Source organism: Pseudomonas sp. LB3P14, from assembly GCF_054898045.1.
Genome location: NZ_CM142714.1, coordinates 4,299,474 through 4,507,500, shown reverse-complemented (window position 1 = coordinate 4,507,500; position 208,027 = coordinate 4,299,474). Strand labels below are relative to the sequence as shown.

At 58.6% G+C, this 208,027-nt stretch carries 180 protein-coding genes, 3 tRNA genes, 2 rRNA genes, 1 other RNA gene and 2 pseudogenes (2 of these 188 only partly in view); 96 read left to right on the top strand and 92 right to left on the bottom strand.

Going from position 1 to position 208,027, the window contains the following annotated elements; all coding sequences use genetic code 11:
* From ACYZT5_RS20820 to ACYZT5_RS20785, 8 genes are all read left to right on the top strand, one after another.
* A 23S ribosomal RNA gene (locus tag ACYZT5_RS20820) occupies positions 1-2,436 on the top strand (it extends 456 nt beyond the left edge of the window).
* Positions 2,437-2,596: 160 nt separating this feature from the next.
* Positions 2,597-2,712: ribosomal RNA gene (gene rrf, locus ACYZT5_RS20815) — 5S ribosomal RNA — on the top strand.
* Between the two features lie 156 nt (positions 2,713-2,868).
* Positions 2,869-6,318 carry an exodeoxyribonuclease V subunit gamma gene (gene recC / locus ACYZT5_RS20810; RefSeq protein WP_462047197.1) on the top strand — a complete coding sequence of 1,150 codons (3,450 nt, stop codon included), beginning with the start codon at positions 2,869-2,871 and terminating at the stop codon, positions 6,316-6,318.
* Entirely contained in the window at positions 6,318-10,004 is a 3,687-nt protein-coding gene (recB, locus tag ACYZT5_RS20805; protein WP_462047196.1) for an exodeoxyribonuclease V subunit beta, read from the top strand. The genes recC and recB overlap by 1 nt, the downstream gene beginning before the upstream one ends.
* The gene (gene recD, locus ACYZT5_RS20800; RefSeq protein ID WP_462047195.1) at positions 10,001-12,097 is read left to right on the top strand and encodes an exodeoxyribonuclease V subunit alpha; all 2,097 of its coding nucleotides are present in this window, start codon (positions 10,001-10,003) and stop codon (positions 12,095-12,097) included. The genes recB and recD overlap by 4 nt, the downstream gene beginning before the upstream one ends.
* Before the next feature lie 132 nt (positions 12,098-12,229).
* On the top strand, positions 12,230-12,805 hold the full coding sequence (locus tag ACYZT5_RS20795; RefSeq protein ID WP_462047194.1) for a YfiR family protein: 576 nt from the start codon (positions 12,230-12,232) through the stop codon (positions 12,803-12,805).
* Complete coding sequence (locus ACYZT5_RS20790; protein ID WP_462047193.1) at positions 12,802-14,070, top strand: diguanylate cyclase domain-containing protein; 1,269 nt, start codon at positions 12,802-12,804, stop codon at positions 14,068-14,070. The genes ACYZT5_RS20795 and ACYZT5_RS20790 overlap by 4 nt, the downstream gene beginning before the upstream one ends.
* A gap of 5 nt (positions 14,071-14,075) precedes the next feature.
* On the top strand, positions 14,076-14,579 hold the full coding sequence (locus ACYZT5_RS20785) for an OmpA family protein (RefSeq protein ID WP_462047192.1): 504 nt from the start codon (positions 14,076-14,078) through the stop codon (positions 14,577-14,579).
* Here the strand turns inward: ACYZT5_RS20785 and ACYZT5_RS20780 are convergent.
* Complete coding sequence (locus ACYZT5_RS20780) at positions 14,576-15,523, bottom strand: LysR family transcriptional regulator (RefSeq protein ID WP_282374820.1); 948 nt, start codon at positions 15,521-15,523, stop codon at positions 14,576-14,578. The two genes, ACYZT5_RS20785 and ACYZT5_RS20780, sit on opposite strands and share 4 nt — an antisense overlap.
* Before the next feature lie 163 nt (positions 15,524-15,686).
* On the opposite strand from ACYZT5_RS20780, the gene ACYZT5_RS20775 reads away from it, so the two are divergent.
* Together ACYZT5_RS20775 and mmsB are read left to right on the top strand one after the other, a co-directional pair.
* Positions 15,687-17,213, top strand: a complete 1,527-nt coding sequence (locus ACYZT5_RS20775; RefSeq protein WP_462047191.1) for a CoA-acylating methylmalonate-semialdehyde dehydrogenase — start codon at positions 15,687-15,689, stop codon at positions 17,211-17,213.
* A 10-nt stretch (positions 17,214-17,223) separates the two neighbouring features.
* Positions 17,224-18,111 (top strand): 3-hydroxyisobutyrate dehydrogenase, encoded by an 888-nt coding sequence (gene mmsB, locus ACYZT5_RS20770; RefSeq protein ID WP_462047190.1) that lies wholly within the window; start codon positions 17,224-17,226, stop codon positions 18,109-18,111.
* A gap of 231 nt (positions 18,112-18,342) precedes the next feature.
* Here mmsB and ACYZT5_RS20765 read toward each other — a convergent pair whose 3' ends face one another.
* From ACYZT5_RS20765 to ACYZT5_RS20750, 4 genes are all read right to left on the bottom strand, one after another.
* Positions 18,343-18,687, bottom strand: a complete 345-nt coding sequence (locus ACYZT5_RS20765; RefSeq protein ID WP_007946320.1) for a cupin domain-containing protein — start codon at positions 18,685-18,687, stop codon at positions 18,343-18,345.
* Between the two features lie 109 nt (positions 18,688-18,796).
* Positions 18,797-19,168, bottom strand: a complete 372-nt coding sequence (locus ACYZT5_RS20760) for a MerR family transcriptional regulator (protein ID WP_462047189.1) — start codon at positions 19,166-19,168, stop codon at positions 18,797-18,799.
* Between the two features lie 49 nt (positions 19,169-19,217).
* On the bottom strand, positions 19,218-19,793 hold the full coding sequence (locus ACYZT5_RS20755) for an NAD(P)H-dependent oxidoreductase (protein ID WP_462047188.1): 576 nt from the start codon (positions 19,791-19,793) through the stop codon (positions 19,218-19,220).
* 45 nt (positions 19,794-19,838) lie between these two features.
* The gene (locus ACYZT5_RS20750) at positions 19,839-20,723 is read right to left on the bottom strand and encodes a LysR family transcriptional regulator (RefSeq protein WP_462047187.1); all 885 of its coding nucleotides are present in this window, start codon (positions 20,721-20,723) and stop codon (positions 19,839-19,841) included.
* Between the two features lie 201 nt (positions 20,724-20,924).
* Between ACYZT5_RS20750 and ACYZT5_RS20745 the strand changes: the two genes are divergently transcribed.
* The gene (locus tag ACYZT5_RS20745; RefSeq protein ID WP_462047186.1) at positions 20,925-21,689 is read left to right on the top strand and encodes a sulfite exporter TauE/SafE family protein; all 765 of its coding nucleotides are present in this window, start codon (positions 20,925-20,927) and stop codon (positions 21,687-21,689) included.
* Here ACYZT5_RS20745 and ACYZT5_RS20740 read toward each other — a convergent pair.
* On the bottom strand, positions 21,679-21,993 hold the full coding sequence (locus ACYZT5_RS20740; protein ID WP_462047185.1) for a putative quinol monooxygenase: 315 nt from the start codon (positions 21,991-21,993) through the stop codon (positions 21,679-21,681). The two genes, ACYZT5_RS20745 and ACYZT5_RS20740, sit on opposite strands and share 11 nt — an antisense overlap.
* Positions 21,994-22,154: 161 nt before the next feature.
* Here ACYZT5_RS20740 and ACYZT5_RS20735 point away from each other — a divergent pair, with 161 nt between their 5' ends.
* The 8 genes from ACYZT5_RS20735 (at position 22,155) to ACYZT5_RS20700 (ending at position 30,910) form a co-directional block, all read left to right on the top strand.
* On the top strand, positions 22,155-22,745 hold the full coding sequence (locus ACYZT5_RS20735; RefSeq protein WP_462047184.1) for an NAD(P)H-dependent oxidoreductase: 591 nt from the start codon (positions 22,155-22,157) through the stop codon (positions 22,743-22,745).
* A 136-nt stretch (positions 22,746-22,881) separates the two neighbouring features.
* Positions 22,882-23,793 (top strand): LysR substrate-binding domain-containing protein, encoded by a 912-nt coding sequence (locus ACYZT5_RS20730; RefSeq protein ID WP_462047183.1) that lies wholly within the window; start codon positions 22,882-22,884, stop codon positions 23,791-23,793.
* A 103-nt stretch (positions 23,794-23,896) separates the two neighbouring features.
* Positions 23,897-24,790 (top strand): NAD-dependent epimerase/dehydratase family protein, encoded by an 894-nt coding sequence (locus ACYZT5_RS20725; protein WP_462047182.1) that lies wholly within the window; start codon positions 23,897-23,899, stop codon positions 24,788-24,790.
* Between the two features lie 208 nt (positions 24,791-24,998).
* Complete coding sequence (locus ACYZT5_RS20720; RefSeq protein WP_462047181.1) at positions 24,999-26,444, top strand: SulP family inorganic anion transporter; 1,446 nt, start codon at positions 24,999-25,001, stop codon at positions 26,442-26,444.
* 292 nt (positions 26,445-26,736) lie between these two features.
* Entirely contained in the window at positions 26,737-28,086 is a 1,350-nt protein-coding gene (locus ACYZT5_RS20715; protein WP_462047180.1) for a GntT/GntP/DsdX family permease, read from the top strand.
* Positions 28,087-28,101: 15 nt separating this feature from the next.
* The gene (locus ACYZT5_RS20710; RefSeq protein ID WP_462047179.1) at positions 28,102-28,962 is read left to right on the top strand and encodes a MurR/RpiR family transcriptional regulator; all 861 of its coding nucleotides are present in this window, start codon (positions 28,102-28,104) and stop codon (positions 28,960-28,962) included.
* A 1-nt stretch (position 28,963) separates the two neighbouring features.
* Positions 28,964-30,421, top strand: coding sequence for a D-aminoacylase (locus tag ACYZT5_RS20705; RefSeq protein WP_462047178.1), 1,458 nt, complete (start codon positions 28,964-28,966; stop codon positions 30,419-30,421).
* Between the two features lie 120 nt (positions 30,422-30,541).
* Positions 30,542-30,910: a glyoxalase superfamily protein gene (locus ACYZT5_RS20700; protein ID WP_462047177.1), complete on the top strand. Its 369-nt coding sequence runs from the start codon at positions 30,542-30,544 to the stop codon at positions 30,908-30,910.
* 132 nt (positions 30,911-31,042) lie between these two features.
* Here the strand turns inward: ACYZT5_RS20700 and ACYZT5_RS20695 are convergent, their stop codons facing one another.
* Together ACYZT5_RS20695 and ACYZT5_RS20690 are read right to left on the bottom strand one after the other, a co-directional pair.
* Positions 31,043-31,747 carry a methyl-accepting chemotaxis protein gene (locus ACYZT5_RS20695; protein ID WP_415760824.1) on the bottom strand — a complete coding sequence of 235 codons (705 nt, stop codon included), beginning with the start codon at positions 31,745-31,747 and terminating at the stop codon, positions 31,043-31,045.
* A 201-nt stretch (positions 31,748-31,948) separates the two neighbouring features.
* A pseudogene (locus ACYZT5_RS20690) lies at positions 31,949-32,827 on the bottom strand (methyl-accepting chemotaxis protein); the annotation flags it as partial.
* Positions 32,828-33,223: 396 nt separating this feature from the next.
* Between ACYZT5_RS20690 and pmrG the strand changes: the two are divergent.
* Both pmrG and ACYZT5_RS20680 read left to right on the top strand, forming a co-directional pair.
* Complete coding sequence (pmrG, locus tag ACYZT5_RS20685; RefSeq protein WP_462047176.1) at positions 33,224-33,895, top strand: lipopolysaccharide core heptose(II)-phosphate phosphatase PmrG; 672 nt, start codon at positions 33,224-33,226, stop codon at positions 33,893-33,895.
* A gap of 31 nt (positions 33,896-33,926) precedes the next feature.
* Positions 33,927-34,760, top strand: coding sequence for a phosphatase PAP2 family protein (locus tag ACYZT5_RS20680; protein ID WP_462047175.1), 834 nt, complete (start codon positions 33,927-33,929; stop codon positions 34,758-34,760).
* 129 nt (positions 34,761-34,889) lie between these two features.
* Here ACYZT5_RS20680 and ACYZT5_RS20675 read toward each other — a convergent pair whose 3' ends face one another.
* The 5 genes from ACYZT5_RS20675 to ACYZT5_RS20655 all read right to left on the bottom strand — a co-directional run bounded on the left by ACYZT5_RS20675 (position 34,890) and on the right by ACYZT5_RS20655 (position 40,115).
* A complete protein-coding gene (locus ACYZT5_RS20675; protein WP_462047174.1) occupies positions 34,890-35,477 on the bottom strand; it encodes a GNAT family N-acetyltransferase in 588 nt (195 codons plus the stop codon).
* A 57-nt stretch (positions 35,478-35,534) separates the two neighbouring features.
* The gene (locus ACYZT5_RS20670; protein ID WP_462047173.1) at positions 35,535-36,557 is read right to left on the bottom strand and encodes a sensor histidine kinase; all 1,023 of its coding nucleotides are present in this window, start codon (positions 36,555-36,557) and stop codon (positions 35,535-35,537) included.
* A gap of 9 nt (positions 36,558-36,566) precedes the next feature.
* Complete coding sequence (locus ACYZT5_RS20665) at positions 36,567-38,027, bottom strand: ATPase domain-containing protein (protein ID WP_462047172.1); 1,461 nt, start codon at positions 38,025-38,027, stop codon at positions 36,567-36,569.
* The gene (locus tag ACYZT5_RS20660) at positions 38,024-38,458 is read right to left on the bottom strand and encodes a hypothetical protein (RefSeq protein ID WP_462047171.1); all 435 of its coding nucleotides are present in this window, start codon (positions 38,456-38,458) and stop codon (positions 38,024-38,026) included. Before ACYZT5_RS20660 ends, ACYZT5_RS20665 begins: the two co-directional genes overlap by 4 nt.
* A gap of 253 nt (positions 38,459-38,711) precedes the next feature.
* Positions 38,712-40,115, bottom strand: a complete 1,404-nt coding sequence (locus tag ACYZT5_RS20655; RefSeq protein ID WP_462047170.1) for a DUF2252 domain-containing protein — start codon at positions 40,113-40,115, stop codon at positions 38,712-38,714.
* A 187-nt stretch (positions 40,116-40,302) separates the two neighbouring features.
* Here ACYZT5_RS20655 and abiEi point away from each other — a divergent pair, with 187 nt between their 5' ends.
* Complete coding sequence (gene abiEi / locus ACYZT5_RS20650) at positions 40,303-40,872, top strand: type IV toxin-antitoxin system AbiEi family antitoxin (RefSeq protein ID WP_462047169.1); 570 nt, start codon at positions 40,303-40,305, stop codon at positions 40,870-40,872.
* Positions 40,859-41,761, top strand: a complete 903-nt coding sequence (locus ACYZT5_RS20645; RefSeq protein ID WP_462047168.1) for a nucleotidyl transferase AbiEii/AbiGii toxin family protein — start codon at positions 40,859-40,861, stop codon at positions 41,759-41,761. Before abiEi ends, ACYZT5_RS20645 begins: the two co-directional genes overlap by 14 nt.
* A 113-nt stretch (positions 41,762-41,874) precedes the next feature.
* Here the strand turns inward: ACYZT5_RS20645 and ACYZT5_RS20640 are convergent.
* From ACYZT5_RS20640 to ACYZT5_RS20630, 3 genes and pseudogenes are all read right to left on the bottom strand, one after another.
* A pseudogene (locus tag ACYZT5_RS20640) lies at positions 41,875-42,115 on the bottom strand (isochorismatase family protein); the annotation flags it as partial.
* 90 nt (positions 42,116-42,205) lie between these two features.
* Entirely contained in the window at positions 42,206-43,141 is a 936-nt protein-coding gene (locus ACYZT5_RS20635) for an OmpA/MotB family protein (RefSeq protein ID WP_462047167.1), read from the bottom strand.
* A complete protein-coding gene (locus tag ACYZT5_RS20630; RefSeq protein ID WP_462047166.1) occupies positions 43,138-43,962 on the bottom strand; it encodes a motility protein A in 825 nt (274 codons plus the stop codon). The genes ACYZT5_RS20635 and ACYZT5_RS20630 overlap by 4 nt, the downstream gene beginning before the upstream one ends.
* Positions 43,963-44,284: 322 nt before the next feature.
* Between ACYZT5_RS20630 and ACYZT5_RS20625 the strand changes: the two genes are divergently transcribed.
* Entirely contained in the window at positions 44,285-45,337 is a 1,053-nt protein-coding gene (locus ACYZT5_RS20625) for a flagellin N-terminal helical domain-containing protein (RefSeq protein WP_462047165.1), read from the top strand.
* A 183-nt stretch (positions 45,338-45,520) separates the two neighbouring features.
* Positions 45,521-48,955 (top strand): O-linked N-acetylglucosamine transferase, SPINDLY family protein, encoded by a 3,435-nt coding sequence (locus ACYZT5_RS20620; RefSeq protein WP_462047164.1) that lies wholly within the window; start codon positions 45,521-45,523, stop codon positions 48,953-48,955.
* A 56-nt stretch (positions 48,956-49,011) separates the two neighbouring features.
* Here ACYZT5_RS20620 and ACYZT5_RS20615 read toward each other — a convergent pair whose 3' ends face one another.
* From ACYZT5_RS20615 to fliE, 14 genes are all read right to left on the bottom strand, one after another.
* Positions 49,012-50,334: a UDP-glucose dehydrogenase family protein gene (locus tag ACYZT5_RS20615; protein WP_462047163.1), complete on the bottom strand. Its 1,323-nt coding sequence runs from the start codon at positions 50,332-50,334 to the stop codon at positions 49,012-49,014.
* A gap of 6 nt (positions 50,335-50,340) precedes the next feature.
* A complete protein-coding gene (locus tag ACYZT5_RS20610) occupies positions 50,341-51,033 on the bottom strand; it encodes an RNA polymerase sigma factor FliA (protein WP_462047162.1) in 693 nt (230 codons plus the stop codon).
* 179 nt (positions 51,034-51,212) lie between these two features.
* On the bottom strand, positions 51,213-51,725 hold the full coding sequence (locus tag ACYZT5_RS20605) for a hypothetical protein (RefSeq protein WP_462047161.1): 513 nt from the start codon (positions 51,723-51,725) through the stop codon (positions 51,213-51,215).
* Entirely contained in the window at positions 51,722-54,022 is a 2,301-nt protein-coding gene (gene flhF, locus ACYZT5_RS20600) for a flagellar biosynthesis protein FlhF (protein WP_462047160.1), read from the bottom strand. Before flhF ends, ACYZT5_RS20605 begins: the two co-directional genes overlap by 4 nt.
* Positions 54,019-56,112, bottom strand: a complete 2,094-nt coding sequence (flhA, locus tag ACYZT5_RS20595; RefSeq protein WP_462047159.1) for a flagellar biosynthesis protein FlhA — start codon at positions 56,110-56,112, stop codon at positions 54,019-54,021. Before flhA ends, flhF begins: the two co-directional genes overlap by 4 nt.
* The gene (flhB, locus tag ACYZT5_RS20590) at positions 56,109-57,278 is read right to left on the bottom strand and encodes a flagellar biosynthesis protein FlhB (protein ID WP_462047158.1); all 1,170 of its coding nucleotides are present in this window, start codon (positions 57,276-57,278) and stop codon (positions 56,109-56,111) included. The genes flhA and flhB overlap by 4 nt, the downstream gene beginning before the upstream one ends.
* A 103-nt stretch (positions 57,279-57,381) precedes the next feature.
* The gene (gene motB / locus ACYZT5_RS20585) at positions 57,382-58,290 is read right to left on the bottom strand and encodes a flagellar motor protein MotB (protein WP_462047157.1); all 909 of its coding nucleotides are present in this window, start codon (positions 58,288-58,290) and stop codon (positions 57,382-57,384) included.
* A complete protein-coding gene (gene motA, locus ACYZT5_RS20580) occupies positions 58,287-59,159 on the bottom strand; it encodes a flagellar motor stator protein MotA (RefSeq protein ID WP_462047156.1) in 873 nt (290 codons plus the stop codon). The genes motB and motA overlap by 4 nt, the downstream gene beginning before the upstream one ends.
* Positions 59,160-59,351: 192 nt before the next feature.
* Positions 59,352-59,918 (bottom strand): flagellar transcriptional regulator FlhC, encoded by a 567-nt coding sequence (gene flhC, locus ACYZT5_RS20575; RefSeq protein ID WP_462047155.1) that lies wholly within the window; start codon positions 59,916-59,918, stop codon positions 59,352-59,354.
* 3 nt (positions 59,919-59,921) lie between these two features.
* On the bottom strand, positions 59,922-60,257 hold the full coding sequence (flhD, locus tag ACYZT5_RS20570; RefSeq protein WP_462047154.1) for a flagellar transcriptional regulator FlhD: 336 nt from the start codon (positions 60,255-60,257) through the stop codon (positions 59,922-59,924).
* Positions 60,258-60,590: 333 nt separating this feature from the next.
* A complete protein-coding gene (locus tag ACYZT5_RS20565; RefSeq protein ID WP_462047153.1) occupies positions 60,591-60,962 on the bottom strand; it encodes a flagellar protein FliT in 372 nt (123 codons plus the stop codon).
* A 2-nt stretch (positions 60,963-60,964) separates the two neighbouring features.
* A complete protein-coding gene (gene fliS / locus ACYZT5_RS20560) occupies positions 60,965-61,366 on the bottom strand; it encodes a flagellar export chaperone FliS (RefSeq protein WP_462047152.1) in 402 nt (133 codons plus the stop codon).
* 24 nt (positions 61,367-61,390) lie between these two features.
* Entirely contained in the window at positions 61,391-62,797 is a 1,407-nt protein-coding gene (fliD, locus tag ACYZT5_RS20555; protein WP_462047151.1) for a flagellar filament capping protein FliD, read from the bottom strand.
* 190 nt (positions 62,798-62,987) lie between these two features.
* Entirely contained in the window at positions 62,988-63,308 is a 321-nt protein-coding gene (fliE, locus tag ACYZT5_RS20550) for a flagellar hook-basal body complex protein FliE (RefSeq protein WP_462047150.1), read from the bottom strand.
* 260 nt (positions 63,309-63,568) lie between these two features.
* Between fliE and fliF the strand changes: the two genes are divergently transcribed.
* From fliF to fliR, 13 genes are all read left to right on the top strand, one after another.
* Complete coding sequence (gene fliF, locus ACYZT5_RS20545) at positions 63,569-65,308, top strand: flagellar basal-body MS-ring/collar protein FliF (RefSeq protein ID WP_462047149.1); 1,740 nt, start codon at positions 63,569-63,571, stop codon at positions 65,306-65,308.
* On the top strand, positions 65,301-66,299 hold the full coding sequence (gene fliG / locus ACYZT5_RS20540; RefSeq protein WP_462047148.1) for a flagellar motor switch protein FliG: 999 nt from the start codon (positions 65,301-65,303) through the stop codon (positions 66,297-66,299). The genes fliF and fliG overlap by 8 nt, the downstream gene beginning before the upstream one ends.
* Entirely contained in the window at positions 66,292-67,005 is a 714-nt protein-coding gene (locus ACYZT5_RS20535; protein WP_462047147.1) for a flagellar assembly protein FliH, read from the top strand. Before fliG ends, ACYZT5_RS20535 begins: the two co-directional genes overlap by 8 nt.
* A complete protein-coding gene (gene fliI, locus ACYZT5_RS20530; protein ID WP_462047146.1) occupies positions 67,002-68,393 on the top strand; it encodes a flagellar protein export ATPase FliI in 1,392 nt (463 codons plus the stop codon). Before ACYZT5_RS20535 ends, fliI begins: the two co-directional genes overlap by 4 nt.
* Positions 68,394-68,424: 31 nt before the next feature.
* Complete coding sequence (gene fliJ / locus ACYZT5_RS20525; protein ID WP_462047145.1) at positions 68,425-68,895, top strand: flagellar export protein FliJ; 471 nt, start codon at positions 68,425-68,427, stop codon at positions 68,893-68,895.
* An 8-nt stretch (positions 68,896-68,903) separates the two neighbouring features.
* Positions 68,904-70,313, top strand: coding sequence for a flagellar hook-length control protein FliK (locus ACYZT5_RS20520; RefSeq protein WP_462047144.1), 1,410 nt, complete (start codon positions 68,904-68,906; stop codon positions 70,311-70,313).
* Positions 70,314-70,436: 123 nt separating this feature from the next.
* Positions 70,437-70,910, top strand: coding sequence for a flagellar basal body-associated protein FliL (gene fliL, locus ACYZT5_RS20515; protein WP_462047143.1), 474 nt, complete (start codon positions 70,437-70,439; stop codon positions 70,908-70,910).
* Positions 70,911-70,913: 3 nt separating this feature from the next.
* Entirely contained in the window at positions 70,914-71,969 is a 1,056-nt protein-coding gene (fliM, locus tag ACYZT5_RS20510; RefSeq protein ID WP_462047142.1) for a flagellar motor switch protein FliM, read from the top strand.
* Entirely contained in the window at positions 71,962-72,432 is a 471-nt protein-coding gene (fliN, locus tag ACYZT5_RS20505) for a flagellar motor switch protein FliN (RefSeq protein WP_462047141.1), read from the top strand. The genes fliM and fliN overlap by 8 nt, the downstream gene beginning before the upstream one ends.
* Positions 72,429-72,854, top strand: a complete 426-nt coding sequence (gene fliO, locus ACYZT5_RS20500; RefSeq protein WP_462047140.1) for a flagellar biosynthetic protein FliO — start codon at positions 72,429-72,431, stop codon at positions 72,852-72,854. The genes fliN and fliO overlap by 4 nt, the downstream gene beginning before the upstream one ends.
* Entirely contained in the window at positions 72,851-73,621 is a 771-nt protein-coding gene (fliP, locus tag ACYZT5_RS20495; RefSeq protein ID WP_462047139.1) for a flagellar type III secretion system pore protein FliP, read from the top strand. Before fliO ends, fliP begins: the two co-directional genes overlap by 4 nt.
* 25 nt (positions 73,622-73,646) lie before the next feature.
* The gene (gene fliQ / locus ACYZT5_RS20490) at positions 73,647-73,916 is read left to right on the top strand and encodes a flagellar biosynthesis protein FliQ (RefSeq protein ID WP_462047138.1); all 270 of its coding nucleotides are present in this window, start codon (positions 73,647-73,649) and stop codon (positions 73,914-73,916) included.
* Positions 73,917-74,002: 86 nt separating this feature from the next.
* The gene (gene fliR, locus ACYZT5_RS20485) at positions 74,003-74,710 is read left to right on the top strand and encodes a flagellar biosynthetic protein FliR (protein ID WP_462047137.1); all 708 of its coding nucleotides are present in this window, start codon (positions 74,003-74,005) and stop codon (positions 74,708-74,710) included.
* Positions 74,711-74,759: 49 nt separating this feature from the next.
* Here fliR and flgL read toward each other — a convergent pair whose 3' ends face one another.
* From flgL to flgB, 11 genes are all read right to left on the bottom strand, one after another.
* Positions 74,760-75,956: a flagellar hook-associated protein FlgL gene (flgL, locus tag ACYZT5_RS20480; protein ID WP_462047136.1), complete on the bottom strand. Its 1,197-nt coding sequence runs from the start codon at positions 75,954-75,956 to the stop codon at positions 74,760-74,762.
* A 26-nt stretch (positions 75,957-75,982) separates the two neighbouring features.
* Positions 75,983-77,593 (bottom strand): flagellar hook-associated protein FlgK, encoded by a 1,611-nt coding sequence (gene flgK, locus ACYZT5_RS20475; RefSeq protein WP_462047135.1) that lies wholly within the window; start codon positions 77,591-77,593, stop codon positions 75,983-75,985.
* Between the two features lie 141 nt (positions 77,594-77,734).
* Positions 77,735-78,697: a flagellar assembly peptidoglycan hydrolase FlgJ gene (gene flgJ / locus ACYZT5_RS20470; protein WP_462047134.1), complete on the bottom strand. Its 963-nt coding sequence runs from the start codon at positions 78,695-78,697 to the stop codon at positions 77,735-77,737.
* Positions 78,697-79,851 (bottom strand): flagellar basal body P-ring protein FlgI, encoded by a 1,155-nt coding sequence (locus tag ACYZT5_RS20465; RefSeq protein WP_462047133.1) that lies wholly within the window; start codon positions 79,849-79,851, stop codon positions 78,697-78,699. The genes flgJ and ACYZT5_RS20465 overlap by 1 nt, the downstream gene beginning before the upstream one ends.
* Positions 79,852-79,862: 11 nt before the next feature.
* Positions 79,863-80,543: a flagellar basal body L-ring protein FlgH gene (locus ACYZT5_RS20460; protein WP_462047132.1), complete on the bottom strand. Its 681-nt coding sequence runs from the start codon at positions 80,541-80,543 to the stop codon at positions 79,863-79,865.
* Positions 80,544-80,566: 23 nt separating this feature from the next.
* On the bottom strand, positions 80,567-81,349 hold the full coding sequence (gene flgG, locus ACYZT5_RS20455) for a flagellar basal-body rod protein FlgG (protein WP_462047131.1): 783 nt from the start codon (positions 81,347-81,349) through the stop codon (positions 80,567-80,569).
* Positions 81,350-81,380: 31 nt separating this feature from the next.
* On the bottom strand, positions 81,381-82,136 hold the full coding sequence (locus ACYZT5_RS20450; protein WP_462047130.1) for a flagellar basal body rod protein FlgF: 756 nt from the start codon (positions 82,134-82,136) through the stop codon (positions 81,381-81,383).
* A gap of 2 nt (positions 82,137-82,138) precedes the next feature.
* A complete protein-coding gene (flgE, locus tag ACYZT5_RS20445; RefSeq protein WP_462047129.1) occupies positions 82,139-83,287 on the bottom strand; it encodes a flagellar hook protein FlgE in 1,149 nt (382 codons plus the stop codon).
* Between the two features lie 87 nt (positions 83,288-83,374).
* Complete coding sequence (locus tag ACYZT5_RS20440) at positions 83,375-84,052, bottom strand: flagellar hook assembly protein FlgD (protein WP_462047128.1); 678 nt, start codon at positions 84,050-84,052, stop codon at positions 83,375-83,377.
* 3 nt (positions 84,053-84,055) lie between these two features.
* Positions 84,056-84,463, bottom strand: a complete 408-nt coding sequence (gene flgC, locus ACYZT5_RS20435; protein ID WP_462047127.1) for a flagellar basal body rod protein FlgC — start codon at positions 84,461-84,463, stop codon at positions 84,056-84,058.
* Positions 84,464-84,479: 16 nt separating this feature from the next.
* On the bottom strand, positions 84,480-84,893 hold the full coding sequence (flgB, locus tag ACYZT5_RS20430) for a flagellar basal body rod protein FlgB (RefSeq protein WP_462047126.1): 414 nt from the start codon (positions 84,891-84,893) through the stop codon (positions 84,480-84,482).
* A gap of 162 nt (positions 84,894-85,055) precedes the next feature.
* On the opposite strand from flgB, the gene flgA reads away from it, so the two are divergent.
* The 3 genes from flgA to ACYZT5_RS20415 all read left to right on the top strand — a co-directional run bounded on the left by flgA (position 85,056) and on the right by ACYZT5_RS20415 (position 86,593).
* A complete protein-coding gene (flgA, locus tag ACYZT5_RS20425) occupies positions 85,056-85,739 on the top strand; it encodes a flagellar basal body P-ring formation chaperone FlgA (protein WP_462047125.1) in 684 nt (227 codons plus the stop codon).
* 86 nt (positions 85,740-85,825) lie between these two features.
* Positions 85,826-86,122: a flagellar biosynthesis anti-sigma factor FlgM gene (gene flgM / locus ACYZT5_RS20420; RefSeq protein WP_462047124.1), complete on the top strand. Its 297-nt coding sequence runs from the start codon at positions 85,826-85,828 to the stop codon at positions 86,120-86,122.
* Between the two features lie 39 nt (positions 86,123-86,161).
* Positions 86,162-86,593, top strand: a complete 432-nt coding sequence (locus tag ACYZT5_RS20415; protein WP_462047123.1) for a flagella synthesis protein FlgN — start codon at positions 86,162-86,164, stop codon at positions 86,591-86,593.
* 1,261 nt (positions 86,594-87,854) lie between these two features.
* Here the strand turns inward: ACYZT5_RS20415 and ACYZT5_RS20410 are convergent.
* The 8 genes from ACYZT5_RS20410 to ACYZT5_RS20375 form a co-directional block, all read right to left on the bottom strand.
* Complete coding sequence (locus ACYZT5_RS20410; protein WP_140893868.1) at positions 87,855-88,133, bottom strand: hypothetical protein; 279 nt, start codon at positions 88,131-88,133, stop codon at positions 87,855-87,857.
* A 277-nt stretch (positions 88,134-88,410) separates the two neighbouring features.
* Positions 88,411-90,390 carry an aconitase family protein gene (locus tag ACYZT5_RS20405; RefSeq protein WP_140893867.1) on the bottom strand — a complete coding sequence of 660 codons (1,980 nt, stop codon included), beginning with the start codon at positions 90,388-90,390 and terminating at the stop codon, positions 88,411-88,413.
* A 34-nt stretch (positions 90,391-90,424) separates the two neighbouring features.
* The gene (locus ACYZT5_RS20400; protein ID WP_140893866.1) at positions 90,425-90,850 is read right to left on the bottom strand and encodes a cupin domain-containing protein; all 426 of its coding nucleotides are present in this window, start codon (positions 90,848-90,850) and stop codon (positions 90,425-90,427) included.
* Between the two features lie 12 nt (positions 90,851-90,862).
* Positions 90,863-91,426, bottom strand: a complete 564-nt coding sequence (locus ACYZT5_RS20395) for a cysteine hydrolase family protein (RefSeq protein WP_462047122.1) — start codon at positions 91,424-91,426, stop codon at positions 90,863-90,865.
* Positions 91,427-91,478: 52 nt separating this feature from the next.
* Entirely contained in the window at positions 91,479-93,383 is a 1,905-nt protein-coding gene (locus ACYZT5_RS20390) for an FAD/NAD(P)-binding protein (protein WP_140893864.1), read from the bottom strand.
* 48 nt (positions 93,384-93,431) lie between these two features.
* A complete protein-coding gene (locus tag ACYZT5_RS20385) occupies positions 93,432-94,616 on the bottom strand; it encodes a pyridoxal phosphate-dependent aminotransferase (protein WP_462047121.1) in 1,185 nt (394 codons plus the stop codon).
* A gap of 67 nt (positions 94,617-94,683) precedes the next feature.
* Complete coding sequence (locus tag ACYZT5_RS20380) at positions 94,684-95,685, bottom strand: Fe(II)-2OG oxygenase family protein (protein WP_170206214.1); 1,002 nt, start codon at positions 95,683-95,685, stop codon at positions 94,684-94,686.
* 128 nt (positions 95,686-95,813) lie between these two features.
* Entirely contained in the window at positions 95,814-97,058 is a 1,245-nt protein-coding gene (locus tag ACYZT5_RS20375; protein WP_140893862.1) for an MFS transporter, read from the bottom strand.
* A 56-nt stretch (positions 97,059-97,114) separates the two neighbouring features.
* On the opposite strand from ACYZT5_RS20375, the gene ACYZT5_RS20370 reads away from it, so the two are divergent.
* From ACYZT5_RS20370 to ACYZT5_RS20350, 5 genes are all read left to right on the top strand, one after another.
* A complete protein-coding gene (locus ACYZT5_RS20370; RefSeq protein ID WP_462047120.1) occupies positions 97,115-98,050 on the top strand; it encodes a LysR substrate-binding domain-containing protein in 936 nt (311 codons plus the stop codon).
* Between the two features lie 1,566 nt (positions 98,051-99,616).
* Entirely contained in the window at positions 99,617-101,023 is a 1,407-nt protein-coding gene (locus ACYZT5_RS20365) for a YfjI family protein (protein ID WP_462047119.1), read from the top strand.
* Complete coding sequence (locus ACYZT5_RS20360; RefSeq protein ID WP_140893859.1) at positions 101,010-101,363, top strand: hypothetical protein; 354 nt, start codon at positions 101,010-101,012, stop codon at positions 101,361-101,363. The genes ACYZT5_RS20365 and ACYZT5_RS20360 overlap by 14 nt, the downstream gene beginning before the upstream one ends.
* Positions 101,347-102,327 carry an integrase domain-containing protein gene (locus ACYZT5_RS20355; protein ID WP_462052286.1) on the top strand — a complete coding sequence of 327 codons (981 nt, stop codon included), beginning with the start codon at positions 101,347-101,349 and terminating at the stop codon, positions 102,325-102,327. Before ACYZT5_RS20360 ends, ACYZT5_RS20355 begins: the two co-directional genes overlap by 17 nt.
* Complete coding sequence (locus tag ACYZT5_RS20350) at positions 102,324-102,593, top strand: hypothetical protein (RefSeq protein WP_448694255.1); 270 nt, start codon at positions 102,324-102,326, stop codon at positions 102,591-102,593. The genes ACYZT5_RS20355 and ACYZT5_RS20350 overlap by 4 nt, the downstream gene beginning before the upstream one ends.
* 166 nt (positions 102,594-102,759) lie before the next feature.
* Here ACYZT5_RS20350 and ACYZT5_RS20345 read toward each other — a convergent pair whose 3' ends face one another.
* The 9 genes from ACYZT5_RS20345 to ACYZT5_RS20305 all read right to left on the bottom strand — a co-directional run bounded on the left by ACYZT5_RS20345 (position 102,760) and on the right by ACYZT5_RS20305 (position 113,291).
* Complete coding sequence (locus ACYZT5_RS20345; RefSeq protein WP_140893857.1) at positions 102,760-104,016, bottom strand: integrase domain-containing protein; 1,257 nt, start codon at positions 104,014-104,016, stop codon at positions 102,760-102,762.
* A 185-nt stretch (positions 104,017-104,201) separates the two neighbouring features.
* Positions 104,202-104,595, bottom strand: a transfer-messenger RNA (tmRNA) gene (gene ssrA / locus ACYZT5_RS20340).
* A 95-nt stretch (positions 104,596-104,690) separates the two neighbouring features.
* Positions 104,691-104,969, bottom strand: coding sequence for a hypothetical protein (locus tag ACYZT5_RS20335; protein WP_462047118.1), 279 nt, complete (start codon positions 104,967-104,969; stop codon positions 104,691-104,693).
* Positions 104,970-105,296: 327 nt separating this feature from the next.
* Positions 105,297-105,569 (bottom strand): hypothetical protein, encoded by a 273-nt coding sequence (locus tag ACYZT5_RS20330; RefSeq protein WP_462047117.1) that lies wholly within the window; start codon positions 105,567-105,569, stop codon positions 105,297-105,299.
* Between the two features lie 118 nt (positions 105,570-105,687).
* Entirely contained in the window at positions 105,688-108,507 is a 2,820-nt protein-coding gene (locus ACYZT5_RS20325) for an FAD-binding and (Fe-S)-binding domain-containing protein (RefSeq protein WP_462047116.1), read from the bottom strand.
* A complete protein-coding gene (locus ACYZT5_RS20320) occupies positions 108,504-109,175 on the bottom strand; it encodes a LutC/YkgG family protein (protein WP_462047115.1) in 672 nt (223 codons plus the stop codon). The genes ACYZT5_RS20325 and ACYZT5_RS20320 overlap by 4 nt, the downstream gene beginning before the upstream one ends.
* Positions 109,175-110,629 (bottom strand): LutB/LldF family L-lactate oxidation iron-sulfur protein, encoded by a 1,455-nt coding sequence (locus ACYZT5_RS20315; protein WP_462047114.1) that lies wholly within the window; start codon positions 110,627-110,629, stop codon positions 109,175-109,177. The genes ACYZT5_RS20320 and ACYZT5_RS20315 overlap by 1 nt, the downstream gene beginning before the upstream one ends.
* Positions 110,626-111,450, bottom strand: a complete 825-nt coding sequence (locus tag ACYZT5_RS20310; protein ID WP_462047113.1) for a (Fe-S)-binding protein — start codon at positions 111,448-111,450, stop codon at positions 110,626-110,628. Before ACYZT5_RS20310 ends, ACYZT5_RS20315 begins: the two co-directional genes overlap by 4 nt.
* Before the next feature lie 146 nt (positions 111,451-111,596).
* On the bottom strand, positions 111,597-113,291 hold the full coding sequence (locus ACYZT5_RS20305; RefSeq protein ID WP_462047112.1) for a lactate permease LctP family transporter: 1,695 nt from the start codon (positions 113,289-113,291) through the stop codon (positions 111,597-111,599).
* A 262-nt stretch (positions 113,292-113,553) separates the two neighbouring features.
* Here ACYZT5_RS20305 and ACYZT5_RS20300 point away from each other — a divergent pair, with 262 nt between their 5' ends.
* Positions 113,554-114,321, top strand: a complete 768-nt coding sequence (locus ACYZT5_RS20300; protein WP_149630764.1) for a GntR family transcriptional regulator — start codon at positions 113,554-113,556, stop codon at positions 114,319-114,321.
* A 147-nt stretch (positions 114,322-114,468) separates the two neighbouring features.
* On the opposite strand, the gene smpB is transcribed toward ACYZT5_RS20300, so the two are convergent.
* Positions 114,469-114,951 (bottom strand): SsrA-binding protein SmpB, encoded by a 483-nt coding sequence (gene smpB, locus ACYZT5_RS20295; protein ID WP_076028704.1) that lies wholly within the window; start codon positions 114,949-114,951, stop codon positions 114,469-114,471.
* Positions 114,952-115,070: 119 nt separating this feature from the next.
* Between smpB and ACYZT5_RS20290 the strand changes: the two genes are divergently transcribed.
* The 3 genes from ACYZT5_RS20290 to ACYZT5_RS20280 are packed head-to-tail and all read left to right on the top strand — an operon-like array spanning position 115,071 to position 117,223.
* Entirely contained in the window at positions 115,071-116,474 is a 1,404-nt protein-coding gene (locus tag ACYZT5_RS20290) for a sodium-dependent transporter (RefSeq protein WP_462047111.1), read from the top strand.
* Positions 116,475-116,481: 7 nt separating this feature from the next.
* Complete coding sequence (locus ACYZT5_RS20285) at positions 116,482-116,916, top strand: type II toxin-antitoxin system RatA family toxin (protein ID WP_462047110.1); 435 nt, start codon at positions 116,482-116,484, stop codon at positions 116,914-116,916.
* Complete coding sequence (locus ACYZT5_RS20280; protein ID WP_462047109.1) at positions 116,909-117,223, top strand: RnfH family protein; 315 nt, start codon at positions 116,909-116,911, stop codon at positions 117,221-117,223. The genes ACYZT5_RS20285 and ACYZT5_RS20280 overlap by 8 nt, the downstream gene beginning before the upstream one ends.
* A gap of 61 nt (positions 117,224-117,284) precedes the next feature.
* Here the strand turns inward: ACYZT5_RS20280 and ACYZT5_RS20275 are convergent, their stop codons facing one another.
* Positions 117,285-117,812 (bottom strand): outer membrane protein assembly factor BamE, encoded by a 528-nt coding sequence (locus ACYZT5_RS20275; protein WP_008149042.1) that lies wholly within the window; start codon positions 117,810-117,812, stop codon positions 117,285-117,287.
* 97 nt (positions 117,813-117,909) lie between these two features.
* Here ACYZT5_RS20275 and fur point away from each other — a divergent pair, with 97 nt between their 5' ends.
* The gene (fur, locus tag ACYZT5_RS20270) at positions 117,910-118,314 is read left to right on the top strand and encodes a ferric iron uptake transcriptional regulator (protein WP_003197684.1); all 405 of its coding nucleotides are present in this window, start codon (positions 117,910-117,912) and stop codon (positions 118,312-118,314) included.
* A 75-nt stretch (positions 118,315-118,389) separates the two neighbouring features.
* Here the strand turns inward: fur and recN are convergent, their stop codons facing one another.
* On the bottom strand, positions 118,390-120,063 hold the full coding sequence (recN, locus tag ACYZT5_RS20265; protein ID WP_462047108.1) for a DNA repair protein RecN: 1,674 nt from the start codon (positions 120,061-120,063) through the stop codon (positions 118,390-118,392).
* A 241-nt stretch (positions 120,064-120,304) separates the two neighbouring features.
* Here recN and grpE point away from each other — a divergent pair, with 241 nt between their 5' ends.
* From grpE to ACYZT5_RS20225, 8 genes are all read left to right on the top strand, one after another.
* Positions 120,305-120,871 (top strand): nucleotide exchange factor GrpE, encoded by a 567-nt coding sequence (gene grpE / locus ACYZT5_RS20260; RefSeq protein ID WP_403104642.1) that lies wholly within the window; start codon positions 120,305-120,307, stop codon positions 120,869-120,871.
* 102 nt (positions 120,872-120,973) lie between these two features.
* A complete protein-coding gene (dnaK, locus tag ACYZT5_RS20255) occupies positions 120,974-122,890 on the top strand; it encodes a molecular chaperone DnaK (RefSeq protein WP_462047107.1) in 1,917 nt (638 codons plus the stop codon).
* A gap of 297 nt (positions 122,891-123,187) precedes the next feature.
* Positions 123,188-124,312 (top strand): molecular chaperone DnaJ, encoded by a 1,125-nt coding sequence (gene dnaJ / locus ACYZT5_RS20250; protein ID WP_462042951.1) that lies wholly within the window; start codon positions 123,188-123,190, stop codon positions 124,310-124,312.
* 9 nt (positions 124,313-124,321) lie between these two features.
* Complete coding sequence (gene dapB / locus ACYZT5_RS20245; protein ID WP_462047106.1) at positions 124,322-125,128, top strand: 4-hydroxy-tetrahydrodipicolinate reductase; 807 nt, start codon at positions 124,322-124,324, stop codon at positions 125,126-125,128.
* 259 nt (positions 125,129-125,387) lie between these two features.
* On the top strand, positions 125,388-126,524 hold the full coding sequence (carA, locus tag ACYZT5_RS20240) for a glutamine-hydrolyzing carbamoyl-phosphate synthase small subunit (protein ID WP_462047105.1): 1,137 nt from the start codon (positions 125,388-125,390) through the stop codon (positions 126,522-126,524).
* Between the two features lie 118 nt (positions 126,525-126,642).
* The gene (carB, locus tag ACYZT5_RS20235; RefSeq protein ID WP_462047104.1) at positions 126,643-129,864 is read left to right on the top strand and encodes a carbamoyl-phosphate synthase large subunit; all 3,222 of its coding nucleotides are present in this window, start codon (positions 126,643-126,645) and stop codon (positions 129,862-129,864) included.
* Positions 129,861-130,337, top strand: a complete 477-nt coding sequence (gene greA, locus ACYZT5_RS20230) for a transcription elongation factor GreA (RefSeq protein ID WP_462047103.1) — start codon at positions 129,861-129,863, stop codon at positions 130,335-130,337. The genes carB and greA overlap by 4 nt, the downstream gene beginning before the upstream one ends.
* A gap of 28 nt (positions 130,338-130,365) precedes the next feature.
* On the top strand, positions 130,366-130,770 hold the full coding sequence (locus ACYZT5_RS20225) for an MFS transporter (protein WP_462047102.1): 405 nt from the start codon (positions 130,366-130,368) through the stop codon (positions 130,768-130,770).
* Positions 130,771-130,779: 9 nt separating this feature from the next.
* Here ACYZT5_RS20225 and ACYZT5_RS20220 read toward each other — a convergent pair whose 3' ends face one another.
* Positions 130,780-131,088, bottom strand: coding sequence for a YhbY family RNA-binding protein (locus ACYZT5_RS20220; RefSeq protein WP_007942889.1), 309 nt, complete (start codon positions 131,086-131,088; stop codon positions 130,780-130,782).
* 105 nt (positions 131,089-131,193) lie between these two features.
* Here ACYZT5_RS20220 and rlmE point away from each other — a divergent pair, with 105 nt between their 5' ends.
* The 17 genes from rlmE (at position 131,194) to ACYZT5_RS20135 (ending at position 147,152) form a co-directional block, all read left to right on the top strand.
* Positions 131,194-131,826 (top strand): 23S rRNA (uridine(2552)-2'-O)-methyltransferase RlmE, encoded by a 633-nt coding sequence (rlmE, locus tag ACYZT5_RS20215; RefSeq protein WP_201114939.1) that lies wholly within the window; start codon positions 131,194-131,196, stop codon positions 131,824-131,826.
* A 200-nt stretch (positions 131,827-132,026) separates the two neighbouring features.
* Positions 132,027-133,940 carry an ATP-dependent zinc metalloprotease FtsH gene (ftsH, locus tag ACYZT5_RS20210; protein ID WP_462047101.1) on the top strand — a complete coding sequence of 638 codons (1,914 nt, stop codon included), beginning with the start codon at positions 132,027-132,029 and terminating at the stop codon, positions 133,938-133,940.
* An 8-nt stretch (positions 133,941-133,948) separates the two neighbouring features.
* Positions 133,949-134,800, top strand: coding sequence for a dihydropteroate synthase (folP, locus tag ACYZT5_RS20205; RefSeq protein ID WP_462047100.1), 852 nt, complete (start codon positions 133,949-133,951; stop codon positions 134,798-134,800).
* Positions 134,801-134,814: 14 nt separating this feature from the next.
* Entirely contained in the window at positions 134,815-136,152 is a 1,338-nt protein-coding gene (glmM, locus tag ACYZT5_RS20200) for a phosphoglucosamine mutase (protein ID WP_462047099.1), read from the top strand.
* A gap of 66 nt (positions 136,153-136,218) precedes the next feature.
* Entirely contained in the window at positions 136,219-136,974 is a 756-nt protein-coding gene (gene tpiA / locus ACYZT5_RS20195) for a triose-phosphate isomerase (protein ID WP_462047098.1), read from the top strand.
* Positions 136,975-136,978: 4 nt separating this feature from the next.
* Positions 136,979-137,362 (top strand): preprotein translocase subunit SecG, encoded by a 384-nt coding sequence (gene secG, locus ACYZT5_RS20190; RefSeq protein ID WP_017336473.1) that lies wholly within the window; start codon positions 136,979-136,981, stop codon positions 137,360-137,362.
* Positions 137,363-137,384: 22 nt separating this feature from the next.
* A tRNA-Leu gene (locus ACYZT5_RS20185) sits at positions 137,385-137,470 on the top strand.
* A gap of 96 nt (positions 137,471-137,566) precedes the next feature.
* A tRNA-Met gene (locus ACYZT5_RS20180) sits at positions 137,567-137,643 on the top strand.
* Between the two features lie 138 nt (positions 137,644-137,781).
* Positions 137,782-138,240, top strand: a complete 459-nt coding sequence (gene rimP / locus ACYZT5_RS20175) for a ribosome maturation factor RimP (RefSeq protein ID WP_010463487.1) — start codon at positions 137,782-137,784, stop codon at positions 138,238-138,240.
* Between the two features lie 47 nt (positions 138,241-138,287).
* Positions 138,288-139,769 carry a transcription termination factor NusA gene (gene nusA, locus ACYZT5_RS20170; RefSeq protein ID WP_008024459.1) on the top strand — a complete coding sequence of 494 codons (1,482 nt, stop codon included), beginning with the start codon at positions 138,288-138,290 and terminating at the stop codon, positions 139,767-139,769.
* Between the two features lie 27 nt (positions 139,770-139,796).
* Positions 139,797-142,325, top strand: coding sequence for a translation initiation factor IF-2 (gene infB / locus ACYZT5_RS20165; protein WP_462047097.1), 2,529 nt, complete (start codon positions 139,797-139,799; stop codon positions 142,323-142,325).
* Between the two features lie 159 nt (positions 142,326-142,484).
* Positions 142,485-142,886, top strand: a complete 402-nt coding sequence (gene rbfA / locus ACYZT5_RS20160; RefSeq protein WP_461951925.1) for a 30S ribosome-binding factor RbfA — start codon at positions 142,485-142,487, stop codon at positions 142,884-142,886.
* Positions 142,887-142,889: 3 nt separating this feature from the next.
* On the top strand, positions 142,890-143,807 hold the full coding sequence (gene truB / locus ACYZT5_RS20155) for a tRNA pseudouridine(55) synthase TruB (RefSeq protein ID WP_462031638.1): 918 nt from the start codon (positions 142,890-142,892) through the stop codon (positions 143,805-143,807).
* A 117-nt stretch (positions 143,808-143,924) separates the two neighbouring features.
* Complete coding sequence (gene rpsO / locus ACYZT5_RS20150; RefSeq protein ID WP_028623136.1) at positions 143,925-144,194, top strand: 30S ribosomal protein S15; 270 nt, start codon at positions 143,925-143,927, stop codon at positions 144,192-144,194.
* Positions 144,195-144,391: 197 nt separating this feature from the next.
* The gene (pnp, locus tag ACYZT5_RS20145) at positions 144,392-146,497 is read left to right on the top strand and encodes a polyribonucleotide nucleotidyltransferase (protein ID WP_461976905.1); all 2,106 of its coding nucleotides are present in this window, start codon (positions 144,392-144,394) and stop codon (positions 146,495-146,497) included.
* Positions 146,498-146,636: 139 nt separating this feature from the next.
* Positions 146,637-146,712 (top strand) — tRNA-Thr (locus ACYZT5_RS20140).
* Between the two features lie 134 nt (positions 146,713-146,846).
* The gene (locus ACYZT5_RS20135; RefSeq protein ID WP_462047096.1) at positions 146,847-147,152 is read left to right on the top strand and encodes a DUF6388 family protein; all 306 of its coding nucleotides are present in this window, start codon (positions 146,847-146,849) and stop codon (positions 147,150-147,152) included.
* Positions 147,153-147,202: 50 nt separating this feature from the next.
* Here ACYZT5_RS20135 and nadC read toward each other — a convergent pair whose 3' ends face one another.
* Positions 147,203-148,051 carry a carboxylating nicotinate-nucleotide diphosphorylase gene (gene nadC / locus ACYZT5_RS20130; RefSeq protein WP_462047095.1) on the bottom strand — a complete coding sequence of 283 codons (849 nt, stop codon included), beginning with the start codon at positions 148,049-148,051 and terminating at the stop codon, positions 147,203-147,205.
* Positions 148,052-148,334: 283 nt separating this feature from the next.
* On the opposite strand from nadC, the gene ACYZT5_RS20125 reads away from it, so the two are divergent.
* From ACYZT5_RS20125 to ampE, 3 genes are all read left to right on the top strand, one after another.
* Positions 148,335-150,545 carry a DUF1631 domain-containing protein gene (locus ACYZT5_RS20125; protein WP_462047094.1) on the top strand — a complete coding sequence of 737 codons (2,211 nt, stop codon included), beginning with the start codon at positions 148,335-148,337 and terminating at the stop codon, positions 150,543-150,545.
* Positions 150,546-150,609: 64 nt separating this feature from the next.
* Positions 150,610-151,170 carry a 1,6-anhydro-N-acetylmuramyl-L-alanine amidase AmpD gene (ampD, locus tag ACYZT5_RS20120; RefSeq protein ID WP_462047093.1) on the top strand — a complete coding sequence of 187 codons (561 nt, stop codon included), beginning with the start codon at positions 150,610-150,612 and terminating at the stop codon, positions 151,168-151,170.
* Complete coding sequence (ampE, locus tag ACYZT5_RS20115; protein ID WP_462047092.1) at positions 151,167-152,003, top strand: regulatory signaling modulator protein AmpE; 837 nt, start codon at positions 151,167-151,169, stop codon at positions 152,001-152,003. Before ampD ends, ampE begins: the two co-directional genes overlap by 4 nt.
* Positions 152,004-152,398: 395 nt before the next feature.
* Here ampE and ACYZT5_RS20110 read toward each other — a convergent pair whose 3' ends face one another.
* The gene (locus ACYZT5_RS20110; protein WP_462052202.1) at positions 152,399-153,457 is read right to left on the bottom strand and encodes an IS110 family RNA-guided transposase; all 1,059 of its coding nucleotides are present in this window, start codon (positions 153,455-153,457) and stop codon (positions 152,399-152,401) included.
* Between the two features lie 267 nt (positions 153,458-153,724).
* Between ACYZT5_RS20110 and ACYZT5_RS20105 the strand changes: the two genes are divergently transcribed.
* Both ACYZT5_RS20105 and ACYZT5_RS20100 read left to right on the top strand, forming a co-directional pair.
* Positions 153,725-155,755 (top strand): methyl-accepting chemotaxis protein, encoded by a 2,031-nt coding sequence (locus ACYZT5_RS20105; protein WP_462047091.1) that lies wholly within the window; start codon positions 153,725-153,727, stop codon positions 155,753-155,755.
* Between the two features lie 174 nt (positions 155,756-155,929).
* Positions 155,930-156,319 carry a hypothetical protein gene (locus tag ACYZT5_RS20100; RefSeq protein ID WP_462047090.1) on the top strand — a complete coding sequence of 130 codons (390 nt, stop codon included), beginning with the start codon at positions 155,930-155,932 and terminating at the stop codon, positions 156,317-156,319.
* On the opposite strand, the gene ACYZT5_RS20095 is transcribed toward ACYZT5_RS20100, so the two are convergent.
* Both ACYZT5_RS20095 and cra read right to left on the bottom strand, forming a co-directional pair.
* On the bottom strand, positions 156,320-157,096 hold the full coding sequence (locus tag ACYZT5_RS20095) for a TatD family hydrolase (RefSeq protein WP_462047089.1): 777 nt from the start codon (positions 157,094-157,096) through the stop codon (positions 156,320-156,322).
* A gap of 3 nt (positions 157,097-157,099) precedes the next feature.
* Positions 157,100-158,095, bottom strand: a complete 996-nt coding sequence (cra, locus tag ACYZT5_RS20090; protein ID WP_462047088.1) for a catabolite repressor/activator — start codon at positions 158,093-158,095, stop codon at positions 157,100-157,102.
* Between the two features lie 288 nt (positions 158,096-158,383).
* On the opposite strand from cra, the gene ptsP reads away from it, so the two are divergent.
* Genes ptsP through ACYZT5_RS20075 form a run of 3 tightly spaced genes read left to right on the top strand, consistent with a single transcriptional unit; the run spans position 158,384 to position 163,937 of the window.
* Positions 158,384-161,245, top strand: coding sequence for a phosphoenolpyruvate--protein phosphotransferase (gene ptsP, locus ACYZT5_RS20085; RefSeq protein WP_462047087.1), 2,862 nt, complete (start codon positions 158,384-158,386; stop codon positions 161,243-161,245).
* Positions 161,245-162,186 (top strand): 1-phosphofructokinase, encoded by a 942-nt coding sequence (gene pfkB, locus ACYZT5_RS20080; RefSeq protein ID WP_462047086.1) that lies wholly within the window; start codon positions 161,245-161,247, stop codon positions 162,184-162,186. Before ptsP ends, pfkB begins: the two co-directional genes overlap by 1 nt.
* Before the next feature lie 11 nt (positions 162,187-162,197).
* Entirely contained in the window at positions 162,198-163,937 is a 1,740-nt protein-coding gene (locus tag ACYZT5_RS20075) for a PTS fructose-like transporter subunit IIB (protein ID WP_462047085.1), read from the top strand.
* A gap of 97 nt (positions 163,938-164,034) precedes the next feature.
* Here ACYZT5_RS20075 and ACYZT5_RS20070 read toward each other — a convergent pair whose 3' ends face one another.
* The 3 genes from ACYZT5_RS20070 to ACYZT5_RS20060 all read right to left on the bottom strand — a co-directional run bounded on the left by ACYZT5_RS20070 (position 164,035) and on the right by ACYZT5_RS20060 (position 166,181).
* Positions 164,035-164,286: a bacteriocin immunity protein gene (locus tag ACYZT5_RS20070; protein WP_462047084.1), complete on the bottom strand. Its 252-nt coding sequence runs from the start codon at positions 164,284-164,286 to the stop codon at positions 164,035-164,037.
* Complete coding sequence (locus ACYZT5_RS20065) at positions 164,286-165,614, bottom strand: S-type pyocin domain-containing protein (protein WP_462047083.1); 1,329 nt, start codon at positions 165,612-165,614, stop codon at positions 164,286-164,288. Before ACYZT5_RS20065 ends, ACYZT5_RS20070 begins: the two co-directional genes overlap by 1 nt.
* Before the next feature lie 267 nt (positions 165,615-165,881).
* The gene (locus tag ACYZT5_RS20060) at positions 165,882-166,181 is read right to left on the bottom strand and encodes a hypothetical protein (protein ID WP_462047082.1); all 300 of its coding nucleotides are present in this window, start codon (positions 166,179-166,181) and stop codon (positions 165,882-165,884) included.
* Positions 166,182-166,632: 451 nt separating this feature from the next.
* Between ACYZT5_RS20060 and ACYZT5_RS20055 the strand changes: the two genes are divergently transcribed.
* Positions 166,633-168,174 carry an alkaline phosphatase D family protein gene (locus ACYZT5_RS20055; protein ID WP_462047081.1) on the top strand — a complete coding sequence of 514 codons (1,542 nt, stop codon included), beginning with the start codon at positions 166,633-166,635 and terminating at the stop codon, positions 168,172-168,174.
* 195 nt (positions 168,175-168,369) lie between these two features.
* Here the strand turns inward: ACYZT5_RS20055 and ACYZT5_RS20050 are convergent, their stop codons facing one another.
* From ACYZT5_RS20050 to ACYZT5_RS20040, 3 genes are all read right to left on the bottom strand, one after another.
* Entirely contained in the window at positions 168,370-168,735 is a 366-nt protein-coding gene (locus ACYZT5_RS20050) for an endonuclease domain-containing protein (protein WP_462047080.1), read from the bottom strand.
* A gap of 234 nt (positions 168,736-168,969) precedes the next feature.
* Positions 168,970-171,498: a PepSY domain-containing protein gene (locus tag ACYZT5_RS20045; protein ID WP_462047079.1), complete on the bottom strand. Its 2,529-nt coding sequence runs from the start codon at positions 171,496-171,498 to the stop codon at positions 168,970-168,972.
* A gap of 132 nt (positions 171,499-171,630) precedes the next feature.
* The gene (locus ACYZT5_RS20040; protein WP_462047078.1) at positions 171,631-173,892 is read right to left on the bottom strand and encodes a TonB-dependent receptor; all 2,262 of its coding nucleotides are present in this window, start codon (positions 173,890-173,892) and stop codon (positions 171,631-171,633) included.
* A 208-nt stretch (positions 173,893-174,100) separates the two neighbouring features.
* Between ACYZT5_RS20040 and ACYZT5_RS20035 the strand changes: the two genes are divergently transcribed.
* Positions 174,101-174,781 carry a Fe2+-dependent dioxygenase gene (locus ACYZT5_RS20035; protein WP_462047077.1) on the top strand — a complete coding sequence of 227 codons (681 nt, stop codon included), beginning with the start codon at positions 174,101-174,103 and terminating at the stop codon, positions 174,779-174,781.
* Positions 174,782-174,784: 3 nt separating this feature from the next.
* The gene (locus ACYZT5_RS20030; protein ID WP_462047076.1) at positions 174,785-175,540 is read left to right on the top strand and encodes a tetratricopeptide repeat protein; all 756 of its coding nucleotides are present in this window, start codon (positions 174,785-174,787) and stop codon (positions 175,538-175,540) included.
* Between the two features lie 126 nt (positions 175,541-175,666).
* Here ACYZT5_RS20030 and ACYZT5_RS20025 read toward each other — a convergent pair whose 3' ends face one another.
* The 5 genes from ACYZT5_RS20025 to ACYZT5_RS20005 form a co-directional block, all read right to left on the bottom strand.
* Positions 175,667-176,830, bottom strand: coding sequence for a type III PLP-dependent enzyme (locus tag ACYZT5_RS20025; RefSeq protein WP_008024420.1), 1,164 nt, complete (start codon positions 176,828-176,830; stop codon positions 175,667-175,669).
* 461 nt (positions 176,831-177,291) lie between these two features.
* Complete coding sequence (locus tag ACYZT5_RS20020) at positions 177,292-178,449, bottom strand: osmoprotectant ABC transporter ATP-binding protein OsmV (RefSeq protein ID WP_462047075.1); 1,158 nt, start codon at positions 178,447-178,449, stop codon at positions 177,292-177,294.
* Positions 178,446-179,099, bottom strand: a complete 654-nt coding sequence (locus ACYZT5_RS20015; RefSeq protein ID WP_131062971.1) for an ABC transporter permease — start codon at positions 179,097-179,099, stop codon at positions 178,446-178,448. The genes ACYZT5_RS20020 and ACYZT5_RS20015 overlap by 4 nt, the downstream gene beginning before the upstream one ends.
* Positions 179,100-179,111: 12 nt before the next feature.
* Positions 179,112-180,020 (bottom strand): glycine betaine ABC transporter substrate-binding protein, encoded by a 909-nt coding sequence (locus tag ACYZT5_RS20010; RefSeq protein WP_462047074.1) that lies wholly within the window; start codon positions 180,018-180,020, stop codon positions 179,112-179,114.
* Between the two features lie 18 nt (positions 180,021-180,038).
* Positions 180,039-180,755, bottom strand: a complete 717-nt coding sequence (locus ACYZT5_RS20005; protein ID WP_054049992.1) for an ABC transporter permease — start codon at positions 180,753-180,755, stop codon at positions 180,039-180,041.
* A 363-nt stretch (positions 180,756-181,118) separates the two neighbouring features.
* Here ACYZT5_RS20005 and ACYZT5_RS20000 point away from each other — a divergent pair, with 363 nt between their 5' ends.
* Together ACYZT5_RS20000 and ACYZT5_RS19995 are read left to right on the top strand one after the other, a co-directional pair.
* Positions 181,119-182,702 carry a peptide chain release factor 3 gene (locus tag ACYZT5_RS20000; protein ID WP_131062973.1) on the top strand — a complete coding sequence of 528 codons (1,584 nt, stop codon included), beginning with the start codon at positions 181,119-181,121 and terminating at the stop codon, positions 182,700-182,702.
* A gap of 346 nt (positions 182,703-183,048) precedes the next feature.
* On the top strand, positions 183,049-183,300 hold the full coding sequence (locus ACYZT5_RS19995) for a hypothetical protein (protein WP_462047073.1): 252 nt from the start codon (positions 183,049-183,051) through the stop codon (positions 183,298-183,300).
* A 106-nt stretch (positions 183,301-183,406) separates the two neighbouring features.
* Here the strand turns inward: ACYZT5_RS19995 and ACYZT5_RS19990 are convergent, their stop codons facing one another.
* The 10 genes from ACYZT5_RS19990 to ACYZT5_RS19945 all read right to left on the bottom strand — a co-directional run bounded on the left by ACYZT5_RS19990 (position 183,407) and on the right by ACYZT5_RS19945 (position 198,201).
* A complete protein-coding gene (locus ACYZT5_RS19990) occupies positions 183,407-184,387 on the bottom strand; it encodes a peptide ABC transporter ATP-binding protein (RefSeq protein ID WP_219096535.1) in 981 nt (326 codons plus the stop codon).
* The gene (locus tag ACYZT5_RS19985; protein ID WP_462047072.1) at positions 184,387-185,355 is read right to left on the bottom strand and encodes an ABC transporter ATP-binding protein; all 969 of its coding nucleotides are present in this window, start codon (positions 185,353-185,355) and stop codon (positions 184,387-184,389) included. The genes ACYZT5_RS19990 and ACYZT5_RS19985 overlap by 1 nt, the downstream gene beginning before the upstream one ends.
* Before the next feature lie 10 nt (positions 185,356-185,365).
* A complete protein-coding gene (locus ACYZT5_RS19980; RefSeq protein ID WP_462052285.1) occupies positions 185,366-186,277 on the bottom strand; it encodes an ABC transporter permease subunit in 912 nt (303 codons plus the stop codon).
* Between the two features lie 13 nt (positions 186,278-186,290).
* Entirely contained in the window at positions 186,291-187,301 is a 1,011-nt protein-coding gene (locus ACYZT5_RS19975; RefSeq protein ID WP_462047071.1) for an ABC transporter permease subunit, read from the bottom strand.
* A gap of 72 nt (positions 187,302-187,373) precedes the next feature.
* Positions 187,374-188,969 (bottom strand): ABC transporter substrate-binding protein, encoded by a 1,596-nt coding sequence (locus ACYZT5_RS19970; protein WP_462047070.1) that lies wholly within the window; start codon positions 188,967-188,969, stop codon positions 187,374-187,376.
* A gap of 80 nt (positions 188,970-189,049) precedes the next feature.
* Complete coding sequence (locus ACYZT5_RS19965) at positions 189,050-190,483, bottom strand: OprD family porin (RefSeq protein ID WP_462047069.1); 1,434 nt, start codon at positions 190,481-190,483, stop codon at positions 189,050-189,052.
* 173 nt (positions 190,484-190,656) lie between these two features.
* The gene (locus ACYZT5_RS19960) at positions 190,657-192,258 is read right to left on the bottom strand and encodes an ABC transporter substrate-binding protein (protein WP_462047068.1); all 1,602 of its coding nucleotides are present in this window, start codon (positions 192,256-192,258) and stop codon (positions 190,657-190,659) included.
* A 302-nt stretch (positions 192,259-192,560) separates the two neighbouring features.
* Complete coding sequence (locus ACYZT5_RS19955) at positions 192,561-194,186, bottom strand: ABC transporter substrate-binding protein (RefSeq protein ID WP_462047067.1); 1,626 nt, start codon at positions 194,184-194,186, stop codon at positions 192,561-192,563.
* Positions 194,187-194,445: 259 nt separating this feature from the next.
* On the bottom strand, positions 194,446-196,047 hold the full coding sequence (locus ACYZT5_RS19950) for an ABC transporter substrate-binding protein (protein ID WP_462047066.1): 1,602 nt from the start codon (positions 196,045-196,047) through the stop codon (positions 194,446-194,448).
* A 1,053-nt stretch (positions 196,048-197,100) separates the two neighbouring features.
* On the bottom strand, positions 197,101-198,201 hold the full coding sequence (locus ACYZT5_RS19945; protein ID WP_462047065.1) for a hypothetical protein: 1,101 nt from the start codon (positions 198,199-198,201) through the stop codon (positions 197,101-197,103).
* Positions 198,202-198,688: 487 nt separating this feature from the next.
* On the opposite strand from ACYZT5_RS19945, the gene ACYZT5_RS19940 reads away from it, so the two are divergent.
* Entirely contained in the window at positions 198,689-198,946 is a 258-nt protein-coding gene (locus ACYZT5_RS19940; protein WP_462047064.1) for a DUF6124 family protein, read from the top strand.
* An 86-nt stretch (positions 198,947-199,032) separates the two neighbouring features.
* Here the strand turns inward: ACYZT5_RS19940 and ACYZT5_RS19935 are convergent, their stop codons facing one another.
* Positions 199,033-199,749, bottom strand: coding sequence for an SIMPL domain-containing protein (locus tag ACYZT5_RS19935; protein ID WP_462047063.1), 717 nt, complete (start codon positions 199,747-199,749; stop codon positions 199,033-199,035).
* A 308-nt stretch (positions 199,750-200,057) separates the two neighbouring features.
* Here ACYZT5_RS19935 and ACYZT5_RS19930 point away from each other — a divergent pair, with 308 nt between their 5' ends.
* The 5 genes from ACYZT5_RS19930 (at position 200,058) to ACYZT5_RS19910 (ending at position 205,089) form a co-directional block, all read left to right on the top strand.
* A complete protein-coding gene (locus ACYZT5_RS19930; protein WP_462047062.1) occupies positions 200,058-200,246 on the top strand; it encodes a hypothetical protein in 189 nt (62 codons plus the stop codon).
* 271 nt (positions 200,247-200,517) lie between these two features.
* Entirely contained in the window at positions 200,518-201,780 is a 1,263-nt protein-coding gene (locus ACYZT5_RS19925) for an ATP-binding protein (RefSeq protein ID WP_462047061.1), read from the top strand.
* A complete protein-coding gene (locus ACYZT5_RS19920) occupies positions 201,773-202,339 on the top strand; it encodes a response regulator transcription factor (RefSeq protein ID WP_008148925.1) in 567 nt (188 codons plus the stop codon). The genes ACYZT5_RS19925 and ACYZT5_RS19920 overlap by 8 nt, the downstream gene beginning before the upstream one ends.
* A gap of 97 nt (positions 202,340-202,436) precedes the next feature.
* Positions 202,437-204,164 carry an ABC transporter ATP-binding protein/permease gene (locus ACYZT5_RS19915; RefSeq protein ID WP_462047060.1) on the top strand — a complete coding sequence of 576 codons (1,728 nt, stop codon included), beginning with the start codon at positions 202,437-202,439 and terminating at the stop codon, positions 204,162-204,164.
* 178 nt (positions 204,165-204,342) lie between these two features.
* Complete coding sequence (locus ACYZT5_RS19910) at positions 204,343-205,089, top strand: FadR/GntR family transcriptional regulator (protein WP_462047059.1); 747 nt, start codon at positions 204,343-204,345, stop codon at positions 205,087-205,089.
* 7 nt (positions 205,090-205,096) lie between these two features.
* On the opposite strand, the gene ACYZT5_RS19905 is transcribed toward ACYZT5_RS19910, so the two are convergent.
* The 4 genes from ACYZT5_RS19905 to ACYZT5_RS19890 all read right to left on the bottom strand — a co-directional run bounded on the left by ACYZT5_RS19905 (position 205,097) and on the right by ACYZT5_RS19890 (position 207,734).
* Complete coding sequence (locus tag ACYZT5_RS19905; RefSeq protein ID WP_462047058.1) at positions 205,097-205,444, bottom strand: hypothetical protein; 348 nt, start codon at positions 205,442-205,444, stop codon at positions 205,097-205,099.
* A gap of 221 nt (positions 205,445-205,665) precedes the next feature.
* Positions 205,666-206,040: a hypothetical protein gene (locus tag ACYZT5_RS19900; protein WP_462047057.1), complete on the bottom strand. Its 375-nt coding sequence runs from the start codon at positions 206,038-206,040 to the stop codon at positions 205,666-205,668.
* Positions 206,041-206,220: 180 nt separating this feature from the next.
* Positions 206,221-206,412 (bottom strand): hypothetical protein, encoded by a 192-nt coding sequence (locus ACYZT5_RS19895; RefSeq protein ID WP_462047056.1) that lies wholly within the window; start codon positions 206,410-206,412, stop codon positions 206,221-206,223.
* A gap of 14 nt (positions 206,413-206,426) precedes the next feature.
* Complete coding sequence (locus ACYZT5_RS19890; RefSeq protein ID WP_462047055.1) at positions 206,427-207,734, bottom strand: phospholipase; 1,308 nt, start codon at positions 207,732-207,734, stop codon at positions 206,427-206,429.
* 236 nt (positions 207,735-207,970) lie between these two features.
* Here ACYZT5_RS19890 and kdgD point away from each other — a divergent pair, with 236 nt between their 5' ends.
* Positions 207,971-208,027: the 5' end (the start) of a 5-dehydro-4-deoxyglucarate dehydratase gene (gene kdgD, locus ACYZT5_RS19885; protein WP_109627960.1), read on the top strand. 855 nt of this gene lie beyond the right edge of the window; only the first 57 of its 912 coding nucleotides appear in the window; the start codon lies at positions 207,971-207,973; its stop codon lies beyond the right edge, outside the window.

Sequence of the window (208,027 nt, the reverse complement as noted above, 5' to 3'; positions counted from 1 at the left end):
AGGGAAAGGCGAAAAGAACCCCGGAGAGGGGAGTGAAATAGATCCTGAAACCGTATGCGTACAAGCAGTGGGAGCCCACTTTGTTGGGTGACTGCGTACCTTTTGTATAATGGGTCAGCGACTTATTTTCAGTGGCGAGCTTAACCGAATAGGGGAGGCGTAGCGAAAGCGAGTCTTAATAGGGCGTCTAGTCGCTGGGAATAGACCCGAAACCGGGCGATCTATCCATGGGCAGGTTGAAGGTTGGGTAACACTAACTGGAGGACCGAACCGACTACCGTTGAAAAGTTAGCGGATGACCTGTGGATCGGAGTGAAAGGCTAATCAAGCTCGGAGATAGCTGGTTCTCCTCGAAAGCTATTTAGGTAGCGCCTCATGTATCACTGTAGGGGGTAGAGCACTGTTTCGGCTAGGGGGTCATCCCGACTTACCAAACCGATGCAAACTCCGAATACCTACAAGTGCCGAGCATGGGAGACACACGGCGGGTGCTAACGTCCGTCGTGAAAAGGGAAACAACCCAGACCGTCAGCTAAGGTCCCAAAGTTATGGTTAAGTGGGAAACGATGTGGGAAGGCTTAGACAGCTAGGAGGTTGGCTTAGAAGCAGCCACCCTTTAAAGAAAGCGTAATAGCTCACTAGTCGAGTCGGCCTGCGCGGAAGATGTAACGGGGCTCAAACCATACACCGAAGCTACGGGTATCACTTAGGTGATGCGGTAGAGGAGCGTTCTGTAAGCCTGTGAAGGTGAGTTGAGAAGCTTGCTGGAGGTATCAGAAGTGCGAATGCTGACATGAGTAACGACAATGGGTGTGAAAAACACCCACGCCGAAAGACCAAGGTTTCCTGCGCAACGTTAATCGACGCAGGGTTAGTCGGTCCCTAAGGCGAGGCTGAAAAGCGTAGTCGATGGAAAACAGGTTAATATTCCTGTACTTCTGGTTATTGCGATGGAGGGACGGAGAAGGCTAGGCCAGCTTGGCGTTGGTTGTCCAAGTTTAAGGTGGTAGGCTGGAATCTTAGGTAAATCCGGGATTCTAAGGCCGAGAGCTGATGACGAGTTACCCTTTGGGTGACGAAGTGGTTGATGCCATGCTTCCAAGAAAAGCTTCTAAGCTTCAGGTAACCAGGAACCGTACCCCAAACCGACACAGGTGGTTGGGTAGAGAATACCAAGGCGCTTGAGAGAACTCGGGTGAAGGAACTAGGCAAAATGGCACCGTAACTTCGGGAGAAGGTGCGCCGGTGAGGGTGAAGCATTTACTGCGTAAGCCCATGCCGGTCGAAGATACCAGGCCGCTGCGACTGTTTATTAAAAACACAGCACTCTGCAAACACGAAAGTGGACGTATAGGGTGTGACGCCTGCCCGGTGCCGGAAGGTTAATTGATGGGGTTAGCTAACGCGAAGCTCTTGATCGAAGCCCCGGTAAACGGCGGCCGTAACTATAACGGTCCTAAGGTAGCGAAATTCCTTGTCGGGTAAGTTCCGACCTGCACGAATGGCGTAACGATGGCGGCGCTGTCTCCACCCGAGACTCAGTGAAATTGAAATCGCTGTGAAGATGCAGTGTATCCGCGGCTAGACGGAAAGACCCCGTGAACCTTTACTATAGCTTTGCACTGGACTTTGAATTTGCTTGTGTAGGATAGGTGGGAGGCTTTGAAGCGTGGACGCCAGTTCGCGTGGAGCCAACCTTGAAATACCACCCTGGCAACTTTGAGGTTCTAACTCAGGTCCGTTATCCGGATCGAGGACAGTGTATGGTGGGTAGTTTGACTGGGGCGGTCTCCTCCTAAAGAGTAACGGAGGAGTACGAAGGTGCGCTCAGACCGGTCGGAAATCGGTCGTAGAGTATAAAGGCAAAAGCGCGCTTGACTGCGAGACAGACACGTCGAGCAGGTACGAAAGTAGGTCTTAGTGATCCGGTGGTTCTGTATGGAAGGGCCATCGCTCAACGGATAAAAGGTACTCCGGGGATAACAGGCTGATACCGCCCAAGAGTTCATATCGACGGCGGTGTTTGGCACCTCGATGTCGGCTCATCACATCCTGGGGCTGAAGCCGGTCCCAAGGGTATGGCTGTTCGCCATTTAAAGTGGTACGCGAGCTGGGTTTAGAACGTCGTGAGACAGTTCGGTCCCTATCTGCCGTGGACGTTTGAGATTTGAGAGGGGCTGCTCCTAGTACGAGAGGACCGGAGTGGACGAACCTCTGGTGTTCCGGTTGTCACGCCAGTGGCATTGCCGGGTAGCTATGTTCGGAATAGATAACCGCTGAAAGCATCTAAGCGGGAAACTAGCCTCAAGATGAGATCTCACTGGGACCTTGAGTCCCCTGAAGGGCCGTCGAAGACTACGACGTTGATAGGTTGGGTGTGTAAGCGCTGTGAGGCGTTGAGCTAACCAATACTAATTGCCCGTGAGGCTTGACCATATAACACCCAAGCAATTTGTTGACTCGAAAGAGCACCAGATTGCGGTGTGTGAAGACGCAATGAACCGAAAGTTCGCAGCAACACCAACACACAAATCTATTGCATACCCATTCGCTGGAACGTGAACCTGCAAAGGCCCACGACCTGGCTACCGAATTTCTTGACGACCATAGAGCATTGGAACCACCTGATCCCATCCCGAACTCAGCAGTGAAACGATGCATCGCCGATGGTAGTGTGGGGTTTCCCCATGTGAGAGTAGGTCATCGTCAAGATTAAATTCCGAAACCCCTATCTGCGTATGCAGGTAGGGGTTTTGTTTTGTCCGCAGGAAAGTTCTCACAGCAATACCCGACGGCTCCCGGCTGTCACAGTCTCCCGACAATGCTAAGGTTCGGCCCTAGCTTTTGTATTTTTCCAAGGAAGCCTTTATGCCGGACGCGACGTCCCTCAGTGCTGGTTTTATGGTGGTTCACGGCAACCGCCTGGACGAGTTGCGCAGCCTGGTGGTCAGCTGGATGCGGCGTTACCCGCTGGCTCCCTTGGAAAATGAAATTGCCCTGGTACAGAGTAACGGCATCGCCCAATGGCTGAAGCTGGCACTGGCGGAAGACCCCGAAGATGACGACATGGGTGGCTGCGGAATCGCCGCAGCCATCGACGTGCAGTTGCCGGGTAGCTTCATGTGGCAGCTCTATCGCATGGTGCTTGGACGTGACGAAATCCCGGTCAAATCCCTGCTCGATAAAGCTCCCTTGACCTGGCGTCTGATGCGCCTGCTTCCGCAGTTGATCAATCAACCGCACTTCGAACCGCTGCAGCGTTTCCTTACCCATGACACCGATTTACGCAAACGCTATCAGTTGGCCGAGCGGCTGGCGGATTTGTTTGACCAATACCAGGTGTATCGGGCCGACTGGCTTGAAGACTGGGCAGAAGGTCGTCATCAATTACGAAATGGCAGAGGCGAAACCAAACCGCTTACCCCGGCTAACTGCTGGCAGGCAGAGTTGTGGCGCGCGCTGTTGCTGGATGTGGGTGAACAAGGCATGGCGCAAAGCCGAGCCGGCGTCCATCAACGGTTTATCGAGCGCATCAACAGCCTCGACGTAGCCCCCAGCGGATTGCCTTCACGGGTGATCGTTTTCGGGATTTCTTCACTGCCCGCTCAAGCCCTGGAAGCACTGGCGGGACTGGCCCGGTTCAGCCAGGTTCTGCTTTGCGTACATAACCCGTGTCGTCACCATTGGGCAGACATCGTCGCCGATAAAGATCTGTTGCGGCATCAGTACAAGCGTCAGGCTCGCAAGAGCGGAATGCCGGTTGTGCTTGATCCACAAACCCTCCATCAGCATGCCCATCCGCTACTGGCGGCATGGGGTAAGCAGGGGCGGGACTACATCAATCTGCTCGACAGCTACGACGATCCCAACAGCTATCGCTCGGCATTCCGCGATGGTCGTATCGACCTGTTCAGCGACAGCCAGCCACAGAACATGCTCAATCAATTGCAGGACGACATTCTTGAGTTGCGTCCCTTGAACGAGACTCGCGAGCGCTGGCCGGCCGTCGATCCGGCGAACGACGAATCGATCCGTTTTCACATCGCCCATAGTGCCCAGCGCGAAGTGGAGATTCTCCACGACCAGTTGCTTGCACGCTTCAGTGCTGATCCGGACTTAAGGCCTCGCGATGTGATCGTGATGGTCCCTGACATCGACAGCTACGCACCCCATATTCGTGCGGTATTTGCTCAGCTTGAACGCCACGACCCGCGTTTCATTCCCTTCACGCTTGCAGATCAAGGACAACGCGGCCGTGATCCGCTACTGATTGCTATCGAGCATCTGCTCAAACTGCCCGACAGCCGTTTCCCCGTGAGCGAGATCCTCGATCTGCTGGACGTTCCTGCTCTACGCGCTCGCTTCGGTGTAGAGGAGCGTGATCTGCCGACCCTGCACCGTTGGATCGAAGGAGCAGGAATCCGCTGGGGCATGAATGCCGAGCAGCGCGCGGGTCTCGGTCTGCCGCAGGAGCTGGAACAAAACAGTTGGCGTTTCGGCCTGCGACGGATGCTGCTCGGTTATGCCGTGGGCAGTGCCAGTGCCTGCGAGGGTATCGAACCCTACGACGAGATCGGTGGTCTGGATGCCGCGCTCATTGGGCCTTTGGTCGCGCTGCTGGATGCATTGGAGATTGCCCACCAGGAACTCTCTCAACCCGCAGCTCCCAAACAATGGGGCTTTCGATTGCATGCACTGGTTCAGTTGTTCTTCCAGGCCAGTAACGAGCATGACGACTACGTGTTGGCCCAACTTGAAGAGCTGCGTGAAACCTGGCTTGAGACGTGCGAGTCAGTTGGCTTGCATGATGAACTGCCGTTGACCGTGGTCCGTGAAGCCTGGCTCGCCGGCCTGGACCAGGGCCGTTTGTCCCAGCGTTTTCTGGCCGGTGCGGTTAATTTCTGCACCTTGATGCCCATGCGAGCGATCCCGTTCAAACTGGTCTGCCTGCTGGGCATGAATGACGGGGACTACCCACGTGCACAACCGCCACTGGACTTCGACCTCATGGGCAGTGATTACCGTCCTGGCGATCGCTCCCGACGCGAAGATGACCGCTATCTGCTGTTGGAGGCCCTGTTGTCGGCACGTGACCAACTCTATATCAGCTGGGTCGGCCGCAGCATTCGCGATAACAGTGAGCGCCCCGCGTCAGTACTGATTGGCCAATTACGAGACCATCTGGCCAGCGGTTGGCGATTGCATGATGTCGACGAAGATCTGCTTGAGGCCATCACTCAGGAACATCCACTGCAACCCTTCAGTGCCCGCTACTTCCATGAAGGCGATGACCTGTTCAGCTACGCGAATGAGTGGCAGGTACTTCATCACACCCTTGCGCAAGTGACTGATATCGAGGTCCTTGATCCCTACGTTCAGGAGGAGCCGCTGAGTCTCGGTCAACTGCAGGATTTCTTGCGTAATCCTGTGCGGCATTTCTTCAGTCAGCGACTGAAGGTTTACTTCGAAGCGGCTGAAGTGCCCTTGGCTGATGAAGAGCCATTTGTACTCGACGCGTTGCAGCGTTACAGCCTCAGCGACAGCTTGCTCGACGCGGCGCTGGGACATCCGGATAGCACCGACCAGGTACTGGAAGCACAGGCAAAACGTCTGCAAAACAGTGGCCTCCTGCCCATGGCCGGATTCGGCGAATGCCTTCAGCGAGAGTTGATTGAGCCGTTGCCGGATCTGCTGCAGCGTTACCAGCAGCTTTTGGCGTTATGGCCAACGCCGCTCACCAACGCTTTGCCAGTGAATCTGCAGTTGCAGGGGCTGCGTCTGGAAGGTTGGCTCAGTGGCCTGCATCAACGTGCAGACGGCGGTTTGCTGTCAGTCACTACAATCCCCAACAGCATCGGCTCGATCAAGTCTCGTAAATGGCATCGGCTGACGCGGCCATGGGTCAATCATCTGGTTGCTTGCGCCAGTGGGATGGCGATGACCACCGCGTTGGTGGCCAGTGACGACAGTCTGCTGCTCGGTCCGATGGAGGAGGATGCAGCCTTGCGGATTCTGGGCGACCTGTTAATGGCTTGGCAAACAGGGATGCGTCAACCACTGCCGATTGCGGTGAAGACAGGCTTCGCATGGCTTGGTCAAACTGATCCGGTCAAAGCCCAAGCCGCAGCTCGCAAGGCTTATGAGGGCGATGGACTGACCACCGACGGCGAGCGTCGCGAAAGCCCGGCACTCGCACGGCAGTTCGCCGACTACGACACGCTTACCGCAGACGAAACGTTTCCGGATTGGTGCAACGCATTGTATCGGCCGCTGCTTGAAGCGCCTTGGCGTTCATTGAATAGCGAGGAGGCGCGCTGATGACCACTAAACCTCTGGCCTTGGCATTTCCCCTGCTCGGCAGCCAACTGATCGAGGCGAGCGCCGGGACTGGCAAGACCTTCACCATTTCTGCGCTTTATCTGCGGTTGGTCCTTGGTCACGGCGCAGAGTCGAGTGGCTTCGGACGTGAGCTGTTGCCGCCGCAAATCCTCGTTGTGACGTTCACCGATGCCGCGACCAAAGAATTGCGCGAACGTATCCGCACACGTCTAGCTGAAGCTGCGCGTTTTTTTCGCGATGAAACACCGGTGCCCGATAGCCTTATCGCGGAGCTTCGTGCGGAGTACCTTCCCGAGCAGTGGCCCGGGTGCGCAAACCGCTTGGACATCGCCGCGCAGTGGATGGACGAGGCGGCAGTTTCAACTATCCACAGTTGGTGCCAGCGCATGTTGCGCGAGCACGCGTTCGACAGTGGCAGCCTGTTTACACAGACCCTGGAAACCGATCACAGCGATTTGCTGGGCGAGGTCCTGCGCGACTACTGGCGGCGGTTCTGTTACCCGATGCAAGGTGATGCGCTGAACTGGGTGCGCGGCAATTGGGGCGGTCCGGCGGCATTGCTGCCGCGAGTGCGTGGCTTGTTCGCCAGTGAGCGAGACAGTGTTGAAGGTAAAGAACCTGCCGAACTGATCACGGAGTGTCTGCAAGAGCGGCGTGCTGCCTTGCTCGAACTCAAGATGCCCTGGCGCCAGTGGGCGGACGAATTACTTGCCATCTGTCACCAGGGTGTCGCCAGCAAGAGTGTCGACGGTCGAAAAATGCAGGCACGCTACTTCGAACCCTGGTTCGAAAAGATCAGGGCCTGGGCTGAAGACGAATCCCTTGAACAATTGGATATCGGCACCGGATTCACGCGCCTGACTCCCGAGGGGATGGCTGAAGCCTGGAAGGGCGAAGTACCCCGTCATCCGGGACTGGATGCCATGCCCGGCCTCAAGATCAGTCTCGATGGATTGCCGACTCCTGATGCCGTCGTGTTGCAGCACGCCGCCCAGTGGGTCGGTACACGGTTCGAGGAAGAAAAGCGTCGCCGCGCGGAAATGGGCTTTGATGACATGCTGCTACGGCTCGATGCCGCCCTCCAGTCCGATGGCGGCGAGCGCCTGGCAACCTTGATCCGCGAGCAGTTCCCGGTGGCGTTGATCGACGAGTTCCAGGACACCGACCCGGTGCAGTACCGGATTTTCGAGAGCATCTATCGCATCGAAGATAACAATCCCGAATGCGGTCTGTTCCTGATCGGCGATCCGAAGCAAGCGATCTACGCTTTCCGCGGTGCCGACATCTATACCTATCTGCGCGCTCGCCAGGCCACCGCTGGCCGTCTGCATACCCTGGGCACCAATTTCCGTTCAAGTCATGGCATGGTCAGTGCGGTAAACCATGTGTTCGAACGTGCCGAGTCTCGCGAGACCGGACGCGGCGCCTTCCTGTTTCGTGAAAAGAATGGCGAGAACCCGGTGCCCTTCCTGCCCGTCGAATCCCAGGGACGCAAAGAAGTTCTGCACATCGACGGTCAGGTTGTGCCCGCCCTGAACATTTGGCATTTGTCCGCCGAGCAGCCATTGTCCGGCACGGTTTACCGACAACAACTGGCCGCCACTTGCGCCAGTGAAATCACCGCTTTGCTCAACGGCGGGCAACAAGGTCGCGCGGGTTTCATACAGGACGGCAAGGACTTCAGAGGGCTGCTGCCAGCGGACATCGCGATCCTGGTGCGCGACGGCAAAGAGGCTCAAGCCGTGCGCGGCGAACTCTCCGCTCGTGGCGTGCGCAGCGTCTATCTGTCGGACAAGGATTCGGTGTTTGCCGCCCAGGAGGCCCACGATCTGCTGACCTGGCTCAAGGCCTGCGCCGAACCGGATGTCGAGCGTCCACTGCGAGCCGCGTTGGCCTGCATCACGCTGAACCTGTCGCTGGCTGAACTGGAACGGCTCAATCAGGACGAACTGGCCTGGGAAGCGCGGGTCATGCAGTTCCGCAGCTATCGCGAGCTCTGGCGCAAGCAGGGCGTGTTGCCCATGCTGCGGCGGTTGCTGCATGACTTCCAGCTGCCTCAGACATTGATCGCGCGCAGTGACGGCGAGCGGGTGCTGACCAATTTGCTGCACCTGTCCGAGTTGCTGCAACAGGCGGCCGCCGAACTCGATGGTGAGCAAGCGCTGATCCGTCATTTGTCCGAGCATCTGGCGTTGTCCGGCCAGGCCGGCGAAGAACAGATCCTGCGTCTGGAGAGCGACGAACAACTGGTCAAAGTCGTGACCATTCACAAGTCCAAGGGGCTTGAGTATCCCTTGGTGTTCCTGCCGTTCATTTGTTCGGCGAAACCGGTGGATGGCAGCCGCCTGCCGTTGCATTACCACGACGCCACGGGCAAGGCCCAAGTGACCTTGAAGCCGACGGCCGAGTTGATTGTTCAGGCGGATGATGAGCGTCTTGCCGAGGATCTGCGCTTGCTTTACGTGGCCCTGACCCGGGCGCAACACGCCTGCTGGCTCGGAGCGACTGATCTCAAGCGCGGCAATAACAACAGCTCGGTGCTGCATCTTTCTGCATTGGGCTATCTGCTGGGCGGCGGTGCACCATTGGCCGAGTCGACAGGTTTGAAGCGTTGGCTGGAAGACCTGCAGCAGGATTGTGCAGCGCTGAGCTACGGTGAAATGCCTGAAGCGACCGTCGAGCACTACCATCCACCGCACAACGATGCGACGTTGCGTGCTCCGTTGATACCCAAACGCAAGGCCAGCGAAAACTGGTGGATCGCCTCCTACAGCGCCTTGCGCATTGGCGACAGCATGAGCGTGGGCACTGATGAAGCGCCGGAGAGTCCGCAAGCGCAAAAGCTCTTCGACGATGAACGCCTCGATCCGCAAGCACCACGAGAAGTGGTGGCCGGCGGCGCTGATATCCATCGATTCCCTCGTGGCCCGAACCCCGGCACCTTTCTCCATGGTTTGCTCGAATGGGCCGGTGACGAAGGTTTTGCCGCCACCCCGCAAGCGGTGGAAGACGCTATTGCCCGTCGCTGCAACCGCCGTGGCTGGGAGGGCTGGATAACCGCCCTGAGCGACTGGCTGCAGCACCTGCTAGCGTCCCCGCTGCCTATCGGCGGCGGGCAGGCCCCCGTGGTATTTGCGCAACTGACCCAGTACCGGGTCGAGATGGAGTTCTGGTTCGCCAGCCACAAGGTCGATGTACTCAAGCTCGATGAACTGGTGCGCCAATACACCCACAACGGCGTCGCCCGGGTGGCTGCCGAGCCGGTGTTGCTCAATGGCATGTTCAAAGGCTTCATCGACCTGACGTTCGAGCACGACGGCCGCTACTACGTTGCCGACTACAAATCCAACTGGCTGGGCGTCGATGACGCGGCCTACACCGAGCAGGCCATGGAGCAGTCGATTCTCGACAACCGTTACGACCTGCAATACGTGCTGTACCTGTTGGCCCTGCATCGCCAGCTCAAGGCGCGACTTGCCGATTACGATTACGACCGGCATGTCGGTGGTGCGCTGTACCTGTTTCTGCGCGGTACGCGCGCGCCCAGCCAAGGCGTGTATTTCGCCCGTCCTCCAAGAGCGCTGATCGAGCGTCTGGACCGGCTGTTCCAGGGTAAGCCAGAACCCAAGGCCGAACCCGCCTGGGAACAGGGAGTTTTGCTATGAGTCGCACCTTCGCTGATTTGCTGCCCACTTCGTTGACAGCCGAAAGCCTGGCCGATCTGGCGCCGTTGAGTCGCGCCGATGATTTGCTGCTATTGCTGACACGCTGGGTTGAGCGCGGCTGGCTGCGAGCGCTGGACAAAGCCTTCGTCGCTTTTCTTCATGAACTTGCTCCCAGCGACGATCCGCTGGTGCTGCTGGCCGCCGCGTTGGCCAGTCATCAACTGGGCCACGGTCATGTGTGCCTGGATGTATTCGAGACGCTCAAGGAGCCGGACTTCGCCCTGTCGCTGCCACCGGAAGGCGATCTGCAAAGTGGTGCGATGTTGCTGCCGTCGCAATTGCTTGAGGCGCTGGACGGTGCCCATTGGTGCAAGGTCCTGGCCTCCAGCAGTCTGGTCGCATTGGCGGCCGACGGCCGTGAGGTGGCGCAGCATCGGCCATTGGTGTTATCGGGCAAACGCCTGTACCTGCGTCGCTACTGGGCTTATGAACGGCGTATCGACAACTCGCTGCGCCAACGCCTGGCGGAACACGAAATCACGCCGGATGATTTGTCCCACCGCCTCACCCGTTTGTTCGGCCAAGCAAAGCCCGGCGAAGTGATCGACTGGCAGAAACTCGCCTGTGCCCTCGCTACCCGCAGCGCCTTCAGCATCATCACCGGCGGCCCGGGGACCGGCAAGACGACGACGGTCGTGCGTTTGCTGGCGTTGCTCCAGGCGCCGGCGGTCGAGGCGGGCAAGCCGTTGCGCATCCGTCTCGCGGCACCCACCGGCAAGGCAGCTGCCCGACTGACGGAGTCCATCAGCCAGCAGGTCAGGACCCTGGAAATCGATGAAGCCGTACGGGTGAAGATCCCGTCAGACGTCACCACCGTTCACCGGTTGCTCGGCAGTCGCCCCGGTACTCGACACTTCCGTCACCACGCCGGTAATCGCTTGCCACTGGATGTGCTGGTGGTGGATGAAGCTTCGATGATCGATCTGGAAATGATGGCCAATCTGCTCGATGCGATGCCGGCCCATGCCCGCCTGGTGCTGCTCGGTGACAAGGATCAACTGGCATCGGTGGAGGCCGGCGCCGTTCTGGGCGACCTGTGCCGCGACGCCGAGGCCGGTTGGTACAGCCCACAGACTCGCCTGTGGCTGCAAGCTGTCAGTGGCGAAAGCCTGGATGCCAGCGGTTTGCAGGAAGACACCCAAGGGACACATCCCCTGGCCCAGCAAGTGGTGATGCTGCGTCATTCACGCCGGTTCGGCGAGGGCAGCGGCATCGGTCAACTGGCTCGTTGGGTCAACCAGCAGAAACCCGAGGAAGCTCGAAAGTTGTTGGCGGCTCGAAGTCATGACGACGTGTTTTCCCTGTCCCTCAAGGGAGAGCAGGACCGGGCGTTGGAACGCTTGCTGCTTGAGGGTCATGGCGATGGACCGCAGGGTTATCGGCATTACCTGAGTCTCTTGCGCAACCTGCGACCACCGCTCGACAACACGCTGAATGATCCCTGCTGGACCGATTGGGCTCGGCAGGTGTTGCAAGCTTTCGACGCCTTCCAGTTGTTATGCGCCGTACGCAAAGGGCCGTGGGGCGTGGAAGGTTTGAATCAACGCGTGACCGCGGCGCTGCTCAAGGCTCGGCTGATCGACAGCGACCAGCAGTGGTACGAAGGTCGGCCGGTGCTGATGACCCGCAACGATTATGGTCTGGGTTTGATGAACGGCGACATTGGCATTGCGCTTAAACTACCGGAACGTGATGGGCCGGAGGCAGGGAAGCAGGTGTTGCGTGTGGCGTTCCCGCGCAATGATGGTCAGGGCGGCGTACGGTTTGTTCTGCCGAGCCGGCTCAATGATGTCGAAACCGTGTACGCGATGACGGTGCACAAATCCCAGGGCTCGGAATTTGCCCACACCGCATTGATTCTGCCGGATGCCCTGAACCCTGTACTCACCAAGGAGCTGATCTATACCGGGATTACCCGGGCCAAAAACTGGTTCACCCTGATCGAGCCTCGTCCCGGCGTATTCGAAGAGGCGGTGCGGCGCAAGGTCAAGCGCTTGAGCGGGTTGATGCTGGAACTGGAAGAGGGGTGTTGAAACACGTCATTGAAAGGGACGGCGTCAGACGACGGAAACTGTCCGAAGTGCCGTAGTGCGCGGCCTCGCTGGTGTTTGAACGCTATGCTATCGTTGCGGCATCATTTCGTTACGATCGAAGAGAATCCCTGCATGAAGGTCGCTGTCTGGACGACACAGCGCGTTATTGGTTGCAAACAAGTGCTGCTCGCCAGCCTTCTCTGTTTGTTCACCAGCGTCGTTTTCGCTCAGCCGGAAACGCCTGTTAGCATGGCCGACCAACGTGCAAAAGCGGTCACTCAGGTGGTACTCGGGATTCTCAGTTATGCCCGCTGGCCTGTTGAGCCTGCACAACTGCGTCTGTGTGTGGTGGGTCCCACCGAATACACCGATGACCTGGTCAAAGGCACGACCCAAGCCACCGGTCGTCCCGTCACCGTACGGCGGCTTTTGGCCGACAACCCATCGATTGCCGGTGAGTGCGATGCGGTGTACATCGGAAAATTGACCAGTGATGAACGCAGCCAGCTATTCGCCTCGCTGACGGGTCGCCCGGTGCTGAGCATCAGCGAAGCCGACGACCAATGCACCGTCGGCAGTCTGTTCTGCCTGCGTGTCAGCGATGAGCAAGTGTCCTTTGAGGTCAACCTGGATTCTGTCGCCCGAAGTGGCGTGCGTATTCACCCCAGTGTGCTGCAACTGTCCCGCCGCAAGCCGGCGGCGCCATGAGTCTATTCAAATCGGGTAGTCGCCCAACCTTGCGCTCGGTCATCGGGCGCGGACATTTGATCGTCGCGCTCGTCGCCGTGACCGTGGCCAGCATCTCGCTGACGTTGCTCGGCGTGCTGGCCTTGCGGGTCTATGCCGACCACAACCTGCACCTGATTGCGCGCTCGATCAATTACACCGTGGAGGCCGCGGTGGTGTTCAACGACAAGGTAGCCGCTACCGAAGCGTTGGCATTGATTGCCTCCACCGAAGAAGTGGCCGATGCCCAAGTGCTGGACGAGCAAGGCACGTTGCTGGCTCGCTGGGAGCGGCCGGAAACGGGCTTGTTCTCTGATCTCGAAATACAAATTGCCAAGGCCTTTCTGGAAAAACCGATCAGCATGCCGATCATCCATCAAGGTCAGGAAATCGGCCGCATCCAGCTCACCGGTCATGGGGGCAGCCTGTTGCGTTTTTTGCTCAGCGGTCTGGTCGGCATCGTCTTGTGTACAGCCGTCAGTGCCTGGGTGGCGCTCTATCTGGCGCGCCGACAACTTCACGGAATCACCGGCCCATTGCGTAGCCTGGCGTTCGTGGCTCACGCCGCCCGCAGCGAGCGAGCCTTCGATCAGCGTGTGCCACCCGCCGCCATCGCCGAACTCGACAACCTGGGCAATGACTTCAATGCCTTGCTCGATGAACTCGAGTCCTGGCAGACCCACCTGCAAAGCGAAAACGAAACACTGGCACACCAGGCCAGCCATGACAGCCTCACCGGGTTACCGAATCGGGCGTTTTTCGAAGGCCGATTGATTCGCACACTGCGCCACGCCAGCAAGCTCAACGAGCGAGTGGCGGTGCTGTTTCTCGACAGCGACCGGTTCAAGGCGATCAACGATAACTTCGGCCATGCCGCTGGCGATGCGGTGTTGGTGGCCGTGGCCAATCGGGTTCGTGCGCAGTTGCGTGAAGATGATCTTGTGGCGCGTTTGGGTGGTGACGAATTTGCCGTCCTGCTGACGCCGCTGCATAAGATCGAAGACGCCGAGCGGATTGCCGACAAAATCATCGCCAGTATGGAAGTGCCGATCCCGTTGCCGGGCAATGCCCAGGTGCTGACTTCACTCAGTATCGGCATCGCCGTATACCCCGATCATGGGGCCACACCGGGCGCTTTGCTTAACGCCGCCGACGCGGCCATGTACCAAGCCAAGCGCCTTTCCCGAGGCGCACAGCACACGGCAGGGTCGGAGCACCCTGTCGCCCATGTTCAAACCAGGAGTTAATTGTTGTGTTCTCACTGCCCCAGCGTTCCTTGCGACTTTTCACGTTCACCTTATTGATGGCCTTGCTGGCATTGACCGGTTGCCAGACGGCGCCGCAAAAAGGCCTGACTCCGTCGCAGATCGCCGTGCTTAAGCAACAAGGTTTCGAATTGACCGATGAGGGCTGGGCCTTTGGCCTGTCTGGCAAAGTGCTGTTTGGCAGTGACGACGACAGCCTCAACCGTGCCAGTACCGAAATCGTTGAGCGGATCGGCAAGGCATTGCTGGGTGTCGGAATCGAGCGAGTGCGGGTCGACGGTCACACCGATGCCTCGGGCAAAGAGTCTTACAACGAACAGCTCTCTTTGCGCCGCGCGAAAAGCGTCGGCAAGGTCCTGACCGCAGTCGGGATGAAAGAACAAAACATCCAGCTACGCGGCCTCGGCAGCAGTGAGCCGGTTGCCTCCAACGACACACCGGCAGGCCGTACCGAGAACCGCCGGGTGTCGATCGTGGTGAGCGCCGACTAATCGGCGAACAGCGTCTCCCGACTTTCACCCATCAACAGACCCTGATTCTGCTCGGTAACCGCGCGAATGTAATCCCACAACAGGGTGATCCGCTTGAGCTTGCGCAGGTCCTCGCGGCAGTACATCCAGAACTGGCGGGTGATGTTGATCTCTTCCGGCAACACCGGCAATAACCGTGGATCCTGGGCCGCCAGGAAGCACGGCAGAATCGCCAGCGACCGGCCTTGCTGCGCGGCCACGAATTGCGCGATCACACTGGTGCTGCGCAAATTGGCACTGGCGCCGGGCAACACATTCGCCAGATACAACAGCTCCGAGCTGAACGCCAGATCGTCGACGTAACTAATGAATGAATGTTTACCCAAGTCTGCCGGGCGGCGGATGGGTGGATGCTTGTCAAGATAATCCTGAGTCGCGTAGAGCTGCAATCGGTAGTCGCAGAGTTTGCAGCAGACGTATGGGCCATGCTCCGGGCGCTCCAGGGCAATGACGATGTCCGCCTCGCGCTTGGACAGGCTGATGAAGTGCGGCAGCGGCAGGATATCCACCGAGATCGCCGGGTAGGCATCGACGAAATGGCTCAGCTGCGGGGTGATGAAAAAACTGCCGAAGCCTTCGGTGCAGCCCATTCGCACATGCCCGGATAACGCCACCCCGGACCCCGAAACCTGTTCGCAGGCCATGTGCAGCGTGCTTTCAATCGACTCGGCGTAACCGAGCAACCGCTGGCCTTCGGCGGTCAGGACAAAACCGCTGGTCCGGGATTTCTCGAACAGCAAAGTGCCCAATGCCGCTTCCAGCGAGCTGATGCGCCGCGACACGGTGGTGTAGTCGACCGCCAGGCGCTTGGCCGCGGTGCTGGCCTTGCGGGTGCGGGCGACTTCAAGGAAAAACTTGAGGTCGTCCCAGTTCAACGAGCCTAAGGACGTGATGTTTTTTTGCATGATGGACCGGCTTTTATGTGCGTTCTTATTAGAAGTTTGCACATCTATACTCCAAAAACAGTCCGACAACCAATTCGCGACACACGCCTCATCTCAAGGCGGCTTTCTCGCCTTGGCTCCCAAGATAGCTCTCTAAATAAGAACAACGTCCCGGAGACCCAACATGAACGCATCGCTCACGCCAAACGAAACCACTGTCCAAACGGTAAAGCTGTTGATCGACGGCGAGTGGGTCGAGTCCCAGACCACCGAGTGGCACGACATCGTCAACCCGGCGACCCAGCAAGTGCTGGCGAAAGTACCGTTCGCAACCGCGCAGGAAGTCGATGCCGCGATCAGCGCCGCCCATCGCGCCTTCCAGACCTGGAAGCTGACGCCGATCGGCGCGCGGATGCGCATCATGCTCAAGCTCCAGGCGTTGATTCGCGAACACTCCAAACGCATCGCCGTGGTGCTCAGCAACGAGCAAGGCAAAACCATCGCCGACGCTGAAGGCGATATCTTCCGCGGCCTGGAAGTGGTCGAACACGCCTGTTCCATCGGCAGTCTGCAAATGGGTGAGTTCGCCGAGAACGTTGCTGGCGGCGTCGATACTTACACCCTGCGTCAGCCAATCGGCGTGTGCGCCGGCATCACGCCGTTCAACTTCCCGGCCATGATTCCGCTGTGGATGTTCCCGATGGCCATCGCCTGCGGCAACACCTTCGTGCTCAAGCCGTCCGAACAGGACCCGATGTCGACCATGTTGCTGGTGGAGCTGGCGATTGAGGCCGGCGTACCGGCGGGCGTGCTCAACGTCGTTCATGGCGGTAAAGACGTGGTGGATGCGCTCTGCACCCACAAGGACATCAAGGCTGTTTCGTTCGTCGGTTCGACCGCGGTCGGCACTCACGTCTACGACCTGGCCGGTAAACACGGCAAACGCGTGCAATCGATGATGGGCGCGAAGAACCACGCCGTTGTGCTGCCGGACGCGAATCGCGAACAAGCGCTCAACGCGTTGGTCGGTGCCGGTTTCGGTGCCGCCGGTCAACGCTGCATGGCCACGTCCGTGGTGGTGCTGGTGGGCGCGGCCAAGCAATGGCTGCCAGACCTGAAAGCACTGGCACAGAAACTCAAAGTGAATGCCGGCAGCGAGCCGGGCACTGACGTCGGTCCGGTGATTTCCAAACGTGCCAAGGCACGGATTCTTGATCTGATCGAAAGCGGCATCAAGGAAGGCGCCAAGCTTGAGCTGGATGGTCGCGACGTTACCGTTCCAGGCTTCGAAAAAGGCAACTTTGTCGGCCCAACCCTGTTCTCCGGCGTGAAACCCGAGATGCAGATCTACACCCAGGAAATCTTCGGTCCGGTGCTGGTGGTGCTGGAAGTCGATACCCTCGATGAAGCCATCGCACTGGTCAACGCTAACCCGTTTGGCAATGGTACTGGCCTGTTCACCCAGAGCGGTGCGGCGGCGCGTAAATTCCAGACGGAAATCGACGTCGGTCAGGTCGGCATCAACATCCCGATTCCCGTGCCGGTTCCGTTCTTCAGCTTCACCGGTTCGCGCGGTTCGAAACTCGGCGACCTCGGTCCGTATGGCAAGCAAGTGGTGCAGTTCTACACTCAGACCAAGACTGTCACCAGTCGCTGGTTCGATGACGACAGCGTCAACGACGGTGTGAACACCACCATCAACTTGCGTTAAGGAGCCGGACATGAAAATCGCTTTTATCGGTCTCGGCAACATGGGCGCGCCGATGGCGCGCAACCTGATCAAGGCCAGCCATTCGCTACGGCTGGTCGACCTGAACAAAACCGTTCTGGCAGAGCTGGAGCAACTGGGCGGCAGCATCAGCGCTTCGGCACGTGAAGCCGCGCAAGGTGCAGAGCTGGTGATCACCATGCTGCCAGCCGCTGTGCATGTGCGCAGCGTATGGTTGGGTGAAGACGGCGTGCTGGCGGGTATCGCCAAGGGCGTGCCGGCAGTGGATTGCAGCACCATCGATCCGCAGACGGCGCGTGATGTTGCGGCGGCGGCAGCCAAGCAAGGCGTGGCCATGGCCGATGCGCCGGTCTCTGGCGGTACCGGCGGAGCCGCTGCCGGGACCCTGACCTTTATGGTCGGCGCCACCCCTGAATTGTTCGCCACCCTACAACCGGTGCTGGCGCAGATGGGCCGCAACATCGTCCATTGTGGCGAAGTCGGCACCGGGCAAATCGCCAAGATCTGCAACAACCTGCTGCTGGCGATCTCCATGGTCGGCGTCAGCGAAGCGATGGCGTTGGGTGATGCACTCGGGATCGACACAACGGTGTTGGCCGGGATCATCAACAGTTCGACCGGGCGTTGCTGGAGTTCGGAGATGTACAACCCGTGGCCGGGTATCGTCGAAACAGCACCGGCCTCGCGTGGCTATACCGGTGGTTTCGGTGCCGAACTGATGCTCAAGGATCTGGGGCTGGCCACTGAAGCGGCACGTCAGGCGCACCAACCGGTTGTGCTCGGCGCGGTGGCCCAGCAGTTGTATCAGGCGATGAGCCAGCGTGGGGAAGGTGGCAAGGACTTCTCGGCGATCATCAATAGCTATCGCAAACCGCAGTAACAACCTGGATCGACGGCGAGCAGGTCCTGTAACGAGGGGGCTTGCCCTCCTGCCAGGCAGTCAAGCTGGACAACTTGTGGGAGCGAGCCTGCTCGCGAAGGCGATGGATCAATCACCACTAATGTTGAATGTGCTGACCCCTTCGCGAGCAGGCTCGCTCCCACAGATACTGTGTGTACCTATCGTTATTTACCGGGAGATCACGTTGGGTGATCTCCCGGTTTTTTTGTATCAGGCAAACACGAAATACTTGCGCACGGTCTCAACCACTTCCCACGTGCCTTTCATCCCCGGCTCAATGACGAAAATATCACCGGCGCGCAGATGGATCGGCTCCTTTCCCTCTGGGGTGATGATGCAGTACCCCTCGCGGAAATCGCAGTATTCCCACTTCACGTATTCCACATACCACTTGCCTGGCGTGCAGATCCAGGTGCCCATGATCTTGCTGCCGTCTTCGCTGGTGTAGGCGTTGAGGTTGACGGTGTGCGGGTCGCCTTCGAGTTTTTCCCATTTGCAGGCGTCGAGCACCGGCAGTGGGTGGGTATCGCGAAGAACGGTAATAGGTGCGGTCATGTGGACTCCGGGGCAGTGGACTAGAGAACTGAAGTCGCACCCTATAGCGCCCGTCCACCGGTCAGTTGTCTGTGCTCGACATTGAGCTGTCCAGAAACGCGCATTGCCCTCAAAGACTTTTCAGCGGGCAATCGAACCGGCTCTGTTCGAGGCTGGCTTCGAACTCGACCAATTGCGAATGCTGCTGCGCCAGCGCAGTGATCCGCTCGCTGATGTCCTGCTTCTTGGCGGCAATAACCTGATGGGCCAGTTCCCACGGCATTTGCGGTCCATGATGTCCGGCGAAGATCGACTGCAATTCCTTGAGCCTGAAACCCAGCTGCTGAGCGCACTTGATGAAGATCAGCAGATCGACGCTTTGCTGGTCATATACACGGTATTTTCCCAACCGCTGAGCGGCAGGCAGCAGGCCGATCGACTCGTAATGGCGGATGCTCTTGATCGTGGTTCCTGAGCGTTGCGCGGCTTGGCCGATGTACATGAAAAGTCCCTTTTTTGCCGTGGTAAAGCCCGGTGCATTATCGGCAGACTCAGCGGCTGGCGATAGCCTGGGCTTGCAGCAACCAGGTCTCACGCTGGTCTGCGCTGGAACCGAGAATCGGGCCGAACGTGAGCGTGCGTTGTGGTTTGATGCCGCAGAAGGCTAGGGTGGTTTTGCGTACCTGATGCAGTCCGGGCATGCGATAAACCCAGCGGTAATACCAGGGTGGCGTGTCCATGGTCACCAATAAGTGCGCGCTGCGCCCCTGCAGCAGTTTGTCGGGAAAGGCTTTGCCTTCGCGGTATTTGAAAGCGAAACCCGGCAGGAACACCCGATCGAAAAAGCCCTTGAGCAACGCCGGAACTCCGCCCCACCAGATCGGATAAACCAGCGTCATGTGCTCGGCCCACAGAATGTCAGCCTGGGCGCGACGCAAGTCGACTTCCAGTGGCTGGACCTGTTGATAACCTTCACGCAGCACCGGGTCAAAGTCCATTGCGCCCAGAAACAATTGGCGCACCTCATGCCCGGCGCGCAACGCCGACTGTGCGTAACGCTCGGCGAGTGCGCCGCAGAAACTGTTGCTCGCCGGATGACCCAGAATCACCAGAATTCGCTTGCCCATCGTCTCTGTCCTTGAAGATGAAAACTCAAGGGTAAAGTCTGCCCCTCAGGGGAGAGTCAAGGCGTGCAGCAAGGCCTTGGCGTAACCGGGCAGCGCCGCAAAGTCTCGGGCACAGAGCAGGAGTTTGCGTTGAGCCCAGGTTTCTTGCAGGGCGAGGGTCTTGAAGGATTGTTCACCGCGCCAGCGCTCAACCGCGGCGAGGGGCACGATCGCCAGCCCCGCGCCCCGAGCGACCATGCGCATCACACCATCGAAACCGTCGGCGCGGATGCGGATTTGCAGGCGTACACCTGCGTGCAGTGCCTGTTCTTCGAGGTACACGGCCAACGCGCTGTTGGCGTTCAGACCGACGTAGTCGTGGTGCAAGGTGTCGTTGAAGCTTAAAGATTCGATGTCGGCCAAAGGATGGTCGCGGGGTAGGATCAGTACCAGCGGATCGTCGCAAAAAGCGTGGGTCTGTAGGCCATCGGTGTCCACGGCGTCGGACACGATACCCAGGTCCGCCGCACCTTGGCGCAGGGCGTGAGTGATGCGTGTGCTGGGCAGTTCTTGCAGGTCGATGTCGAGATTGGGATGGTCGCGCAGAAAATCCGCGAGCAACTCCGGCAGGTATTCGGTGATCGCGGTGGTGTTGCACAAAAGTCGCACCTGACCTTTGACGCCGTTGGCGTATTCGGCCAGATCCTGTTGCATGCGTTCGGCCTGTTGCAGCAGGACACGGGCGTGTTGCGCCAACGCTTTGCCGGCAGATGTAGGCGTGACGCCACGGCGACCGCGTTGCAGGAAATCGATCCCCAACGAAGCTTCCATTGCGCGGATGCGTGCGCTCGCCGCCGCCAGGGACAAATGGCTGCGAGCCGCGCCGGCGGTGATGTTGCCGCTGTCGAGGATGTTCAAGTAGAGGCGCAGGTCGGTCAGGTCGAAGTGCATGTTGTGTCCCGAAGATCGTTCCCACGCTCCTGCGTGGGAATGCCTCACTGGACGCTCTGCGTCCGCTTCGGCAGTGACGCGGAGCGTCACGGGCTGCATTCCCACGCAGAGCGTGGGAACGATCATGCCTCTTGCTGGGCAAGAGGCTGCCTCAGTATATGGCAGATTTTCATGTGGCCAATCCGGGCTCAACATAAGCCCATGAATACACTCGCCGCGTTCTATCAAAATCTCGGTCTGGCCCTTTCATTGATGGTCATCGCTACCTTTCTGCTGGCCGGCATGATCAAGGGCGTGATCGGCCTCGGTCTGCCGACCATCGCGATGGGTTTGCTCGGTCTGGCTATGGCTCCGTCGCAGGCTGCCGCGCTGCTGATCATCCCCGCGACGCTCACAAATGTCTGGCAACTGGCATTTGGCGGGCATTTGCGAGGCTTGATCAAACGGTTGTGGCCGATGTTGCTGGCGATTTTCATCGGCACCGGGGCCGGCACGTTGTGGATCGGCATGGCCGGTGGTCATTGGGTCGTGCGGGGATTGGGCGCTGCGCTGTTGCTCTATGCGTTGAGCGGGTTGTTCCTGCCGACCTTGCGAGTTGGCAGTCACACCGAACGTTGGCTGGGTCCACTTTGCGGCGTGTTGACGGGCGTCATCACCTCGGCCACCGGCGTTTTCGTGATTCCGGCAGTGCCTTATCTGCAAGCGTTGGGCTTGAGCAAAGATGAACTAGTGCAGGCGCTGGGTCTGTCGTTCACCGTCTCGACCCTGGCCTTGGCCGCCGGCCTGTTATGGCGCGGCGCGCTGGGCGGTGGCGAGTTAAGTGCGTCATTGCTGGCGCTGATCCCGGCGGTGCTCGGCATGTTGCTGGGGCAATGGCTGCGCCAGCGGATAAGCGCCGTGCTGTTCAAGCGCGTGTTCTTCATCGGCCTCGGCGTGCTCGGCGGCCACTTGCTGATCAGCGGGTAGCGGACGACGGGCTGAGCATGTCGATGGCGCGGATATCGAAATCCCGTTCCAGGTACTCCATGCGCATGTCGCGGAACTGCTTCATGTGCGGCAGGTTCGAGTGCACGTCGAGGTGAGCCTGGGACTGCCAGATCTCGTAGAAGATAAACAGCGTCGGGTCCTGTTTGTCTCGCAGCATGTGGTACTCGATGCAACCGGGCTCGGCACGGCTCGCTTGCACATAACCGCTGAAAAAGGCTTCGAAGGCGTCGGATTTTTCCGGGCGGGTCTTCGCGTGCAGGATGAAGCCTTGCATTTCACTCATCAGAAATCTCCTCAAGTTCAGAATCGGCGCAAGTGTATGGCAACAATCGCCTGTTGATTCGTGCGTACAGGTCAAATTAATTTTGTGAATCCGGCGCTTATTCCGCGCGAGGCAGATCGCTAACCTGCCGCCATCAAATTTCAAACCTTCCGAGACTTCTCATGAAAAAAGTTCTATTGCTCAATGGCGGCAAAAAATTTGCCCACTCCGATGGCCGCTACAACGCCACCCTGCATGAAGCCGCGCTGAGCGTGCTGGATCGCGGCGGTGTCGACGTGAAAGCCACCTTCATCGACGAGGGTTACGACGTCGCCGAAGAAGTCGCCAAATTTCTTTGGGCTGACGTGATCATTTATCAGATGCCCGGCTGGTGGATGGGCGCGCCCTGGACCGTGAAAAAGTACATCGACGAAGTCTTCACCGAGGGCCATGGCAGCCTCTACGCCAGTGACGGCCGGACCCGTTCCGACGCTTCGCAAAAGTATGGCAGCGGCGGCCTGTTGCAAGGTAAGCAGTACATGCTTTCGCTGACCTGGAACGCCCCGCAGCAAGCCTTCGACGACCCGACCGACTTCTTCGAAGCCAAAGGCGTGGACGCGGTGTACTTCCCGTTCCACAAGGCCAACACTTTCCTCGGCATGACCGGCTTGCCAACATTCCTGTGCGTTGATGTGATGAAGCGTCCAAATGTCGAAGCCGATGTGGCGCGTTATGAGCAGCATTTGACCGAGGTGTTCGGCCTCAAGGCGTGAGCTCGGTTACTATCGATACCTGAAGCCAGAACCTGTAGGAGCCAGGCTTGCCGGCGAAGGCGTTTTAGCGGACGCCTTCGCCGGCAAGCCTGGCTCCTACAGAAGCCGGCGCTGAATTGATCGATGAGGGGCATCCGTGAAAGCCAGATCCGATGAGTTGCAGATTTTCGTCTGCGTGATTGAGTGCGGGTCGATTTCCGCTGCGGCCGAACAGGTCGGGCAAACGCCTTCGGCGGTCAGCCGCACGTTGTCGCGGCTGGAGGCGAAACTCGATACCACGCTGATCAACCGCACCACGCGGCGCATGGACCTGACCGAGGAGGGCAAGTACTTCTTCGAGCACGCCAAGCTGATTCTCGATCAGATGGACCAGCTCGAAGAACGCCTGACTTCGCGCCAGCAAACCCCATCCGGGCGTCTGCGCATCAACGCCGCATCGCCGTTCATGCTGCACGCCATCGTGCCCTACATCGATGAGTTCCGCCGGCTCTATACGGACATCCAGCTGGAACTCAACAGCAACGATCTGATCATCGATTTGCTGGAGCAAAGCACCGACATCGCCATCCGTATCGGCACCCTGGCCGACTCGACGCTGCATGCCCGCTCGTTGGGGGGCAGTCCGCTGCACATCGTCGCCAGCCCGGCTTATCTGGAAAAACACGGCGTACCAGCCGAAGTGGCGGATTTGTCCGGGCACTCGCTGCTGGGCTTTACCCACAACGAAGGTCTCAACCAATGGCCGCTGCGCTACGTCCACGGTGATCGTTGGCCGATTCAGGCTTCAATCAGCGCGTCCAGCGGCGAGACGATCAGGCACTTGGCGCTGGAAGGTCAGGGCATTGCCTGCCTGTCGCATTTCATGATGATTGATGACATCCGTGCCGGACGCTTGCAGGTGCTGCTGGCGGATTTCAACAGCGGCTATCGCCAGCCGATCAACGCGGTGTACTACCGTAACTCGCAACTTGCGCTGCGGATTCAATGCTTCCTGGACTTCATCCAGGGCAAATTGGCGGCTTACGCGAACGCGGACTTCAAGGGCTGATTCGTGATCCCTGCGCAAGAGTGAATTGGGCAACGCTGTCTGTTTCTGCAGGCATCGGTCCTCGATACTGGCTGCCTCACTTATTAACGCAGGGAGTTTCTCCATGAACGTATTCATTACCGGCGCTGCAGGTTTTATCGGCGGCTCCATCGCCACTGGCCTGGTCCAGGCTGGCCACAAGGTTACTGGCCTGGTTCGTAGCACCGAACAAGCCAATGAACTGAGCGCATTGGGCATCACCCCGGTGCTCGGCACTCTTGACGACAGCGCACTACTGGCCGAACAGGCCCGCGCTGCCGATGCCGTGATCAACGCCGCCAGCAGCGACCATCGCGGCGCAGTGGACGCGTTGCTCAATGCACTTCGCGGTTCCAACAAAGTGTTCCTGCACACCAGCGGTTCGAGCATCGTCGGCGATGCGTCGGGCGGCAAATCCAGTGACGTTATTTATTACGAAGACAACCTGCCGGAACCGACTGTCGACAAGGCTGCTCGCGTGGCCATCGACAACCTGATCCTTGCGGCGGCGAAAGACGGGGTGAACTCGGCAGTGATCTGCAACACGCTGATCTACGGCCACAGCCTGGGCGTGAATCGTGACAGCGTGCAGCTACCACGTTTGCTGAAACAGGCGCGAAAAAGTGGCGTGGTTCGGCATGTCGGTACCGGCCAGAACATCTGGTCCAACGTGCACATCGAAGACGTGGTTTCCGTGTACCTGCTGGCGCTGAGCAAAAACGTACCGGGCACTTTCTACTTCGTCGAAAGCGGTGAAGCGTCGTTCATTGACATGACCACTGCGATTGCCCAAGCGCTGAATCTGGGCGAGCCACAAGACTGGCCGTTGAAAGAGGCGGAAGCCGAGTGGGGTTATGAAATGGCCAACTATGGTCTGGGCTCCAACAGCCGGGTTCGCGGTAAACATGCGCGGGAGTTGCTGGGGTGGGCGCCGAAGCGGACATCGGTGATTGAATGGATTCGTGACGAGATGGTGTGAGTTCGCTGTAGACCGCGTCATCGTTCTTCGCGAGCAGGCTCGCTCCCACACTGGATTTGGGTCGACCCACAATATTGGGTTCGACGCAGGACCAATGTGGGAGCGAGCCTGCTCGCGAATGCATTTTCGAAGTCCCAACAACTGGCCGGGTCGCCTTCAATTCCGTAACATCCGCCCCCTCTTTTCCCGCCTGTATTTTAGGTAAGCCATGAAACCCAAACGTCTGCGCGCCGATACCCTGGCCGGGCTCACCACGTCTTTCGCTCTGCTACCCGAATGCATCGCCTTCGCGCTGGTTGCCCACCTCAATCCATTGATGGGGCTTTACGGCGCTTTCATCATTTGCACCCTGACCGCGCTCTTCGGCGGGCGGCCGGGCATGGTGTCCGGTGCTGCCGGATCGATGGCCGTGGTGATCGTTGCGCTGGTGGTGCAGCACGGCGTGCAGTACTTGCTGGCCACGGTGCTGCTGGGTGGGTTGATCATGCTGGCGTTCGGGTTGTTGAAGCTGGGCAAGCTGGTGCGCATGGTGCCGCATCCGGTGATGCTCGGCTTCGTCAACGGCCTGGCGATCATCATTGCCCTGGCGCAGTTGGAGCACTTCAAGAGCGGTGACGACTGGCTCAGCGGCAAGCCGCTGTACCTGATGGCGGGGCTGGTTGCCGTGACGATGGCCATCGTCTACTTGCTGCCGCGCCTGACGCGTGCCGTGCCGCCGGCGCTGGTGGCGATCCTGGGCGTTGGTCTGGCGGTGTATCTGCTCGGTCTGCCGACCCGCACCTTGGGCGACATGGCGCACATCGCCGGCGGCTTGCCGAGCTTTGCGCTGCCAGACATCCCTTGGACCCTGGAAACCCTGCACATCATCGCCCCCTACGCGATATTGATGGCGTTGGTCGGCTTGCTGGAAACCCTGCTGACCCTGAACCTCACCGACGAGATCACCGAGAGCCGTGGCTTCCCGGATCGTGAGTGCGTGGCGCTGGGTGCGGCCAATATGGTCTCCGGCGTATTGGGCGGCATGGGTGGCTGCGCGATGATCGGTCAAACCGTGATCAACCTCAGTTCCGGCGGTCGCGGTCGGCTGTCCGGTGTGGTGGCCGGGGTGATGATCTTGCTGTTCATCCTCTTCCTCTCACCGCTGATCGAACGCATCCCGCTGGCCGCATTGGTCGGGGTGATGTTCGTGGTGGCGCAACAGACCTTCGCCTGGGCTTCGTTGCGGGTGGTGAACAAGGTGCCGCTGAACGACGTGTTGGTGATCATCGCGGTAACGGTCATTACGGTGTTCACCGATCTGGCCACTGCCGTGCTGTGCGGGATCATCATTGCGGCGCTCAACTTTGCCTGGCAACAGGCCCGCGAGCTCTATGCCGACGCTCATATCGAAGCCGATGGCAGCAAGCTTTATCACCTGCATGGCACGCTGTTCTTCGCCTCGACTGCACCTTTCCTCAATCAGTTCGACCCCGCCAACGACCCACCCGTAGTGACGATTGATTGTCGCCATCTGAGCTTCGTCGACTACTCGGCGATCGCCGCGTTGAAAACGCTGCGTGAGCGCTATGCCAAGGCCGGCAAGCATCTGCGTGTGCTGCACTTGTCCGAACGCTGCAAGAAACTGCTCAAACGCGCTCGCGTGAATCACGACTGATTGATCGTTCCCACGCTCTGCGTGGGAATGCCGCCCGGGACGCTCTGCGTTCCTTCGCAGGTCGTGACGCAGAGCGTCACAGGATGCATTCCCACGCGGAGCGTGGGAACGATCAGCGTGAGGGCGATGAAAGTTCCACTATCCAATTTTCATATCCACCGCCCCAGCATGTCTCTACACGACATCCCTTACCTCTATACGAAAATTACTTTCACCTCGTTTGAAAATCCAACCTCGAAATGTTTTATGAGTTTCACAACCCATTCGACGTGACCCTTTCGAGGAGTACCGCATGACACCTTCTTTCGGCTATTGGCTGCTGGTTTATGCCGCCATCGCCATCATCGCGCTGATCGTTCTGATCGCCCGTTACCGACTCAATCCGTTCATTGTCATCACCTTGGTGTCCATCGGTCTGGCGCTGCTGGCCGGGATGCCGCCGTCGGGCGTGGTGGGGGCGTACGAGGCGGGCGTCGGCAAGACGCTGGGCCATATCGCGCTGGTGGTCGCGCTGGGCACGATGCTCGGCAAGATGATGGCCGAGTCCGGCGGTGCCGAGCAGATGGCGCGTACATTGATCGATCGCTTCGGTGAGAAAAATGCGCACTGGGCGATGGTCTGCATCGCTTTTCTTGTCGGACTGCCGTTGTTCTTCGAGGTCGGTTTTGTACTGCTGGTGCCGATCGCGTTTACCGTGGCGCGGCGCGTGGGTGTTTCGATTCTGATGGTCGGTTTGCCAATGGTTGCGGGGCTCTCGGTGGTCCACGCCCTGGTGCCGCCGCACCCGGCGGCGATGCTGGCGGTGCAGGCCTATCAGGCCTCGGTGGGGCAGACCTTGCTCTACGCGATTCTGATCGGGATTCCGACCGCGATCATCGCCGGTCCCCTGTATGCCAAGTTCATCGTGCCGCGCATTCAACTGCCGGACGATAACCCGATAGAGCGTCAGTTTCTTGAGCGTGAACCGCGCGATAGCCTGCCGGGTTTCGGTATCACCATGGTGACCATTCTGTTGCCGGTGGTGCTGATGCTGGTCGGCGGCTGGGCCAATCTGATTTCCACGCCGGGCAGCGGCTTCAATCAGTTTCTGTTGTTCATCGGCAATTCGGTGATTGCCTTGCTGCTGGCGACTTTGCTGAGCTTCTGGACGCTTGGCCTGGCCCAAGGCTTCAACCGCGAATCGATCCTCAAGTTCACCAACGAATGTCTGGCACCGACCGCTAGCATCACTTTGCTGGTCGGCGCCGGCGGTGGCTTGAACCGGATTCTGGTGGACGCTGGCGTCACCGACCAGATCGTCAGCCTGGCTCAAATGTTCCACCTGTCGCCCCTGTTGATGGGCTGGCTGTTTGCCGCGCTGATGCGCATCGCCACCGGTTCTGCCACCGTGGCCATGACCACCGCGTCGGGGATCGTCGCTCCGGTGGCCATTGGTCTGGGTTATCCCCACCCGGAGCTGTTGGTGCTGGCGACGGGCGCGGGGTCGGTTATCTTTTCCCACGTCAATGACGGCGGCTTCTGGTTGATCAAGGAATACTTCAACATGACCGTTGCCCAGACTTTCAAGACCTGGACGGTGCTCGAGACCATTATCTCGGTGGTTGCCTTCGGTCTGACCGTGGGTCTTTCTTATCTGCTTTAGCCGGAGCCGCCTGCCATGGACATCCTCTACCAGATCCGCGCCCGTCAGGATTCCTTCAGCGCCGGTGAAGGACGTATCGCGCGGCTGATGCTCGACGACGTAGGATTTGCCTCCGCCGCCAGTCTCGATGAACTGGCGCAGAGAGCGGAAGTCAGCACCGCCACGCTCTCGCGTTTTGCCCGCACGGTCGGCTGCCGAGACTTGCGTGACCTGCGCCTGCAACTGGCCCAGGCCAGCGGCGTCGGCAGTCGTTTCCTCGACCCGGCGGGGACGCCCGAGCAGTCGGCGTTTTACGGGCAGATCGTTGGCGATATCGAGTCGACCTTGCGGCAGCATCTGTCGGCGTTCGACGAGTCGCGTTTTGCCGATGCGGTGAAATTGCTGGGCAAGGCGCGGATGATTCACGCCTTCGGCATGGGCGGTTGCTCCACCTTGTGCAGTGATGAATTGCAAGTGCGGCTGGTGCGGTTCGGCTACCCGATTGCGGTGTGCCACGATCCGGTGATGATGCGTGTCACCGCCGCCAGCCTCGATGCCGAACGCGCCGTCATTGCCTGTTCGCTGACCGGTATCACCCCCGAACTGCTTGAGGCTGTCGAGTTGGCGCGCAGCTACGGCGCACGAATTCTCGCCATCACCCGGGCCGACTCGCCGCTGGCGCAGTTGGCTGATGTGCTGCTGCCGCTGCAAGGCGTCGAAACCTCGTTCATCTACAAACCCACGGCGGCACGCTACGGCATGTTACTGGCCATCGACGTGCTTGCCACCGAGCTGGCGCTGGCCAATCCTGAAGACAATCAAGAGCGTCTGCGGCGGATCAAACTCGCCTTGGACGACTACCGCGGCGGCGACGATCACTTGCCGCTGGGAGACTGACATGATGTACGACACGCTGATTCGCAACGCCCTGATCATCGATGGCAGCAACGTCCCCGGATATCCCGCCGACGTGGCGATTCTGAACGGCCGCATCGAGCGTATCGGCGACTTGCACGACGCCAGCGCCACCGAAGAAATCGACGCTGCCGGCCGAGTGCTGGCGCCGGGTTTCATCGACGTGCACACCCACGATGACACCGTGGTGATCCGCCAGCCGCAGATGCTGCCCAAGCTCAGCCAGGGCGTGACCACAGTGATTGTCGGTAACTGCGGGATCAGCGCTTCGCCGGTGAGTTTGCGCGGCGATCCTCCCGACCCGATGAACCTGCTCGGCACCGCAGCTGCGTTCGTTTATCCGAGGTTCAGCGACTACCGCGCAGCCGTCGAAGCGGCGAACACCACGCTGAACGTCGCCGCACTGGTCGGTCACACCGCGTTGCGCAGCAACCACCTCGACGATCTGTTCCGCACTGCCACTGCGGATGAAATATTCGCGATGCGCGAGCAATTGCGCGAGAGCCTTGAGGCCGGTGCCTTGGGCTTATCCACGGGACTTGCCTACGCCAACGCGTTCTCGGCGTCCACCGATGAAGTGATGCAGCTGACCGAAGAGTTGACTGTATTTGGAGCGGTCTACACCACCCATTTACGCAGTGAGTTCGAACCGGTGCTGGAGGCCATGGATGAGGCATTCCAGATCGGCCGTCATGCGAAAACACCGGTCATTATTTCCCACCTCAAATGCGCCGGCGCCGGTAACTGGGGGCGCAGTCCGCAACTGCTGGCGTCCCTCGAACACGCGGCGAAAACCCACCCGGTGGGCTGCGATTGTTATCCCTATGCGGCGAGTTCCTCGACCCTGGACCTCAAGCAAGTCACCGACGCTCATCGCATCACCATCACCTGGTCCACACCTCATCCGGAAATGGGCGGCCGCGACCTGATGGACATCGCTGCCGAGTGGGGCGTGCCGTTGCTCGATGCCGCTCGCCGACTGCAACCGGCCGGCGCGGTGTATTACGGAATGGACGAGGCCGACGTACGAAGAATCCTCGCGCATCCGCTGTCCATGGTCGGCTCTGACGGACTACCGGAAGACCCGTTTCCCCATCCACGCTTGTGGGGCGCATTCCCACGCGTGCTCGGACATTTCAGTCGCGACGTAGGGCTGTTTCCGCTGCACACCGCGGTGCACAAAATGACCGGATTGTCGGCGGCACGCTTTGGCCTGAAGGAACGTGGCGAAATCCGCGAAGGGCATTGGGCCGATCTGGTGTTGTTCGATCCTGTGACGATACGCGACGTGGCAGATTTCAATGATCCGCAACGAGCGGCCGAAGGGATTGATGGGGTGTGGGTCAACGGTGTCTTGAGTTACAGCGACGGGCAGGCAAACGGAAGAAGGGAAGGGCGGTTTCTGGCGCGGCAAGGGGATTTGCGTGACGGGTTCCAGTAAACGTTTCGAGTACTGCGTCACAGTGATGGCACATTGCAATTAAAGAAAGTCATTGCCAAGCCGAAGCGCTGACATCTCGCCCGTCTACACTCTGGGTCTTATCAGTCTGGGAGCAACTCCATGAGCTTCGGCAAAACCACCCCGATCCTGCGGATTTTCGATGAAATCAAGGCCGTGGAGTTCTACGTCGACTTCCTGGGTTTCAAGATCGACTGGCAGCATCGTTTCGAACCCAACTTGCCGTTGTACCTGCAGGTTTCCCGTGGCGAATGCGTGCTGCACTTGTCCGAGCATTACGGTGACAGCACACCGGGCTCGGCGTTGCGGATCGAGACCGATGAACTTGAGGTATTCCAGCAGCAACTGCTGGCCAAGGAATATCCGTTCGCCCGCCCACAGATCCAGGCCATGCCGTGGGGCAGCCAGGACATGACCGTGACCGACCCGTTCGGGAATCGGTTGGTGTTTACCAATGCGATTAGTGTGTAAGGCGGATTGATTTGATCGTTCCCACGCTCTGCGTGGGAATGCAGCCCGGGACGCTCCGCGTCCCATGCCGAAGCGGACGCAGAGCGTCCATTGAGGCATTCCCACGCGGGAGCGTGGGAATGATCAGGTGTGTTACACCCGGAAGTGACTCACCATCATCTGCAACTGATTACCCAACCGCGCCAGTTCAACACTGGACGCAGCGGTTTCGTCGCTGGCGGCGGCGGTCTGTTCGGACACGTCGCGCACGTTGATGATGCTGCGGCTGATCTCTTCGGCCACGGCGCTTTGCTGCTCGGCAGCGGCAGCGATCTGCTGGTTCATCGACTGGATGTTGGACACCGTGCGGGTGATGTTTTCCAGTGATACACCGGCCTTGCGGGTCAGCGCGACGCTGCTGTCGGTCAGGGCGCGGCTGTTGTTCATCACGGCCGACACTTGTTGAGTGCCGTTCTGCAGACCGGCTACCAGGCCTTCGATTTCCTCGGTGGACTTCTGAGTGCGCTGAGCCAGGCCACGGACTTCGTCGGCAACCACCGCAAAACCACGACCGGCTTCACCCGCGCGGGCTGCTTCGATGGCAGCATTGAGCGCCAACAGGTTGGTCTGTTCGGCCACGGCCTTGATCACGTCCATGACGCTGCCGATCTTGTCGCTTTCCTGTTGCAGCACGCTCATGGCTTCGGTGGAACGCGCCACTTCAGTGGCCAGACGTTCGATCTGGGCGATGGCTTCGTTGACCACCTTGTCGCCTTCGCGCGCCTCGCCGTCAGCAGCGGCTGCTGCTTGGGACGCTTCTTCGGCGTTGCGCGCGACTTCCTGCACGGTGGCGGTCATCTCGTGCATGGCGGTGGCCACCTGATCGGTTTCGATCTTCTGGCTGTTAACGCCGGCGCTGGTTTGCTCGGTCACGGCCGACAGTTCTTCGGCAGCGCTGGCGATCTGGGCGACGCCGTCGCGGATGCCGCTGATCAAGTCGCGCAGGGTCACGCCCATGCGGGCGATGCCTTGTTGCAACACACCGAGTTCGTCGCGGCGAGTCACTTTGACGTCCTGGGACAGGTCACCGCTGGCGATGCGTTCAACCATTGCGAGCGTGTCGCGCAACGGACCGGTGATCTGACGGGTGATAATCACGGCAGCAATGATGCCCACCAGCAACGCCAGCAAGGTGCTGATCAGCTGCAGCGTGCGAGCCTGTGCGCTTTCGGCGTCACGGCGGTCGAGCTGAATCTGATACAGCTGATCGCTCAGGGTCACGATGGCGGCGCCCTGGTCAGTCATTTCCTTGCGCGCCTGCACCGCATCGTTGCTGGCGGCTTTATAAGCCTGCAAGGCGCTGCGGTAGTTGGTCAGCGCGGTGTCCAGCTGACGCAGGGCGTCTTGCTGAGTGTCGGCGAAATGCACGTTGAGTGGTTTCAGGCTGGCGATGGCCCCGTCCAGTTGGCCGACGGCTTTTTGCTCGGTCTCGGCGTTGGTGGTCGCGGTGTAGCCACGCACTTCGTAGCGGGCTAGCAAGAACGCTTCCTTGGCGGAGGTGATGGCCTGGAATTGTTCGAAGCGCTGATCGCTCAAGGGCATTTGCTGAACGTGGGTGTTGATGGCGTCGATCAGCTTACTGGCAGTGTCGGCGTTGCCGCCCATCACGTCGCGGGCGCTGTTACCGGTGCGGTACGCGCTACGCATTTTGTTCAGGGACGTCCTGTAAGCCTCGATGACGGCGCCTTGCTCTTTGAGCAACTTGAGGTTTTCCGGGCTCTTGAATTTCACCAATAGCGCTTGTTGCTGAGCGGAGAACGCGTCGAGCGTGGTCTGGACGTTCTGCGCGGCGGTTTCGTCGCCGTTGGTCAGCATGTATTGCAGGCGAACCACGCGCAGCTTGGTCAGGCCGGCATTGAGCTGGGTGATGTCGCTCATCCAGTTGCTGCGGTCAATCAACCCGCCCAGGCTCGTCCAGCCGGTCAGGGCGAGGACGCAGGTCAGTGCCAGGACCAGGCCGAACCCCAGGCCCAGCTTCATGTTCACGCTGATATTGCCGAACCAGTTATTCATCAAAAGTCCTCCAGGAACGTTATGCTTCTTGATCGTCGGTTGGCTGGAAGATTGTTGTTTTTGGTCGCCAGCAAGGTGTGTAGCAGGACTGTATCGGCAGCCATTGCGAGAGCTGAATGGTTTTTGTAGGCGTGATGTGTAACAAGGCCTTTGTGTAGGTTTTAAGCTTTTTTTCACATGAGTTTCACCGGCTGCCGACGCGAGCCTCTCTACCCTCGTGGCATCGAATGAAAGTGATGCATGCCGGCGAGGCGGCTTGATGTGGAATTGAGACTGAGTGTGTTCGGGGTAAAACGCTCGATTGATCTGAGCCGTTTTGCCCGCTATCGCAATGCAGCTGTCGTGTTCACCTCGTCGCTGTTGGTGATTGCGCTGACGGTTTGGATTTTGCATCCAGCCGCTGTACCGGACCTGGCCCACGGCAATGTGGCCGGCGCCCGGGCGTTGGCGGCCGGCTGGGCCAAGGGCAACGTGATTGTGCTGGTGCGGCACGTCGAACGCTGCGATCATTCCAGCGCAGCCTGCCTGAACGGTAACGATGGCATTACCGCTCGCTCGCGCAGCGTCGCGGTGGACGTCGGTGCACAGTTCGAACAACTTGGGCTGAACAAGGCCGACATCTACAACAGCCCCATGATCCGTACAGCACAGACCGCCGGCTACATGTTCAACAAGGTCGGGGTCGGTGAAGAATGGTTGATCAATTGCAAGGGCACCATGCTGCGCGACGCTCTGGCGCACAAGGTGGCCGGGCGAAACCTGATTCTGGTAACCCACAGCGAATGCATGTCGCAACTTGAGAAAGACCTCAAGTTGTCGGCCTCTACGCTCGGTTACGGCGCTTCCTTGTTCATTTCGACCGAAACGCCTCAGGCGCCGCGCATGCTCGGCTTCATCGAAGCCTCGGACTGGCACTCGGTGACCACCCAATGAGTTTTTCCATCCCTCTGGATCAGGACGCACGATGCTGACTTCTTCCCGCTACCGCTTTTACTGGGTGAACTTTGGCATTCCGCTGGCCTGTGCGGTCGTGGTTTTCCTGCTGTTCGACCTGACCAAAATCGACATCGCTTTTAATGATCTTTTTTATGACCCGGTCACGCAGACGTTTCCGCTGGATCATGTCCATCTGTTCGAAAAGATTACCCATAAATGGGCGCGAATTATCCCGAACTGGACCGGAGAGTTAGCCATCGTTGGCGCCTTGCTGTCGTTTCTCTGGCCGCGTCTGAAGGCTGAAAAGCATTCGAAAATCATCGCGTTTCTGGAAAAAATCAAAGTCGCGCCGGTGCTTCGGTTCGCCAGCAAACACCGTCGGGACTTCCTCTACGTGGTGTTTGCGTTCTCCATCAGTACCGGTGTCATCCACTACCTCAAGGGCCACACCAGCGTGTACTGCCCGGTCGAAACGACCCAGTACGCGGGGAAAATCGAGCACAAGGAGTGGTACCAGAATTTTGATCTACTGAAAGTCGCTGGGGCCGGTCGCTGCTGGCCGGGCGGGCATGCCTCGGGCGGCTTCACCATGCTTGCGCTGTACTTCGTGGCGCGCCGCTACCGCTGGCGCTATTCCAAAGCGGTGATGTACGGCTCGCTGCTGCTCGGTTTCGTCTACGGCACGACGCGTGTTGTGCAAGGCTGGCATTACATGTCCCACACCTTCTGGGCCGGAATCTTCGTGTGGCTGGCGTGTTTGCTGACGGCGCTGGCGTTCTATGGGCGAGCGCGGCTGGAGTTGCCGGTTCTGAAGAAGGCTGAAGATCCGGTGTCGGCGGCGCAGCCTCAGCCTGCCAATTGAGATAGGTTTTGAACGGTGATACCCGTCATCCGAGTAGGGATTGCGGGTTTTCTGCTGTCCGGGAAATGGCCTTCGCGAGCAAATCGAATCGTCGCACCGCCGCTCCCACAGGGGAAACGGTACGAAGGATTACGAGAGACGTCTGGACCAGCGCTGTTCCGGTGCTTCAAAGCGATCATTGATCAACGCCGTCAACACATGATCCTGCCAGCGCCCGGCGATACTCAGGTAGGCCTTGGCGTAGCCCTCACGTTCAAATCCCATATGCTCCAGTAGCCGCGCACTGCGTTCATTGCCAGGGATGTAATTGGCCATGATCCGGTGCAGTTTCTGCTCATCGAACATGTAGCCGATGCCCGCTTCCAGTGCTTCCTGCATCAAGCCCTGGCCCTGATGAGATTCGTCGATGTGGTAACCGAGATAGCAGGCCTGAAACGCCCCGCGAGTGATGCCGCTGAAGGTGCAGGCACCGATCATCTGGCCGTTGCCAGGATCCAGCAGCGCGAAATGCACCGCCAGGCCGGCCTGGAAAGCGCTGGCTTGCACCTCAAGGCGCGGGCGGATACGTTCAGGGCTGTGGTAATCGGCGGGGCGAATCGGCGACCACCGGGCAAGATGCCTCTGGTTGCGCCGGTAGAAGTCGCTTTCCAGCGCCGCCTGTTCAGGGTCGAGCACCGCCAGCGTCAAGCGTTTACAGGGCAGGGACAACAGCGGCATAGGGCGCTCCGGTTCGCGGGGATCGTCGCGCAAGCATTACGTGGCCTGCGGAAAAACTCAAACCGCCAGCGGTAACGTCACGATAAAGGTGCTGCCCTTGCCGTCACCGTCGCTCATGCCGATGACCGTGCCGCCATGGGCTTCGACCAGCTCACGAACCACCGTCAGGCCAATACCCAGGCCTGCACCGTTGAAGTCGGCCGCGTGAACGTCCTGCACAAACGGCTCGAAGATAAACGGCAGGGCCTGGGCGGAAATACCGATGCCGTCATCGCAAATGCTCATCTGCAGCACGTCGGCTTCAGCGCTGACCGACAGCGTGACATTGCCGCCCGATGGCGTGTATTTGGCCGCGTTGCCCAGCAGGTTGCCGAGAATCTGCGTGAGGCGCGCCGGGTCACCATCCACCGCCAACGCGCACTCGGGCAGTTCAGCGGTGAAGTGCAAATGGTGAGCAGTCATCACCGGGCTGCACACTTCGATGGCCTGATGGATGATCTGCACCATGTCCACGATTCGGCAATCGAGGCGCAACTTGCCGGTGCTGGCGCGGGACACGTCGAGCAAATCGTCCACCAGTCGCGACATGTGTTGCACCTGGCTTTCGATCAGTGCCTGCATGCGCGGCAGTTCCTCGCTGGGGACGCGCACCAGGCGTCCGGCGATCATGCTGATGGGCGTCAGCGGATTGCGCAGTTCGTGAGCCACCAGGGTGAGGATGTTGCGTTGTTGTTCAAGGGAATGTTCGGCTGAGGCTTGCAGGTCTTGCGCGCTCAGGGCCGCGATCACCAATTGTGCGTTGGCTTCACGCATCTCCAGGAACAGCCGTTGTTCTTCTTGCGTGCGTTTTGGTTTTTCCGCATCGGACTGCGCCAGTAAAATCGCCAGCACCAATTGCTGATTGGCCTCGATCAGTTGCTCGACTTGCTGGCTATCGATCAGCCGGGTGTTGGCCTCATTCAATTCTTTTTGCAGCGCTGCCAGCACCGCCCGTGCCTCAACAGTTTTCTGGCCGAGCAGGAACAGTTCGCGAGCGGCAGTGGCCATCGCTTCCTCGTTCTTGCTATTGGCCGTGCTCATGAGCTTGACTCACGCATTGTCGTTTCCAAGGGACCGTCGGGTTGGCCGACCCCCGAGCAAACCTTCCTGCTCTGGTAACATCTCGCCGATCTGCAAACCGTTATTGTCGATGTGGTACTGGCGCAACTCGTCGGAATGGGCGCTGGCCCGCACCTTGACCACGGCCATGATGCGCAGCAAACGGCTCTGCACTTCAATGTAGCGCTGAACGATGATTGCATCGGTAAGAAATGCTGTGCCGTAAGGGCTGAAGCGCAAGTCGGTGTAGCGGTCTTCCAGCTCCGAGGTCATCAACACGCTGACCCCGGTGCTCGTCAACGCAGTGACCATGCGCGACAGCGACTCGCGAAAGTCTTCGCGGAAGGTCGGTGCGAGCGCCAGTTCGAAACCAGACAGCGAATCGATGACCACGCGGGTCGCTTTCAATCGGGTGATTTCGTTCAACAGTAAATGCACGATTTCATCGATGGACAGGTCCGGGGCGCGGCTGTCCACCAGACTGACTTGTCCGCTCCGGATCAGGCCCGCAAGGGTGCCGTTCTGGGAGTGATTAGGCCGTTGTTCAAACACCGCGATCACACCGGTTTCACCATTGCGCGCGCCTTCGGCGAGGAAGGTTGCCGCCAGAATGCTCTTGCCCGAGCCCGATGGCCCGGCCACCAGCAAGGAATAACCACGGGGCAGGCCGCCGCCCAGCATCTCGTCGAGCTGTGGCACACCCATTTTCAGGCGCTTGATGGGGAACTCCAGCGGCGCTTCAACCGGGTTGAGTGCCGCAGGCGCAAAGACCTTGATCCCCGACGTGGCGATGCGGAAGGTGTGCAGCCCTGGCAGCGTCGGCTGGCCGCGCATCTTCATGATTTCCATCTTGCGCACCATGGAGTTGCGCTGAACGCTCTGGCGCAGCCAGATCAGGCCGTCGGCCACGGTGAAAATAGGGTTGGTGTCGGTTTCGGTGAAGTATTCGCCGATCAGGAAGGTCGTCGCCTGCCAGGTGGTCATCAACATGCCCAGTTGCTGAACGAACTGCGGCAGGTTGTTGTTGGGGTTGTCCTGGGTCTGGCTGGCCAGCACCACCGAACGGAACGAGTCGACGAACACCAGTGAAGGGGAGTGAGTCTCCACCTCGCTGACGATGCGCCGCAGCACTTCGTCCAGATTCCCGGCGAGGGTGTCGTCAGCCAGGTTGATGTAGCGGATCGACTGGTTGATCGCTTCGCTGTCGAAAAAATCGAACTGCTGCTGATAACGCAGCATCTTCAACGGCGGCTCGCCCAGTACGGTAAAGAACAGCGCCGGGCGCTCAGGTGTCGCCAGGGCGAACATCATCTGATGCGCCAGGGTGGTTTTGCCACAGCCAGGCGGGCCGGCGATCAGGTTGAACGAAAACTCCGGCAATCCTCCGCCCAGCACCTCGTCCAGTCCTGGCACGCCGGTGGCCAGGCGGTTGATAGTCACTTTGGTGCTCATGGCGAATTTTCCTGCGAAGGGGTGTCGCTCAAAGAAGGTTCCCACATGCCACGAAGCAAACGTTTGGTGAGCGAGGGCCCGATGAGCGTGGTCAGCAGCTCGTAAAAGGTCGTCAGCAACACTTCACCGAAAAACAGTGCATCGGCGTCGCTTTGCTCAACGATTACGGACTTGAGGGCAGTCAGATCCATGCCGGACTGTACTCTGTCACAGGTGCGGGCCAGACGCGGATGAGTGGAGGCGCACAGGTGGAGGCTGCGGCGATAAAGCGCGGCAACCCCTTGGTGGCCGATGATGGGCGTGAGGGCTACATCCATATCCCGCAAGGTTGAAGTGATCGCCTGGGCGATCCTTGCAATGTCAGCGTTGGGGCCAACACGGTGCGCCAGAGAAGCTACGATCTGGCGGCTCTCTTCGCTTAGCGTGGACATGGCTAACTGATATCTGATGGACAGTGTTCGATGGTACACCCTATGAGGGCGTTGCGAGTGATTTGCGTCAGAGGATGGCGGGAGGGCCTAAACCCCGATGAAACAAAGCATCAGGCAAAAAAAAGCCCGCGGGAGGGCGGGCAAACCGTAGTTTCTTGAATGAGCGAGCGCAATGTACCCGTTGGTGAGAGGTCGTGGGGTGAAGAAAAATTCATGTCGATGAGTGCCCGCCGCTTCACGCCCTGAAACACGCCTACGGCAAATGATCAGCCGCAAAGTCCGCTTCCGAGCGCGCACGCAAACGGCCTTTGCGGCAGGCCTGCTGGAATCGTTCGAAGTCGCGCTCATTCTGCTCGGTGTAGCTTTGCGCATACTTGAACAGCGCGTCGGCCAGCGCATCGCTCTTGCCGATGTAGCCGCTGATCTGCGCGGCGTGCCCGGACGATTTGGCATGGGCGCGGGCCAGAGCGCGGCCACAAACGCGTCCGTAGGCGGCGAAGGTGTCCGCGTCGAACGTCTCGAGTTCGGCCGAGACTTTCATGTCGCGCAACTGACGCACATAGAAGTGTCGACCGCTGGGGCCGGTGGTCCAGCCGAGAAAAAGGTCACTGGCCGATTGCATCAGCCGCTGTCCATCGACCACGCGCTGACCGTTATGCCGCACACGTGACTTGGTCTTCACGTAATCGGCAAGCACCGAGCGACGTGCCTCCTTGAATTGCAGGAACAGCGGGTTTTCCTGATCATCGGTCAACAGCGCGACCAGGCAACGAGTGCCGACACTGCCCACACCGACCACTTTGAACGCCATGTCGTGGGCATGAAAACGGGACAACAGCTCGCGGCGGTCGGCTTGCAGCGTGCCGGGATAGTCGCGCATGAACGCGTCGTAAAGCGCACGCCAGTCAGACAGGCGCAGCCAGTCGTCGGCATCCAGCAGCGTAGTGTCTTTGTGTAAATGGAAAATTTCCGGCAGATCATCGCGAATGGTCAGGCGGCCCTGTGCATCACGCTCGCAGATTTTTGGCAGCAGCTCGGCGTGAGTGCGCTGTTCTGCTTTCTCGATAGCTAGCTCTAAATGCTCCAGGGTCGCTTTGCTCGCTTGCTGGCGCAGGTCGTTGTAACTGATGGATTCGTACCAGGTTTCCATGGTGCTTTGTTCGGCGCACTCGAGCATGGTCTGTTGGTAGGCGCCGACCACCTGGCGGCAGACCGTTTCTTCGACCGTGTCACCATGGCGCAGGTCGCGGGCAGCCACCACAAAACTCGCCACCAGCCGTTTCAAGTCCCACTCCCAAGGCCCGGGATGGGCTTCGTCGAAATCGTTGATGCTGAACAGCAGATTGCGTTCCGGCGTTGCGAAGCCGCCGAAGTTCTTCAGGTGACTGTCGCCGCAGATTGGCGAAACCAGGCCCATGCTGGATGTTCCGGCCAAGTCGTGAGCTTGCAGCAGCGCGTTGCCGCGATAGAAGGTGAACGGCGACACCAACATGCGCCCGTAACGCAACTCGACCAGCGACTTGATCCTGCCTTCACTGGACGCTTTGATCAGCGGCAGCGGGTCACGATTTATCTTCCCCATGGACGCCTGCGAACCGCGGGAGCAGTTCTTGCGAGCATCCTTGCCTTGCTTCAAGCGGTCTTTAAGGGTGGCCATGTGGGTTCTTTTGGTGGGGAAGCATGCGGATTGAGTGTAGAGGGGCTTCGCGTCGTTATCCGAGGAATATATGACAATAGGGTCATTGAAAGTGGGAGCGTGACGGTATGTGGGGAAGAGACCATTGGCTTTTGATTAGCTCTACAGTAAGTTACATTAAGTGAAACCTTCTGTTGAGTCATTGCTCATGCAGCCACACTCAAAATCCACCCAGCCGATGGGGCGCCTCCTCCGGAAACTGAGCCACCTGGCCAGTGATGAGCGCTATCTGTACGCCCCGGACGATCTCAGGGCTTTGGTACCAGATATTTCCGAAGGAGCCTATAAAACATTGTTGAGTCGTGCAGCTTCTGAAGGTCATCTGACACGAGTGTGCCGAGGGCTCTACTTGTTTGACGCGGCCAAACCGTCCAGTGGGCTGGTGCTGTTTCACGCGGCCGCCCGGCTACGTGCCATGCAGTTCAATTACATCAGCCTTGAAACGGCGTTGAGTGATTGCGGGGTCATCTCGCAAATCCCCATCAACTGGATCACGCTGATGTCATCCGGACGCAGCAGCACTATTTCATGCGGCCGCTGGGGCACCATCGAGTTCGTACACACACGCCAGAAACCTCAGGACCTCGTTGACCAGGTTCACTATGACGCTCGTTGCCGGCTATGGCGTGCGACACCGCAACAAGCATTGCGAGACATGAAGGCAGCGAAACGAAATATGGACTTGATCGATTGGAGCGTTGCCAATGAGTTTGTTTGATGAGCTGGTAGATGAAGCATTAAAAAATAAACAGGATCTCGCGCCGTTGCGGGTCGTCGTGGAAAAGGAATTGCTGCATCACGACATCATGCTGGCGCTGAGTTCGGCCGGTATGCTCGCCAAACTTATATTCATCGGCGGCACCTGTTTGCGCACCTGCTACGGGTCCAACCGTTTGAGCGAGGACCTGGATTTTACCGGGGGTGCAGATTTCAATCGCGAGAGCCTGACCGAGCTCGCCCAAGTATTAGTCACCACACTAAAAACCAAATATGGTCTTGAGGTCGAAGTCGGTGAGCCTGTTCGTGAGGAGGGTAATGTCGATACCTGGAAGTTAAAGGTCCAAACCCGGGCAGGACGCAAGGATCTACCGGCACAGCGCATTAATATCGATGTGTGTTCCATTCCAAGTTATCAGCCGCAGCCTATGCAGTTGCTTAATCCTTATGGAGTCGACATGGGCACGAGTGGTCTGATTTTGCAGGCTGAAACACGCGAAGAAATTTATGCCGACAAGATCGTGGCTTTTGCTCTGCGTCCCAACCGAATCAAGAACCGTGATCTCTGGGATATGGTTTGGTTGCGTCAGCTGGGCATAAGACCACAACTGGATTTGATCGCGAAGAAACTGGGCGATCATCACTGCGAACAGGATGATTTCTTGAGGCAGTTCAAAGAACGTTCCGCACAGCTTGAGGCCGATCCGAAAGTTGTCATTGAGTTTCGCAAGGAAATGAGTCGGTTTCTGCCGGGTGAGTTGGTAGCGCAAACCGTGAATGAGCCTGCGTTCTGGACATTTTTGGTTGGTCATATACGTGATTTGTATGTGACGACAGAGAAAGCGCTGAGCGGCCATGAAAGCGTTCAGGCCTCGGGCTTCAAAATGTAACACCGCAGGAATAGGTGGCGGCAGTCAAAAAAATGGGCGACCTCAATGAGGTCGCCCATTTTGCTTGAGTCATCCCGATCAAGGTTGGCGACCTCCGCCCGACCCAGCGTTGATTACAACTCGGTCGATCTTAGCGTGCGCTTGAAATGATGCTCCCAAAGCTTAACGCCCAACCCTCCCGTCCGATCCAGTGACGACCCCACCGTCAGATCCGTAATCAACGTCGGCGGCAACCCCGCATCAAACAACGCAAACCCCCGCTGCAAGGCAGCAGGTCTCGGTCTGAAGACCGCAGACCAATACCCGATCCACCTTCAGGCTTTTCAAAGCTGGGCAGGGTGCCGATGAGTGTCTGGATACCGTCGATGAGCCATTGGGGTGAGGCGAAGCCCAGATGCAACAAAGCCCGCACTCGGCGGGCTTTGTTGATTTCGGGTTTGAGTCTCAGCGCTCCAGAATCAACTCCACCCGACGATTGCTCGCACGCCCTTCTGCAGTTGTGTTGTCGCCCAAGGGATGCGTGTCGGCGTAGCCCACGGCGGCGAGACGATTGCTCTTGATGCCGTTGCTCTGAAGGTAGCGCACGACGCTGCCGGCGCGAGCGCCAGAGAGTTCCCAGTTGGACGGAAAGCGCGAGCTGCGAATGTCTTGTGTGTCAGTGTGGCCGGCGACGATGACGTTGTGCGGGACGCTTTCGAGCACCGGTATCAGGTGTTGCAGAACTCTCAGGCCGCCCAGGTTGAGGTCGGATTGGCCCGAGGGAAACAGGATTTCACTGTTGATACGGAAGCTGACCGTGCGTTCGTTGGTGACGACTTCAATATCATTGCCCAACTTATCCAGAGGCAGCTCTTTGAGCAGGTCATCAAGACTTGGTTTGGCGGGGGCGGGGGGAGAGGGTTCGGGCGCTGGAGTCTCGGTCGTTGCGGCGACTGATGCGGCTGCTTCCAATGAGGCTATCTCAGTAGAGGTGATTGGCTCAGGCGTTGGTTCTGGTTCGACCGGTGTTTTGACCTGGGGTACGAGCAACAACTTTCCCGGTGGATCCAGTTGGGTCAGGTTTTTTGCACTGAAGATCTGGTTCAGGTTGAAGTTGGCTTTCTGGGTGTGGTCATGGCCCTTGCCCGCCATGGCCAGCATTGCCATGGTGACCACCAGCAACAGCGTCATCATGTCCAGATACGTCATCATCCATGCCTCACCTCCGGCGTCGTCCACCGGGAGGACGCTGGCAGCCGCAGCTGCTGCGTTTTTACGTTTGAGACCGCGATGGTTCTGGCGAGCCTGTATCAGCTCGACTTCAAGGGCGTGCTGACGGGCCAGCAAGTGCTGATGGTCGGCAAGACCACTTGTCGAGGCTGCGCTGGTGGACGCTCTCATGCCCGCGGGTTCCACTTGAGGGGCATCAATTTTCGACTCAGGCGAACGGGTTCGTCACGCAATTCGTTTTGATGCTCGGCAACGAAGGATTTCAGCGTTTCACGCATCAGGCCCGGGCTGCGTTTGTTGGACATCATGGAAATGCCTTGCAGGATCATGTTCATCAACACCACCCGCTGTTCAGTGCGGCGTTCCAGTTTGACCGCGACGGGTTTGAACACCAGGTTGGCCAGCAGCACGCCGTAAAGGGTGGTCATGAGGCCGACAGCCATTTGCCTGCCGATGGTGACCATGTCGCCATCGCCGAGCACGAACATGAGGTTCACCAAACCCACCAGCGTGCCCAGCATGCCGAAGGCCGGAGCGTAGCTGGCCATGACCCGAAACAGCTGCGCCTCGGCGTGTTCTTTGGCTCGCAGCCGGGAAATGCGCCATTGCAGCAGTTCGAGAATGTCGTCTTCCGGCGTCTTGTCGATCACCAACTGCACGCCGGAACGCAGGAAGGGATTTTTCACCCGATCCAGTTCTTCCTCAACCGCTCGCAAGTCGCCGTCGATCCACAGACGCGACAGACTGACCAGTTCGTTGATGTCTTCCTGGGTGTACTCGCGCTCGTTGCGAACGACGGTCTTGATAAGGCTGAAGATCCGCAGTACTTCGCTCAGCGGATAACTGATGAAGGTCGCGGCAAAGGTGCCGACCACCACAATGCCCAGGCTCGGTAAATCAACGAACAATCCGGGTTGTTGCGCGCAGAACACCAGTAGAACCGCCAGCAGTAAAAGGCTGGCGAGCATACCGATCAGGGTCGAGGGGTTCATGCAGCACTCCTTGGAACAGCACTCGGCACCCACGCCGACGGCGTTGATGCGGTTGAGACAAAGACAGGCTTTATAACGTGGCGGGCGTTGATTCAAATCCGTTAATACAGCCACTTTCCCTGGCGAAATCTGCACTACGGAAAATGCCTGTCGGATAGGCAGGCAGCTGAAAGGCGTGTCTGAAAATTTTTTGAGCGCTGGCTAAAGGTGGGTAATCGGATCGCCGATGTTCGCAATGTCTGTACGGCAACGGCGCTGAAAGCAACGGGCGCCGGACTCTGAATTTGTCATAAGCACCTCACCCACGAGAAGGAACTGCAAAATGTCAGTTATCAATACCAACATCACCTCGATGATCGCTCAACAAAACCTGAACTCCTCGGAGAGCAGCCTGAGTACCTCGATCGAACGCCTGTCGTCCGGTCTGAAAATCAACAGCGCCTCGGATGACGCCGCCGGTCAGGCGATCGCCAACCGTATGAGCTCCCAGATCACCGGTCTGGAACAAGCGAGCAGCAACGCCAGCGACGGTATCTCCCTGGCGCAGACCACTGAAGGCGCACTCGATCAGGTGAACGACAACCTGCAGCGTATTCGTGAGCTGGCAGTTCAAGCCTCGAACGGCACCAACTCCCAGTCCGACTTGCAATCGATCCAGGACGAGATCACCCAGCGTCTGGACGAGATCGACCGTATCTCCGAGCAAACCGCGTTCAACGGAGTGGATGTACTGGCGTCCGACCAGACCATCACCATCCAGGTCGGTGCGAACGATGGCGAGACCATCGACATCAAACTGAGCGAAATCAACGCCGACACGTTGGGATTGAGTGACTTCAACGTTAACGGCTATGACACCACGCTGACCGCGACAACCCTGTCGGACGACTCGGGTACCGCGATCACCTCGACCAACACCAGCTATGTCGATAAGTCCGGTACAGCCATCAGCAGCGGCACCCTGTCAACCGACGCAGACGGTGACTACTTCCTGACCGTAGGCGGTAAAACCTATGCGGCCGAAGTCACCCTGACGACCAGTGGCACCACCACCACGGCCAGCATCAGCGTCGACACGGAAAACGAGGTCACCAAAAAGTCGACAAATACCCTGACCACGCTCGACAGTGCGCTTAATACCGTTGACTCCATGCGTTCGGACCTCGGTGCGGTGCAGAACCGCTTCGACTCGGCGATCACCAACATCTCGACGACGACCACCAACTTGACATCCGCGCGTTCGGGTATTCAGGACGTGGACTACGCCACTGAAGTGTCGTCCATGACCAGTGCCCAGATCCTTCAGCAGGCGGGTACGTCGGTGCTGGCGCAAGCCAACTCCATGCCTCAGCAAATGCTGTCGCTGCTGCAGTAATCGCTACACATCCGTAGCACGCGGTACGAAGGGGCCAGCGCACGCTGAGCCCCTTTTTCTGTTGGGCGGTCGATGCGCAATACCCGTTAATCCCGCGGCTGCGATGGGCTTATCCGGGCTTTGCCGCAGTAGGTGCCGCGATAGCATTCAGGGCAGACCCTTCCTTCACAAGGCTGCCTTTCCATGCCCAAACCCCTGCGCCCCAGATCGCAAAAGAAAACCACCACCCAGGCGTCAAACAGCGCCGCTGACACTCGCGGCCTTAACCAGGCGCGACGTCTCAGCCAGCAGCGTCCGCGCGACCCGCAAGTGTGGATAGACCTGGGTAATCTGGAGCTCAAAGCCGAGCCTGAACGCGCACTGGCCAGTTACGAGCGAGCGTTGGGCCTGTTGCCCGACGACCCGCAGGCGTTGGAGTTGGTGGCCAAAGCGGCACAAAAACTCGGTCAGGCGGATCGTGCCCGGGAACTTGCCCTTAAAGCCTTGGGCATAAACCCTGATTTCTCACCGGCCCATCATCGTCTGGCCACGCTTTACTTTGAGAAAGGTGAGTTCCCCAAAGCCCTGCAGCATATTCAGCAGGCCCTGGATATTGCCCCTGATGACTGTCGCATGCTCTCCAGAAAAGGCTTGATCCTCAACCGGCTGGAGCGCCACGGCGACGCCATCGCGGTGTTCGACAAACTGATCGAACGAGAGCCGGGGGATTACAGTCACTGGAACAACGCGGCCAACCTGTACAAGGACATCGGCCAGCTGGCCAAGGCCGACAAGTACTATCAAAAGGCAGTGTCGCTGGCCAAGCGAAAGGATGTGCTGCCTTACTCCAACCGCCTGACGTCGTTGCACTACGATCCTGATCGCAGTCGCGACTATATCTTCGAGGTCTGCAAGGAATGGCAGTCGCGCTTCGGTCCAAAATCCGTTCCCGCCCGGCCTGAGGTGCAGGATCGGGCGCTGAACCGATGCCTGCGCATCGGTCTGGTGTCCGACGGTTTGCGCCAGCATCCGGTGGGCAACATGATCGTGGGTGTGCTGGAGAAACTGCCGCGTCATCAGTTTGAATTGTTCGCCTACAGCACCAGCCAGGTTTGCGATCATCTGACCCGGCGCATTCAAGCGACAGTTCATCAATGGCTCGCGATCAAACACATGGATGAGCACACGCTGGCGCAGCGTATTCGTGACGACCGGATCGATATCCTGATCGACCTGTGTGGCCATAATGCCGGTAACCGCATGGGCGCCATGGCATTGCAACCAGCACCTCTGCTGGTGAAGTGGGTGGGCGGGCTGATCAATACGACAGGGCTGGACGCGATCGATTATTTGCTCAGCGACAGCATCGAGTCGCCTGAAGGCGAGGATGCGTTCTACACCGAAAAACTCATCCGTCTGCCCGACGATTACATCTGTTACGACCCGCCGCCCTACACGCCGGACATCAAGCCATTACCGGCGCTTGAAAACGGCTTCATGACTTACGGGTGCTTCAATAACCCGACCAAGGTCAACGATGTCCTGCTGGCCCAGTGGGCCGAGTTGATGCGGGCGACGCCGGATTCGCGCTTGCTGCTAAAGGGCGGGGCGTTCGGCAACCGTGAGCTGCGAGAGCATGTGCATGCCGTTATGGCTGCCCAAGGAATAGCACCGGAACGTGTGCTGGTCGAAGGGCCGGTTGGCCACAAATCCTTGCTTGAGACCTACAACCGCATCGATATCGCGCTTGACCCCTGGCCCTATTCCGGTGGGCTAACGACCTGCGAGGCGTTGTTGATGGGCGTGCCGGTGGTCACGTTGCCCGGCCCGACGTTCGCCGGGCGCCACTCGGCCACGCACTTGGTCAATGCCGGCCTGCCGGAACTGGTGGTCAACAGTTGGGATGAATACCGCCAGCGCGTCATCGGCCTGGCCGGGGATCTGAACAGTCTCTCCAGCATCCGCAGCCACCTGCGCGAGGTGCTCATGCGTTCGCCGGTCTGTGACAGTCGCCGTTTTGCGAGCCACTTCAGCACGGCCATGCGAGCGATCTGGCAACGCTATTGCGAGGGTAAGCCGGCGGCCGCATTGACGCTGACCAGGGATGGGCACGCCTGGTTCCAGGATGAATCCGATGCTGTGGACATCCAGCACCCGGTTGAGCCGGTGAAGGACGAAGGCTTCAGTTTCAAGTTTCAGGGCAAGGTCGTCACGCTGGATCATGGCGTGACGCTGGTAGCTTCGGCGCAGTTCGTCGCGCTACAAAAGCTGGGAGCCTTCTCGACGATAGCGTTCGACCCGGCCAGTCGCGTCGATAATGCCAGTCAACTGGCGCAACTCGGCGAGCTGCATTATTACCCGCATGCGGCGCTGGGCAATGGTCAGGCGACAACCCTCCATGCATGCCTGGATCCGGCGATGACAGCGACGTTGGAGCCTCTGGCCGCGCACAGTCCGGGTACCGGTTCCAGCGTGCTGGCCAGGCTTGCGTTGCCGACCCTGAAGCTGGACGCCATCAACGGGTTGCAGTCCGTTGACTGGCTGGTGCTGGACAATCTGAACGACAGCCTGGCCGTTATTGAACACGGGCAACGGACGCTGACCGATACGCTGCTGGTGCAGGCGCGCGTCAACTTCGCGCCGACCCATCGCCAGCAGCCTGATGTGGGCCTGATCAGTCAAAGCCTTGCTCGCCTGGGTTTCAGCTTTTATCGGTTGAATAAGCTTCAACACGTCAGCCATCGGCCGCAGGGTGAGAGTCCTGATCAACTTCGAGCCTCTCATCTGGTCTGTGCCGATGCCTTGTTTTTGCCCGACGCGGCACGATTGGCGGCTCTTTCGGACAACCAGCGTCTGAAGCTGGCGTTCATCCTGCATACGGTTTACGGCGCTCACGATGTCGCGACGCAACTTCTCAGCGCGCTCGACAGCGGTTTGGCCGAGCAGTACCTCAAGCATTGTCAGAACACGTCATCCGCCTCGACATCCGGATCAAACCAGGCCGAAACGCTTGCCGCTCGTCAAGATGAAGACCTGCGGGCGCCGATGCAGGAGCCTCAGGTGACGTTCCCGGAAGAGGTCGCCATTTACCTGAAAAAGATCTATTCAGAAGCCTCGGTGATTCTGGAGTACGGCAGCGGTGGTTCGACAATCATTGCCGCCAGAATGCCGGACAAGTCGGTTATTTCGGTAGAGAACGACGCCCGCTGGGCCAAGGACATGCAGGCCTGGATTGCCAACGCTGCGCTGCCATCGCGGCCGGTGATTTATCCGATCGATGTCGGCGAGACCGGTCAATGGGCCCGTCCGAAAAATGCCCGGGCCTGGAAAAAATTCCACACCTACCCGCTGAAGGTCTGGGATGAGCCGTTCTTTCAGCAACCTGATGTGATCCTGATCGACGGGCGTTTTCGGATTGCCTGCTTCGTGACCGCCTACCTGCGGGCGACCAAACCGATGATCGTGCTGTTCGACGACTACCTCGATCGTCCTCACTATCACGTGGTCGAGCGGTTGTTGGCACCGACCGAGTTCGTCGGTCGAATGGCGCGGTTCGACGTACGTCCTCTCGCCGAAATCCCCCGGTCAGAACTGACCTGGCTGGTCGCCAGTTATAACGAGGTGGCCTACGCCGAGTGAGCAATCGGCGGTGATGAACTGAGCCGTGCGCGTCGACGAGTATGGACGCGCAGGGTTCAGGACCTGCCGATGGCTGAATAGATCAAACCGGCTTCCGCCAATGCCTTCGGCTCATACAAATTGCGTCCATCGATCACCACGGCCGACTTGAGTTGCTGTTTGAGCCAGATGAAGTCGACGCTGCGAAAGGCTTTCCATTCCGTGCAGATCACCAGGGCATCGGCACCCTTGACCGCCTGGATGCGATCCCCGGCCAGCAACAAGTCGTCGCGCTCACCGTAGAGGCGCCGACACTCTTGCATCGCTTCCGGGTCGTAGGCCTGCACTCTGGCGCCGGCCTTCCACAGGGATTCCATCAAGTCTCTGCTGGGAGCGGCGCGCATATCATCGGTATTGGGTTTGAACGCCAGTCCCCAGACGGCAATGGTTTTGTCCGCCAGCTGACCGTCCAGCGCCCGTTCGAGTTTTTTGAACAGAGTGGTTTTCTGCCGCTGGTTGACCGCTTCGACGGCCCTCAGCAATTGCGGGTCGTAGCCGACTTCCTGGGCGGTGCGGTTCAGGGCTTGAATGTCCTTGGGGAAACACGAGCCGCCATAGCCGCAACCGGGGTAGATGAAGTCATAGCCGATCCGTGGATCGCTGCCGATGCCATGGCGGACTTCTTCTATATCCACGTCAAGGTGTTCGGCGAGGTTGGCCATTTCATTCATGAAGCTGATTTTTGTCGCCAGCATGGCGTTGGCGGCGTACTTGGTCAGCTCTGCGGCGCGCAGGCTCATGAACATCAGTTTGTCGTGATTACGGTTATAGGGCGCGTAGCACTCGCGCATGAGGGTTTTGACCTGCTCCGACGCCGTACCGATGATGATGCGCGCGCCGCGGGTGAAGTCTTCGATGGCGGCGCCTTCTTTCAAAAACTCCGGGTTGGAGCAGATATCGAACGGCAGCTGTACGCCGCGATCTGCCAACACCGCGCGAATGCACGCCTGGACTTTTTCCCCGGTGCCAACGGGGACGGTGGATTTATCGACGACGACTTTGTAGCCCTGCATGTGCTGGCCGATGGTGTGTGCGACGGCCAGGACGTATTGCAGATCGGCGCTGCCGTCTTCATCGGCCGGCGTACCCACAGCAATGAACAGCAGGTCGGCGAAGGCGACGGCTTGCGCGGCATGGGTGGAGAAGAGCAGGCGTTCGGCCTGAACGTTGGTGTGGATCAGCGTGCTCAGGCCAGGCTCATGAATCGGTATTTCACCGCCCTGCAGCCGCTCGATGCGTTGCGGGTCGATGTCCATGCACATCACTTCATGTCCGACATCGGCAAGGCACGCGCTTGCCACAAGACCCACATAACCGGAACCGAACACGCTGATCTTCATGTTTCGCTATTCCGTCATGCTGGCGCGTAGCCGGGCAATGGCCTGGCTGTGCAACTGACAGGCGCGCGACTCGCTGACTTCCAGCACCAGGCCAATCTCCCGCAGGTTGAGTTTTTCGTGATGACACAGCGCGAGCAGCAGTCTTTCCCGCGCCGGAAGGGCGTCAATGGCGCGCATGAGGTGGACGCGGTTGCGATCATTGACCAGTTCGGCAAAGGGGTTGAGGTGCCGGGAACTGATCGCATCGATATGCTCTTCGCCCACATCGTCGATGGGCAGCATCTGACTGCCATTGGTGTCATTGAGCACCTGATGGTATTCAGCGAGCGTCAGCCCCATCGCTGAAGCGACTTCGCGTTCTTTGGCAGGTCGCCCCAGGCTTTGCTCCACGCGATGCATGGCATCCTCCAGCGCACGTGCGTTGCGTCGCACGCTGCGGGGTACCCAGTCGCGGGTGCGCAGTTCATCGATCATCGCGCCGCGGATACGTTGCGAGGCGAAGGTGCCGAATGTAGCCCCGACGCTAAAGTCATAACGGGTCATGGCATCGAGCAAGCCGATGCTGCCGGCTTGAATCAAATCGTCCAGCTCGATATTGGCTGGCAGCCGGGTTTTCAGACCTAGTGCTTGCCGCCGGACCAAGGGTAGGTACTGCTGGAGCACTTCCTGCTGGTTCATCTTGCCCTGTGCCGTATACATCGTGCGCGCCTGCGAAAGACAAAAAATGGCAATGAGGCATCCGCACAGTTGGAAGCCGCGTGACGCCTGGAGTCGTATCGTCAGGATTATTACTGCTCCCCCGGGCCCCTTAAGCGCGGAACAGCCATGCGCTACACGACATGTTCCCCGCTTAGCTGCGGCGGCAAATGACGAATGGCTCAGTCACTGATTTCATGGATGAGCAACAACCGAATGCCGAGATAATGGTGTGCCGCCTCTCGCAAGTTAGTGAGAAGGCCCTGCCGGGAAAAGCCGGCGTGTAGCGCCAGCACGTGGTCGGGACCGCCTTGTTCGCTGAGTCGACGCAAGGTCTGGAAGGCGCTGCGGAAGGCGTCAAGGTCGCTGTCGATCCATACCCCCCAGCGCGGTTGCTGGCGAGTCAGGGCTTGCAGATCCCGGCGATTGTTATCCACAGGCAACACGCGCCAGCGGGCGGGGTGGCCGATCCATTGATGGCCTTGTTGATGCCAGCGTTCCAGGGTTTTATGCGCCTGGCTTGCCGCCTGCACCGGGCCGAACAGGATCAACGTGCGATCCGGTGCGGGTGGCGGCAACGGGGTGACTGTGTAGACGACGGCGCTGTGATGAGCCTTGTTTTGCTCGGCCCAGCGGCGCAAGCCCGCCGCCTGATCCAGTGTGTCCGCCGCCGGCCGGGTGTGCGGATCGTTCATGTACAGACGCTGGTCTGAGTGCTGTCCATGCGCGTAAAGGCATCGCTGACTGTTAGCAGGTGCAATAAGCCTTCAAGAATTCCCGAAGCATGACCGGCACGCTTTTCAGGCAACAGCCCCAACAGTTGTGCGCGTGCCTGGAAGGCCCAGTCATCCCTGGCGTCGGTCAGTCGTACGGCGGTCGCGGCCAGTCCGGCCGCCAGGTACAAGCGCAGTTCGGCATGCAGGTGCGGCTGAATGTCGACCAATAGCGTCCAGCCACGCCCGGTCAGCTTTGCCAGTTCGTCGTGTTTCAACTGCAGGATGAGGTCGGCCACCTGATCCTTCAAAGCCCCTTGTGTGTTTTCCCCGGCCAGCCACCCGCGTTGCCCCAAGCACTGGCCGCTATGGCTGTCATGCAGCGTACCGAACCAGGCGCGCAAGGGTTCTTGAGTCGAACCTTTGAGCGTGACCGGTAGATGACTCAGGTTCAGACGCACGTTACGGCCGCGGTAACGCAGTTCACGAACGCCAAAGTCTTCGCTGTGTGTGGCCAGTGTGTCGAGGCGCTGATGCTCACCTTGATACATGACGCGCTGGCTGCCCTTGACTGCGCTCAGCCACGTCTGGCCGTTATGATGCAGCGCTTCGAGGGTGTCGCCGCTGGGGCAGGTTGACCACACATGACGGTGCGTCGGCCAGCGAGGCTGACACCAGCTCAGGCGAGGTTGCGGGCCAATCGGCATGCGATGCGTCAGCCAGGGGCGGACCTTCAATTGACCGGCGTTGTCCACCGCCAACAAGGGCATGCTCCAGGAGGCGCCGGCCGTCGGACGCGGCGCTCCCCACAACAGCAGACCGTTGGGACTGGCAGGCGCCCAGCGCTCCTGCACGCTCAGGAACGCTGCCCAGCGCGGGTGTTGCACCGCTTGGGGCATGCCCACCAAGGGCCAGACATCGAGCAACTGCTCAAAGCCCGCGATCCGATGGATCAGGCTGTCGCGCAAAGACGAGACAGTCCGGCTCTGACCTAACAATCCGCGCACCAGTGCATCCAGTCGCTGGGCCGTCGAGGCGCCCGGTTTTGCGGCAAACAGGGAAGGGCGCGAGATATCCAGCGCTTGTTGCAGGAAGGTCGAGGCCGCGGGGAGCTGCAAGTCTTCAGGTACTTGTTGACCGACGGACAGGTAGTTCAGACGCAGGCCGTGACGAATCACGGTATCCAGTGCCGGGCCCAGCCGTGCGGCTTCATCGCATTTGCTGATGATGCAGTCATCCAGTGGGCAACCGGCAGCATGCGCGGCATCACGATAGGTTTGCACCACTTCTTCGAGGGTGTCGCCATGGCTGGCCGCGTTGATCACCAACATCAGGCGCAACGCCCGGTCGCTGGAACCCAGTTGGTTGATTTGCGTCAGCAGGCGTTGGTCACGCTGGCTCATGCCCACGGTGTCGATGATCACCAGTTGCTTATCAGCCAGTTGGGCAAGCAACGGGCCGAGCGCCGCCGCAGGCCCCAGGGTGTGTAGTTCGACACCCAATAGTTGGGCATAGATTTTCAGCTGTTCATGGGCGCCGATACGGAAACTGTCGGTGGTGACCAGGGCGACCTGACTGGCGCCATGACGCATGACATAACGCGCCGCCAGTTTGGCGGTCGTGGTGGTTTTGCCCACCCCGGTCGGCCCCACCAGGGCAATGATGCTCGCGTGGTCGAACAGCTCGGCCTCATCACCCAGCTGGTTCAATTGGCTGTCCAGTTTTTGCGCCAGCCAGGCTTGCAACCTTGCAGGTGTGGCGTCAGGCCCTTGGAGTTGGGGCGGTGTTGTGCCGAGCAACTCCTCGCTCATACGTGCGCTGAATCCTGCGTCGAGCAGCCATTTGATGAGTTGAGGCCGACCGCTCTTATCGTGGGCTGACCGTTCTGCCTGGCGATCGATGAGTTGGCGCATGTCCTGGATTTCGTTCAGCAGGCGTTCACTTAACGCGGTGAAATCCACGACGCTTGTTGGCGTCGGGTTTGCAGTAACGGGCGAATCAACAGGCTCGGGTCGTGTCGAAAACGCGCTGATCTGATGGGCGTAAGCGGCCGCGGCGTGGTGAAGGCTGACCGGCACCGGGCCGTCGTCTGATTCCGTCGGGGTGGCAAGACGCAATGGCGCGAAAGCTTGCGTGGGTGTTTCTTCGGCCAGCGCCATGATCTCGACGCCTTCGTCGGTCATGCGGCTCGACAGGATCAGGGCCTCTTCACCCAGGACGAGACGAACCTGATTCATGGCCTCGCGACTGTTGGCGCCGATAAATCGTTGAGCACTCACTTGGGTGTTCCTCCGATCACGTTAATCATTCGAAGTGTGCGGTCATCCGGTACTTCGCTCAGGGAAATCACCGTCAACTGACGCAAGCGTCGTCGCAAGAAGCGCGACAGCACCGGACGCAGCTTGTTCGGCACGACCAACACGGGTGGCTCGGTGCTGACTTCCTGGCGTTTGAGGGCCAGCGAGGTTTGCTGCATCAGGTTGTCCGCCAGAGTAGGTTCCAGCGACCCTCCATTGCCGACGGCCTGCATCAGCACCTGTTCAAGGTTGAAGTCCAGCCCGATGACTTTCAGTTCGGATTTGTTGGCAAACAACTGATTGACGATCGAGCGACCCAGGGCAATGCGCACGACGGCCGTCAGTTCCTGAACATCCGGGGGTTGTTGCACGCCGCCATGTTCGGCCAGCGCATCGAGAATGGTGCGCATGTCACGGATCGAGACGTTTTCTTCCAGCAGGTTCTGCAGCACGCGTTGCAATACCGTCAGCGAAACCAGCTTGGGCACGACTTCGTCGATCAACCCTTTGCTGTCGGGACCGAGCTTGTCCAGAAGCTTCTGGACTTCACCGCGGCCCAGCATGTCTTTGGCGTGGTGATGCAGCAGGTGGTTAAGGTGGGTAGCTGTCACGGTGCTGGCGTCGACCACGGTGTAACCATAAATCTGCCCGTGCTCACGCAGGTTCGGATCGATCCAGATGGCCGGTAAACCAAACGCCGGATCCACCGCCTCTGTGCCTTCAAGCTCGCTGGTGACCTTGCCGGGGTTGATGGCCAGCCACTTGCCGGGAAAGACTTCACCGCGTCCGATTTCAACGCCTTTAAGGCTGATGATGTAGGTGTTGGGTGACAACTCCAGCTTGTCGCGCACATGAACCACGGGCGGTAGAAAACCCACGTCCTGGGCGAACTTTTTGCGCAGGCTTTTAATTCGGGTGATCAGCTCACCTTGTTGGCGTGCATCCACCAATTGAATCAGTCGGTGGCCGACGCGCAAGCTCAGCGTATCGACCAGCTGCACATCATCCCAAGAGGCTTCGGAACTTTGCGACGCCGATTTGGGCAGCAGGGTCTGGGTGGCATTTTCCTGGGGCAACTCCTCCTGCCTGGAGAACCACCAGCCCAGCCCACCCAACAGTCCGGTAAGGATCAGAAACACCAGGTTCGGCATGCCCGGTACCAGCCCGAGCAAACCCATCACACCTGCCGTCATCATCAGCACCTTTGGCCGACTGAACAGCTGGCCCATCATCTGTTGGCCAACGTCTTGTTCGGTATTGACCCGCGATACCGTGACACCGGCGGCAATCGAGATCACCAGGCCAGGAATCTGCGCCACCAGGCCGTCGCCGATGGTCAGCATGGTGTACGTGTGGGCGGCGTCGGCGAAGGCCATGTCATGTTGCAGGATGCCGATGGCCAGGCCGCCAATGATGCAGACGCCCATGATGACCAGACCGGCCACGGCGTCACCACGCACGAACTTGCTCGCACCGTCCATGGAGCCGAAAAAGTCAGCTTCCTGGGCGACTTCCTTGCGACGTTGGCGGGCTTGCGGTTCGCCGATCAGGCCCGCGTTCAGGTCGGCATCGATCGCCATCTGTTTGCCGGGCATCGAGTCCAGCGTAAAGCGTGCGCCGACTTCGGCGATTCGTCCGGCACCCTTGGTGATCACCATGAAGTTGATGGTCACCAGAATCAGGAACAGCGCCAGACCCACGGCAAAGTTACCGCCCACCAGAAACTCGCCGAAGGCCTCGATGACCTTCCCGGCGGCGTCGGCGCCGGTATGACCCTCCATTAAGATCACCCGCGTCGAGGCAACGTTGAGCGACAGGCGCAGTAAGGTGGTGAACAGCAGCACGGAGGGAAACGCAGAGAAATCCAGTGGTTTTTCCGTGAGCATGCTCACCATCAACACCATGATCGCCAGCGCGATGTTGAAGGTGAACAGCAAGTCCAGAATAAACGTCGGCAGCGGCAGGATCATCATCGACAGGATGAGGACGATCAGCACGGGCCCGGTCATGATCTTCAGGTCGGTTCTGGCCAGCCAGGAGTCAGGGCCGAGTAAATCGGTCATTCCTTTCATTCGTTCTGTTCATCCTCAGGTTTTGCGTTACGCGGGCCACGCTGGTCCATGCCCGGCGGTACGGACAGGTTCACCGGGGTCGGTGGCACGTCACCGCCATGCTCACTGACGCGCTTGAGGCGTATGGCCCAGGCCACGACTTCAGCGACAACGGTGTAAAGCTCAATGGGAATTTCACGATCGAGATCGACGTGGAAGTAAAGGGCACGGGCCAGCGGCGGGGCTTCGAGTATGGGCAAGTGATGTTCCCGTGCAATGTCGCGAATACGCAAAGCCACATCATCCGCCCCTTTGGCGACCACTCGGGGAGCGCCGTTCTGATCCTTTTGATAAGACAGGGCTACGGCGAAATGGCTGGGGTTGGTGACGATGACGTCGGCCTTGGGCACCTTGCTCATCATGCGGCGCCGAGCGCGTGCCTGTTGCAACTGACGGATCCGCGCCTTGATATGCGGGTCGCCGTCGGCGTTCTTGTGTTCCTGGCGTTGTTCTTCCTTGGACATGCGCAGGTTCTTCGCGTAGGTCCACAACTGATAAGGCGCGTCCATGCCGACCACGATAATCAGCGCTGCCACGCACATCGCGCAGGACTTGGCAGTTAACCCCATGACCGCTGTCAGGGCTTGCTGCGCAGGCATTTGCGGCAAGGCCAACAGTTGGCCGATGTGCGCTTTGAGGAAGAAATAGACCACCGTACCGATAAGGGTTGCCTTGGCGATGGCTTTTGCCAGTTCAACCAACACTTGCACGGAAAAAAGCCGCGCCAGCCCGCTGATCGGGTTAACCCTTGAAAACTGCGGACGCACTGCCGCCAAGGTAATCACCAGCCCTCCCAGCAGTGCCGGCGCGGCCAGGGCCGCGAGCGTCATCAGGGCGAAGAACGGCACTAAGGCGAACAGCGCGATCTGGCTCAATGACCAGAGCACACTGAGCATGCGTGCCGTGTCGAACAGTTGTGCCCGATCGAACAGCAACGCCTGTTCCATGACCTGTCCCAGGCTGTCATACAGTTTGCCACCCATGATCCACAGTCCGCCGATACCGGCCAGCAACATGACGAAGGTGTTCATTTCACGAGAGCGTGCGACCTGACCTTGTTCACGGGCCTTCTCTATTCGTCGCGGCGTCGCCGCTTCGGTCTTGTCCTCTCTGCTGGTCTCGGCCATGGCTCTCCGGGCGCCTGCGGCGACCCGCTCGACATGTCAAAGGTCGTCATTGTGCGCAGCAGCAACGCACCCTGATCGTGGAAACACCACGCACAATCGAGCGCTAATGTCGGGTTTGTTCCGCCGGTTTGCTTGTGGAGGGCTCGGGAGTTGTCGGCTCCGGTACTTCCAATGGGCCGTATTCGTCCTGAGACAGAATCTTCTGCGCAACGCGGCTGTCCAGAACGATGATTTCGATCCTCCGGTTGGCGGCGTCATAGGGGCCTGCGCCGTGGAAGCGGATGCGATCGGACATGCCAGAGACACGCAATAGCTTGTCCGAGTCCAGGCCACCGGCGACCAGTTCCTGGCGAGAGGCTTTGGCGCGGTCGGCGGACAAGTCCCAATTGTTGTAGCCTGCCTCGCCGCCCGGATACGGGTGGCTGTCGGTATGCCCGCTGATTTGAATGCGGTTGGGCAGTTCATTGAGCACCGGTGCGAAGGTTCTCAGCAGTTTGCGTAAATACGGCGCGACATTGGCGCTGCCCAGTTCGAACATCGGGCGTTTGTCGGTGTCGAGCAATTGCACGCGCAAACCTTCCGGGCTCAGCTCAATAGAGATCTGTTGCTTGAGCTCCCTCAGTTGTGGATCGCGCTCCACCGCGCTTTCCAGTCGATGCTTGAGTGACTCCAGATGACGACGCTCCTCGCTGGACAAGCGTTTGGGACGCTGATCCATTCGTGCCCGCTCGCCTTCAGAGAAACGTTGATCGGGGCCTCCGCCGGGAATTGCGCTGGTGCTTGCCGAGTTGCGATCGCCTTTGCTCATGGCGACCAGTAACGGTGTACTGAAGTATTCGGCAATCGCTTCCTTATCGCTTTTGCTGGCGTTGGACAGCACCCACAAGACCAAAAACAGCGCCATCAGTGCGGTCATGAAGTCGGCGAAGGCAATTTTCCAGGCGCCACCATGGTGCCCGTGAGCGGCCTTTTTCTTGCGCCGTATGATGATCGGTTGATCATTCATACTCATTCGATCCCGGGTTGGCTGCTACCGCCACGCACATAGCTTTCCAGCTCCAGTGCGCCGGGTCTTTCGCTGGTGTGCAGGGCCTTGCGACCGAACTCCACGGCTAACTGTGGAGGCATGCCTTGCACGCTCGCCAACAGCGTGACGCGGATACACTGCAGCATCTTGGCGGACTCGGCAGCCTGGCGAGCGATACGACTGGCCAATGGCGCAACCAGGCCGTAAGCCAGGTAAATCCCGAGGAAGGTTCCGACCAATGCGTGAGCGATCATCTGGCCCATCAAGTCCGGGCCGACGTCGACTGCGCTCAGGGCTTTGACCACCCCCATGACGGCCGCGACGATACCAAAGGCCGGTAATGCATCGCTGACTTTGTACAGGGCGTCGGAGGGCAAATGAGCTTCGTGCTCGAACTCTTCGATTTCGTGCAGCATCAGTTCGTCGAGTTCATGAGCCTGCATCGCACTACTGACCAACAGGCGCAGGTAATCGGTGATGAAATGGATGATCATCGGGTCGGATACCAGCCGTGGATACTGGGCAAAAATCGGGCTCTGGTCGGGCTCGTCGATGTCCCGTTCCAGGGACAGCATACCTTCACGCCGTGCTTTGCTCAGCAAGGCGTACATCATTGCCATCAGTTCCAAGTACAACGTTTTGTCGTACTTGGCGCTGCGCTTGAATCGCGAGAGCGCGTTGAGCGTGGCTCTGATCGCCTTGCCGTTATTCGCGGCGATGAACGCACCGATACCGGCCCCTCCAATCATCAGCAGTTCGGTCGGTTGATACAGTGGGCCGAGGCTGCCACCGGACAGGACGAAGCCACCGAACACCGACAAAAGTACAACGATAAGCCCTAATGCGATGAGCACGTGGTCGTTCCTTAAACTTAAGAAATAGATGACCTGCTGGATATCGGCAGAGGTGTCGAAAACTTGAAATTATTTATTTCGGAGTGGGCGATGGGAGAGGGTTGGCGAGGTGAAAAGGGGTAAGCCCGATCTATCGGATTTACCCACTCTTTTGGGTGTGGTGAGGGAGGTGGTGCGCAACGCCGTGATCGTTTACGCCTTGCGTACGGGCGGCAGACTGTCGAGCAACTGGGCGTCGATGTCTCGACGTTTCAGGGTTTTTCCTGCGCGCGAGGGTGGTTGGCAAATGCCGCAGACATAGTGCTGTGTGGGTGCATGGGAATGGGCGACGAACTCGCCGGAACAGCACGAGCAACGGATCAGCTCAAGCATGTCGCTTTCAAAAAAACGTACGAGGGTCCAGGCCCGGGTAAGGCCGAGAACCAATTCGCCTTCTTGATCGCCCACCTGCTCCAGATACAGACGATAGGCTTTGACGAATGCATCGATCCGGTAGCCGCCGATTTCGATCATGCTGCGATACATGCCGTAGAACAGGGATGAGTGAATGTTCGGTAGCCATGTCACGAACCAGTCGGTGGAGAAGGGCAGCATGCCCTTGGGTGGGGAGGCCCCTCGAACTTCTTTGTACAGTCGGATCAGTCGACCTCGGCTAAGCGAGGTCTCGGTTTCCAGCACCTGCAGTCGCGCACCCAGCTCGATCAGTTCGATTGCCAGTTGCACTTGCTGCATTTCGGTGACCAGGCTTTTTTCTGGCATGGATCAGCCTTCCCCGATTCGCATATCGCCTGAGCGATCGGCGGCGGCCATCAGCAGTGCAGAATGAATTTCCACCATGCCAAGTTCGCGAGCGTTGCCCAGGACCTTGGACAAACGGTCTGTCTCTTCGAAAACGGGACGACAAATCAACTGATTGACCCGGGCTAGCTGGGTCATTTGCTTGCTGCTCAGTTTGGTCAGCAGGTCCGCCATTTTTTCGCTGAGTTTCAGGCGAAAAATGGCGATCTCCCGATCTTTGCGCAACAGGTTTTGGGCCAGTAATAAATATGAAAGATTCAGGTCCTGGATGTCTTCAAGCTCAGTGTTGGTATTTGGCAACTTTCTACCCCTCCCGATAGATACTACAGTTCGGCGCGCCTTTGCGGCGTGACCTCTGGCAGACAGGTGCTGCAAATCGACAAGTACTTAAGACAGGGTGCTGTCGCTTTTCAGGCAAGCGCCCTGTCGTATCTTTTTTTTGGTTATTCACACGCTCGACCATCCGCTCGCAGGTCGTGAATACCGTCTTTTTAATTTTTTCTAAAGTTTCAACTAAAACGTACGATAACAGACCGAGGCAGACTATTTATTGTCTGTTGTCGGGACTTTTCCGTACGTCAAAGATAGTTTCATATCAATGTGTCGTGTCTTGATGCGGCTTGTACGTGCCTGTTATTTTTTTCGATACAAATAGCGGCTAATGGGTATCACGCTATGGGTTGGCGCCCGGTAAGCATTGTTCAAATCGCTCTTTCGACGATTGATTTGCATCAGTTCACCGAGGTCGTTCTGGCGGGCATGCAAGAACGAATTTACCTGTTCGTCCAGCATCAGAATTTGGCTGATTAGTTCAAGCTTGTGTTGCTGTCCGGCATCGTCAAGTTCGATTTTATTTTCAGCGCGGCGCAAGTAGGCAGCATCGATCAGTCCTTGCGACTTTAAGGTAAAGATGCCGTCCCAGTCGGACTTTTCTGCACATTCGAGTATGCGTTGTGATTGTTTTAGCAGCTGTTCATAAGCGGCGATCAATTGTGCTTGCATCATGTCTACCGCTCTTCCTCGATGTGCGAACCAATGGCTAGCCAGGCTGCAGCGACACTCTCCAGCAACTCGGCGGCAGTGGTGAGCGCTGTTTCGTCATTGTTGAGATTTGCTCGAAGCAGCACGCGAACAACGTAGTCGTAGAGCTCGTCAAGTTGCACGGCAATGTCGCCTCCTTGCTCGAGATCCAGTGAGGCGCGCAAGCCCTTGCTGACAATATTGATTGCCTTGGTAATGGCCTTGCCTTTTTCGGCGATGTGGCCGGCCTGCAGATGCAGTCGTGCGATACGAATCGATGCCTGGTAACTATCGAACAGCATCACGATCCTTTGGTGAGGAGAGGCCGCCAAAATGCCGCTTTCTACGCCCACCTTGGCGTAAGCATTCGCGTCTCGAATGGAACTCATCTAATTTGCTCCGCAGTAGGGTCGTCAATCATCGCTGTTAAGTGCATCAAACTGGGTCGTCAGATAATCAGCCGTTGAGTTCAACGACGATATCAAGGTATCGAGTTGGGTGAACTCTTCTGTCCAGCGAGCCATCTCGGAGTCGATGAGTGCCTGTTTCTCCTCATAGCGCTCCTCAAGTTGCTCCAGTTTGGATGCCAGACTGTCCGTCTTTGCGACGATCAAACCGTCATCTTCGTCCAGGTAGCTGTCCAGGTCGGTCGACATCTGGGTAATAAAGCCTGTGGTGTCATCGGTGCCGATAAAGAATTCCGAGACAGCATCAATGTCGTCTTCGAGCGCAGTCGTAAGGGCGTCTTCATCAATCAGCAAGGTGCCATCGACTTCCAGGGAAATACCCAGCTGCGACAGGTAGCTGTACGTCCCGCTGCCGATAGCGCTGTAGATATCGCTACTCAACTGGCTGCTGATTCGCCGGGTAGTCGAGTCCCCCAGCAACTCGCCGGCCGTATCCGCATCCGCGTCATAGGAGGTCAACTCATCCACGCTCGTAACGTAATCGTTGTAGGCATCGACGAAAGCGGTAATGGCATCGAGGATCGCGTCGGTGTCCTGGGCAATCGTCAGAGTTTGCGAGCTGCCGGTGGTGGACAGGCTCAGGGTGACCCCTTCCAGGGCATCTTCGACGGTGTTGCTTTGGCTCGAAATAGAGATGCCGTTTATCGTGAGTTCTGCGTCCAGGGCTTCGACCGTCTCGGTCATGTTGCCTGTCGAGCCGTCGTAGCCAAGCAGGCTCGACGCTTCATCGGTGCTGTCCGTGCTGGTGTAGGTCACGGTCATTTCAGATTCGGTGCCCGTGCTGTCTGATGTCAGCACCAGGCGATACGGGGTGTCGGTGCCGTCATTGACGATGGAGGCGGTTATGCCGGCATCGGCCGCATTGATTGCATCACGAATACCTTCCAGTGTGTTGTTGCTGCTGTCGAGGGTGATCGAGACCGCATCTTCCGTGCCCACTTGCAGGGTCAGTGTGCCCGTGCCCAGAGCGGTGGTCTTGTCCGCGATGCCATCAGTCGTGAGGCTCTGTGCCTGGGCCAGTTGTGTCACTTCCAGCGTATAGGTGCCGGCCTCGGCTTCGCTGGTGGTTGCCGCCGTTACACCGCTGCCGGACAGGGTTGTGGTCAAGGACTCATAAAGGCTCTCATCGGCCAGGGCTTCGACCGCTGTTTGCAGGGTGGTCAGGACACTCGTCAAGGTGCCATAGGCCGATATTTCGGCGTCCACCGAGTCTTCTTGCGTGGTGATCGGGTCCAGCAGGCTGGTTTCTTTTGAGTCTTCCAGGCTTTCCAGGATGCTGTCCAGATCCAGCCCGGAGCCGACGCCCAGGGAAGTGATGGTTGCAGTCGAACTGGTGGAGGTGGTCGTTGCCATGTGCGTGTCCGTCCTGTTTGTGCCTGACCTTGCTCGTTGAGCAAGATGCTGTGTACACACTCCAAGGGGTGCGTTTGAACGCAACATCGGCAACCGGCAATCCCGACTTTAGGGCTTGCTCACCGTTTTCAACGATCTCATTAACAAGCTGCCGAGCGCCGAGCCACGAAACCCTCCAGGCACCACGGCTTCAGACCTGCATGGCCATCACGTCTTTGTAGGCGGTGAGCAGGCGATTACGCACTTGCACCCCCATCTGAAAGGCAACACTGGCTTTCTGCGAGTCAGCCATCACATCGCTGAGCGACACCGCGGCACTGCCCGCCTGGAAGGCGTTGGATTGGCTGCTGGCGGTTTGCTGCAGTTGGTTGATGCGCTGCAGCGAAGTCTGCAGTTCTCCGGCGAAACCACTGGCTGGCCCGCTGCTGAAGCTATGAGTGCTCGCGCCTTCGGCCTGCTCGGCAAGGATCGTCAGTTGTTGCAAGGCGTTGGTAAGGGCAGACGAATTCATGGTGCGAGACCCATAGGTAGCGATTAGGCCAGCAGATTACCAAGCCTGCCGGCCTGCACATTCGCTCAATTGACCACAAAACTGACGGCTTTTCCGGCCTTTAGCTTCCGGCATTTTCGCCAGAATGAAGTTCTGCCGGCCGTCCCGATTTGCTGCGGTGCCCATGGGTGCTGCCTGAAGCAGGAGGCTGATCGACTACTACTGCTACCGGACTCTGCAATGTCTTTCGTACAGGCCCTATCCTCGTTTTCGAGGTGTTCGTGAGTACCGCAGTCCTGGCCAAAGGCGCGCAAAAAAACCTTCCGACCCTTGCTCCGGCCAGGCCGTTGGAAGCGTTGTCGACGCTGTTTCGCAGTCAGCCCCTCTTGCCCATGCTGTTGGCGGGTGCGGCGGTCATCGCGATCGTGGTGGCACTGCTGCTGTGGGCGCGTGAACCGGACTATCGCGTACTGTTTTCCGGTCTCAGCGAAGCGGACGGCGGGCAAATCATCGGTGAGCTGGACAAGCGCGCCATTCCTTATCGTTTGGGCGAGGGTGGCAACACCATCATGGTGCCCGGCGACAAGATGAACGCGTTACGCCTGCAACTCGCCGAACAAGGGTTGCCCAAGGGCGGCAGCATCGGTTTCGAATTGCTGGACAAGCAGGCCTTCGGTGTCAGTCAGTTTGCCGAACACTTGAATTATCAACGCGGCCTTGAAGGTGAGCTGTCACGCACCATCGAGTCCCTGGGGCCGGTGGCCAAGGCGCGTGTTCATCTGGTCATGGCCAAGCAGTCGGTGTTTGTCCGCGACCGCGAGGCGGCGCGCGCATCTATCGTTTTGACCCTGCAGCCTGGTCGAGAGCTGGGGCAGAGTCAGGCCAACGCGATTGTTCATCTGGTGACCTCCAGCGTGCCGGAGCTGAACGTCGACGCCGTCACCGTGGTCGATCAGAACGGTCGCCTGTTGTCTCAGACCCACGGTGACAACACCGGCCTTGACGGCTCGCAGCTCAGTTATGTGCGTGAAGTCGAGCGCTCCTACCAGCGTCACATCGAAGACATCCTGACGCCGTTGCTGGGCAATCAGAACGTGCATGCGCAGGTGGTCGCTCAGATCGATTTTTCCAGCCGCGAAAGTACCGCCGAACGTTACGCACCCAATCAGGACCCCAACGAGGCGGCGGTGCGCAGCAAGCAAACATCCGAGCATGTGCTGGAGGGAGACGACGCGGGTCGAGGTGTTCCGGGGGCTCTGACCAACTCGCCGCCCAATACCCCCGCGCCGACTCGCGCCACCGCGCCAACACCTGCTGCCAACGCCACGAACGCGACAGCCGCCAACACGGCAATTGCAGCCGATACCAAGGGCGGCAAGAACGGTCAATCGCTGCAGAGCGAGCGGATGATCAACTACGAAGTCGACCGTAACGTCGAGCACGTCAAATCGAGCCTGGGCAACATCCAGCGCCTGACGACGGCGGTGGTGGTCAACTATCGCACTGTGCTCAAGGACGGCACGCCGACGCCTGAGCCCCTGAGCAAGGAAGAACTGGAGAACATCAACAACCTGGTTCGCCAGGCCATGGGTTTCACGGAAAGTCGTGGTGATGCGCTGCAAGTGATCAACAGCCCGTTTGTTGAAACCGACAGTGCCGTTGCCGAGCAGGCGTGGTGGAAAACCCCCGAGGCCTACAACCTGCTGATGAGCGCCTTGCGCTATCTGTTGGTCGGCTTTGCCGCGCTGACCCTGTGGTGGCTGGTGCTCAGACCGATGCAACGGCGCAATGCCGACATGAACCGTCAGGCGCTGGCGAACGTATCTGAGCCAGGCACTGCGCTCGTCCCGACGGCCATGGGCACCGGTGTCATGGTCGCCGGCCAGGACAGTGCGCCGCACACCCTGCCGCGCAAGTCGGCGGTGTATGAGCAGAACATGCAGAGCTTGCAGCAGATCGCTGCCGAAGACCCGAGACTGGTCGCCATGATCGTGCGCGGATGGATGAAGAAAAATGACTAACAAGATGAGCGGGTCTCGCCGCAGTGCCATCCTTCTGCTGTCGCTCGATGCCGACAGTGCGGCCGAAGTGTTCAAGTTCCTGCCGAGCACGGATGTCGAAGCCATCAGTATGGAGATGGCGCGTCTGAGCCAGGTGTCCCATGAGGAAATGCGCCAGGTCCTTGAAGAGTTCATGGACGAGACCGATCAATATGCAGCCATCAACATTCAGACCAGTGATCATATTCGTGCGGTATTAACCAAGGCCTTGGGCAGTGAGCGCGCGGCCAGCCTGATCGACGATATTCTGGAGACCACCAACACCGGTTCCGGCATCGACAAGCTGAACCTGATGGAGGCGTCGATGGTTGCCGAGATGATTCGTGACGAGCATCCACAGATCATCGCGACCATCCTGGTGCATCTGGAGCGCCATCAGGCTTCCGATATCCTCCAGTTGCTGCCTGACCGCCTTCGCAACGACATCATTCTGCGGATCGCGACCTTCAGCGGCGTGCAGCCGGTGGCGTTGCAAGAACTGACCGAAGTGCTGGGCGTCATGCTGGATGGCCAAAGCCTCAAACGCAGCAAAATGGGCGGCGTGAGAACGGCGGCGGAAATCCTCAACCTGATGAGCTCCACGCACGAAGAGTTGGCCATCGAAACCGTGCGCCAGCACAACGAAGATCTGGCGCAGAAGATCCTCGACGAAATGTTCCTGTTCGAGAACCTCATCGAAGTGGACGATCGCGGTATTCAGACGCTGCTTCAGCAAGTCGAACACAACTCGTTGGCGATTGCCCTCAAAGGCGCACCGCCGGCGTTGCTTGAGCGCTTCCTCAACAACATGTCGCAACGGGCCGCGCAATTGTTCCGTGAGGACATGGAGGCGCGCGGACCGATCCGCATGTCGCAGATCGAGTCTGAACAGAAGGCCATCCTGCAGGTGGTTCGACGCTTGTCCGACAGCGGTGAAATCGTGACGGCACGCGGTAATGACGCTTATGTCTGAGTACTCGGAGCGCGACCGCTGGCAAACCTGGCAGATGGACCCGCTGGGCAGCAATGAATTGCCTGCCCCTGATCCGGACATGAGCCATCGGGAACGGCTGCGCAAGCAAGCCTTTGCGCACAAGTTGGAAATGCAGGTGCTGCGCGAAAAGACCCTCAGCGAGGCGCAGCAGGTCGGCCATGCGCAAGGGGTGGAACAGGGTTATGCCCAAGGCCTGAGCGAAGGTCGCCAGGCCGCCGCCGTGGAGTTGCAGCAACAGGTCTTGCAGACGTTGCAGCCGCTGCTGGAGCTGTGCCGGAACTTCGATCAGGCGCTCAAGCAGATGGATGGGCATATTGCCCGCCAGCTGACCCGGATCGCGCTTGATGCCGCACAGCAATTGGCAGGAGAAGCCCTGACCGCCCAGCCTGAGCAGGTGATCGCCACGGTGCAGAAGATGCTCAACAGCGACCCCGAACTGACCGGCAAGCCGCGCCTGTGGCTGAACCCCGATGACTTGCAGTTGGTTCATAGCAGCCTTGGCGAGCAAATTGATGCGGCGGGTTGGGCTTTGCATGCTGATACCACGATGTTGCCTGGCGGCTGTCGAGTGGTCAGCGCCAGCGGTGAACTGGACGCCACGCGCCAGTCACGCCTGGGGATGCTGAGTCGCAGCACCGAACGGCTGCTCGATGACGCCGTGGCGATCCTCGGCGAGCAGTCATGATCCCGGGCAACCTACATGTCGAGCGCTGGAGCGGCGTGTTGGACACTTTTCAGGGCGAGCCGCTGAGAGTTGCGGATTACCTGCGCAGCGGGCGAATCACTCGCGCCACCGGCATGGTGCTGGAGGCGGTGGGTCTGCGCCTGCCGTTGGGCGGTGCCTGCCGCATCGAGCTGGCGGCACAACATCACACCCGTCCGGACCTCGCTTATGCCGAGGCCGAAGTGGTCGGTTTTTCGGGGGAAATCCTGTACCTGATGCCACTGGAAGAAATCCACGGCCTGCAACCGGGTGCGCGGGTCTTTGCCTCGGACGATGGTCTGACGGGCGCAGCCGGCGCCCGCTATTTTCCACTGGGCATGTCGCTGCTCGGCCGGGTGCTGGACAGCAGCGGACAGCCTCTGGACGGCAGAGGGCCGCTGCTGGGCGCCCATCACGCCAGTTTGCACACTCAGCCGCTCAACCCCCTCAAGCGTGCACCGATCGATCGTCAGATCGATGTTGGCATCCGCGCCATCAATGCGTTGCTGTGTGTCGGTCGTGGCCAGCGCCTGGGGCTGTTTGCCGGTTCCGGGGTCGGTAAGTCGGTGCTGCTCGGCATGATGGCCCGCTACACACAAGCCGACGTCATCGTGGTTGGACTGATCGGCGAGCGGGGCAGGGAGGTGCAGGATTTCATCGATAACATCCTGGGCGAAGAAGGCTTGCGCCGTTCCGTGGTCGTCGCTGCTCCAGCCGATACTTCGCCACTGCAACGTTTGCAGGGCGCGGTGTACGCGACGCGCCTGGCCGAGGATTTTCGCGATCAGGGCAAGGACGTTCTGCTGATCATGGATTCGTTGACCCGCTACGCCATGGCCCAGCGCGAAATCGCGTTGGCTGTGGGTGAGCCGCCGGCGACCAAGGGTTATCCACCGTCCGTGTTTGCCAAGCTGCCCAAACTCGTTGAGCGCACCGGCAATGGTCCACCCGGTGGTGGGTCGATCACGGCGTTTTATACGGTGCTCAGCGAGGGCGACGATCAGCAGGATCCGATTGCCGATGCGGCACGGGCGATTCTGGATGGACACATCGTCCTGTCTCGTCATTTGGCTGAAAGCGGGCATTACCCGGCCATCGATATCGAGGCCTCGATCAGTCGGGCGATGACCGCCATCGTCAGTGAATCGCAGCAGCGCAAGGCGCAACAGCTCAAGCAGACCCTGTCACGTTACCAGCGCAATCGCGACCTGATCAGTGTCGGCGCCTATGCGCCGGGACACGATGCTCAGCTCGACCGGGCCGTGGGTTTGTACCCGCATATCGAGCGGTTTGTGCAGCAACGCATCAATGATCGCGCCAGCGTGGAAGAGACCCTGTCCGGGCTCAATCTCTTGTTCCCTGGCAAATAACCCTTTTCTTGTCCCTGGCGAGTAATCACCGATGGCTAATCAATCGCTTGACCTGCTGATCGAGCTGACCGGCAAAGCGCGGGACGTCGCGGCGCGCGCTTTGGCGCAGAGCCGTCGCGCCGAGCAGCAAGTGGTCAACCAACTGCGCACGCTTGACCAGTATCAACAGGAGTACCGCCAGAACCTGCAACAGGCGTTGCTCAAGGAAGGCATGAGCCCCTCTGCGCTCACGAACTACCGTGGCTTTCTCCATTCATTGGAAGAAGCCGTCGATCGTGCGCAAAAAAGCCTGGAGCGCCACCGCAAACAGGTGGCCCAGCACCAACTGACCTGGCTGGAGCAGTGGCGCAAGGTCAACGCCATTGAAGCGCTGTTGAGTCGTCGGGCCCAGCAGGAGCGGTTGCTGGCCGGGCGTGTCGAGCAACGCCAAACCGATGAAATGGCCAGCCAGTTGCGTCGGCGGCCCGGCAATTTTTCGTCCTCCATCGATAGCAGCCACTAAGGGACACCATGGACATCATCGCTTCGCTCACCGCAACATCCGCTGTATCGACTCAGGCCAGTGCTTCCAGCCAGGCGCCGGGCACGACGAGCGAGTCGTTTTCGTCTGTGCTGAGTCAGGTGAGCGAGGCGCCGATGAGCAAGGACTCGGCCAACCCGACCGCTGCGACGGGTGGCGCAGAGGCTCAAACGGATGCAGCAGATCCGAGTGCTGAGCCACCGGCGTCAACCCCTGCGCCGTCGGTTGTCGACAGTGCTGTGGAGACCGCAACCCGTGACTCGGTTGCGGTTGATGAAACCGACCTCGCGCCGACGCTGCCGTCATGCGCAATGTCGGGTGTCATCCCCGAAGCCGTCGAGCTGCCGGCCCCGGCCGTTTCGGCCCCCACGACACCGTCACTGAGCCAACCACTGGCGTCCACCTCCGCTGACCCGGATGCCTCGCTCATGGACGACAACCTTGGCCTGGATCTCTACACCACGGCAGACGATCTCGTGGCCGATGCCGATCTGAATGCCTCGGACAGTTCGAGTGATGTCGACAGCTCGCTGGAGGACATTCGTCAGCGCATGGCGCTGATCGAGAGCGCTGGCCAGCTCGATACTTTTTCGATGGTCGTTGCGCCAGCGGCTCCATTACAAATCCAGATCACCAGTCAGGATGTTGTGCCAGCGGACCCCGACACGTTGATCCGCGCGAACACAAACCTGCCGGCCTCGAGCCTGACGTCGGCAGACACAAACGTTGATGCCAATCAGGACACTTGCGACCCGCTCGACGTGCAGGACACGGTGCAGACGCTGACTGGAACGGTTGCCGATGCGGTGCAAGACCTGCGAACGCAAACGGACAGCACACCTGTCGACAGCCAGGCCGATGGCTCAGTCAGTAGCGATGTCCAGAGCAGCTACAGCCTGGCGCCAATGACCCTGAACAACACCGCCCTGACCGGCAACGACAACGTTTCCAGCAATGCTCTGGTGCTCGCGACCGCTGTCGGCACTGTCGAATGGCAGAACGGCCTTGGCCAGCAGATGATCGACATGGTCACGCGTGGCGAGCAACAGGTCGACTTGCGGCTTAACCCTATCGAGCTCGGCCCGCTGTCGATCAGCCTCAATCTCAATGACGGCAACACGCAGGCACAGTTCCAGTCGGCACATGCGTCGGTGCGTGCCGCGGTGGAACAGGCATTGCCACAGTTGCGGGAGGCCCTCGCGTCCCAGGGCATTTCCCTTGGGCAGGCCTCGGTCAGCGATGAGTCTGCGCGTCAGACCTCTGGCGATCAGGCTCGGCGCGATTCGCAAGGCAACCGCGCAGACGCCCTGATGAGCAGCACCGATTCAGTGCCGGAAGTTGATCAGGCGTCGGTGCAGAGCATCGTTGTGCGCAGTTCGGGTGTCGATTTGTACGTCTGAATACCAAATCAAAACAGCGAGATACCGCCGTTACCCTGGTCTTATCGCCCCATGGGAAGGCCAGGGCGGTGGTCATACTTGAGTCCTGCCTAACCGTTCTCCTTCATTCCATGGTTCCAGCCAATGACCACCACCCGCAAATTCCCCTGGTTCTTGATTCTGTTGATGGCGCTGGTCGCCGCGGCAGCCAGTTCCGGCGGCATGTACCTCTACATGAGCAAGAACACGGCGCATGCAGACGCGGCGGTGAAAGTTGAAGCCGTCGAGAACACCCCCCAGGCCCCACGGCTGGTCACGATTGCGCCGATGACGGTCAATCTTCAAAACGAACGCGATGAGCAAAGCCTGCTGTATGTGGGGTTTGCGCTGGAAGTCGGAAACGACGCGACGCAGAAGCTCTTGCAGCAGTACATGCCACAGATTCGCAGCCAGCTTTTGACACTGCTGAGCGGGCAAAACAGCACGCAGCTGGTCAACCCGCCGGGCAAGGAAATACTGGCCGCCAAAATTCTTGAAACACTCAAACAGTCCCTGGCGGCACAGCAGCCTGAATTCTCGGTGCTGAACGTTCTTTACACCGACTTTATCGTGCAGTAACCCATGGCCATAGACGATTTGCTCTCGCAGGACGAGATCGACATGTTGCTTCGTGGGGGCGACGACAGCGATGCTCCGGATGATGATGTCGATACGATCAAGGACGCTCGCATCCGTCCGTACGACCCGGCGACTCAGCACCGGGTGATCCACGAGCGCTTACATGCGCTGGATATCATCAACGAGCGTTTCGCACGCTACTTCCGCATGAGCTTGTTCAACTTGATCAGGCGCAGCATCGACATCACCGTCAAAAGCGTGCGCTATCAAAGTTACAGCGACTTTTCCTTGCACATGCCGATGCCCACCAACATCAATCTGTTGGCGATGAAGCCGCTGCGAGGCACCGCGTTGGTGGTGTTTCCGCCGAGTGTGGTGTTCATGGTGGTGGACAATCTGTTTGGGGGTGACGGGCGCTTCGTGACCAAGTCCGAAGGCCGGGAATTCACCCATACCGAGCAGCGCATCATCCAGCGTTTGTTGGGGCTTTCGGTGGACGCTTACAAGGATGCGTGGAAGTCCGTTTACCCGCTGGAAATCGAATACCTGCGTTCGGAGATGCAGGCCAAGTTCGCCAACATCACCAGTTCGCCCAATGAAATCGTGGTGAATGCGACCTTCCATCTGGAGGTCGGCAACCTGTCCAGCGACTTCAACATCGTTATTCCCTATCTGATGATCGAACCGATGCGTCAGCTGCTCAACGGCCCGCTGACCGATACCAATCCCGAGGAGGAGCGGCATTGGAACAAGCGCATGGCCGGCGAGATTACCCATTCCCAGATTGAGCTGATCGCTGACTTTGTCGAGATGGATGCCCGGGTCGGGCAGGTCATGGCGTTGAAAGTCGGCGACGTTTTACCTATCGAACTGCCCGATATCGTCAGCGCGCGTGTCGACGGCGTGCCAGTCATGAGTTGCGAATATGGCAGCCAGAACGGGATGCGTGCGTTGCTCGTGAAGGACCTGGTCGATCACTCCCTGAGCCTTGCCTCCTCTTCTACCAGCCGATTCGTGAAGGGCCACGTATCCACTGCCAAGGAATCCGACCATGACTGATTCAAACACTACCGAGCCGCAAGAGGCCGATGACTGGGCCGACGCCCTGGCCGAGCAGGGCGCCGAGGCGGATGCCGATGATCCTTGGGCCATGGCTTTGGCCGAACAGGGCGAGGCCGCGTCGACGGCGGAAAACGTTGCGCCGAGCGTCGGCACCAGCGTCTTCAAACCGTTGGCCGCGCCGCAACCCGCGGCAGCTGCGCGCGAGCTGGAAATGATCATGGATATTCCGGTCAAGCTGAGCGTAGAGCTGGGCCGCACGCGGATCACCATCAAGCAGTTGCTGGAGCTGGCCCAAGGGTCGGTGCTGGCGCTCGATGGCCTGGCGGGCGAGCCGATGGACATCTTGATCAACAGCTACCTGATTGCCCAGGGCGAAGTGGTGGTCGTGGATGACAAGTACGGTATCCGAATCACGGAAATCATTACGCCTTCCGAACGCGTTCAAAAGCTCAACCGATGAGCCTCGTCAGTCAAACGCCGCCGCCCGTGACCCTCGGCGTTCCTTCGGACAGCCTGATGAACCTGGCGTTGCTCGGCAAGACGGCGTTGGCGCTGGCGCTGGTAGTCACCTGTGTGTTGGTGTGTGGCTGGCTCGTGCGTCGTGTCGGAGCGCGGCCGCTGTCCCCCGGAAAAGTGATGCGTGTCGTCAGCAGCACAAGCCTGGGCCAGCGCGAGAAAGTGGTGATCGTCGAGGTGCGGGGCCAGTGGCTGGTGCTTGGCGTGACCGCACAACAGGTCAGTGCGCTGACTCAGATGGACGCTCCGCCCGCCGAATCCGACATCGCCGCCGCCACGACCGGCGACAGTTTTGCCGAGCGATTGGCGGGGGCTTTGAGGCGCAATATCCAGCGCACAGACAAAGGGCCGGGGAGCTCGTCATGAACGCTCCGGTTGGTTTTCAGCGCGGGTTGAAAAGGGCGACGCTGTCGGCCGTGTTGCTGCTCGCGTTAATGCCCGATGCTCAGGCAGAACCGGCGATTCAAGGGCTGGCCGCCTTCACCGGGCAGGCGGGAGGCCAACAATGGTCGTTGAGCCTGCAAACCCTGTTGCTGCTCAGTGCCATGGCGTTCCTGCCGGCGGTGCTGCTGATGATGACCGGGTTTACCCGCATCATTATTGTCCTGGGCTTGCTGCGCACGGCCATTGGCACGACGTCGGCGCCACCGAATCAAGTGTTGTTGGGGCTGTCGCTGTTCCTGACGTTTTTCGTCATGTCCCCGACCCTCGATCAGGCTTACGAAAAAGCCTGGTTACCGTTCTCCAAAGACGAGATCACGGTTGAGCAGTTTCTCGACAAGGCGAGTCAGCCGTTTCGCACGTTCATGCTGACCCAGACACGTCAGGGCGATCTCGCTTTGTTTGCGCGTCTGGCACAGATCGAGGATTTTCAGGGACCTGAGGATGTGCCGATGCGGGTATTGCTTCCGGCCTTTGTCACCAGCGAGCTGAAGACCGCATTCCAGGCGGGCTTCACCATTTTCATTCCGTTTTTGATCATCGACCTGGTGGTGGCGAGCGTGTTGATGGCGCTGGGCATGATGATGGTGCCGCCATCCACGATTTCGCTGCCGTTCAAGCTGATGCTGTTTGTGCTGGTCGATGGCTGGCAGCTGCTGCTCGGCTCGCTGGCGCAAAGTTTTTACACCTGATGATGTGGCTTCGAGGACGTAGACAATGACGCCGGAAATGGTCATGGACCTGGCTTACAAAGGCATGCGCATGAGCATGATCGTGGCCGCGCCCGTGTTGCTTGTGACGCTGTTTATCGGGTTGTTGGTGAGCCTGTTTCAGGCCGCGACGCAGATCAACGAATCGACCCTGTCGTTCATCCCCAAAATTGTCGGGGTGTGCGTGGTGCTGGTACTGGCGGGTCCGCTGATCATGGAGATGCTGGTGGACTACACCCGTGCGTTGTTCAGCAGCTTGCCCACGCTGATCGGCTGACGCCTGTGATCGAGGTCAGTTCAGCACAGTTGCAACTCTGGGTGACCAGCTTCTTCTGGCCGTTTTGCCGAGTGCTGGCGTATCTGATGAGCGATCCGATTCTGGGTCATAAAAACGTCTCGAGTCAGGTGAAGGTGGGCCTGGCGATGCTCCTTGCCTTCCTTCTCGCGCCCAATCTGCCGCCCTTGCCGGATGTCACCCTGTTTTCTTGGGCGGGTCTTGGGGTGATGGTGGAGCAGGTGCTGATCGGGATGTCCCTGGGCATGGTCATGCGCATCACGCTGGCGGTGGTCGAGATGACCGGCGACATTTGCGGCATGCAGATGGGCCTGGCGTTCGCCACCTTCTTTTCCGCCGATACCAGCACCAACAGCATGGTGCTGTCGCGCTTTCTGGGCATGATCACGATCCTGATGTTTCTGGCGCTGGACGGTCATCTGATGGTGCTTGAGCTGCTGGCGACCACCTTCAAGTCCTTGCCGATCGGCAATCTGCATTTCAATCCCAATGCCTGGAACCTGATTGCTCGCTATGGCAGCACGATCTTCCTCACAGGGCTGTTGCTGGCGCTGCCAATGGTGGGCACGCTGCTGATCATCAACCTGGCCATGGGCATCCTGAACCGCGTCTCGCCGCAGTTGACGGTGTTCTCCGTGGGCTTCCCGGCGACGTTGTGCGTAGGGTTGGTGTTGCTGATGGTGGTGATGGGCGATCTGGGACAGTTTCTCGAAAGGTTGATGACCAACACGCTGCAATTCATGCAGTACCTGATCGATAACATGGCGCGGCCTTGAAACAGTTCAAGCGCCGCCGGGTTTCCCGGGCGGCACCTGGAGCGCGGTTTCAGATGTATTCGAACAACGACATTTTCTGAATGCTGACGAAGGTTTGCTGGGCGGCCTGCAGTGCCACTTGCAGCGCGGTGTACTCGGTGACTGACTCTGTGTAGTCGGCATCGACCAGGCCGGAAAGACGTTCGGTATAGCTGAGCGCGAGGTCGTCGCCGATGGTGTCGAGCACCTCCAGCTGATTGAGCCGTGAACCGACCGATGTCTGCACGGTGAGCACCGTGTCCTGAGCATTGCTCAATTCGCGGCTGGCCGTGGACAGGGTGTTGGTCAGGTTGGCTTGATCAGCCTCGGTATCCACCGGTGTCTGCAACACCGAGATCAGGTTTTTCAACGTCGCGAACAGGTCCGGCTCGGCATCGGCGGCGGCGCTGACGGTGATGGTGTCGCCATCTGCCGGGGTACCGCTGAGGGTCAGGGACAGGCCGTTGACTTCAAGGGTGTCACCCGAGGTATAGGTGACCGGATCTGCGCCATCGATGCTGTATTGGGCGGTGCCGTCGGCGGCCGTGCTGAAGGTCACGGTGAAGCCTGTTCCGTAATTGGCATCCTGTGTGTCGGTGATGTCGGGGCCGTCGTAGGTCACGCTGCCGGTGTTATCGCCGGCTTCAGCAATGAAGCCGGCGGAGCTGCTGACCGACAGGAAAATCGACGCGCCGGTATCGCCGCTGGCCATGGTCTGGGTGGAACTGACCTGCTGCGTAACGACATTGTCGTCACCCTGATAGACCAGCTCGCCGTCGGCATTTTCGGCAAAGGCCGGACTCTGGCTCTGATAGCCGGAAAACAGGTAGTTGCCGTTGCTGTCCGTGGCGTTGGCCAAGGTCGCCAAGGTGTCGTAGACGCCCTGCAACGAAGTGGCGATCGACTCGCGGTCGGCGTCGCTCAAGGTGCCGTTGTTGGCTTGAACCACAAGGGCCATGGCGCTGTCGATAGCGTCGTTGATGCTATCGAGCGTACTTTCTTCCTGAGACAACGACGTCGAGATAGCGCTGCGCGAGTCAGCGTATTGCTCGTTGGCCGAGATGGCCTGGCGGACGTTGACGGCCTGGGCGGCAGCCAGCGAATCGTCGGAAGGATTGACCACTCGGGTGCCACTGGCGACTTCCTGGGCAGCGTCCTGATAGGCGCTTTCCTGAGCGAGCATGGAGTTCAAGCTTTGGTTGTAAATCGTCGCACTGCTGAGGCGCATGGCGTGACGCTCCTTTCAAACGTTTATCAGCTGATGTCGAGGATGGTGTCGAGGAGAGTGGTGCCCACTTCGACGACCTTCGCGCAAGCCTGGTAATACTGTTGATAGACAATGAGGTTGGCCGCCTCTTCATCAAGACTGACCCCCGACTCCGACTGCTGCAGCGTGGTCAGCTGCTCGGTCAGACTCGATTGGGTTTCCAGTTGGCCGGCAATTTTGCTGGCGCTGCTGCCCACGTCACTGACCAATGCCGAGTACGTCTGGCTGAGGGTCGAGGTGCCGCCCACGAGGCTGTCGGTTTGCAGGTCGAGCATCGCCAGGGCGTTGGTGTTATCGCTGCTGCCGGTCGAGGTGCCCGCGGCAATCAGACTCCCGTCGCTGATCAGGGTGCTGAAACTGCTGGCGGCGTTGCGCGTCGGCAGCACCAGAAAGCTGTCGCCGTCATCGGCGGTGCCACTGATGGCCACACTCATTCCGGCGAACGTCAGGGTGTCGGTATCGCTGTCGTAGGCTGAATCCACACTGGCACCGGTGTCGTTGCGGGTCACGGTGTAGCCATCGGTGTCGGAGTAACTGACGGTGTAGTCGCTGGCACTCAACGCGCTCACATCGTCGGTGAAGGTCGCAGTCAATGTCGCGTCGCCGGTGTTGTTGGTATTGCCGTAGGTGCTGGGGTCTTCGACCGAGAAAAAGTCGGTGCCCGTATCGCCATTCAGGTCAATACCGGATGCCTGCAAGGTGTTGAAGGCTTGCGTCAACGTCACCGCCAGGATCCCCAACTGGTTTTGCGTTTCGGTCAGTGTGGTGTCGCGAAAATCCATCAGTCCGCCCAGGGAGCCGCCTTCGAACGTTGAATCGTCGAGCACGGTGGTGTTGCCGGCGGCGTCCACGTAGGCGACCACCGTTTGGGTCGGATCGCTGGCCGAGACGCTGGTTTTCAATTCGAAACTGTCATTGCCGGACACCAGCGCAAGGCCGTTGCTCAGGGACACGCTGTAACTGCCGTTGTCCTGAGTGGTGACGTCGACATCCACCAGTTCACTGAGCTGACTGACCAGCAGATCCCGTTGATCGAGCAGGTCGTTGGAGGTGGTGCCCAGTGCGTCGGACAGGCTGATTTTTTTGTTGAGATCGGCAATTTGCTCGGTGAGGTCGTTGACCTGCGTGACCTGATCGTCGATCTGGTTGTTCACATCGTCCGCCATCTCGTCCAGGTAGCTGCCCAGTTGAGTGAACTGCGACGCCAGGGTTTCAGCCGCACCGATGACTTCTTCCCGCGCAGCTGTGTCGCTGGCGTCGGAGGTCAGCGTCTCGATTGCCGAAAAGAAGCTTTGCAGCAGGGTATCGAGACTGGCATCGCCATCGGCCAACAGGCTGTCGATCTGATCGACTTCGGTCTGGTAGGTCGACAGCGCGCTTTCGGCGCTGATCGAACTGTTGAGCTGGGTGGTGACGAACTGGTTGTATTGGCGGTCGACACTGGAGATCTGCACACCGCTGCCCGACGTGGATTCGGAGAAGGTGGCGACCTGCAGGGTATAGCCATCCGTATAGGCGTTGGTGGTGTTGTTACTGCTGGTACTGAGGGCGATCTGTGCGGCGGACAGGCCGCTGACACCAATGGAAATAATGCTCATCGAGAAGCTCCTACGCTACATAGTGCGCACTATCGGCTCCGCGAAAGTGCAACTTGACCTGTGACCCCGATTCTTTTCAAGAACCTTTTGCCGACAGATCCATGACCGGCGCGTTCGGGGCCCTCGGCATCGGGTTGTCAGTCAATTTTCCAGCTGCGCAATGGGCGGGACAGGTCGTAGCGGGCCGATGGTGGCCATGACTGAAATCAGTTTTTGCGCGTATCGCGGATCGGTGGCGTACCCCCCCTGTTGCAGCGCAATGGCCGCCTTTGGCGCATCGGTGGCGTTGCGCGCGGCGGCATAACCGGGGCGGGTGCGAATCAATCGGGCGTAATCGTTGAAGGCCGCCTCATCGGTCGGGTAAACGCGGAAGCGTTCCACCTGTTTTTGCGCCTCACCTTCGGCGTATTCAGTGGTCATGACCTGCGTGGTCGCGCCTTGCCATTGGCTGCCGGCCTTGATCCCGAACAGGTTGTGGCTGTCAGCGCCATTCGGGGTGGTGATCTGGCGTCGCCCCCAATCGGTTTCCAGTGCCGCCTGGGCAAGGATCAGCTCGGCTGGCACGCCACTGCTGAGCGCGGCTTTTTGCGCCGGTTCGTTCAAACGTGAAACGAACGCCAGCACATGCTCGGGTTGTTCGTTTTGCGCGCCGCTGACCTCGCGGCGTTTCCAGGCTTCAAACGCCTGAGTCTGGTAAGCCGTGTTTGCAAAGGGCGATGCAGTGCCGGCCGGGCGCGAGGGCGGCAGATCGAGGAACAAGGCCGCTGCCGCATCAATGTCGGTGTTGGCATCGCTGTGTTTAGCGGAGTAGCCGCTCAGCTGTCGGGTCAGTTGCTCGGCCAGGCCGATGCCTTTTCCCGACAGACTCTGAGCCCACTGCTGATCGAGCATCTCGGTGTAAAGCTCGGTCTGCGAGTCGCTGGACATTTCCGATTTCGGAACCGCGGCCCGCATGCTTTTGAGCATCATCTGCAGGAACAAGGCTTCAAACTGTTTACTGGCCTCTTTCAGCCCCGCCCCGGCGTCCTGATGCGAGCGACGCTTGAGTTGCTCCAGACCCTGGACATCAAGGGCAAAGCCATCGGTGCTGCCAGCGCTGTTCATCAGATGATCTCCAACTCTGCACGCAGGGAACCGGCCGCCTTGAGTGCCTGCAGAATGACCATCAGGTCTTGCGGCGTAGCGCCCAGAGCGTTTAATCCCTTGACCACGTCCATCAAATTCGCCGTGCCTTCAAGCAAGTGCAGTGAGCCACCCTGAGACTCTATTGAGATGTTGCTTTGGGAGGTCACGGCTGTCTGGCCACCACTGAATGCGCCGGGTTGGCTGACGGTGTTGGTGGTGTCGATGATGACCGAGAGATTGCCGTGAGCCACCGCGGCGCGGTACAGCTTCACCGAGCTGTTGAGCACGATAGAGCCGGTGCGCGAATCAAGAATCACCTTGGGGCGAGTCTGGATCGGCAATACCTCGATGCTCTCGATGCGGGCCATGAAGTTGACCCGCTCGTTGGGCGACAGCGGCCCCTGGATCTGGATCATCCCGCCATCCATTGCCGACGCCACCGTACGGCGCATGTCGGAGTTGATCGCGTAGACGACGCGCTGGGCCGTGGCGGAGTCAGGCTCATGCATGTAGAGGCTGAGCAAGCCGTTGTCGCTGCTCAGGTGCAGCGGAACGGCGCGTTCGACGATGGCACCGCGACTGATGCGCCCACCGGCCAGCTGGTTGACCTGCACGCTGCTGCCGTTCGCCGAAGCACCGGCTCCGCCGACCAGCAGGTTACCTTGAGCCACGGCATAGACCTCGCCATCGGCGCCCTTCATCGGCGTCATCAGCAAGGTCCCGCCGCGCAGGCTGCGCGCGTTACCGATCGACGACACGACCACGTCAATCTGCTGCCCCGGGCGCGAGAGTGCCGGCAGGTTGGCGGTGACAATCACCGCAGCGATGTTGCGCATCTGCATGTTGGCGTTCGCCGGCAGGGTGACGCCGAGCTGCGACAGCATGTTGGTCAGGCCTTGTTCGGTGAACGGACTCTGGGTGGTCTGATCGCCGCTGCCATCAAGACCGACCACCAGGCCGTAGCCCACCAGGCTATTGGGGCGTATCCCGGCAAAGTCGGCAATATCGCGTATCTGCTCTGCCTGTACCGCGCCGCCGAGCAATAACGTGCCGGCGCACAACAGGGTGCAGAAACCTTGAGCTGCGGATTTGGCTGCGCGCAAAAGAGGTCGAATGAATACAGAGTCAGCCATGGTTCCCGTACTCAGAAAGGAGACACGTTAAGGAGGATGCGATGGAGCCAGCCCATGCGCTGCGCTTCGTTGATGTAGCCATCACCGACGTACTCGATCCGGGCCTGTGAGACCTGGATCGACGACACCGTGTTTTCTCCGGTAATGGTTCGAGGATTAACCACGCCGGAGAAACGGATGAATTCGGTGCCCTGATTGATTGCAATCTGCTTGTCACCGCGCACCCGCAGGTTGCCATTGGGCATCACCTGCATGACCGTCACGGAAATCGTGCCAGTGAAAGAGTTTTTGGCTTGAGAGCCGCCGCCGCCACTGAAGTCGTGGGTCGTCGAGGCATCCAGCCCAAAGTCGGCGACCTGGGACGCACGACTGGAAGTGGTCGCCAGGCTCAAGCCCATGGAGCCGGCACGGTTGGCATTGGACGAAGAGGTCTTGCTGGCGCTGACCTGCTCTTCCAGTTCGATGGTCAGCGTGTCACCGACCATTCGCGGACGACGGTCCTCGAACAGGGGTTGCGATCCACGGCTGCTCTGGTAGATCGAGCCGTTGGCCAGGCGAGCGGGTAATGCCGGCACCTGCATTTCCTCGTCAGGCACGACGGGCTTGTGCGGCAGTTGATCGCAGCCTGCGGTCGCCAGCATGCCGGCCAATACCACGGACAGCGGCCATACCGATGAGGGCTTATGAGCCATTTTGTGTGTCTCGAACATAGCGGTCAGAGCTGAGTCAGACGCTGTAGCATCTCGTCCGAGCTCTCGACCGCCTTACTGTTGATTTCGTAAGCGCGCTGGGTCTGGATCATGCTTACCATTTCCTCCACAACGTTGACGTTGGAGGTTTCGACGTAACCCTGGGACAGCGTTCCACCGCCGTTGAGGCCCGGTGTGGTTTCGGTCGGAGAGCCCGAAGCGTCAGTCTCCAGGTAGAGGTTCTGCCCGATGCTCTGCAAGCCCGCCGGATTGATGAACAACGCCAGATTCAGCTGGCCGACCTGGGTCGAGGTGGAGCTGCTGGGCTGGGTCACGGAAACGATACCGTCGGTACTGATCGAGACGGCCGTGGCGTTGGCGGGAATGGTGACCCCTGCCGAGAGCTTGTAACCGTTGGAGGTGACCATCTCGCCGTTCGAGTCGAGCTGGAAGCTGCCGTCACGGGTGTAGGCGGTGGTGCCGTCCGGCATGTCTACCTGGAAAAAACCCAGGCCATTGATCGCCAGATCCTTGGAGTTACTGGTCTCTTCCAGATTGCCTTGGGTATGCAGGCGTTCGGTGGCAACTTCACGCACGCCTGTACCGACCTGCAAGCCGGAAGGCAGTCGGGTATCGGTGCTGCTTTGTGCACCGGGCTGGCGTACGTTCTGGTACACCAGATCCTCAAATACCGCGCGCGACCGTTTGAAGCCATTGGTGCTGACGTTGGCCAGGTTGTTGGCAATCACGTCCATTTGGCCCTGCTGGGCTTCCAGGCCGGTTTTGGCCGTCCACAGTGATCTGATCATCGATCGGTTCCTTATTCATTCAACCGTGAGGTCAGCCCTGCAGGGAGAGCAGGCTATTGGCGGTCTTGGCGTTTTCGTCGGCAGCACTGATGGCTTTCATCTGCATGTCGTAGCGCCGCGAGTTGTCGATCATGGCGACCATGGCGTTGGTAGGGCTGACGTTGCTGCCCTCCAGTGCTCCGGGCGTCACACGCATGGTTTCGTCGGCAGGCAGTGGCTGGGCCGTGCCGTTGGCCGTTGGCGGGGGGCGGAATAACCCGTCGGTGCCGGCCTGCAGAGTGCCGGGCAAGGCCGATACCATCTTCAGTCGACCGACCGGGCTCAGGCCCCGAGGCTCCATGCCGAGCTCACGGACGCTGATCGTGCCGTCGCTGCCCAGCGTGACTTCGCTGCCCAGTGGCACCGTGATCGGACCGCCGTCACCGATGACCGGGCGGCCACCCACGGTCATTGCACCGGTGCCATCGACCTGTAAATCACCGCGCCGGGTATAGGCCTCTTTGCCGTCCGCGGTCTGCACCGCCAACATGCCGTTTTCGCCGAGCGCGACATCCAGCGCCCGATCGGTATGGGTGATCGGTCCTTCGGTCCAGTCGACACCCACGCCGTTGGCGGCGACCGAAACCCGTGTCGGCAAGCCCTCGCCCGCGACAGGCGAGGACTGCATTTCGACCAACTGCGAGCGAAAGCCCGGTGTCACGATGTTGGCCAAGTTGTTGGCCACGACGGCCTGCTGTTCGAGCGCCTGATTGGCCCCGCTCATGGCCGTGAAAAGCATGCGATCCATGGTTAAGAACCGATGTTTACGGCTTGCTGGAGCACTTCGCTTTGCGCCGTCACCGACTTGGCATTCGCCTGGAAGTTGCGCTGGGCAATGATCAGGTTCACCAGTTCGGCGGTCAGGTCGACGTTGGAGTCCTCGGTCGTACCGCTCAGGATCGAGCCCAGAGAACCGCTGCTGGCAACGCCCAGCAAGGCCTGGCCGGACTCGGTGGTGGCAAGCCAGGTGTTGTCACCGTTGGATTGCAGGCCGTTTTCATTGCTGAACGTCGCCAGTTGAATCTGGTCGATGTTTTGCGTCTGGTCGTTGGAGTAGGTGGCAACGACCGTTCCGGTATCGTCGATGGTGAAACTCACCAGGCTGCCGGAGGTGTAGCCATCCTGAGAAATGTCGGACACCTCGGAGTCGTTGCCGAACTGCGTCGTGCCGGTCAGATCCAGCGTGATGCTCATGTCCGCGGCACCGTTGTCCGGGTCATAGGTGTAAGTGCCGGTCTCTCCGCTGGTGATCAGGCCGCTGGAGCTGAACGCCACGGTCTGTGTCTCGGTCAGCAAGTTGCCATCGATCGCGGTGTGGACTTCCCAGGTGTTTTCGGCGGTTTTGCTGAAATACAGCGTGCTGGTGTGGCTGTTGCCCAAGGAGTCGTAGAGGGTCGCGGTCGTTGAGTAGGAGTAAGTCGACGAGTCCGTCTGGTCGAAGGTATCGGTGATGATGCCTTCACTGGAGTCCAGGTTCAGCTCGGCATCCAGTTCGGTACTGGCGCTGGCTTGCATACCCGTCGTCGGAATCTGGATGACGCCGTTGACCCCCAGCAACTGGTCGCCCGCGGCGTTTTCCAGATAGCCATCGGCGGTCAGGGTCAATTGGCCGTTGCGCGAATACACGGTTTGCGTGCCGTCGGTGAACGTGAAGAAACCCTCTCCGCTGATCGCCAGATCCAGCTCGTTATCGGTTGTCGTCAGGCTGCCGGATGCAAAGTTCTGAACCACACCTGAAACCGAAGTGCCCAGCCCGACGTCTGCGCCGGCATAAACGTCGGCGAACTGCGTCGTCGAGCTTTTGAAACCTACCGTCTGGGAGTTGGAAATGTTGTTGCTGACGACGTTGAGGTCGGTGGAAGCAGCAGCCAGACCACTAAGCGCTTGGGAAAAAGCCATGGTATTTCTCCTGGAATGCGAACGATGACTGAGCAGTCTTGGCAACTGCGAAGGATTGCTGGGCGTGAGTGGAGGGTGCGTTTACGGTCAAAGCACCAGGCTGATATCGCTCAGCCCGACGTTTTCGTTGACACCCCCCAGATCCAGCGCGACTTCGTTGCTGCTATCGGTGGTCACGCCGGTGACCAGCGCGTATTTCAGCGCTGTGGTTGTAACGGCTACGTCGTCGGCGGTGGCGGCCACAGAGAAGGTGTAAGCGCCATCGGCTGCGGTCGTGCCGTCGTCCTGTAAACCGTCCCAGGACAAGGCTTGGGTGCCGGCGCTCATGTCGCCTTCATCCAGGGTGCGTACCACCGTGCCGCTGCTGTCCGTGATGGTGACGGTGACGCTGTCTGCATCACTGGCCAGCGTCACGCCAAAGGTGGTGGCTACACCGCTGGCGACCTGGATGGTGCTGCCGTCGACCAACACGCCGTTGCCGACCAGTGCCGAGGCTTGCAGGGTCTCGCTGGCGCTGATCTGACTGGAGATGCCCTCCAGCGTGGTGCTCACATCCTCGATGCTGCTGATCGTGCTGATCTGTGCCAGCTGCGTGACCATCTCGCTGTTGTCCATCGGGTCGGTCGGATCCTGGTTCTGCAGCTGGGTCGTCAGAAGCGTCAGAAACTGATCTTGCAGCTCATCCGATGCCGAAGTGGTGCTTTCAGAAGTGGTACTGCTGCTGTTCATGGTCGAAAGGACAGAGCTGGAAATCGTACTGGTCATTGTTTACGCCTCACCTAGAGTCAAAGTTTTGAGCATCATTTCCTTGCTGGTGGACATGACTTCGACGTTGGCCTGATAGGAGCGCGAAGCGGAGATCATGTTGACCATTTCGCCCACGGGCTCGACGTTGGGCATGGTCACGTAGCCCTCCTCGTTGGCCAGCGGGTCGCCGGGACGGTATTCCTGACGCATGGGGGAGTCGTCTTCGATCACTTGGCTGACCCGTACACCACCAATGCTGCTGCCAGTCGGGTATTGCGACTCGAAGACCACCTGGCGGGCGCGATAGGCTTGGTTATCCGGGCCGCTGGTGGTATCGGCGTTGGCCAGGTTGCTGGCGGTTACGTTCATGCGCTGGGACTGGGCGCTGAGCGCTGAGCCGGCGATATCGAAAATGCTGAACATCGACATAGTGTTTTTCCCTGCGTTATTCGGACTGCATGGCCGTCTTGAGCGACTGCAACCGGCTGCTCAGAAACGTCAGACTCGCCTGATACCTGACGGCGTTATCGGTGAACTGCGCGCGCTCGCGATCCATGTCCACGGTGTTGCCATCGAGGCTTGGCTGGTCAGGCACGCGATAGAGCAGGGCACGGTTCGAGAGGCTGTCGGAGGCTGCGTGAAGATGGCGATCCGAGGTGGTCGCCAGCGTCATGCCTCGCTCGTTGGTGCGCCCGTTCTGCAGGGAGCTGGCCAGTTCGGCAGAGAAGTCAAAGTCACGCGCCCGGAAGTTGGGGGTGTCGGCGTTGGCGATGTTGTTGGCCAATACCTGCTGGCGCTCAGCCCGCAAACTCATTGCGTCCTGCTGGAAGCGCAGCTCGTTGTCGAGCTTGTCGATCATGTCTGCGGACCTGTGCATCAAATAATTGAACGGCTCGCAGATTAGTCCCAAGGTCGTCGAGGCAAAGGCCGAAACAGGCCGCTATTTGGCGACCAATTCAGGCCTTGCCTTGTCGCCAGGGAGCCTAAAATTCTCCGCTGGCTACCTCAGAGGATTGGCTCGATGACAGGGTTTTTCCGGGATCACGCGCTGGTTTTGATGTGCCTGCTGCAGAGCGGCACCGCCATGGCTCAACCGGATGTGCTGCAAGACAAGGTGCTTCACTTGATTGCGCAGCGATTGCCGCCTCGCAGCCAGCAGTTGCAGATCGACATCGGTCAGCCGGCGGCACGGATATCGGCGTGCGAAAGTCCTCAGCCGTATCTGGTGCATCCTGAGCAGAGTGCGTTCGGGCGCGTGGCAGTCGGCGTGCGTTGTGAGGGTGAGGAAGGCGTGGCCGGCTATCTTCAAGTCAGCGTAGGCGCTGTCGGCGATTATGTGGTCAGCAGTCAAAGGATCGCTGCAGGTGATGTCGTCAAAGCCACTATGCTCGAAATCAAGCGAGGCCCATTGGAGCGTTTGCCCAAAGGCAGCGTGCTGAAGCCGGAGCAAATCATTGGCCGTCAGGCCAGTCGCAGCTTCAGCCGGGGCGTCGCTCTGGCGCTGAACAATTTCCGCGAGCGCTGGCTGGTGGAGCGCAATCAGCGTGTCGTGTTACAGGCGCTGGGCGAGGGCTTCACGATCAGACGCGATGGCAAGGCGCTGGACAATGGCAGCCTGGGGAGCAGCGTCAGGGTGTTGAGCAGTGACGGCAAGCTGCTGAACGCGCAAGTCGTTGGTCAGAATGAGTTGCTACTGCGCTATTAAAGTTTTTGCCGAATCCCGATCACCGGTCAAAGTTTGCCTTCTCGATTGCCGATAGTGACCCAACAACAGCCAATGAAGCCTCTAACGTGAAAATCATAAGTGCCAACCTGACCAATACCCCTCCGCCGACTGACAGCAAAGTGGCCGGCACCAGTTCGCAGCGAACCGAGCTGCAGACGCTGGAAGCGACGTTCGATGATGACGTGCAGGTCTCAAGCATCAGCGTCATTGCGGATGTTGAAAGTGCGTCGGATGTTGATATGGAAAAAGTTGCAGCGCTGCGTCAAGCCATTGATAGCGGCACCCTGCAGATCAGCGCGGAATCGATCTATGAAGGCCTGGTGTCGAGTGTCAGGGAAACCCTTGGCAGCGATCCGGAATGAGCGATACGAGAGGCCGATACCGATGAGCTTCAGGTACCTATGAGTCTGACCAGACATTTGCAATTGCAGCAGCAGGCCATCGTGCAGTTGGTCGAACTGCTGGAGCAGGAACGTCGTGCCTTGGCTCAGGCCAGGGTCGATGGTGAAAAACTCAGAGAGCTGACGGCGAGTAAACAAGCGGCGTTGCAGAAGCTGGAGCAGTTGGAGGCGATCCGTTACGGGGCGCAGATGAAGCTCGGCTATGGTCCTGGTCGCAAAGGGGCGCTCAAAGCGGCTCAAGACGCCGATTGCCTGGCGGCCTGGCGGCAATTGCAGGCGTTGGCGCTGCGGGCCAGGGAGATCAACACCTCAAACGGTGGGGTGCTCAGCCAGCGCATGGCGTTTAACCAACGCATCGTCAGCTTTCTCAACAGTGTCGCCGGTAACAAATTGTACGGCCCGGACGGTCGTGCTCAGCGCAATAACGCTTAAGTCGTCGCGCACGTTCTCCTCAAACAGACAGGGCATGCGCTCTTGGTGTGGGGAGCCTGTCAGCATGATCAGATTGGCTACCTTGCTTTTGGCGCACACCCGTTGCGCCAGCTCCTGATCGCTTAAATCGAATGCGCCGCGGGTGCACGCTGAAATAATCAAAGTTCGTCAAGGGGCTATCTCTGCGTCAAGACCGCGTCGCAGCACAACTGCGACGCCGATGTTTAACGAGAGTAATCCCCCTGCTCAGCCCGGAGACGGATGAGTAGCCCTGTTTGATGGCACTTGATCGACGGTTTGCCGGTATGACCCAAAAATGAAACCCCAGATGCAACAAAACCCGCACTGGGCGGGTTTTGTTTTGCTTCGTATTTGGGCCGGGGTAATTTGAACCTGACTTTTATCTTATTGTTTTTTATGATTAATATTTGTTTTGTTTTTTAGTTGGAATACCAATTGGAATACCTTGCGAAATTGCACGTTACTTGACCGCCCGTTTGCATTCGATCCGAAAATCGTTCACATCCGCGCCGACTAGTATGCTTCGTATCCATCATGTGTGCTGAGCTTCCTCCAGCTGTCGGGACAACAGGCAGCAAACGGCCCAGGCTGTGTGAAAACGTTTTAGAGCAAGTTTGACAGTCAGAATCGGAACGAAAGTCGCGTTCCTAAGCAAATTTCAGGTCTGCTGACTACCCAAGCGCTGGCAGATTTTACGTAGCAACGCGGACTTCAAAACGGTGCATGCGTTTTCACACGGCCTGGGCCCAGAGAGTGTAAAAACGCTCATGGCCTCATCGTCTTGGATCATCGACGTTCGTTGACTGAGCGATCGCACGGTCAATGCCGCGTGTCGCATCATCGGTCGTGACCTGGAACACATCAACGCTGTTTTGCTGCCTCTGGAATGGGCCAAAACCAGCCTTTTTATGCCGACAGCGCCTTCAGCAAACCGTTAGCTCCGATGATTTTCATACCTGTTTCATGTTGTAGGCGAGCACATTCAAACTCATCTCCGCACTCAGCGTGGCCAGCTTTCGGGTCAGGAAGTGCGTCTTTCCCAGGGACAATAATTCTGAGACCGCACACTAGAAATGGCCCTAGACACCCGAAAAAATGTGTCATAAACCTGTTTCGTTAATCAAAGTCTGCTAATCCACACCATTGGATGAGTAAAATGAACTTTAATCAGGGCTTACATTGGTTTCTGGTTCCATTGCTACCCAAACCCAAACCCAAACCCAAACCCAAACCCAAACCCCTATTCTCCTTCGCCTAGTACGCGCGCTATTTCTACATTTTTGTGAATCCGATTAAAGTAATCTTCTTTGGTTTTTTTAATGAATAATTCAATAAGTGGATTAGATGAAAAAGCACATATGCGATTCGTGATTATTTCGTAAACCTGCTGTATAGCTTCCTCAATGGAGGTCTCGTCGTAAGGATCAAATTTAATTGAGCCTAGATCGTCATCAATATTTTTAATCGCTTCCTGAGCATCAGCAAGTTCTTGATTAAATCTCTCAAAATCTAAGATCATATTATCTCCTGACGTACATTAATTTGGCCCGGGACGTCCCGAGCAGGAAGGGCCAAACCAAACTGCCTGTTACTAAAGCCAACTGACCTAGGACCTAGGAAAAGCCACTGTAAATCGTTAACTCTGTGGATGGCCTTTCCGGTGACTTACCTGGTGATGTTGGGGTTGCAGACGGCGTATTACCGGTTGGTTTGGCGGCACAAGCAGATCAAGCGACTGGTCTGAAGATCGGGCTCGAGCCAGAAGGCGCAAGGGTGTGCGCCTTCCGTTAGGTCGATCACGCGTGGCAGTCTTCACCGACTCCCATGCGGGGTTGGTGATGGGCGCGCAGTGCGCTGAACGAGGTGATGTACCCCGCAATCGCACTGGCGACCACGGTGGGCGGGCTTGCCAACCACACTTGACCCGGCCCGGAGCGCCCCGGGAAATTGCGGTTGATGGCGCTGATGGTCACTTGGTCCTTGTCGACCGATGACCCCGGCCCGCAGTTCGCACAGGCCCCGCAGGCCGGCTGCAGCAGTTCTACGCCGAATTGCTGGAAAGCCGAAAGGTAGTCCTTCTGTTCACAGTATTCACGTACATCGACCGTGCCGAACTGCAAGAACAACTGTACGTCGGGATGACACTTGAGTCCTTGTCCGAGCGCCCACTTGATCACGTCAAAGTAGTGATCGAAGTCGTCGCGCTTACCGGCGGTGCATGAGCCGCCATAAGCGATATCGATAGCGACTCGCTCCGTCAGGTCGGTGAGATTGCGCCCATTACCGGGGTCTCCGGGCGAGGCGATCATCGGCAGGATTTCACGGCAGTCGAGTTCTATCGTATCGGCGTAGACGGCGCCTGGATCGCTGGTCATCCAGGACTCGAGCGGGAAGTCGAGGTTGCGTCGCTCCTTGAGAAAACGCACGGTTTCCTGGTCGGGTACGATGATGCCGGTAAAGCCACCCAGCTCTGCCGTCATGTTGGTCAGCGTGGTGCGTTCATCGGTCGAAAGATAAGTCACGGCAGGGCCGCTGAATTCAAAAATTTTACCCACACCCAGGCCGGCTTTGATGCGGCTGTCAGACAGCAGCGCCAAGACCAGATCCTTGGCCGTCACCCCGGCCGATAACCGGCCGAGCAGCAAGATGCGCAGGCTTTGCGGGTAAGCGGCCCTTACCGACCCTGTCATGAAGGCATTGGCCATGTCAGTGGTGCCCACGCCAAACGCCAGGCAGCCCAACGCACCACTGTGGGGCGTATGGGAGTCCGTGCCAACGACGACCTGTCCAGGCAACGCGTAGGTCTCCGCCATCATGGCGTGGGATATGCCCTCGCTGCCTTCGCCGGGCAGATAGCCGTGAGCCTTCAACCCATGCTGTTGTGCAAAGTCACGATGAGCGCGAGATAACGCATCGAGTTCACCCACCAGGTTTTGTCCCAGGTGTGCCGGGCTTCGGCGCTTATAAGACAGGTGGTCTTCAAACGCCAGGATCGATTGTGGCTGATGAAGTTCGAACGTCTCGCCGAAGCAATCGTGGAGCAGATGAGCACAGAGCCCGGTGTAGTACTCATGAATGAAACGCCAGTCGGTCCGCATCAAAATGCCCGTACCGTAGTCGACGCGTTCGGCCCCACGGGCCTTGATCAAATGCCGATGGATGATTTTCTCGGCAAAGGTTAGGGGCCCGGCGGGCAGGTTCTGGGAACGATTAACGGGTAAGTCGGCCTCATTGCTCAGATGGTGGCGGCCGTAGTGCAACAGGCCCCCGCTCTTGAGAATGGCGGTAGACAGCGCGTCTCTTGTACCTATCAGTTCACTGACCGGTATTTCTTCGCCGGCCAGCAAGCGCGGGACTAATGACAAGTCGGTTGAGGTCAAAAGCCCGATATTGTCGGCATTTTGTCGGTAGATGCGCTCGAAGCTTTCGGCAATCACCAGGCGGATCCCAGCCTTTTTTTCTGCCAGGGGGCTGTGTTCACGTGACGAGCCCTTGCCGTAGCGTTTGCCCGCGACAGTCACTTCATAGCCCCGAAAAAGCACATCGTCCTTGCCGATGGGCAGTACCGCGCCGGTCTTCAGACCAACATAGGGGTATGACGCCAGGCGATCGTCAAAATACGCGAGTACGGGAATCGGCGTTATTTCATCGGTCGAAATATCATCACGCAACGGTGCGGCCTGTTCCAGGGTCAGCGCTTCGCCCCCCAGTTGCCGTGACATTTTCAACGGATCTTTGCTCAGAAACAGCAATTTTGGATTACGGCTCACGGGCATGATATTTCACCTCGAAAACATGTCAGCGCCAGGTTCATACCAAGTGCCGGCCATCGTAGATACTGTTGTCATACTCTTCCAAATTGGCGGCGACGGCCGGTGTGATCTGCATCGAGGTCACCGTGCCACCCCATGTCGCGTAGATCAGCGCGCCGGTGGATGACTTCCAGGCGTGGGTGCTGCCCGGCGGGTAAATGACCAGATCACCCTTGAGATACACACCGTTTTCATCTTCAAAGTCACCCTCGAGGATCAGGAAGGTTTCATGACCATTGTGATGATGAGCCGCCGCGCTGGCGCCCGCATCGCAACGGATCAACGCAATGCGTTGGGCACTTTCGGTGCATTCGAACAGGGTATGGATACGGGCGCCGTTGCGATCCAGTTGCGCGTGTGCTGACCAGGTGATCAAGTCAGGTTCATTGGCAACGTTCAACAGATTGAAAACTGTAGGGGTCATGGTCGAGGCCTGTTATAGGGATGAAGTGATGAAGTGGGCGGTGGAGCTGATGTTTGCCGTGCGCGAGATTCTTTCCATGGCCGCCAGGTGACGCGTCTGCGTAACCGCCGAACAGGCGTCTTCCAGCACGGTGACGATAAAGTCTCGGTCATGCCCGTCGAGCGTCGTGGCGAGGACGACGTGCTCGGTCGACACCCCGGTCAATATCAATTCCTCTATGCCCTGAGTCCGCAGAACCAATTCAAGATTGGTCTGATAAAACGGACTGACCCGGCTCTTGGCAATAACGATTTCGTCTTCGCGCGGCTTGAGGTCGTCGTGCACTTGGGTCGACCAGGTGTCCAGCTTCAGCACGCTGTGTTCCTTGGCCGGCGCAAACACTCTGGAGTGAGGGGGGAACTCCTTGTAGTGCGCGTTGAACCCTACGACGATGAAAATGACGGGCAGCTGTAGTTCGCGTGCATGCTTGAGGGCCGAGGCCGCGTTCTTCAGCACGCTGCGCTCCTGAGTTTGCTGGTAGTAGCCCTCGCGTGCATAAACGCCTTCGGGGTGGACAATTTCGTTGATGAAATCCATGACCAGTAATGCTTTTTTTCCAGACATCATTTATTCCTTTAAATGCGAGCGATCAGGCCATTTCGGCAAGTTGAACGGGTACATTCACCCAAGCAGGCTGCATGGCGTGTGCGGCTACGTGATGCGCATCCTGGGCGAAATCGGTCCAGAAGCCTGGCCGGCTGCTGCCAGCCTGCATGAACCAACGGGTGTGTTCGGAAGGCAAGCCGAGGACATAGAGGTCCTGCATCGGTTGGCCGTGCTGGTTGATCGGGTGATAGGGGCCGGGCGTGACACTGACGCCGCCTGTGACAAACTCCTCATCTGTGCCCTGATTGACGTAGTTGTTCCAATACCCGCGCCGCACCAGGTTGCGAGTCAGGATCGATGGATCCCGGGGCAAGTCGGGTGATGGAATTCGCCCATCGATGACAACATCGAGCAGATGCCGGGAATGGTTTACCCGAGGAGATTCGATGGTCAGCTTCTGCTGGTCGATATCGGTGCCATAGATCGTTTCGGGCCCCACGAAGGTCAACACGCCCGCTGCGATCAGCGCGCGAATCTGCTCCGTACGGTACAGGGGAGGCCCTGCGGTCAGGAACAGGCTGGTGGGGGCGTACTCCTGCAAAAAATCCACGCGATGCGTGCGGGGCGTGAGTCTTCCAAAGTCCACCACGCTCCTGATCAGCGCTCGCGTATCCCGGATGGTATCCAGTGCGGCTTTGAGCGGATTGTCTACATTGCCCTCGCGGGCGTTGTGCAGATCGTCCAGCAGGACTCGATCAAGGGCCTGGGCGAAGTCGGCGGGGTCGCTGAAGTGTTCCGATTGGAAGGGCCGGGCGAGTCGGTTCAGGTCCAACACCGCAAGTTCGCTCACGCCAAATCGCGCCGCCTCATCCGCCAGCGCTTGCAGGGAGAACAACCGCAGTTGGGCTACACGGGACTTGAACTGCAACTCTGCTGCCGCGTCTTGTTGGATTCGGATGGCGGTCGCAAAGTAAACAATGTTGATCTCGATCAGCAGCAGCGGCAGTACTTCGGTGGAGAAGTCGATGTCACCGCGCTTTTGCAACGCGTCGATCTTTTTCCGGGTGATGCACAGTGGCTGGTACTGAAAGTTGGGGCCTTTCTGGTTCCGTCCTCGCGCCGGGATGAGCATTCCACTGCGCGAGCCGGCGAACAACTTGGGTTCCTGGTTTGAGGGAATATACGAAGTGACGCCGTTGACCACGCTGAATCTGCCGCCGCGACCGACTGTCAGGGCGGCGACGATATCGTGAAACGCCAAGCCCAGGCCGACAATGCCCACATGGTGGTGTGACTCGATGAGAGACAACGGCATGTCCGCAGCGGAGTCACCCCGGATGAAGGCCAGGCCTTGTGCCTGGTTGGCGAACTGCTGCAGTTCCTTTTCCCAGCCGGTCAATTCCGGAGTCGGGTGCCCGGTTGCGATGACGACCTTGTCCACTTCAAGTGATTGGCCGTTGTCCAGTTCCAGGACCCGGGTTTGTGTCGTGTTGACCAGATCCACGACTCGTCCGCCGATCCGGTGCAACGAGATGTTCGGCTTGAAGCTGGCCTCGATGGTCGACAAGACAAATTGCATGTACTCGCCATGCACTGCGCGCGGCGCGTACGAGTTTGGGCCGGGATAGGCCGGATCCACGGCGCTCCACCATTGCGCCAGCGAAGGGCCTGCACCGGGCCGCAGGGGGCCGTCATCCAGGGGGCCGGAGAAGGAAGAGACTTCTTCGGCTACCGTGTTCATCACGTAGTGACGAGGCTGATCGGTTCGCCAGATCCGGCCAGTACCTATCGGTGCACTGTCTATCAGATAGACCATCACCTGGCGGACAGGTGGCTGGGTCAGCATGAGTGCAGCGAGACGCTCGAGGACAGACAAACCGCGCGGACCGCTGCCGATGATTGCGATGCGGTGCGCGGATGGAAAAGGTGCGTCATTGATTAAAGGCATACTCACTCCTGTCGGTATGTATGAAGAGGTTGAAAGCGATTGGGGCAGTTACTGGAAAGCGTAATGAAGTCGGCGGATTGCCTCGTCGATGTCTTCATCACTGCCCGCAAAGGACAAGCGGATATAACCTTCGCCACCTTCGCCACCTTCGCCAAACGCGGTGCCCGGGGTGACGGCAACTTTCACCGTTTCCAGCAGCCAGCGTGTAAACGCCATTGAGTTTTCAAACCCCAGTGCGGATATCGACGCAAATACATACAGCGCGCCCTCGGGCGCTATACAGGTAATGCCGTTGATCTTTTCACGCCCGCTCACGAGTCTGTCGCGACGCTGCTGATAAGAACCCACCATCTCCGTGATCCGTCGCTGGCAGCCAGCAAGTGCCGCGACGCCGCCGCTTTGGATAAAGGAGCCGGCGCAGCCCACGGTGTGTTGTTGAACCTTGAGCATCTGGTGGGAGATTTCCTCGGAACTGACGACATAGCCCAAGCGCCAACCAGTCATCGCGTAGGCTTTGGAGAAACCGCTGATTGTCACGGTGATCGGCGTAGCGCCTTCGATGCTGGCGATGCTGATATGACGCGATCGGTCATAGATGACCTTTTCGTAGATTTCATCGCTGACAATGTACAAGCCGTGTTTCAGCGCCACCTGGACCACACCGAGTACTTCTTCACGGGTTAGTACGCGACCGGTGGGGTTGTTGGGGTTGTTGATCAGAATAGCCTTGGTACGGGGCGTGATCGCCCTTTCCAGCGCCTCAGGATCAAGCATGAAACCTGTTTTACCGTCCAACGGCACGGCCTTGACGGTTGCACCGGCCATTGCTGCCATGGCCTTGTAACTCACCCAACTAGGGGTTGGGACGATGAGTTCATCGCCGTCATCCAGTAATGTCATCAGTGCGATGAACAGCGCGTGTTTGGCCGAGGGAGTGATGATGATGTTTTTGTCGGCGTCGAGCTCAAGACCGTGTTCGTTCTTGTATTTTTGCGCGACTGCTTCAAGCAACGCCTTGGTACCACGACTGGCGGTGTAATGGGTTTCGCCGTCGCTGAGTGCATCTACGGCAGCATGGACTATATGATCAGGTGTCCTGAAGTCAGGTTCACCGCCGCCGAGATCGACGACATCTTCACCCTGTTCCCGCAATTTACGCACTCTGTCTAAAATCGCATAAGTTTCCGAAAGCTCCAGGCGTTCAACCCGTTTGGAGATTGCGCGTAAACGCATTTAAATCACCCTGATATAAAGTTTTATATAGTCACGCTGTAAGTGGGGAGTTGCGTTTGTGTTGCGTTCAATCGATGACACAACCCGCCCGGTTCTTGGACCAGAAGGGTCTAAAACTCTCAGCCGTATCGGTGTCTTTGAAGGCGTAGGTTTTCAACAGCCAGCGGGAAGAGGCACTTTCAGGATTGAGAATGTCAATCTTTTCGCGGTTATGCAGGCCGTCCTGATTGGCGAATGTCAGCAAATCCCCTGTGAGGATTCGGTGGCGCTTGCACTGTGAGCGGGTCATTGCGTTTTTAAAGGCAATGAATGCATCTCGTGCTTCGAGCGGCGCCTCTGGCGCGACACAGGTCATGGTGTCCAAGTAGCGAATGGAATGGGTGTTGCTCAGGATCGGATGTTTCTCCGAGGTGCTGAGTTGTTTGTTCATGTCGCGGGAGAACACATCGAAAACGGTGAAGAAGTGAGGTTGACGCAAGTACTCAATGTGCGCGGGTTCGAGGTTCTTTACGATATCGGCGCCGTCGATGTAGCCCGTATAAATCAAGTCGTCATCCGGGCAGCGCATGCCCAACAGCGTGATGTAGTCCGCCCTGACTTTATGTGCCGTACGGTCATTATGGAAAACCAGCTCACTGTCGCTGAAGCCGGTCAGTTGGCCGCTGTATTTTTTGATGGCAATCACATCGGTGAAAAAATCCCCCTGGTTTCTTGTTTCGTAGGACAGCAGTGGGGTGATGGTTAGTTGGGCGAATAACTCAAGGAATGCTTCGCTGATGAATCGGTTTTTTTTGAGGTGTTTATCAGTCACCGGATCCTCGGGGTCCAACTCGGGAATTACCGGGTCCAGAGGGCAGTTGCGAATGACGTGGATCCTTTGTTGATGGCTGGCCCGTTCATGACTGATGTCTTGGCACTCCTTGACGAAGCGCGGGGGAACCAAGTGATGCAGGTTTCTTATTTCCTGGGAAAACTCCGGATAGTTTTTGTAGGGAGAGAGGCGCGATTGTTCTAGAAGGCTGAGCAGCTGTGCCTTTTCATCAGGCGTAAAGATGAATCGAGGGATCATGGTTTCCTCCAATGGAATGGGTGTGAGTCCAGATAAATAAAGGCTGATCCAATCAGCCTTTATTTATGTTGTTGCGATGAGTGTTGTTTCGGTTGCCATGAAGTTGTGAAGCGTTGGCGCTGGTGGATTCAAGCTGAACCCAACTCCAGCGCGTAGGTTTTTTCCACTCGGGGAAATAGCGGCACTGTCAACAGTGCGCAGAAGGCTGCAGCCAGCCATACCGTGCCCCAGGAAAAATGCGTCATGAGGGCCGATGCTGCGATAGGCGTGGCGAACAACACGACAAAGACGCAGGTATTGCCCATTGCCAGGGCGGTGCCGGCTCGACTGGCGCCCGCCAGTGTGGCCAGTTCGGTGTAGGCCACGCCGTGCCATGCCGATACGCTGATTCCGGCGACTACCATTACACCGATGATCAAGGCGCTGGCCAGGGGCGATTCGCCCATGCCGTAAAAGCTGGTTGCCGATACCGTGACGCCGAGCAAAAGGAACGTCACGGTACTTAACCAGGCGCAGGCTTTGAGGTAGCTGCGACGGTTTTTGTTTTTATCGGTCCAGCGTCCGCTCCAGATCCTGCTGACGATAGCGCCAACCTGTATGACAGCCAGGGTCGCGGATACGAGGGTGATATTGAGGTTGCTGAAGTCGTGAAAGAACACGGCCGCGTAGGTGAGAATCGCAAACTGCGGGGCGCAGAGCAGCCCTATGGCTAATACGATTCGCCAGACCCGTGAGTCTTTCAGCGGGCTGTTGCTGGATGCAGCGTTCTGCTTTTTAGCTGCCGCACCGGAGAAGTCCGGCTCGTAGAGCCAAAGCCAGGCAAACAGGCCCGCCACCAGGCAGAACAGTGCGCTGGCAATAAACACTTCGACAAAGCCGTATCGGTGGGCAAGGTACGGCAGTATCACCGCCCCCAAGGCATAGCCGCCCGGGACCGCTGTTTGCCGGATGCTCATGGCCAGCCCCCGTTCGCCCTCCTTGAACCAGGCCATGATCGCCCGGCCACTGGCGCCATTGACGCTACTTCCCAGCAGCCCCACGACAAATAACCCTACGGCCAGCAATACCAGGGTGGGCGCATACAGCGCCAGCATGGCCAGTACCAATAGGGCTATCCCGGAACTCAGAAGCCCGGTGAGCAATACCGGTCGATCCCCCCAGCGGTCAGTCAACAGGCCCCAGGGAATTTCGCTGATGGCAATGCCAAGCCCCAAGACTCCCAGTACCAGGCCCAGTTCGGTATTGTCGAGCTGATAGGTGGCGCGCATGTAAATGGCTGTTGCCGGCAGCCCCCCAACGACGCTGGAAAAACTGGCGTTGGCCGCAACACCAACACCCAGCACCTTCCAGCGGTGACTATTATCGACAGGCATAGGCCCCCCATAAAAGAGTTCAATATTTGTTGGCAAAAGGTTCTCATGGGTCCATCGTGCTGAATATCAAATTATTTTGTGTGTTAGTCCCAAAAAACAGGATTGTCATGAGACCAGTGAATTTTGATTTGGATGTCATGCGCAGCTTCGTCACGGGCGTTGAATTGGGCAGCTTTGCCAAAGCCGCGCAAAAGCTTGCCCGTTCGACTTCAGCCATCAGCGCTCAGCTGAAAAAACTCGAAGCCCAGGCGGGATCACCGCTGTTCACAAAGGCCGGGCGGCGGCTTGCCCTGACCGATACGGGGGAGGTGCTGCTCAACTATTCGCGACGTCTTTTGAGCCTCAACGATGAGACCGTCACTGCCGTTTCCGAGCTCAAACTCAAGGGCTGGGTACGCCTCGGGCTTCAGGAAGACCTGAGTAGTTTCCTGCCAACGGTGCTGGGCCGATTCGCTAGAGCCCATCCTGATGTTCGTGTCGAAGCGCGGATCGCGCGTAATGCCGACCTGCTGAGTCGGATCGACAATGGGTTGCTCGATCTGGCGGTGGTGTGGGGCGATGGGCACAAAGGTGGGTACCAAGAACGCGTCGCAGAGTTACAAATGCAATGGATCGGGTCTGCCCACGAGTACTTTGACTGGAGTATCGACTCGGGCGAGCCGTTGCCGATCATTGCCTTCGATGCACCATGTCCCTTTCATTCGATGGCGACCGAGGCCCTGAGCCGCAAGGGCATTCCCTGGCGGCTGTCGTTCACCAGCTCCAGCCTCAATGGCCTGTCGGCGGCCACGGAGGCGGGGCTGGGCTACACCATCAGGACATCCCTAGGGATGCAATCGGGGACGGCGCTTCTGGCCGCCGAGGAACGAGGGTTGCCACCTTTGCCCAGCATCCCTCTGACGTTGCATCGACGAGAGGCTAGCCCGGATTTGCTGACTGAACGACTGTCGTGCATCGTCACCCAGGCCATTCGCAGCGAAATCATCTATTAGAGGCCATCTATTGCGCGTGAACAGGACGCGACGGGCTGATCTGCACCTATCAGTCCTATTCGACACCGCCGATTCGGATGGCGGCTGTGCAGTGTCAGCCGCTACCCCACCACGCTAACGCCTACGCATTGATCTTGCTCGAGTGGGAACTTCTGGGCATGAACGCCCAATAATCTCATCTTACCCAATGACCGCGAGGGAACCGTCCTTTGCTATCGTGGATAACACATAAAGAGTTGACCAAAGTAGGAGTGACTCCTCTTCTAACAACGGCCTTTAACTGACGGGGGAGACCGCTAAATCAACCACTGTCCAGTCAACGACTAGGCAATAGGCCATCATTACCCCTATGGTGGGCACTGACGCAGAACCGAAAATGTCATCGTCCAGAGGACTTTCAGGGAGCGTTTGAGGCGGGTTTTCTGCTGCGTTTGCAGCAGACGCTGATCAACCTTCGTGAAGCCGCTGCATCCCGACCAACAAGTTTCGATGCTTGAGGCTGTAATTGACGTTTGAGACTTTGCTTCTCCCGCCAAACCCTCCGATCCAGCGATCTTTGATCGCGCCGATCGGAGGGTTCACTTGCTTTTTCTTGAAGCCACCTCTTTCCACCATTCCATTTCAAATTTCAATTAGCGCCACGCCCTCCTTTAAACGGCAGTGATTGCCCACGATCTCTATCGAGCGCAGTGCCGTTCCAGTGTCAGAGCGGATCTTTTCGTGGGGCCATGGATGAAGGAGTGGCGACAGCGGCGACAGCGGCGACAACCCAGGCAGAACGGAGCCTGGAGCGTGGCGACAAAAGTGGCGACAGTCGCCACTTTCTGAGTGCTTTGGCCGTGACGCTTGACCACCTTTTCGAGTGGGTATAAAAATTGGCGCACGGATCGCTGTCGTTGACAGCACCTGCCCAGGTAGCCAGAACCTTTAAGGCTACGCCACTTGTTGGTGGTTCTCCCGAAGTGCGATTAGCGTCCGGCGGCTCGCACGGTCACTCCCCGAGAGTGATGGATGCCTACTCGACTTATCTGTCCATTGCGGCAGACGATGGACCTACCTCGCTGCGTTGCAGCAACCTCACCTCTCGACGCACTTCGCTGCGCCATACCGCGCCCGTCTCTTTCTCCCGGAAAGAGACGGGCAATCGTACCACTGCTGCAAGCCACGTCGTACAGGGCATTGCCGCAACTCTCCTCGCGACAATCGACCTGACAACTCCGATTCGTCGCCATCCGCAACGACACAGGTACCGGTGCCGCAGCCTATGGAAAGACTGCACCTGACTGACAGTCAGGCATGTCCTAGGTATCCAGATCTTTGCCTTCTCCCACTCAGGATCTCTAGGTGCCGAACTCGTCAGTCGGTACAGCCTCCACCCGCCCGCATCTTCGGATGCGCCAAGGAGGCTAGATTCTTGGGTTCATGCCCTCGCTCCCGGTCGTAAGGAGCCGTGCGTTCCGCGTCAGTGAACACCTCACAGGCCGCAGGGGCCTTGATCCCTGATAACACTCAACAGCCGTGGCGGGATGACGTGGGGAAAACCAGCAATCACTGAGGAGAGGGCCCATGCAGCAGTTAGATCCGAATCTTGAACTCCCACAATCCCCTCGACCGTTAATCGAGTCGAATCCCGCGGCCGAGCCTTATCCGGTTCAGGCGTTGGGTGGAATTCTTGGACCCGCAGTCGAGCGCATGGCCGAAGTCATCGGCGTGCCCCAAGCACTGGCCGCGCAATCGGTCTTGGCTGCCTCGGCGCTGGCCACTCAAGGTCATGCGGGCTTACAGCTCGACGGGAGAAATTACCCCCTGTCGCTTTACCTGATCACTGTGGCCGCGTCCGGTGATCGCAAGACCGCAGCAGATCGATTTGCATTGCTGCCAGCACGGCAATGGGAGCGTGAACAGTGGCAATGCTACCGCGAACAGCTTGCCCGGTACCGCGCTGCACAGCGACAGGCGCAGCGTATAAATCCTGCCGATCCCGACTCTAAAAATGACGTGCTGCTCGAAGCGGAGCCCTCTGCCCCCCGGCTGATCACCACGGATCCTACTATCGAGGCCCTGATCAAGGGGCTCTGTCACGACCTACCCAGCATGGGCCTGTTCTGTGACGAAGGCGGACAATTTCTCGGCAGCAGCACCATGAGTCGGGACAATCGTTTGAAAGCGGTCACGACCTTGTCTTCTCTCTGGGATGGTAGCCCGATTGATCGCGCGCGTTCGATGGCCGGCGAAAGCCTGCGAGCCTATGATCGGCGCTTGAGTCTGCACCTGATGCTGCAACCGTACTTGGCCATGCAGTTACTCAGTGACCCGTTGCTGCAGGGGCAAGGCATTCTCGGTCGCTGCTTGATGACCTGGCCCACCAGCCTGGCCGGACAACGTAGCTACCAGGCTGTTGACTTGTCCAAAGACGCTGCCCTAAAGCGATATCTCCACCGCCTTTCCGCACTGTTTCATCAGCCCTGGTCACTTTCCGCTGACGGTGCCTTGCGGCTATCACCACTGAGCCTCAGTCCCTTGGCCCGCCGTCGCTGGATTGATCTGCATGACGCCATCGAAGCCCAGTTGGGTGAATTTGGTGAGCTGGCCAGCGTACGGCCTAGCGGATCGAAGGCCGCCGATAACCTGCTGCGCGTCGCCGGCATTCTGGCAGTTGTGGAGGAGAGCAGTGTTGTGGAGGTCGACCATATCCAACGAGCCTCGTCCTTAGTCGGTTACTACCTTACGGAGATCCAGCGCCTGACCGAGCAGGAGCCAGTGTGTCGAGTTAAGGAAGAGGCGGACCGGCTGCTGCGCTGGCTCCAGGTCAAAGATTGGAAGCGCTTCAGTATTCGAGACCTGAACCGCAACGGTCCCCGTTTTGCTCGTAAGAGCAGTCGCCATGCCGCCAAGCTGTTGGTCGAGTTGCTTGATCATCAGTGGCTGATCACCGACGGCCACACCTTCGAGGTGCGCCATGTTCAATCTTGATGAGGCGCTACGCAACCATCTAGCACAGCGCCAAAAAAAGCCAAAAACGCAGTTTGTCGCCGCTAGTGTCGCCATTTTGTCGCCACGCTCAAAGCCAGGCAGGACAAGGGTTGTCGCCTGTGTCGCCGGTGTCGCCACCCTCCGTAAAACTATCACCTCGACGACAGCCATTATTCAATGGCTGAAAGAGGAGGGCGCGCATCTCTACGTCACCGACAACACGCTGTGTTTTCGCCCGACGGATTGGTCCCAGTTCGCCATCGTGAGTGCGAACTGGAGAGCCCTTTTGCATGATCTCGCTGGAGTCGATCAGGGGCAGAAAAATGGTCCGGGTCGGTAAGCGATCTGGGCGCAATTTTGGCTTCGGTCGCCAACTCAGCTATGCCGGACCGCAAGCCCTGAAAGATCTATTTGGCGACGGCCATTTTGCTACCGTCAAAGCCCATAGCGATCGCTGGCAAGCATTCGTGCGTTGGTGTCGATCCGAGGAAGGGCGGAGGCTCAATGACGCGCGACAGATCGACCGCGAGATCCTCATGCGGTACGCCGCATATATGCGGCAGCAGGTTGACCAGGGCAACGTCGGCATCGCCACCGCGCAGAACCGACTGTCAACCGTGAACCGAACGATGGCTGCGCTGCGCGGTGATCAGTACGTCAAAATCCCCAGTCCGAGCAAGGCGCTGGGTTTGCAGCGCTCAAGCGTGCGCGGGGAGGCACCGCAAGGCCAAGATCGTGCTCAGATCGAGTTGATCGCACGCGCACTGTCTGAGCGAGGTCAGCAACGAGTGGCCGCAATTGTGCATCTGGCCCGGGAGACTGGTATGCGCCTGCGTGAAGCGATCTTGGCGGACCTGCCCCGACTGCAACGTGAGGCCGGGCAACTGGGCAAGATCAACATCCAGGACGGCACCAAAGGCGGTCGATCAGGCGCGTCAGCACCGCGTTGGATCGCGGTCACGGATCAAATCCGTGGCGCCTTGGATAGGGCCTGGGAGGCTTCACCCAGTCGCAGTCGGAACCTGTTGGCCCCCAACGAGAGCTACAAAGAGTTTATGCAATCAGTTGTGCGACCGGCACGGGACATCTTGCATGAGCATGGATTGAAAGGCTTTCATGAGCTGCGGGCGGCTTATGCCTGTGAGCGTTATGAGCAACTGACTGGCTTGAATACACCCGTCAATGGCGGTCGTGTTCATCGAGAAGATCGAGAGCTTGATCAGCGTGCACGACAGCAGATCAGCCACGAATTGGGACATAACCGCATCGATGTGGTGAGTGCCTACATCGGAGGTCGGCGATGACGTCCGAGTTCGACATAGTGTTGTTTCTGCGCCCCGTGCTCAAAGGTGCACATGCCACGCGGCAGCGACACATCAGGCAAGCAGAAAGGATGCACGAGGTGATTCGTGAGCGCTGGGGTTGCGCGACTCCCTGGTCCTGGAGAGAAAAGCACGTGAGATGGTTTCTGGAGCACTACCTGCGATGCTCAGCTCCAGCTACCGTCTACTACTACGACTTAACAGCAGGGTTGATCCGCCGTAGAAAGGCAAAAGTCGTGGTTGCCTGATAGATCTTTAAGCGTGAGCCCCTGAGTATGGGAATGCGGAGCCTTCCCATACTCAGGGGCTTGGCTGAAGAGGCGCAGGCATACCAGAGATCTAGCGACCGTCGTCACTCGTATCGCCTTGCTACACGACACGGATCGTAGCCGGTGTCGCGTACCTTTTGGATGCTCAGCGAATTGGTACGACATTGCGGTCCCTGGTTTGATTGATGGCCGATGCCGACAGGCTGCCGGTGGCCGCCTTCTGGATATGTTCACTCCACCAAGCCATCATCGGACGCCGGCGTTCGATGTAGTCCGTCCTGTTGTAGGCGCTACGAACTTCGTCCTTGTCGACATGCGCCAGCGCGACCTCGATCAGCTCAGGATCCCAGCCATGCTCATTCAGGATGGTGCTCGCCATCGAGCGCAAGCCGTGGCTGACTAGACGGTCCTGAAAACCCATGCGCTTCAACGCCATGTTGGCGGTCTGGCTATTGGCATGAGTGCGGGGATTTCTATCTGAGGGGAACACGTACTCTCTGTTACCACTGAGTTGCTTGAGCGTCTCCAGTAACGAAAGTGCATGATCGGTGAGGGGGATTGTGTGCGGGCGACGCTTTTTCATGCGCTCTGGCGGAATGGTCCAAATGCGCTTGTCGAAGTCGATATCTGCCCATCGTGTGGTGGCTGCTTCGGCAGGGCGGGTCATCGTATGCAACTGCCATTCGATCAGGCAGCGGGTCGTGCGTTTGATGCTGGCATTCGCGATTTCCATCATGAGCTCGGGAAGCTCCTCAGGTGGTAGCGCAGCCATGTTCTCTTTCTTGGGTTTCTTGAACACCGCCCGAATTCCATTGAGGGGGTTAGCAAATATCAGCCCGGAGTTGACCCCATAGGTCATGATCTCGTTGAGTCGTTGACTCAATCGTTTCACGGTTTCGAGGCTCCCTTTGGCCTCGATTGGGCGAAGGATCTTGATAACCATCGGAGCAGTGATTTGAGAGAGCGGCGTTGTTTTCATGCTTGGGAAAACATGGAGTGTCAGCGATCTCCAAATGTCTTCGGCGTAGGCTTTGGTTACGGAGTCTTTCTTCAGCTCGAACCAGGCGGTGGCCACCTTCTCGAAAGTGTGTTCAGTCTCAGCAAGTTTGGCTTGCCTCACCTCATCACGCTGGGTTTTGGGATCAGTGCCCAAAGCGAGCAGCTCACGCGCCTCTGCGGCTTTCTTCCGGGCGTTGGCTAGCGAGAGGTCGGGGTATGGACCAAGCGCCATATTGATACGGCTTCTGGTCAGGGGCTCGCGGTAATTGAAATTCCACATCATTGAGCCGCTCGCGCGGACTCGAAGCTGTAAGCCATCGCCGTCGCTGAGGACGAAATCTTTACCAGTTGCCTTGACTGCCTTGAGCTGGCGATCGGAGAGGCGGGTTGCGTTAGTAGGCATGGGGCTACCTCCAGCACCGTTTTGGTATCCTGAAAATAGCATTTGGCAGTCCGGGATACCACCTGGGATACCAAAGCGGCTGGAACTCAGAAACTCTCCAAAGCTCCCATAAGCGCTGAAACCCCTGTATTTACTGGATTTCAGGCACAAAAAAAGACGTCCGTGGACGTCTTTAGATGATGAAGTGGTGGAGCCGGGGGGATTTGAACCCCCGTCCGCCAGTACTCCGCTGTCGGTACTACATGCGTAGCCGTGTCTATTAAGTTAACCCTCAGCGACCCGACGGGCAGGGTGCTTTGGGCGAGTTGTGTAAGTTTTAGCCGCTTCGTCCACAACGTACTGCACGGCGATTCTGTTCTATATGACAATCACTTTGGGTTTACAGACATCCCCTGATGATTGCTGGACCCGAAGGTACCAGGAGGGAAGGGCTAAGGCTGCTTACGCAGCGAGAGCGTATTCCCCGTAGGTTTCGTCATTGGCAACTATAGAAAGTTGCAACAGTGGATTTACGAGTTCTGTTACCAACTCGGCATGCACCTAAAGTTTCGCAACCGGCGTCGAATCCTAAACGGCCCCGAGCCTGTTGCTCTGTGAATCAAAGTGAGCAACAAGCCTGCGCAGTGTACGTCAACACGCGTGAGAAGGCCAACCCGAAGGTTGGCCACCACAGATTATGGGGTGGTTTGGTTGCGCTGTTGGTCAGCGAGTGACATTGCCTGGGTGGCCTCGGTGACGCATTTTTTGTCGTCCCCGGAGGCTTTTGAAGCTTCGGCGCTGGACAGCAGCCTTTTGATCTCCATTGTGGTGTTTGCGGAGGTCGCTGGCAGTGAAGTCACTTTGTTTTTTAGCTCTTGTAGCTTGCTCGTACAAAGGTCGTTGTCCGCAGCAAATACGGGAGAGGCCAACATTGCAGCAGAAATGAACAGACCAGCGAGTGCGGTACGTTTCATGGATATCTCCTTGAACTGATGGTCTCGGTGCTGCCGTATGAGCGGGCGGCTCGGCCGAGGTTGGAAAATAAGCCACGATTGATGGGGCCTACTTAAAAGACTACGGCGCGACGCAGGAATTCGGTTCTAGCAGAATGGCTATGAAAAAATTGTTTGATAGAAGCAATGGCATTAAAAGCGGGCGCAATCGCTTCTTTTCGCTGGTAGCCTCTTCCACATGGCCAACCCCAGATGCAACAAAACCCGCAATTGGCGGGTTTTGGTTTGCTTCATATTGGGTGGCACCGGGGGGCACAAGCCCAACCCGAAGGTTGGCCTTGTGCTGGGTTACTTCCCGCCTTTGTTCGCGTTCTTGAGTTGCTGGATAGTTTGTTCGGTCTCGGCGATGCAGTCATCAGTCCCTTCCTTGGTGCCTTTTGCCTGATCGGCTTTGGCTTTCGTGACGCTGTCCATTACCTGATCAGTCATCTCCGGAGGAGTCTGTGCCTTGGCATTTTCGATGGTTTTCAAGTTGACCGCACAGAGGTCTTCGGCGGCAAACGAGGTGGACGCCATCAGCGAGACAGTAACGAACAGACCTAACAGTACAGAACGTTTCATGAGTATCTCCTTGAACTGAGGTCCAGGCATCGCTGGCCATCAGGACGGGCTGCCGAGTTTGGGTAAAGCCCGGTAACGTCCGGGCTTATTCTGTGGACTATGGCAGCGCGTCAGGGTTCTATCTTTCTTGCGTAACCCTTGCCTGCGTTACCCTGTCCACCAAATAGACTAGTCCGTGATAATCGATTCCACCGTGTTGCGTCAGACCTATCTCACACGTGCGGCTGGTAGAAATCCCCTCGCTGCATTGCTGCACCGCGTCCTTGAGCGTTCTTAACGAATGGGCGTTCAATTCTGGCGTAGTGAAACCCTTATCCCCGGCAAATCCGCAACAGTGAATGCCCTCGGGAATCACCACGTTTTTGCTGCACTTGCGCGCCAGATCGATCAACGCCTGACTTTCCCCAAGGTGCTGGGTGCTACAGGTGACGTGCACCGCGATTGACGCTTCCTGCGGCGTGAAATCCAAACGATCCATCAAATGCGTACGAATGAAACGCACTGGGTCGTACAAGTCCAGGCGAACATCGCCAAGGTCCTGGGCCAGACGCAAGGTGCAGGGGCTGGTGTCGCAGTAGATCGGGTCGAGCCCGCCGCGACTGGCATGCAACAACGCGCCGATCAGTTCCTGGCGTTTGTGCTCGGCCTGTTCGGCATAGCCCTTGGAGGCGAACGGCTGACCACAGCAGAGGTTGTCCAGATTGTCCGGGAAGACCACTTGGTAACCGGCCTTTTCCAGCAGCCCACGGGTTTTGTCGTACAGCGACATTTGCTCTTTATCACCCGCGGCCGGGCCCATTGCCCGCGACACGCAGGCCGCCAGGTACACCACTCGAGGGCGTTCGTCCGACACGGTCGGGCTGAAGCGAATGGCTTTTTCCGGTTGCGGCATGGCGTTGGTCCATTGCGGGACCTGACCTTTGGATAAACGCGTCAACGTTGCCGAAAGCTTTGCCAATCGTGGCGCCCCCAACAGCATCCGCGCGCCGTTGGCCACGTGCAGGGTGAAACGCGCACCTTGCAGCGCAGTGGCGAAATTACCTTCCAGCCAATTGGCGGTTTTCGTATGAGTCGCCTTACGGCTGCGGAGCTTTTTCACCAGCTCGCCGGTGTTGATTCCTACAGGGCAACGCTGCGCGCAGAGGCCGGTGGCGGCGCAGGTGTCGATGCCTTGGTATTCGTAAGCGGCTTCGAGCTCGGTGGTGTCCACGCCTGCACGTTTCTTCGCCTGAATATCACGCCAGATCACGATGCGCTGGCGCGGGCTCAGGGTCAGGCCTTTCGACGGGCAGACCGGTTCGCAGAAACCGCATTCGATGCACTTATCCACAATCTCGTCGGCGGCCGGTAATGGCTTCAGATGCTTGAGGTGGATCTGCGGATCCTCGCTGAGCACCACGTCCGGGTTAAGAATGCCGTTCGAGTCGAGCAGGCGCTTGAGCTGCCACATCAACCGGTAGGCATCGCTGCCCCATTCCAGTTCGACGAAGGGCGCCATGTTGCGACCGGTGCCGTGTTCAGCCTTCAGCGAACCACCGAACTCCACCGCCACCAACTGCGCGACGTCGTCCATGAACGCCTGATAGCGTGCGACTTCTTCCGGGTTGTTGAAGCCTTGGGTGAAGACAAAGTGCAGATTACCTTCAAGCGCGTGTCCGAAAAGGATCGCTTCGTCGTAGTGATGTTTGTCGAACAGCTCGATCAGACGATTCACGCCGATGGCCAGCTGCTCCACCGGGAAGGTCACGTCTTCGATGATCACCGTGGTGCCGGTTTTGCGCACGGCGCCGACGGCGGGGAAGGTGTCCTTGCGGATCGCCCAGAGCCGGGCGTTTTCCACTGGGTCTTCGGTGAAGTCGACTTGTTTTTCCAGCGGAAACGAGGCCAACGACGCCATGATTTGCGCCAGGTGTTCGCGCAGTAAAGTGGACGATGCGGCGCGGGATTCGATCAGCAGGGCGCAGGCATTGTTCGACAGTTGCTGTACGAAAGCCGGCATGCCGGGTTTGTCCTGCACCGAGCGCAGGCTGCGGCGGTCCAGTAATTCCACGGCCGACACCGGTAGGTTTTTCAGCACGGTAACGGCGTTGCAGCAGGTTTCCACGTCCGGGAACACGATCAGCGCCGAGGCTTTGTTCGGATGATCGATCACGGTGTCGTAAGTCACCGCGCTGATGAACCCTAGGGTGCCTTCGGAGCCCACCAGCAAGTGGCTCAAGATATCCACAGGCTCGTCGAAATCCACCAGGGCGTTGAGCGACAGGCCAGTGGTATTTTTCAGACGGTATTTATGGCGAATTTTTGCAGCCAGTTCGGCATTGGCGCGGGTCTCGCGGCCCAAGGTCGCCAGACGTTCAAGCAGCGCCGCGTGGCTCTCACGAAACGCTGCAACACTCGCTGCATCTTCGGTGTCGAGACGGCTACCGTCGGCCAGCACCAGACGAATGCCAGCCAACGTGTGATAGGTGTTTTGCGCCGTGCCGCAGCACATGCCACTGGCATTGTTGGCGACGATGCCGCCGATCTTGCAGGCGTTGATCGAGGCCGGATCGGGACCGATCTTGCGTCCGAACGGTGCCAGCCACGCGTTGGCCTGTGCGCCGATCACGCCCGGTTGCAGACGAATTTGTGTGCCTTGCCCGCGAATCTCGCGACCGTTCCAGTTATCCCCGAGGACGATCAATACCGAATCGCTGATGGCCTGGCCGGACAGGCTGGTGCCGGCGGCGCGGAAGGTTACCGGGACCTGATCCCGTTGCGCCAGTTTCAGCAGCGCCACGACTTCATCTTCGGACTCGACACGAATCACCAGTTTCGGAATCAGCCGGTAGAAACTGGCGTCGGTGCCGAAGGCCAGGGTCGACAGCGGATCATCGAAACGGCGCTCTTGGGGAATCAGTTGATGTGCATCTCTCAGAAAAGCCGTCGGTAGACTCATTGGTCCTCCAGAATCAGAACCACCAAGTCTTTCGGACCGTGAGCGCCATACGCCAGGACCTGCTCGATGTCGGCAGTTTTCGACGGGCCGGATACCAGCAATGCGTTGGTCGGCAGGCCTTGGGCCCACTCGAACTCCTGCTGCACCTGATAGAAGTTGTCGCGGATTTCACTGGCCTTGAGCAGGGCGAAATGCACCGGCGGCACCAGGCTCATCAGGCGCGGTTCTTCCCGCGTCGGCCAGAGAATCAGACTACCTGTCGCGGCGATTGCACCGAGGGTGGTAGTCAGGCTCGCCGGGGTGTCGTTGAACAACTCGGATTTCCATTCTTCAACCGGGCGGTCGTAGGCCTGGAGCGTCGGCAGGCCAGGATTTTTCGCCCAGTGCTGAGTGACACGTTGACCGTGAGGTGTAGTCGGTGCGATCAACAGGCTCGGTATCGTACGATCCCGCAGTAACTGAGCCAGCAACTCGGGCCAACCATCGCCAGTCGTCAGATGTATTTCGGTGTGCACCGCTTCCATCAGTTTGCGCAGTTGCGGGATGCGTTGCTCAGCGGTGTAGGTGTACGGCGCTGTCACCAGTTCGACGTCGAACTCGTCAGGCACCGGTGTGGTGCCGGTCAGACTGTTCCGCAATTTGGCGAGGATATTTTGCTTGGCGCTCATCAGCGATCTCCCTGTTTGGCCAGATGCTCGCGGGCCATGTCATGCAGTGAGCGGGCGGCGGGTTTGGGTGCACTGTGGTTTTGCGTCCACGGGCCGACGTTGCTCGGCGTGAGTGTGCGCAAGCGAGTGGCGAAGAAGCCGAACAGTCGATAAAGCGTGGGTGAACTATTGAGCTTCGCCCAGGCATTCCAGATAAACCGTTCTTTGCGCGAGTACTTGCTGCCCTGGCCGCGCATGATTTGATGCGCGCTGTCCGGGGCTTTGACGTTCTCTTCCCGTAGGCGACGCAGTAATGCAGGGATAGGAATTTTTACCGGGCAGACTTCGCCGCAGGCACCACACAGCGACGAGGCGCTCGGGTGGTCCGGGACTTTCGCCAGGCCGACCATGTGCGGGGTGATGATTTTTCCGATAGGCCCAGGGTAAACCTCCCCATAGGCGTGGCCGCCGATTCGGGTATAGACCGGGCAATGATTCATACAGGCGCCGCAGCGGATGCAGTTCAGGGTCTGGCGTAATTCGCTGTCGGCGAAGGCCTGGCTGCGACCGTTGTCGAGCAGTACCAGGTGCACTTCCTGAGGGCCGTCGAGTTCATGTTCCTTGCGGGGGCCGGAGATCATGTTGACGTAGGTGGTGATCGGCTGGCCGAGTGCCGAGCGGGTCAGCAATGACAAAAGTGGCACCACGTCGCGCAGGTTTTCCACGACTTTTTCGATGCCGGTGACGGCGATGTGCACGGGCGGCACCGTAGTGGTCATCCGTCCGTTGCCTTCGTTTTCCACCAGCAGCAATGTGCCGGTTTCAGCCACGGCGAAGTTGACGCCGGAGACGCCGATGTCCGCTTCGAAGAATTTCTGCCGCAAGACTCTGCGACCGACTTGAATGAGTTGGTCAACGTCCTTGGTGTACTCCACGCCAAGTTTGTCGTGGAACAAGGACGCGACCTGACCGGCATTCTTGTGGATCGCCGGCATAATAATGTGTGAAGGCTTTTCGTGGTCGAGCTGGACGATGTATTCACCCATGTCCGACTCCAGGCATTCAATGCCTTGAGCCTCGAGGACATGGTTCATTTCCATCTCTTCGCTGACCATCGATTTGCCCTTGATCACTTGCCGCGCCTCGTGAGCGCGGATGATCGAGAGGACGATGCCATTGGCTTCGTCCACCGTTTCCGCCCAGTGCACTGTCACACCGTTGCGGGTCAGGTTCTGTTCAAGCTGCTCGAGCAGGTCGGGCAACTTGGATAACGCTCGGGCGCGGACAGCATTGCCCAGCGCTCGCAAATGTTCTCTTTCATGGGCATCGCTGAAGGACGCTGCCCGTTTTGTCATCAGAGAATCCATCGCCGTGCGAAAGTTATTTCGCAGTTGCTTGTCACCCAACGCCTTGTGAGCCCGGGTGCGAAAATCTTCTTCTACGGCAACCGTCGGAATAATCGCGGAAGCGTTCATAGAACACCTCCGGTTCGCTGCCAAAGGAAGCTGGCCAAGTGTTGGCCGCGCAATGCTTCCTTCTGTTTCTCCAGCGAGCCGTTGATGTTCATCAGGCAACCGCAGTCGGCACTCAGTACCTTGTGCGCGCCGGACTCCTTCAACGATCGGGTCTTGTCAGCCACCATCGCGCCGGAAATGTCTGGCATACGGACGCTGAAAGTCCCACCGAAGCCACAGCATTCACTTTCATGGTTGTGGTCGACTCGCTCCACGTTACGGAGCTGCGCCAACAACTCGCGGCCATGCAAGTGGGTGTTCATCTCACGGCGTGCCGAACACGAGGTGTGCAGCGCCACTTTCACTGGTGTGCCGCTGTCCTTGAGCTGCACCTTGCAGACAAACAACAGGAACTCGGCCAACTCATAAGTCCGGGCCGCAAGAGCCCGAACCTGGTTCAACGTTTCAGGCTCATCCTCGAACAAGTCGGCATAGTGTTCGCGCAACATGCCGGCACACGATCCCGACGGCACCACTACCGGATAGTCCCCGGCAAACAGCGCCAGTTGCGAGCGCGCCACAGTCCTTGCCTGCTCGGTGTAACCCGAGGTGTAGGCCGGTTGCCCGCAGCAGCTTTGCCCTTGCGGGTACTCGACACGAATGCCTTCGCGTTCCAGCAGATGAATCGCATCCATCCCGGCTTTGGGGTAGAACAGATCCACCACGCAGGTCCCGAACAGGTAGACCCGTGACGGTTTTTTGCTGGGGTATTGCCGAGGCTCGGGCAGTGGCGGGGCGACGCGGGTCGCATTCGGCACAGCGTTATAAAATTGCTCGCTCATCAGGCGTGTCTCTCGGCCGGTTATCCGTCCGTTGAGGCTGCTGAATATAGAGAGGGAAGCTTTCAGCAGCCTTACAGACCGGGTAGTGAATAGCTGACGCCGGAATCGTGGTCCGGCGTCGGTTTTTTCCGAGCTGCTTGTAGTTTTTAGTGCACCAGCATGCCGGTGAACCAATAGGCCTGAGCCAGGGTGATCAGGCCGACGATCGTTGCAAAGAATAGGCTGTGCTTGAGGGTGAAGCGGAACAGATCCGATTCCTTGCCCACCAGACCGGTCGCGGCACAGGCCACCGCGATCGACTGTGGCGAAATCATCTTGCCGGTTACACCGCCGCTGGTGTTCGCCGCTACCAGCAACACATCGTTGACGCCGATCTGATGCGCAGTGGTCGCTTGCAGTGAGCTGAACAGTGCGTTGGACGAGGTATCAGAACCGGTCAGGAACACGCCTAGCCAGCCGAGGAACGGTGAGAAGAACGGGAATGCTGCACCGGTGCCTGCCAAAACCAGCGCCATGGTCGATGACATGCCCGAGTAGTTAGTGACGAAGGCAAAGGCGAGCACCATACCGATGGACAGAATCGGCCAGCGCAGCTCGTAGAAGGTCTCTCTCAAAGTGGTCAGACCAGTTTTGACATTGATCTTTAGGACCAGCATCGAGATCAGCGCGGAAAAGAAAATCGCCGTGCCGGTCGCGGAAATCGGGTCGAGTTTGAACACCGCCGGAATGGCGGTCGGGGCGGCCACGATCGGTGCGACCTTGATCACCATTTGATCCAGGTGCGGGATCGCGAAGTTGAACACCCAGCTGTACATCGATCCGCCAGCGGCAAACATTGCCTTGAAGGGTTTCAGGGTCCAGATAGTGACCAACACGGTGAGGATCAGGAACGGTGACCAGGCTTTGAGAATTTCACCGAGGCTGTAGGGCGAGGCCACGGTGCTGCGCGGCTGACCGAAACCGCCGGCGCTGGCGCCGACCACGGAAGCCGAGACGGCGCCGGTGATGTGTTGGCCTGCGGCGCGCTTTGGCTGCCAGACTTTCAGGAACAGTGTCAGGGAAATCAGGCTGGCCAGGGCCGAGGTGATGTCCGGCAATTCCGGGCCGATGAAGTTCGACGTGAAGTATTGGGTGACGGCAAAGCTCAAACCGGCCACCAGTGCTGCCGGCCAGGTTTCCCGCACGCCGCGCAGGCCATCCATCATGAACACCAGCCAGAACGGCACGAACAACGACAGCAGCGGCAGTTGACGGCCGGTCATGGCGCCGATCTTGAAGGCGTCGATACCGGTCACTTGCCCGGCGACGATGATCGGAATCCCCAAGGCGCCGAAGGCAACCGGCGCGGTGTTGGCAATCAGGCACAGGCCTGCGGCGTACAGCGGGTTAAAGCCCAGCCCTACAAGCAGTGCGGCAGTAATCGCAACCGGCGCACCGAATCCGGCTGCACCTTCCAGGAAGGCACCGAAACAGAAGCCGATCAGCAGCACTTGCAGGCGCTGGTCGTCGGTGATCGACAGCACCGAGCTGCGGATCACTTCGAACTGACCACTCTTGACTGTCAGTTTGTAGAGGAATACCGCCGCCACGATGATCCAGGCAATCGGCCACAGACCGTAGGCGAAGCCATAGCCAGCGGCGGCAAAGGCCATGTCGACCGGCATCTGGAAGGCGAAGATTGCCACGGCGATGGACAAGGCCAGCGTGATGCTGCCGGCCACGTGTCCTTTGAGCCGGAACACGGCCAATGCCAGGAAGAAAAACACGATGGGGATAACGGCCGCGAGCGCGGACACGCCGAGACTGCCGAGCGGGGAATAGAGCTGTTGCCAGGTTTGCATATGGGGTGGCCCCTAATTGTTGTTGGTCAGGCACTGGTCAGCGTTCTTGGATAATTGGTAATACCAATTTACAATCGCTGTTGGCTAGGGTAAAAGCCTTGTAGGCGGTGTGTCAATTTGCGGTCCTAAAACTTTTGTCGAATACGCGGTGCAGAGATCATCTGGTCCGCTCGACCAAATGCCGTCTGGCAGGTGCTGATGCAGCGCTGATAGGCCAGAATAGAGACCCCGGCGAGCCGTCGGGATCGTGGAGAAATGAGTTATGGGGTTTGATCAGATTCGTCAGCGCCGTTTGTCTGACGATATTGTCGAGCAGCTCGAGGGGATGATTCTCGAGGGCACGCTGAAGGCGGGTGAGCGCTTGCCGGCCGAACGTGCGTTGGCCGAGCAGTTCGGCGTGTCGCGCCCTTCGTTGCGCGAAGCGATTCAGAAACTGGCGGCCAAGGGCTTGCTGGTCAGTCGCCAGGGTGGCGGCAATTACGTGGTGGAGTCGCTGGGGTCAACCTTCAGTGATCCGCTGCTGCATCTGCTGGAAAGCAATCCTGAAGCGCAGCGCGATCTGCTGGAATTTCGCCACACGTTGGAAGCCTCCTGCGCCTATTACGCAGCGTTGCGTGCGACGGATGTTGACCGCGAGCGGCTGACCGCGGCCTTCAACGAATTGCAGGACTGCTATACGCGTCATGATGAAGTGAGCCGTGCGGAAGAGGGCGCGGCGGATGCGAAATTCCATCTGGCGATTGCTGAAGCCAGTCACAACGCGGTGTTGCTGCACACCATTCGTGGGTTGTTCGACCTGCTCAAGCGCAACGTGGTGACCAATATCGGCGGGATGTACAAGCAGCGCACCGAAACCCGCGACATGCTGATCACCCAGCATCGTGAGTTGTACCTGGCGATTATCGAAGGAAGGGCGGAGCAGGCACGGGAAGTCTCCAGCCGACATATCTTGTATGTGCAGGAAGTGCTGGAAGAAGTGCGTCAGGAAGTGCAGCGCATGGCCCGGGCGGAGCGGCGCAAGGGGATGTAGGTTTGGATGATGATTGATCGTTCCCACGCTCTGCGTGGGAATGCAGCAATGGACGCTCTGCGTCCGCTTTGTGACGCGGAGCGTCACGGGATGCATGCCCACGCAGAGCGTGGGAACGATCAGGTAAGGCGAACTCAAGGCAAAGAGTTACTCTTCCTTGCCCTTATTGCGCACCGCACGCTGCAACTCGCGACCGGCGTCGCGTTCGCGTTCGGTATCACGCTTGTCGTATTCCTTCTTGCCCTTGCCCAGAGCGATCTCGCACTTGACCATGTGCTTGCTCCAGTACCAGGACAGACACACGCAGGCATAACCTTTTTGCTGCACGGCAGTGGCCAGCTTTTCCAGTTCGCGCCGGTTGAGCAGCAATTTCCGGGTGCGGGTCGGATCAGCGATGACGTGGGTGCTGGCGGTCATCAGGGGCGTAATGTGGCTGCCGAGCAGCCAGGCTTCGCCATCCTTGAGCAGTACGTAACTGTCAACCAGTTGTAGCTTGCTTGCCCGCAGACTTTTTACTTCCCAGCCGGCCAGGACCAGACCAGCCTCGAACTTATGCTCGATGAAGTAATCGTGTCGCGCCTTTTTATTTTGCGCGATGGTCCCTGTTGGGTGTTTCTTCTGTTTAGCCATAGGGGCGGCATTATAGGGAGTTGCAAGCAAGTCGGCTACGGTGTCGCTACGTGCTTGAGCAGGTTGATTGAATCCCGGACAATGCGGCCTCTTTTTTTGAACGCTTGGGCGTGATAACGATGTCGACAGACAAGGTTTCTGTCCACGGCAGTTGGGCTAGCCGCTGGGTCTTCATACTCGCCGCGACCGGTTCGGCCGTGGGCCTGGGTAGTATCTGGAAATTCCCGTACATGGTCGGCGTCTATGGTGGCGGCGCCTTTGTGCTGATGTTCCTGGCTTGTATCGCGCTGATCGGTGTGCCGGTGATGTTGGCCGAAACCCTGATCGGCCGGCGTGCGCGGCAGAGCCCGGCCAACGCCTTGAAGGTATTGGCGCTTGAAGCCGGGCATTCGGGGAAATGGTCCTGGGGCGCATTTGCCGGGATGATCACGGCATTGCTGATCCTGTCTTTCTATAGTGTGGTCGGCGGCTGGTCGCTGGATTACATCATCGACATGGGCCGTGGTGACTTTCAGGGTGTAACGCCTGATCAGGTCGGCGCGTATTTTGGCAATGTAATCGCCGATCCATGGCGCCTGACACTTTGGCACACGATTTTCATGCTGCTGTCGGCCGTTGTCATCGCCAAAGGCGTCGTTGCCGGGCTTGAACGCAGTCTGCGGATCATGATGCCGCTTCTCTTTGTGATGATTCTGGTGCTGCTGGGCTACAGCATGACCACCGGCCATTTCATGGAAGGCGTGCATTTTATGTTCGACTTCCACCCGGAAAAAGTACTCGACGGCTTGCTGCCCGCCATGGGGCACGCTTTCTTCTCCCTGAGCGTGGGCGTCGGCTCGATCATGATTTACGGCGCTTACATGCCAAAGAACTCGTCGATTTCCGGCACCATCGTCGGCGTGGCACTGCTTGATACCTTCGTTTCCCTGGTGGCTGGTCTGGCATTGTTTCCGATTGTGTTTGCCGCGGGCCTGAACCCGAGCGAAGGCCCTGGCCTGATGTTCGTCAGCCTGCCCTTTGCCTTTGGTAACGTAGCGTTCGGTCAGTTGATGGGCGTAGTGTTCTTCGTGCTGGTAGCGATTGCCGCCTGGAGTTCGGCGATTTCCCTGCTCGAACCGATGGTGGCTTACCTGGTTGAACGCACGAAAGTCAGCCGCGCGTGGGTTACCTTCTGGCTGGCATTCACCTGCTGGTTCGTCGGTCTGGGCACGGTGTTCTCTTTCAATATCTGGAAGGAGGCCAAATTTTTCGTGAACGAAGGGGGTTTGTTCCACCTCTATCAATGGGGGGCGGCGGGCGGTCTGGATTTCTTTGGTGTGATCGATTTCTTCACCTCGCGGATCATGTTGCCACTCGGTGGTTTGTGTTTCGTGGTGTTTGCAGGCTGGGTGATGGGCCGTGAAGCGGTACGCGACGAGTTGTCGATCCGCAGCCCGATATTGTTCGCCTTGTCCTTGTTTTTGATGCGCTATGTGGCGCCCATCGGCATTCTCGTAGTGTTTGCCGCCCAGCTGTGGAAGTGACGCTGACATGACGACACATATTCAACGTTCGGCCTTGCTGCCGTACCCGGCGCAAGCGCTGTATGACCTGGTCAATGACGTGGCGCGTTATCCGGAATTCCTGCCATGGTGCTCGACGGCCGAAGTGCTGGAAAGCTCTCCTGAGCATATGCGTGCTAGCGTAGGCGTGGCCAAGGGTGGCCTCAGTCAGCATTTCGTGACTCGAAATACCTTGGTGCCCGGACATTCGATTGAGATGAACCTCGAGGAAGGCCCGTTCAATCAGTTGCATGGCGTCTGGGTGTTCAAACCGTTGGGGGAGAAGGCCTGCAAGATCAGCCTGGACCTGTCGTTTGATTACGCCGGGCCGATTGTTCGCGCTACCTTGGGGCCGTTGTTCAATCAGGCGGCTAATACGCTGATGGATGCCTTCTGCCAGCGCGCCAAACAGATGCATGGTTGAGGCCGTGATCGACATTGAGGTGGTCTATGCCGCCATTGATCGTCAGGTGCTCCTGTCGCTGACAGTGCCGGCAGGAACAACTGTGCGGGCGGCTTTACTGATGTCAGGTGTCGGCAAGGTGTTTGCGGAGCTGGATCTGGCCGATTGCCCGGTAGGGATCTTCGGCAAAGTGATCGCAGATCCGGACAATCGTCCTGTCCAGGCTGGTGATCGCATCGAAATATACCGGCCATTGCTGGCTGATCCGAAAGAGGTTCGCCGGTTGCGTGCTGCCAAAGCTGCTGAGGCCAAAACCCGGAATCAGTGATTCGCTCAAATGCTGGACAATAAAAAACCCGGACATGCCGGGTTTTTTATTGCGTCGCAAATTATTGCGGCGAAGTTTCCAGAGGTTCTGGAGTCGGGACTGGAACGGTTTCTACGCCGTCGACGTCCTTCTGGATCTGATCCAGCAACGAACCTGGCTTGACCGGTTTTTCCGGTTTCGGCTTCTCGGCGTTTTCTGCTGGCGCAGCAACTGTAGTGCCGCTGTCCTTGCCGAGAATGGCTTCGTCGCGGCTCACGCCTGGCATGAAATCACCAGAAAGGCTGACAAGCTGGTCATTTGGGTTGAAGATAACGCTAATGCGTTCCTGTTGGCGTTCACCGCCACCCGGTTGCAGGCTGTACAGATAATCCCAGCGATCGGCATGGAACGTGTCGGTCAACAGAGGGTTGCCCATGATAAACCGTACTTGCTTGCGGGTCATTCCCGGGCGTAACTGGTCTATCATGTCCTGCGTGACGACATTGCCCTGCTGGATGTCGATTTTGTAAACCCCGGGGAATGAACAACCGGCGAGTGCGAGCAGTCCCACAAAGGTGAAACTGGTTAGCAAGAGCTTGGTGTTTTGCATCGGTGGGCGACTTCCACTATCTTGGCTGGGACAACGTAAACGCCGATCATACCCGCATTAAGAGAAGCTGCGAAGCAGCATCGCGAGAAAGCTGACCATGGTTGAAAATAGCGAACTACGCAAAGCCGGCCTCAAAGTGACCCTTCCACGGGTCAAAATTCTGCAAATGCTCGATTCCGCCGAGCAACGCCACATGAGTGCCGAGGATGTCTACAAGGCGCTGATGGAGGCTGGTGAGGACGTCGGTCTGGCCACGGTTTACCGTGTTCTGACTCAGTTCGAGGCAGCTGGCCTTGTGGTGCGGCACAACTTCGACGGGGGCCATGCGGTCTTCGAGCTGGACGACGGCAAGCATCACGACCATATGGTCAACGTCGAGACCAGTGAGGTGATCGAATTCTTCGACGAAGAAATCGAGCGCCTGCAGAAGGCAATCGTCGACAAGTACGGCTTCGAGATGGTTGATCACAACCTTGTACTGTACGTGCGCAAGAAAAAGTAAGCATGTCGCGCGAACTTAAGGTTCGCGAAACGAGCGAAGGCGACCCCAGGGTCGCCTTCGTGCTTTCTGTCTGTCTTAAATTTTTGCAGTGACGACCATTTTCCTGGCATGAGCCAGGGACTCCTTGGTGAGGTCGATGCCTCCCAGCATCCGAGCCACCTCTTCGACACGATCATTCTTGCTCAGTTTGGAGACGGCTGTGTGAGTGGCATCCTCGCCGCGCACTTTGTGTACGAATAGATGCTGATGACCCTGCGCCGCAACTTGCGGCAAGTGAGTGACCGTCAGAACCTGCCCGCGCTCCCCAAGTCGACGCAGCAACTGGCCGACGATCTCGGCGGTCGGGCCGCCGATGCCCACGTCCACTTCGTCGAATACCAGGGTCGGTACACGCGAGGTCTGCGCGGTGATCACTTGAATCGCCAGACTGATCCGTGACAGCTCGCCGCCGGATGCGACTTTTGCCAGGGCTTTCAGCGGTTGCCCCGGGTTGGCGCTCACGAGCAGTTCTACCTGCTCAAGTCCATTCGGCAGGAGTTCATCGCTGCTGTTGGGGCGCAGTTCGATGGTGAAACGACCGCCGGGCATGCCCAGTCGCTGGATTTCCTGCTCCACGGCGCTAGCCAGGCTGCTCGACGCCTGATGGCGTAAATCGCTCAGCTCACGAGCCTTCTCCTGATAATGACGGGCATAGGAGGCCAGTTCATCGCTGAGTCGCTCGATGGATTCGTCGTTGGCATTCAGGGTTTCAATTTCATCCAGCAATCGCTGCTGCATTTCGGCCACTTCGGTCGGCTGGATGCGGTGTTTGCGCGCCATGGTGTAGATCGCATCAAGGCGTTCCTCCAGATACTGAAGACGCGCTGGATCGGCGTCGAAGTTATCAAGGAAGCGGTTCAGTTCCCCAACGGCTTCTTCGACCTGGATCTGCGCACTGGTCAGCAGGCTACTGGCTTCACCCAGGGCCCCAATCGAATTGTTGACGCTCGAAAGGCGGTTGAGGCTGGCGGTGAGGGCGTTCAGCACATTGCCGGAATCACTTTCGCTGCATTGCTCGACCACTTGCCGGCAAATGCCCAGCAGGGTTTCGGCGTTGGTCAGGTTCTTGTGTTCCTGTTCCAGCTGCTCCAGCTCGTTGTCGCCGAGGCCGAGGTTTTCCAGCTCTTCGAGTTGATAACTGAGCAATTGATGGCGAGCGCGCTGCTCGTCGCCGGAATTGGAGAGGCGTTCCAGTTCCTGGCGGGTCTGACGCCAGCGTTGGGCGGCCAGGTGCACCTGGCGGGCAAGGTCCGTTGCACCTGCGTACTCGTCGAGCAGACGGCGGTGCGTGTCGGTCTTGAGCAGGGATTGGTGTTCATGCTGGCTGTGGATGTCGATCAGCAACTCGCCCAGGGCCTTGAGATCGCCGAGGGGACAGGGCGTGCCATTGATGTAGCCGCGCGAGCGCCCTTCGGCGGTGATTACCCGGCGCAGGATGCACGGGCCGTCACTCTCCAGGTCGCGCTCGGCCAGCCAAGCGCTGGCTTCCGGAATATCGACCAGGTCGAAGGTTGCCAGGATATCGGCCTTGTCTGCGCCGGGACGGACCACGCCGCTGTCGGCGCGATCGCCCAGGGTCAGGCCCAGGGCGTCGAGCATGATCGACTTGCCGGCGCCGGTCTCCCCTGTGATCACGCTCATCCCGCGATCGAGTTCGAGATCGAGATGTTCAACGATGGCGTAGTTATGTACGGACAGGTGCACCAGCATAAAGGCCGCTCCCAGGCTTTAGGTCTGGTTATTTATACAGTGTTTTGTTTCTGGCTGACAATGCCCTCCCTTAGCTCGATTTGCTTGATCCGACGAAATCCTTAGTGCGTCCGGGAATGACAATGCAGCTGTTTTTTGTAGGGTTAATCAATAAGCGCCCCTTGAAGCTGAATTTTGCGGCCCCATATAGCTGGGCAGAAGCGCGAGTTGAGCTCGCGGACGATATTGAAAGGAGAGATCTATGGCTGACGAACAGACAGTGGATACGCAAAATCTAGACGCCGATCAGGCTGCCCAGGATTCGGGTGATGAACTGGCGGCTCGTGTTCAAGTGCTCGAAGAGCAATTGGCTGGCGCTCATGATCAGGCTTTGCGTGTAGCGGCTGATCTGCAGAACGTCCGCCGTCGCGCCGAGCAGGATGTCGAAAAGGCTCACAAGTTTGCGCTGGAAAAATTCGCTGGCGATTTGTTGCCGATCATCGACAGCCTGGAGCGCGGTCTGGAATTGTCCAATCCGGATGACGAAAGCATCCGTCCAATGCGCGAAGGTATCGAGCTGACCCTGAAAATGTTCCAGGACACCCTGAAGCGTTATCAGCTGGAAGTGATCGATCCGCATGGCGAACCGTTCAACGCCGTTCAGCATCAGGCAATGGCCATGCAGGAAAGCGCCGACGTCGAGCCGAACAGCGTGCTCAAGGTGTTCCAGAAGGGCTATCAGCTCAACGGTCGCCTGCTGCGCCCGGCCATGGTGGTGGTCAGCAAGGCCCCGGCGCCGGTTTCGCCTTCGATTGACGAGCAGGCTTGAAATTAGCCGCAAGGCCCCCATTTAGAAGTCAAGCGTTTAAGTGCTACCGCAGTCAGCCACCACTGCTGCGGCATCCAAATCCAAAGTTTCGGGAGAGTGAACATGGGCAAAATTATCGGTATCGACCTGGGGACTACCAACTCCTGCGTCTCCGTGCTGGAAAACGGCAAGGCCAAAGTTATTGAAAACGCTGAAGGTGCGCGCACCACGCCGTCGATCATCGCTTATGCCAACGATGGCGAAATTCTCGTAGGCCAGTCGGCCAAGCGTCAGGCTGTGACCAATCCGCACAACACCCTGTATGCGGTGAAGCGTCTGATCGGTCGCAAGTTCGACGAAGAAGTCGTACAGAAAGACATCAAGATGGTCCCGTACAAAATCGCCAAGGCTGACAACGGCGACGCGTGGGTTGAAGTGAACGGCCAGAAAATGTCGCCGCCACAAATCTCGGCTGAAATTCTGAAGAAAATGAAGAAGACCGCCGAAGACTACCTCGGTGAGCCAGTGACCGAAGCGGTGATCACCGTTCCGGCCTACTTCAACGACAGCCAGCGTCAAGCCACCAAAGACGCCGGCCGCATCGCAGGTCTGGACGTAAAACGTATCATCAACGAACCAACCGCAGCTGCTCTGGCTTACGGTATGGACAAGGCGAAGGGCGATCACACTGTGATCGTTTACGACTTGGGCGGCGGTACTTTCGACGTTTCCGTGATCGAAATCGCTGAAGTCGATGGCGAGCACCAGTTCGAAGTGTTGGCCACCAACGGCGACACGTTCCTGGGCGGTGAAGACTTTGACATCCGTCTGATTGACTACCTCGTCGACGAATTCAAGAAAGAAAGCGGCATGAACCTTAAAGGTGACCCGCTGGCCATGCAGCGCCTGAAAGAAGCCGCTGAAAAAGCCAAGATCGAACTGTCCTCGAGCATGTCGACCGACGTGAACCTGCCATACATCACTGCAGACGCCACCGGTCCTAAGCACTTGAACGTGAAAATCTCCCGCGCCAAGCTCGAAGCGCTGGTAGAAGACCTGGTTCAACGCACCATCGAACCTTGCCGCATCGCTCTGAAAGACTCCGGCATCGACATTGGCGCAATCAATGACGTGATCCTGGTAGGCGGTCAGACCCGTATGCCACTGGTTCAGAAGCTGGTGACCGAATTCTTCGGTAAAGAAGCACGTAAAGACGTGAACCCGGACGAAGCCGTTGCCATGGGTGCAGCCATCCAGGGCGCCGTATTGGCCGGTGATGTGAAAGACGTTCTGCTGCTCGACGTCAGCCCGCTGACCCTGGGTATTGAAACCATGGGTGGCGTGATGACCGCGCTGATCGAGAAAAACACCACGATTCCTACCAAGAAATCGCAAGTGTTCTCGACTGCCGACGACAACCAGGGCGCTGTGACCATTCACGTGCTGCAAGGTGAGCGTAAGCAAGCCGCTCAGAACAAGTCCCTGGGCAAGTTCGACCTGGCCGAGATTCCACCAGCACCACGTGGTGTGCCACAAATTGAAGTGACCTTCGACATCGACGCCAACGGCATTCTGCACGTAGGCGCCAAAGACAAGGCTACCGGCAAGACTCAGTCGATCGTGATCAAGGCCAACTCCGGTCTGTCCGAGGAAGAGATTCAGCAGATGATTCGCGATGCTGAAGCCAACGTCGACGCAGATCGCCAGTTCGAAGAGCTGGCAACCGCTCGCAACCAGGGCGATGCGCTGGTTCACTCGACTCGCAAAATGGTCGCAGACGCTGGCGACAAAGTGACTGCTGAAGAGAAGTCCGCAATCGAAGCTGCTGTTGTTGCTCTGGAAGCCGCTGTCAAAGGCGACGACAAGGCTGCTATCGACGCCAAGGTTGAAGAGCTGTCGAAAGTCTCCGCTCCCGTGGCGCAGAAGATGTACGCCGAACAGGCTCAGCCTGCTGAAGGCGCGGCGCCGCAAGACGAAAAAGCTGAAAAAGCAGACGACGTTGTCGATGCCGAGTTCGAAGAAGTCAAAGACCACAAGTAAGTTGTTGGTCGCCCGGTTGACTGCCTTCAGGCGGTGACTGGTAGGATGTCGCCGCGCGGGAGCTTGCTCCCGCGTTGGCGTGTCTGGAGTTAGCGAATTTTTACAGCATGCGACAAGGCTCGTGTGTTGGCGGTATGGCCGGGAATGCTCCTGCTTTTCGAGCCGAAAGTACCGCAGTGAATCAAAGACCAGGATCGTTGAATTGACGTGAGTTGGGTCCGGGCCTGTATTGGGGCTCAACGAGTTTGGCGAGGCTCAGGAGAGGTTTGCCGAACGTCCTTAAGAGTGCAAAGACTTATGGCAAAGCGTGACTATTACGAGGTGTTGGGTGTTGAGCGTGGCTCAAGCGAAGCAGACCTGAAAAAGGCTTACCGTCGCCTGGCGATGAAGCACCACCCGGACCGTAATCCCGATGACAAAGCGTCGGAAGACATGTTCAAAGAGGCCAACGAGGCCTACGAAGTACTGTCCGATTCCAGCAAGCGCGCGGCCTACGACCAGTACGGTCATGCCGGTGTCGACCCGAGCATGGGCGGCGGCGGTGCCGGGTTTGGCGGTCAGAACTTCTCCGATATCTTTGGTGATGTCTTCAGTGACTTCTTCGGCGGCGGTCGCGGCGGTTCTCGCGGCGGTGCTCAGCGCGGCAGCGACCTGCGTTACACCCTGGAACTGAATCTGGAAGAAGCGGTGCGCGGTACGACCGTGAATATCCGTGTTCCGACACTGGTCAACTGCAAGCCATGCGACGGTTCGGGTGCCAAGAAAGGCTCTGCGCCGATCACCTGCCCGACTTGCGGCGGTATCGGCCAGGTGCGCATGCAGCAAGGCTTCTTCTCGGTGCAGCAAACCTGCCCGCGCTGCCATGGTCAGGGCAAGATCATTTCCGATCCGTGCGATTCCTGCCACGGCCAAGGCCGTGTCGAAGAGTACAAAACCCTCTCGGTGAAAGTGCCGGCCGGTGTCGATACCGGTGATCGCATTCGTCTGTCCGGCGAAGGCGAGGCGGGTGCTCAGGGTGGGCCGACTGGCGACCTGTACGTGGTGATCAACGTGCGCGAGCACGCGATCTTCCAGCGCGACGGCAAGCACCTGTTCTGCGAAGTGCCGATCAGTTTTGTCGATGCTGCGCTGGGTGGTGAGCTGGAGATTCCGACCCTCGATGGTCGAGTCAAACTGAAAATCCCTGAAGGGACTCAGACCGGTAAGCAGTTCCGTGTTCGCGGCAAGGGCGTTGCGCCGGTGCGCGGCGGCGGTGCTGGTGATTTGATGTGCCGTGTGGCGGTCGAAACCCCGGTCAACCTGGGTCGTCGTCAGCGCGAGTTGCTGGAAGAGTTCCGCAGCTCCCTGGCGGATGACAACAGCCATTCGCCTAAAACCACCGGTTGGTTCGAAGGCGTGAAGCGCTTCTTTGGCGATTTGTAAGGAGTCGGCATGCGACGTATAGCTGTGATGGGTGCTGCCGGGCGCATGGGCAAAATCCTGGTCGAGGCAGTGCAGCAGCGCGCGCCGCTGACCGGTCTGACGGCGGCCATCGTACGCCCCGGCAGCACGCTGATTGGCGTGGATGCGGGTGAGTTGGCCTCGTTGGGGTGTATCGGCGTGCCGTTGTCCGGTCATGTGGAGGCGGTGGCTGAAGAGTTCGATGTGTTGATCGACTTCACGCTGCCGGAAGTCATGCTGAAAAACCTGGCCTTCTGCCGCAAGGCGGGCAAAGCCATGGTCATCGGGACGACCGGGTTGGACGCCGCGCAGAAGCAGTTGCTGGTCGAGGCGGGCAAGGACATTCCCATTGTGTTCGCAGCCAATTTCAGTGTTGGTGTGAACCTGTCGCTGAAGCTGCTCGATATGGCGGCTCGTGTGTTGGGCGATGAGGCGGATATTGAAATCATCGAGGCTCATCATCGGCACAAGATCGATGCGCCTTCAGGTACGGCCCTGCGCATGGGCGAGGTCATCGCAAGCGCCCTGGATCGTGATCTGCAGAAGGTTGCGGTCTATGGTCGTGAAGGCCATACCGGCGCTCGCGAGCGTGAAACGATCGGCTTTGCCACTGTTCGCGGCGGTGATGTGGTTGGCGATCATACGGTGCTGTTCGCCTGTGAGGGCGAGCGACTGGAGATCACGCATAAAGCTTCCAGTCGCATGACCTTCGCCAAGGGCGCGGTACGTGCTGCGTTGTGGCTGGATGGTCGTGAGCCGGGTCTTTACGACATGCAAGACGTGCTCGACCTGCGTTAAGATGCGCCCGAAACCGGGTTCCAACACAGTGTTTGGGCCCGGTTTTATTACGCCAAGCGACGTCCTGTCGCATTCCCCGGCCTTTAAGGCTCATTGGCGGTAGACCAAAAATGCCTTTTTCTGTAAGCTACAGCTTTAGTGTTTCCACTAAAAGCGCGCAGAATTATTCGGTGAAGAAGCGGGGTGACGTGTCCATACGTCACTCCGCTTTTTTACAACCTGCGATCGCCCTTTCAGGCTTTATTTACGGGAGGTCTTCTTGACTAAGCCAGCCATACTCGCCCTTGCTGATGGCAGCATTTTTCGCGGCGAAGCCATTGGAGCCGACGGTCAAACCGTTGGTGAGGTGGTGTTCAACACCGCCATGACCGGCTATCAGGAAATCCTTACCGATCCTTCCTACGCCCAACAGATCGTTACCCTGACTTACCCGCACATCGGCAACACCGGCACCACGCCGGAAGACGCCGAGTCCGACCGCGTCTGGTCCGCGGGTCTGGTTATCCGTGACCTGCCACTGGTTGCGAGCAACTGGCGTAACACGATGTCTCTGTCCGATTACCTGAAAGCCAACAATGTTGTGGCAATCGCCGGTATTGACACTCGCCGCCTGACGCGCATCCTGCGTGAAAAAGGCGCGCAGAACGGCTGCATCATGGCCGGTGACAACATTTCCGAAGAAGCCGCCATCGCCGCCGCTCAGGGTTTCCCAGGCCTCAAAGGCATGGACCTGGCGAAGGTTGTCAGCACCAAAGAGAAATACGAGTGGCGCTCGACTGTCTGGGATCTGAAAACCGACAGCCACGCGACCCTCTCAGCCTCTGAGCTGCCATACCACGTGGTTGCCTACGACTACGGCGTCAAACTGAACATCCTGCGCATGCTGGTCGAGCGCGGTTGCCGCGTCACCGTGGTGCCGGCACAGATGCCCGCTGCTGAAGCCCTGGCTCTGAAGCCGGACGGCGTGTTCCTGTCCAACGGCCCTGGTGATCCGGAGCCTTGCGACTACGCGATCCAGGCGATCAAAGACGTGCTGGAAACCGAGATTCCGGTCTTCGGCATCTGCCTCGGTCACCAGCTGCTGGCCCTGGCCTCCGGCGCCAAGACCCTGAAAATGGGTCACGGCCACCACGGTGCCAACCACCCGGTTCAGGATCTGGACAGCGGTGTTGTGATGATCACCAGCCAGAACCACGGTTTTGCGGTAGACGAAGCGACCTTGCCAGCCAACGTTCGTGCGATTCACAAATCGCTGTTCGACGGCACCCTCCAAGGCATCGAGCGCACCGACAAGAGCGCCTTCAGCTTCCAGGGTCACCCTGAAGCCAGCCCTGGCCCGAACGACGTAGCACCACTGTTTGATCGCTTCATCAATGAGATGGCCAAGCGACGCTAATCGCTCGCCGTGATGTAGCAAAGCGTGAGGGCGGTCCCGATATCGGTGGCCCCCTCAAGGCTTCAAAGATTGAACAAGACGGCTTGCCGACTGACCTGCGGATTTGAGTGACAAACCCATGCCAAAACGTACAGACATTAAAAGCATCCTGATTCTCGGCGCTGGCCCGATCGTAATCGGCCAGGCCTGCGAATTCGACTACTCCGGCGCCCAGGCCTGTAAAGCCCTGCGCGAGGAGGGTTACCGCGTCATTCTGGTGAACTCCAACCCAGCGACCATCATGACCGACCCGGACATGGCTGACGCCACGTACATCGAGCCGATCAAATGGCAGACTGTTGCCAAGATCATCGAGAAAGAGCGTCCGGACGCGCTGCTGCCGACCATGGGTGGCCAGACCGCTCTGAACTGCGCACTGGATCTGGAGCGCGAAGGCGTTCTGGAGAAGTTCGGCGTAGAGATGATCGGCGCCAACGCTGACACCATCGACAAGGCTGAAGACCGTTCACGCTTCGACAAGGCGATGAAATCCATTGGTCTGGACTGCCCGCGTTCGGGTATCGCCCACAGCATGGAAGAGGCCAACGCAGTGCTCGAGAAGCTTGGCTTCCCGTGCATCATCCGTCCGTCCTTCACCATGGGCGGCACTGGTGGCGGTATCGCTTACAACCGTGAAGAGTTCGAAGAAATCTGCGCCCGTGGTCTGGATCTGTCGCCGACCAAAGAGCTGCTGATCGACGAATCCCTGATCGGCTGGAAAGAGTACGAGATGGAGGTTGTCCGCGATAAGAAGGACAACTGCATCATCGTCTGCTCCATCGAAAACTTTGACCCGATGGGCGTGCACACCGGTGACTCGATCACTGTTGCGCCAGCGCAGACTCTGACGGACAAGGAATACCAGATCATGCGTAACGCCTCGTTGGCGGTACTGCGTGAGATCGGCGTGGAAACCGGCGGCTCCAACGTTCAGTTTGGCATCTGCCCCGATACTGGCCGTATGGTCGTGATCGAGATGAACCCGCGTGTATCCCGCTCTTCGGCACTGGCCTCGAAAGCCACTGGTTTCCCGATTGCGCGTATCGCTGCCAAGCTGGCGATCGGCTACACCCTGGACGAGCTGCAGAACGAAATCACCGGCGGCGCTACTCCTGCATCCTTCGAGCCGTCCATCGACTACGTCGTGACCAAGCTGCCACGCTTCGCCTTCGAGAAATTCCCGAAAGCCGACGCACGCCTGACCACTCAAATGAAGTCGGTCGGTGAAGTCATGGCCATCGGCCGGACTTTCCAGGAATCCCTGCAGAAAGCTCTGCGTGGTCTGGAAGTGGGCGTTTGCGGCCTGGACGAGAAGCTCGACCTGAGCAACCCGGAAAGCATGAGCGTACTCAAGCGCGAACTGACCGTGCCGGGCGCCGAGCGTATCTGGTACGTGGCTGACGCCTTCCGCGCGGGCCTGTCGGTCGAAGACATCTTCGGCATGAACATGATCGACCCGTGGTTCCTGGTGCAGATCGAAGATCTGATCAAGGAAGAAGAGAAGGTCAAGACCTTGGGTCTGGCCAGCATCGACCGCGACGTGATGTTCCGCCTCAAACGCAAAGGCTTCTCCGACATGCGTCTGGCCAAGCTGCTGGGCGTGACCGAGAAGGCCCTGCGTCGCCACCGTCACAAGCTCGAGGTTTACCCAGTCTACAAGCGCGTTGACACCTGCGCGGCCGAGTTCGCCACCGACACCGCTTACCTCTACTCAACGTACGAGGAAGAGTGCGAAGCCGCGCCGTCGGGCCGCGACAAGATCATGATCCTCGGCGGCGGTCCAAACCGTATCGGCCAGGGCATCGAGTTCGACTACTGCTGCGTACACGCGGCACTGGCTCTACGCGAAGACGGTTACGAGACCATCATGGTCAACTGCAACCCGGAAACCGTTTCCACCGACTACGACACCTCCGATCGCCTGTACTTCGAGCCAGTAACCCTGGAAGACGTGCTGGAAATCGTCCGCGTCGAGAAGCCAAAAGGCGTGATCGTCCAGTACGGCGGCCAAACCCCGTTGAAACTGGCGCGTGCCCTGGAAGAAGCTGGCGTACCGATCATCGGCACCAGCCCTGACGCTATTGACCGTGCTGAAGACCGTGAGCGTTTCCAGCAGATGGTTGAGCGCCTGAACCTGCGTCAGCCGCCAAATGCCACCGTGCGCAGCGAAGACGAAGCGATTCGTGCCGCCAGCAAGATCGGTTACCCGTTGGTGGTTCGCCCGTCCTACGTGTTGGGCGGTCGTGCGATGGAAATCGTCTACGAAGAAGAAGAACTCAAGCGCTACCTGCGTGACGCGGTGAAAGTGTCCAACGACAGCCCGGTGCTGCTCGACCACTTCCTCAACTGCGCCATCGAAATGGACGTGGATGCAGTTTGCGACGGCACCGACGTGGTGATTGGCGCGATCATGCAGCACATCGAGCAGGCCGGCGTTCACTCCGGTGACTCCGCATGCTCCCTGCCGCCGTACTCGCTGCCTGCACACATCCAGGACGAGATGCGCGAACAGGTCAAGAAAATGGCCCTGGAACTGGGCGTTGTCGGCCTGATGAACGTTCAGTTGGCGCTGCAAGGCGAAGACATCTACGTCATCGAAGTCAACCCGCGCGCTTCCCGTACCGTACCGTTTGTGTCCAAGTGCATCGGCGTTTCCCTGGCGATGATCGCGGCACGCGTGATGGCGGGTAAAACACTGAAGGAAATCGGCTTCACCAAAGAAATCATTCCGAACTTCTACAGTGTGAAAGAGGCGGTATTCCCATTCGCCAAATTCCCTGGTGTGGACCCGATCCTGGGCCCAGAGATGAAGTCCACCGGTGAAGTGATGGGCGTGGGCGACACCTTTGGTGAAGCGTTTGCCAAAGCGCAAATGGGTGCCAGCGAAGTGCTGCCGACTGGCGGTACTGCGTTCATCAGCGTGCGTGATGACGACAAACCACTGGTTGCAGGCGTGGCTCGTGATCTGATCAACTTGGGCTTCGAAGTGGTCGCCACTGCTGGTACTGCCAAGCTGATCGAAGCCGCAGGCCTGAAAGTGCGTCGTGTGAACAAGGTGACCGAAGGTCGTCCGCACGTGGTCGACATGATCAAGAATGACGAAGTCACCCTGATCATCAACACCACCGAAGGTCGTCAGTCGATCGCTGATTCGTACTCCATTCGTCGTAATGCCTTGCAGCACAAGATCTACTGCACCACCACCATTGCTGCTGGCGAAGCTATCTGCGAAGCGCTGAAGTTCGGTCCCGAGAAGACCGTGCGCCGCTTGCAGGATCTACACGCAGGATTGAAGGCATGATCAAATACCCAATGACCGTCAAGGGCGCAAAAGCCCTGGAAGAAGAACACGCTCATCTGACCAAGGTTGTCCGTCCGAAGCTCAGCCAGGACATCGGTACGGCCCGCGAGTTGGGTGACTTGAAAGAAAACGCCGAATACCACGCTGCTCGCGAGCAGCAAGGTATGGTCGAGGCACGGATCCGCGACATCGAAGGCCGCATGCAGAACGCGGTGATCATCGATGTCACGACTATTCCTCACACCGGCAAAGTGATCTTCGGCACCACCGTTGAAATCGCCAATGTCGAGACGGATGAAAGCGTCACTTACCACATCGTTGGTGAGGATGAGGCTGACTTCAAACTCGGCAAGATTTCGGTGGGTTCGCCACTGGCCCGCGCCTTGATTGCCAAGGAAGAGGGTGATGTGGTTGCCGTGAAAACGCCAGGTGGCGTTATCGAGTACGAGATTGTCGAAGTCCGCCACCTCTGAAAGAAGGCGCCCGCTCCGTGCGGGCGCCATGCTTTGGCAGCTGACTCAGATGTTGTGGGTTGGCGGCCTGTGGCTGTTACATATCGGTCTGCTGCCGGTGCTGGGTCAGATAGGTCTGGCGCCGCTGCTGATCGACGAAATTGCAGGCATGCTGAATACGCTGATGGTGGGTTTCGCCACAGCGTGTTTGATTTTTCAGGCTTTGGTGCTGATTCAGGCCGAGGGCCTTGCCAGTCTATGGCGCGATATTCGTGGGCAACTGCTGTTGATGGCGCTGTATGGGTGCGCGATGTATGTCGCGGCGCGTATCGGCTGGCCGGATGCGTTGCGTTGGCAGGTGTTCAGCTATCTTGTTCTGGGTTTTTCCGGGCTGGTGCTGGTGTTGCAGCCGGTGCCGGGATGGAGTGGCAGGGCGCGCGAAGCACACCCTTGACCCTTGCCATCACTTGAAGCGATGAACGTTCGACAGCTGCTTGTTGACGCTGAAGTTCTTGCGGTAAATCAGTGCCATCTTGCCGATGACTTGAACCAGGTCCGCTTTGCCGACCTTGCAGAGTTCTGCAATGGACGCCAGGCGCGATTCGCGATCGAGGATGTTGAGCTTGATTTTGATCAGCTCGTGATCCGCCAAAGCGCGTTCAAGTTCGGCTAACACACCTTCAGTCAAACCGTTGTCAGCCACAATCAAAACTGGTTTCAGATGGTGGCCAATGGATTTGTACTGTTTCTTCTGCTCTTGAGTGAGCGGCATAATCTGACCCCTGCGTCTGATCTTGTAAAAAGCGGCGGCCAGTTTACCCGAGCGAGTCCGGGACCGCCCAGTTAATCACGACCCGTTTTATTTTCGAGGTGGCCCGTGGCCCGTTCCAAGACAAGCCTTAAGTGGCTGCAAGAGCATTTCAACGATCCATTCGTGAAAATGGCGCAAAAAGACGGGTATCGCTCCCGTGCCAGCTACAAATTGCTGGAAATCCAGGAAAGGGATCGCCTGATCCGTCCGGGCATGAGCGTAATCGACCTTGGAGCAGCTCCTGGTGGCTGGTCCCAGGTGACCAGTCGTCTGATTGGCGGGCAAGGTACATTGATCGCCTCCGACATCCTGGAAATGGACAGCATCCCTGATGTGACCTTCATTCAGGGCGACTTTACCGAGGACGCCGTATTGGCACAGATCCTTGAAGCGGTCGGAAATAAGGAAGTGGACCTTGTGATTTCCGATATGGCCCCCAATATGAGTGGACTGGCATCTGTTGATATGCCGAGATCGATGTTCCTGTGCGAGTTGGCACTGGATCTCGCGACCCGGGTTTTGAAGCCCGGTGGTGATTTTTTGATCAAGATCTTCCAGGGTGAGGGTTTCGACGAATACCACAAGAGCGTGCGCAAGCAGTTCGAGAAGGTCACGACGCGCAAGCCGAAATCGTCGCGCGATCGCTCCCGCGAGCAGTACTTGCTGGGCCGTGGTTTCCGCGGACGCAGTGAGGAGTAAGAGGTTTTTCGACCGGGGTGATAGGTTTTTCGTATTTCGCCCCGTGAGCATTAGCGAATATTGTGTAGAAAGTGTTTCACAAAGGGTTACAGACGGCGCCTGCCAGAGCCGTAGGTAATGTAGTAAGTTAGGCCGGTGAATATCATGCGAAGCGCGCGCCATTAGCGGAGCTTGCTTCAGAGGGTAGTTAATTGAACGATATGGCAAAGAATCTGATCCTGTGGTTGATCATCGCGGCTGTCCTGGTGACAGTGATGAACAACTTCTCCAGCCCTAACGAGCCGCAGACCCTCAACTATTCCGACTTCATCCAGCAAGTCAAGGATGGCAAGGTCGAGCGCGTAGCAGTTGACGGCTATGTGATTACCGGCAAACGCAATGATGGCGACAGCTTCAAGACCATTCGTCCTGCAATCCAGGACAACGGTCTGATCGGCGACCTCGTGGATAACCACGTTGTGGTCGAAGGCAAGCAGCCTGAGCAGCAAAGCATCTGGACTCAACTCCTGGTCGCAAGCTTCCCGATCCTGGTGATCATCGCCGTGTTCATGTTTTTCATGCGGCAGATGCAGGGCGGTGCCGGTGGCAAGGGCGGGCCGATGAGCTTTGGCAAGAGCAAGGCACGCCTGCTCTCCGAAGATCAGGTGAAAACCACCTTGGGTGACGTTGCCGGTTGCGACGAAGCCAAGGAAGAAGTCGGTGAACTGGTCGAGTTCCTGCGTGATCCGGGCAAGTTCCAGCGTCTGGGCGGCCGCATTCCACGTGGCGTGCTGATGGTGGGGCCTCCGGGTACCGGTAAAACATTGCTGGCCAAGGCGATTGCCGGCGAAGCCAAAGTACCGTTTTTCACCATTTCCGGTTCCGATTTCGTCGAGATGTTCGTCGGTGTCGGTGCCAGCCGTGTTCGTGACATGTTTGAACAGGCCAAGAAACACGCTCCATGCATCATCTTTATCGATGAAATCGACGCCGTCGGTCGTCATCGTGGTGCCGGCATGGGTGGCGGCCATGACGAGCGCGAACAGACTCTCAACCAGTTGCTGGTAGAGATGGACGGCTTCGAAATGAATGACGGCATCATCGTCATCGCCGCAACCAACCGTCCAGACGTACTGGACCCGGCATTACTGCGTCCGGGTCGTTTCGACCGTCAGGTTGTCGTCGGTCTTCCGGATATCCGTGGTCGCGAGCAGATTCTCAAAGTTCACATGCGCAAAGTGCCAATGGGTGACGACGTCGCTCCGGCCGTGATCGCTCGTGGTACTCCTGGTTTCTCCGGTGCCGACCTGGCCAACCTGGTGAACGAAGCGTCGTTGTTCGCAGCCCGTACCGGCAAGCGCATCGTCGAAATGAAAGAGTTCGAATTGGCCAAAGACAAGATCATGATGGGCGCCGAGCGCAAATCCATGGTCATGTCCGAGAAAGAGAAGCAGAACACTGCTTACCACGAAGCAGGCCACGCTATTGTTGGCCGCGTGGTGCCTGAGCATGATCCGGTCTACAAGGTTTCAATCATCCCGCGCGGTCGTGCGCTGGGTGTGACGATGTTCCTGCCTGAAGAAGATCGCTACAGCCTGTCCAAGCGTGCGTTGATCAGTCAGATCTGCTCGTTGTACGGCGGCCGTATTGCTGAAGAAATGACCTTGGGCTTCGACGGCGTCACCACCGGTGCGTCAAACGACATCATGCGTGCCAGCCAGATTGCACGGAACATGGTGACCAAGTGGGGCTTGTCGGAAAAACTCGGCCCGTTGATGTATGCCGAAGAAGAGGGCGAAGTGTTCCTCGGTCGCGGCGGTGGTGGTCAGGGTGCAAGCTTCTCCGGTGAGACAGCCAAGCTGATCGATTCCGAGGTGCGCAGCATCATTGATCAGTGCTACGGCACGGCCAAGCAGATCCTCACGGATAACCGTGACAAGCTCGACGCAATGGCTGATGCCTTGATGAAGTACGAAACGATCGATGCTGATCAAATCGACGACATCATGGCGGGTCGTACACCTCGCGAGCCTCGCGACTGGTCAGGAGACAGCACCGGTACTTCCGGAACACCTCCAACGGTGCAGGGTGAGCGTCCGGAGACACCTATCGGCGGTCCGGCTGCTGACGTTTAAGGTTTGAAATGACTTCAGTTCTGTCCTCGACCCGGTTGCCTTGCGGCAACCGGGTTCTTGATTTGGCCCGGACGCATGTCATGGGCATTCTCAATGTCACTCCCGATTCCTTCTCTGATGGTGGCCAATACAGCCAGGTCGATGCGGCCTTGCGCCATGCTGAGGCTATGGTGACGGCTGGCGCGACCCTGATCGACGTCGGTGGCGAATCGACCCGGCCTGGTGCCAGGGCGGTTTCACCGCTGGAAGAGCTGGAGCGCGTAGCACCCATCGTCGAGCGAATTCATCGCGAACTGGATGTGATTATCTCGGTCGATACGTCCACGCCAGCCGTCATGCGCGAAACCGCACGACTTGGGGCTGGATTGATCAATGATGTGCGCTCGTTGCGGCGCGATGGCGCTCTGGATGCGGCTGCGGCCACGGGTCTGCCGGTCTGTCTGATGCATATGCTAGGTGAGCCGGGCGACATGCAGGACAATCCGCAGTATCAGGACGTCACGAAAGAGGTGGGCGAGTTTCTCGTCGAGCGCATGGCCGAGTGTGCATCAGTAGGAATTACGGCTGAGCGGATCATTCTTGATCCGGGCTTTGGTTTCGCCAAAACCTTGCAGCACAATCTAAGCTTGTTCAAACATATGGAGGCCCTGCATGCCTTGGGGCGGCCCCTGTTGGTCGGGGTTTCGCGAAAGAGCATGATAGGTCAGGCCTTGAATCGTCCGGCTGGAGAGCGTTTGTATGGTGGTCTGGCGCTTGCGGCGCTGGCTTCGGTCAAGGGGGCGCGTATATTGCGCGTCCATGATGTGGCCGAAACCATCGATGTGGTGCGGATGATCGCCGCAGTGGAATCAGCCGAATAAACGATGGAGTACTTATGACTAAAAAATACTTTGGCACCGACGGCATTCGTGGCCGGGTCGGCGAGTACCCGATTACTCCTGACTTCATGCTCAAGCTCGGCTGGGCTGCAGGCATGGCGTTCCGCAAAATGGGCGCCTGCAAGGTATTGGTGGGCAAGGACACTCGGATCTCCGGCTATATGTTCGAATCGGCGCTTGAGGCCGGACTTACGTCAGCAGGTGCCGATGTCATGCTCCTGGGTCCGATGCCGACACCGGCCATCGCCTACCTGACACGTACCTTCCATGCCGAAGCGGGCATCGTGATCAGTGCTTCGCACAATCCTCATGATGACAACGGCATCAAATTTTTCTCCGGAAAGGGGACCAAGCTGCCGGATGAAGTCGAGCTGATGATCGAGGAGCTGCTCGACACTCCGATGACCGTGGTTGAGTCGAGCAAGATCGGCAAGGTATCGCGAATCAACGATGCCTCGGGCCGTTATATCGAATTCTGCAAAAGCAGCGTCCCGACCGGTACCAGCTTCGCGGGCCTGAAGATCGTGATCGATTGCGCTCATGGCGCGGTCTACAAAGTGGCGCCTAGCGTGTTCCGTGAGTTGGGGGCCGATGTCGTTGTGCTTTCTGCTCATCCTAATGGCCTGAACATCAATGAGAATTGCGGTTCTACCCATATGGAGCCGTTGCAAGCTGCTGTATTGGCTGAACATGCTGATTTGGGGATTGCCTTTGATGGTGATGGTGATCGAGTCCAGATGGTCGATCACACTGGCGCAGTCGTCGACGGCGATGAGTTGCTGTTCATCATTGCTCGCGATCTGCAGGGGCGTGGCAAGTTGCAGGGCGGTGTGGTCGGTACGCTGATGAGTAACCTGGGGCTGGAGTTGGCCTTGGCGGATCTGGCTATTCCTTTCGTGCGAGCCAATGTTGGCGACCGTTACGTAATCTCCGAGTTGCTGGAGCGCGATTGGCAGGTGGGTGGGGAAAACTCGGGGCACATTGTCTGCTTCAGTCACACCACCACTGGTGATGCGATCATCGCTGCACTGCAGGTGCTGATGGCGCTGAAGCGTCGCTCAGAGGGGCTGGCTCAAGCCCGTCAGGCATTGCGCAAATGCCCTCAAGTGCTGATCAACGTGCGTTTCGGCGGTGGTGCCAGCCCGCTTGATCATCCCTCGGTCAAAGAGGCCAGCGAACGCGTTACCAAGGCTATGGCTGGTCGTGGGCGCGTGCTGTTGCGCAAGTCCGGGACGGAGCCACTGGTGCGCGTCATGGTCGAAGGCGAGGACGAAACGCAGGTTCGCGGCTACGCCGAAGAGCTGGCAAAACTGGTTACTGAAGTTTCTGCCTGATTTCGGCTTGCCAGCCATGATTGTGTTGGGTAACATCTGCGCCCACTTTGACCGACGAGGTACAGCATGCGTCGCCCTATGGTAGCTGGTAACTGGAAGATGCACGGTACCCGCGCCAGCGTCGCTGAGCTGATCAATGGCCTTCGTCATCTGGCCTTGCCGAGCGGTGTTGATGTCGCGGTATTCCCGCCTTGCTTGCATATCAATCAAGTGATTGATGGCTTGAACGGAAAGTCGATTTCGGTCGGCGCGCAGAACTCTGCGGTGGAATCCATGCAAGGTGCATTGACCGGTGAGGTTGCGCCGAGTCAGTTGGTGGATACAGGTTGTTCCCTGGTGCTTGTCGGGCACTCCGAGCGACGCCAGATTATGGGCGAGCAGGACGGAATGCTGATTCGCAAGTTCGCAGCGGCACAGGCATGTGGCTTGATTCCGGTGTTGTGCATAGGGGAAACCCTTGAGCAGCGTGAAGCCGGTAAAACTCTAGAGGTTGTCGGGCGTCAGCTGGGCAGTATCATAGGGGAGCTGGGTGTTGGTGTCTTTGCAAAGGCAGTAATCGCTTACGAGCCGGTCTGGGCCATTGGCACCGGGCTGACTGCTTCGCCGCAACAGGCGCAGGATGTGCACGCAGCCATTCGCGCTCAGTTAGCGACAGAGAATTCTGAAGTCGCACAAGGTGTGCGGCTTCTATACGGCGGCAGCGTGAAGGCGGCCAATGCGGTCGAACTGTTCGGCATGCCGGATATCGATGGGGGGCTCATTGGTGGAGCTTCCCTGAATGCAGATGAGTTCGGTGCGATTTGTCGCGCCGCGGGAAACTGAAAAAATGCTGGAAACAGTCGTAGTCGTTTTTCATCTGCTGGGTGCATTGGGCGTAGTTGCTCTGGTATTGCTGCAGCAGGGTAAAGGTGCGGATGCTGGCGCGTCTTTCGGAGCAGGTGCTTCAAATACTGTGTTCGGAAGCCAAGGTTCCTCTACCTTTCTTAGTAAGTTTACTGCTATACTTGCCGCCGGTTTCTTCATAACCAGCTTAGGGTTAGGTTACTTTGCTAAAGAGAAGGCTCACCAGCTGACTCAAGTAGGTTTGCCAAATCCAGCAGTGTTGGAAGTTCCAAAGCAACAACCGGCTTCTGATGATGTACCGGTGCTTCAAGAGCAAAAGTCGGCTACTCCAGCGACTGACGTACCTCCAGCTCAAGAGCAAAAGTAAGAAGGGTTTCAAACGTAGTATTGCCGAGGTGGTGGAATTGGTAGACACGCAACCTTGAGGTGGTTGTGCCCATAGGGTGTAGGGGTTCGAGTCCCCTTCTCGGTACCAATTATCAGGAGAGCCCGCTGTTGCGGGCTTTCTTGTAGGTGGAAGGTTACATTGACCCTGTCAGGGATCGGTCGTATACTTCCGCCCCAGCTTTGTCGCGGGGTGGAGCAGTCTGGTAGCTCGTCGGGCTCATAACCCGAAGGTCGTCGGTTCAAATCCGGCCCCCGCAACCAGTTTAAGGAGCCCCTTTTAAGGGGCTTTTTGTTAGCTGGACACTTTCAACGCCGCTGTTCGACGGCGTTTCAAGGATGGGCGTTTCGCCCATTTTTTTATTTTGCACAGCATGCACATACATGCACGAGGGGGTTCAGGTGTCGAGCAAGCTAGAAGAGTTGCAGGCCTTGCTGGCCCCGGTGGTCGTGGCCCTAGGCTATGAATGCTGGGGTATTGAGTTTTCGGCTCAAGGTCGCCACTCAATGTTGCGCGTTTATATTGATAAAGAGGGCGGCGTGCTGGTGGACGATTGTGCCATCGTCAGCCGTCAGATCAGCGGTGTCCTGGATGTTGAAGATCCAATCGCCGTTGAATACACCCTTGAAGTTTCCTCGCCTGGCATGGAACGCCCACTGTTCACTATTGAGCAGTTTGCAAAATTTGCCGGTGAACAAGTGAAGATCAAGCTGCGCTCGCCTTTCGAAGGCCGACGCAACTTTCAGGGCCTTCTGCGCGGTGTAGAAGAGCAGGACGTCGTGGTGCAGGTAGAAGACCATGAGTTCCTGTTGCCGATCGATATGATCGACAAGGCCAACATTATTCCCAGTTTTGACTGAGACGCGGATCCCGCGGATCCAATGGCTTGCGAAAGGCGAGGCGTACGATGAGCAAAGAAGTACTGCTGGTTGTTGAGTCGGTATCCAATGAAAAGGGCGTACCGGCAAACGTAATTTTTGAAGCGCTGGAGCTGGCTCTGGCCACTGCTACCAAAAAGCGGTTTGAGGACGAAGTCGATCTGCGTGTGGAAATCAATCGCCACACGGGTGCTTACGAGACATTCCGTCGTTGGACGGTCGTCGAAGAAGCAGACCTGGACGATCCGGCCATCGAAACCTGGCCGAGCAAGGTTGCAGAAACGCATCCGGGTGCTCAGGTCGGTGATGTAGTCGAAGAAAAGATCGAATCCATTGAGTTCGGCCGCATCGCTGCACAGACTGCCAAGCAAGTCATCGTGCAGAAAGTTCGCGAAGCCGAGCGTGCTCAAGTCGTTGATGCCTATCGCGAGCGCCTGGGGGAAATCATCTCCGGCACCGTGAAGAAAGTGACCCGCGACAACGTGATCGTCGATCTGGGCAATAACGCTGAAGCGTTGCTGGCCCGTGAAGACATCATCTCTCGCGAAACCTTCCGCGTTGGCGTGCGTCTGCGTGCGCTGCTCAAGGAAATCCGCACCGAGAACCGCGGCCCGCAGCTGATCCTGTCGCGTACCGCGCCGGAAATGCTGATCGAGTTGTTCCGCATCGAAGTGCCGGAAATCGCTGAAGGCCTGATCGAAGTAATGGCTGCGTCCCGCGACCCGGGTTCGCGCGCCAAGATCGCGGTCCGCTCCAAGGACAAACGCATCGACCCGCAAGGCGCTTGCATCGGTATGCGCGGTTCGCGCGTCCAGGCAGTGTCGGGTGAGTTGGGCGGTGAGCGTGTTGATATCGTCCTGTGGGACGACAACCCGGCGCAGTTCGTGATCAATGCAATGTCGCCGGCTGAAGTGGCGGCAATTATCGTTGACGAAGATGCCCACGCAATGGACATCGCCGTTGGCGCAGACAATCTGGCTCAGGCCATCGGTCGCGGTGGTCAGAACGTGCGTCTGGCTAGCCAGTTGACTGGCTGGACCCTGAACGTGATGACCGAATCGGACATCCAGGCTAAGCAGCAAGCAGAAACCGGCGACATCCTGCGCAACTTCATCGACGAGCTGGAAGTCGACGAAGACCTGGCACAGGTGCTGGTAGATGAAGGCTTCACCAGCCTGGAAGAGATTGCCTACGTACCGTTGGAAGAAATGCTCAACATCGACGGCTTTGACGAAGAAACCGTCAACGAGCTTCGCGCTCGCGCCAAGGATCGTTTGTTGACCAAAGCCATCGCTACTGAGGAAAAGCTGGCAGACGCCCATCCGGCCGAAGACCTGCTCTCGCTTGAGGGTATGGACAAGGATTTGGCGATGGAACTGGCGGTGCGCGGCGTAATTACCCGCGAAGACCTGGCCGAGCAGTCTATTGACGATCTGCTCGACATCGACGGCATTGACGATGATCGTGCCGGCAAGTTGATCATGGCCGCCCGAGCCCACTGGTTCGAGTAATTAGGCGCGGCCTGAGGAGAGAAGTGCATGACGCAAGTCACGGTGAAACAACTGGCCGATGAGGTCAAAACACCGGTAGAGCGCCTGTTGCAGCAGATGCGTGAGGCAGGTCTGCCGCACACCGCCGCCGATGAAGGTGTGAGCGATAGTGAGAAGCAGTCTTTGCTGACTCACTTGAAGAGCAGCCACAAGGCGAAAGTGGAAGAACCGCGCAAGATTACATTGCAGCGCAAAACCACCAGCACCCTGCGTGTTGCTGGCAGCAAAAGCATCAGCGTTGAAGTACGCAAGAAGAAAGTCTTCGTACAGCGCAGCCCGGAAGAAATCGAAGCCGAGCGCAAACGCGAACTGGAAGAACGTCGCGCAGTAGAAAATGCTGCACGTCAGAAGGCTGAAGAAGAAGCCAAGCGTCGCGCCGAAGAAGAAGCGCGTCGCCAGCCTGCTGCTGCGCAAACCGCTACTAACGACGCCGTTGCAGCACCTGCTGCAGTTGCCGAGCCAGTACGCGAAAGCGCGCCGGTTGTAGCCGCTGCTCCAGCACCGTCTGCAGACGTTCGCAACAAGCAGAACGAACAGCGCCGTCCGGACAAACCACGTGCCGACGATAGCAATCGTCGTGGCAGTGGTGATGGTGAGCGCAAAAACGCTCCGCATCGTGCTTCGGTCAAGGAAAAAGCGCCTGCTCCACGCGTTGCCCCACGTACTACCGACGAAGAAAGCGATGGCTTCCGTCGTGGTGGTCGCGGCAAGGCCAAGCTGAAGAAGCGCAACGCCCACGGTTTCCAGAGCCCTACCGGCCCTGTCGTGCGTGATGTGCAGATCGGCGAGACCATCACTGTTGGCGATCTCGCCAATCAGATGTCGGTCAAGGCTGCTGAAATCATCAAGTTCATGTTCAAACTGGGTACTCCAGCGACTATCAACCAGGTGCTTGATCAGGAAACTGCTCAACTGGTTGCCGAAGAACTGGGCCACAAAGTGACCCTGGTCAGCGACACCGCCCTGGAAGACTCCCTGGCCGAGTCCCTGAAGTTTGAAGGTGAGACGTTCTCCCGTGCACCGGTTGTGACCGTAATGGGCCACGTTGACCACGGTAAGACCTCGCTGCTCGACTACATCCGTCGTGCCAAGGTAGCTGCTGGCGAAGCCGGCGGTATCACCCAGCACATCGGTGCGTACCACGTTGAAACTGACCGCGGCATGGTCACTTTCCTCGATACCCCGGGTCACGCCGCGTTTACCGCAATGCGTGCCCGTGGTGCCAAGGCGACTGACATTGTGATCCTGGTCGTTGCAGCGGACGACGGCGTAATGCCGCAGACCATTGAAGCGGTCCAGCACGCCAAGGCTGCCGGCGTTCCGCTGGTTGTTGCAGTGAACAAAATCGACAAGCCGGGCGCTGATCTCGATCGCATCCGTAGCGAACTGTCGGTTCACGGCGTGACGTCGGAAGAGTGGGGCGGCGACACCCCGTTCGTATCGGTTTCGGCGAAAGTCGGTACTGGTGTGGACGAGTTGCTCGAAGCTGTTCTGCTGCAAGCTGAAGTTCTGGAACTGAAAGCGACTCCTTCGGCTCCTGGCCGAGGCGTCGTGGTTGAATCGCGTCTCGACAAAGGTCGTGGTCCGGTTGCTACCGTTCTGGTTCAAGACGGTACCCTGCGCCAAGGCGACATGGTGCTGGTCGGTTCGAACTATGGCCGTGTACGTGCCATGCTCGACGAGAACGGCAAGCCAATCAAAGAAGCTGGTCCTTCCATCCCTGTCGAGATCCTCGGCCTGGACGGTACCCCGGACGCTGGCGACGAGATGAGCGTGCTGTCGGACGAGAAGAAAGCCCGTGAAGTGGCTCTGTTCCGTCAAGGCAAGTTCCGCGAAGTCAAACTGGCTCGCGCTCACGCCGGCAAGCTGGAAAACATCTTCGAGAACATGGGCCAGGCAGAGAAGAAGACGCTTAACATCGTCCTCAAATCCGATGTCCGTGGTTCGCTGGAAGCGTTGAACGGTGCCTTGAACGGCCTGGGTAACGACGAAGTGCAAGTGCGTGTTGTCGGTGGCGGTGTCGGTGGTATCACCGAGTCCGATGCTAACCTGGCACTGGCCTCCAGCGCTGTACTGTTTGGCTTCAACGTGCGTGCTGATGCTGGCGCTCGCAAGATCGTCGAGCAGGAAGGTCTGGATATGCGTTACTACAACGTGATCTACGACATCATCGAAGACGTCAAGAAAGCCCTCACCGGTATGCTGGGCAGCGATGTTCGCGAGAACATCCTGGGTACCGCTGAAGTGCGTGACGTGTTCCGTTCGCCGAAGTTTGGCGCGATCGCCGGTTGCATGGTTATCGAAGGTGTTGTTCACCGTAACCGTCCAATCCGTGTACTGCGTGAAGACATCGTTATCTTCGAAGGCGAGCTGGAATCCCTGCGCCGCTTCAAGGATGACGCTTCCGAAGTACGTGCCGGCATGGAATGCGGTATCGGCGTGAAGAGCTACAACGACGTCAAAGTCGGCGACAAGATCGAAGTCTTCGAGAAGGTTCAGGTTGCTCGCAGCCTCTAACTCGCGCACTTCAAGAGCCGTGATGGCCGGCCGCGTGCAACTGCGCGGCGCATCAGTCGGACTCTAAACGCAACGCCCGGTCTGGCTTCTGTCAGGCCGGGCGTTTGCCGCTTTCAGACCACACGGGTTTCACCGTGAGGCAGTAACAGGTAACAAGACATGGCAAAAGAATATAGCCGTACCCAACGTATCGGCGATCAGATGCAGCGTGAGCTGGCACAGCTGATCCGTCGTGAAGTCAAAGACCCACGCGTCGGCCTGGTCACCATTACCGCTGTTGAAGTCAGCCGTGACGTCGGTCACGCCAAGATCTTCATCACCGTGATGGGTCAGGACAACGCCGAAGACATCGCGCAAAGCATCAAGGTGCTCAACTCCGCCGCCGGTTTCCTGCGCATGCAGTTGGCTCGCGAAATGAAGTTGCGCAGCGTTCCACAGCTGCACTTCCACTACGACGAAAGCGTCGTGCGTGGCGCGCACCTGTCGGCCCTGATCGAGCGTGCGGTGGCTGAAGACAATCAGCACCCGGTAGCGGCTGAAGCCGAAGACGCCAAGGAGTAATCGGTGGCTCAGGTCAAACGTATCCGTCGTAACGTCAGCGGTATCATCCTGCTCGACAAGCCGCTGGGGTTCACCTCCAACGCCGCGTTGCAGAAGGTCCGCTGGCTGCTGAACGCCGAGAAAGCGGGGCACACCGGTAGTCTCGATCCGCTGGCCACCGGCGTGCTGCCGTTGTGCTTCGGTGAGGCCACCAAGTTTTCGCAATACCTGCTCGATTCCGACAAGGCTTATGAAACCCTGGCGCAACTGGGCAAGACCACCACCACGGCCGATGCCGAAGGTGAAGTTTTGCAGGAACGTCCGGTGACCGTTGGTCGCGCCGATGTCGAAGCTGTGCTGCCGAGTTTTCGTGGGCAAATCAGTCAGATACCGCCGATGTACTCGGCGCTCAAGCGTGACGGCCAGCCGCTGTACAAGCTGGCCCGTGCAGGCGAAGTAGTGGAGCGCGAACCGCGTTCTGTTACTATTGCGCGCTTGGAATTGCTGGCCTTTGAGGGTGATACTGCGCGGCTTGCGGTGGATTGCAGCAAAGGCACCTATATCCGCACCCTGGTGGAGGATATCGGTGAGCAACTCGGTTGTGGCGCTTACGTTGCAGAACTGCGACGTACCCAGGCCGGGCCTTTCACGCTGGCCCAGACGGTCACTTTGGAAGAGTTGGAAGCCGTACATGCCGAAGGCGGCAACGAAGCGGTCGACCGCTTCCTGATGCCATCGGACAGCGGCCTGCTGGATTGGCCTCTGTTGCAGTTCTCGGAGCACAGCTCGTTCTACTGGCTTAACGGCCAACCGGTACGGGCTCCGGATGCACCGAAGTTCGGCATGGTACGGGTACAGGATCACAACGGTCGCTTCATCGGTATCGGTGAAGTGAGCGAAGACGGGCGCATCGCGCCGCGTCGACTGATTCGGTCAGAATGACCGAACGAGGGTGGCTGTTAACAGGCACGGTCACTACTCATTTTTAGATACAGGGATTTGTCCCTGGCCTGTTGAAGCTGTTTCTTTGAAACAGTTTCCTGATAAAAGGATTGCCTCATGGCTCTCGACGTTCAAGAAAAAGCTCAAATCGTAGCTGACTACCAGCAAGCTGTTGGTGACACTGGTTCGCCAGAAGTGCAAGTTGCACTGCTGACCCACAACATCAACAAACTGCAAGGTCACTTCAAGGCCAACGGTAAAGATCACCACTCCCGTCGTGGTCTGATCCGCATGGTAAACCAGCGTCGTAAGCTGCTGGACTACCTGAAAGGCAAAGACGTGAGCCGTTACAGCGCTCTGATCGGTCGCCTGGGTCTGCGTCGCTAATTAGCGATTGCGCTAGAGGTTGGTTGTCTGTCGTACGTCAGTGGGTTTCCCGCTGGCGCATGGCAGGCTCCCAGCCTCAAGTTTTATCTGGACAATAGTTTTATCTGGACAATGAAAGTCGGGCCGATTCCCGGCGTTGCCCAAGAATTTCGCAAGAAGACAAGTTCCCCAAGAGCCACAAAAGAAGGTAGGACACCGTGAACCCGGTAATCAAAAAATTCCAGTTCGGTCAGTCGACCGTTACCCTCGAGACTGGCCGTATCGCCCGTCAGGCCTCCGGCGCAGTATTGGTCACCGTTGACGACGACGTCAGCGTATTGGTGACCGTAGTCGGTGCCAAACAAGCCGATCCAGGCAAGGGCTTCTTCCCTCTGTCCGTTCACTACCAGGAAAAGACTTACGCTGCCGGTAAGATCCCTGGCGGTTTCTTCAAGCGTGAAGGCCGTCCTTCCGAGAAAGAAACCCTGACTTCCCGACTGATCGACCGTCCGATCCGTCCGCTGTTCCCAGAAGGCTTCATGAACGAAGTGCAGGTTGTCTGCACCGTCGTTTCCACCAGCAAGAAGACCGATCCGGACATCGCTGCGATGATCGGTACCTCGGCTGCCCTGGCTATCTCCGGTATTCCTTTCGATGGCCCGATCGGCGCTGCCCGCGTTGCGTTCCACGAAAGCACCGGCTACCTGCTGAACCCGACTTACGAACAACTGAAAGCGTCGAGCCTGGACATGGTCGTTGCCGGTACTTCGGATGCCGTTCTGATGGTTGAATCGGAAGCCAAAGAGCTGACCGAAGACCAGATGCTGGGCGCGGTACTGTTTGCTCAAGACGAATTCCAGGTTGTGATCAACGCCGTTAAAGAACTGGCTGCCGAAGCTGCCAAGCCAACCTGGGCCTGGGCTCCACAACCAGAAGCTACCGCTCTGCTGGGCGCTATCCGTGCCGAGTTCGGCGACGCGATCTCCCAGGCTTACACCATCACCATCAAGGCCGACCGTTACGCTCGCCTGGGTGAGCTGAAGGACCAGGTTGTTGCCAAACTGTCCGGTGAAGAAGGCCAGCCTTCTTCCAGCGAAGTCAAAGCAGCTTTCGGCGAAATCGAATACCGCACCGTTCGCGAAAACATCGTAAACGGCAAGCCACGTATCGACGGCCGCGACACCAAGACCGTACGTCCGCTGAACATCGAAGTCGGTGTTCTGCCCAAGACCCACGGTTCGGCGCTGTTCACCCGTGGCGAAACTCAGGCTCTGGTAGTCGCGACGCTGGGTACTGCCCGTGACGCACAACTGCTGGACACCCTGGAAGGCGAGAAAAAAGACCCGTTCATGCTGCACTACAACTTCCCTCCGTTCTCGGTAGGTGAGTGTGGTCGCATGGGTGGCGCTGGTCGTCGCGAAATCGGTCACGGCCGTCTGGCCCGTCGTTCCATTCAGGCCATGCTGCCTGCTGCCGACGTGTTCCCGTACACCATCCGTGTTGTGTCGGAAATCACCGAGTCCAACGGTTCGAGCTCCATGGCTTCGGTCTGCGGCGCTTCCCTGGCCCTGATGGACGCCGGCGTTCCGATGAAGGCACCGGTTGCCGGTATCGCCATGGGTCTGGTTAAAGAAGGCGAGAAATTCGCCATCCTGACCGACATCCTGGGTGACGAAGACCACCTCGGCGACATGGACTTCAAAGTAGCGGGTACCGCCAAAGGTGTGACCGCGCTGCAGATGGACATCAAGATCAAAGGCATCACCGAAGAAATCATGGAAATCGCTCTGGGCCAAGCCCTGGAAGCGCGCCAGAACATCCTCGGTCAGATGAACCAGATCATTGGCCAGTCGCGTACCGAACTGTCGGAAAACGCTCCGACCATGATCGCGATGAAAATCGACACCGACAAAATCCGTGATGTCATCGGTAAAGGCGGCGCGACCATTCGTGCGATCTGTGAAGAAACCAAGGCTTCGATCGACATCGAAGACGACGGTTCGATCAAGATCTTCGGCGAAACCAAGGAAGCGGCTGAAGCTGCACGTCAGCGCGTTCTGGGCATCACCGCTGAAGCCGAAATCGGCAAGATCTACGTCGGTAAGGTTGAGCGCATCGTCGACTTCGGCGCATTCGTCAACATCCTGCCTGGCAAGGACGGTCTGGTTCACATCTCGATGCTGAGCGACGCTCGCGTTGAGAAAGTGACCGACATCCTGAAAGAAGGCCAGGAAGTGGAAGTACTGGTACTGGACGTGGACAACCGCGGCCGTATCAAGCTGTCCATCAAAGACGTAGCAGCAGCCAAGGCTTCGGGCGTTTAAAGACTCCCCACGCCTGACCGCTTAAACGTTATAAAAAATGCCCTGCAGTGAAAGCTGCAGGGCATTTTTTTGCCTGCAAAAAAATGAGACGAGTCATGAAGTTGCCTGACCCCAAAGTCAGTGCTAGGTTTAGCCCACCGCCCGTGTAGCTCAGTCGGTAGAGCAGCGCACTCGTAACGCGAAGGTCGCAGGTTCGATTCCTGTCTCGGGCACCAGCGACACGTTGTTTTCAGATGATCCCGAATGGTTCTGAAGGCCAGATAAACCGGGTTTCAAACGGTTTTTTTGCGTCAGAGAGATCCTTGATGATCCAGATCCATCTTCCATTCCCCAGATCAAAGAGAACGCCATGACCGTTAAAGAGTTGACTCAAGAAGCCAGACACGAAGAAGCCCTCAAGAAGTACGCACTGGACGCGCACGCGTTGATGGAAGAGATCAAGGACTTGCCAGCCGACGATCAGAAAGACCAGATCCAGTGGGCGTTCGAGGATGAGGCGGAAGCCCAGGGCTTGCAGCCGTGGGAGCTGACGCTAAAATACACCACAACCCCGGAAGAGTTCGAGGCCGCGCGCCTGGCGCTGCACAAGGAGGCGGCCGAGGTATTGGGCGTCGAGTGGGAAGAGTACTGCGAGATGAATAATCTGGTGGTCTGATAAAAACGCCAGCCTCACGAGGCTGGCGTTTTTCATTCACACAGGCGTTATCAAAGGCTCAGACGCATCGACAGATCGACAGCCTTCACATCCTTGGTCATTGCGCCAATCGAGATGTAATCGACCCCGGTTTCGGCGATCGGTAGCAGCGTGCTTTCGTTGATACCACCGCTGGCCTCCAGTTTCGCCTGGCCTGCGTTCAGACGCACGGCTTCGCGCATGTCATCCAGGCTCAACTCGTCGAGCATGATGATGTCGGCACCGGCCGCCAGGGCTTCCTTCAGCTCCTCCAGGCTTTCCACTTCGATCTCCACCGGTTTGCCCGGGGCAATCTTGTGCGCGGCTTTGATGGCCTCCGGGATGCCACCGCAGGCAGCAATATGGTTTTCCTTGATCAGGAACGCGTCGTACAGACCGATGCGGTGGTTGTGGCAACCGCCGCAGGTCACAGCGTACTTCTGCGCCAGACGCAGCCCCGGCAAGGTTTTACGGGTGTCGAGCAACTTCACCTGAGTCTCGGCAACGTAATCCGCCAGGTACTGCGCGCGCGTGGTCACGCCAGAAAGCAACTGCAGGAAGTTCAGTGCACAGCGTTCGCCCGTCAGCAGCGAGCGCGCCGGGCCCTCGAGGTGGAACAGCGCCTGATTGGGTTTCACCCGCTCGCCATCGCGCACCTGCCAGTGCACCGCCACACGTGGGTCCAGCTGCCGAAACACTGCATCAACCCAGGCTGTGCCGCTGATGACGGCAGCGTCGCGGGTAATGATAGTGGCTTTGGCCAGGCGTTCGGCCGGGATCAGCTGCGCGGTGATGTCGCCGCTGCCGATGTCTTCGAGCAACGCACGGCGCACGTTGGCTTCGATTTCGGCGGTCAAATCGGCGAGACGTAGATTCGGCATAACGGACTCCACAAACAAAGTGGCCCGATTATAGAGCCATGGCGCCGGGCAACCCAAGGCATCGACGCGTTCCCATCGCCCTGAAACCTGCATTTGGTCGATTCGCTTAAGCGATCGGCACTCAGTCAACGTCTTCCATAAGCGTCTATTTCAATGGGAAACGCAGAGTCTGCTGGTACTGAAGACATCTTTTGCAAGATAATCCGCCTTGCTTTTGACGTCATGGCTTTGACGTGGATTGGATTGACGACCATTCGAAGACTCACCGTTTCAGGAGGCCTGAATGCACAACGACGGGAATGTAGTGCCTTTGCGAAAGGTGACTACCGACCAGGCGACTCACTCGCCGCTCGCCCGCCTGCCTGTGATTCTGCTTCAGGTTCGCGACAAGGCCGCTCAACAGCTCAGGCATGGTTTGCAGGAGTTGTTCGATAACGCCGACGACACACTGTTCGAAATGGCCGACCGGGCCCGCAATGACGTCGATCAGAACCGCTTCTTCGAAGCCATGCGCGACTTGCGTCTCAAGCGCAAAAACATCGAACGCGGCTTTCTCGAACAATTCGTCGAGGCTTTTGTCAGCCTCACACAGTACGACACCACTCCGTCTGCCTTGTCCCAGGCGCTGGCCTTGAACGCCGCGGCGGCGCTGTCCAATGACGACATGGAGCGCAGCGTGGCAGTGGACGCGATGGTCAGCAAAGTGCTGAACCGCGACGGCTTCGCCCTGGACCAACTGACTGCCCGACTCAGCACACTGCTGGGCAGGGAGCTGCTCGATCAGCACAATCCGATGGGGCCGGCGATGCTCTGCGAGTACTTTTTGCAGGCCGGGCGCAACCTGGGGGTGGAGATCAAGGTCAAGCTGATCATCCTCAAACTGTTCGAACGCTACGTGCTCAGAGATGCCAATGAGCTCTACGCCGAAGCCAATCAGTTGCTGATTGCCACCGGTGTTCTGCCCGACCTCAAACCTGCCCCTGCGCGTCGGGCCATGGATCGTGCGGCTGCCAGCGTCGGTGTTGAGTCCGCGCAGGCCAACACCCGCGCCGGTGGCCCGCCGATCGACGACAGCGTGCAGGAAGTCTTCGCCGCGTTGCAGCAATTGCTGTTTCACGTGCGGGGCAGTGTCGCGCCGACGCTTGAAGCCAGTGCCCAGGCACAGCCGATTTCCACCCGCGATCTGCTGCGCCTGCTCTCGCACTTGCAGCAATACGTGCCGGCGCCGGCAGCCCAGGACGACTTCGATCTGCGAAACCAGCTCGAACAATTGTTGACCCGGGTCAGCGTCAAAAGTGGCAAGTCGCGCGTGGTCGGGGTGGCTGACGAAGACGTGATCAATCTGATCGCGATGCTCTTCGAATGCATCCTCGATGACCGCAACCTGCCGGATTCGCTCAAGGCGCTGATCGGCCGTTTGCAGATCCCGATGCTGAAAGTGGCGGTGCTCGACAAGAGCTTCTTCAGCCGCAGCAGTCACCCGGCCCGGCGCCTGCTCAACGAAATCGCCACCGCCGCCATGGGGTGGGGCGAGTGCGATGACCATGAACGCGACAGCCTGTATCTGCGCATCGAGCAAGTGGTGCAACGGTTGCTGAACGATTTTGTCGATGATCCGGTGGTTTTTTCCGAATTGCTGGCGGATTTTCTCGCCTTCACCAGCGACGAGCGCCGTCGCAGTGAGCTGCTGGAGCAACGTACCCGTGACGCCGAAGAAGGCCGCGCCAGGACTGAACTGGCCCGCCAGCGCGTCGAACAGGTGTTGAATCTGGCCTTGTTGGGCAAAGTATTGCCGCAACGGGTGGTGGTGTTTGTCCAGGAAGCCTGGAGCAAAGTGTTGCTGCTGACGTGCCTCAAGCACGGCGATCAGTCGGCCGAGTGGCACGCCGATGTGCAGACCATGGAGCAATTGATCTGGAGCGTACAGCGCCATGACGAGCCCGATGCGAGCCTGCGCTTGTTGACGCTGGTGCCTGGGTTGCTCAAGTCGTTGCGCGACGGGCTGAGCAGTTCGGCATTCGATCCGTTCGCCACCAGCGAGTTTTTCAGTGAGCTGGAAGCCTTGCACATTCAACTGTTCGAACGTCCAGGGCAAAAGCTTGAACAGTCTGTCGATACGCCGGTAATGGTCGAAGTGCTGCAGGAAGTCGTCCTGCGAACCGCCGACGAAGGGCCGGTCGATACGGCGTCAGTGCGATTGCCGGAGGACGATGCCGGTCTGCTTCAGGTCGATCAGCTGCGGCTGGGGTGCTGGGTCGAGTTTCAGGAAGACGAGGAAAACACCCTTCGCTGCAAGCTGGCGGCGATCATTGAAGCCACCGGCAAGTACATTTTCGTCAACCGCACCGGAATGAAAGTGCTGGAGCGCAGCCGCACCGGTCTGGCTCTGGAATTCCATCGTGGCGCGGTGCGAGCGCTGGACGACACTTTGCTGTTCGACCGGGCGCTGGAGTCGGTGATCGTTAACCTGCGGCGCCTCAATCGCGGCAAGTGATCGCGCCCCGAGGGTCTATCGCGGCATACTGGGCGCCAACACAGTCGTCGTTGAAGGAACCTGTATGCAGTTGGACCCCGCGAGTGGTTGGTGTCAGGGTGTGGGTTTATGCCCCTCGCCCAACTTCAATGCGCGCCCCTCGGGCGAAATTTCCCTGCTGGTGATCCACAACATCAGTTTGCCGCCAGCGCAATTCGCTACCGGCAAGGTGCAGGAATTTTTCCAGAATCGTCTGGATGTCACGGAGCATCCCTACTTTGAAGGGATCGCCGACCTGCGTGTGTCTGCGCACTTTCTGATCGAACGTGACGGCACTGTCACTCAGTTTGTCTCTTGTCTTGAGCGTGCCTGGCATGCCGGCGTCTCGAGTTTCGAAGGGCGGGAAACCTGTAACGATTTTTCCGTGGGCATCGAACTTGAAGGCACGGATGATCTACCGTTCACCGACGCTCAGTATCAAGCGTTGACGACCCTGACCCGGCAGTTGCAAAGCGCCTTCACGGCCATCACCGCACAGCGCATCTGCGGGCACAGCGACATCGCACCTGGGCGTAAAACCGATCCTGGACCCGCGTTCGACTGGGCACGCTATCGCGCCGCCCTGGCAAAAGAGGAACAACAATGAGTTTTCTGGTGTTGCTGTTGGCGGTCTGGATCGAGAAGTTCTCGGCCCTGCGTCATCGGGTTCAGCGCGATGGCGGTTGGGTCCGCGAGCTGAACAAGCTTGAGGTCAGTCCGCGTCTGGCGAAAAGTCCGTGGCTGATTTTGACGATACTGGTGTTGTTGCCCGTGGCACTGCTGGGTTTGCTGCTGCTGGTGCTGGAACCGGTGGCCTACGGTCTGCTGGCGTTGCCGGTGCACCTGCTGGTGGTGATTTACAGTTTGGGCCGCGGCGATCTGCTGGCCGGTCTCGGGCCGTTTCGTGATGCCTGGCGCCGGGAAGACCTGCAAGCTGCCGCTCATGTGGCGGAGCGTGACCTGGGCATCTGCGCCGATAGCGGCGAACAACTGCTGGAGCGGGTCGAAGGGCACCTGCTGTGGGAGGCTTATCAGAGCTTTTTCGCGGTGATTTTCTGGTACTTCCTGCTGGGTCCGGTCGCGGCCCTGAGCTATCGACTGCTGGCCCTGGCCGAAGAACACGGGCAGAACCCGGCCGTGGGCGAACGCGCCGCACAACTGCGTCATGCGTTCGACTGGGTGCCGGTGCGTCTGCTGGCGGCGAGTTTTGCGTTGGTCGGCAACTTTGTTGCGGTCAGTCGGGTGATGTTGCATGAGCTGCTGAACTGGAACATCAGCGCCGCCCAATTGATCGAGAAGGTCGGGCTGGTGGCCGGTGAAATTCCAGCGCCGGTGGTCGGGCCTGACGGCATCAACAGCCTCGACCGGATCTGGGAACTGCTGCTGCGCGCGGCGGTGCTCTGGTACGCCGGTTTTGCGTTGTGGACCGTCCTGCCTTAATACGCCGATACCCTAGCAGCTGGCGCAGCCTGCGTCCGGCTGCGCAGCAGGCGTAAATCCTGCTGACCCGATAAACCTGAAAAACCGCAGTGCCTGAATTAACGACTGCTGCGCAGCCGGACGCAGGCTGCGCCAGCTGCTATGTATGGACTCGCCCTCACTGTCTACCCGCTTTTGAAAAACCGCCGCCCCGTTGCATCTATGTATTAGGCCTATTCGAGGAAGCCGTCTTCGGCTTCTGGCCAAAATTGGAAGAGCTCGTGGTTTGCCGATTACAGTCAGGCCTCGAAGGCCAGTAGCAGCTAAGGCATCAATCCACGCCGGTCTTACCTGGGGTCAATTTTTTTTCAGCAAAGGGCCGGACAGTTAGTACCTCGGTGGCAGAACTCTGTCGCTCAGTGGCTCATCGTCGCTTGCTGGCCATCACCAGCCTGGCGACGATAAGTCTGGTCATTCTGTAGAAGCACCCAGACGATTCGCAGGTTGCGGTTGGCTAACCTGACCGCAGCCTCCTTACGGCCCAGTCGGCTCATCCAGCGCAACAAGCGGCGGTCATCGGGTTGCTGGGAATCAGGTCGTAGTTGTTGCAGTACCGCATGGGCTCCCTGGATCATCAGGCTGCGTAAATAAACATCGCCGCGCTTGGTCATGTCCCCCAGCCGGACCGTCTGCCCGCTGCTGTGCTGGTCAGGCACCATGCCAAAGTACGCGGCAAACTTGCGGGCATTGGGAAATCGCTCAGGCTTGGTTTCCTTGGCCACCAGTGCCGTGGCAGTGACTGGGCCGATGCCGCGCACAGTCATCAGTCGCTTCGCCGTCATGTCGGCGTTGGCGGCCACTTCCAGGCGCCCCGTCAGCACGCTGATGCGTTCGCCCAAATGGCGCCACTCGGCCAACAGTTCGTCGATCAGTTCACGCAGCAGGCCCGGCACCGGCTGGGTGGCATCTTCCAGTACCCGCGGAATTTTCTGGCTGATCGCAACATCGCCCTGCGCCAAGGCCACGCCATGCTCGAGCAGCAGGCCGCGCATCTGATTACTCACCGCCGTGCGTCGACGCACATAGCCTTGGCGGGCGCGATGCAACGCCTGCATTGCCAGCGCCGCAACGCTTTTGACCGGCACTGCGTAGATCTTTTCATCGCGACCAGCCCGCAGAATCGCCAGCGCATCGTTGCGATCATTTTTAGGCCCGCTGCGATGTGTGGCCACCAAACCGGCTGGAAGAATCCGCGCCAGATTGCCTTGGTCTTGCAGCTGCCGGGCCCAGGCTTGAGCACCCGGACCGGTCTCCATCAGAACCACGACATGAGGCGGCAACTGGCGTAGAAACTCATAAAACGCCTCGCGCGACTTGATCCGTTGCTCGTAGTGCACCTGGCCGAGGACGTCTTCACCGGCGACCTGAAAGACCTGCTTGGCCAGATCGACCGCCACGGTTGTGCAGGCCGACAAATCGGAAGAAGACAGGGATTGATCAATCGAAGTATGCTTTTTCATGGACTCGCCCTCGCTGTCGTTGGCTGTTTAGACTGCCATCGTGGCGCATTGACGCCTCGGCTTGGGCGAGTCCATCCAATTACAGGTCCGCGCGCCCCTCGTTAACCTTAAGTTACAAAACCTCCCGCCGATTTAAGCTATACAGAGCTGGCGCCGAATAGTGGCTATCTGCTGTCGACCCGCGCCTGCCAATAAAAATAAGAAATCAAAGGGAGACTTCCAGTGAAGAGCTTGCTCTATCCCGCCGTTGCGCTGATGAACCGCCTGAGCTTTGGCATGAAGTTCAGCCTGATCAGCGTGCTGTTCCTTGTGCCGATGCTGGTGACCAACTTCTATCTGGTGCGCGATTCTTATCGAGAATTCCAGGGCACCCGCGTCGAACTGCAAAGCCTCGACCTGCTGGGTAGCAGCCTGACGTTACGGCGCGATCTGGAGACCCTGAACAACCTGGTACAGATCAATGTCACCCTCGGTCAGTCCGGCAAGGCCGGTAATGTCGAGTCGCAGATCAGCACCTTGGGACAAAGCGTGCTGAGCCGTTTGCAAGGGCTGGCGGCGATGACCACCGACCCCGAGCAGATCATCGTTTTCGAGGGTAAACGCGATGAAATGATTGCCGCCTTCAAGGCCCAGCAAGCGGAAAATTCCCTGCAAAGTAAAAGTGGAATGATCGGCAAGTTGCTCGGCAACGCGCAGATTTTCAGCCAGATCATCGCCAGTCAGGCCGGCCTCAGCCGCGACACTCAGAGCGACATGCGCCAGCTGAGCGAACTCATTACCAATGTCACCCCGCCCGTTACCCAGCTTCTGGGTGAAGGCCGGGCGATGGGCTCTTTTTCGCTGGGGCAGGGCTTTCTCAACTCGGCATCGAGTACCCGTTTTGATGAGTTGCTGGTGCAGATCGAAAAATTGCAGGCCGAATATGCCTTGAAGTTGCAGGACGCGCTGGGCTCCAGCAAAGCGGCACGGGAAACCCTGGCCGCTCAGGCCGATAGCAGCAAGGCGTCGTTGAAAAAGGCCAGTGAGCTGTTCGAAGAGCAGGTGGTGATGGCCGACACGCTCGATGCGCCTTGGCAGGGCTTTTACGATCAGGTCACGGGCCTGATGGACCAGACGTACCAACTCAATGAAGCCACCCTGAAGTTTCTCGGCACCCAGTTACAGCAGCGACTGGAGCAGAACCGCACCCACATGGTCTTGCAGGCCGTGGCGTTGTCGGTGGTGTTTGTGTTGATTTTTTACCTCTACGGCGGCTTCTACGCCTCGACCCGCACTACCCTCAAGCGTCTTGGCGCGGTGATGGACAAAGTCGCGGCCGGCGACATGACGGTGACCTTCAGCGCCCACAGTCGCGATGAACTGGGTGAGTTGGGCGAGGTGTTCAACGGCACCGTGAAGAAAATCCATGACCTGATCGAGCGGGTTGGCCAGACCGTCAGTGAGGTCGAGCGCCAGGCCGGGCAGGTGCAGAGCGTATCAGCCCAGAGTAACCAGGCGGTGGCGGGGCAGCGCACACAGATCGAGCAGGTCGCCACGGCCATGAACCAGATGTCGGCCACCTCCCTTGAGGTCGCACGCAGTGCCGCAGCAGCGGTGAGCAGTGCCCATAGCGTCAACGACGAGACCATCAGTGGTCGCGGGCTGGTGGAGTCTCAGCAGGGAAGTATCGCAGCCCTTGCCACTGAGATCGATCAGTCGGTGCTGGTGATCAATCAACTGGCCAGCGACAGCCAGTCCATCAGTCGCGTGCTGGAGGTGATCAAGAGCATCGCCGAACAGACCAACCTCTTGGCGCTCAACGCGGCCATCGAAGCCGCTCGGGCCGGTGAGCAGGGCCGTGGTTTCGCGGTGGTGGCGGACGAGGTCCGGACGCTGGCCAAGCGCACCCAGCAATCGACCGAGGAAATCGAGCAGATGATCGCCAAGCTGCACAGCGGTGTCGGTGCTGCGGTCAAGGCGATGGGTACCAGCCATCAGATGGCCAACGGCACGGTAGGGCAGTCGGAAAAGGTTCAGCAAGCGCTGGAAAACATCCTTGGCGCAGTCGGCATGATTGTCGATCAGAACCAGCAAATCGCCGCCGCGGTAGAGCAGCAGACCGCCGTGGCCCATGACATCGACCAGAATATTGTCGAGATCAACCGCGCGGGTGAACGCACCGCCGAAGGGGCGCACCAGACCGAGGATGCCAGTCGTGCGTTGTCGGCTCAGGTGGTGGAATTGAAGCAGCTGATCAGCGCATTCCGGGTCTGAAAACGCCCCGAAGCAACTGTAGGAGCCGAGCAAGCTCAGCTCCTACAGTGTGAACAATCAGTAGTACTTATCCCCTCTCCAGGTCGGCAATGTCCGGTTTTCCTCCGTTGTCTGGTTTTTGGTCTTCAATGAAGGATGATCCACCACTCTGACCTGCCCTGAGGAGGCTTGGTAATGTCTGCTGCAACGATTGGAATCCAGGGGCACTGTGCTCATTGCGCGAGCGTACTCCTGCTCAAACCCTGGCAACTCAACGCCATTGCGATCAACGAAGCGTTCACCTGCTCCCATTGCCAGAAAACCTTGCAACTGAACGATCCGAAACAGATCCAGCGCTTCAAGTCCATCGACACCCTGGCAATGCTGCGGGCGAGCACGTTGGTCATGGTTTGCACTGCATTGCTGGTGGCGTTGGTGTTGGAGTGGGTCGGGATGCTCAGCGTCGTGGAGCAGCTGAATTTTTCGCTGTTGGCGGTGCTCGTCTACTTCATCGTCATTCGGTATGCCCGGCACCGGCAACACATGACGCTGACGCTTGAAGCCGCCAAGGCCCACGTTGACTGATTACCAGTTGAACAACTGGCAAGCATTGGCCGTGCTGACGGCGGCCAGTTGCTCGGGGCTGATCGCCATGATTTGCGCCAGTGCCGAGCAGATCGCCGGCAGGTGTGCCGGGCTGTTGCGTTGCCCGGGGAACATGGCGGGCGCCATGTCCGGAGAATCGGTTTCCAGTACCACGCAATCCAATGGCAGCTCCGCGAGTACACGGTGCATGCGCAACGCCTGAGGCCAGGTCGCGGCACCGCCCAGGCCCAGTTTGAACCCGAGCTTGATGTATTCACGGGCTTCTTCTTTGCTGCCGGCGAAGGCATGAATAATCCCCGCGCGTTTCAAGCGAAACCGTTTAAGCGTGGCAATCACCGCCGCATGGCTGCGTCGCACATGAATAAGCGCTGGCAGATTGAAATCCGCCGCCAGTTGCAACTGCGCGTCGAATAACGCCTGTTGGCGCTCGCGATCGAGGGTTTCGATGAAGTAATCCAGACCGATTTCGCCCACGGCGCACAACTGCCGATGGCCCGCCAGACGGGTCAGCCAGTCGCCGAGTGCCGTCAGGTGTTCGGGACGATGATCATCCAGATACACCGGGTGCAAACCGAACGCCGCATGCAGATCGGGGTCGCTTTGCACCAGATCCCAGACCCGCTGCCAATTGCCCTGATAAACCCCCAGCACCACCATCCGCCGCACGAAGAGGGCACGGCTCTCGGCCAACAACGCCGAGCGATCCTCGTCGAAGTCCGGAAAATCCAGATGAGTGTGGCTGTCGATCAGCTCCACGGTTCAGTCCTGGCGAATACGCTGCTTGAAGGTCCGCGCGATGGCCTGCACGCCGGGTTGGTAATCCGATTGTTCAATGGCAGCCAGGGCCAGTTCCAGGGCTTTATCGGCGATGAGCTGATGCTGCTGGGCCATGGCGTTGACCGGCAGCGGCAGGAAATCCAGCAACTGCGTGTCACCGAACGTGCCGAGGCGTAGCGGGCGGGTTTTGAGCGGGAAATCGTGCAAGGCATCGAAGACGCCCTGAAGCAGCACGTAGGACGTGGTCACCAGCGCATCCGGCAAATGGCCCAGACGCTGTAGCAATTCGTCCATCAGCTGTTTGCCGCACTCACGGCTGAACGACTCACCGTGCTCAATCAGCACCTCGCCATTGAACCCGTCCAAAGCCTCTGTGAAACCTGCCGCCCGTTCCTGGCTGATGCTCAGTTCGGGGCGTGCGCCAATCAGTGCGATCTGCTTGGGCAGCGGGTCCAGTAGACTGCGGGTCAGTTGCAGGCTGGCCTCGCGGTCATCGCTGATCACCGAGCAGAAATGTTCAGGCTCCATGACCCGGTCGATCGCGATGATCGGAATGCCCTTGGCCTGCAATTGGCGATAGCTGTCATCGCCGGCAGGCAGGCAACTGGCAACGATCAACGCATCGCAGCGCCTGGCCCGGAACAGTTGCAGCAACTGCCGTTCGCTGTCCGGCGCATCGTCGGAACTGGCGATCAGCAGCTGATAGCCGCGAGCCCGAGCGCCTTGTTCCAGCAGTTTGGCGATTCGTGCGTAACTGGGGTTTTCCAGGTCCGGCAGAATGAAACCCAAGGTGCGAGTGTGCCGACTGCGCAGCCCGGCAGCCTGGGGATTGGGCGTAAAGCCATGTTGTTCGACGACCGCGCGCACGCGCTCGACGGTGGCACTGCTGATACGTTGTTGTTCTGCCTTGCCATTGATGACATAGCTGGCGGTGGTAACGGACACACCGGCCAACTGGGCGATATCACTGAGTTTCAACCCGGGATTTCCTTGTTTTTTCGAGCTTGCCCCGACATTTTCACCAATCCTACCCGATTCAGGCAGACGACCATTGTCGCAGCACATCCGACAATTGGACTTCAAGGATGAGACATTATCGAGTAACGTGCCAATCATTCTAGATTAAACGTTTCAGCAAGCGTATTTTCTACGTTATAGGCTTCATTGTCGGTTCTGCCGTGAAACCGCCAAAAGTTGTGATGAAGAGCCTAAGCTGAATCATTCAAAACAATACCTGGCGTCACAAGGCGCCAAAAAGGAGAAAGCATGCTCGAGCTCACCATAGAGCAGATATCCATGGGCCAGTCGGCTGTGGATAAGTCCGCAGCGTTGCACTTGCTGGCCCAGCATCTGGTCGCCGATGGCCTGGTCGACGAGGGTTATCTCGCCGGGTTGCAGGCGCGCGAAGCCCAGGGCTCGACCTTTCTCGGTCAAGGTATTGCCATCCCCCACGGTACGCCGGAAACCCGCGATCAGGTGTTTTCCACCGGCGTGCGGTTGATGCAGTTCCCCGAGGGTGTGGATTGGGGGGACGGTCAGATCGTCTACCTGGCGATTGGTATTGCGGCCAAATCCGACGAACACCTGCGCCTGTTGCAACTGCTGACCCGTGCCCTCGGCGAAACTGACTTGGGCCAGGCGCTGCGCCGCGCCAGTTCCGCCGAAGCCTTGTTGAAACTGTTGCAAGGCGCGCCGCAAGAACTGGCGCTGGATGCGCAGATGATCGGCCTCGGTGTGTCCGCCGACGATTTCGAGGAACTGGTTTGGCGCGGTGCACGTTTGCTGCGTCAGGCCGACTGTGTCAGCAACGGTTTCTCTGCGGTGTTGCAACAAGTCGAAGCGCTGCCGCTGGGCGATGGCCTGTGGTGGTTGCACAGCGAGCAAACGGTCAAGCGTCCGGGCCTGGCCTTCGTCACGCCGGACAAACCGATACGCTACCTCGGCCAGCCGCTCAGTGGCCTGTTCTGCCTGGCCAGCCTCGGTGAAGCCCATCAGGCATTGCTCGAACGCCTTTGTGCGTTGCTGATCGAAGGTCGTGGCCATGAATTGGGCCGCGCCACCAGCAGCCGTAAAGTCCTCGAAGTCCTTGGCGGTGAACTGCCGGCCGATTGGCCCAGCGCTCGCATCGCGCTGGCCAACGCCCACGGGTTGCACGCGCGTCCGGCGAAGATCCTCGCGCAACTGGCGAAAAGTTTTGAAGGCGAAGTTCGCGTGCGCATTGTCGACGGCCAGGACAGCGCAGTGTCAGTGAAGAGCTTGAGCAAACTGCTCAGCCTCGGCGCCCGTCGCGGTCAGGTGCTGGAATTTGTCGCCGAACCAAGCATCGCCGCCGATGCCTTGCCAGCCTTGTTGGCCGCCATCGAAGAAGGCCTCGGTGAAGAAGTCGAACCGCTGCCAGCCGTGAGTCAACAGCGCGAAGTGGTTGCCGATGTGGCCGAGGTGGTCCTCGCGCCAGCGTCCGGCAGTCTGGTTCAGGCCATTGCCGCCGCACCGGGCATCGCCATCGGCCCGGCGCATATTCAAGTGCTGCAAACCATCGATTACCCGCTGCGCGGTGAGTCTGCCGCCATCGAGCGCGAGCGTCTCAAACAGGCGTTGGCGGACGTGCGTCGCGACATCGAAGGCCTGATCGAACGCAGCAAGTCCAAGGCCATTCGCGAGATTTTCATCACTCACCAGGAAATGCTCGACGACCCGGAATTGACCGATGAAGTCGATACCCGTCTCAAGCAAGGCGAAAGCGCCGAAGCGGCGTGGATGGCAGTGATTGAAGCGGCGGCCAAACAACAGGAATCGCTGCAGGACGCCTTGCTCGCCGAGCGTGCCGCCGATTTGCGTGATATCGGTCGTCGGGTATTGGCGCAGTTGAGCGGCGTCGAAACCCCGAGTGAGCCTGAGCAACCGTACATTCTGGTGATGGATGAAGTCGGTCCGTCCGATGTCGCCCGCCTTGATCCGACCCGCGTCGCCGGTATCCTCACCGCCCGTGGCGGCGCCACCGCCCACAGCGCAATTGTCGCGCGAGCCCTCGGGATTCCGGCGCTGGTCGGTGCCGGCCCGGCCGTGTTGCTGCTGGCGCCGGGCACGCCATTGCTGATTGATGGTCAACGCGGCCGCCTGCACGTGGACGCCGACGCGGCGACCTTGCAGCGCGCCACCGAAGAGCGCGACACCCGCGAGCAACGTTTGAAGGCGGCCGCCGAGCAGCGCCATCAGCCGGCGCTGACCACCGACGGTCATGCGGTCGAAGTGTTCGCCAATATTGGTGAAAGCGCGGGTGTCACCAGTGCGGTGGAGCAGGGCGCTGAAGGCATTGGCCTGCTGCGCACCGAACTGATTTTCATGGCTCACTCGCAAGCGCCGGACGAGGCGACTCAGGAAGTCGAGTACCGTCGCGTCCTTGATGGCCTGGCCGGTCGTCCCTTGGTCGTTCGCACCCTCGACGTCGGCGGCGACAAACCGCTGCCGTATTGGCCGATCGCCAAAGAAGAAAACCCGTTCCTCGGCGTGCGCGGTATTCGCCTGACCCTGCAACGCCCGCAGGTCATGGAAGCGCAATTGCGCGCGTTGCTTCGCGCTGCGGACAACCGTCCATTGCGGATCATGTTTCCCATGGTCGGCAGCGTCGATGAATGGCGCCAGGCTCGGGACATGACCGAACGTCTGCGTTTGGAAATTCCGGTTGCCGACCTGCAATTGGGGATCATGATTGAAGTGCCGTCAGCTGCATTGCTGGCGCCGGTGCTGGCCAAAGAGGTCGACTTCTTCAGCGTCGGCACCAATGACCTGACCCAATACACCCTGGCCATCGACCGTGGTCATCCGACCTTGTCGGCCCAGGCTGACGGCTTGCACCCGGCGGTGCTGCAACTGATCGACATCACCGTGCGCGCGGCACATGCCAACGGCAAGTGGGTTGGCGTGTGCGGCGAGTTGGCGGCCGATCCGCTGGCGGTGCCGGTGCTGGTCGGTCTCGGTGTGGATGAGCTCAGTGTCTCGGGTCGCAGCATTGCCGAGGTCAAGGCGCGGATACGCGAACTCAACCTGGCCCAGACCCAAATCCTTGCCCAGCAGGCCTTGGCCGTGGGCAGCGCAAACGAAGTGCGCGCACTAGTGGAGGCCCTGTAATGGCCAAGATCCTAACCCTGACCCTCAATCCGGCGCTGGACCTCACCGTCCAGTTGCCGGTGCTTGCACCCGGTCAGGTCAACCGTAGCGACGAGATGCATACTCACGCCGCCGGTAAAGGCGTGAACGTGGCACAGGTGCTGGCGGACCTCGGGCATCAGCTCACGGTCAGCGGTTTTCTCGGGGAGGACAACCTTCAAGCGTTCGAAACCCTGTTCGCCAAGCGCGGGTTTGTCGACGCGTTCATCCGTGTTCCTGGTGAGACTCGCAGCAACATCAAACTGGCGGAAAGCGATGGGCGCATCACCGACATCAACGGTCCCGGCCCCTTGGTGAGTGAAGCCGCGCAGCAGGCATTGCTCGATCGCCTCGACCAGATTGCGCCGGGGCATGACGCGGTCGTCGTTGCCGGCAGCCTGCCTCAAGGCATCAGCCCTCAATGGTTGCAGGCGTTGATTGTGCGTTTGAACAATCTCGGTTTGAACGTGGCGCTGGACACCAGTGGCGAAGCCTTGCGGGCAGCGCTCAACGCAGGCCCGTGGCTGATCAAGCCAAACACCGAAGAACTGGCCGACGTGCTGGGCTGCGATGTGGTTTCGGTGGCCGCCCAGGCGCAAGCGGCTAGCCGCCTGCACGCTCAAGGCATCGAGCACGTGGTGATCTCCCACGGTGCCGACGGGGTGAACTGGTTCAGTGTCGGCTCGGCGCTGCATGCCACGCCGCCCAAGGTCAGTGTCGTCAGCACCGTGGGCGCAGGCGATTCGTTACTGGCCGGCATGCTCCACGGTTTGCTCAGCGCCGACACGCCTGAACAGACCTTGCGCACCGCCACGGCGATTGCCGCGATGGCGGTCACCCAGATCGATTTCGGTATTGGCGACGCCACGCAGTTGGCGCGGCTCGAACAGGGCGTGCGCATGCGCACCCTGACAGAACAATAAGAGGGTTTGTAATGAAGTTAGCGATTGTTACTGCCTGCCCGAATGGCATGGTCACCAGTGTGTTGTGCGCCCGTTTGCTCGATGCAGCGGCCCAGCGTCAGGGCTGGAGCACCAGTGTCGAAGTCAACGATGCCGCGCACCCTGAACGCCAATTGTCGGCGGCCACGATCGAGGCGGCCGAGTGGGTGTTGCTGGTGACCAGCACGCCTGTGGATATGTCGCGATTCGTCGGCAAACGGGTCTTCCAAAGCACCCCGGCGCAAGCCCTGCAAGATGTTGAAGCGGTGCTACGGCGCGGTGCTGAAGAAGCGCAAGTCTACGTCGAGCCCGACGTCATCGCCGAGCCTGCTGCCGTGGTAAAAAATGCGCCGCGACTGGTTGCAGTCACCGCATGCCCGACGGGCGTCGCTCATACCTTCATGGCCGCCGAGGCCTTGCAGCAAGCGGCAAAACGCCTGGGCTACGACCTGCAAGTGGAAACCCAGGGTTCGGTCGGTGCGCGCAATCCACTCAGCGCCGCAGCGATCGCCGATGCTGATGTGGTGCTGCTGGCGGCGGACATCGAAGTCGCCACCGAGCGTTTCGCCGGCAAGAAGATTTACCGTTGTGGCACCGGCATCGCCCTCAAGCAAGCCGAGGCGACGCTGAACAAGGCGTTGGCCGAAGGCACGCAGGAAACCGCATCGACCGGTGCCAAAGGCCCGGCCAGGCAAGAGAAAACCGGCGTCTACAAACACCTGCTGACGGGCGTGTCGTTCATGCTGCCGATGGTGGTGGCGGGCGGACTGATGATCGCCTTGTCGTTCGTGTTCGGCATCACGGCCTTCAAGGAGCCCGGCACGCTCGCGGCAGCCCTGATGCAGATCGGCGGCGAGACCGCGTTCAAGTTGATGGTGCCGCTGTTGGCGGGTTACATCGCCTACTCGATCGCCGACCGTCCGGGCCTGGCGCCGGGGATGATTGGCGGTCTGCTGGCAAGCACCCTGGGCGCCGGTTTTATCGGCGGGATCATTGCCGGTTTCATCGCCGGTTATGCGGCGCAGGCGATCAATCGTTATGCGCGCTTGCCGCAAAGTCTTGAGGCCTTGAAACCGATTCTGATCATCCCGTTGCTGGCGAGTCTGTTCACCGGTCTGGTGATGATCTACGTGGTCGGCAAACCGGTGGCCGGCATGCTGACAGGGCTTACGCACTTCCTCGACAGCATGGGCACCACCAACGCGATTCTGCTCGGTGTATTGCTGGGCGGGATGATGTGCGTCGACCTTGGTGGGCCGATCAACAAAGCCGCGTATGCGTTCTCGGTGGGGCTGCTGGCGTCGCAGAGTTATGCACCGATGGCGGCGACCATGGCGGCCGGCATGGTGCCGCCGATTGGCCTGGGTATTGCCACGTTTATTGCCCGACGCAAGTTCGCCCAGACTGAACGCGAGGCCGGTAAAGCCGCGTTGGTGTTGGGGCTGTGCTTTATCTCCGAAGGTGCGATTCCGTTTGCCGCCAAGGACCCGCTGCGGGTGATCCCGGCGAGCATTGCCGGTGGTGCATTGACCGGTGCGCTGTCGATGTACTTCGGCTGCAAACTGATGGCGCCGCACGGCGGGTTGTTCGTGCTGGCGATCCCGAATGCGATCAACCATGCGCTGTTGTATCTGCTGGCGATTGTGGCCGGGAGCCTGCTGACGGCGGTGGCGTATGCGCTGCTCAAGCGGCCGGAAGTTGTTGAGATGGCGCTGGAGCCAGCCAAGGCCTGACACCCCCCTGCAGGAGCCGAGCTTGCTCGCGATGACGGTTTAAAATTCACCACCATCGCAAGCAAACTCTCTCCCAGCACTTCTACTGCTCTCTGAATCAGTCCCTGAATCCAGGCAAACCTTCGGACGCGCAGTAGTCCTCGATTGTCTGCACTACTCCTTCCGGTGAGTCATCTGCTCCATCCTCTGGATAGAACAGCAAGTCGCTCCCCGCGGGGTGCGGCACGATCTTGTTGAAGTGCTCCACCAACGTTCCCCGGTCTTCTTCTGTTCGGGCATCGTCGATAGCTCCAATCAGGGCTTTGAACTCCTGTTTGGTGTAGTCGGAAAGATTGCTCTTGTTTTCCATTACTCAGCCTTCCTGTGTAGGTCGATATGACGCCTTGGTGTGACAGCTCGCAGGTTGTCAACATCGTATACGGCGCCACCATTCTTGATTGGTTCTACATGGTGTAGCTCGAAAGCAACTCGTTTTCCGGCATGCTCGATTTTGGGTGCAGCAGGGGCCAAGCCGTTCACCATGCCGGACAGGTTGCGTGAACTGAATTGCTGGTTTAGTTCGGGGGCATTGGCTACGGCTATCCAGAACGCTTTCCTGAATGCGTCGAAGTTACTGAATTCCTGCCCTCGGAGTTCATCCGCAATCCGCGTTGGAATTGGGGCGCCTAGCCCGGTGCCAGCCCCAGCAAGCCAAATGCCCGGCACATCTTCGCCCACACCCGTGACGACACCGGAGTCATACCGGGCGCTGAGCATGATGTAGATCGGCTCAAGCCCCGCATCGGCAGGAAACCAGATGATTGCATCCTGATACTCGGGTGGATGTTCCGGGTTCACCAAGGCTTTGTCGGTTTGTTCGGTAGGCGGGTACACCCATATCGTCGGCAGGGGCAGGGCGCCTTCCAGTGCGGGAACCTTTGGTGCCTCGTCAGGATTCGCCGCTGGCGTCCAGGTCAGGCCAATGCCGTTGCCGAGGTCGGCGATGAACTTCTCACCTTCCGGTTTGGCCTTGATGACCGGGACGAATTCCCAGTCCTTCTTCCCGCCGGTGTAGAAACCGTAAGCGCTGACGGATCCATCGGGCAACGTCTTCACGTTGACGCGTACGCGAGTTCGTCCCGTCTTCAGCAGCGCGTATTGCTCGTTTTTGTAGAAAGCGCCGTCGGGCGAAAGGGTGTTCGGCATCAGTAGCGCCACGGTTCCTATCGCGGCACCCGCCGCCACCGTCGAGCCAGTCAAGGCAAGGGCGAGCGAACCGCCAAGACGTTGGGCCAAGACGTTGCCCGTTGCCGAGCCGGCCACCCATTTGAGCGGTGCACCTTCGGCGGTGATCGCCGCGCCGGTGCCCAGTACGGCCCACAACCCGTAGTCGGCCAGTCGTTCGACCGGGACAAAACCGGCGGGGTTAGTGTGGTTGATGACACCATCCGGCAGGTTGCAGCTTTTGGCAAACACACAACCCTGGGCTTTGACCCGCTTGCGCTGTTCGACTTCTCCGAGGAAGCGATCTTCATAGGCCTGTTGCCGGGCGAGCATGGCGTCGTAGGGCTTTTGCCGGGCTTCGCGTTCGGCGATTTCGGTCGGGGTCATGTCGCGCAGGAAGCGAACGCCGGTGCCGCTACCGCCGCCACCCGTCACATGTTCCCAGACTTGGGGGATGTCCTTGTTGCGTGCCATAGGCGTCCTTTTCCGCGTGTGTCCGGAGCAGCCTCGAACCTATCCGGGGCGCTCGGGTATTGGCGTTAGGACGTTTCCTAAAAGCGGCGCTGAAATTTCCTATTTCATGGTGTTGCAGGGGGGCTGTGGTGGCGAGTCAGCACGACCGCGTTATCGTTCATCGCGGGCAAGCCACGCTCCCACAGGGTTTGTGGTGTTCACAAGTTTTGTGTTCGCCACAAACCCGTAGGAGCGAGCCTGCTTGCGATGGCGTCAGCGATAACACGATCAAATAGTGGTCTTGTATGCTTCCTCCCGTTGCGACGCCCGCGCTTGAACGACATCCAGCACAGCACAACCCTCACGCATGAGCAGATGCACTGCGCGGGTGACTCGCGTCAGATCACAGTCGGAAATGTTTTTCAGATTCAGGCTGGACAGTGTGTCTGCCAAATCGCGAACCACAGTGAAGCGATGCATGGCGCAGGCGGTGAGTTCACTCAGTTCTTTGTGGGTGTTGACGAAGAGCACCGGTGTTTCGGCGTCGTAGGTGTCGATGGGGAGGTAACGCGGCATGACTTGGAACATGATGTAACTCCTGTAGTTGGAGCTACCACCACTCGCGGCCAAACGAAGAAGGTGGCAGCCGTACGCGGGTTGGCCGACCGGGTACAGGAACCGGCACACCCGAAGGTGTCCCACGCACAGCCGCCATAAAACAGCACCTCAGGCACAAAGTGCCTGAGGAGGTGTCGATACGCTGTAGCGTTCCTGCATCCGACCGGCCAAGGTCGTTCGCGGTGTTTTCCGCGAGCACGAACTATGGAGTCGATGCCGAAACGCGGCAACAAGATACGTTGTAGGAAAGGTCTTGAAAAGTTGTGTGCCTCACGATGATCATTTCCACTCTCTGTGTGAGAGCCCAGCCCTGTGGGGGCGAGCAGGCTCGCTCCCACAAGGGATTTGTGACATTGGCTGATTTTGTGTCATGCCCGGGTCACACGTGCATGTTTTAGTTTTCCTTTTCAGGGAGGACACCATGAGCGAATTCGACCTCGGCCGCCGTCGTGTCATACAAGCCGTCGGCGCCGGGCTGTTGTTGCCAGGCCTGGCGCCGGCGGTGATTGCCTCGGTCAAGGATCGTCCGCAACTCACCGATGGCGTGCAGTCCGGCGACGTGCTGGGTGACCGGGCGATGATCTGGAGCCGCTGTGATCGCCCGGCGCGAATGGTGGTGGAATGGGACACCCGCAGCCTGTTCAGTAACCCCCGTCGTTTTGTCTCGCCATTGGCCGTGTCCAATACCGATTTCACTGCCCGCGTCGAACTCACTGGCTTGCCCGCCGACCAGGCGATTTTCTACCGCGTGCACTTCGAAGACGCCCAGAGCGGTGTCGCCAGCGAACCCTGGTTCGGCCATCTGCGCAGCGTGCCGCAAACCCGTCGCGACATCCGTTTCGTCTGGAGCGGCGACACCGCCGGCCAGGGCTTCGGCATCAACCCGGACATCGGTGGCATGCGCATCTACGATGCCATGCGTTTGCGCCTGCCAGACTTCTTTATCCACAGCGGCGACTCCATCTACGCCGACGGCCCCATACCTGCGCAGCTCACCACAGAGAGCGGCCGTGTGTGGCGCAACATCACCACTGAAGCCAAGAGCAAAGTCGCCGAAACCCTCGATGAGTATCGCGGCAATTACCGCTACAACCTCATGGACGAAAACATCCGTCGCTTCAACGCCGAGGTCCCGCAGATCTGGCAGTGGGACGATCATGAAGTGGTGAACAACTGGTCGCCAGGCAAGCAATTGGATGAGCGCTACAAGAGCAAGGATATCCACAGCCTGGTCGGTCGCGCGCGTCAGGCCTGGCTGGAATACGCACCGATGCGGTTGCAGAGTGCCGATGGCGGCGGGCGGATTTATCGCAAGCTCAGTTACGGTCCGCTGCTCGATGTGTTCGTGCTTGATATGCGCAGCTATCGCGGGGCCAATGACGACAACCTGGGTGCCGCTAAACCGTTCCTCGGCCGTGAACAACTGGACTGGCTCAAACGTGAATTGAAGGCCTCCAATGCCCAGTGGAAAGTCATCGCTGCCGACATGCCGATTGGTCTCGGCGTACCGGATGGTGAAGTCAGTCCGGGTGTGGCGCGCTGGGAAGCCGTGGCCAACGGTGATCCGGGACCGGCCCAGGGGCGTGAACTGGAAATCGCCGAATTGTTGGGGTTCCTGCGGGCGCAGCAGGTGCGCAATTTTGTCTGGTTGACGGCGGATGTGCATTACTGCGCGGCACACCACTACCACCCGGACCGTGCGGTATTTCAGGATTTCGAGCCTTTCTGGGAGTTTGTCGCCGGCCCTTTGAATGCGGGGAGCTTTGGGCCTGATGCGCTGGATAAAACCTTTGGCCCGCAGGTGGTGTTCGAGAAAGCACCACCGGCACAGAACACCTCGCCGTTTGCCGGGTTTCAGTTTTTTGGTGAGGTGAATATTGATGGGCAGACGGGGGAAATGAGTGTGGTGTTGCGGGATTTGGATGGGGTTGGGGTGTTTGAGCAGAAGTTGCAGCCGGTTTGATTGTGTGAGTCTTCAAAGGCCACCCCTCACCCCAGCCCTCTCCCCAGAGGGGAGAGGGGGAAAGGGAGCCGATCGGGGCTTTTCAGAGCCTGAGTTCGGCTCGGAATTTCAGGTCTATGTATAGCTCAAGACACCTCGGTCAGTCCCCTCTCCCTCTGGGAGAGGGTGAGGGTGAGGGGGGATTTAAGATCAGAATCACGACGTTCGATTCACAGCAATCCTCATGATTTGTTCAAGCACTTCACTCATCCGCTCAATAACCTCCAAATTGCTAAATCGCACAACCTCAATACCTTGCTGCTGAAGGTAAAGCGTTCGACGCTGGTCATGTATTTTTGCCGCAGTCTCGTAATGCTGACCACCATCAAGTTCGATGGCCAACTTCAGTTCTACGCAATAAAAATCCAGGATGTACGGCGGGCATGGAAACTGCCGACGAAACTTCAGATTGGCTATTTGCCGAGAACGGAGTTTTTGCCAGAGCAGGCGTTCGCAGTCGGTCTGGTTGGTGCGCAGATGGCGGGCGAATTGGCGTTGGTTGGAGGAGGGGCGGGTGGGCATGCTTCACGTCCGTGTGAAGGGGGATGGAGGTTTAACTGTAGTCGGAGTTTTGGGGATGATTTGAAATCGACCCCTCACCCCAGCCCTCTCCCCACGGGGGAGAAGGGGGAAAGGGAGCAGATCTTCATCGTTTTCAAAGCCTGAGTTCGACTCGGTTTTTCAGGTCGATGTAACTCTAAGAACAACTCAGTCAGTCCCCTCTCCCTCCGGGAGAGGGTTAGGGTGAGGGGGCGTTTAATAGACGTCACGCCGATATCGGCCCTGCTCAATCAACCGGTCAACCTCTGCAATCCCGAGCACCTCGTTAAGCACGTGATCCACCCCCGACGCCATCCCCTGCAAGCTGCCGCAGATGTAAATAACGGCACCGTCGGCCAGCCATTTCTTTAGCTCATCCGCCGACTCACGCAGTCGGTCCTGCACATATACCTTCTCGGACTGGTCTCGGGAAAACGCCAGGTCCAACCGCTCCAGATCCCCCGAAATCAGCCATTCCTCAAGCTCGGCGCGGCACAGGTAGTCATGTTCCCGATGACGTTCGCCGAACAACAGCCAATGACGTTGCTGCCCATCGGCGATCCGCGCCTTGAGCAAACTGCGCAGCCCGGCCAGGCCGGTGCCGTTGCCCAGCAGGATCATCGGCACTGGCTCGACTGGCAGGTGGAAACCGCTGTTGCGCCGTACGCGCAGGCTGATGGTGCCGCCCACAGGGGCGTGTTCGGTCAGCCAGCCAGAGCCGACGCCCAGGCTGCCATCGGGATGCAGTTCCTGGCGCACGATCAGTTCGAGGATGCCGTCGGCGGCGATCGAGGCGATGGAGTATTCGCGCATGGCCAGGGGCACCAAGGCATTCACCAGTGCCTGAGCGTGCAGGCCGACCAGATGGGTTCTGTTCTCGGGCAGTTGTCGACTGGCGAGGGCTTGCTCCAGAGGTTGCGAAAGGTCATCGAGCGTCACCGTGGCCCGACCGTCAATGCCCAGGCCATCAAGGAAGTGCTCGATAGCCCACGGACAATTGCGCGGCATCACTTCCACCAGGTCACCGGCCAGCCAACTGCTGGTGGTCGGGGCAGTGAGGCCCAGCAAGTACACGCTCGATCCCGTGCTGTCAGGGTTGAGCAGTTCGCGGCGGGCCAGGGGCCAGTTGTCGTAGCTCGGCGCTTGCCAGGTGTCCACAGGCGCCTGTCCGGTCAGCAGGCCGAGTTGCTGCTGCCAGTGACGCAAGGCGTAAGGGTCGCCGCTGTCGACTTCCACCGGCGCGAACAGGGTCTTGCCGCCATGCTCGCCCAGCCAGGTGTGCAAGCGTCGGGCGAAACCGCAGAAGTGCTGATACTGTCGATCGCCAAGCCCAAGCACGGCGTAGTTCAGGCTTTCCAGGCTCAACGCCTGGCCCAGCACCTTGCGTTCGAAACGCCGGGCACTGTCCGGTGCTTCGCCGTCGCCGAAGGTACTGACCACGAACAGCGCATTGCCGGAATCACGCAGATCCTGCTCGCTGACATCCGCCAGCGGCTGAACTTTCACGGGCAGGCCCGCAGCCTGCAATTGCCCGGCGGTCTGCCACGCCAGTTGCTCGGCAAACCCGCTCTGGCTGGCGAAACCGATCAGCCATGCGGGAGCGTCGCTACCCGGTTGCGCGAGGCCTTTGCGGGCATCCTTGATCTGCTTTTTCTTGCGTCGACGATCGAGGTACAACAACCAGCCGGTGACGAAAAACAGCGGCATCGTCAGCGCGGTAATCGTCAGGATAATCCGCCCGACAATGCCGAAGTAGCTGCCGACGTGCAGCGCGTAAATGCTGGTCAGCAGTTGCGCCTTGAGGCTCTTGTCGCTGTAGCGGTCATGTCGTTTGACGATACCGGTCGCCGGATCGAGGGTGATCTGGTTCAGTGCGCGGTCGTGGGGCGAGCTGCTCAACAGGTAGAACACGGTGGCCGGCTGCCCGGCCACTGGCGGCATGCGGATGTTGTAGGCACTCAGTGCCGGACCGGCAGCGCTGTAGATGCTGCTCCACATCGCTGCGTAATCGGCGGTGGGCGCCGGGCCGCTCAGTGCAGGGCCGCGGCCGCCCCGAACACGCTCGTTCTGCGGTGAGTCGGAAAGCAATTGGGTCAGGCCCTTGTTGTACCACTCATAGGACCAGGACAACCCGGTCAGCGCCGCCAGGAGGTAAAACACCAGGCACCAGGTGCCGGCCACCGAATGCAAATCCCAGTTGAAGCTGCGGCCCTTTTTCTTCCAGTCGAGGGTCAGCCAGGCACGCCAGCTTTTCCACTGGCGTGGCCAGCGCAGGTACAAACCGGACAGGCAGAAGAACACCAGGATCAGCGTGCACGCGCCGGTGATCTGCCGACCGCTTTCGCCCATGGCGAGGAACCGGTGCAGTTGTAGCATCAGGCCGAAGAAGTCCTGGCCAGTGGCGTCGCCCATGAACTCGGCGGTGTACGGATTGAAGTAGCGCATCTCGCCGCGGCGTTCACCCGGTGGCGGGGTAAAGGACACCCGCGCGGCGTTGCCGCTGTCGGTCTCGACCCAGAGCATCGCGACTTTCTTGCCGGATGCACCCTCGATTTTCTCCACCAACTCAACGGGCGGCAGGACGCCAGCGACCTGCTTCTCGACCTGCAACACAGAGGGGTTCAGCGCGCGCAGGATTTCATCCTGAAACGACACCGTCGCCCCGGTGATGCCCATCAGGGCCAGTACCAGTCCGGCGCTGATGCCGAAAAACCAGTGCAACTGGAACAGGGTTTTCTTCAACACGTCGCTCGCCTTGTTCGGTCGGAAATAATCATCACGGCGCGCATTATGCCGTGGGTTGTCGAGAAACATTCTTTTTTACGCACAAAAGCCCCGTTCACCTGGATGAACGGGGCCTTGGTCTTCACGCTTCTATTAGAAGTGGAAGTTGGCGCTCAGCAGGGCGGTACGACCCGCCGCCACGTGGGCGTAGTGGTTCTGCAGTATCTGGTCGAAGTAACGCTTGTCGGTCAGGTTCTGCACGTTGAGTTGCAGGTCGACGTTCTTGGTCAGGCGGTAGCTGGCCATCGCGTCGTAACGCCAGTAGGAGGGGATCTCCACCGAGTTGGCGACGTTACCGAACTGCGAATCGACGAAGGTCGCACCGGCGCCGACGGTCAACTTGTCCGGTACCAGGTCGTAGGTCGACCAGAACGTGAAGTTGTTCCGTGGGGTGCTTGGCATGTGGTTGCCTTCATCGGCGGCAAGGGTGGTTTTGACCACTTCGCTTTCCATGTAGGTGTAGCCGCCGAAGACCCTCCAGTTACGGGTCAGCTTGCCGCTGTAGCTCAGCTCCACACCATTGACCTGCTGTTCGCCGTCCAGCACTTGAGTGGTGCCGCCGTCCGGATCGTTGATCCGTGCGTTGGTTTTCTCGGTGCGGAACAGTGCGGCGGTCAGCGACAGGTCGTCACCGAAGAAGTCCCACTTGGTGCCGATCTCGTAGTTGCGGTTCTTTTCCGGGTCCAGGTTGGTGTTGTTCGCCGCCAGGTCCAGGCCACCGTTGCCGCTGGTTTCACCGGACGGGTTGCTGGAGGTGGAGTAGGCCGCGTAGATGCTGCCGTTAGGCAACACGTTGTAGACCACGCCGATCTGGTAGTTGACCAGGTCGCTGGTGTTCTCACGGGAGAAGTCGTTCGCTGGAGCGGTGCTGCTAGCGTTGGCGTGGCCGCTGGATTCGACCTGGTAGTTGTCATAACGCAGGCCCAGGTTCAGGGACCATTGCTCGTTAAACTTCAGCGTGTCGAACACGTAGGCCGCAGCGGTTTTGGTGTCGGTGTCGGTGAACGCGGCGCTGTCGGTGATCGAGCCGTTCCAGTTATCCCCAGGCGTCGGATTTTGCAGGCTGGTGCAGTCGCCGGAGTTGAACAGGGCGCTGTTGCAGCGGGTGCCGCTGGCGGTCGAGGTCAGGATGTACGGGCGGTTGTGAGTGTCTTGATAGGAAAACTCAAGGCCGGTGACCATGCTGTGCTCGATGGCGCCGGTGTTGAACTTGGCGCTCAGGTCAGTCTGGTTGATCCAGCCGCTGGACGTCGAGTTACGGCTTTTCGCGCCACGGTACACGCTGCCAAGAGCCACGTTGCCCTTGCTGTCGTCCGGGTTGGTAACGACGTAGTCGAGGGTCGAACGGGACATGCGGAAGCTGTTCGAGACGGTCAGGTCATCATTCAGATCGTGTTCGATCTTGAGGGTGCCGCTGTCATTGCTGGTCTGGCGATAGTCGCGACCGGTGAGACCGTAGAAGTTGTCGCGATCGACATGCACAGGTTTATCGACGTTGTACTTGCTGCGGTTGGGGTTCAAGGTCAATGGGAGACCGTAGTCGGGCATGTCGTCGGTTTCGACGTGGTAGTAGCCGACGGTCAGACGGGTGTCGGTACCCAGGCCGAACGCGAAGGAAGGTGCCACGCCCCAACGGCTGACGTCCACGGCATCACGGCCGGCGACGTTGGCTTCATGCTTCATCAGGTTCAGACGGAAGGCCGAGGTGTCGGTCATCTGCTGGTTCAGATCGAGGGTGGTGCGCTTGGTCTGGTCCGAGCCCCAGGTGAAGCCGCCGTTGTAGGCATTGCCCAGCTTGGCGGTCTTACTCACCAGGTTCAGGCTGCCACCGGTGGAACCCGCGCCGGTGAAGGCCGATCCCGGGCCCTTGCTGACTTCGATCGATTCTACGTTGAAGATCTCGCGGCTCTGGGACGCCGGGTCGCGCATGCCGTCGATGAACACGTCACTTTCTGCGTTGAAGCCGCGAATGATCGGACGATCGCCGGCCGGGTTGCCGCCTTCACCGGCACCGAAAGTGATACCCGGGGTGGTACGCAGGGCGTCGACCAGGCTGGTGGCGCCAGTGTCGCGAATCACTTGTTGCGGAATCACCGTGACGCTTTTCGGCGTTTCGCGCAGCGGCGCGGTGTACTTCTTGTTGGCCGAGGTATCGGTCTTGTAGGAGGTCTCGTCCTGGGCTTCGCCGGTGATAGCGGTAGCGCCCAGGGAAATCACGTTGCTCGGTGCATTTTCGTCGGCCTTTTCAGCCGCGAAAGCCATATGGCCCGCAGAGCTGGCAGTGATCGCCACGCCAATTGCAGACGCGAGCAAACGCGGTGAACTGACCGGTAATTGTGGTTGTTGGCGTGACATGAGAATTCCCCTCCCCAAGGATTTGAGGCCGCGGAATATAGGGTAAACAGGTATTTGTATCAATTGCGAAACGTTACTATTTGCGAAGAATTTACATTCTTTACAATTTAGCCTTACGGTTTTTGGCGTCTCGTTCGTCACGGGGGTTTTACAGAGTCAATAAGAATCAATACCATTGCCGCCTCTTTGTCTTCAGGTGTCTTCCCCCATGCTGCTGCATATTCCCGGCGTGTTCGCGAAAGAAGAAGTGCAGCGCATCCGCGAAGCTCTGGAGCAGGTAGATTGGGCTGACGGCAAGATCACCGCCGGCTACCAGTCGGCCAAAGCCAAGCACAATCTGCAACTGCCCGAAGGTCACCCGCTGACCAAAGAAATCGGCGCGGCGATGCTGGAACGGCTGTGGAAGAATCCGCTGTTTATGTCAGCCGCGTTACCGCACAAGGTCTTCCCTCCGTTGCTGAACTGTTACACGGCCGGCGGCAGTTTCGACTTTCATATCGACAACGCCGTGCGCCAGCCCAAGAACAGCATCGAGCGCGTGCGCACTGATTTGTCGGCCACCTTGTTCTTCAGCGAGCCGGACGACTACGACGGCGGCGAGCTGGAAATCCAGGACACTTTCGGTACACAACAGGTGAAGTTGCCCGCCGGCGACATGGTCTTGTACCCCGGCACCAGCCTGCACAAGGTCAACGCCGTCACCCGCGGCACCCGATACGCCTCATTTTTCTGGACCCAAAGCCTGGTCCGCGAAGACAGCCAGCGCGCCTTGCTGTTCGAGATGGACGGAGCGATCCAGCAGTTGACCCAGGACATGCCCGATCATCCTTCGCTGATCCGACTGACCGGCACTTACCACAACCTGTTGCGTCGCTGGGTCGAGGTGTAAGGCTTGAGTTATCAACTGCGCCGCGAGGAAGTCCTCGATGGCGAGCGCCTCAAATCAATGCTCGACGAAAGCCCGGCGCGCGCAGCCCAGGCGATTCTCATCGTCGCCCGCGAAGGTGTTCTCGATGCTCAGGCTTTGCTCGGGCAGATTCTGCTGGACGGCCGGGGCATCGAACAGGATCAGCCGCTGGCCGTGCGCTGGTTTGACATCGCCGCTCAGCGTGGGCATCTGATGGCGCGCAACATGCTGGGACGTTGTCATGAACATGGCTGGGGTTGCGTTTCCGATGCATCGGTGGCTGCGGGGCATTATCGCGTTGCAGCTGAAAGCGGTCTGGATTGGGCGATGTACAACTATGCCAACCTGCTGGCCACCGGACGCGGTGTAATCGAGGATCAGGCGCAAGCGCTGGATCTTTATCGGTGCGCCGCTGAACTGGGCCATGCAAAGTCGATGAACCTGCTGGGACGTTATCTGGAAGACGGGCGGGTGTGTCCCGCAGATCCGCAAGCTGCGCGTGACTGGTATCGACGCTCGGCACTCGGCGGGGATTTTCGTGGGCAGTTCAGTTATGCCGCCGTGCTGGCGGATGAAGGCAATATCGATGAGGCGCTGGTCTGGTTCCGCAAGGCATTGGCCGGGGGGAATCTGAATTTTTTGCGGGTGGCGAGGCAGACGTTATCGACGTCGACCGATCCAAGAATTCATGAGCTGGCCACGGAGTATCAACAGCGTGCTCAAGAGCTGACGCCCGGCTGATCGTTCCCACGCTCTGCGTGGGAATGCAGCCCGGGACGTCCGCGTCCCTGCCGGAGCGGACGCAGAGCGTCCATTGAGGCATTCCCACGCAGAGCGTGGGAACGATCAGCCAGACGCAAAAAGCGCTTACACGTAAAACGACTTCAGCGGCGGGAAGCCATTGAACTCTACGGCGCTGTAGCTGGTGGTGTAGGCACCGGTCGACAGCCAGTACAAACGATCACCAATCGCCAGGTTCAGCGGCAAACCGTACTTGTAGTTTTCGTACATGATGTCGGCGCTGTCGCAGGTCGGGCCGGCGATGACCACTTCTTCCACTTCGCCTTTCTTCTCGGTCCAGATCGGGAACTTGATGGCTTCGTCCATGGTTTCGATCAGGCCGGAGAACTTGCCCACATCCGTGTACACCCATCGCTCGACGGCGGTACGGGATTTACGCGCCACCAACACCACTTCGCTGACCAGAATGCCGGCGTTGGCGATCAGCGAACGGCCTGGCTCCAGGATGATTTCCGGCAGGTCATCACCGAAATCTTCCTTGAGGAAACGGATGATTTCTTCAGCGTAGGTTTCCAGGCTGTTGGTGCGGGTGATGTAGTTGGCCGGGAAGCCGCCGCCCATGTTGATCAGCTTCAGGTGGATGCCGTCTTCTTCTTTCAGACGCTCGAAGATCACTTTGACCTTGGCGATCGCCGCGTCCCAGACGCTGATGTCGCGCTGTTGCGAGCCGACGTGGAACGAGATGCCGTACGGCACCAGGCCCAGGTCGCGGGCGAGGATCAGCAGGTCCATGGCCATGTCGGTCTGGCAGCCGAATTTGCGCGACAGAGGCCAGTCAGCGGTGGTCGAGCCTTCGGTGAGGATGCGCACATAGACTTTCGAACCCGGTGCAGCCTTGGCGATGTTGCGCAGGTCGGCTTCGGAGTCGGTGGCATACAGACGCACGCCCTTCTCGTAGAAGTAGCGAATGTCCTTGGATTTCTTGATGGTGTTGCCGTAGCTGATGCGATCCGGGCCAACGCCCTGGTTCATCACTTTATCGAGCTCGTAGATCGACGCGATGTCGAAGTTCGAGCCTTTCTCTTTGAGCAGGTCGATGATTTCGACAGCCGGGTTGGCCTTGACCGCGTAGTAGACCTTGGCGAATTCGAAACCGGCGCGCAGGTCGTCATAGGCCTGGCTGATCATCGCGGTGTCGATCACCACGAACGGGGTTTCTTGTTTGTCGGCGAAGGCCTTCATTTTCTGGAAGGTATCGCGCGCGAAATAGTCTTCGACGTTGATCGACATGCTGGGAACTCCTACTGGCAAACTAGATTAATCAATGGGTGCAAATGAACGTCCTCCGTATCCCCACTTTGGTTCGCCTACTTCCCAAGGCATGTCGCCGAAAGCAAAAAGGCCATGGGAGGCGGTGCTTCCCTTGGCCTTGCTGTCTCGTCGTCAGTACTTGAGCCGGATGGATCGTTTCCAGCATGGACGTTCGGCGCGAACTTTAGGGCGTGAGGGGCTTGAGATCAACAAAAAATGTCGCGTTTTTGCACGCATCCGTCGTGCGGTCCCGGACAACTACTGATGTAACCGACCTGCATGACAGTGTGATGTTCCCCTGGCAGGGATATTCGGTCAGGTTGATCGTTCCCACGCTCTGCGTGGGAATGCCGCCCCGGACGCTCTGCGTCCAGCCTTTGAGACGCAGAGCGTCTCTGGATGCATTCCCACGCAGAGCGTGGGAACGATCAGTGAAAGGATCAGGCCAATGCAGCTTCAGCTGGCGAAACAATGCTGGTCTTGCCGCCACGGGACTTACCGGAACTCAGGTACTCGGCAATCGATTCCTGGGTCACCTCCCCCAGGAACACCCGCTCGGCATCCATCACCGGCAGCCACGAGCGGTTGAACTCGTACATGCGCGACAGCAGGATGCGCAAATGCTCGTCGTAGGCTGCGGTGGCATTGAACTCACGCAAATATTGCGCGCAAGTGCCGGTCTGACGGTGCAGGTCGCGACGTCGTACATAACCCAACGCCTTGTTCTCACCATCCGTGACCACCACATAACGACGGTCAAGCTCGTCCATCAACTCCAGGGCTTCGGCCACGGGCGTTTCCGGGCTCACCGACGGTGCGTTGTCCGCCGCGTCTTCGGCTTTCACCAGCAACAGACGCTTGAGGGTGCTGTCTTGGCCGACGAAGTTGCTGACAAAGTCATCCGCCGGGTGCGCCAGCAGCGTGTCCGGGTGATCGATCTGCAACAGTTTGCCGGCGCGGAAGATCGCAATCTTGTCGCCCAGCTTAATCGCTTCGTCGATGTCATGGCTGACCATGATCACGGTCTTGTTCAGCGCGCGCTGCATCTCGAAGAATTCGTTCTGGATCATCTCGCGGTTGATCGGGTCGACCGCGCCAAACGGCTCATCCATCAGCAACAGCGGTGCATCCGCCGCCAACGCACGAATCACGCCGATCCGTTGCTGTTGGCCACCGGACAATTCACGCGGGTAGCGATTCAGATACTGCTTGGGCTCAAGCTTGATCATGCTCATCAACTCGCGGGCGCGGTCGTGGCATTTCTGTTTGTCCCAGCCCAGCAGGCGCGGAACGATGGTGATGTTTTCCTCGATGGTCATGTTCGGGAACAGACCGATCTGCTGGATCACATAACCGATGTTGCGACGCAGGGTCACCGCGTCGAGGTCGGTGGTGTCTTCGCCGTTGATCAGAATCTTGCCGGAGGTCGGCTTGATCAGGCGATTGATCATTTTCAGCGTGGTGCTTTTGCCGCAGCCGGATGGTCCGAGGAACACACAGATCTCGCCTTCATTGACGGTCAGGCTTACCGAGTCCACGGCTTTCACATCTTTGCCGTTGCTTTGGAAGGTCTTGCTGAGGTTTTGAAGTTCGATCATTTCAGGAGTCCTTTTGGAGTCAGCGTGCGTTGCAGCCATTGCAGAAGCAGGTCGGCGAAGATGGCCAGGAGACTGACCAGCACGGCGCCGACGATCAGCATCGACATGTCGCTGCGGCTGATGGAAGCGAGAATGAGTACACCGAGGCCACCGGCGCCGATGGTCGCGGCGATGGTCATGACACCAATGTTCATGACCACGGCGGTGCGCACACCGGCGAGGATCACGGGCACGGCGATCGGCAACTCGACCATGCGCAGGCGCTGGCCGAAGGTCATGCCGATGCCACGCGCGGCTTCGCGAATGCCGGGTTCGACGCCGGTCAGGGCGAGGTAGGTGTTACGCATGATTGGCAGCAGCGAATACAAAAACACTGCGGTGATCGCCGGCATCGGACCCAGGCCCTGGCCGAACTTGGAGTAGAACGGCAGCAGCAGGCCGAACAGCGCAATCGACGGCACGGTCAGCAGCACCGTGGCGCTGGCTTGCAACGGGCCGGCGAGGGTCGGGAAGCGTGTCATCAGGATGCCCAGCGGCACGCCGACCAGAATCGCCAAGGTCACGGCAATACCGACGAGGGTGATGTGCTGCCCGGTCAGTTGCAGGACCAGCGGCCAGTCGAGATGGGAAAAGGCGTTCAGAAATTCCATGTCTTTTCCTCCTTAGTTGAGTGGATGCTGGCGCAGGAAATCGGCGGCAACGGATGAAGGGCTTTCGTGATCGACGTCGACCCGCGCGTTGAGCTGGCGCATGGTGGCGTCGTCGAACAGTTCGGCCAGTGGCTTGAGCTCTTCGGCGAGCTTCGGGTGGGCGTCGAGGTAGACCTGACGCACCACTGGCGCGGCGGTGTAGTCCGGGAAGTAGTGCTTGTCGTCTTCCAGCAGTTTCAGCTTGAAGGCGTTCAAACGACCGTCGGTGGTGTAGACCAGACCGGCGAACACCTGGCCATTGCGCAGGGCGGTATAGACCAGTCCGGCATCCATCTGGCGGATGTTTTTGCGGGTCAGGTTCATGCCGTAGAGGTCCACCATGCCGTCCAGACCGTCGGAACGGTTGGCGAACTCGGTGTCCAGAGCGACGAGGTGATTGGTCTTCGCCTCAGCCTGCATCACTGTGTTCAGCTCGCTGATGGTGTTGATCTGCGGATACGCCTTCGCGGTGTTTTCCGGCAGGGCCAGGGCGTAGGTGTTGCTGAATTTCGACGGGGTGAGCCAGATCAGGCCTTTTTTTGCGTCGAGTTCTTTCACTTTGGCGTAGGACTGAGCGCTGTCCAGCTTGTCAGTGATGTGGTTGTAAGCCACGAGCGACACGCCGGTGTATTCCCACATCAAATCCAGCTGACCACTTTCGTGGGCGCTGCGGGCCAGGTTGCTGCCCAGACCGCCGGTCACCTGAGTGTCGTAACCCTTGGTGCGCAGGTATTGGGAGGTGATTTCCGCGAGCAGGGTTTGTTCGGTGAACACCCGGGCGCCGATGCGGATCACGGGTTTTTCAGCGGCTTGGGCGATTCCTGCGAACAGCAGGGCGCAGCCTAAAAATAAGCTACTGCCTTTTAAAAAAAGAGCTTTCATGAGTATTCCTTTGCAGGCTTAAGACGGGCGCAAGCCGCGTTCGAGCCAGAGGCGGCTGGCGAGTGTCACCAGACCGTCGAGCAGCAAGGCCAGCAGGGCGGTGCAGGCCGCGCCGAGCAGCAGTTGCGGCTGATTGTTCAGGGCGATGCCAGGGAAAATCAGGCTGCCCAGACTGTTGGCGCCGATCAGGAACGCCAGCGGTGCAGTCCCGACGTTGATCGCCAGGGCCACGCGCACGCCACCGATGATGATCGGCACAGCGTTCGGCAGTTCGACCCGCCACAGCACTTGAGTCGGCGTCATGCCGATGCCGACGGCCGCTTCCTTGAGTGACCCCTGGACGTTTTTCAGGCCTTCATAGGTGTTGCGCACAATCGGCAACAGCGAGGCGAGGAACAGAGCGAAAATCGCGGGGCCGCTGCCGATGCCGAGGATACCCAGGGCGATGGCCAGTACGGCAAGAGGCGGCACGGTGTTGCCGATGTTGAAGATCTGCATGAAGCGTTCGGCGCGTCCTACCATGGTCGGGCGGCTGAGGAAGATGCCGGCGGGTATGCCCACAACGAGGGCGGCCAGCATTGAAACGAGGACAAGAATCAGATGAGCTTGCAGGTAAAACAACAAATCGTCGCGGTAATGTTCGATCGTGTTGATGCCAATCCAGTGGACCAGCAGGGCCAGAAGGGCGACGACAACCGCACCTCCTATCAGCCCCTTGCCATAGCGAATAGCCACAGGCGGACTCCTTTTCTTTGTCGGCGAACGCAGTCCCGAGTGGCATGCCATTCCTGGCTGCCGGGATTATCAACGTTCGCGAGAAGCAGCGCGTTCTATGTCCGCAAAGGGACATGAATCGAGCCATAAGCGCAGCCTCGTCAGGCTAACTTGCAGATTTTTCAAACCCTGCTACGAGTGCTGTAACAGGGGAGTGGACGCCTCCACCTTTTAAAAGGTTCCATATTTAGCAGCATTTAGCCACCCTTGATGTCCCAACGGTCCCGTTAATCGCCATGGGCGACAGGGCGAGCGGTGGTCCGTAAGGCTCGGTTTGCGCTATACTCGCCGCCCTTTTTTGAATCACCTGCCAGGCGATTTCCCATGACCAAACAGGCCGCCGAAGTCGCGAAACGCCGCACTTTCGCCATTATTTCCCACCCCGATGCCGGTAAAACCACCATCACCGAGAAACTCTTGCTGATGGGCAAGGCGATTGCGATTGCTGGCACGGTGAAATCCCGTAAATCCGACCGCCATGCCACCTCCGACTGGATGGAAATGGAAAAACAACGGGGTATTTCCATTACCACGTCGGTCATGCAGTTCCCGTATCGCGATCACATGATCAACCTGCTCGACACCCCGGGCCACGAAGACTTCTCCGAAGATACCTACCGCACCCTGACGGCGGTGGACTCGGCCTTGATGGTTCTCGATGGCGGTAAGGGTGTAGAGCCGCGGACCATCGCGTTGATGGACGTCTGCCGTCTGCGGGACACGCCGATTGTCAGCTTCATCAACAAACTCGACCGTGACATCCGCGACCCGATCGAACTGCTCGACGAAATCGAAGCGGTCCTGAAGATCAAGGCTGCGCCGATCACCTGGCCGATCGGTTGCTACCGCGACTTCAAGGGCGTTTACCACCTCGCCGACGACTACATCATCGTTTACACCGCTGGCCACGGCCACGAGCGTACCGATGTGAAAATCATCGAGAAGCTCGACTCCGATGAAGCCCGCGCGCACTTGGGCGACGAGTACGATCGCTTCGTCGATCAGCTGGAGCTGGTGCAGGGCGCCTGTCACGAATTCAATCAACAGGAATTCCTCGACGGCCAGCTGACCCCGGTGTTCTTCGGTACTGCACTGGGCAACTTCGGTGTCGATCACGTGCTCGACGCCGTGGTCAACTGGGCGCCGAAACCGCTGGCCCGTGTCGCCAACGAGCGCACCGTGGAGCCGGTAGAAGAGAAGTTTGCAGGCTTCGTGTTCAAGATCCAGGCGAACATGGACCCGAAACACCGCGACCGTATCGCCTTCATGCGTATCTGCTCCGGCAAATACGAAAAAGGCATGAAAATGCGCCACGTACGCACCGGCAAGGACGTACGGATCGGCGATGCGCTGACGTTCTTCTCCTCCGAGCGTGAGCAATTGGAAGAAGCGTTTGCCGGCGACATCATCGGCCTGCACAACCACGGCACTATCCAGATCGGCGACACCTTCACCGAAGGCGAAGTCCTGGGCTTCACCGGTATCCCGCACTTCGCCCCGGAACTGTTCCGTCGCGTGCGCCTGCGCGATCCGCTCAAGTCCAAGCAACTGCGTCAGGGTCTGCAACAACTGGCGGAGGAAGGCGCGACCCAAGTGTTCTTCCCGACGCGCAGCAACGACATCATCCTTGGCGCCGTCGGTGTGCTGCAGTTCGATGTGGTCGCCAGCCGTTTGAAAGAGGAATACAAGGTCGAGTGCTCCTATGAGCCGATCACCGTCTATTCCGCGCGCTGGATCGATTGCAGCGATAAGAAGAAGCTCGAAGAGTTCCAGATCAAGGCCGTGGAAAACCTCGCGATTGACGGCGGCGGTCACCTGACCTACCTGGCCCCGACCCGGGTCAACCTGGCGCTGATGGAAGAGCGCTGGCCGGATGTGAAATTCCGTGCGACGCGTGAGCATCATTAAGCGTTGAGCTGAAACCCAAAAGCCCCGTTGCGAAAGCACCGGGGCTTTTTATTGCCGACTCGGTCTAGTGCCTGATCGTTCCCACGCTCTGCGTGGGAATGCAGCCCGGGACGCTCCGCGTCCCAGAAGCGGACGCAGAGCGTCCATTGAGGCGCTACCACGCAGAGCGTGGGAGCGATCATAAATAACCATTCGACCTAACCCCTATTCAAAACCAATCTTCCCACCAACGGCATTCCGTCCATTCGTTAGCGTCCTATCTGGAGAACCGTGCTGATCGGAACTAGATTTCATTCAGCGCCCGACAAGCACCCCATGCTTCACCCCAGAAAGGATGGATTCGGCTATGAGCATTTTTCAACGCATTGTGCTGTTGTTTAAGGTTTTGGTGATGCTGTCCGTTGGTATGTCGGCGGCGTGGGCGGAGTGCCCGGACCATGGTGAGCAGGCCTCGAGCGGGCCGGTGACGCACACTGCCCTGATGATCGCCAAATCCGAGTCGGAACCGGGTGATCAGGGGCAGGGTGGTAGCGAGGACGATGACGACTCGACCACCGACGAACCGGACAGCGACGATGAAGACGACAGTTCGACTTAAATAGCGGACAAAAGAAAACCCCTCCTGCCCGATTGATGCGCAATCGAAAAAGAAGGGGCTTGGTCAACTCATCAAAAGCGCGCCCCGGTGATCGGGGCGCGTTGTTTTATGCCGCGCCGTCGAGGAATTGCTCGGCGTAGTGGCAAGCCACCTGGCGGCTGTCGAGCAGGCGCAGGGCCGGCTCTTCAGTGCTGCAGCGCTCGGTCGCGTACGGGCAGCGCTTGTGGAAAGCGCAGCCGGATGGCGGGTTCAGCGGGTTAGGCAACTCGCCGACGATCTTGATTTTCGGCTTGTTCGGGTCCGGGTGAATGGTCGGGGTAGCCGACAGCAACGCCTGGGTATACGGGTGCAGAGGCCGCTCGTAGATGTCGTTCTTCGGGCCCATTTCCACAGGGCGACCGAGGTACATCACCATCACGTCATCGGCGACGTGTTGCACCACCGCCAGGTTGTGGGAGATGAACACGTAAGCGGTGTTGAACTCTTGCTGCAAGTCCATGAACAGGTTCAGCACCTGTGCCTGAATGGACACGTCCAGCGCCGAGGTCGGTTCATCCGCGACCAGCACTTTAGGCTGCAACATCATCGCGCGGGCCAGGGCGATCCGCTGGCGCTGACCGCCGGAGAACATGTGCGGATACCGCTGGTAGTGCTCAGGACGCAGGCCCACCTGCTTCATCATCGCCTGCACTTTCTCGCGACGCTCGGCGGCGCTGAGGCTGGTGTTGATCAACAACGGCTCTGCCAGCTGATCACCGACTTTCTGCCGTGGGTTCAACGAGGCGTACGGGCTCTGGAACACCATCTGCACGTCTTTACGCAGTTGTTTGCGCTGGGCCTTGTCGGCACCGGCCACTTCCTGCCCGGCGATTTTCAAGGAACCGGAGGACGGCTCTTCAATCAGCGTCAGGGCACGGGCCAGGGTGGATTTGCCGCAGCCCGATTCGCCGACGACAGCGAGGGTCTTGCCGGCCTCCAGTTCGAACGACACACCGTTCAAGGCGCGTACGGTCGCATGGCCCTTGAACAGGCCACGGGACACTTCGTAGTGACGGGTCAGGTCGCGGGCGGTAAGTACGACGGCCATTACGCCACCTCCTGATTCAGCGGGTAGAAGCAGCGGGCGAGGCTGTTGCTTTTCGGGTCAAGGGTCGGACGCTGCACGCGGCAGTTGTCCTGCACGTACGGGCAACGCGGCGACAGCAGGCAACCCTGCGGACGGTCATAACGACCGGGAACAATGCCCGGCAGCGTGGACAGGCGCGTGGCGCCCAGGCTGTGTTCCGGAATCGCCTTGAGCAGCGCTTCGCTGTACGGGTGCGCCGGAATGTCGAACAGCTGAGGAACCTGACCTACTTCCACCGCTTGGCCGGCGTACATTACGCACACACGCTGAGCGGTTTCGGCCACGACCGCGAGGTCGTGAGTGATCAGCACCAGGCCCATGTTCTGCTCTTTCTGCAGCGCCAACAGCAGGTCCATGATTTGCGCCTGAATCGTTACGTCCAGTGCGGTGGTCGGTTCGTCGGCGATCAGCAGTTTCGGTTCGCCGGCAATCGCCATGGCGATCGCAACACGCTGGCTCATGCCGCCGGACAGTTGATGCGGGTAGGCGTCCATACGGCTGGCGGCGCCTGGGATTTCAACTTTTTCCAGCAGTTCGATGGCGCGTGCACGGGCTTGCTTGCCAGACATTTTCAGGTGCAGGCGCAGCACTTCTTCGATCTGGAAACCGACGGTGTAGCTCGGGTTCAGCGCGGTCATCGGGTCCTGGAAGACCATGGCGAGGTCTTTGCCGACGATCTGCCGACGCTGACGGTTGCTCAGCTTGAGCATGTTCTTGCCATCGAAATTAAGGGCGTCGGCGGTGACGATCCCCGGATGTTCGATCAGGCCCATCAGCGCCATCATGGTCACGGACTTGCCGGAACCCGATTCGCCAACGATGGCCAGGACTTCGCCCTTGTCCACGGTAATGTCGAGACCGTCGACCACCGGAACAGCGTTCTTGTCGCCGAAGCGAACGTTGAGATTCTTGATTTCTAACAGTGACATTTGAATCTCCTCAGGCGGCGTTCTTGAGTTTCGGGTCCAGCGCATCGCGCAGGCCGTCGCCCATCAAGTTGATTGCCAGCACGCTGAGCAAAATGGTCAAACCAGGCAGACTAACGACCCACCAGGCGCGTTCGATGTAGTCGCGAGCCGAAGCCAGCATGGTGCCCCACTCAGGGGTTGGCGGTTGAACGCCAAGGCCGAGGAAGCCCAGTGCCGCGGCATCGAGAATCGCCGAGGAAAAACTCAAGGTGGCCTGAACGATCAATGGCGCCATGCAGTTGGGCAGCACGGTGACGAACATCAGGCGTGGCAGACCGGCACCGGCCAGGCGCGCGGCGGTCACGTAGTCGCGGTTCAGCTCGCCCATCACCGCGGCGCGGGTCAGACGAACATAGGACGGCAACGAAACCACGGCGATGGCAATAATGGTGTTGATCAGGCCAGGGCCGAGGATGGCGACAATCGCCACCGCCAGCAGCAGGGACGGCAGGGCCAGCATGATGTCCATCAGACGCATGATGGTCGGGCCGAGCAAGCGCGGGAAGAACCCGGCGAACAGACCCAAAAGGATGCCCGGAATCAGCGACATCACTACTGACGACAAGCCGATCAGCAGGGACAGGCGCGAACCGTGGATCAGCCGCGACAGCAGGTCGCGACCCAGTTCATCGGTGCCGAGCAGGAACTGGATTTGTCCACCTTCCAGCCAGGACGGCGGGGTCAGCAGGAAGTCGCGGAATTGCTCGCTCGGGTTATGCGGCGCGACCCAAGGGGCGAATAGCGCGCAGAAAATCACTAGCAGCATGAACATCAGGCCGGCGACGGCGCCTTTGTTCTTGGAGAACGCTTGCCAGAATTCTTTGTAGGGGGACGGGTACAGCAGGCTTTGATCGACTGCTACCGCTGGAATTGAAGTGGTCATGGTCATGATGATCTCAGCGCTGGTGACGAATGCGTGGGTTGACAAAGCCGTAGAGGATGTCCACCACGAAGTTGACCAGAATCACCAGGCAGGCGATTAACAGGATGCCGTTCTGCACCACGGGATAATCCCGTGCGCCAATGGCTTCGATCAGCCATTTGCCGATGCCGGGCCAGGAGAAGATGGTTTCGGTCAGGACCGCACCGGCCAGCAATGTGCCGACTTGCAGGCCGACCACGGTCAGTACCGGAATCAGCGCGTTACGCAGACCGTGAACGAACACCACGCGCGACGGCGACAGGCCTTTGGCGCGGGCGGTACGGATGTAGTCTTCACGCAGCACTTCGAGCATCGAAGAGCGGGTCATCCGCGCGATCACCGCCAGCGGGATGGTGCCGAGCACAATGGCCGGCAGGATCAGGTGGTGCAGCGCATCGAAGAACGCACCGACGTCATCGGCCAGCAGCGTGTCGATGAGCATGAAGCCGGTCCGCGGCTCGATGTCATAGAGCAGGTCGATCCGCCCGGACACCGGGGTCCAGCCCAGTGACACCGAGAAGAACATGATCAGGATCAGGCCCCACCAGAAGATCGGCATCGAATATCCCGCCAGGGAGATGCCCATCACCCCGTGGTCGAACAGGGATCCTCGCTTGAGTGCCGCGATCACCCCGGCCAGAAGGCCCAGGACGCCGGCGAACAACAGGGCGGCCGTGGACAGTTCCAGGGTCGCGGGGAATAGAGACGTGAATTCGGTCCAGACGCTTTCACGGGTACGCAGGGATTCGCCGAGATCGCCGTGGGCCAGTTTGCCAATGTAATCCAGGTATTGGGCATACAGGGGTTTGTTCAGACCTAGGCGTTCCATTGCCTGAGCATGCATTTCGGGGTCGACGCGACGTTCGCCCATCATTACTTCCACGGGGTCGCCTGGAATCATGCGAATCAACGCGAAAGTCAGCAAGGTGATGCCGAAGAATGTGGGGATCAATAACCCCAATCGGCGGGCAATAAAACTAAACATCTTGTGGTGTACCTCATCAGCCGGTTAGGCGTGCCCGGCATTCCTGGGTCAGGAATGCCGGTAGTTTCTTATCTACTTCACCTGGGTGGTGGCGAAGTTATTAGTGGTGAGCGGGCTAATGTGATAGCCCTCTACGTTGTTGCGCATTGCGGTGAACATACGGGTGTGCGCCATGCTGATCCATGGCTGGTCCTGATTGAAAACCTCCTGGGCTTGCTCATAGAGCGCTGCGCGTTCTGCCGGGTTCACTTTAGCCCGAGCTTCATCGATCAGCGTCTGGAACTTTTCATTACACCAGCGAGCATAGTTTTCGCCGTTTTTGGCCGCCTCGCAACTGAGCATAGGCGTCAGGAAGTTATCCGGGTCGCCGTTATCGCCCGCCCATCCGGCAGACACCATGTCGTGCTCGCCGTTTTTCGCGCGTTTGAGCATTTCGCCCCATTCCATGACGCGAATATCGACCGTGATTCCGACCTTGGCCAGGTCAGCCTGCATCATCTGCGCGCCGAGCATCGGGTTCGGGTTGGTTGGACCACCGCCGTTACGGGTGAACAGGGTGAACGTGGTGCCTTCCGGTACGCCGGCTTCCTTGAGCAAGGCGCGAGCCTTGTCCAGATCACGTGGCGGATTCTTCAGGTCGTGGTTGTAGCCCAGCAGGGTGTCCGGGTACGGATTGACCGCCACGGTCGCATTGCCTTTGCCGAACAGTGCGTTGACGTACGCGGCCTTGTCGAAGGCGATGTCGATGGCTTTACGTACGCGCACATCACTCATGTACTTGTGCGAAGTGTTCATGGCGATGTACGAGACGGTCATCGCGTTCAGTTCATCGACACTCAGTTTGGCGTCTTTCTTGATGCTCGGGATGTCATCCGGTTTCGGATACAGCGCAATCTGGCACTCGTTGGCTTTCAGTTTTTGCAGGCGCACGTTGTTGTCGGTGGCGATGGCCAGGATCAGCGAATCAGCCGGTGGCTTGCCACGGAAGTAATCCGGGTTGGCCTTGAAGCGGACTTGAGCGTCTTTGTTGTAGCGCTGGAAAACGAACGGGCCGGTACCGATCGGTTTGTTGTTCTGGTCGCCGGTCTTGTCGGCCTTGAGCAACTGGTCGGCATACTCGGCGGAGTAGATCGAGGAGAAGGCCATGGCGATGTCGGCCAGGAACGGCGCTTCGCGGCGGGTCAGGGTGAAGGTGACCGTGTTGTCGTCGATCTTCTCGACACTTTTGAGCAGTTCTTTGAAGCCCATGCTTTCAAAGTACGGGAAGCCCACGCTCGACAGCTTGTGCCACGGGTGATTCGGGTCCAGCTGGCGCTGGAAGCTCCAGACCACGTCGTCGGCGTTCATGTCGCGGGTCGGCTTGAAGTATTCGGTGGTGTGAAACTTGACGCCTTTGCGCAGGTGGAACGTGTAGGTCAGACCGTCTTCGCTGATGTCCCAGGAATCGGCCAGTGCCGGAATCACTTCAGTGGTGCCGGGCTTGAAGTCCGCCAGACGATTGAAGATGGTTTCGGCCACCGCGTCGGCTGTGACTGCAGTCGTGTACTGGACCATGTCGAAGCCTTCCGGACTGGCTTCGGTGCAAACCACCAGGGGTTTGGCCGAGACGCCAACAGCGACACTCAGCAACGCGGCCGCGATGGCCGCACGTAGGGGAAGCATTTTCATCAAAGAACCCTCTGCAATCGGTTAAAAGGACAAAAACCGAACGGCCGATTCATCATTGAATCAGCCGTTCGGCAGGTGCATTACAGAATGTTGAACGGGATGGTGGTCACGAGACGGAACTCGTTGATGCTGCCATCCGCCTGGTTTTCGCTGGCACGGTGAGCAGTGTAGGTCGCGCGAACAGTGGTGGCCTTGAGTGGGCCGCTCTGCACGGCGTACGAAGCACCGATGCCGTATTCGTAGTGGTGTTCGCCGTCTTGGGCCTGGATACCGTCGTAACCCTTGCCTGCTACGCCTTCGTTGCCGGTGTAGTGAGTACCGTCGATGCCCCAGCCACGCGCCTGGTAGATGTTGAACTTCAGGCCTGGCACGCCGTATTCGGCCATGTTCAGACCGTAGGCAATCTGGAAGGACTTCTCGTTCGGGCCGTTGAAGTCCGACAGCAGGGAGTTGGCCAGGTAGATGCCGTTGGTTTCGTGCAGGTAGTCGAAGTACTCGTTACCGTTCACTTCCTGGTACGAGAAGGTCAGGCTGTGGGCCTGGTGGGTCAGGCCGAACGACAGGGAGTAGGTGTCGTTGTCGATTTCGCCCAGTTTGGCCGAACCTGAATCGACGGTTTTGTAGTAGTTCAGGCCGGTGGTCAGGCTCAGTACCGAACTGTCGCCCAATACGTGGCTGGCGCCGAAGTAGTACTGGTTCCACAGGTCTTCAGCCTGGGTGCCCCAGAGGCTGGTGGTCAGGCTGGCGAAGGGTGTGTAGGTGATACCGGCGGTGTTGACGTGATCGGTTTCAGCGTCGGAGTTGCCATATTCGGAGCGGAACTTGCTCAGGCTTTCTTCGGTACGCGGTGAAACGCGGTCAAAGGTCCCTGCGTCGAAGGACAGGTTGTTCAGCTCTTCGCTGTGGATCGCCACACCTTCGAAGCTCGAAGGCAATGGACGGTTGCCGATCACATCGACCTGCGGACTGCTGAAGTTCATGCGACCAGCGGTCAGGGTGGTGTTTGAGACACGGGCCTTGACGTTGGCCAGGCCGATTTTGCTCCACTGACCTTGAGCGTCGCCGCCTTCTTTGGTCAGGGTACGGTTGTTGCCCGCGCCTGGACGAGTGCCCGGTGCGCCACCGTTGTTGGATGCCAGGTTCTCGCGATCACGTTCCAGAGCAATGGCGTTGTAGGCCGCTACTTCTGTGCTGAAACCCACGGTGCCTTCGGTGAAGCCCGAGTTGTACTTGACGATGGTGCCCTGGAGCCAGTTGATACGACGATCAGTCGGGGTCGCTACACCGTCTTTGCGGTAAGTGAACTTGCCGCCACGTTTGAGTTGTTCGTTGGCATACCAATTACGGGTGGTGCCAGTGACCGTGCTGCCTTCGATAAAGCCGGTTGCATCGGCTTGAGCGCTTTTGGTGTTGACCGTAACCGGGGTGAACGCCTGGCTTTGGGTTTCTGCGTACGCTGTGGCGGTTACGCTGCTGATGGCCAAGGCCAATAACGCGGTGCTGCTCAGTTTCATGGGTGAAGCTCCTTTCTTTCTTTTTTTAATGCCGGTCTTTTTTGGTGATCCGGCTATTTGGTTTTGAACTCATACAAGGCATCGCAAACGTTTGCTGCACGCCGGATTGACGAATTACGGCAATACGCTTGCGTGAGGGCGGAATCCGCCCCCAGCGTTTTCTGGCTAATCGGTTATTTTTCTATGCTGACACCCGAGAACACGTTACGGCCGAAAGGACTCACCTTGAATCCTTCGATTTTGGCGCTCAACGGCTGGTTAACCGTCGAGTGGGCGACTGGCGTCATGGGCACCTGCTGCTTGAGGTACTGCTGCGCCTGTTTGTAAAGCACGGTGCGCTGGTCGCGGTCGGTGACGACCTTGGCCTGCTTGATCAGCTTGTCGTAAGCCGGATCACACCACATGGAGTAGTTGTTGCCGCCAATGGCGTCGCAGCTGTAAAGCGTGCCGAGCCAGTTGTCCGGGTCCCCGTTGTCACCGGTCCAGCCAATCAGGCTGATGTCGTGTTCGCCATTCTTGGTGCGCTTGATGTACTCGCCCCATTCGTAGCTGACGATCTTGACCTTGAGGCCGATCTTCGCCCAGTCAGCCTGGAGCATTTCGGCCATCAACTTGGCGTTGGGGTTGTACGGGCGTTGGACCGGCATGGCCCAGAGGGTAATTTCAGTGCCTTCCTTCACGCCGGCAGCCTTGAGCAGTTCCTTGGCTTTTTCCGGGTTGTAGGCGGCGTCTTTAATGGTCTCGTCGTAGGACCATTGGGTCGGCGGCATGGCGTTGACCGCCAGTTGACCCGCACCTTGGTAAACGGCATTGAGAATGCCTTGCTTGTTCACCGCCATGTCCAGCGCCTGGCGCACTTCGAGCTGGTCGAAAGGCTTGTGGCGCACGTTGTAGGCGATATAGCCGAGGTTGAAACCGGGCTTCTCGATGAGCTTGAGTGCCGGGTCGTTCTTCAGCGCGGTCACGTCGGCAGGGCGCGGGTGCAGGGTGATCTGGCACTCGTTGGCCTTGAGCTTCTGCACGCGCACCGAAGCGTCGGTGTTGATGGCGAAGATCAGGTTCTCGAGCTTGACCCGGCTCGGGTCCCAGTACTGCTTGTTGCCGGTGTAACGGATGTTGGAATCTTTCTGGTAGCTCTTGAACACGAACGGCCCGGTGCCGATCGGCTTCTGGTTGATCTCGCTCGGCTTGCCTTCGGCCAGCAATTTGTCGGCGTATTCGGCGGACAGGATGGCGGCGAAGCTCATGGCGATGTTCTGGATGAACGCGGCGTCCACGCTGTTAAGCGTCATGACCACGGTCAGCGGCCCGGCCTTCTCGACCTTGGCGATGTTCTTGTTCAGGCTCATCCCGTTGAAATACGGGAATTCGGTCGGATAAGCCTTACGGAAAGGTTGCTGTGGATCAAGCATGCGATTGAACGTGAACAGCACGTCATCGGCGTTGAAATCACGAGTTGGTGTGAAGTATTTGGTTGTGTGAAATTTCACCCCTTCGCGTAGGTGAAAAGTGTACTTAAGGCCGTCCTCGGAAATATCCCAACTAGTGGCCAGGCCTGGTACGACGTTGGTGGCGCCTTTTTCGAACTCTGCCAGTCGGTTGTACAACGGCTCGGCGGCGTCATTATCGGTCGCGGTCGTGTACTGCGCGGTGTCGAAGCCAGCGGGGCTGCCTTCGGAGCAGAACACCAGGCTGTTATTGGCGGCCTGGCTAATGGAAGTGGCGGCCAGCAGGCCGGTGCCCAGCAATGCGGATAAAACCAAGGTATGGCGCATGACGCTCGCTCTGTATTTTTAGTGTTTTAACAATGAGCCCCCCGTCCAGAGACGTGGAGGCCTCACTGATCTCAAACCATGACGTGCAGCAATAACCGAGAGCCCACGCATGCACTGGTCAGATCCCGACGGTATTAACCGTGGGTCCGGCAGTAAATGCGTAGATTCCGAAAGACTCGTGGGAAAAGGCAACGCGTCCTAAACCACTGCTGTAGTACGCAGTGGAATTGGATGTCAGCGGATTCCTACATTCTCGGCAGATAAAGCAACGGCGACGTCAAAAACGTCGCCGTTGCAAAACCTTATTTGCTGACGCTGACGCCGTAGAAGGAGTTCAAGCCAAACGGGCTGATCTTGAAGTCCTGCACGTTGTCGCGCATGGGTTGGAACACCGTCGAGTGAGCGATAGGTGTCATTGGAACAGCGTCTTTGAGGACGTGTTGCGCCTGCTTGTACAGTTCGGTGCGCTTGGCCTGGTCGGTCGTGCGCTTGGCTTCTTTAACGATGCCGTCAAACTTCTTGTCGCACCACTTGGAGAAGTTGTTGCCCTGCAGAGAGTCGCAGCCGAACAGCACGTTCAGCCAGTTGTCCGGGTCACCGTTGTCGCCGCTCCAGCCAATCAGCATCGCGCCGTTTTCGCCGCCTTTGGAGCGCTTGATGTACTCGCCCCACTCATAGGTCACGATCTTGGCTTTGATACCGACCTTGGCCCAGTCGGACTGCAGCATTTCAGCCATCAGCTTGGCGTTCGGGTTGTAAGGACGCTGCACTGGCATCGCCCACAGGTTGATCTCGGTGCCTTCCTTGACGCCGGCTTCCTTGAGCAGCTCTTTGGCTTTCTCAGGGTTGTACGGCGCATCCTTGATGGTGGTGTCGTAAGACCACTGGGTCGGCGGCATGGCGTTGACGGCCAGTTGACCTGCACCCTGGTAAACCGAGTCGATGATCTGCTGCTTGTTGACGGCCATGTCCAGTGCCTGACGCACTTTCAGTTGGGCCATCGGGTTCGGCTGATCGCTGCCCTTGATCTTGTCCATCACGTTGTAGGCGATGTAACCCAGGTTGAAACCGGCCTGGTTAGGCACCTTCAACGTCTTGTCTTCTTGTAGCGCCTTCAGGTCGGCGGGACGTGGGAACAGAGTGATCTGGCACTCGTTCTTCTTCAGCTTCTGAATACGCACCGACGGGTCAGTGGTGATGGCGAAGATCAGGTTGTCGATCTTGACGTCGTCAGGCTTCCAGTAGTCCTTGTTCCCGGTGTAGCGGATGTTGGAGTCTTTCTGGTAGCTCTTGAACACAAAAGGGCCAGTACCAACCGGCTTCTGGTTGATGTCGGCGGCTTTGCCTTCCTTGAGCAACTGGGCAGCGTACTCGGCGGACTGGACCGAGGCGAAACTCATGGCCATGTTCTGGATGAACGCGGCATCAACTTCTTTGAGGGTGAACTTGACGGTGTGGTCGTCGACTTTATCGATCTTGGTGATGTTGGTGTCCATCCCCATGTCGGTGAAGTACGGGAATTCGGTCGGGTACGCCTTACGGAACGGATCATCCTTGTTAATCATGCGATTAAAGGTGAACAGCACGTCGTCGGCGTTGAACTCACGAGTCGGCTTGAAGTACGGGGTGGTGTGGAATTTGACGCCTTCGCGCAGATGGAAGGTGTACGTCAGGCCGTCTGGGGAAATGTCCCACTTGGTCGCCAGACCAGGAATGACAGCGGTGCCGCCACGTTCGAACTGAGTCAAACGGTTGAACATGGTTTCTGCAGAGGCGTCGAAGTCGGTTCCGGTGGTGTACTGACCAGGATCAAAACCGGCCGGGCTCCCTTCGGAGCAAAACACCAGGTTAGTCGCCGCTTGGGCGAAAGGTGCGCTAGCTAACAAACTTGCGCCGACTAAAAACGGAATGACCGCGTGTTTAAGCATGGTGGCCTCATGATTTGTTGTCATTTTTGGAATTAGAGGACGACCTCGTGAGTCGTGCCTGCGGATACTTATGCAGGGGCCATACCCATTGCAAGATCCAGAGCTGCCACAAGTCTTAAACAGTGGCACGAACGTACCTTAATGTCGCATATGTATAAATTCAGGCACATTTGACCGTTTGCGCAGGTTTTTTCCGGTGCAAATCGCGCACCGACAGAGGGCGGCCGGGGCGCCTGGCGCACCCGGTTGGAGCGAGGTGTTACTTATTTATACCCACACCATAGAAGGGTGTGAGGCCGAACGGGCTGATCTTGAAGTCGGTGACTTCCTTGCGCAGCGGCTGGAACACCGTCGAGTTCGCAATCGGTGTGATAGGTACTTGTTGCTTAAGGATTTGTTGTGCCTGTTGATACAAATTGATCCGTTGCTGTTTGTCCGTAGACACTTTGGCCTGCTGAATCAATTTGTCGTACGCCGGGTCGCACCACTTGGCGTAGTTGCTACCTTTCACCGCGGCGCAGCTGTAAAGCACACCGAGCCAGTTGTCCGGGTCACCGTTGTCGCCGGTCCAGCCGTAAATCATCGCGTCGTGTTCGCCATTCTTGGCGCGCTTGATGTACTCGCCCCATTCATAGCTGACGATGTTGGCCTTGATCCCGACTTTCTCCCAATCCTGCTGGATCATCTGTGCCGACATTCGTGCGTTGGGGTTCGATGCGCGCTGCACGGTCATCGCCCACAAATTAATAGTGGTACCGGGTGCAACCCCTGCTTCTTTCAGTAGCGCCTTCGCTTTCGTCGGGTCGTGGGGTGCGTCCTTGATGCTCGGGTCATAAGACCATTGGGCGGGAGGCAGGGCGTTCTGCGCCAGTTGGCCGGCACTTTGGTAGACGGCTTTGATGATCGCGGGTTTGTCGATGGCCATGTCCAGGGCCTGGCGGACCTTGAGCTGGTCCAGCGGCGGATGGGTCACGTTGTAGGCCAGGAAACCGAGGTTGAAACCGGGTTGCTTGAGCACGGTGAGATTCGGGTCTTTCTCCATGACTTCGATGTCTGCCGGGCGCGGGTAGCCGCTGACCTGGCATTCGCCGGCCTTGAGTTTCTGCAAGCGGACGGCGGCGTCCGGGGTGATCGAGAAGATCAGGTTGTCGAGTTTTACGTCTTCGGGTTTCCAGTAGGCCTTGTTGGCGGCGTAGCGGATCTGCGAGTCCTTTTGATAGCGCTTGAACACGAACGGGCCGGTGCCGACGGGTTTCTGGTTGATATCTGCGGCTTTGCCTTCTTTTAACAGCTGCGCGCCGTACTCTGCGGATTGCACCGAGGCGAAGCTCATGGCCAGGTTTTGGATGAAGGCGGCGTCGATGTTGTTCAGGCTGAAACGCACGGTGTGGTCGTCGATTTTGTCGACGCTCTTGATCGTTTTGTTCAGGTCCATGTCGGTGAAGTAGGGCGACTCGGCGGGGTAGGCTTTGCGGAACGCATTTTCCGGGTCGAGCAGGCGCTGGAAGGTGAACAGTACGTCGTCGGCGTTGAAGTCGCGGGTAGGGGTGAAGTAATCGGTGGTGTGGAATTTCACGCCGTCGCGCAGGTAGAAGGTGTAGGTGAGACCGTCCGTGGACACTTCCCATTTTGTTGCCAGACCGGGTTCGACTTCGGTGCCGCCGCGTTTGAATTGGGTGAGGCGGTTGAAGACGGTTTCGGCGGAGGCGTCGAAGTCGGTGCCGCTGGTGTATTGGCTGGGGTCGAAGCCGGCGGGGCTGGCTTCGGAGCAGTAGACCAGGGTTGTAGCGGCTTGAGCCAGTGGTGCGGTTGTTGCGAGGGCGAGAGCGAGCAGGAGTGGTTTGACGGTGGTTCTTTCCATGGAGTCCCCGAGGGTTTGGGCGGCGGTGTTTTTCTGAGAGTAGCGGTGTTGCAGTGAGTTGCGGAAATACCCGTTTGTGAGGGGAACCCTTCTATCTCGGTATATTCAGGCTGTTTGTCGGACTTGGCGGCCTGATAGCCGACCAATCTCTTTCAGGTGTACATATCCATTCCTGCGGTAACGGCGGCTGGCGGTTTAGCCCTTACGGCGAGTCCCTTTTTCAAACGCCAAAAAGGAACCAAAAGGCTTTAAGGCAGCGGGGATCAACATTGATAGAGGCAACGGAGGAGGTAGCTACGGGTTGACGGAGAGGCTCAGGGCGTGAAGGGGCGGGTGGATCAAGATCAAGAGCTGCAGGCGAGCTAACGCTCGGCCTGTTGAGTGGTGAGAAGCGAAAGGCGTACCTGATCCATTGGGGGAGCTTGCTCGCGATGGCGGCCTGACAGCCGACCAATCTCTTTCTGCTGCACCCAATTGATCGTTCCCACGCTCCGCGTGGGAATGCAGCCAGGGACGCTCTGCGTTCCATTTTTTGTATTGAACGATGTGTAAGAAACGCAGATCTTTCCCACTGGATTTTTCAGGTTTTCGCAGGCAATAAAAAACGGCGATCACTTCAGTGACCGCCGTTTCTATATCCGGGTTATCGAATCAAGGCATCAACAAGTTATTGCGTCGATGATGTAATGAAATACCGGACGAACCAAAGAGTTATCCAGCCCGCCATTAGCCAATTCAAACTGTTAATAGGAATTTGAACCCAATTTCTGAGATGTCTGGGCAGTCCGATGACGTCATCGTTTGCTGGCGGGTCTTCGTGGTGACAGCGCCTCGGTCGAGTGATCAATCCGCTTATCTGGGACAGCCTGTAGAGGCGTCCGATTGGATCATTACCCAAAAACCTTCGATTGATGCTCACTAGTCGGGAGCGCGTAAATCTCTGCTCAATTTCTTCAAGTTTGAAAAAGGCGACGTAAAGCAGAATGCTCAGATTGAGCAAAATGATGATTAAAAAGCTGCCGGATACAAAATTAAGAACCAGCTCTGGTCTGTTCATTGAGTTGTGAACTCATAAAGTGCTTCGCCAAGCAATTCGGCCTCATGACCCGCGCCATTGCCCACCAGACTTGCGGTGGATCCAGCCACTATGAGTGCGCAGACAACACCGCCGACTCCAAATGTTTCAACTCCAACTGCTGCACAAAGACCGTATTTCATGAGTTGTGTCGATACGATACCCGCCGCAACTCCGCCTCCTACGGTTCCCAATAGTTTTCCGCCTTCAGTAAACTTTACTTTTCGGCAGGCCTTCTCGGTGCCTGTGCGGCACACCTCGTCGATCCTCATTCCTGCCGCGCCGGTTGCCAAACCGATGCCCAGGTAGCCTCCGGCCTTCATATATTTCGCTGCCCGAGCGACAGCTTCAATGTTCGTTGCATATCCCGGTAGCTGTGTCGCAGATCCCGCTTTGTTCCAATGATGAATCGTACGGCGAGACGACAATCTCAAAGCGCGTTTGAGCTTGGGATGGTCCGGGAGACCAATGCCTTTTCGGACCAAAGACCCAAGGCTTGCGTTTAACTTGGCCATCATGCGTTTACGTTGGGCAAAAAAATCCGGTGAGCGCAAATGGCCGTGTTGACGGTAGTGCTGTTGATGTAGTTCTTCCAGATTTTTCAGGGTGGCTTTCAAGCTCTCCAAATGCTGGCCAACCATGAATGAGGCAACGCCCAAGGACCCTGCCGACACTTCGAGAAACGGCTCTATCACCTCATGGTGTTCAACCATGAAAGAAGCTTCCTCATCACTCAGATCCTTGAGCGCCTCATTGACCTTCTCAGCCGCGATCATCAATCTCGCCTCTTCACGGCGGCACATGTAATGCCGCGTATCGCTGAAGATCACCATTTGCCCCGGTTTCACCCGTTCGCCCAGAACCCAATCGCCATTGCTCACGGCGCTGAAGAGTTTCTGTTGGTTAGCTGATTGCATGTAGTTGGAGCGGTTGGCCCCGATTGCAATCAGCAAGTCGTCGAAACCCTGCAGCTCATTGGGGTAGCTAAGGACCTGGCGCAGGTCGTCGGTGGCTTGATAGCTGTCGAGTACATGGTCGTGCTGACCGGCGAGCAGGTCTTTGGGTATGAGTTTCTTCACGCTCGTGTCCCGTTCCTTGGAAACGGGCGACTTTGGCAAGAGAACTCAAGTAGAGATGCCGGCGGATTCGGTTTTGGGTGTAGGGGACATCCGAGTTTTTTGGGTGCAGTCCATTTCGCGTAGGCAAGCCGCCTGGGACGCTCGGCATTCCATTTTTGTGTTTAACGATGTGTAAGAAACACAGCGCTTTCCCACGCGTTTTTCAGGTTGCCGGGTAGGAAGCAGTCCTTCTAACCTTTGGTCGTCGTTGCAATTTCAGCGACCGGGCGTGGAAACCTGGAACTCTTAGTAGCCGCATAGCTGGACCATCGTAAGCGTTGCCGACGTCTTCTTTCGTCTGCAAACTGCGTCATGGCGGCTGTGCGTGGGCAGACTTCGGTCTGGCCGGGTCCTACTAACCGGTATTTCCACCCTGCGTGCAGCCGCCACCTATTTGTCGCGTGGAAACGACAATGGATGGCTCCCATTTTTAAGTAGGAGTTTTTCCATGGATAAGTTAATCCCCGATCCGCCCGTTAACACCACCACTCCCAGCACCATATTCATGATCGCCCCGAACATGGATACCGAAAGTCTCCTGGCTCAAGCTTGCGAGTCATTGGCTTCCGCGAGTGTCATGGCCAGTGATTTCGCCACTAAGCTGATCGGCCCGCAGCGCAATACGGTGTTGGCGATTCAGCAGATCATCATGTTGGTGGAGTTGGCGGTGAACCGCGCGTTGGACAACGTCGATCCGCAGGGCTAACTGTAGGAACTGCGTGGATTTTGGTCTGGCAATAAAAAAACGGCGATCACTTCCGTGATCGCCGTTTCTGTGTACGGGTTATCGAATCAAGGCATCAACACTTCAATCGCCCCATCGGCCGTCATGCTGACCTGGCTAGTACCAGCCTCAACTTCCGGCGTCACCGGCGCACTGTCCATGCTCGCCGCTTTCATCATCATCGGCCCACGCATGTATGGCTGTGGATAACCGTTGCTGTTCAAGTTCAGGTTAACGATTTTGTAACCCTTGCCACCCAAGGCATCGGTCGCCAGTTGAGCGCGGGCCTTGAAGGCAGACACGGCTTCTTTAAGCAGCGCATCTTCGCTGGCCTTGCGGGTTGGTGTGGCGATGGCGAAGTCCATGCCGCCCATTTTCAGGTCGGTGAGCAGTTCGCCGGTCAGTTTCGACAATGCGGCGAAGTCGGAGCTTTCCAGGCGCAGTTCGGCGCGTTCGCGCCAGCCGGTGATTTTCTGGCCCTTGGTGTCGTAGATCGGGTAGCTATTGCGGCTGCCCTGGCGCAGGGTGACTTCCTTGACCTGTTTGGCCTGGGCCAGCGCTTTGTTCATGGTGGTGCTGACGTCGGCGGCGAGTTTGGCCGGGTCGGTGTTTTGTTCTTCGGTGTAGAGGGTCACGATCATCAGGTCGCGGGCGACTTCCTGACTGACTTCGGCGCGCAGGGCGATCTGGTTGTAATGAAGTTCGTCGGCAGCCAGGGCCGGGAGGCTGGCGACGGTGCCGACGCTAAGGGCAAGAAGGGCGGCGCTGCGGCGGAAAGTGTGCATGAAAACTCCTTGGACGATGCGCAGGGGTTAAGGTCCGAGCCTGCGTGAAACCATCAGACTCTAGCTTTTATGATCCGGTTCGCACAGTTACAACTTCTATACAGATGCTGCATGGCAAGCCGTTCATCGGCTAAACAGGTTCACGAACTCGCTGTACAACGCTGAAATTGGGGGAGAGCGGGGACACCTGTTAGTTCTGACAGTAGAAATACTGATGAGGTTGGTCGAGCATCGTGCAAGCCCGTCGATTGGCCCTTTCGGCCAGGTGATTGGCTTCAATGGCATGCTCTCTCAATAAGGAAATAACCATGACCCCTCAAGAAAAATCAGATGCAAAAGCACGCGGCTATCAGGCCGTCATTGTCAGCGGGCCTGCAGGAGAACAGTGGGTGGACGTTCTGATTAATGGCACGCAACAAGGGCTCCATTTCGGTACGGAAGATGAGGCGTGGATCTACATTCAAGGCATCTTTTCAGCCGATGCATACAATCATTGAGCAATCAGGTGCCTCGCATAACACGTAAACCAAATCATCAGCACAACTTGTCCAAAAATCGCAGCAACTAAATCCTGAATGAGCAAAGCTGACTGATCCGACAAACCGGCCATCACGCGTGGATCGCCGGTTTTCTTTCGTCTATCAGATCGGGCCTTATAGCTGCTGCAGATCTTTCTGCCATGTGGTCGTTTGCCGCACTTTCGCCTCTCGGGCACGCGGCTTGGTTATACTCCGTGCGATCCGCCTGGAGCGCTCATCAGGAGAGCTCATGCTCGCCCCCGTTCAAATCACTTCCGCGACTCGCCAGAATCTTTGGCGGCTGACGTTCATCCGCACGTTGGTGTTGGCCGCTCAGGCCGGTTCCGTGGGCCTGGCCTACTGGCTCGACTTGCTGCCACTGCCTTGGTTCCAACTGGCCGCGACCCTCGGTTGCTCGATGTTGCTGTGCGCGTTCACGGCCATTCGCCTGCGCACCTCATGGCCGGTTACCGAGCTCGAATACGCCGTGCAACTGGCCTGCGACCTGTTTATCCACAGTGCCTTGCTGTATTTTTCCGGCGGCTCGACCAACCCCTTCGTCTCTTATTACCTGGTGCCGCTGACCATCGCCGCCGTGACCTTGCCGTGGCGTTATTCGGTGATTCTGTCCGGTATCGCGTTGACGATGTACACCCTGCTGCTGGCGCGCTTTTATCCGCTGCAGACATTCCCGATCGCTCGGGAAAACCTCCAGGTTTACGGGATGTGGCTGAGTTTCGCCCTGGCGGCGGCGGTCATCACCTTCTTCGCCGCACGCATGGCCGAAGAGCTGCGCCGTCAGGAAGAGCTGCGTGCCATCCGTCGTGAAGAAGGTTTGCGCGATCAGCAACTGCTGGCCGTCGCCACCCAGGCCGCCGGCGCTGCTCATGAACTGGGCACACCGCTGGCGACCATGAGCGTGCTGCTCAAGGAAATGCGTCAGGACCATCACGACCCGATGTTGCAGGACGACCTCAGCGTGCTGCAGGATCAGGTCAAGCTCTGCAAAGAAACCTTGCAGCAACTGGTGCGGGCTGCCGAGGCCAATCGTCGCTTGGCGGTTGAAATGCAGGACGTCACCGATTGGCTCGACGAAGCGCTGAACCGCTGGCACCTGATGCGCCCGGAAGCCAGTTATCGCTTCCAGCGCTTGGGTCAAGGCACCGTTCCGCGCATGGCGCCGCCGCCGGACCTGACCCAGGCACTGCTGAATTTGCTTAACAACGCCGCCGACGCTTGCCCCGAAGGGCTGCAAGTGACGCTGGACTGGAATGCCGAGGACCTGACCATCAGCATCCGTGACCACGGCGCCGGTGTGCCGCTGGCCATCGCCGAGCAGATCGGCAAGCCGTTTTTTACCACCAAGGGCAAAGGTTTCGGCCTGGGCCTGTTTTTGAGCAAGGCCAGCGTGACACGCGCCGGCGGCTCAGTGAAACTCTACAGTCATGAGGAAGGCGGTACGCTCACCGAGCTGCGCCTGCCCCGTGTCGCCCGAGGAGAGGAACATGAGTGACGAGATCCAAGTCGAAGGCGAAGGCGAAGAACTGCCGCATTTGCTGCTGGTAGACGACGACGCAACTTTTACCCGAGTGATGGCCCGTGCCATGGCCCGCCGCGGCTTTCGCGTCAGCACCGCCGGTTCAGCTGAAGAAGGTCTGACCATCGCTCAGGCCGACCTGCCGGACTACGCTGCGCTGGACCTGAAAATGGACGGCGATTCCGGTCTGGTGCTGTTGCCCAAGCTACTTGAGCTGGACCCGGAAATGCGCGTGGTGATCCTCACCGGTTACTCGAGCATTGCCACCGCCGTCGAGGCGATCAAGCGCGGCGCCTGTAATTACCTGTGCAAACCGGCGGACGCCGATGACGTGTTGGCCGCGCTGCTTTCCGAGCACGCCGACCTCGACACGCTGGTGCCGGAAAACCCGATGTCGGTGGATCGACTGCAGTGGGAGCACATCCAGCGCGTGCTGACCGAACACGAAGGCAACATCTCCGCCACTGCCCGCGCCTTGGGCATGCACCGCCGCACGCTGCAGCGCAAACTGCAGAAGCGTCCCGTTCGTCGCTGAACCTGCGCTGAACGAATGCGGGCCGTTCCTCGCGATAAACCGAACCGATCCTCTATGATCGGTTCGTGTGTGTTCTTTTCTTTATCGAGCCTTATCCATGAATCAGAACGCTGAATATTCCGCGGTCAACGATGCTGTGCGCGGGCAGTTTTTTCGCAAAGTCTGGGCGATGACCACCCCTTACTGGCGCAGCGAAGAGAAGGGCAAGGCCTGGACATTGCTGATCGCCGTGATCGCGCTGTCGCTGTTCAGCGTGGCGATTTCGGTGTGGATCAACAGTTGGTACAAGGACTTCTACAACGCCTTGCAGAAAAAGGACGAAGCGGCCTTTTGGCAGTTGATCCTGTATTTCTGCGGCATCGCGGCAGTGGCGATCCTTGGCGCGGTGTATCGGCTCTACCTGACGCAGATGCTGACGATTCGCTGGCGGGCCTGGCTCACCGAGAAGCATTTTGCCCGCTGGCTCGGCAACAAGAATTACTACCAGCTGGAGCAGGGCGGTTACACCGATAACCCGGACCAGCGGATTTCCGAAGACCTCAATAAATTCACCACCAACACGTTGGGCCTGGGGCTCGGGTTGATTCGCAACATCGTCAGTCTCGTATCGTTCTCGATCATTCTGTGGGGCGTATCGGGCAGTATCGAAGTGTTTGGTTTCACGATTCCCGGTTACATGTTCTGGTGCGCGCTGGTTTACGCCGCCGTCGCCAGTTGGCTGACGCATTTGATTGGCCGTCGCCTGATCGGCCTCAACAACAACCAGCAACGCTTCGAAGCCGACCTGCGTTTCTCCATGGTGCGGGTTCGCGAGAATGCCGAAAGCATTGCGCTGTACAACGGCGAGCCTAATGAGAACCGCCGCTTGAGCAGCCGTTTCGGGATGGTCTGGCACAACTACTGGGACATCATGAAAGTGTCCAAGCGCCTGACCTTCTTTACTTCCGGTTATGAGCAGATCGCAGTCATCTTCCCGTTCATGGTCGCCGCGCCGCGTTACTTCACTGGCAAGATCGAGTTGGGTGAGCTGATGCAGATCAACTCGGCGTTCGCTAACGTCCAGGACAACTTCAGTTGGTTCATCACGGCGTACCAGGACCTTGCCGAATGGCGCGCCACCTGTGATCGTCTGCTCAGTTTCCGCCAGGCCATGACCGACAACGAAGAGCGTGCGCCGACGATTGATGTGCAAAACCATGGCTCGGCGTTGAAGGTGCACAACCTTGGCCTCGATCTGGCCGACGGTCGTCACCTGCTGACCAACGCCGACATGACCGTGGAGGAGGGTGAACGCGTCATGCTCAGCGGTCGCTCCGGCAGCGGTAAATCCACTTTGTTTCGAGCGATGGGGCACCTTTGGCCGGCTGGCCACGGCAGTATTCGTCTGCCGACGGCGCGTTATCTGTTCCTGCCGCAAAAACCCTATCTGCCGATTGGCAGCCTGCGTGAGGTGCTGAGTTATCCACAGTCGGGCGATACGTATCCGCACGAGCGCTACGTTCATGTGCTGGAAGCCTGCCGTTTGCCGCATCTGGTGTCGCGTCTTGATGAAGCGAATCACTGGCAGCGCATGCTCTCGCCCGGCGAGCAACAGCGTCTGGCCTTTGCCCGTGCGCTGCTGTATGCACCGCAATGGCTGTATATGGACGAAGCGACCTCGGCGATGGACGAGGAGGACGAAGCGTCGCTGTATCAGACCTTGATCGATGAGATTCCGGGATTGAGCATTGTCAGCGTTGGGCATCGCAGCAGCCTGAAGCGGTTCCATCCACGGCATGTGCGCATTGAAAATGGGCATCTGGTGGACCAAACCGTGACCGCATAAACACCACAAACCCTGTAGGAGCGAGGCTTGCCCGCGAAGAACGATGACGCGGTTCTGATCTGGAACCGCGTTGCGGCCTTCGCGGGCAAGCCTCGCTCCTACAGAGGGCGTGGTGATCGTACAACCGCGTTGAGCTATGATGCGGTTTCAGCCGCAACTTTCGAGAAAGACGTTCACCATGGAAAACCCGATCGACGCACCACGCCTCCCTCGCAAGCGCCGCAGCCTCGCTCAGGAACTGGTGACGGTGCTGTCCGAGCAGATCCGCGACGGCCACCTCAAGCGTGGCGACAAGTTGCCCACCGAGTCGGCGATCATGGATGCCCATGGCGTCAGCCGCACCGTGGTGCGCGAAGCGATTTCGCGTTTGCAGGCGGCCGGGCAGGTGGAAACCCGCCATGGCATCGGCACCTTCGTGCTCGACACCCCAAGCCCAAGCGGTTTCCGTATCGACCCGGCAACTGTGGTGACTTTGCGCGATGTGCTGGCGATTCTGGAATTGCGCATCAGCCTCGAAGTGGAGTCCGCCGGTCTCGCCGCGCAACGCCGCAGCCCCGAGCAGTTGGCGTTGATGCGAGCGGCGCTGGACGCGTTGAATGAAAGTGTCTCCCATGCCAGCGATGCTGTGGCGTCTGACTTCCAGTTCCACCTGCAAATCGCCCTGGCGACGGGCAACCGCTATTTCACCGACATCATGACCCACCTGGGCACCAGCATCATTCCGCGTACACGACTGAACTCGGCGCGCCTGGCTCATGACGACCAGCAGCACTACATGAGTCGTCTGAGTCGTGAGCACGAAGAGATTTACGAGGCGATCGCGCGGCAGGATTCGGATGCGGCGCGTGCGGCGATGCGGCTGCATTTGACCAATAGCCGTGAGCGGCTGCGCCAGGCCCATGAAGAGGCTGAGGCGCAGCGCTGAATACTGCTTACGGTTCGAGACTGACAGTCAGAGGCGGGGAGAGAGCCGAATTACCGGCTTTGGTAATGGTGTAATGAAGTTTGGCTGTGGCGCCTGAAACCAAGTTTTTTGCAAACGTGGCTTTCGGGATAGCGAATACGAAAGGGAATACAAACCCGGGCGTCAGTGTGATTGAACCAAACCAGTTGTTACCGGTAGAGGTCGTTACCACAAGTTCAACTTTGTCCTCCGCAGCTGCATTTTCGTATTGATGCACTAGACCCTGCACTGGGTCCTTTAGTTTGTTCATGTAAAGCACACCGTTGCTGGCGTCTGGAAGCGCAGGTGGTAACAAAACTTGCTGTTGTGCAGTCATGATTAAAATCCTTTTAACAATGAAATCGAAACCGTTGTGGAAGCGCGTGTTACGGCATCGCGCTGACGGAGCCGGTTCGTTAACTCCTGAGCTATTAAGGCTGACGCAGCAGTGAGCGGGCTACTGTAAGAAATACCAGTTTCGACGAACGGTACTAGTGACACGAAGACGTTCAGCACAAAAAAGCGCCTGACCGATAAACGATCAGGCGCGAAAAAGGGTCAGGCTTCGAAGTAGAGTCTCAGGGGCTCCGAACACGGCTCCAGACTCGACTCATCCGCGAATTTGTAACGCAATTCGACTTCTGCGTTCTGGTATTTTTCCAGCTCTGCTTTCGGGATTCGCAATTCAATTCCCGTCAGTTTTACCATGTCGTCACTGGCGTCATCCCAGACGCCAGTAGGCTCTGCGAGGCCTTTCCAGTCAGGCGCTTCCGTATCCGCCCCGAGGATTGGATAGACGTCCCAATTCGGCGGAATATCGTTCGGATCCGGCACGCGGACTATCAAGTCATCACTCAAGTCCGACAGCTTGACGGTTGCTTTGTCGGGCTCGTCAGACGGGAATCGGGGAAGCATCGGGATGGCAAAAGTCATGATTAATCGCTCTCCTTGCGACGTCTGCCAGGATCCATTCCTGGCAGGGCTCACAATGTACGTGGCGCATTCATGACGTGCTGAAAACGATGTTGACCAAGCATTTCAAAGTAAGTCTCCGACCCGGCCACAGAAGCCTCCTTGTGGGCGCTCGCGATAGGGCCGGTGACCTTCTCGCGATCAGCCAGCCCTGAGAATCGAACGATCCACCCTCACGCCCAACTTGCCAGTCCCGGGTTTGGCATCGAAGACCACATGCCCGCGTTCATCCACAACCGCCCGAGCAATCGGCAAGCCTTTGGACAGCAACTCCAGAGGCGCGCCTTTGAGCGATTGGCCCGATGCCAGTTCCAGTTTCAGTTTGATAGTCATCAGTGATCTCCTTATCAGGCATTGGCCGCTGAATTCAGCACGCCGGTCGGTTGATAGTCCTTGAGTAGCAGGTAAGTGCTCCAGCCCCACCAATCGTCCACCGTGGCGGTGTCGTTCAGGTTGTTCACGTCCTTGCGCCGCAGCACCTTGCCGCCCTCAACCTTGAACAGCGGCGAGAAATTACCCGTCGGGTTCAGCACCGCTTGCAGGTCAGGCAGTTTTTTCAGCGCCGCGAAACTGCTGGGCGATGGGGTGATGCCGCTGAGGTACGCGGCGAATATTTCATCCGCAGACACTTGAACCGCTTGATCCACTTGGGCGCGATTGGCGCTGGAGAGGGCGTCGAAGTAGCGTTTGTCCCCATACGCGTGCCATTGATCGCCGTTGCCGTTGCGCACATTGAGGCCGAACTTGCTGTCTTCGTCGTGCATGAAACGAGTGATCAAGGAACCCAGATCGCTGGGCGTAACCACCGCTGCCAATTGTTTGCGCGGCACTCGCAGGTGGCCGGCGGAAAACAGATCGGTCAGGTAGTGATCGGCAAAAGCGTTCATCGCATAGGCCAGTTCCAGCTGCTTTTCATCGCCGCTGTTGTGGGCCAGCACCGCTTGCTGCACCGCCGCGGTGTGCCCGGCGATATACGCCAGCAGCGCCCATTCGGCGAAGTGATCGGCATTGTTGGCGGCCAGCTTCAGGTAGCGCCCCAATGGAAACAGCGCCGAGACGACACTGCCGCCGCCAGTGATCTTGTTCCACTCTTCCGACAACGTATCACCGAGGGCGTCATACACCTCGTGAGGTTGTTTACCGTCCTTGATCGCCTGCTTGATCGCGGTGATTTCCTTTTGCATCACGCCAAGGATCAGCTTGGCTTCGGCATTGGAGGCCGGCAGCACCGCCAGCGAATTGAAGGCGTTGGTAAAGCGCTGGATTCGATCCGCGGCGGTGGCGCCTTCGCTGACGGGTTGATCGGGAATGCCATAAAAATCGCCGCCCAGCGCGACGATCTGGCCGTAAGTCAGTGCCAACCCATTCGGCAAATGCAGCTCTACCTGCGAAGCCGCAATAGTGGGAGCGTCCTTGATGAAACGCAGCAGTGTGCTGTCACCGATAGCGGTGTGCTCGCCGCCCTCGAACTTCAGCTGTGGCTTGCCTTTCAAGGTTTTGCCAGCCGAAGTGTTGGGCGCGTCGCTGTGCTCACCCAGTTGCAACACCAGTGACTCGTTGCCAGTGATGGCGATGCCCTGCTCGGTAAAAAGATCATCCAGATTCGCAATGACCTGCTTGGGTTTTTCCTGCGGTGATGTGTGTAGACCTGACATTTCTATCTCCTTGATATGTCATCGGTACGATCAAAATAAACTGTATGTACATACAGTTGTTTGGATCATAGATGAGAAATTTCCTACGTCAAGAAAATACCTTTCCGACTCAAATTCTGAGGTTGGCGATGAAATGCAGTTGACGGTTATTTTTTAAGTTGTACGATGACCTACAACTTCGGCGCAGGCTGAACGGTTTTCTCACACACATACGTCGCTACCAGGGTGTTCGAATAATGAATCCACAAGAACTGAAGTCCATCCTCTCTTCCGGTCTGTTGTCTTTCCCGGTT

Coding starts and splice junctions, on each gene's coding strand:
- recN (WP_462047108.1), bottom strand. CDS start 120,063: ATGCTGGTGCACCTGTCCGTACATAACTACGCCATCGTTGAACATCTC.
- fliP (WP_462047139.1), top strand. CDS start 72,851: ATGAACGCTCCGGTTGGTTTTCAGCGCGGGTTGAAAAGGGCGACGCTG.
- pfkB (WP_462047086.1), top strand. CDS start 161,245: ATGGCCAAGATCCTAACCCTGACCCTCAATCCGGCGCTGGACCTCACC.
- ACYZT5_RS20755 (WP_462047188.1), bottom strand. CDS start 19,793: ATGGGCAAGCGAATTCTGGTGATTCTGGGTCATCCGGCGAGCAACAGT.
- recD (WP_462047195.1), top strand. CDS start 10,001: ATGAGTCGCACCTTCGCTGATTTGCTGCCCACTTCGTTGACAGCCGAA.
- ACYZT5_RS20460 (WP_462047132.1), bottom strand. CDS start 80,543: ATGGCTCATAAGCCCTCATCGGTATGGCCGCTGTCCGTGGTATTGGCC.
- fliG (WP_462047148.1), top strand. CDS start 65,301: ATGACTAACAAGATGAGCGGGTCTCGCCGCAGTGCCATCCTTCTGCTG.
- ACYZT5_RS20715 (WP_462047180.1), top strand. CDS start 26,737: ATGACACCTTCTTTCGGCTATTGGCTGCTGGTTTATGCCGCCATCGCC.
- ACYZT5_RS20750 (WP_462047187.1), bottom strand. CDS start 20,723: ATGCACTTCGACCTGACCGACCTGCGCCTCTACTTGAACATCCTCGAC.
- ACYZT5_RS20025 (WP_008024420.1), bottom strand. CDS start 176,830: ATGTCGATCAACGTCGAAGACTATTTCGCGCGCGATACCTTCCAGAAA.
- flgJ (WP_462047134.1), bottom strand. CDS start 78,697: ATGAACAGCGCTGGCAGCACCGATGGCTTTGCCCTTGATGTCCAGGGT.
- greA (WP_462047103.1), top strand. CDS start 129,861: ATGATCAAATACCCAATGACCGTCAAGGGCGCAAAAGCCCTGGAAGAA.
- ACYZT5_RS20035 (WP_462047077.1), top strand. CDS start 174,101: ATGCTGCTGCATATTCCCGGCGTGTTCGCGAAAGAAGAAGTGCAGCGC.
- flgB (WP_462047126.1), bottom strand. CDS start 84,893: ATGATCGACAAGCTCGACAACGAGCTGCGCTTCCAGCAGGACGCAATG.
- ACYZT5_RS20520 (WP_462047144.1), top strand. CDS start 68,904: ATGGACATCATCGCTTCGCTCACCGCAACATCCGCTGTATCGACTCAG.
- ACYZT5_RS20305 (WP_462047112.1), bottom strand. CDS start 113,291: ATGCAAACCTGGCAACAGCTCTATTCCCCGCTCGGCAGTCTCGGCGTG.
- ACYZT5_RS20695 (WP_415760824.1), bottom strand. CDS start 31,747: ATGACCGCCACCGTGCAGGAAGTCGCGCGCAACGCCGAAGAAGCGTCC.
- fliM (WP_462047142.1), top strand. CDS start 70,914: ATGGCCATAGACGATTTGCTCTCGCAGGACGAGATCGACATGTTGCTT.
- ACYZT5_RS19995 (WP_462047073.1), top strand. CDS start 183,049: ATGAGCATTTTTCAACGCATTGTGCTGTTGTTTAAGGTTTTGGTGATG.
- abiEi (WP_462047169.1), top strand. CDS start 40,303: ATGCAGCCACACTCAAAATCCACCCAGCCGATGGGGCGCCTCCTCCGG.
- ACYZT5_RS19960 (WP_462047068.1), bottom strand. CDS start 192,258: ATGCGCCATACCTTGGTTTTATCCGCATTGCTGGGCACCGGCCTGCTG.
- ACYZT5_RS20135 (WP_462047096.1), top strand. CDS start 146,847: ATGACCGTTAAAGAGTTGACTCAAGAAGCCAGACACGAAGAAGCCCTC.
- ACYZT5_RS20365 (WP_462047119.1), top strand. CDS start 99,617: ATGCAGCAGTTAGATCCGAATCTTGAACTCCCACAATCCCCTCGACCG.
- fliE (WP_462047150.1), bottom strand. CDS start 63,308: ATGAATTCGTCTGCCCTTACCAACGCCTTGCAACAACTGACGATCCTT.
- rbfA (WP_461951925.1), top strand. CDS start 142,485: ATGGCAAAAGAATATAGCCGTACCCAACGTATCGGCGATCAGATGCAG.
- ACYZT5_RS19965 (WP_462047069.1), bottom strand. CDS start 190,483: ATGAAACTGAGCAGCACCGCGTTATTGGCCTTGGCCATCAGCAGCGTA.
- ACYZT5_RS20355 (WP_462052286.1), top strand. CDS start 101,347: ATGGTCCGGGTCGGTAAGCGATCTGGGCGCAATTTTGGCTTCGGTCGC.
- ACYZT5_RS20320 (WP_462047115.1), bottom strand. CDS start 109,175: ATGAGCGCCAAGCAAAATATCCTCGCCAAATTGCGGAACAGTCTGACC.
- mmsB (WP_462047190.1), top strand. CDS start 17,224: ATGAAAATCGCTTTTATCGGTCTCGGCAACATGGGCGCGCCGATGGCG.
- ACYZT5_RS20660 (WP_462047171.1), bottom strand. CDS start 38,458: ATGTCCACGCTAAGCGAAGAGAGCCGCCAGATCGTAGCTTCTCTGGCG.
- fliL (WP_462047143.1), top strand. CDS start 70,437: ATGACCACCACCCGCAAATTCCCCTGGTTCTTGATTCTGTTGATGGCG.
- ACYZT5_RS20720 (WP_462047181.1), top strand. CDS start 24,999: ATGAAACCCAAACGTCTGCGCGCCGATACCCTGGCCGGGCTCACCACG.
- ACYZT5_RS20655 (WP_462047170.1), bottom strand. CDS start 40,115: ATGGCCACCCTTAAAGACCGCTTGAAGCAAGGCAAGGATGCTCGCAAG.
- flhB (WP_462047158.1), bottom strand. CDS start 57,278: ATGGCCGAGACCAGCAGAGAGGACAAGACCGAAGCGGCGACGCCGCGA.
- recB (WP_462047196.1), top strand. CDS start 6,318: ATGACCACTAAACCTCTGGCCTTGGCATTTCCCCTGCTCGGCAGCCAA.
- ACYZT5_RS20055 (WP_462047081.1), top strand. CDS start 166,633: ATGAGCGAATTCGACCTCGGCCGCCGTCGTGTCATACAAGCCGTCGGC.
- ACYZT5_RS20735 (WP_462047184.1), top strand. CDS start 22,155: ATGAAAAAAGTTCTATTGCTCAATGGCGGCAAAAAATTTGCCCACTCC.
- ACYZT5_RS20665 (WP_462047172.1), bottom strand. CDS start 38,027: ATGAGCACCAAAGTGACTATCAACCGCCTGGCCACCGGCGTGCCAGGA.
- ACYZT5_RS20705 (WP_462047178.1), top strand. CDS start 28,964: ATGATGTACGACACGCTGATTCGCAACGCCCTGATCATCGATGGCAGC.
- ACYZT5_RS20410 (WP_140893868.1), bottom strand. CDS start 88,133: ATGATCTTAGATTTTGAGAGATTTAATCAAGAACTTGCTGATGCTCAG.
- ACYZT5_RS20625 (WP_462047165.1), top strand. CDS start 44,285: ATGTCAGTTATCAATACCAACATCACCTCGATGATCGCTCAACAAAAC.
- ACYZT5_RS20440 (WP_462047128.1), bottom strand. CDS start 84,052: ATGACCAGTACGATTTCCAGCTCTGTCCTTTCGACCATGAACAGCAGC.
- ACYZT5_RS20015 (WP_131062971.1), bottom strand. CDS start 179,099: ATGGAATTTCTGAACGCCTTTTCCCATCTCGACTGGCCGCTGGTCCTG.
- ACYZT5_RS20070 (WP_462047084.1), bottom strand. CDS start 164,286: ATGGAAAACAAGAGCAATCTTTCCGACTACACCAAACAGGAGTTCAAA.
- ACYZT5_RS19890 (WP_462047055.1), bottom strand. CDS start 207,734: ATGTCAGGTCTACACACATCACCGCAGGAAAAACCCAAGCAGGTCATT.
- ACYZT5_RS20780 (WP_282374820.1), bottom strand. CDS start 15,523: ATGCAAAAAAACATCACGTCCTTAGGCTCGTTGAACTGGGACGACCTC.
- dapB (WP_462047106.1), top strand. CDS start 124,322: ATGCGACGTATAGCTGTGATGGGTGCTGCCGGGCGCATGGGCAAAATC.
- ACYZT5_RS20605 (WP_462047161.1), bottom strand. CDS start 51,725: ATGAACGATCCGCACACCCGGCCGGCGGCGGACACACTGGATCAGGCG.
- rpsO (WP_028623136.1), top strand. CDS start 143,925: ATGGCTCTCGACGTTCAAGAAAAAGCTCAAATCGTAGCTGACTACCAG.
- ACYZT5_RS20100 (WP_462047090.1), top strand. CDS start 155,930: ATGTCTGCTGCAACGATTGGAATCCAGGGGCACTGTGCTCATTGCGCG.
- fliS (WP_462047152.1), bottom strand. CDS start 61,366: ATGAGTTCCATTCGAGACGCGAATGCTTACGCCAAGGTGGGCGTAGAA.
- ACYZT5_RS20740 (WP_462047185.1), bottom strand. CDS start 21,993: ATGAGTGAAATGCAAGGCTTCATCCTGCACGCGAAGACCCGCCCGGAA.
- nadC (WP_462047095.1), bottom strand. CDS start 148,051: ATGCCGAATCTACGTCTCGCCGATTTGACCGCCGAAATCGAAGCCAAC.
- ACYZT5_RS20040 (WP_462047078.1), bottom strand. CDS start 173,892: ATGTCACGCCAACAACCACAATTACCGGTCAGTTCACCGCGTTTGCTC.
- ACYZT5_RS20725 (WP_462047182.1), top strand. CDS start 23,897: ATGAACGTATTCATTACCGGCGCTGCAGGTTTTATCGGCGGCTCCATC.
- ACYZT5_RS20330 (WP_462047117.1), bottom strand. CDS start 105,569: ATGAAACGTTCTGTACTGTTAGGTCTGTTCGTTACTGTCTCGCTGATG.
- ACYZT5_RS20765 (WP_007946320.1), bottom strand. CDS start 18,687: ATGACCGCACCTATTACCGTTCTTCGCGATACCCACCCACTGCCGGTG.
- ACYZT5_RS20710 (WP_462047179.1), top strand. CDS start 28,102: ATGGACATCCTCTACCAGATCCGCGCCCGTCAGGATTCCTTCAGCGCC.
- recC (WP_462047197.1), top strand. CDS start 2,869: ATGCCGGACGCGACGTCCCTCAGTGCTGGTTTTATGGTGGTTCACGGC.
- fliD (WP_462047151.1), bottom strand. CDS start 62,797: ATGGCAACGACCACCTCCACCAGTTCGACTGCAACCATCACTTCCCTG.
- flgG (WP_462047131.1), bottom strand. CDS start 81,349: ATGATCAGATCACTGTGGACGGCCAAAACCGGCCTGGAAGCCCAGCAG.
- ACYZT5_RS20375 (WP_140893862.1), bottom strand. CDS start 97,058: ATGCCTGTCGATAATAGTCACCGCTGGAAGGTGCTGGGTGTTGGTGTT.
- ACYZT5_RS20670 (WP_462047173.1), bottom strand. CDS start 36,557: ATGAGCACGGCCAATAGCAAGAACGAGGAAGCGATGGCCACTGCCGCT.
- ACYZT5_RS20125 (WP_462047094.1), top strand. CDS start 148,335: ATGCACAACGACGGGAATGTAGTGCCTTTGCGAAAGGTGACTACCGAC.
- ftsH (WP_462047101.1), top strand. CDS start 132,027: ATGGCAAAGAATCTGATCCTGTGGTTGATCATCGCGGCTGTCCTGGTG.
- ACYZT5_RS20395 (WP_462047122.1), bottom strand. CDS start 91,426: ATGGATTTCATCAACGAAATTGTCCACCCCGAAGGCGTTTATGCACGC.
- ACYZT5_RS20380 (WP_170206214.1), bottom strand. CDS start 95,685: ATGATCCCTCGATTCATCTTTACGCCTGATGAAAAGGCACAGCTGCTC.
- flgC (WP_462047127.1), bottom strand. CDS start 84,463: ATGTCGATGTTCAGCATTTTCGATATCGCCGGCTCAGCGCTCAGCGCC.
- ACYZT5_RS20220 (WP_007942889.1), bottom strand. CDS start 131,088: ATGCCGCTCACTCAAGAGCAGAAGAAACAGTACAAATCCATTGGCCAC.
- ACYZT5_RS20760 (WP_462047189.1), bottom strand. CDS start 19,168: ATGTACATCGGCCAAGCCGCGCAACGCTCAGGAACCACGATCAAGAGC.
- fur (WP_003197684.1), top strand. CDS start 117,910: ATGGTTGAAAATAGCGAACTACGCAAAGCCGGCCTCAAAGTGACCCTT.
- glmM (WP_462047099.1), top strand. CDS start 134,815: ATGACTAAAAAATACTTTGGCACCGACGGCATTCGTGGCCGGGTCGGC.
- ACYZT5_RS20680 (WP_462047175.1), top strand. CDS start 33,927: ATGCTGACTTCTTCCCGCTACCGCTTTTACTGGGTGAACTTTGGCATT.
- ACYZT5_RS20345 (WP_140893857.1), bottom strand. CDS start 104,016: ATGCCTACTAACGCAACCCGCCTCTCCGATCGCCAGCTCAAGGCAGTC.
- ACYZT5_RS20390 (WP_140893864.1), bottom strand. CDS start 93,383: ATGCCTTTAATCAATGACGCACCTTTTCCATCCGCGCACCGCATCGCA.
- ACYZT5_RS19975 (WP_462047071.1), bottom strand. CDS start 187,301: ATGTTTAGTTTTATTGCCCGCCGATTGGGGTTATTGATCCCCACATTC.
- ampD (WP_462047093.1), top strand. CDS start 150,610: ATGCAGTTGGACCCCGCGAGTGGTTGGTGTCAGGGTGTGGGTTTATGC.
- ACYZT5_RS19980 (WP_462052285.1), bottom strand. CDS start 186,277: ATGACCACTTCAATTCCAGCGGTAGCAGTCGATCAAAGCCTGCTGTAC.
- ACYZT5_RS20020 (WP_462047075.1), bottom strand. CDS start 178,449: ATGATCGAACTTCAAAACCTCAGCAAGACCTTCCAAAGCAACGGCAAA.
- infB (WP_462047097.1), top strand. CDS start 139,797: ATGACGCAAGTCACGGTGAAACAACTGGCCGATGAGGTCAAAACACCG.
- ACYZT5_RS19905 (WP_462047058.1), bottom strand. CDS start 205,444: ATGACTGCACAACAGCAAGTTTTGTTACCACCTGCGCTTCCAGACGCC.
- ACYZT5_RS19970 (WP_462047070.1), bottom strand. CDS start 188,969: ATGAAAATGCTTCCCCTACGTGCGGCCATCGCGGCCGCGTTGCTGAGT.
- ACYZT5_RS20700 (WP_462047177.1), top strand. CDS start 30,542: ATGAGCTTCGGCAAAACCACCCCGATCCTGCGGATTTTCGATGAAATC.
- nusA (WP_008024459.1), top strand. CDS start 138,288: ATGAGCAAAGAAGTACTGCTGGTTGTTGAGTCGGTATCCAATGAAAAG.
- ACYZT5_RS20385 (WP_462047121.1), bottom strand. CDS start 94,616: ATGCGTTTACGCGCAATCTCCAAACGGGTTGAACGCCTGGAGCTTTCG.
- ACYZT5_RS20675 (WP_462047174.1), bottom strand. CDS start 35,477: ATGCCGCTGTTGTCCCTGCCCTGTAAACGCTTGACGCTGGCGGTGCTC.
- ACYZT5_RS19940 (WP_462047064.1), top strand. CDS start 198,689: ATGGATAAGTTAATCCCCGATCCGCCCGTTAACACCACCACTCCCAGC.
- ACYZT5_RS19900 (WP_462047057.1), bottom strand. CDS start 206,040: ATGACTTTTGCCATCCCGATGCTTCCCCGATTCCCGTCTGACGAGCCC.
- ACYZT5_RS19990 (WP_219096535.1), bottom strand. CDS start 184,387: ATGGCCGTCGTACTTACCGCCCGCGACCTGACCCGTCACTACGAAGTG.
- flgA (WP_462047125.1), top strand. CDS start 85,056: ATGACAGGGTTTTTCCGGGATCACGCGCTGGTTTTGATGTGCCTGCTG.
- ACYZT5_RS20075 (WP_462047085.1), top strand. CDS start 162,198: ATGAAGTTAGCGATTGTTACTGCCTGCCCGAATGGCATGGTCACCAGT.
- ACYZT5_RS20325 (WP_462047116.1), bottom strand. CDS start 108,507: ATGAGTCTACCGACGGCTTTTCTGAGAGATGCACATCAACTGATTCCC.
- ACYZT5_RS20775 (WP_462047191.1), top strand. CDS start 15,687: ATGAACGCATCGCTCACGCCAAACGAAACCACTGTCCAAACGGTAAAG.
- ACYZT5_RS20335 (WP_462047118.1), bottom strand. CDS start 104,969: ATGAAACGTACCGCACTCGCTGGTCTGTTCATTTCTGCTGCAATGTTG.
- ACYZT5_RS20290 (WP_462047111.1), top strand. CDS start 115,071: ATGTCGACAGACAAGGTTTCTGTCCACGGCAGTTGGGCTAGCCGCTGG.
- ACYZT5_RS19985 (WP_462047072.1), bottom strand. CDS start 185,355: ATGTCACTGTTAGAAATCAAGAATCTCAACGTTCGCTTCGGCGACAAG.
- ACYZT5_RS20350 (WP_448694255.1), top strand. CDS start 102,324: ATGACGTCCGAGTTCGACATAGTGTTGTTTCTGCGCCCCGTGCTCAAA.
- fliO (WP_462047140.1), top strand. CDS start 72,429: ATGAGCCTCGTCAGTCAAACGCCGCCGCCCGTGACCCTCGGCGTTCCT.
- ACYZT5_RS20360 (WP_140893859.1), top strand. CDS start 101,010: ATGTTCAATCTTGATGAGGCGCTACGCAACCATCTAGCACAGCGCCAA.
- ACYZT5_RS19925 (WP_462047061.1), top strand. CDS start 200,518: ATGCTCGCCCCCGTTCAAATCACTTCCGCGACTCGCCAGAATCTTTGG.
- ACYZT5_RS20565 (WP_462047153.1), bottom strand. CDS start 60,962: ATGATGCAAGCACAATTGATCGCCGCTTATGAACAGCTGCTAAAACAA.
- fliN (WP_462047141.1), top strand. CDS start 71,962: ATGACTGATTCAAACACTACCGAGCCGCAAGAGGCCGATGACTGGGCC.
- motB (WP_462047157.1), bottom strand. CDS start 58,290: ATGAGTATGAATGATCAACCGATCATCATACGGCGCAAGAAAAAGGCC.
- carB (WP_462047104.1), top strand. CDS start 126,643: ATGCCAAAACGTACAGACATTAAAAGCATCCTGATTCTCGGCGCTGGC.
- fliI (WP_462047146.1), top strand. CDS start 67,002: ATGATCCCGGGCAACCTACATGTCGAGCGCTGGAGCGGCGTGTTGGAC.
- flhC (WP_462047155.1), bottom strand. CDS start 59,918: ATGCCAGAAAAAAGCCTGGTCACCGAAATGCAGCAAGTGCAACTGGCA.
- dnaK (WP_462047107.1), top strand. CDS start 120,974: ATGGGCAAAATTATCGGTATCGACCTGGGGACTACCAACTCCTGCGTC.
- ACYZT5_RS20310 (WP_462047113.1), bottom strand. CDS start 111,450: ATGAGCGAGCAATTTTATAACGCTGTGCCGAATGCGACCCGCGTCGCC.
- ACYZT5_RS20795 (WP_462047194.1), top strand. CDS start 12,230: ATGAAGGTCGCTGTCTGGACGACACAGCGCGTTATTGGTTGCAAACAA.
- ACYZT5_RS20225 (WP_462047102.1), top strand. CDS start 130,366: ATGCTTTGGCAGCTGACTCAGATGTTGTGGGTTGGCGGCCTGTGGCTG.
- ACYZT5_RS19955 (WP_462047067.1), bottom strand. CDS start 194,186: ATGCTTAAACACGCGGTCATTCCGTTTTTAGTCGGCGCAAGTTTGTTA.
- ACYZT5_RS19910 (WP_462047059.1), top strand. CDS start 204,343: ATGGAAAACCCGATCGACGCACCACGCCTCCCTCGCAAGCGCCGCAGC.
- tpiA (WP_462047098.1), top strand. CDS start 136,219: ATGCGTCGCCCTATGGTAGCTGGTAACTGGAAGATGCACGGTACCCGC.
- ACYZT5_RS20450 (WP_462047130.1), bottom strand. CDS start 82,136: ATGGATCGCATGCTTTTCACGGCCATGAGCGGGGCCAATCAGGCGCTC.
- ACYZT5_RS20275 (WP_008149042.1), bottom strand. CDS start 117,812: ATGCAAAACACCAAGCTCTTGCTAACCAGTTTCACCTTTGTGGGACTG.
- ACYZT5_RS20000 (WP_131062973.1), top strand. CDS start 181,119: ATGACCAAACAGGCCGCCGAAGTCGCGAAACGCCGCACTTTCGCCATT.
- ACYZT5_RS20065 (WP_462047083.1), bottom strand. CDS start 165,614: ATGGCACGCAACAAGGACATCCCCCAAGTCTGGGAACATGTGACGGGT.
- ACYZT5_RS19895 (WP_462047056.1), bottom strand. CDS start 206,412: ATGACTATCAAACTGAAACTGGAACTGGCATCGGGCCAATCGCTCAAA.
- ACYZT5_RS20645 (WP_462047168.1), top strand. CDS start 40,859: ATGAGTTTGTTTGATGAGCTGGTAGATGAAGCATTAAAAAATAAACAG.
- ACYZT5_RS19915 (WP_462047060.1), top strand. CDS start 202,437: ATGAATCAGAACGCTGAATATTCCGCGGTCAACGATGCTGTGCGCGGG.
- ACYZT5_RS20465 (WP_462047133.1), bottom strand. CDS start 79,851: ATGGCTGACTCTGTATTCATTCGACCTCTTTTGCGCGCAGCCAAATCC.
- smpB (WP_076028704.1), bottom strand. CDS start 114,951: ATGGCTAAACAGAAGAAACACCCAACAGGGACCATCGCGCAAAATAAA.
- ACYZT5_RS20745 (WP_462047186.1), top strand. CDS start 20,925: ATGAATACACTCGCCGCGTTCTATCAAAATCTCGGTCTGGCCCTTTCA.
- folP (WP_462047100.1), top strand. CDS start 133,949: ATGACTTCAGTTCTGTCCTCGACCCGGTTGCCTTGCGGCAACCGGGTT.
- ptsP (WP_462047087.1), top strand. CDS start 158,384: ATGCTCGAGCTCACCATAGAGCAGATATCCATGGGCCAGTCGGCTGTG.
- ACYZT5_RS19930 (WP_462047062.1), top strand. CDS start 200,058: ATGACCCCTCAAGAAAAATCAGATGCAAAAGCACGCGGCTATCAGGCC.
- ACYZT5_RS20280 (WP_462047109.1), top strand. CDS start 116,909: ATGGTTGAGGCCGTGATCGACATTGAGGTGGTCTATGCCGCCATTGAT.
- secG (WP_017336473.1), top strand. CDS start 136,979: ATGCTGGAAACAGTCGTAGTCGTTTTTCATCTGCTGGGTGCATTGGGC.
- dnaJ (WP_462042951.1), top strand. CDS start 123,188: ATGGCAAAGCGTGACTATTACGAGGTGTTGGGTGTTGAGCGTGGCTCA.
- ACYZT5_RS20615 (WP_462047163.1), bottom strand. CDS start 50,334: ATGAAGATCAGCGTGTTCGGTTCCGGTTATGTGGGTCTTGTGGCAAGC.
- flgK (WP_462047135.1), bottom strand. CDS start 77,593: ATGAGCATTATTTCCATTGGTGTCAGCGGCCTGTCCGCCGCACAGATC.
- grpE (WP_403104642.1), top strand. CDS start 120,305: ATGGCTGACGAACAGACAGTGGATACGCAAAATCTAGACGCCGATCAG.
- ACYZT5_RS20300 (WP_149630764.1), top strand. CDS start 113,554: ATGGGGTTTGATCAGATTCGTCAGCGCCGTTTGTCTGACGATATTGTC.
- ACYZT5_RS19950 (WP_462047066.1), bottom strand. CDS start 196,047: ATGGAAAGAACCACCGTCAAACCACTCCTGCTCGCTCTCGCCCTCGCA.
- ACYZT5_RS20620 (WP_462047164.1), top strand. CDS start 45,521: ATGCCCAAACCCCTGCGCCCCAGATCGCAAAAGAAAACCACCACCCAG.
- flhA (WP_462047159.1), bottom strand. CDS start 56,112: ATGAAAGGAATGACCGATTTACTCGGCCCTGACTCCTGGCTGGCCAGA.
- ACYZT5_RS20635 (WP_462047167.1), bottom strand. CDS start 43,141: ATGAGAGCGTCCACCAGCGCAGCCTCGACAAGTGGTCTTGCCGACCAT.
- flgL (WP_462047136.1), bottom strand. CDS start 75,956: ATGCGCCTCAGCAGTGCGACGATTTACAACCAAAGCTTGAACTCCATG.
- ACYZT5_RS20050 (WP_462047080.1), bottom strand. CDS start 168,735: ATGCCCACCCGCCCCTCCTCCAACCAACGCCAATTCGCCCGCCATCTG.
- fliJ (WP_462047145.1), top strand. CDS start 68,425: ATGGCTAATCAATCGCTTGACCTGCTGATCGAGCTGACCGGCAAAGCG.
- fliQ (WP_462047138.1), top strand. CDS start 73,647: ATGACGCCGGAAATGGTCATGGACCTGGCTTACAAAGGCATGCGCATG.
- ACYZT5_RS20400 (WP_140893866.1), bottom strand. CDS start 90,850: ATGACCCCTACAGTTTTCAATCTGTTGAACGTTGCCAATGAACCTGAC.
- ACYZT5_RS20610 (WP_462047162.1), bottom strand. CDS start 51,033: ATGTATACGGCACAGGGCAAGATGAACCAGCAGGAAGTGCTCCAGCAG.
- ACYZT5_RS20630 (WP_462047166.1), bottom strand. CDS start 43,962: ATGAACCCCTCGACCCTGATCGGTATGCTCGCCAGCCTTTTACTGCTG.
- ACYZT5_RS20790 (WP_462047193.1), top strand. CDS start 12,802: ATGAGTCTATTCAAATCGGGTAGTCGCCCAACCTTGCGCTCGGTCATC.
- ACYZT5_RS20405 (WP_140893867.1), bottom strand. CDS start 90,390: ATGCCCGTGAGCCGTAATCCAAAATTGCTGTTTCTGAGCAAAGATCCG.
- ampE (WP_462047092.1), top strand. CDS start 151,167: ATGAGTTTTCTGGTGTTGCTGTTGGCGGTCTGGATCGAGAAGTTCTCG.
- ACYZT5_RS20535 (WP_462047147.1), top strand. CDS start 66,292: ATGTCTGAGTACTCGGAGCGCGACCGCTGGCAAACCTGGCAGATGGAC.
- flgE (WP_462047129.1), bottom strand. CDS start 83,287: ATGGCTTTTTCCCAAGCGCTTAGTGGTCTGGCTGCTGCTTCCACCGAC.
- fliR (WP_462047137.1), top strand. CDS start 74,003: ATGAGCGATCCGATTCTGGGTCATAAAAACGTCTCGAGTCAGGTGAAG.
- ACYZT5_RS20285 (WP_462047110.1), top strand. CDS start 116,482: ATGACGACACATATTCAACGTTCGGCCTTGCTGCCGTACCCGGCGCAA.
- ACYZT5_RS19920 (WP_008148925.1), top strand. CDS start 201,773: ATGAGTGACGAGATCCAAGTCGAAGGCGAAGGCGAAGAACTGCCGCAT.
- ACYZT5_RS20010 (WP_462047074.1), bottom strand. CDS start 180,020: ATGAAAGCTCTTTTTTTAAAAGGCAGTAGCTTATTTTTAGGCTGCGCC.
- ACYZT5_RS19935 (WP_462047063.1), bottom strand. CDS start 199,749: ATGCACACTTTCCGCCGCAGCGCCGCCCTTCTTGCCCTTAGCGTCGGC.
- ACYZT5_RS20060 (WP_462047082.1), bottom strand. CDS start 166,181: ATGTTCCAAGTCATGCCGCGTTACCTCCCCATCGACACCTACGACGCC.
- ACYZT5_RS20315 (WP_462047114.1), bottom strand. CDS start 110,629: ATGAACGCTTCCGCGATTATTCCGACGGTTGCCGTAGAAGAAGATTTT.
- ACYZT5_RS20415 (WP_462047123.1), top strand. CDS start 86,162: ATGAGTCTGACCAGACATTTGCAATTGCAGCAGCAGGCCATCGTGCAG.